At 69.8% G+C, this 203,145-nt stretch carries 206 protein-coding genes, 5 pseudogenes and 1 riboswitch; of the genes and pseudogenes, 130 read left to right on the top strand and 81 right to left on the bottom strand.

Annotated features, from left to right (window positions below):
* Positions 1-66 precede the first annotated feature (66 nt).
* From A8G15_RS01030 to A8G15_RS01000, 8 genes are all read right to left on the bottom strand, one after another.
* On the bottom strand, positions 67-402 hold the full coding sequence (locus tag A8G15_RS01030) for a hypothetical protein (RefSeq protein ID WP_068154417.1): 336 nt from the start codon (positions 400-402) through the stop codon (positions 67-69).
* Positions 402-737: a hypothetical protein gene (locus A8G15_RS01025; RefSeq protein ID WP_068154414.1), complete on the bottom strand. Its 336-nt coding sequence runs from the start codon at positions 735-737 to the stop codon at positions 402-404. Before A8G15_RS01025 ends, A8G15_RS01030 begins: the two co-directional genes overlap by 1 nt.
* Positions 734-1,081, bottom strand: a complete 348-nt coding sequence (locus A8G15_RS30360) for a hypothetical protein (RefSeq protein WP_068154412.1) — start codon at positions 1,079-1,081, stop codon at positions 734-736. Before A8G15_RS30360 ends, A8G15_RS01025 begins: the two co-directional genes overlap by 4 nt.
* A gap of 13 nt (positions 1,082-1,094) precedes the next feature.
* Entirely contained in the window at positions 1,095-1,334 is a 240-nt protein-coding gene (locus A8G15_RS01015) for a hypothetical protein (protein ID WP_068154410.1), read from the bottom strand.
* 34 nt (positions 1,335-1,368) lie between these two features.
* Positions 1,369-1,812 (bottom strand): hypothetical protein, encoded by a 444-nt coding sequence (locus A8G15_RS01010; protein WP_068154407.1) that lies wholly within the window; start codon positions 1,810-1,812, stop codon positions 1,369-1,371.
* Positions 1,813-2,092: 280 nt separating this feature from the next.
* The gene (locus tag A8G15_RS01005; protein ID WP_068154405.1) at positions 2,093-3,652 is read right to left on the bottom strand and encodes an AAA family ATPase; all 1,560 of its coding nucleotides are present in this window, start codon (positions 3,650-3,652) and stop codon (positions 2,093-2,095) included.
* Positions 3,653-3,800: 148 nt separating this feature from the next.
* The gene (locus tag A8G15_RS29565; protein WP_082899577.1) at positions 3,801-3,977 is read right to left on the bottom strand and encodes a helix-turn-helix transcriptional regulator; all 177 of its coding nucleotides are present in this window, start codon (positions 3,975-3,977) and stop codon (positions 3,801-3,803) included.
* 239 nt (positions 3,978-4,216) lie between these two features.
* Positions 4,217-5,392, bottom strand: coding sequence for a tyrosine-type recombinase/integrase (locus A8G15_RS01000; RefSeq protein WP_245687664.1), 1,176 nt, complete (start codon positions 5,390-5,392; stop codon positions 4,217-4,219).
* A gap of 98 nt (positions 5,393-5,490) precedes the next feature.
* Here A8G15_RS01000 and eccCb point away from each other — a divergent pair.
* The 10 genes and pseudogenes from eccCb to A8G15_RS00950 form a co-directional block, all read left to right on the top strand.
* Positions 5,491-6,930: pseudogene (eccCb, locus tag A8G15_RS00995) on the top strand (type VII secretion protein EccCb); the annotation flags it as partial.
* Positions 6,927-8,354, top strand: coding sequence for a type VII secretion-associated protein (locus A8G15_RS00990; RefSeq protein WP_068154401.1), 1,428 nt, complete (start codon positions 6,927-6,929; stop codon positions 8,352-8,354). The pseudogene eccCb and the gene A8G15_RS00990, both read left to right, overlap by 4 nt.
* A gap of 175 nt (positions 8,355-8,529) precedes the next feature.
* A complete protein-coding gene (locus tag A8G15_RS00985) occupies positions 8,530-8,880 on the top strand; it encodes a WXG100 family type VII secretion target (RefSeq protein ID WP_068154400.1) in 351 nt (116 codons plus the stop codon).
* 67 nt (positions 8,881-8,947) lie between these two features.
* Complete coding sequence (locus tag A8G15_RS00980) at positions 8,948-9,244, top strand: WXG100 family type VII secretion target (protein WP_156665217.1); 297 nt, start codon at positions 8,948-8,950, stop codon at positions 9,242-9,244.
* A gap of 251 nt (positions 9,245-9,495) precedes the next feature.
* Positions 9,496-9,939, top strand: coding sequence for a 50S ribosomal protein L13 (gene rplM / locus A8G15_RS00975; RefSeq protein WP_068154396.1), 444 nt, complete (start codon positions 9,496-9,498; stop codon positions 9,937-9,939).
* Positions 9,936-10,430, top strand: coding sequence for a 30S ribosomal protein S9 (gene rpsI, locus A8G15_RS00970; protein WP_082899575.1), 495 nt, complete (start codon positions 9,936-9,938; stop codon positions 10,428-10,430). The genes rplM and rpsI overlap by 4 nt, the downstream gene beginning before the upstream one ends.
* A gap of 171 nt (positions 10,431-10,601) precedes the next feature.
* Positions 10,602-11,939, top strand: coding sequence for a phosphoglucosamine mutase (gene glmM / locus A8G15_RS00965; protein ID WP_068154394.1), 1,338 nt, complete (start codon positions 10,602-10,604; stop codon positions 11,937-11,939).
* Positions 11,940-12,061: 122 nt separating this feature from the next.
* On the top strand, positions 12,062-12,436 hold the full coding sequence (locus A8G15_RS00960; protein WP_156665216.1) for a hypothetical protein: 375 nt from the start codon (positions 12,062-12,064) through the stop codon (positions 12,434-12,436).
* Entirely contained in the window at positions 12,433-13,884 is a 1,452-nt protein-coding gene (locus A8G15_RS00955) for a hypothetical protein (protein ID WP_068154390.1), read from the top strand. The genes A8G15_RS00960 and A8G15_RS00955 overlap by 4 nt, the downstream gene beginning before the upstream one ends.
* Positions 13,881-14,066: a hypothetical protein gene (locus A8G15_RS00950; protein ID WP_068154388.1), complete on the top strand. Its 186-nt coding sequence runs from the start codon at positions 13,881-13,883 to the stop codon at positions 14,064-14,066. Before A8G15_RS00955 ends, A8G15_RS00950 begins: the two co-directional genes overlap by 4 nt.
* Here the strand turns inward: A8G15_RS00950 and A8G15_RS00945 are convergent.
* Entirely contained in the window at positions 14,039-14,884 is an 846-nt protein-coding gene (locus A8G15_RS00945) for a dienelactone hydrolase family protein (protein ID WP_068154387.1), read from the bottom strand. The two genes, A8G15_RS00950 and A8G15_RS00945, sit on opposite strands and share 28 nt — an antisense overlap.
* Positions 14,885-14,998: 114 nt before the next feature.
* On the opposite strand from A8G15_RS00945, the gene glmS reads away from it, so the two are divergent.
* The 8 genes from glmS to tsaD all read left to right on the top strand — a co-directional run bounded on the left by glmS (position 14,999) and on the right by tsaD (position 23,368).
* Complete coding sequence (gene glmS, locus A8G15_RS00940; protein WP_068154384.1) at positions 14,999-16,864, top strand: glutamine--fructose-6-phosphate transaminase (isomerizing); 1,866 nt, start codon at positions 14,999-15,001, stop codon at positions 16,862-16,864.
* A gap of 24 nt (positions 16,865-16,888) precedes the next feature.
* Positions 16,889-18,334: an NAD(P)H-hydrate dehydratase gene (locus tag A8G15_RS00935; RefSeq protein ID WP_068154382.1), complete on the top strand. Its 1,446-nt coding sequence runs from the start codon at positions 16,889-16,891 to the stop codon at positions 18,332-18,334.
* Positions 18,335-18,392: 58 nt separating this feature from the next.
* A complete protein-coding gene (alr, locus tag A8G15_RS00930; protein ID WP_068154490.1) occupies positions 18,393-19,574 on the top strand; it encodes an alanine racemase in 1,182 nt (393 codons plus the stop codon).
* Complete coding sequence (locus A8G15_RS00925; protein WP_068154380.1) at positions 19,571-20,629, top strand: alpha/beta fold hydrolase; 1,059 nt, start codon at positions 19,571-19,573, stop codon at positions 20,627-20,629. Before alr ends, A8G15_RS00925 begins: the two co-directional genes overlap by 4 nt.
* Positions 20,630-20,648: 19 nt before the next feature.
* Positions 20,649-21,137, top strand: a complete 489-nt coding sequence (tsaE, locus tag A8G15_RS00920; RefSeq protein WP_425415049.1) for a tRNA (adenosine(37)-N6)-threonylcarbamoyltransferase complex ATPase subunit type 1 TsaE — start codon at positions 20,649-20,651, stop codon at positions 21,135-21,137.
* Between the two features lie 61 nt (positions 21,138-21,198).
* Positions 21,199-21,864 (top strand): tRNA (adenosine(37)-N6)-threonylcarbamoyltransferase complex dimerization subunit type 1 TsaB, encoded by a 666-nt coding sequence (tsaB, locus tag A8G15_RS00915; protein WP_068154487.1) that lies wholly within the window; start codon positions 21,199-21,201, stop codon positions 21,862-21,864.
* On the top strand, positions 21,861-22,340 hold the full coding sequence (rimI, locus tag A8G15_RS00910; RefSeq protein WP_068154375.1) for a ribosomal protein S18-alanine N-acetyltransferase: 480 nt from the start codon (positions 21,861-21,863) through the stop codon (positions 22,338-22,340). Before tsaB ends, rimI begins: the two co-directional genes overlap by 4 nt.
* A complete protein-coding gene (gene tsaD, locus A8G15_RS00905) occupies positions 22,337-23,368 on the top strand; it encodes a tRNA (adenosine(37)-N6)-threonylcarbamoyltransferase complex transferase subunit TsaD (protein WP_068154372.1) in 1,032 nt (343 codons plus the stop codon). The genes rimI and tsaD overlap by 4 nt, the downstream gene beginning before the upstream one ends.
* Positions 23,369-23,378: 10 nt before the next feature.
* Here the strand turns inward: tsaD and A8G15_RS00900 are convergent, their stop codons facing one another.
* On the bottom strand, positions 23,379-24,944 hold the full coding sequence (locus A8G15_RS00900; protein WP_082899574.1) for an Hsp70 family protein: 1,566 nt from the start codon (positions 24,942-24,944) through the stop codon (positions 23,379-23,381).
* A 309-nt stretch (positions 24,945-25,253) separates the two neighbouring features.
* Here A8G15_RS00900 and groES point away from each other — a divergent pair, with 309 nt between their 5' ends.
* Both groES and groL read left to right on the top strand, forming a co-directional pair.
* A complete protein-coding gene (gene groES / locus A8G15_RS00895) occupies positions 25,254-25,556 on the top strand; it encodes a co-chaperone GroES (protein ID WP_068154369.1) in 303 nt (100 codons plus the stop codon).
* A gap of 85 nt (positions 25,557-25,641) precedes the next feature.
* Positions 25,642-27,258, top strand: a complete 1,617-nt coding sequence (gene groL / locus A8G15_RS00890) for a chaperonin GroEL (protein WP_068154367.1) — start codon at positions 25,642-25,644, stop codon at positions 27,256-27,258.
* 78 nt (positions 27,259-27,336) lie between these two features.
* Here groL and A8G15_RS00885 read toward each other — a convergent pair whose 3' ends face one another.
* Positions 27,337-27,630 carry a WhiB family transcriptional regulator gene (locus A8G15_RS00885; RefSeq protein WP_068154485.1) on the bottom strand — a complete coding sequence of 98 codons (294 nt, stop codon included), beginning with the start codon at positions 27,628-27,630 and terminating at the stop codon, positions 27,337-27,339.
* Between the two features lie 606 nt (positions 27,631-28,236).
* Here A8G15_RS00885 and A8G15_RS00880 point away from each other — a divergent pair.
* From A8G15_RS00880 to A8G15_RS00870, 3 genes are all read left to right on the top strand, one after another.
* Positions 28,237-29,016 (top strand): hypothetical protein, encoded by a 780-nt coding sequence (locus A8G15_RS00880; RefSeq protein WP_245687669.1) that lies wholly within the window; start codon positions 28,237-28,239, stop codon positions 29,014-29,016.
* Positions 29,017-29,136: 120 nt separating this feature from the next.
* Positions 29,137-29,715 (top strand): sigma-70 family RNA polymerase sigma factor, encoded by a 579-nt coding sequence (locus tag A8G15_RS00875; protein ID WP_068154363.1) that lies wholly within the window; start codon positions 29,137-29,139, stop codon positions 29,713-29,715.
* Positions 29,708-30,751: an anti-sigma-D factor RsdA gene (locus tag A8G15_RS00870; protein WP_068154362.1), complete on the top strand. Its 1,044-nt coding sequence runs from the start codon at positions 29,708-29,710 to the stop codon at positions 30,749-30,751. Before A8G15_RS00875 ends, A8G15_RS00870 begins: the two co-directional genes overlap by 8 nt.
* A 78-nt stretch (positions 30,752-30,829) precedes the next feature.
* On the opposite strand, the gene A8G15_RS00865 is transcribed toward A8G15_RS00870, so the two are convergent.
* Together A8G15_RS00865 and A8G15_RS00860 are read right to left on the bottom strand one after the other, a co-directional pair.
* Positions 30,830-32,164, bottom strand: a complete 1,335-nt coding sequence (locus A8G15_RS00865; protein ID WP_068154484.1) for a lipase family protein — start codon at positions 32,162-32,164, stop codon at positions 30,830-30,832.
* A 217-nt stretch (positions 32,165-32,381) separates the two neighbouring features.
* Positions 32,382-32,792: a DUF5319 domain-containing protein gene (locus tag A8G15_RS00860; RefSeq protein WP_068154482.1), complete on the bottom strand. Its 411-nt coding sequence runs from the start codon at positions 32,790-32,792 to the stop codon at positions 32,382-32,384.
* A 347-nt stretch (positions 32,793-33,139) separates the two neighbouring features.
* Between A8G15_RS00860 and guaB the strand changes: the two genes are divergently transcribed.
* From guaB to guaA, 4 genes are all read left to right on the top strand, one after another.
* The gene (gene guaB, locus A8G15_RS00855) at positions 33,140-34,663 is read left to right on the top strand and encodes an IMP dehydrogenase (protein WP_068154480.1); all 1,524 of its coding nucleotides are present in this window, start codon (positions 33,140-33,142) and stop codon (positions 34,661-34,663) included.
* Between the two features lie 87 nt (positions 34,664-34,750).
* Positions 34,751-35,893 carry a GuaB3 family IMP dehydrogenase-related protein gene (locus tag A8G15_RS00850; RefSeq protein WP_068154360.1) on the top strand — a complete coding sequence of 381 codons (1,143 nt, stop codon included), beginning with the start codon at positions 34,751-34,753 and terminating at the stop codon, positions 35,891-35,893.
* A 233-nt stretch (positions 35,894-36,126) separates the two neighbouring features.
* Positions 36,127-37,857: an FAD-dependent oxidoreductase gene (locus tag A8G15_RS00845; protein WP_068154358.1), complete on the top strand. Its 1,731-nt coding sequence runs from the start codon at positions 36,127-36,129 to the stop codon at positions 37,855-37,857.
* 41 nt (positions 37,858-37,898) lie between these two features.
* Positions 37,899-39,470 carry a glutamine-hydrolyzing GMP synthase gene (guaA, locus tag A8G15_RS00840; protein ID WP_068154357.1) on the top strand — a complete coding sequence of 524 codons (1,572 nt, stop codon included), beginning with the start codon at positions 37,899-37,901 and terminating at the stop codon, positions 39,468-39,470.
* Positions 39,471-39,543: 73 nt separating this feature from the next.
* Here guaA and A8G15_RS00835 read toward each other — a convergent pair whose 3' ends face one another.
* Together A8G15_RS00835 and A8G15_RS00830 are read right to left on the bottom strand one after the other, a co-directional pair.
* A complete protein-coding gene (locus tag A8G15_RS00835; protein ID WP_068154356.1) occupies positions 39,544-39,804 on the bottom strand; it encodes a hypothetical protein in 261 nt (86 codons plus the stop codon).
* Positions 39,797-41,224, bottom strand: coding sequence for a PspC domain-containing protein (locus tag A8G15_RS00830; protein WP_082899573.1), 1,428 nt, complete (start codon positions 41,222-41,224; stop codon positions 39,797-39,799). Before A8G15_RS00830 ends, A8G15_RS00835 begins: the two co-directional genes overlap by 8 nt.
* Before the next feature lie 131 nt (positions 41,225-41,355).
* Here A8G15_RS00830 and A8G15_RS00825 point away from each other — a divergent pair, with 131 nt between their 5' ends.
* Positions 41,356-42,627 carry an ATP-binding protein gene (locus tag A8G15_RS00825; protein WP_068154352.1) on the top strand — a complete coding sequence of 424 codons (1,272 nt, stop codon included), beginning with the start codon at positions 41,356-41,358 and terminating at the stop codon, positions 42,625-42,627.
* On the top strand, positions 42,624-43,292 hold the full coding sequence (locus A8G15_RS00820; RefSeq protein WP_068154350.1) for a response regulator: 669 nt from the start codon (positions 42,624-42,626) through the stop codon (positions 43,290-43,292). The genes A8G15_RS00825 and A8G15_RS00820 overlap by 4 nt, the downstream gene beginning before the upstream one ends.
* A 28-nt stretch (positions 43,293-43,320) precedes the next feature.
* Here the strand turns inward: A8G15_RS00820 and A8G15_RS00815 are convergent, their stop codons facing one another.
* On the bottom strand, positions 43,321-43,908 hold the full coding sequence (locus tag A8G15_RS00815; protein ID WP_068154348.1) for a TetR/AcrR family transcriptional regulator: 588 nt from the start codon (positions 43,906-43,908) through the stop codon (positions 43,321-43,323).
* A 228-nt stretch (positions 43,909-44,136) separates the two neighbouring features.
* Positions 44,137-45,315 (bottom strand): serine/threonine-protein kinase, encoded by a 1,179-nt coding sequence (locus A8G15_RS00810; protein ID WP_068154478.1) that lies wholly within the window; start codon positions 45,313-45,315, stop codon positions 44,137-44,139.
* Between the two features lie 171 nt (positions 45,316-45,486).
* On the opposite strand from A8G15_RS00810, the gene A8G15_RS00805 reads away from it, so the two are divergent.
* The 5 genes and pseudogenes from A8G15_RS00805 to A8G15_RS29560 all read left to right on the top strand — a co-directional run.
* Positions 45,487-46,242 (top strand): hypothetical protein, encoded by a 756-nt coding sequence (locus A8G15_RS00805; protein WP_068154347.1) that lies wholly within the window; start codon positions 45,487-45,489, stop codon positions 46,240-46,242.
* Positions 46,239-47,807 (top strand): Y-family DNA polymerase, encoded by a 1,569-nt coding sequence (locus A8G15_RS00800; RefSeq protein WP_068154476.1) that lies wholly within the window; start codon positions 46,239-46,241, stop codon positions 47,805-47,807. Before A8G15_RS00805 ends, A8G15_RS00800 begins: the two co-directional genes overlap by 4 nt.
* 15 nt (positions 47,808-47,822) lie before the next feature.
* Entirely contained in the window at positions 47,823-48,581 is a 759-nt protein-coding gene (locus A8G15_RS00795) for an alpha/beta fold hydrolase (protein WP_068154346.1), read from the top strand.
* A gap of 2 nt (positions 48,582-48,583) precedes the next feature.
* The gene (locus A8G15_RS00790; protein WP_068154344.1) at positions 48,584-49,498 is read left to right on the top strand and encodes an exodeoxyribonuclease III; all 915 of its coding nucleotides are present in this window, start codon (positions 48,584-48,586) and stop codon (positions 49,496-49,498) included.
* Positions 49,499-49,596: 98 nt separating this feature from the next.
* Positions 49,597-49,974 (top strand): annotated as a pseudogene (locus A8G15_RS29560) (alpha/beta fold hydrolase); the annotation flags it as partial.
* On the opposite strand, the gene A8G15_RS31625 reads toward A8G15_RS29560, so the two are convergent.
* Positions 49,968-50,534 (bottom strand): TetR/AcrR family transcriptional regulator, encoded by a 567-nt coding sequence (locus A8G15_RS31625; protein WP_068154341.1) that lies wholly within the window; start codon positions 50,532-50,534, stop codon positions 49,968-49,970. The pseudogene A8G15_RS29560 and the gene A8G15_RS31625 overlap by 7 nt on opposite strands.
* Positions 50,535-50,651: 117 nt before the next feature.
* Here A8G15_RS31625 and A8G15_RS00775 point away from each other — a divergent pair, with 117 nt between their 5' ends.
* From A8G15_RS00775 to A8G15_RS00755, 5 genes are all read left to right on the top strand, one after another.
* Positions 50,652-51,488 carry an alpha/beta fold hydrolase gene (locus A8G15_RS00775; protein WP_068154339.1) on the top strand — a complete coding sequence of 279 codons (837 nt, stop codon included), beginning with the start codon at positions 50,652-50,654 and terminating at the stop codon, positions 51,486-51,488.
* A gap of 149 nt (positions 51,489-51,637) precedes the next feature.
* Positions 51,638-52,168 (top strand): hypothetical protein, encoded by a 531-nt coding sequence (locus A8G15_RS00770; protein ID WP_068154337.1) that lies wholly within the window; start codon positions 51,638-51,640, stop codon positions 52,166-52,168.
* Positions 52,169-52,172: 4 nt separating this feature from the next.
* Positions 52,173-52,751 (top strand): YdeI/OmpD-associated family protein, encoded by a 579-nt coding sequence (locus tag A8G15_RS00765; RefSeq protein ID WP_068154335.1) that lies wholly within the window; start codon positions 52,173-52,175, stop codon positions 52,749-52,751.
* 22 nt (positions 52,752-52,773) lie between these two features.
* Positions 52,774-53,664 (top strand): ferredoxin family protein, encoded by an 891-nt coding sequence (locus A8G15_RS00760; protein WP_245687663.1) that lies wholly within the window; start codon positions 52,774-52,776, stop codon positions 53,662-53,664.
* A gap of 149 nt (positions 53,665-53,813) precedes the next feature.
* Positions 53,814-55,325 carry an FUSC family protein gene (locus A8G15_RS00755; RefSeq protein ID WP_082899586.1) on the top strand — a complete coding sequence of 504 codons (1,512 nt, stop codon included), beginning with the start codon at positions 53,814-53,816 and terminating at the stop codon, positions 55,323-55,325.
* A gap of 10 nt (positions 55,326-55,335) precedes the next feature.
* On the opposite strand, the gene A8G15_RS00750 is transcribed toward A8G15_RS00755, so the two are convergent.
* Both A8G15_RS00750 and A8G15_RS00745 read right to left on the bottom strand, forming a co-directional pair.
* Entirely contained in the window at positions 55,336-56,583 is a 1,248-nt protein-coding gene (locus tag A8G15_RS00750) for a low temperature requirement protein A (RefSeq protein ID WP_245687662.1), read from the bottom strand.
* Between the two features lie 75 nt (positions 56,584-56,658).
* Positions 56,659-58,782, bottom strand: a complete 2,124-nt coding sequence (locus A8G15_RS00745) for an MMPL family transporter (RefSeq protein WP_068154332.1) — start codon at positions 58,780-58,782, stop codon at positions 56,659-56,661.
* Between the two features lie 296 nt (positions 58,783-59,078).
* Between A8G15_RS00745 and A8G15_RS00740 the strand changes: the two genes are divergently transcribed.
* Positions 59,079-59,999 (top strand): D-isomer specific 2-hydroxyacid dehydrogenase family protein, encoded by a 921-nt coding sequence (locus tag A8G15_RS00740; RefSeq protein ID WP_068154331.1) that lies wholly within the window; start codon positions 59,079-59,081, stop codon positions 59,997-59,999.
* Between the two features lie 110 nt (positions 60,000-60,109).
* Here the strand turns inward: A8G15_RS00740 and A8G15_RS00735 are convergent, their stop codons facing one another.
* On the bottom strand, positions 60,110-61,435 hold the full coding sequence (locus A8G15_RS00735; protein ID WP_068154329.1) for an MFS transporter: 1,326 nt from the start codon (positions 61,433-61,435) through the stop codon (positions 60,110-60,112).
* A 331-nt stretch (positions 61,436-61,766) separates the two neighbouring features.
* On the opposite strand from A8G15_RS00735, the gene A8G15_RS00730 reads away from it, so the two are divergent.
* Both A8G15_RS00730 and A8G15_RS00725 read left to right on the top strand, forming a co-directional pair.
* On the top strand, positions 61,767-62,987 hold the full coding sequence (locus tag A8G15_RS00730) for an MFS transporter (protein WP_068154328.1): 1,221 nt from the start codon (positions 61,767-61,769) through the stop codon (positions 62,985-62,987).
* A gap of 55 nt (positions 62,988-63,042) precedes the next feature.
* Positions 63,043-63,687: a GntR family transcriptional regulator gene (locus A8G15_RS00725; protein WP_068154327.1), complete on the top strand. Its 645-nt coding sequence runs from the start codon at positions 63,043-63,045 to the stop codon at positions 63,685-63,687.
* Positions 63,688-63,714: 27 nt separating this feature from the next.
* On the opposite strand, the gene A8G15_RS00720 is transcribed toward A8G15_RS00725, so the two are convergent.
* Together A8G15_RS00720 and helR are read right to left on the bottom strand one after the other, a co-directional pair.
* Positions 63,715-64,011 (bottom strand): DUF6191 domain-containing protein, encoded by a 297-nt coding sequence (locus tag A8G15_RS00720; RefSeq protein WP_068154326.1) that lies wholly within the window; start codon positions 64,009-64,011, stop codon positions 63,715-63,717.
* Between the two features lie 29 nt (positions 64,012-64,040).
* Positions 64,041-66,212: an RNA polymerase recycling motor ATPase HelR gene (helR, locus tag A8G15_RS00715; protein WP_068154325.1), complete on the bottom strand. Its 2,172-nt coding sequence runs from the start codon at positions 66,210-66,212 to the stop codon at positions 64,041-64,043.
* Positions 66,213-66,382: 170 nt separating this feature from the next.
* Here helR and A8G15_RS00710 point away from each other — a divergent pair, with 170 nt between their 5' ends.
* Both A8G15_RS00710 and A8G15_RS00705 read left to right on the top strand, forming a co-directional pair.
* On the top strand, positions 66,383-67,006 hold the full coding sequence (locus A8G15_RS00710; protein WP_068154470.1) for a class I SAM-dependent methyltransferase: 624 nt from the start codon (positions 66,383-66,385) through the stop codon (positions 67,004-67,006).
* Between the two features lie 106 nt (positions 67,007-67,112).
* Entirely contained in the window at positions 67,113-67,568 is a 456-nt protein-coding gene (locus tag A8G15_RS00705; RefSeq protein WP_068154324.1) for a DUF6069 family protein, read from the top strand.
* Between the two features lie 27 nt (positions 67,569-67,595).
* Here the strand turns inward: A8G15_RS00705 and A8G15_RS00700 are convergent, their stop codons facing one another.
* The 6 genes and pseudogenes from A8G15_RS00700 to zapE all read right to left on the bottom strand — a co-directional run bounded on the left by A8G15_RS00700 (position 67,596) and on the right by zapE (position 71,498).
* Positions 67,596-68,567: a TIGR00341 family protein gene (locus A8G15_RS00700; RefSeq protein WP_068154323.1), complete on the bottom strand. Its 972-nt coding sequence runs from the start codon at positions 68,565-68,567 to the stop codon at positions 67,596-67,598.
* A 169-nt stretch (positions 68,568-68,736) separates the two neighbouring features.
* Positions 68,737-69,440 (bottom strand): annotated as a pseudogene (locus A8G15_RS29555) (flotillin family protein); the annotation flags it as partial.
* A gap of 107 nt (positions 69,441-69,547) precedes the next feature.
* Entirely contained in the window at positions 69,548-69,676 is a 129-nt protein-coding gene (locus A8G15_RS32185; RefSeq protein ID WP_281180585.1) for a hypothetical protein, read from the bottom strand.
* Between the two features lie 58 nt (positions 69,677-69,734).
* A complete protein-coding gene (locus tag A8G15_RS31000) occupies positions 69,735-69,872 on the bottom strand; it encodes a hypothetical protein (protein WP_169833844.1) in 138 nt (45 codons plus the stop codon).
* A gap of 62 nt (positions 69,873-69,934) precedes the next feature.
* On the bottom strand, positions 69,935-70,432 hold the full coding sequence (locus tag A8G15_RS00685; protein WP_068154318.1) for an SRPBCC family protein: 498 nt from the start codon (positions 70,430-70,432) through the stop codon (positions 69,935-69,937).
* A gap of 37 nt (positions 70,433-70,469) precedes the next feature.
* Positions 70,470-71,498 (bottom strand): cell division protein ZapE, encoded by a 1,029-nt coding sequence (gene zapE, locus A8G15_RS00680; protein ID WP_068154316.1) that lies wholly within the window; start codon positions 71,496-71,498, stop codon positions 70,470-70,472.
* Between the two features lie 41 nt (positions 71,499-71,539).
* On the opposite strand from zapE, the gene A8G15_RS00675 reads away from it, so the two are divergent.
* On the top strand, positions 71,540-72,127 hold the full coding sequence (locus tag A8G15_RS00675; RefSeq protein ID WP_068154314.1) for a TetR/AcrR family transcriptional regulator: 588 nt from the start codon (positions 71,540-71,542) through the stop codon (positions 72,125-72,127).
* Positions 72,128-72,182: 55 nt separating this feature from the next.
* Complete coding sequence (locus tag A8G15_RS32180) at positions 72,183-72,356, top strand: hypothetical protein (protein WP_281180584.1); 174 nt, start codon at positions 72,183-72,185, stop codon at positions 72,354-72,356.
* A 73-nt stretch (positions 72,357-72,429) separates the two neighbouring features.
* Here A8G15_RS32180 and A8G15_RS00670 read toward each other — a convergent pair whose 3' ends face one another.
* From A8G15_RS00670 to A8G15_RS00655, 4 genes are read right to left on the bottom strand one after another with little or no spacing between them, the layout of a single operon-like run.
* Positions 72,430-72,840 (bottom strand): DUF302 domain-containing protein, encoded by a 411-nt coding sequence (locus A8G15_RS00670; RefSeq protein WP_068154313.1) that lies wholly within the window; start codon positions 72,838-72,840, stop codon positions 72,430-72,432.
* A gap of 32 nt (positions 72,841-72,872) precedes the next feature.
* Complete coding sequence (locus A8G15_RS00665; RefSeq protein ID WP_068154311.1) at positions 72,873-73,142, bottom strand: metal-sensitive transcriptional regulator; 270 nt, start codon at positions 73,140-73,142, stop codon at positions 72,873-72,875.
* 59 nt (positions 73,143-73,201) lie between these two features.
* Positions 73,202-73,975: a sulfite exporter TauE/SafE family protein gene (locus tag A8G15_RS00660; protein ID WP_068154309.1), complete on the bottom strand. Its 774-nt coding sequence runs from the start codon at positions 73,973-73,975 to the stop codon at positions 73,202-73,204.
* A gap of 25 nt (positions 73,976-74,000) precedes the next feature.
* Positions 74,001-74,603 carry a rhodanese-like domain-containing protein gene (locus A8G15_RS00655; RefSeq protein ID WP_068154308.1) on the bottom strand — a complete coding sequence of 201 codons (603 nt, stop codon included), beginning with the start codon at positions 74,601-74,603 and terminating at the stop codon, positions 74,001-74,003.
* 168 nt (positions 74,604-74,771) lie between these two features.
* Between A8G15_RS00655 and A8G15_RS00650 the strand changes: the two genes are divergently transcribed.
* From A8G15_RS00650 to A8G15_RS00615, 9 genes are all read left to right on the top strand, one after another.
* Positions 74,772-76,151: an MBL fold metallo-hydrolase gene (locus tag A8G15_RS00650; protein ID WP_068154306.1), complete on the top strand. Its 1,380-nt coding sequence runs from the start codon at positions 74,772-74,774 to the stop codon at positions 76,149-76,151.
* 73 nt (positions 76,152-76,224) lie between these two features.
* Positions 76,225-76,398 carry a hypothetical protein gene (locus A8G15_RS30995; protein WP_169833846.1) on the top strand — a complete coding sequence of 58 codons (174 nt, stop codon included), beginning with the start codon at positions 76,225-76,227 and terminating at the stop codon, positions 76,396-76,398.
* Between the two features lie 163 nt (positions 76,399-76,561).
* Positions 76,562-77,224 carry a DedA family protein gene (locus A8G15_RS00645; protein WP_068154304.1) on the top strand — a complete coding sequence of 221 codons (663 nt, stop codon included), beginning with the start codon at positions 76,562-76,564 and terminating at the stop codon, positions 77,222-77,224.
* Positions 77,221-78,318, top strand: coding sequence for a sensor histidine kinase (locus tag A8G15_RS00640; protein WP_245687661.1), 1,098 nt, complete (start codon positions 77,221-77,223; stop codon positions 78,316-78,318). The genes A8G15_RS00645 and A8G15_RS00640 overlap by 4 nt, the downstream gene beginning before the upstream one ends.
* Positions 78,306-79,031: a response regulator gene (locus A8G15_RS00635; protein WP_068154302.1), complete on the top strand. Its 726-nt coding sequence runs from the start codon at positions 78,306-78,308 to the stop codon at positions 79,029-79,031. Before A8G15_RS00640 ends, A8G15_RS00635 begins: the two co-directional genes overlap by 13 nt.
* A 144-nt stretch (positions 79,032-79,175) precedes the next feature.
* Positions 79,176-80,267, top strand: a complete 1,092-nt coding sequence (locus A8G15_RS00630; RefSeq protein WP_082899569.1) for a serine hydrolase domain-containing protein — start codon at positions 79,176-79,178, stop codon at positions 80,265-80,267.
* Between the two features lie 132 nt (positions 80,268-80,399).
* Positions 80,400-83,645, top strand: a complete 3,246-nt coding sequence (locus A8G15_RS00625) for an error-prone DNA polymerase (protein WP_068154301.1) — start codon at positions 80,400-80,402, stop codon at positions 83,643-83,645.
* A gap of 10 nt (positions 83,646-83,655) precedes the next feature.
* The gene (locus tag A8G15_RS00620) at positions 83,656-84,540 is read left to right on the top strand and encodes a DUF4349 domain-containing protein (protein WP_068154299.1); all 885 of its coding nucleotides are present in this window, start codon (positions 83,656-83,658) and stop codon (positions 84,538-84,540) included.
* Positions 84,533-85,351: an RsiV family protein gene (locus A8G15_RS00615; RefSeq protein WP_068154298.1), complete on the top strand. Its 819-nt coding sequence runs from the start codon at positions 84,533-84,535 to the stop codon at positions 85,349-85,351. The genes A8G15_RS00620 and A8G15_RS00615 overlap by 8 nt, the downstream gene beginning before the upstream one ends.
* A 68-nt stretch (positions 85,352-85,419) precedes the next feature.
* On the opposite strand, the gene A8G15_RS00610 is transcribed toward A8G15_RS00615, so the two are convergent.
* Together A8G15_RS00610 and A8G15_RS00605 are read right to left on the bottom strand one after the other, a co-directional pair.
* Entirely contained in the window at positions 85,420-85,884 is a 465-nt protein-coding gene (locus tag A8G15_RS00610; protein ID WP_068154465.1) for a tRNA (cytidine(34)-2'-O)-methyltransferase, read from the bottom strand.
* Between the two features lie 71 nt (positions 85,885-85,955).
* A pseudogene (locus A8G15_RS00605) lies at positions 85,956-86,595 on the bottom strand (pyridoxamine 5'-phosphate oxidase family protein).
* Between the two features lie 49 nt (positions 86,596-86,644).
* Between A8G15_RS00605 and A8G15_RS00600 the strand changes: the two are divergent.
* Genes A8G15_RS00600 through A8G15_RS00585 form a run of 4 tightly spaced genes read left to right on the top strand, consistent with a single transcriptional unit; the run spans position 86,645 to position 89,656 of the window.
* Positions 86,645-87,832 (top strand): winged helix DNA-binding domain-containing protein, encoded by a 1,188-nt coding sequence (locus A8G15_RS00600; protein WP_082899583.1) that lies wholly within the window; start codon positions 86,645-86,647, stop codon positions 87,830-87,832.
* A gap of 51 nt (positions 87,833-87,883) precedes the next feature.
* Positions 87,884-88,462: a pentapeptide repeat-containing protein gene (locus tag A8G15_RS00595; RefSeq protein ID WP_068154297.1), complete on the top strand. Its 579-nt coding sequence runs from the start codon at positions 87,884-87,886 to the stop codon at positions 88,460-88,462.
* A 34-nt stretch (positions 88,463-88,496) separates the two neighbouring features.
* Complete coding sequence (locus A8G15_RS00590) at positions 88,497-89,351, top strand: bifunctional methylenetetrahydrofolate dehydrogenase/methenyltetrahydrofolate cyclohydrolase (RefSeq protein ID WP_211270093.1); 855 nt, start codon at positions 88,497-88,499, stop codon at positions 89,349-89,351.
* 20 nt (positions 89,352-89,371) lie between these two features.
* Complete coding sequence (locus A8G15_RS00585; RefSeq protein ID WP_068154294.1) at positions 89,372-89,656, top strand: DUF3017 domain-containing protein; 285 nt, start codon at positions 89,372-89,374, stop codon at positions 89,654-89,656.
* A 10-nt stretch (positions 89,657-89,666) separates the two neighbouring features.
* Here A8G15_RS00585 and metX read toward each other — a convergent pair whose 3' ends face one another.
* A complete protein-coding gene (metX, locus tag A8G15_RS00580) occupies positions 89,667-90,797 on the bottom strand; it encodes a homoserine O-acetyltransferase MetX (RefSeq protein ID WP_068154293.1) in 1,131 nt (376 codons plus the stop codon).
* Positions 90,798-90,928: 131 nt separating this feature from the next.
* A riboswitch (SAM riboswitch) is annotated at positions 90,929-91,046 on the bottom strand.
* Between the two features lie 255 nt (positions 91,047-91,301).
* On the opposite strand from metX, the gene A8G15_RS00575 reads away from it, so the two are divergent.
* From A8G15_RS00575 to A8G15_RS00540, 8 genes are all read left to right on the top strand, one after another.
* A complete protein-coding gene (locus A8G15_RS00575) occupies positions 91,302-92,519 on the top strand; it encodes an NADP-dependent isocitrate dehydrogenase (protein ID WP_068154292.1) in 1,218 nt (405 codons plus the stop codon).
* Positions 92,520-92,657: 138 nt separating this feature from the next.
* The gene (locus A8G15_RS00570; protein WP_068154290.1) at positions 92,658-93,887 is read left to right on the top strand and encodes an MFS transporter; all 1,230 of its coding nucleotides are present in this window, start codon (positions 92,658-92,660) and stop codon (positions 93,885-93,887) included.
* Positions 93,888-93,892: 5 nt separating this feature from the next.
* The gene (locus A8G15_RS00565) at positions 93,893-94,696 is read left to right on the top strand and encodes an exodeoxyribonuclease III (protein ID WP_211270092.1); all 804 of its coding nucleotides are present in this window, start codon (positions 93,893-93,895) and stop codon (positions 94,694-94,696) included.
* A complete protein-coding gene (locus A8G15_RS00560; protein WP_082899568.1) occupies positions 94,693-95,148 on the top strand; it encodes a guanyl-specific ribonuclease in 456 nt (151 codons plus the stop codon). The genes A8G15_RS00565 and A8G15_RS00560 overlap by 4 nt, the downstream gene beginning before the upstream one ends.
* Positions 95,148-95,573: a barstar family protein gene (locus tag A8G15_RS00555; RefSeq protein WP_082899582.1), complete on the top strand. Its 426-nt coding sequence runs from the start codon at positions 95,148-95,150 to the stop codon at positions 95,571-95,573. Before A8G15_RS00560 ends, A8G15_RS00555 begins: the two co-directional genes overlap by 1 nt.
* Before the next feature lie 13 nt (positions 95,574-95,586).
* Positions 95,587-96,627 carry a tryptophan--tRNA ligase gene (trpS, locus tag A8G15_RS00550; RefSeq protein WP_068154286.1) on the top strand — a complete coding sequence of 347 codons (1,041 nt, stop codon included), beginning with the start codon at positions 95,587-95,589 and terminating at the stop codon, positions 96,625-96,627.
* A 21-nt stretch (positions 96,628-96,648) separates the two neighbouring features.
* Positions 96,649-97,683 carry an inner membrane protein YhjD gene (gene yhjD / locus A8G15_RS00545; protein WP_068154284.1) on the top strand — a complete coding sequence of 345 codons (1,035 nt, stop codon included), beginning with the start codon at positions 96,649-96,651 and terminating at the stop codon, positions 97,681-97,683.
* A 548-nt stretch (positions 97,684-98,231) separates the two neighbouring features.
* On the top strand, positions 98,232-99,272 hold the full coding sequence (locus A8G15_RS00540) for an NAD(P)-dependent alcohol dehydrogenase (RefSeq protein WP_068154282.1): 1,041 nt from the start codon (positions 98,232-98,234) through the stop codon (positions 99,270-99,272).
* Between the two features lie 28 nt (positions 99,273-99,300).
* Here the strand turns inward: A8G15_RS00540 and A8G15_RS00535 are convergent, their stop codons facing one another.
* The 5 genes from A8G15_RS00535 to sdhC form a co-directional block, all read right to left on the bottom strand.
* Entirely contained in the window at positions 99,301-99,543 is a 243-nt protein-coding gene (locus A8G15_RS00535; RefSeq protein ID WP_068154281.1) for a helix-turn-helix domain-containing protein, read from the bottom strand.
* 119 nt (positions 99,544-99,662) lie between these two features.
* Positions 99,663-100,439 (bottom strand): succinate dehydrogenase iron-sulfur subunit, encoded by a 777-nt coding sequence (locus A8G15_RS00530; protein ID WP_068154280.1) that lies wholly within the window; start codon positions 100,437-100,439, stop codon positions 99,663-99,665.
* Positions 100,439-102,190, bottom strand: a complete 1,752-nt coding sequence (gene sdhA / locus A8G15_RS00525; protein ID WP_068154279.1) for a succinate dehydrogenase flavoprotein subunit — start codon at positions 102,188-102,190, stop codon at positions 100,439-100,441. Before sdhA ends, A8G15_RS00530 begins: the two co-directional genes overlap by 1 nt.
* Before the next feature lie 15 nt (positions 102,191-102,205).
* Positions 102,206-102,646, bottom strand: coding sequence for a succinate dehydrogenase hydrophobic membrane anchor subunit (locus A8G15_RS00520; protein WP_068154277.1), 441 nt, complete (start codon positions 102,644-102,646; stop codon positions 102,206-102,208).
* A 1-nt stretch (position 102,647) separates the two neighbouring features.
* A complete protein-coding gene (gene sdhC / locus A8G15_RS00515; RefSeq protein WP_082899567.1) occupies positions 102,648-103,055 on the bottom strand; it encodes a succinate dehydrogenase, cytochrome b556 subunit in 408 nt (135 codons plus the stop codon).
* Between the two features lie 253 nt (positions 103,056-103,308).
* On the opposite strand from sdhC, the gene A8G15_RS00510 reads away from it, so the two are divergent.
* From A8G15_RS00510 to A8G15_RS00500, 3 genes are read left to right on the top strand one after another with little or no spacing between them, the layout of a single operon-like run.
* On the top strand, positions 103,309-103,728 hold the full coding sequence (locus A8G15_RS00510; RefSeq protein WP_068154274.1) for a cytidine deaminase: 420 nt from the start codon (positions 103,309-103,311) through the stop codon (positions 103,726-103,728).
* Positions 103,721-105,004 (top strand): thymidine phosphorylase, encoded by a 1,284-nt coding sequence (locus tag A8G15_RS00505; protein WP_068154272.1) that lies wholly within the window; start codon positions 103,721-103,723, stop codon positions 105,002-105,004. Before A8G15_RS00510 ends, A8G15_RS00505 begins: the two co-directional genes overlap by 8 nt.
* A gap of 17 nt (positions 105,005-105,021) precedes the next feature.
* On the top strand, positions 105,022-106,107 hold the full coding sequence (locus tag A8G15_RS00500) for an adenosine deaminase (RefSeq protein WP_068154271.1): 1,086 nt from the start codon (positions 105,022-105,024) through the stop codon (positions 106,105-106,107).
* 65 nt (positions 106,108-106,172) lie between these two features.
* On the opposite strand, the gene A8G15_RS00495 is transcribed toward A8G15_RS00500, so the two are convergent.
* Genes A8G15_RS00495 through A8G15_RS00475 form a run of 5 tightly spaced genes read right to left on the bottom strand, consistent with a single transcriptional unit; the run spans position 106,173 to position 109,462 of the window.
* On the bottom strand, positions 106,173-107,417 hold the full coding sequence (locus A8G15_RS00495) for a primosomal protein (protein ID WP_068154269.1): 1,245 nt from the start codon (positions 107,415-107,417) through the stop codon (positions 106,173-106,175).
* Positions 107,418-107,476: 59 nt separating this feature from the next.
* Positions 107,477-107,776 (bottom strand): YbaB/EbfC family nucleoid-associated protein, encoded by a 300-nt coding sequence (locus A8G15_RS00490; protein ID WP_068154267.1) that lies wholly within the window; start codon positions 107,774-107,776, stop codon positions 107,477-107,479.
* A complete protein-coding gene (locus A8G15_RS00485) occupies positions 107,773-108,093 on the bottom strand; it encodes a hypothetical protein (RefSeq protein ID WP_068154266.1) in 321 nt (106 codons plus the stop codon). The genes A8G15_RS00490 and A8G15_RS00485 overlap by 4 nt, the downstream gene beginning before the upstream one ends.
* Before the next feature lie 38 nt (positions 108,094-108,131).
* The gene (locus tag A8G15_RS00480) at positions 108,132-109,130 is read right to left on the bottom strand and encodes a C40 family peptidase (RefSeq protein ID WP_068154264.1); all 999 of its coding nucleotides are present in this window, start codon (positions 109,128-109,130) and stop codon (positions 108,132-108,134) included.
* Positions 109,127-109,462, bottom strand: coding sequence for a type VII secretion target (locus A8G15_RS00475; protein WP_068154459.1), 336 nt, complete (start codon positions 109,460-109,462; stop codon positions 109,127-109,129). The genes A8G15_RS00480 and A8G15_RS00475 overlap by 4 nt, the downstream gene beginning before the upstream one ends.
* A gap of 92 nt (positions 109,463-109,554) precedes the next feature.
* Between A8G15_RS00475 and upp the strand changes: the two genes are divergently transcribed.
* Complete coding sequence (gene upp, locus A8G15_RS00470; RefSeq protein WP_068154261.1) at positions 109,555-110,178, top strand: uracil phosphoribosyltransferase; 624 nt, start codon at positions 109,555-109,557, stop codon at positions 110,176-110,178.
* A 302-nt stretch (positions 110,179-110,480) separates the two neighbouring features.
* Entirely contained in the window at positions 110,481-111,143 is a 663-nt protein-coding gene (locus A8G15_RS00465) for an MspA family porin (protein WP_245687667.1), read from the top strand.
* A gap of 5 nt (positions 111,144-111,148) precedes the next feature.
* On the opposite strand, the gene A8G15_RS00460 is transcribed toward A8G15_RS00465, so the two are convergent.
* Together A8G15_RS00460 and A8G15_RS00455 are read right to left on the bottom strand one after the other, a co-directional pair.
* Positions 111,149-112,618 (bottom strand): phospho-sugar mutase, encoded by a 1,470-nt coding sequence (locus A8G15_RS00460; protein ID WP_068154258.1) that lies wholly within the window; start codon positions 112,616-112,618, stop codon positions 111,149-111,151.
* Positions 112,615-113,427, bottom strand: a complete 813-nt coding sequence (locus A8G15_RS00455) for a purine-nucleoside phosphorylase (protein WP_068154256.1) — start codon at positions 113,425-113,427, stop codon at positions 112,615-112,617. The genes A8G15_RS00460 and A8G15_RS00455 overlap by 4 nt, the downstream gene beginning before the upstream one ends.
* 66 nt (positions 113,428-113,493) lie before the next feature.
* Here A8G15_RS00455 and A8G15_RS00450 point away from each other — a divergent pair, with 66 nt between their 5' ends.
* The 3 genes from A8G15_RS00450 (at position 113,494) to A8G15_RS00440 (ending at position 116,568) form a co-directional block, all read left to right on the top strand.
* Positions 113,494-114,192, top strand: a complete 699-nt coding sequence (locus A8G15_RS00450; RefSeq protein ID WP_068154457.1) for an enoyl-CoA hydratase/isomerase family protein — start codon at positions 113,494-113,496, stop codon at positions 114,190-114,192.
* A 61-nt stretch (positions 114,193-114,253) separates the two neighbouring features.
* Positions 114,254-115,414, top strand: coding sequence for a M20 family metallopeptidase (locus A8G15_RS00445; RefSeq protein ID WP_068154254.1), 1,161 nt, complete (start codon positions 114,254-114,256; stop codon positions 115,412-115,414).
* Positions 115,411-116,568 carry a M20 family metallopeptidase gene (locus tag A8G15_RS00440; RefSeq protein WP_068154253.1) on the top strand — a complete coding sequence of 386 codons (1,158 nt, stop codon included), beginning with the start codon at positions 115,411-115,413 and terminating at the stop codon, positions 116,566-116,568. The genes A8G15_RS00445 and A8G15_RS00440 overlap by 4 nt, the downstream gene beginning before the upstream one ends.
* Before the next feature lies 1 nt (position 116,569).
* Here A8G15_RS00440 and A8G15_RS00435 read toward each other — a convergent pair whose 3' ends face one another.
* On the bottom strand, positions 116,570-117,040 hold the full coding sequence (locus A8G15_RS00435) for a gamma-glutamylcyclotransferase family protein (RefSeq protein ID WP_068154251.1): 471 nt from the start codon (positions 117,038-117,040) through the stop codon (positions 116,570-116,572).
* A gap of 177 nt (positions 117,041-117,217) precedes the next feature.
* On the opposite strand from A8G15_RS00435, the gene A8G15_RS00430 reads away from it, so the two are divergent.
* From A8G15_RS00430 to A8G15_RS00415, 4 genes are all read left to right on the top strand, one after another.
* Positions 117,218-118,615, top strand: coding sequence for an NAD(P)H-quinone dehydrogenase (locus A8G15_RS00430; RefSeq protein WP_068154249.1), 1,398 nt, complete (start codon positions 117,218-117,220; stop codon positions 118,613-118,615).
* Between the two features lie 76 nt (positions 118,616-118,691).
* Complete coding sequence (locus tag A8G15_RS00425; protein ID WP_068154247.1) at positions 118,692-119,141, top strand: VOC family protein; 450 nt, start codon at positions 118,692-118,694, stop codon at positions 119,139-119,141.
* Positions 119,138-119,959 (top strand): MerR family transcriptional regulator, encoded by an 822-nt coding sequence (locus A8G15_RS00420; RefSeq protein ID WP_068154246.1) that lies wholly within the window; start codon positions 119,138-119,140, stop codon positions 119,957-119,959. Before A8G15_RS00425 ends, A8G15_RS00420 begins: the two co-directional genes overlap by 4 nt.
* A 189-nt stretch (positions 119,960-120,148) precedes the next feature.
* Entirely contained in the window at positions 120,149-121,354 is a 1,206-nt protein-coding gene (locus tag A8G15_RS00415) for an aminotransferase-like domain-containing protein (protein WP_068154244.1), read from the top strand.
* Here A8G15_RS00415 and glpK read toward each other — a convergent pair.
* Positions 121,339-122,853, bottom strand: coding sequence for a glycerol kinase GlpK (glpK, locus tag A8G15_RS00410; protein ID WP_068154243.1), 1,515 nt, complete (start codon positions 122,851-122,853; stop codon positions 121,339-121,341). The genes A8G15_RS00415 and glpK overlap by 16 nt on opposite strands.
* A gap of 106 nt (positions 122,854-122,959) precedes the next feature.
* On the opposite strand from glpK, the gene glpD reads away from it, so the two are divergent.
* Positions 122,960-124,693, top strand: coding sequence for a glycerol-3-phosphate dehydrogenase (gene glpD, locus A8G15_RS00405; RefSeq protein ID WP_068154455.1), 1,734 nt, complete (start codon positions 122,960-122,962; stop codon positions 124,691-124,693).
* A 97-nt stretch (positions 124,694-124,790) separates the two neighbouring features.
* Here the strand turns inward: glpD and A8G15_RS00400 are convergent, their stop codons facing one another.
* The 3 genes from A8G15_RS00400 to A8G15_RS32420 are packed head-to-tail and all read right to left on the bottom strand — an operon-like array spanning position 124,791 to position 125,799.
* The gene (locus A8G15_RS00400; RefSeq protein WP_068154241.1) at positions 124,791-125,327 is read right to left on the bottom strand and encodes a hypothetical protein; all 537 of its coding nucleotides are present in this window, start codon (positions 125,325-125,327) and stop codon (positions 124,791-124,793) included.
* A gap of 30 nt (positions 125,328-125,357) precedes the next feature.
* Positions 125,358-125,624, bottom strand: a complete 267-nt coding sequence (locus A8G15_RS00395; protein ID WP_068154239.1) for a hypothetical protein — start codon at positions 125,622-125,624, stop codon at positions 125,358-125,360.
* Positions 125,617-125,799 (bottom strand): hypothetical protein, encoded by a 183-nt coding sequence (locus tag A8G15_RS32420; RefSeq protein ID WP_068154238.1) that lies wholly within the window; start codon positions 125,797-125,799, stop codon positions 125,617-125,619. The genes A8G15_RS00395 and A8G15_RS32420 overlap by 8 nt, the downstream gene beginning before the upstream one ends.
* Before the next feature lie 124 nt (positions 125,800-125,923).
* On the opposite strand from A8G15_RS32420, the gene A8G15_RS00385 reads away from it, so the two are divergent.
* On the top strand, positions 125,924-126,439 hold the full coding sequence (locus A8G15_RS00385) for a TetR/AcrR family transcriptional regulator (RefSeq protein ID WP_068154236.1): 516 nt from the start codon (positions 125,924-125,926) through the stop codon (positions 126,437-126,439).
* A 72-nt stretch (positions 126,440-126,511) separates the two neighbouring features.
* Positions 126,512-126,769: a DUF7218 family protein gene (locus A8G15_RS00380; protein WP_068154234.1), complete on the top strand. Its 258-nt coding sequence runs from the start codon at positions 126,512-126,514 to the stop codon at positions 126,767-126,769.
* A gap of 45 nt (positions 126,770-126,814) precedes the next feature.
* Here A8G15_RS00380 and A8G15_RS00375 read toward each other — a convergent pair whose 3' ends face one another.
* Positions 126,815-127,600, bottom strand: coding sequence for a DNA-formamidopyrimidine glycosylase family protein (locus tag A8G15_RS00375; RefSeq protein WP_068154233.1), 786 nt, complete (start codon positions 127,598-127,600; stop codon positions 126,815-126,817).
* Position 127,601: 1 nt separating this feature from the next.
* The gene (locus A8G15_RS00370) at positions 127,602-132,143 is read right to left on the bottom strand and encodes an ATP-dependent helicase (protein WP_068154453.1); all 4,542 of its coding nucleotides are present in this window, start codon (positions 132,141-132,143) and stop codon (positions 127,602-127,604) included.
* 153 nt (positions 132,144-132,296) lie between these two features.
* On the opposite strand from A8G15_RS00370, the gene A8G15_RS00365 reads away from it, so the two are divergent.
* Positions 132,297-132,758: a DUF4383 domain-containing protein gene (locus tag A8G15_RS00365; protein WP_068154232.1), complete on the top strand. Its 462-nt coding sequence runs from the start codon at positions 132,297-132,299 to the stop codon at positions 132,756-132,758.
* Positions 132,759-133,075: 317 nt separating this feature from the next.
* Here A8G15_RS00365 and A8G15_RS00360 read toward each other — a convergent pair whose 3' ends face one another.
* From A8G15_RS00360 to A8G15_RS00350, 3 genes are read right to left on the bottom strand one after another with little or no spacing between them, the layout of a single operon-like run.
* Positions 133,076-133,639: a hypothetical protein gene (locus A8G15_RS00360; RefSeq protein ID WP_068154231.1), complete on the bottom strand. Its 564-nt coding sequence runs from the start codon at positions 133,637-133,639 to the stop codon at positions 133,076-133,078.
* Positions 133,640-133,683: 44 nt separating this feature from the next.
* The gene (locus A8G15_RS00355) at positions 133,684-135,060 is read right to left on the bottom strand and encodes an FAD-binding oxidoreductase (protein ID WP_068154229.1); all 1,377 of its coding nucleotides are present in this window, start codon (positions 135,058-135,060) and stop codon (positions 133,684-133,686) included.
* A complete protein-coding gene (locus A8G15_RS00350; RefSeq protein WP_068154451.1) occupies positions 135,057-136,601 on the bottom strand; it encodes an AMP-binding protein in 1,545 nt (514 codons plus the stop codon). Before A8G15_RS00350 ends, A8G15_RS00355 begins: the two co-directional genes overlap by 4 nt.
* 128 nt (positions 136,602-136,729) lie before the next feature.
* Here A8G15_RS00350 and A8G15_RS00345 point away from each other — a divergent pair, with 128 nt between their 5' ends.
* The 8 genes from A8G15_RS00345 (at position 136,730) to A8G15_RS00315 (ending at position 142,068) form a co-directional block, all read left to right on the top strand.
* Positions 136,730-137,668, top strand: coding sequence for a hypothetical protein (locus tag A8G15_RS00345; RefSeq protein WP_068154227.1), 939 nt, complete (start codon positions 136,730-136,732; stop codon positions 137,666-137,668).
* Between the two features lie 20 nt (positions 137,669-137,688).
* Complete coding sequence (locus A8G15_RS00340; protein ID WP_068154225.1) at positions 137,689-138,225, top strand: pyridoxamine 5'-phosphate oxidase family protein; 537 nt, start codon at positions 137,689-137,691, stop codon at positions 138,223-138,225.
* A gap of 98 nt (positions 138,226-138,323) precedes the next feature.
* Positions 138,324-138,839 carry a DUF1360 domain-containing protein gene (locus tag A8G15_RS00335; RefSeq protein WP_068154223.1) on the top strand — a complete coding sequence of 172 codons (516 nt, stop codon included), beginning with the start codon at positions 138,324-138,326 and terminating at the stop codon, positions 138,837-138,839.
* 87 nt (positions 138,840-138,926) lie between these two features.
* Entirely contained in the window at positions 138,927-139,670 is a 744-nt protein-coding gene (locus tag A8G15_RS00330; protein ID WP_068154222.1) for an MBL fold metallo-hydrolase, read from the top strand.
* A gap of 62 nt (positions 139,671-139,732) precedes the next feature.
* Positions 139,733-139,891 carry a hypothetical protein gene (locus A8G15_RS30350; RefSeq protein WP_156665214.1) on the top strand — a complete coding sequence of 53 codons (159 nt, stop codon included), beginning with the start codon at positions 139,733-139,735 and terminating at the stop codon, positions 139,889-139,891.
* A 22-nt stretch (positions 139,892-139,913) separates the two neighbouring features.
* On the top strand, positions 139,914-141,080 hold the full coding sequence (locus A8G15_RS00325; RefSeq protein WP_068154221.1) for a zinc-dependent alcohol dehydrogenase: 1,167 nt from the start codon (positions 139,914-139,916) through the stop codon (positions 141,078-141,080).
* Complete coding sequence (locus tag A8G15_RS00320) at positions 141,077-141,685, top strand: hypothetical protein (RefSeq protein ID WP_068154220.1); 609 nt, start codon at positions 141,077-141,079, stop codon at positions 141,683-141,685. Before A8G15_RS00325 ends, A8G15_RS00320 begins: the two co-directional genes overlap by 4 nt.
* The gene (locus A8G15_RS00315; RefSeq protein ID WP_211270091.1) at positions 141,682-142,068 is read left to right on the top strand and encodes a hypothetical protein; all 387 of its coding nucleotides are present in this window, start codon (positions 141,682-141,684) and stop codon (positions 142,066-142,068) included. The genes A8G15_RS00320 and A8G15_RS00315 overlap by 4 nt, the downstream gene beginning before the upstream one ends.
* Before the next feature lie 7 nt (positions 142,069-142,075).
* Here the strand turns inward: A8G15_RS00315 and amaB are convergent, their stop codons facing one another.
* Positions 142,076-143,626: an L-piperidine-6-carboxylate dehydrogenase gene (gene amaB / locus A8G15_RS00310; protein WP_068154219.1), complete on the bottom strand. Its 1,551-nt coding sequence runs from the start codon at positions 143,624-143,626 to the stop codon at positions 142,076-142,078.
* A gap of 36 nt (positions 143,627-143,662) precedes the next feature.
* On the opposite strand from amaB, the gene A8G15_RS00305 reads away from it, so the two are divergent.
* Positions 143,663-144,112 (top strand): Lrp/AsnC family transcriptional regulator, encoded by a 450-nt coding sequence (locus A8G15_RS00305; RefSeq protein ID WP_068154217.1) that lies wholly within the window; start codon positions 143,663-143,665, stop codon positions 144,110-144,112.
* A gap of 69 nt (positions 144,113-144,181) precedes the next feature.
* A complete protein-coding gene (gene lat / locus A8G15_RS00300) occupies positions 144,182-145,516 on the top strand; it encodes an L-lysine 6-transaminase (RefSeq protein WP_068154216.1) in 1,335 nt (444 codons plus the stop codon).
* Positions 145,517-145,549: 33 nt separating this feature from the next.
* Here lat and A8G15_RS00295 read toward each other — a convergent pair whose 3' ends face one another.
* Positions 145,550-147,166 carry a protein kinase domain-containing protein gene (locus A8G15_RS00295; protein ID WP_068154215.1) on the bottom strand — a complete coding sequence of 539 codons (1,617 nt, stop codon included), beginning with the start codon at positions 147,164-147,166 and terminating at the stop codon, positions 145,550-145,552.
* Between the two features lie 138 nt (positions 147,167-147,304).
* Positions 147,305-149,128: a sensor histidine kinase gene (locus tag A8G15_RS00290; protein ID WP_169833845.1), complete on the bottom strand. Its 1,824-nt coding sequence runs from the start codon at positions 149,126-149,128 to the stop codon at positions 147,305-147,307.
* Positions 149,129-149,769: 641 nt separating this feature from the next.
* Here A8G15_RS00290 and A8G15_RS31615 point away from each other — a divergent pair.
* From A8G15_RS31615 to A8G15_RS00275, 3 genes are all read left to right on the top strand, one after another.
* Positions 149,770-149,943 carry a hypothetical protein gene (locus tag A8G15_RS31615; protein ID WP_245687660.1) on the top strand — a complete coding sequence of 58 codons (174 nt, stop codon included), beginning with the start codon at positions 149,770-149,772 and terminating at the stop codon, positions 149,941-149,943.
* A 139-nt stretch (positions 149,944-150,082) separates the two neighbouring features.
* On the top strand, positions 150,083-150,457 hold the full coding sequence (locus tag A8G15_RS00280) for a hypothetical protein (protein ID WP_068154214.1): 375 nt from the start codon (positions 150,083-150,085) through the stop codon (positions 150,455-150,457).
* A 59-nt stretch (positions 150,458-150,516) separates the two neighbouring features.
* Positions 150,517-151,362: a tyrosine-protein phosphatase gene (locus tag A8G15_RS00275; RefSeq protein ID WP_068154213.1), complete on the top strand. Its 846-nt coding sequence runs from the start codon at positions 150,517-150,519 to the stop codon at positions 151,360-151,362.
* A gap of 34 nt (positions 151,363-151,396) precedes the next feature.
* Here the strand turns inward: A8G15_RS00275 and A8G15_RS00270 are convergent.
* The 8 genes and pseudogenes from A8G15_RS00270 to A8G15_RS00235 form a co-directional block, all read right to left on the bottom strand.
* Positions 151,397-151,686: pseudogene (locus tag A8G15_RS00270) on the bottom strand (VanZ family protein).
* Between the two features lie 66 nt (positions 151,687-151,752).
* A complete protein-coding gene (locus tag A8G15_RS00265) occupies positions 151,753-152,010 on the bottom strand; it encodes a hypothetical protein (protein ID WP_068154208.1) in 258 nt (85 codons plus the stop codon).
* Positions 152,010-152,447, bottom strand: a complete 438-nt coding sequence (locus tag A8G15_RS00260; RefSeq protein WP_068154207.1) for a DUF1707 SHOCT-like domain-containing protein — start codon at positions 152,445-152,447, stop codon at positions 152,010-152,012. The genes A8G15_RS00265 and A8G15_RS00260 overlap by 1 nt, the downstream gene beginning before the upstream one ends.
* A 45-nt stretch (positions 152,448-152,492) precedes the next feature.
* The gene (locus A8G15_RS00255) at positions 152,493-153,125 is read right to left on the bottom strand and encodes a DUF1707 SHOCT-like domain-containing protein (RefSeq protein WP_068154206.1); all 633 of its coding nucleotides are present in this window, start codon (positions 153,123-153,125) and stop codon (positions 152,493-152,495) included.
* A gap of 70 nt (positions 153,126-153,195) precedes the next feature.
* On the bottom strand, positions 153,196-153,966 hold the full coding sequence (locus tag A8G15_RS00250) for an MHYT domain-containing protein (protein ID WP_245687659.1): 771 nt from the start codon (positions 153,964-153,966) through the stop codon (positions 153,196-153,198).
* Between the two features lie 237 nt (positions 153,967-154,203).
* A complete protein-coding gene (locus tag A8G15_RS00245) occupies positions 154,204-155,994 on the bottom strand; it encodes an acetyl/propionyl/methylcrotonyl-CoA carboxylase subunit alpha (protein WP_068154201.1) in 1,791 nt (596 codons plus the stop codon).
* 166 nt (positions 155,995-156,160) lie between these two features.
* Positions 156,161-156,574 (bottom strand): SufE family protein, encoded by a 414-nt coding sequence (locus A8G15_RS00240; RefSeq protein WP_068154199.1) that lies wholly within the window; start codon positions 156,572-156,574, stop codon positions 156,161-156,163.
* Positions 156,571-157,464 carry a sulfurtransferase gene (locus A8G15_RS00235; RefSeq protein ID WP_068154197.1) on the bottom strand — a complete coding sequence of 298 codons (894 nt, stop codon included), beginning with the start codon at positions 157,462-157,464 and terminating at the stop codon, positions 156,571-156,573. The genes A8G15_RS00240 and A8G15_RS00235 overlap by 4 nt, the downstream gene beginning before the upstream one ends.
* Before the next feature lie 65 nt (positions 157,465-157,529).
* Between A8G15_RS00235 and A8G15_RS00230 the strand changes: the two genes are divergently transcribed.
* The gene (locus tag A8G15_RS00230; protein ID WP_068154443.1) at positions 157,530-157,919 is read left to right on the top strand and encodes a group III truncated hemoglobin; all 390 of its coding nucleotides are present in this window, start codon (positions 157,530-157,532) and stop codon (positions 157,917-157,919) included.
* Between the two features lie 91 nt (positions 157,920-158,010).
* Positions 158,011-158,391 carry a PLD nuclease N-terminal domain-containing protein gene (locus A8G15_RS00225; RefSeq protein ID WP_068154441.1) on the top strand — a complete coding sequence of 127 codons (381 nt, stop codon included), beginning with the start codon at positions 158,011-158,013 and terminating at the stop codon, positions 158,389-158,391.
* A 34-nt stretch (positions 158,392-158,425) separates the two neighbouring features.
* Here A8G15_RS00225 and A8G15_RS00220 read toward each other — a convergent pair whose 3' ends face one another.
* The 5 genes from A8G15_RS00220 to A8G15_RS00200 form a co-directional block, all read right to left on the bottom strand.
* Positions 158,426-159,067, bottom strand: a complete 642-nt coding sequence (locus tag A8G15_RS00220; RefSeq protein WP_068154195.1) for a DUF6308 family protein — start codon at positions 159,065-159,067, stop codon at positions 158,426-158,428.
* A 1-nt stretch (position 159,068) separates the two neighbouring features.
* On the bottom strand, positions 159,069-159,656 hold the full coding sequence (locus tag A8G15_RS00215; protein WP_068154194.1) for a hypothetical protein: 588 nt from the start codon (positions 159,654-159,656) through the stop codon (positions 159,069-159,071).
* A 93-nt stretch (positions 159,657-159,749) separates the two neighbouring features.
* Entirely contained in the window at positions 159,750-160,391 is a 642-nt protein-coding gene (locus A8G15_RS00210) for a Maf family protein (RefSeq protein WP_068154192.1), read from the bottom strand.
* Position 160,392: 1 nt separating this feature from the next.
* Positions 160,393-160,731: an acyl-CoA carboxylase subunit epsilon gene (locus tag A8G15_RS00205; RefSeq protein ID WP_068154189.1), complete on the bottom strand. Its 339-nt coding sequence runs from the start codon at positions 160,729-160,731 to the stop codon at positions 160,393-160,395.
* Complete coding sequence (locus A8G15_RS00200; protein WP_068154187.1) at positions 160,728-162,368, bottom strand: acyl-CoA carboxylase subunit beta; 1,641 nt, start codon at positions 162,366-162,368, stop codon at positions 160,728-160,730. Before A8G15_RS00200 ends, A8G15_RS00205 begins: the two co-directional genes overlap by 4 nt.
* A 134-nt stretch (positions 162,369-162,502) precedes the next feature.
* Here A8G15_RS00200 and A8G15_RS00195 point away from each other — a divergent pair, with 134 nt between their 5' ends.
* Genes A8G15_RS00195 through A8G15_RS00180 form a run of 4 tightly spaced genes read left to right on the top strand, consistent with a single transcriptional unit; the run spans position 162,503 to position 166,003 of the window.
* Positions 162,503-163,369: a biotin--[acetyl-CoA-carboxylase] ligase gene (locus A8G15_RS00195; protein WP_068154185.1), complete on the top strand. Its 867-nt coding sequence runs from the start codon at positions 162,503-162,505 to the stop codon at positions 163,367-163,369.
* Between the two features lie 34 nt (positions 163,370-163,403).
* Complete coding sequence (locus A8G15_RS00190; protein WP_068154183.1) at positions 163,404-163,970, top strand: PH domain-containing protein; 567 nt, start codon at positions 163,404-163,406, stop codon at positions 163,968-163,970.
* Between the two features lie 38 nt (positions 163,971-164,008).
* On the top strand, positions 164,009-164,692 hold the full coding sequence (locus A8G15_RS00185; protein ID WP_068154439.1) for a response regulator transcription factor: 684 nt from the start codon (positions 164,009-164,011) through the stop codon (positions 164,690-164,692).
* Positions 164,693-164,704: 12 nt separating this feature from the next.
* On the top strand, positions 164,705-166,003 hold the full coding sequence (locus A8G15_RS00180; RefSeq protein WP_068154182.1) for a sensor histidine kinase: 1,299 nt from the start codon (positions 164,705-164,707) through the stop codon (positions 166,001-166,003).
* A gap of 11 nt (positions 166,004-166,014) precedes the next feature.
* Here the strand turns inward: A8G15_RS00180 and A8G15_RS00175 are convergent, their stop codons facing one another.
* Positions 166,015-166,527: a GtrA family protein gene (locus A8G15_RS00175; RefSeq protein WP_425415050.1), complete on the bottom strand. Its 513-nt coding sequence runs from the start codon at positions 166,525-166,527 to the stop codon at positions 166,015-166,017.
* 174 nt (positions 166,528-166,701) lie between these two features.
* On the opposite strand from A8G15_RS00175, the gene A8G15_RS00170 reads away from it, so the two are divergent.
* From A8G15_RS00170 to A8G15_RS00130, 9 genes are all read left to right on the top strand, one after another.
* The gene (locus A8G15_RS00170) at positions 166,702-167,976 is read left to right on the top strand and encodes a 5-(carboxyamino)imidazole ribonucleotide synthase (RefSeq protein ID WP_068154437.1); all 1,275 of its coding nucleotides are present in this window, start codon (positions 166,702-166,704) and stop codon (positions 167,974-167,976) included.
* Complete coding sequence (gene purE / locus A8G15_RS00165) at positions 167,969-168,481, top strand: 5-(carboxyamino)imidazole ribonucleotide mutase (protein ID WP_082899565.1); 513 nt, start codon at positions 167,969-167,971, stop codon at positions 168,479-168,481. The genes A8G15_RS00170 and purE overlap by 8 nt, the downstream gene beginning before the upstream one ends.
* Positions 168,482-168,494: 13 nt before the next feature.
* Positions 168,495-169,673, top strand: coding sequence for a sensor histidine kinase (locus A8G15_RS00160; RefSeq protein WP_068154178.1), 1,179 nt, complete (start codon positions 168,495-168,497; stop codon positions 169,671-169,673).
* Between the two features lie 10 nt (positions 169,674-169,683).
* On the top strand, positions 169,684-170,388 hold the full coding sequence (locus A8G15_RS00155; RefSeq protein WP_068154176.1) for a response regulator transcription factor: 705 nt from the start codon (positions 169,684-169,686) through the stop codon (positions 170,386-170,388).
* A 128-nt stretch (positions 170,389-170,516) separates the two neighbouring features.
* Complete coding sequence (locus tag A8G15_RS00150) at positions 170,517-171,308, top strand: ABC transporter ATP-binding protein (RefSeq protein ID WP_068154174.1); 792 nt, start codon at positions 170,517-170,519, stop codon at positions 171,306-171,308.
* Positions 171,305-173,755 (top strand): ABC transporter permease, encoded by a 2,451-nt coding sequence (locus tag A8G15_RS00145; protein ID WP_068154173.1) that lies wholly within the window; start codon positions 171,305-171,307, stop codon positions 173,753-173,755. Before A8G15_RS00150 ends, A8G15_RS00145 begins: the two co-directional genes overlap by 4 nt.
* 50 nt (positions 173,756-173,805) lie before the next feature.
* On the top strand, positions 173,806-174,489 hold the full coding sequence (locus tag A8G15_RS00140) for a HEAT repeat domain-containing protein (protein WP_425415048.1): 684 nt from the start codon (positions 173,806-173,808) through the stop codon (positions 174,487-174,489).
* A 31-nt stretch (positions 174,490-174,520) separates the two neighbouring features.
* Positions 174,521-175,525, top strand: coding sequence for a MerR family transcriptional regulator (locus A8G15_RS00135; protein ID WP_068154169.1), 1,005 nt, complete (start codon positions 174,521-174,523; stop codon positions 175,523-175,525).
* Between the two features lie 39 nt (positions 175,526-175,564).
* Positions 175,565-175,957, top strand: a complete 393-nt coding sequence (locus A8G15_RS00130; protein ID WP_068154433.1) for a hypothetical protein — start codon at positions 175,565-175,567, stop codon at positions 175,955-175,957.
* Between the two features lie 123 nt (positions 175,958-176,080).
* Here A8G15_RS00130 and A8G15_RS00125 read toward each other — a convergent pair whose 3' ends face one another.
* Both A8G15_RS00125 and A8G15_RS00120 read right to left on the bottom strand, forming a co-directional pair.
* Positions 176,081-176,788: a TIGR03089 family protein gene (locus tag A8G15_RS00125; protein WP_068154167.1), complete on the bottom strand. Its 708-nt coding sequence runs from the start codon at positions 176,786-176,788 to the stop codon at positions 176,081-176,083.
* Positions 176,789-176,837: 49 nt separating this feature from the next.
* The gene (locus A8G15_RS00120) at positions 176,838-178,298 is read right to left on the bottom strand and encodes an LCP family protein (RefSeq protein WP_068154431.1); all 1,461 of its coding nucleotides are present in this window, start codon (positions 178,296-178,298) and stop codon (positions 176,838-176,840) included.
* Positions 178,299-178,554: 256 nt separating this feature from the next.
* Between A8G15_RS00120 and rfbD the strand changes: the two genes are divergently transcribed.
* The 5 genes from rfbD (at position 178,555) to A8G15_RS00095 (ending at position 183,135) form a co-directional block, all read left to right on the top strand.
* The gene (gene rfbD, locus A8G15_RS00115) at positions 178,555-179,424 is read left to right on the top strand and encodes a dTDP-4-dehydrorhamnose reductase (protein WP_068154165.1); all 870 of its coding nucleotides are present in this window, start codon (positions 178,555-178,557) and stop codon (positions 179,422-179,424) included.
* Positions 179,425-179,516: 92 nt separating this feature from the next.
* Complete coding sequence (locus A8G15_RS00110) at positions 179,517-180,398, top strand: glycosyltransferase family 2 protein (protein ID WP_068154428.1); 882 nt, start codon at positions 179,517-179,519, stop codon at positions 180,396-180,398.
* 34 nt (positions 180,399-180,432) lie between these two features.
* Positions 180,433-181,518 carry a mannose-1-phosphate guanylyltransferase gene (manB, locus tag A8G15_RS00105; RefSeq protein WP_068154426.1) on the top strand — a complete coding sequence of 362 codons (1,086 nt, stop codon included), beginning with the start codon at positions 180,433-180,435 and terminating at the stop codon, positions 181,516-181,518.
* 41 nt (positions 181,519-181,559) lie between these two features.
* Positions 181,560-182,351 (top strand): SGNH/GDSL hydrolase family protein, encoded by a 792-nt coding sequence (locus tag A8G15_RS00100; protein WP_068154163.1) that lies wholly within the window; start codon positions 181,560-181,562, stop codon positions 182,349-182,351.
* Between the two features lie 13 nt (positions 182,352-182,364).
* Positions 182,365-183,135 carry a crotonase/enoyl-CoA hydratase family protein gene (locus A8G15_RS00095; protein WP_068154161.1) on the top strand — a complete coding sequence of 257 codons (771 nt, stop codon included), beginning with the start codon at positions 182,365-182,367 and terminating at the stop codon, positions 183,133-183,135.
* Here the strand turns inward: A8G15_RS00095 and A8G15_RS00090 are convergent.
* From A8G15_RS00090 to cofD, 3 genes are read right to left on the bottom strand one after another with little or no spacing between them, the layout of a single operon-like run.
* The gene (locus A8G15_RS00090) at positions 183,061-183,681 is read right to left on the bottom strand and encodes an NUDIX hydrolase (protein WP_068154160.1); all 621 of its coding nucleotides are present in this window, start codon (positions 183,679-183,681) and stop codon (positions 183,061-183,063) included. The genes A8G15_RS00095 and A8G15_RS00090 overlap by 75 nt on opposite strands.
* 2 nt (positions 183,682-183,683) lie before the next feature.
* Positions 183,684-185,054, bottom strand: a complete 1,371-nt coding sequence (locus A8G15_RS00085; RefSeq protein ID WP_068154424.1) for a coenzyme F420-0:L-glutamate ligase — start codon at positions 185,052-185,054, stop codon at positions 183,684-183,686.
* The gene (gene cofD / locus A8G15_RS00080) at positions 185,054-186,043 is read right to left on the bottom strand and encodes a 2-phospho-L-lactate transferase (protein WP_068154159.1); all 990 of its coding nucleotides are present in this window, start codon (positions 186,041-186,043) and stop codon (positions 185,054-185,056) included. Before cofD ends, A8G15_RS00085 begins: the two co-directional genes overlap by 1 nt.
* Positions 186,044-186,456: 413 nt before the next feature.
* On the opposite strand from cofD, the gene A8G15_RS00075 reads away from it, so the two are divergent.
* Positions 186,457-186,714 (top strand): WhiB family transcriptional regulator, encoded by a 258-nt coding sequence (locus A8G15_RS00075; protein ID WP_169833847.1) that lies wholly within the window; start codon positions 186,457-186,459, stop codon positions 186,712-186,714.
* 126 nt (positions 186,715-186,840) lie between these two features.
* On the opposite strand, the gene A8G15_RS00070 is transcribed toward A8G15_RS00075, so the two are convergent.
* Positions 186,841-187,338 carry a metallopeptidase family protein gene (locus A8G15_RS00070; RefSeq protein ID WP_082899564.1) on the bottom strand — a complete coding sequence of 166 codons (498 nt, stop codon included), beginning with the start codon at positions 187,336-187,338 and terminating at the stop codon, positions 186,841-186,843.
* Positions 187,339-187,427: 89 nt separating this feature from the next.
* On the opposite strand from A8G15_RS00070, the gene A8G15_RS00065 reads away from it, so the two are divergent.
* The 13 genes from A8G15_RS00065 to secA all read left to right on the top strand — a co-directional run.
* Positions 187,428-187,823: a DUF3499 domain-containing protein gene (locus A8G15_RS00065; protein ID WP_082899563.1), complete on the top strand. Its 396-nt coding sequence runs from the start codon at positions 187,428-187,430 to the stop codon at positions 187,821-187,823.
* Positions 187,824-187,897: 74 nt separating this feature from the next.
* Positions 187,898-189,271 (top strand): phosphomannomutase/phosphoglucomutase, encoded by a 1,374-nt coding sequence (locus A8G15_RS00060; RefSeq protein WP_068154153.1) that lies wholly within the window; start codon positions 187,898-187,900, stop codon positions 189,269-189,271.
* Between the two features lie 88 nt (positions 189,272-189,359).
* Positions 189,360-190,445, top strand: coding sequence for a tobH protein (locus A8G15_RS00055; protein ID WP_068154152.1), 1,086 nt, complete (start codon positions 189,360-189,362; stop codon positions 190,443-190,445).
* Positions 190,445-191,695 (top strand): mannose-6-phosphate isomerase, class I, encoded by a 1,251-nt coding sequence (manA, locus tag A8G15_RS00050; RefSeq protein ID WP_068154151.1) that lies wholly within the window; start codon positions 190,445-190,447, stop codon positions 191,693-191,695. Before A8G15_RS00055 ends, manA begins: the two co-directional genes overlap by 1 nt.
* Positions 191,696-191,779: 84 nt before the next feature.
* Positions 191,780-192,442, top strand: coding sequence for a TetR/AcrR family transcriptional regulator (locus A8G15_RS00045; RefSeq protein ID WP_068154150.1), 663 nt, complete (start codon positions 191,780-191,782; stop codon positions 192,440-192,442).
* A gap of 101 nt (positions 192,443-192,543) precedes the next feature.
* The gene (ahcY, locus tag A8G15_RS00040; protein ID WP_068154149.1) at positions 192,544-194,013 is read left to right on the top strand and encodes an adenosylhomocysteinase; all 1,470 of its coding nucleotides are present in this window, start codon (positions 192,544-192,546) and stop codon (positions 194,011-194,013) included.
* 21 nt (positions 194,014-194,034) lie between these two features.
* Positions 194,035-194,700 (top strand): dTMP kinase, encoded by a 666-nt coding sequence (locus A8G15_RS00035; protein ID WP_068154148.1) that lies wholly within the window; start codon positions 194,035-194,037, stop codon positions 194,698-194,700.
* The gene (gene mtrA / locus A8G15_RS00030; protein ID WP_211270094.1) at positions 194,697-195,383 is read left to right on the top strand and encodes an MtrAB system response regulator MtrA; all 687 of its coding nucleotides are present in this window, start codon (positions 194,697-194,699) and stop codon (positions 195,381-195,383) included. Before A8G15_RS00035 ends, mtrA begins: the two co-directional genes overlap by 4 nt.
* Positions 195,380-197,083 carry an MtrAB system histidine kinase MtrB gene (mtrB, locus tag A8G15_RS00025; protein WP_082899562.1) on the top strand — a complete coding sequence of 568 codons (1,704 nt, stop codon included), beginning with the start codon at positions 195,380-195,382 and terminating at the stop codon, positions 197,081-197,083. The genes mtrA and mtrB overlap by 4 nt, the downstream gene beginning before the upstream one ends.
* Positions 197,080-198,891 (top strand): MtrAB system accessory lipoprotein LpqB, encoded by a 1,812-nt coding sequence (gene lpqB, locus A8G15_RS00020; RefSeq protein WP_068154144.1) that lies wholly within the window; start codon positions 197,080-197,082, stop codon positions 198,889-198,891. The genes mtrB and lpqB overlap by 4 nt, the downstream gene beginning before the upstream one ends.
* Positions 198,892-198,951: 60 nt before the next feature.
* Positions 198,952-199,599 carry a ComF family protein gene (locus A8G15_RS00015; RefSeq protein ID WP_068154142.1) on the top strand — a complete coding sequence of 216 codons (648 nt, stop codon included), beginning with the start codon at positions 198,952-198,954 and terminating at the stop codon, positions 199,597-199,599.
* A 188-nt stretch (positions 199,600-199,787) separates the two neighbouring features.
* Positions 199,788-200,453 (top strand): ribosome hibernation-promoting factor, HPF/YfiA family, encoded by a 666-nt coding sequence (hpf, locus tag A8G15_RS00010; RefSeq protein WP_068154140.1) that lies wholly within the window; start codon positions 199,788-199,790, stop codon positions 200,451-200,453.
* Positions 200,454-200,629: 176 nt separating this feature from the next.
* A partial coding sequence (gene secA / locus A8G15_RS00005) for a preprotein translocase subunit SecA (RefSeq protein WP_068154420.1) occupies positions 200,630-203,145 on the top strand: 2,516 nt, incomplete at its 3' end.

Genomic DNA, 203,145 nt, shown 5'->3' with positions numbered 1-203,145 from the left:
CCCGGCCTCCCGTGGCGTCCCGGTAGGTCGGGGTGGGTGCGGTGCCCCGGGCCGGGAGAGGGGCTCTCAGGGCTCGTCGGGCTCCCGGAGGCCACGCCCTCGTCGGGCCTGGGCCTGGGTGACCTCGTGATGGTGGGCGTGACAGAGAGTCCGCAACGGCCCGAACATGTCCCCGCCCTCCGCGATGGGGACCACGTGGTCCGCGACCTGGCCCACCGCCTTACAGGACGGCCACGAGCACATCGGGTGCTCGTCCAGGTAGTTGTCCCGGTACCTCCGATAGGCCCTCGTGGACTTCCCGGAGCGGCGGGACCCGGCCCACGGCTTGCGGCAGTGCGGGCACCTGGGGGCGTCGTAGGTCCGCCTGCACTTGTTGCACATCTTCGGCGGTCGCATGGGCATTACGCGGCCCTCCTCGTCTTGGGGGTGATGGATGACGGGGCGGTCCCGTCCGCGACGGTGGATATGCCGTAGATGCGTCCGGCGACGACGCCCGCGAACCCGTCGGCCAGCGTGCGGCAGTCGGGCAGGAGCGGGCACTGGTGGCAGAGGCGTTCGGCCTCCAGCCAGCGCGGGAGGGCCTGGGTGACCTTCCCGCCGCTGCCCAGCCCGTCGAACAGGGCCGGGTTCGTGGTGCACGGCGGCGGGTCCTCGAACCGGTGAGCCGACGCCAGCAGGGACGCCGCCGCCTTCCCGTCCCGCTGGCGGCGGGGGCCACCGGACGGACGGCGGGTCACTGGGGGTCCTTCCGCTCCTCGGCGGCCATCCGGACGGCGGTTCGGACCGCCTCCTCCATCGTGTCGCGGAACCACACGTACCAGGGGGCCAGGCCCTTGTCGGGGTCGTCCAGCGGTGCCTGGAGCTCCCGATAGAAGTTCCCGCCCTCGTGCTCCGCCGCCGCGTCTTGGAGTTCCTCCGTCACGTCGTCAAGGGGCACGCCCAGGTCCGCCGCCTGGACCGCCGCCGTGCAGGCCATGAGGAGGTACATCTCGGTCCGCATGGACACCTCGTCGCGTAGCCACTTGTGTACGTAGGCCCGTCCGTACAGCGGTTCGAGACCGTGGGGGTTGTGCTCGTGCATGGTCGGGCTCCTGTCAGAACGGGTCGTTGACGTGGGTGATGCGGGACGCGGTGAGGTGCGGGACGAGGCCCCGTCCCTTCTGGTAGATGCCGGGGACCACGCGGGAGTCGTAGACCCGGCCCGCGTCGTCCCGGAGCTCCTGGACCATCCAGGCGTGGACGGGAGTGTTCCCCGCGTAGAGGTCCGCCGCCGGGGCCACCGCCGTGGTGATCCAGCGGGCGGTGTCGGCGTCGTCGTGGTTCGTGTTCGTCATGGTTCGGTCCTGTTCTCGATGAGGGTTCGGTTTGTCAGTGGCGGACGAGGAGGTTCCGGCCAGCGGGACCGATGCCGTGGCCGTCCGCCTGGCCTGCCTGTTCGATGAGGTGGAGCCACGTATCGGTCACGGCGTCGTACGCCTCGTCCGTCCGGAGCCACCGCTCCGTCTCCGTGTCGGCGGGGACCCGCCGTTCCCGGGCCTCGTCCAAGGTGCCGAGAAGATCGGCCAGGTTCACCGGGTCCCAGGAGTCGGCGGGGTCCTTGGCGTTGGCCGGGACGGTTCCGCGTTCGTTGCCGATGAGGGGACGGGCCAGCGGCTTGATGACCTGCTCCCAGACGCAACCCGGGCACATCATGTCCCCGGGCCGGACGAGGGCCGCCATGGTTCGCACCGCCAGGTCCAGGGCACGGAGACGGGGTTCCGCCGCCAGTGCCCGCTCGTAGAGGTCCGTCGTGGTGTCGTTCGTGTTCGTCATGGTTCGGTCCTGTTCTCGATGAGGGGTTCGGGTGGATGGGATGGACGCCGCCCCGGGTCCGTCTCGGGACCGGTTCGTCCCCGCCGCCGGAGTAGGTCCGCCGCCTCGTTCGTGACGCCGTGAACCGGTAAGACCACTGCCCAACCCCTGCCAACCCCCTATAGAGGGGTTGGCAGAGGTCGGGGAGCTCTGCTTGGCAGAGGTTTGGCAGAGGTTGGCAGAGGTAGCGACCTGGGCTTTTGGGCGGCGGCTAACCTCTGCCACCTCTGCCAAACGCCCCTTACCCATCGGAACCCTTGGCAGAGGTCCCGGCGGGGCCATCGGAGGCGGTGTCCGCGTCGGCTCCGGCGGCGGGGTCGAACGGCTCCCACGGGTAGTGGAGCGTCGGCTTTCCGGGGCCGCCAACCTCCCGGCGGATACGGCCCGTTCCGTCCAGGAGCGACACCGCCAGGGTCACGTCCCCGTCCTGGAACTCCCCAGCGTCCGGGGCGGCGCGTACCGCCTTGAGGAGGGCGGACCAGTTGAGTCCGGGCGTCTCCGTGACGATCCGTTCCACCACCGGCATGAGCTTGTCCGCCTTCACCCTCTTGGCCGCCGCCTTCCGGTTACCGGCCCCGGACAACGTGAGTCGGCGGGCGGCGGGGTCGTAGTCCAGGGCGTCCTCGTCCAGCTCCACGTCCCGGCCCTCCGCCCGGAGGTACCGGCGGTCCATCACGTCCTTGGTGAGGAACACGAGCGCGTCTCCCCAGTCCTCGATGGCGGAGGAGCCACGGGTACGTTCCCCGTTCCATCCGGCGTGGACCGTGAGGAACAGGTCACGGGCTCCCACCTCCGCCCGGACGAACATGTCCAGGTTCGTAAGGAACGCTTGCACCTCTCCGGCGTCGTTCTGGGACGTGCCCGTGTAGGCCCGCCCGAACGGGTCCACGATGACGGCCTCCACGCCGTGGGCCTTCATCCTCCGGACCAACTCCGCCCGGTCCTTGGTGTGGCCCAGCGGATTACGGCGGCCCCGGAGGTTCGCCATGTACAGGCGGCGGCGGTCGATGCCCACCTCGTCGGCCCACCGCGCCAGCTGGGGACCGGTCACCTCGTAGTTGAGGAACCCCAGGCGGCCCTCCAGAGGCACGACCGGGAACCGGCCCAGGAAATCCTCCCCGGTGAGCAGGCACCGGGCCAGGTTGAGCATCAACGTGGTCTTGCCCGCCTTGCGTTGGGCCACGATGACCGTTCCCGCGTCGGACGGGACGAGCCCCTGTATCCGGTACGGCGGCTCCGGCGGACGGGCCAGGATGTCCTCCAGGAGCCCGTCGTCGAACGGCGGTGCCTCTCCCTCCTCCTCCCGGCGGAGAATCTCCTGGGCGTCCCGACGAGCCCGGAGCTTGCCCAGCTCCGCCTGGACGCGGCGGCGGTACTCGTCGCTCTGCCCGTTGGCGGTGGCCTGCCTGGAGGCGTCGGCGGCGGCGTCCCGCTTGCCACGAGCCGCCGCCGACGCCTTCTCGTGGGCCTGGAGGGCGGCGTCGGCCCCGTCGGCCCCGTGGCGCTCTACGAGGCGGCGGCGGAGCTCGTCGTATGCCCGCCGCCTCGCCTGGGTAGGTGCCAGCTTGGCCCGGTCCTCCGGGGAGCCCTCCAGGTACAGGGACGCGATGGTCTCCACCGCCTCGTCCGGCCACGAGGCCGGGTCCTCCCCGGCGGCCTTCATGGCGTCCAGGGCCTTTCCGGACTTGATGAAGGTCACGAGGCCCCGGAACGGGAACACGGACGAGGACGAGGACGAGGACGAGGACGAGGAACCACCGCCACCGGGGACGGTGACGAACGGGTCCGTGAACGTGGTCATGACGCCACCGCCACGAGTCCGTCACGGGGAGCGGCGTTTCCGGTATGCTCGGAGGCGATGTTTCCGGAATCCAGCCCGGTCTCGTCGTCGGTATCCCTGGAGGCGGCCTCGTCGGAAACGGCGGGGCCGTTTCTCGTTGCGCTCATGGCTACACCGCCCCCTCGATGATGGCGTCGATGACATCGGCGCGAACGCGGATGACTCGATCGCTCACGCGGACAAGAGGAATGCGTCCCTCCGCTGCCAGACGACGGAGGGTCCGCTTGTTGATGCGGAGCGCGTCGGCGGCCTCCTGGAGGGTGAGGAGCCGGGAAGAGGTAGCCATGATGCAGGGCCTTCCGAAAGCGCGACATGAAGGCTACGACGCCCCCACGACGCTAGGTCGATTGGGATGGTCGGCCTTCATGTACTTGGCCCTGTATTCCGTTGTGGGACCGAAAGTACCCGACGTGTCCCGGTCCGTCAAACCTTCATCCGTGTGTACCCGTATGTCCCCCAGTCGGATTGGCCGCCCTCACGGGTGCAGTTTGGGAGTACCGAATACCGTCATTTTCGGCCCCGCCGCTACTCCCAGACCTTGGCCGCCAGGGCCGCGTTCCGCTCCGGGGCGGCGTGGGTGTAGCGGGCCGTCAACGCCGCCGTGGTGTGGCCGCCCAGGGCCAGGAGGTCGGCCAGCGTAGCCCCGGCCCGCCCCCAGTTGGTGAGGGCGGAGTGGCGGAGATCGTGGACGCGGAGCGTGGGGAACCCCTTGGCCTCCGCCCCCTTCCGTAGGGCGTTGGCAAACGGGGTCCGGTGGGCCGGGCCGCCGCCGGGAGCGGGGAATACGAGGCCGTCCAGGCCGGGCTCCGCGTACTTCTCGATGTGCTCCCGGAGCGTGTCCCGGAGGGCCACGGGGAGCGGGACGGTACGGATGGCGGCGGGAGTCTTGGGGCGGCTCGTCACCCACTGTCCGCCCGCGCGGACGGTCGCCCGCCGGACGTGGACGGCCACCTCGTCGTCGGCCAGGTGGAGGTCACGCCGCCGTAGCGCGATGGCTTCCCCGTATCGGAGTCCGGAGAAACCCAGGAGCAGGACGAGGCCCCGCCATCGGGCCACCGGCACCGCCGCCGCCACGGCCCGGATGTCGGCGGGGGACAACGCCACCGGCTCGTGGACGCGGTGCTTGGTGGCACCGCCCCGGACCTTGCACGGGTTCGCCTCCACCAGTTCGTCGTTCACGGCGGTGTTCATCACGGTTCGGAGGAGCGCGTACGCCCCGGCGTTGCGCGTCGGGTAGGCCGGGTCCAGGGAGCTCCGCCACGTCCGGACCTGGGCGGGGGAGAGGGCCACCAGGGACACCTCACCCAGGCCCTCCGTGATGAGCTGGGCGTACCGGTCGTACCCGTCCATCGTGGACGCCTTGAGGCGGGAACGGGCCTCCTCCAGCCATTGGGCTACGTAGGCGGCCACGGTGAGCTCCACGGCCTCCTCCGCCGCCCCGGTGGTCCTCGTCGGCGGCGGCGTCCAGGCCCCCGTCTCCAGGAGCCGCCGCTCCGCCGCCAGCCATGCCTCCGCGTCCATCTTGGCCGTGAACGTCGTTGGGGCCGTCCACGGTCCGGTGCCGTTCGTGGCCATGTAGGCGGCCTGGTACCGCCCGCTCCTCATCTTGCGGATGCGGCCCCAGCTCCGCCGTCCCTTCCGTCCCGCCATCGTCCGGCCTCCCTCGTCGTTGCACCATCCGGTGCGCGATGTCCGCACCATCCGGAGGTGCTCTACGTGTATCGTATGTCCTCGTATGTCCCTCCCGGTCCGTTCGGAATCCGTGGGGGACACCAGGAACAACGAGGTGAACGCCGCTCCACGACGAGATGGAGACGGAGTTCTACTGCCTCGATTTCGGGGGCGGCACCCTCGCCGGACTGTCCGGGCTACCCCACGTCGGTTCGGTCGCCGGCCGCATCGACGCCGATCGGGTGCGCCGCACCGTCGCGGAGATGACCGGGTTGCTGCGCCGGCGCGAACGGATCTTCGCCGAATGGGGGATCGAGTCGATGGCGCAGCTGCGCCGGCTCCGCGGAGACCGGCTCGTCGACACCTCCGCGGACCCGTTCGGCGACGTCTTTCTCGTCATCGACGGCTGGCCCAGCATCCGCAACGATTTCGAAGCCCTCGAACAGGCGATCGGCGTTCTCGCGGCGCAGGGCCTGTCCTACGGCATCCACGTGGTGCTCTCCGCGCCGCGCTGGGGTGACGTGCGACCGGCGATGCGCGATCATCTCGGTACTCGCCTCGAACTGCGTCTCGGTGACCCGGCGGACTCGGAATTCGGCCGGAAGAAGGCGGAGGCCGTCCCCGAGAACCGGCCCGGCCGCGGCATCGACCGTGACGGACTGCACGTGCTCGCGGCGCTGCCCCGCGTCGACGGCAGTTCCGGCACGGACGATCTCGGTGCCGGTATCGCCGCGGCGGTCGAGGCACTCGCCGCGGCCACACCCGGACGACCGGCCCCGCCGGTGCGGATGCTGCCGGAGCTCGTCGAGCATCGGGCCTTGGCGGCAGCGCTACCACCCGGCACGCCGGCACAGACAGACGCGCCGACCGCGGAGCGGCTGCGGGTCCCGTTCGGAATCGACGAGGCGGAGCTCGCGCCGGTGTGGCTCGACTTCGCGGAGAATCCGCACCTGCTGGTGTTCGGGGACTCCGGCTGCGGCAAGACCGCTCTGCTGCGCGGCCTCTGCCGCAGCCTGATGGCGTCGAACACCGGCGCGCAGGCCCGCATCATCGTCGGCGACTACCGCCGCACCCTGCTCGGAGTCGTCGAAGGCGACCGCCTCGGTGGATACGCGCCGTCCGCGGCGGTGCTCTCCGCGATGGCCCGTGACCTGGCCGCGGTGTTCGAGAAACGACTGCCCGGCCCGGACACCACCCAGCAACAGCTGCGGGACCGGTCCTGGTGGACGGGACCGGAGGTCTTCGTCGTCGTCGACGACTACGACATGGTTGCCACGTCGGGACAGAACCCGCTGGCGCCGCTGGTCGAGTACCTGCCGCACGGAAAAGACATCGGCCTGCACCTGGTGGTGGCCCGTCGCTCCGGGGGCGCGGGACGCGCACTGTTCGAACCGGTGATCGGGCGGCTGCGCGAACTGTCGGCGGCGGGGCTGGTGATGAGCGGAAACCGCGACGAGGGAGCACTTCTCGGCAGCGTCCGCCCGAGCCGGATGCCCCCGGGCCGCGGCATCCTCGTGCAGCGCAGCGGCGAATCGCTCGTCCAGGTCGCGTGGGTGCCGGAACAGTGAGCACCATCGACACGCTCGGTCTCGTCCTGGCGCCCGGCCGCGTCTTCGCCCGGTGGGCGGAGATCACGCTGGACTGTCCCGCGACCGCCGCGCACATCGGTGACGGCTTCGTGTTCGCGGACGCCGCCGAACGCCGGCCGCCCGAGTCGCAGGTCGACGTCGTGGCCCGGATCGGCGACCGGTCCCCGGCCGACGGCCCGGACCTGTCCGCGGCTCTGACCGGACTGATGCAGTACGCGGCGGCGGCGGTCGGCGCGCCACCGGACGCGGGTACGGCCGTGGTGGTGTATCCGACGCGATGGAGCGAACGGCGCCGGAAGATCGCCCACAGCGCGGCACGGAACATCGCCCGCAACGCGACCCTGGTCACGGCCGCGGTCGCGGCCCGGCAGGCGGTGACCGCGTCGCCCGTGGATCGCTGTGTGACCGTCGAGGTGACCGACGACGGGATCACCGCGTCGCTGCTCGCCACGGGCCCGGACTCCGCGGCCGCGCCCGCCGTCACCCGCACGGCCGTTGCCGATGGTCTCGGTGCCGCGGACCTCGAAACAGCCGACGGTTTCGCGCGATTCGACGAACTGGTCGGTTCCGTCGCCGGGCCGGTCGATCCGGACGTCCTGCTGGTGACGGGGACCCCCGGCGAACCGTCCGGCGTGGCGCTCTGCGAACGGATCGGGGAGCGGCTCGGTCGCGGTATCCGGGTCGTGCCCGTCGCCGCGTCGGAGATGCTCGCCGCGGTCACGGCTCCATCCGCCGCTGCGACAGCCGAACCCCCGATCTCGACGACCGCGCAGTGGCTCACCGACGTGCGCGCGGCAGAACCGCCGCGTCCGGCGATCCGCCGACGCTGGATTCTCGGCGCCGCCGGGATGACGGTCGCGGTCGCGGTCGTCGGCGGGGCGATGCTCGGACACGACGCGGAAACGGTCCGTGCCCCCGAGACCGGGGCGGTCGCCGAGGGATCCGACGGCCGGGTCCCCGCAGGCACGGTTCCGTCGGCTCGATCACCGTCGAAGCGATTCGAACTGGGACCGGTGCGCCTCGAACTGCCCGAGCAGTGGCAGCTCCGGAACACCGGGTCCGAACGCAGCGAACTCGTTCCCGTCGGGGGCGCCGACCGGCGGATCGTGGTGGTGCACCACCGGCTCGACGACGGAATGGACGAGGCCGCGGTCGCGGCCGTGCTCGAACGCCGGGCTGCCGAGCGGGCCGGGGTCGTACGCGATCTCGACGTGGACACCACGTTCGGGGACCGCTCGGTGATCGCCTACACCGAAGTGCCCGAAGAGTTCTCGACGGTGCGCTGGTTCGTCCTCGTGGACCGCGGATGGCAGATCGCGGTGGGCTGCCAGTTCCTGGTCGGGGAATGGCCCGGTATCGGGAAGGAATGCGAGCAGGCCGTGCACACCGTGGCCGTCGGGTAGAGCCGCCGGCGCGGCCGGGACCGCGCCACCGAGGAGTTCCGGTCCGAGGATTTCCGGTCCGGGGGGAACCGATGGGGGACGGGTCGCGTCCAACCAGATGTAGGGCGCCAACCGGCCCGGATCGCAGGGGGACCGGGTCCGACCGGAGCGCGGAGCACGACGAGGGGAAACGGACATGTCCGAAGGACAGGGCGGTGGGGCGAACGGCCAGGGAGTCGTTGCCGATGTCGGGGAGATGCTGGTTGCGGCACAGCAGATCGACAATTCGCGTGAGGTACTCGGCGACATTCTCGGTCAGCTCAGGACGATCGTCGGACGCTCGAGCGATGTGTGGAGCAGCGACTCCAACGACATGTTCGGAATCGTGATGGCGGACTGGGACAAGGCCTCCCGGAACATGAACGACGCGCTGGAGGAGATCGCCGCCGGCATCCGGACCAGCGGGGACTCGTACGAGCACGCGGTCGAGGACCAGGCCCGCGCGATCGCGAACGTCGGCGACTCCCTCAAGGGCAGCTACACCTGACCGCCGCGGCGCGCGGCACGCACACGACATCACCCTCCGGGGACAACGAGGCAAGGAGAACAGGACCGTGGGTCGACCGATGAAGCAGGACTTCGAAGGGGTCCACCAGGTGTACAAGGACCTCACCGTGCTGCAGGGCGCGATGAACGACGAACTCGACACCGTCGGGACGACGGCCGAGCGGTTCGTGCAGACGTGGGACGGCACCGCACAGGACGAGTACTACAAGTCGCAGACCAAGTGGAACACCGCTGCGGCCGAGCTGAACTTCATCCTCGGGCGGATCGGTGCCTCGGTCGCGTCGGGGAACCGCAACATGATCGATCTCGAGGACGGCCTCACCCGTCAGTGGGGTCCGCGGTGACGCCGGCGACGGTGTAGCGATCACGCGACGTCCCGGTGGTGGAGAGGCCGCCGGGACGTCGCGTTCCCGGGCTCGGGTCCGCAGCCGCTTTGACCACGGCATGACAGGGCCGGTATCGTGTCCGTTTGGCGTGTCGTGCGCTGCCGTGGCCTTGTGCCCGGCGGACGTCGCTTCTCGGGTCTCAACTGGCCGCCGAGAGCGATCATCGGCGACACGCGGGCCAGCAGCGAAACGATAGACGAGGAAGATCTGTGTCTACGTACACACCGAAGGCCGGCGACGTGACCCACCAGTGGCACGTCATCGACGCCACTGATGTGGTGCTCGGCCGCCTCGCGGTGCAGGCGGCGAACCTGCTCCGCGGCAAGCACAAGCCCACCTTTGCTCCGCACGTCGACGGCGGTGACTTCGTCGTCATCATCAACGCCGACAAGGTCGCCATCTCCGGCAACAAGCGGACCGACAAGTTCCTCTACCACCACTCGGGCCACCCGGGTGGTCTCCGTGCGCGTTCGGTGGGTGAGGTTCTCGAGAAGAACCCCGACCGCCTCGTGGAGAAGGCCGTCACCGGCATGCTCCCGAAGAACAAGCTCGGTCGCGCCATCGCGAAGAAGCTGAAGGTCTACGCGGGTCCGAACCACCCGCACGCCGCGCAGCAGCCGGTTCCGTTCGAGATCAAGCAGGTGGCCCAGTGACTGAGCAGAACGTGAACGAAGAGTACGGCGACGACTCGGTCGAGACCGTGGTCGACGAGTACGTGGCCGAGGAGGCCGTCGAGGCTCCCGCCCCGATCGTGCTCGATCGTCCGGTCCAGACCGTCGGCCGCCGCAAGGAGGCCGTCGTGCGCGTCCGCCTCGTGCCCGGCTCCGGCAACTTCGTGCTCAACGGCCGCAGCATCGAGGACTACTTCCCGAACAAGGTGCACCAGCAGCTCGTGAAGTCCCCGCTGGTCACGGTCGAGCGTGTCGAGTCGTTCGACATCCACGCGCGTCTCACCGGCGGTGGCCCGTCCGGCCAGGCCGGCGCTCTGCGTCTCGCCATCGCGCGTGCGCTGATCGAGGTCTCGCCCGAGGACCGTCCGGCTCTCAAGCGTGCCGGCTTCCTGACGCGTGACGCCCGCGCCACCGAGCGCAAGAAGTACGGTCTGAAGAAGGCCCGTAAGGCACCTCAGTACTCCAAGCGCTGATGTGTCGCCGACGCTGACCTGGTGGTCGGCCTCGGCACCTGTTCGACCACGAGAGCAGGCGCCGGTAGAGATCTCCTACCGGACGCCTGCTCTCGTGCATTCCGGCCCGTCCGTCCGGGCGGCCACATTCCCGGCGTTCGGCCGGATCATCGACACACGAGAGGTTGGTCCATGGGGCGGTTGTTCGGTACCGACGGCGTTCGCGGTCTGGCGAACGCAAGTTTGACGGTGGAACTCGCCGTCCGGATCGCAGGTGCCGCAGCAGCGGTGCTCGCGGACGGTACCGAAGGGCGCCGGCCCGTCGCGGTCGTGGGCCGGGACCCCCGCGCGAGCGGCGAGATGCTCGACGCAGCGGTGACCGCGGGCCTGACGGCCGCCGGAGTCGACGTGCTGTCGGTGGGTGTGCTGCCCACCCCCGCGGTCGCGTACCTGACCGACGCCTACGCCGCGGACCTCGGCGTGATGATCTCGGCGTCGCACAACCCGATGCCGGACAACGGGATCAAGATCTTCGCAGCGGGCGGCCACAAGCTCGAGGACGCCGTCGAGGACCGGATCGAGGCGCTGCTGCACGGGGAGCAGACGCTCCGGCGGCCGATCGGTGCCGGCATCGGACGTGTCCGTCCCGCGACCGACGCGTCCGCCCGCTACCTCGCGCATCTCGCGGGCGCCACCACGACACCACTGGCCGGGTTGACGGTCGTCGTCGACTGCGCCCACGGCGCGGCCTCGGAGGTGGGACCCGCCGCGTACGCCGCCGCCGGTGCGACCGTCGTCGCGATCGGGGCGGAACCGGACGGTCTCAACATCAACGACAACTGCGGATCCACACACCTCGACGCTTTGCAGAAGGCCGTCGTCGAGCACGGCGCCGATCTCGGGCTCGCGCACGACGGTGACGCCGACCGCTGTCTGGCCGTCGACGCCACCGGGGCGATTGTCGACGGTGACGCGATCATGGCGGTGCTCGCGCTGGCGATGCGCGACAGCGGTGAACTGCACGAGAACACGCTGGTCGCGACGGTCATGAGCAACCTCGGTCTGCACCTGGCGATGCGGGAGGCCGGGATCGCGGTCGTGACCGCCGGTGTCGGCGACCGTTACGTCCTCGAGGAACTGCGCCGCGGCGCGTTCAGTCTCGGCGGCGAGCAGTCCGGCCACATCGTGTTCCCGTCCCACGGCACGACCGGTGACGGGGTGCTCACCGGCCTGCGGGTGATGGAACGCATGGCGGTGACGGGCTCGTCGCTCGCCGATCTGGCCTCGGTCATGCGGACCCTGCCGCAGGTGCTGGTGAACGTGCCCGTCTCCGACAAGACCGCGGTCGCGGGTCACCCCGCGGTCGTCGAGGCGGTCGCCGCGGCAGAACACGAGCTCGGCGACACCGGCCGGGTGCTGTTGCGCCCGTCGGGAACCGAGCAGCTGGTGCGCGTCATGGTCGAGGCGGCCGACGACACCGTGGCACGGGTCCTCGCCGACCGTCTCGCAGGAGCGGTCGCGGCGGTCTGACCGTGCCCCGCAGTGGGTGCGGCTGGCAGTTCCCCGGGTGAGACGGGAACCGCTGGACCCGCGGCTGCGTCCAATCCCTACGACGGCGCTGCCACGGTGGCGGCACCGGCGGGGAGGTGCACGTGGGGCAGGATGGAACGACCGCCGGGCCGGCCGGGAACGGGCCGCCCACCGGAGGCGTGAGCGTCGACGTGACGGCGATGCGCGCGATCGCGGCCGGTCTCGTTCGCGCGGTCACCGGCACCGAGCGGCAGTGGCAGCGGACGATGGGCGGACTCGGATTCGACGCCGGCGCGGCCGGCCCCGGCTATCGCGATCGCGGAGACGTGGTGGACGCGGGATACCGCCGGCTGCGGCGTGTGTTGGAGGCGTGGTGCGACGAAGCGTCCGGCGCCGCGGACCTGCTGGGTCGCACCGCCGACCGCTACGGGCACGAGGCCGAGCGGCAGGCGGCGGCGCTCACCGGTATCGACCCCGGCGCGGGGGATCCGCGGTGACCGTCGCACCCAGCGTCGGCTCGGCCGGCGTCGACGCCCTCCTCGATGCCGGTGCCGTCGGTCTTCGGTTCTTCGTCGAATTCCTCCCGCGGGCACATCGCATCGGTGCGGTGCCGACGGTCACGGTGCCGGACCTGACGGACCGGTACGACGCGCAGCGCGGCCTCGACATCGCGCGGCTCGCGTCCGACGCGGACGTGATGAAGACGCTGTCGTCCGTCGTCGGCTCGGGTGCCGACGAGCAGCGCGCACGGCTCGCTACGGTGCCGGCGGTGTGGGAGGGGCGTGCCGGGTGCTCGGCGTCCGAACCACTCGCCGCCCACGTCGAACGGTCGCGGCGACTGCACGAGACGGTCGGTGTCCTCGGTGACACGCTGGCCGGTGCGGCCACCGGGATTTTCACGATCGTCGACGAGAAGTCCCGTGCCGCATCATCGTTCGCCGACGTGAGGGTCGACGGTCTGGGCCCGGCCGAGGTCGATGCGGTTCTCGCCGGCGCGTCGGGTGCGGGCATCGGCCCGGTCGTCGAACAACTCGCTCACCGGTCCACCGGCCTCGTCGTGGATGCGGAGGCGGCGGCGCGGTGGTGTGCCCGATGGCTGCGCGAGGTGTTCGCTCCGGGTGTCGAGAGCGCCGTCGGCGTGTTCGTGGGTCTGTGCGACGACGCCGACCGCGCGATCGGGGCAGTGTTCGACGAGCTGGCCCGCGTCTTCGAGAGTCTCGACGAGCATCGGTTCCCCGGTATCGGAACGGACGGCATCGGAACGGGCGGTATCGGAACGGACAGGCCGTCCGACGGTCGCCGCGCCCTCGAATCCGGCGGGGGGGTCGTGCCCGCGTGGGGATCGTCCGGTGCGTCCTCGTCGGATGTGGTGCGTGCGGGTGTCTCGCTCGTCGAATCGGGGCTCGAGCTGGTTGCGGCGGTCGGTGAGCTGACCGGCGCCGTCGTCGAACTCGCAGCGGCAATGGTGGACGGGGCCACCACGGTGGTCGAGGGGGCGACCGTTGCCGTCGAGGCCACGACCGGCGAACTCTCGGACAGTGCGCCGGTCGAACACAGTGCGCCGGTCGAACCGGTGCCCGGCCCGGCCCGCGAATCGACACCGCCGATCTCGGAGTCACCCGCCGCCGAACCCGAGGTCGCGGCCACCGGCACCGAACCGGTGGACGGGCTCGCGACGTCACCGTCGGGACCGACGGCGGCCTCGGGCCCGATGGCGCCGGTCTCGACCGTGGAGACCGGTCGAGCGGATCCGGCCGCCGAGAAACCGGCCCCTGCTCTCGTGCCCGGTTCCGGTGTGTCCGCCCCGGCCTCCGGGCGAGGTCGCCGCACCGGCCCGGCACCGGAGAACTCCGGCGATGTGCCCACCGCCGCACGCGGTCCCGCGGACCCGGCCGAGCTCGGGCCCGACGGCGGCGTGATCCTCCCCGAGGCGGGACCGCTGTGAACGCGGAGATCGAGCGGATCGTCGCCGAGTATCGCGCCGCGGCCGGCCGCCGGCTCGGTGACCTCGACGAGGTGCGCAGGCCCCGGCGGTTGCCGGAGCCGGTCACGCCCCGACCCCGGGAAGGCGCGCGGAAACCGGACGATGAGGAGCCGTACTACCGGCCGAAGAGCTGGCTGATCTGAGCGGCGGGATCGGATTCGATCAGCGACGGGTCGGCGATCACGTCGGACCCGGGGATCTCCGATTCCGGGTCCGAGAAGCACGCGTAGGTCTTGTCCCCGGTCAGGCGGTGCAGCAGGAACCCGGTGAGCAGCGCACGGGTGCGCTGCTGCGTGCGACGCTCACCCCCGCCGAGCCCGATGAACGACAACAGTTTGCGACCCTCGACGAGACCGTCGTCGGAGGCCTTGTGGACCGAGCGCAACAGCACGTCGCCATCCCACGCCTGCGCGACCGCGACCGCGTCGCTGTTCAGGGAGCCGAGGCTCTTCGCGCCGACGAGGACCAGACCGGGCACCCCGATCCCGGCTGCGACGGCCGCGGCGGAAGGCGCGGTCGGAGCCGGGAACAGCGACGCCACCGCGGCCACGTCGCGCCGGGACGCGGCCAGGACCGCCGCCCCCGCACCCAGTCCGTGACCGGCCACGGCGACACGGTCGGGGCGCACGCTGATCCGGCCCGTCCCCAGCCGGACGCTCGTGCAGATGTCGAGGACGGTGATCAGGTCGGTGGACAGACCCAGCGCCGACGGCACCGGCCCGCGCTCGGTGTTCGGCGCCGCGGCGACGATGCCCCACGACGCGAGGTGCTCGAGCAGACCCGAGTAGCCCGAGGTTCCGGTCAGCCAGCCGTGACCGAACGCCACCGCGGGCAGCCCGAAGCCTTCGGCGGGGGTGTAGACGACGCCTGGCTGACCGGCGAGCGCCAGGTCGCCACGCAGGACCGAATGCGGTCCGCGCCGGGAGAGCTGCTGAGCCAGGGATTTCGGGTTCGCCGCCACGGCGTGAACGTTAGCGGATCGCGCGGCGGCCCGGCACGTCACCGGCCGCGGGCCGGACCGGCGAGCTCCCGACGAGTTGTTACCGCCCGGTCGTCGCCCAGTACCCTGCTAACCATGTGCGGAATCGTGGGTTATGTCGGGCACCGCAATGCTCTCGACGTCGTGGTGGAGGCACTGCGGCGAATGGAATACCGAGGTTACGACTCGGCGGGGATCGCGATCCTGGACGGGCACGGCGGGCTGGCCGTCGAGCGGAAGGCCGGGCGGCTGGCGAACCTCGAGGCCGAGCTCGACGAGGTCGGCAGGGACGGCTTCGCCGGCACCGCCGGCATGGGACACACCCGCTGGGCGACCCACGGACGGCCCACCGACCGCAACGCGCACCCGCACCGTGACGCGACCGGCCGCGTCGCGGTCGTCCACAACGGCATCATCGAGAACTTCGCGCCGCTGCGCGCCGAACTCGAGCACGAGGGTGTCGAGCTGGCGTCCGACACCGACACCGAGGTCGCCGTGCACCTGGTGGCCCGTGCCTACGCCGACGGTCCCACCGCCGGGGACTTCGTGGAGAGCGCCCGCAGCGTGCTGCGCCGTCTCGAGGGCGCGTTCACGCTCGTGTTCGCGCACGCCGACCATCCCGGCACGATCGTCGCTGCCCGCCGCTCCACGCCGCTGGTCGTCGGGGTCGGCGACGGCGAGATGTTCATCGCCTCCGACGTCGCGGCGTTCATCGAGTTCACCCGCGACGCCGTCGAGCTGGGGCAGGACCAGGTCGTCGTCATCACGAAGGACTCCTACGAGGTCACCGACTTCGACGGCAACCCCGACGTGCCGACGCAGCCGTTCACGATCGACTGGGATCTCGCCGCCGCCGAGAAGGGCGGCCACGACTACTTCATGCTCAAGGAGATCGAGGAACAGCCCGAGGCGGTCGCCGACACGCTGCGCGGGCACTTCGTCGACGGCCGGATCGTCCTCGACGAGCAGCGGCTGTCCGATCAGGAACTGCGCGACATCGACAAGGTGTTCGTCGTCGCGTGCGGCAGTTCGTATCACTCCGGGCTGGTCGCCAAGTACGCCATCGAGCACTGGACGCGCCTGCCTGTCGAGGTGGAACTGGCCTCCGAGTTCCGCTACCGCGACCCGGTGCTGGACCGGTCCACCCTGGTCGTGGCGATCTCGCAGTCCGGGGAGACCGCCGACACCCTCGAGGCCGTCCGGCACGCGAAGGAGCAGAAGGCGCGGGTGCTGGCGGTGTGCAACACCAACGGTGCCCAGATTCCGCGCGAGGCCGACGCCGTGCTCTACACCCGCACCGGTCCCGAGATCGGCGTCGCCTCGACGAAAGCGTTCCTCGCGCAGATGGCGGCGAACCTGCTCGTCGGCCTGGCGCTCGCGCAGGCCCGCGGCACCAAGTACCCGGACGAGGTGGCCCGCGAGTACGAGGATCTCGCCGCGATGCCTGAGCGGATCGCGCAGCTGCTCACCACGATGGACCCGGTGCGGGATCTCGCACGGGAACTGTCGGCGTCGCCGGCGGTGCTCTTCCTCGGCCGCCATGTCGGGTATCCGGTCGCGCTCGAAGGTGCCCTCAAGCTCAAGGAACTCGCGTACATGCACGCGGAGGGCTTCGCGGCCGGTGAACTCAAGCACGGCCCCATCGCGCTCATCGAGGACGGTCTGCCCGTCATCGTGGTGATGCCGTCCCCGAAGGGCCGGGCAGTGCTGCACAGCAAATTGCTCAGCAACATCCGGGAGATCCAGGCCCGGGGCGCGCGCACCGTCGTCATCGCCGAAGAGGGCGACGAGACCGTGCGGCCGTTCGCCGACCATCTCATCGAGATCCCGTCGTCGCCGTCGCTGTTGCAGCCGCTGCTGTCGACGGTGCCGCTGCAGGTCTTCGCCGCCGAGGTCGCGCAGGCACGCGGCTACGACGTGGACAAGCCCCGCAACCTGGCCAAGTCCGTGACGGTCGAATAGACCCGTACTCCGATCGGAGCGGCGATGCGCAGTTACCACCCGTGCGACCGGGTCCGGGCCGCCGAGGCGCCGTTGCTCGCGTCGCTGCCCGAGGGCACGCTCATGCGGCGGGCCGCGCACGGCCTCGCCCGGGTCACCGCCGCGGAACTGCGGTCGCGCACCGGCGGGGTCGCCGGGCGGCGCGTGGTGCTGCTCGTCGGTTCCGGAGACAACGGCGGTGACGCGTTGTGGGCGGGCGCGTTCCTGCGCCGTCGCGGGGTCGCGGTGACCGCGCTGTTGCTCGCCCCGGATCGCGCCCATCCGGACGGGTTGTCCGCCCTGCGGGTCGCGGGCGGTCGCGTTGCGCCTGCGGTCCCGGACGCTGTCGGCGAACCCGATCTGGTGCTCGACGGGATCGTCGGAATCTCCGGGCGTGGCCCGCTGCGGCCGGCGGCCGCAACGCTGGTCGACGCGATCACCGCGCCGATCGTCGCGGTCGACACCCCCAGTGGTGTCGACCCCGACACCGGCGCGGTCGACGGCCCGTCGGTCACCGCCGCGGTCACCGTCGCGTTCGGTGCCCTCAAGCCGGTGCACGTGCTCGCCGCGGCGCGCTGTGGTCGCGTCGAACTCGTCGACATCGGCCTGGACCTGCCGGCGGCTCACCTGGTGGCCGCCGAACCCGCCGAGGTCGGGGCGATCTGGCCGATCCCCGGGCCCGACGACGACAAGTACAGCCAGGGGGTCGTCGGCATCATCGCGGGCAGTGACACCTATCCGGGTGCCGGTGTGCTGTGCACCGGCGCCGCGGTCGCCGCGACGTCCGGCATGGTCCGCTACGCCGGCACGGCAGCGGACGCGGTTCTGGCCCGGTATCCGGAGGTCGTCGCGGCGCCGTCGTTCGCCGCGGCCGGGCGCGCCCAGGCCTGGGTCGTCGGGCCGGGCGGCGGCACCGGCGAGAACGCCGCGCGGACCTTGCGGGACGTGCTGGCCACCGACCTGCCGGTGCTCGTCGACGCGGACGGGCTGACGCTGCTCGCGAAGGATCCGTCGCCGGTGCGCGACCGCACGGCCCCGACCCTGCTCACGCCGCACGCCGGTGAATTCGCCCGGCTCACCGGTGCGCGGCCGGAACCGGACCGGGTCGCCGCCGTGCGTGCGCTCGCGGCGGACTGGAACGTCCACGTGCTGCTCAAGGGCCGCGCGACCCTGATCGCCCGTCCCGACGGGCACGTGTTCGTCAACGACGCGGGTGGTTCGTGGGCGTCGACGGCCGGCGCCGGCGACGTGCTGTCCGGGCTGATCGGAGCGCTGATGTCGGCCGGGATGGCTCCCGATCTCGCCGCGGCGGCCGGAGCCCGGGCGCACGCGCTCGCCGCGAACCTCGCCGCGCACGACCGCGACGGAGCTGCTCCCGTCTCGGCGAGCGCGATCCTGACGCAGGTCAGGGCCGCAGTGCGCACGCTGCGGGCACATATGTCCGAATCGTGATCCGAACTCAACCACCAGCGCGCGGCTCTCGAATCCGACAGTGGCAGGATCGAAGATCATGACCACGGCAGAACGCACCCAGGAACAGCACCGTCACGCCCAGCCCCAGGCCGAGGCGGTGATCGACCTGGATGCGGTCGCGGACAACGTTCGCCTGCTGCGCGAGTACGCCGGGGACGCGGCGGTGATGGCCGTGGTCAAGGCGGACGCCTACAACCACGGGGCGGTGCCGGTCGCGAAAGCCGCGCTCGCCGCGGGCGCGCGCGAACTGGGCGTCACCACTCTGACCGAAGCACTGGAACTGAAGTCGGCGGGCATCGACGCACCGGTGCTGTCCTGGTTGCACACACCGGACGCCGACTACGCACCCGCCATCGTCGCCGGTGTCGAACTCGGAGTCTCCTCGCCGCGCCACCTCGCCTCGATCGTCGCGGCCGCCCGTGACAGCGGAGTCACCGCCGTGATCACCGTGAAGGTCGACACCGGCCTCAACCGCGGCGGCGTCGCCCGTGACGAGTGGCCGGGCTTCCTCCGCGACCTCGGCAGAGCCCACGCCGAAGGCGCGGTCCGGCTGCGCGGTACGTTCTCCCACCTCGCGCACGCCGACGAACTCCACCACCCCGAGATCGATTCGCAACGGGACCGGCTGGTCGAGGCCGTCGCCGATCTGCGTCGCCACGGCATGCCGCCCGAGGTGGTTCACCTGTCGAACTCCGCGGCCGCCGTCACCCGTCCCGACCTGCGATTCGACATGATTCGTCCCGGAATCGCGATGTACGGACTGTCCCCGATTCCGGAGATCGGCGACTACGGGTTCCGGCCCGTGATGACGTTGCGGACGAGGGTGGCGCTCGTGAAGAAGGTGACCGCAGGGTCCGGTGTGTCCTACGGGCACCGCTGGATCGCTCCCATCGACACCACCGTGGCGGTGCTGCCGATGGGATACGCGGACGGGATCCGCCGGAACCTGAGCGGCCGCTTCGAGGTGCAGCTCGGTGGCCGACGTCGCCCTCAGCTCGGCCGCGTGTGCATGGACCAGATCGTGGTCGACCTCGGACCGGACGGCGGTGGAGTAAGCGAGGGTGATCATGCGTTGTTCTTCGGTGACGGACGCCACGGCGAGCCCAACGCCCAGGACTGGGCGGACCTGCTCGACACGATCAACTACGAGGTCGTGACCGGGGTGGGCGGGCGCACCGTGCGGACCTACGTCGGTGGAGAAGGAGGCGGGACGGAATGAGCATGATGGGCAGGATGGGGCTGCTCGGCGCGAGCCTGGCCACACTCGCCTCCGCCGCCGGCCTATACGCGGTGCGGTCCGCGGGAATGCCCGCCCCCGAGATCTACGCCGACGAGGACTTCGACGCGATGCTCGCCGCACCCAAGCGCAGCGTCACCACCGAGGACGGCGTGGACCTCGCGGTGCGCGAATTCGGTTCGTCGCTCGCGCCGCTGACCATCGTGTTCGTCCACGGATACTGCCTGCGTATGCAGTCCTGGCACCTGCAGCAGCGCTACCTCGCACAGCGGTGGGGCCGTGACGTGCGCATGGTGTTCTACGACCAGCGCGGCCACGGCGAATCCGGTGCCGCCGGTTCGAAGTCCTGCACCATCGCCCAGCTCGGTCGCGACCTCGGCCGTGTCATCGACGCGACCGCGCCGGGCGGCCCGGTCGTGGTCGTCGGGCACTCGATGGGCGGCATGACCGTGATCGCGCTCGCCGCGCAGCGACCCGACCTGTTCGACTCCCGCATCGTGGGGGTGGGCCTGCTCGCGACCACCGCGGCCGGGCTCAGCAAGTCCGGGATCGGACGCAATCTCGAGAACCCGGTGATCGACGCGTTCCGCTACGCCGCCCGAACCGCGCCCGGATTCGTGCAGTTCGCCCGCGGCACCGCGAAGGCGATCGTCTCGCCGATCCTGCGCGCCGCGTCGTACGGCACGGTCGTGAGCCCGCGGCTGGTGGAGTTCTCCGACCGCATGCTCAACGAGACGTCGGTGCTGACCGTCGTGAACTTTCTGCGCACCCTCGAGCTGCACGACGAGTCCGCGGCGTTGCCGACGCTGGGAACGGTGCCGACGCTGGTGTTGTGCGGTGACGCGGACATGGTGATCCCGTTCGCGAGCTCCGAGGCTCTGGCCGCCGAGTTGCCGGACTGCGAACTCAAGCGGGTGCGGGGTGCCGGTCACCTCGTGCAGCTCGAGTTCCCGGAGGTCGTGTCCAAGGCCGTGGACCGGCTCGTCCAGCGGGCCTTCGCGCACGACGCGCGCAACCGGCGGGCCGTCGGTGTCTGACAACGTGAAAGGTGACGGCGTGTCCGAACCAGCCGTGTCTGAACCGTCCGTGCCGGAGGAGCACGCGGAATTGCCGACGGTCGAGGACACCGAGGCCCTGGGCCGCCGGCTCGCCGCGAGCCTGAAGGCCGGGGACCTGGTGGTGCTCGACGGACCCCTCGGTGCCGGCAAGACCGCGCTGACCAGGGGGATCGCCGCAGGCCTCGGTGTGCAGGGGAGGGTCACGTCGCCGACGTTCGTGATCGCTCGTGAACATCGGCCGGGGGAGCGACCCCACGGGGAACCGGTGGGGCTCGTCCACGTCGACGCCTACCGGCTCGGCAACGGACCGGGTGCCCTCGACGAACTCGACGCGCTGGATCTCGACACCGATCTGACCGCCGCGGTCGTCGTCGTCGAATGGGGTGAGGGGCTCGTCGAGAAGCTGACCGACCGGCATCTGCGCGTCCGGTTGCGGCGCGATCCCGAATCCGATGTGCGCCGTGCCACCTGGGGCTGGGTGGGTTAGCGGCTCGGACCGGCCTTCCCCGCCGCGGCGCCCGTCCATGGTGGCGGTATCCTGGGTAATCGTGCTTGTGCTCGCCGTCGATACCGCCACCCCTGCCGTGACCTCGGGGCTGGTCCGCCTCGACACCGGCGCCGCGCAGAACCTCGAGACGGTCGCAGTGCGGGTCACCGACAACCCACGGGCCCACGCCGAGATCCTCACTCCTCAGATCCTCGAATGTCTCGCCGAAGCGGGATGCGAACCGGCGGACCTCGACGCGATAGTCGTCGGGGTCGGTCCGGGACCGTTCACCGGATTGCGCGTCGGGATGGCGACGGCCGCCGCGTTCGGTGACGCGCTGGGCATCCCCGTGCACGGCGTGTGCACCCTCGACGCACTCGCCGCCGACGTGTACGCGGCGGATCCGGACGGTCCCGACCTGCTCGTCGTCACCGACGCGCGGCGCCGCGAGGTGTACTGGGCGCGATACTCCGGCGGACGCCGGGTGGAGGGCCCCGACGTGCGCAAACCCGCCGACCTGACGGCCGCGCCGTCGCAGCGGGTCGCCGGCTCGCCGGCCCACGCCGAACTGTTCGACCTGCCCACCGCGCCGGTGCACACGCCGTCCCCGGCCGGGCTGGTCACGGCGGCAGCGCCCGAACTGATCGCCGGGGCCGCGCCGCAGCCGCTGGTGCCGCTGTACCTGCGCCGGCCGGACGCGGTGGAGACGGCGGCCCGGAAGAAATGAGCGTGCTCGTCGACGCGCTGCGCCCGGACGATGTCGAGCGTTGCGCGGAACTCGAACAGGTCCTGTTTCCCGGGGACGACCCGTGGAGCGCCGACGCGTTCCGGTCGGAACTGGCGTCCCCGCACAACCATTACGTCGCCGCCCGCGACGACGACGGCCGCCTGATCGGGTATGCCGGACTGGCTCGGCTGGGCACCGGTGTGCATCCCGAATCGGAGGTGCACACGATCGGCGTCGACCCCGAACTGCGGCAACGCGGTATCGGGGGTGCGCTGCTCGATGAACTGCTGCGGGTCGCCGACGCGTGGGGCGGCCCGGTGTTCCTCGAGGTGCGGACCGACAACGATCCCGCGATCGCGTTGTACCGGCGGGAGGGTTTCGAGATCGTGGGCACCAGGAAGCGTTACTACCAGCCGAGCGGCGCCGACGCGTACACCATGTGTCGGCCGGACCGGCGAGAGGAGCCAAAGCCGTGATCGTGATGGGCATCGAGAGCTCGTGCGACGAGTCGGGTGTCGGCATCGTCCGGTGGGTCGGCGACGGCACGCTCGAACTGCTCGCCGACGAGGTGGCGTCGAGTGTCGACGAGCATGCCCGCTTCGGTGGTGTGGTGCCGGAGATCGCGTCCCGCGCGCATCTCGAGGCGATCGTCCCGACGATGCGGCGGGCACTCGCTGCCGCCGGCATCGACAGACCCGACGCCGTGTGCGTCACCATCGGGCCCGGCCTGGCCGGTGCCCTGCTCGTGGGGGTCGCCGCCGCCAAGGCGTACGCCGCGGCCTGGAACGTACCGTTCTACGCGATCAACCATCTGGCCGGGCACGTCGCCGTCGACACCCTCGAGAACGGCCCGATGCCACCGTGCATCGCGCTGTTGGTCTCGGGGGGCCACACCCACCTGCTGCACGTCGAGGACATCGGCAAGCCGATCGTCGAGCTCGGTACCACCGTCGACGACGCGGCAGGGGAGGCGTTCGACAAGGTGGCCCGGCTGCTGGACCTCGGATACCCGGGCGGTCCGGTGCTGGACAAGCTGGCCCAGCAGGGCGACTCGACCGCGGTGGTGTTCCCGCGGGGGATGACGGGACCGCGCGACGCGCGTCACGACTTCTCGTTCTCCGGTCTGAAGACCGCGGTCGCACGGCATGTCGAAGCGCTGGAACGCGCCGGGCAGCCGGTTCCGGTCGCCGATGTGGCGGCCGGATTCCAGGAGGCGGTCGCCGACGTGCTCACGATGAAGGCGGTGCGCGCGGCCCAGGATGTCGGGGTCGACACGCTCGTGCTCGGCGGCGGCGCGACCGCGAATTCACGGTTGCGTTCGCTGGCCCGGGAACGATGCGACGCCGCCGGGATCACCTTGCGGGTGCCGCGCCCGCGGTTGTGCACCGACAACGGTGTGATGATCGCGGCGCTCGGCGCCCACCTCATCGCGGGCGGCGCGCAGCCGTCGTTGCTGACCGCCGCCACCGATCCCGGCCTGCCGGTGTCCGTGCACCAGGTGTGAGCCTCCGGGCTCACTCGTCCGTCGCGGCTCCGGCCGTCGACGTCTCCGGCGTGATGACCTCGGTCGGCGTGAGCGTCGGAGCTGCCGTGCCCGGATCGGCCGGGCGTGCAGGGCTCTCGTCCGGCGCATCGGTCTCCGGCGCAGCGGGTTCCGGTCCGGCCGATTCCTCCGGAGGCGGCACCGGTGTCGTCGTCGAACCGGGGTCGGGTGTGGTGGTCGGTGGTGTGGTCGTGACCGGTGGGGTCGTCGGCTCGGGCGTCGACGTGCCCGGCGTTGTCGTTTCCGGTCGGTCACTGTCCCGGTCGGGTGCCTCCGACGTCGACTCGGCCGGCAGCGGGGACGTCGTGGTCTCCGGCACGGTCGTGGGCGGGGTCGTGGACACCCGGGTCCGGGGCGCTTCGTCCTCCTCGGTCGTGCCGCCGTTCGAGGGAACACGGGTGGGTACCGGATCGAACGACGGGATGCGTGTCTCGGTCGGAGCCGTCGCGTCGGGCACGACCGTGTCCGGCGGGGGCGGCAGCACCGAGTCGGTGGAGCCGGCGGGGGAGACGGGCCGGTCGGTGGGCCCGGGTTCCCCGATCCGATCGGTCGCGTAACCGGCGACGAGTGCTCCGACGACCAGCGCGCCGACGAGTGCCCCGGCCGTGCGGCCCGACGAGCGCGCGGCGCCCGCCTCCGGGCCCCCGGCGAGGGGGTAGCGGTCGAGGTGGGGATGCTCGTCCAGGTAGGCGGCACCGTGTGCGGCGACGGTCGCGGGATCGTCGACCGTGACGGCCCGACCGCCGAACGCGGCCGTGACCGCTGCGGCCAGGGCCGGAACGGACGAGGTGCCGCCGACGAGGACGAGGACCTCGGGGGATGCCGGGGCAGCCGCGCAGGTCCGCGCGGTGAACTCGGCGGCCGCGCCGACCAGGTCCGCGACGAGCTCGTCGAACTCGGCGCGGGTGACGGTGACGGAGACACCCGGTCCGGCCTCACCGATCTCGATGTGCGCGGTGTCGGCGACCGCGAGGGTCTCGAGGGCCCCCAGGCACCGGGCGGAGAGCAACTCGGCGTCGACCGGCATGCGGGTGCGGACGCCGTCCGTCGACTTCCGGACGTGCTCGCGGAGCCGGTTGCCGATCCTTTCGCCGCCGACCGCGTCGGTGCGGTCGGCGTGCAGGACCGTGCCGTCGGTGTGGTCGACGATCGACACGCTCATCCCGGAGGCGCCGATGTCGGCGACCGCGATCGCGCCCTCGGTGCTCGCCAGGCCGGTGTCGTGCAGATAGGTGACGACCGCGGCGGTCTCCGGGATCAGCCGTACGAGGTGGCCTTCGCGGATGGCCGCGGCGCGGACCGAGTCGGCCTGTTCGGCGGTCCGGTAGGCGACCGTCACGACTTCCGGCTTCGGAAGGTCGGAGACCTGGGTCGTCATCAGGGTGACCGCGTCGAAGACGAGGTCACCGACGTCGCGCTGAGCGTGGGTGTCGGCTGCGAGTTCGCGGTACTCGGTGATCCGGCCTTCCGGTGTGTCGATCACCAGCGCGGATCCCACTCCGGATGCTCCGGTGGAGATCCCCAGCGACGTGCGCATTGTCCACCTCCCGTGCGTGACCGGGGGCCAAGGAGCTCGTCTGCTCCTCGAAAGGTCACCGTATGGTCACGCTCCGTATCTCTGTTATCCGAACGTAACAGAAGGCTCGCGATGTTCGCTGAGGACGAGCAAGCGCCCGCAAGCCTTGAGTGCTGGCACTCGCATGTATAGAGTGCTAGTGACACCGAGCGTCGGCCCGGCACCCGCGACGACGGGACCTCGCACGGAGTCACCGTGGTGACTGAACGAATCCGAGTCCGGGAACACAGGTTCTCGGACCAAAGTACCCCTGAAAGTGGAGGGCTCATCGTGGCGAGCGTGAACATCAAGCCGCTCGAGGACAAGATCCTCGTCCAGGCCAACGAGGCCGAGACGACGACTGCCTCCGGCCTCGTCATCCCGGATACGGCGAAGGAGAAGCCCCAGGAGGGCACCGTCGTCGCCGTCGGCCCGGGCCGCTGGGACGAGGATGGCGACAAGCGCATCCCGCTGGATGTCAAGGAAGGCGACGTCGTCATCTACAGCAAGTACGGCGGAACCGAGATCAAGTACGCAGGCCAGGAGTACCTGATCCTGTCGGCTCGCGACGTGCTGGCCGTCGTCGCCAAGTAAGTCGCGTGTCTTCCGCCCCGGAGTTCCTCACAGGACCCGGGGCGGAGTCCGTTCCGGAGAAATTCGACAGGAGTAGTCGGAGAACATGTCCAAGCAAATCGAGTTCAACGAGACCGCGCGGCGCGCGCTCGAGCGCGGTGTCGACCGCCTCGCCGACGCCGTCAAGGTCACGCTCGGCCCGCGCGGGCGGCACGTCGTGCTCGCCAAGGCGTTCGGCGGCCCGACCGTCACCAACGACGGTGTGAGCATCGCCCGGGAGATCGAGCTGGAGGACCCGTTCGAGAACCTCGGTGCGCAGCTCGTCAAGAGCGTCGCCACGAAGACGAACGACGTCGCCGGTGACGGCACCACCACCGCGACCGTCCTCGCGCAGGCTCTGGTCAAGGCCGGTCTGAAGAACGTCGCCGCGGGCGCCAACCCGATCGCGCTCGGTGCGGGTATCGCCAAGGGGGCCGACAAGGTCGCGGAGGCGCTGCTCGCGCTCGCCACCCCCGTGCAGGGCAAGGAGGCCATCGCGCAGGTCGCGACCGTCTCGTCCCGCGACGAGGAGATCGGTGCGCTGGTCGGCGAGGCCCTCAGCACCGTCGGCGAGAACGGCGTCGTCACCGTCGAGGAATCCTCCACGCTGAGCACCGAACTGGTCGTCACCGAGGGTGTGCAGTTCGACAAGGGTTACCTGTCGCCGTACTTCGTCACCGACATCGACGCGCAGCAGGCGATCCTCGAGGACGCCCTGGTCCTGCTGTACCGCGAGAAGATCGGCTCGCTGCCGGACTTCCTGCCGCTGCTCGAGAAGATCGCCGAGTCCGGCAAGCCGGTCCTGATCATCGCCGAGGACGTCGAGGGTGAGGCGCTGTCGACGCTGGTCGTCAACGCGATCCGCAAGACCCTCAAGGCAGTTGCGGTCAAGGCGCCGTACTTCGGCGACCGCCGCAAGGCGTTCCTGGACGACCTCGCCGTCGTCACCGCGGGTACCGTCATCAACTCCGATCTCGGTCTCTCCCTCAAGGAAGCCGGACTCGAGCTGCTCGGTTCCGCGCGCCGGGTCGTGGTCAGCAAGGACAACACCACGATCGTCGACGGCGCCGGTACCGCCGAGGCGATCGAGGAGCGCGCAGGGCAGCTGCGTCGTGAGATCGAAGCCACCGACTCGGACTGGGATCGGGAGAAGCTCGAGGAGCGCCTCGCGAAGCTGGCCGGCGGCGTGGCCGTCATCAAGGTCGGCGCGGCAACCGAGACCGACCTCAAGGAGCGCAAGTTCCGGGTCGAGGACGCGGTGAACGCTGCCAAGGCCGCCGTCGAGGAGGGCATCGTCCCCGGTGGCGGTTCGGCGCTCGTGCAGGCGTCCCTCGAGCTCGCCGAGCTCGAGGCGTCCCTGTCGGGTGACGAGGCCACCGGTGTCGCGGTTCTGCGGACGGCACTGTCGGCACCGCTGTTCTGGATCGCCGCGAACGCGGGTCTCGACGGCGCCGTGGTGGTCTCCAAGGTCGCCGAGAGCCCGAAGGGACACGGCTTCAACGCCGCGACGCTCACCTACGGTGATCTGCTCGCCGACGGTGTCGTCGACCCGGTCAAGGTCACTCGTTCGGCGGTCGTGAACGCCTCGTCCGTCGCCCGGATGGTGCTCACCACCGAGAGCGCGGTCGTCGACAAGCCCGAGGAAGCTGCCGAGGCCGGTCACGGTCACGGCCACGCCCATTAGGCCACGCCGGCGCACACGAAGCCCCGCCCGGGAACATCTCCCGGGCGGGGCTTCGTCGTTGTGGTCGGAACGGCGCGGTCACACCGCGATCCGGCGGCGTCTGTGCCGCGCGTACATCTCGCGCTCCGTCTCGGACATTCCACCCCAGATGCCGTACGGCTCGGCGACATTGAGGGCGTGCTCACGGCACTGCGCGATCACGGGGCAGCTTCGGCACATTTCCTTCGCGCGGCTCTCCCGCTGGGCACGTGCGCGGCCGCGCTCACCGTCCGGATGGAAGAACATCGAGGAGTCCACGCCGCGACACAATCCGTGCATCTGCCAATCCCAGATATCCGCGTTGGGGCCGGGCAAGTGATGTGGTGCAGGCATTGTGGCACTCCTTTGCAGCATGCTCGCGTTGGTGCGAGCGGACCGGCGGCGGGGAACGGTGTCCCGGCCGATCATTCTTTCGAGCACCGCCACCGTAAAAGCGCGACACAATTCGCGTCAATACTTTCGTTGCGTGGGAAACTCCATATCCCTCACGCCGAGAATTAACCTGGGAAATGTTTACTTCGTGACCGGATCATGATTGGCTGACGATCGACCATGGCCGCGAGCGGTGTCCGGGTCGATTCCGGCAATTCCCCCGGCGCGCGGTCCACCTGCGGGTTTGTATCGATGTCCTCCTGTTCTGCTCCTGGTCTGCGCCGGTGTGCGCCCTCGTGCCCGCGCCCGGAGGGCATTAGCGTACATGCAGTATGTTTGGAATTAACGGGTTGTAAACGGCAAGCGAATGGCCGTGTTGCGGGGCGGAATTCACCGCAGTAAATATTTGCGCTCGCGGTGCTTATTTCTCGCTATTCGGACACCCCGTGGGATCTGCCGCCGCGATGGTGCGATGATTCCGGTGTGTCAGCGACCATTGCGTTTGTGCGCCCGCCCGATTTCGCCGCCGAGGTCCTGGCGGCAGCGGCGTTCGGCGATCGGCCGGGGATGAGTCCGCTGCCCGCGGCGACCGACCCGGAGCAGCGATGGCTTCGCGCGGTCGCTCTCGGAGGGCAGGGCTTCTACAGCGGTGCACGGGCGGAACTCGCGCGACTGCAACGCGAGGTCACGGAAGGGTCGCTGGCGTCGCTGGCGGCGAGCACCGAGGCCTCGTTGTTGCGGCAACTCGGCTGGCACCGGCGGGCCGCGGCACACGACGGCCGCGCGTTCGCGCTCGCACGGGCAGCCCCGTCGCGGTCGCCGGAAGAGGGGGCCCGCCTCGTCGAAGCGCAGTGCGATGCGCTCACCGGCCTGGCGGCAGACGCGCTCGGTTGCGGCCGGCTCGGCCTGGCCCGGCGGTTGCTCGCCCGGTGCGCCGACCGGTTGCCGGACGCCGGCCCGGACGACGCGGCCTTCCGGCGGCAGCGGATCCGACTGCACTGGGTGACGGCGGAAACCGCCCTGGCCTCGGGCGATTTCGCGGCGGCGAAGGTGCACGCCGCCCAGGCGTCGATGCATGCGGAACGCGGTCCGTCCGTGCGTCATCGGGTGAAATCCGACCTGTTGCGTGCGGCCTCGGCGACCGGCGACGACGACCTCGGGACCGCCCGTGCGCTCGCCGTCGACGTGGACCGGCGATGCGCGGAACACGGCCTCGTGCCGCTGCGCTGGGCGGCCGCGATGCTGGCCGACGGCATCGGGGCCGGAACCGGCGCAGATCGGGTGCGCGACGAATGCGCCGAGATCGTGATCGAACGCGGCGGCCGCTTCGCAACGATCCGAAATTAGTTCGGCCAGGGCGAATCGGAGTTGTCCCCGCATGTAGTTAGGCTGGGGGCGTTCCACCGTCACGTGGAAGCACACCCGGCCGGGGATGTGCCACTTGTAACGCCAGGACATACGCAATCGATGACTGTTATGGGTGAGGAGTTGGACTCGGCCGTCGCTGCAGCTTCGCAAGGCGATCGGGCTGCTCTTGCCCAGGTTCTCGCAAGCATCCGACCCTTGGTCGTGCGGTACTGCCGGGCACGGGTCGGGTCTGCGGAGCGCGGTCAGCACTCCGCAGACGACGTAGCGCAGGAGGTATGCCTGGCTGTGATGACGGCGCTGCCGCGATACCAGGACCAAGGACGCCCGTTCATGGCGTTCGTCTACGGCATCGCAGCGCACAAGGTCGCGGACGCGCATCGGAGTTCGGCCCGCAATCGGTCGGATCCGGTCGCCGATGTTCCCGAAGTGATGTCGCTGGAGGACAGCCCGGAAGAGCATGCGCTCAACGCGGAGACGAGCCGGCAGATGAAAGAGCTGCTGGGCACGCTTCCGGAGAAGCAACGCGAGATCCTGATCATGCGATTGGTTGTGGGGTTGTCGGCGGAGGAGACGGCAGCCGCAGTGGGAAGCACGGCGGGGGCCGTTCGAGTGGCTCAGCATCGAGCCATAGCCAGACTCAAGAAGGAAGTGACGAGAGCAGGTGAGAGGAATGGGTAGGAAGCGCGGTGACGACGACTTCCACGCTGATCTCGCCGACGACGGCACCCCGGTGGACATCGCGGCAGTGCGTCGTGATGATGCCCTCATCGACGCGATCTCCGGTGACGGTCCGGTAACGACGGAATCGGACGAAGAATACGAACTTGCCACGCTGCTGGCAGGATGGCGCGCCGAGATCCTCGCCGAGCCATTACCTGCCGGTCCCGAGCTCGACGAGATCGTCGCAGCGGTCAACCGCGAAATCGGTGCCCGCGATGCGCTGACGAACAGTCGAACGCGTTCCCGCACCCAGCTGCGCCTGCTGCGTCCCATTGCCGGCGCCGCCGCACTCGTCGCGGTCGCCGTCGGCACGGCGGCAGCCGTGTCCTACAGCGCCGAACCGGGCGACCCGCTGTGGGGCGTCAAGGAAGTCGTGTTCAGCGAACAGGCGCAGAGCACCGTCGCGCGCATCGACACCACGTCCAGCCTCGAGCAGGCCGAGCGTGCGATCGCTGCCGGCGACACCGCCGGTGCGCAGGAACTGCTCGCGTCCGCCCAGGTCCGTTCCAGCGATGTGGCCGATGCCGGTCAACGTGACGAACTGGGCAACTGGCTGGAGCGCCTGGCCGACGAGCTGAGCAGGCTCGTGCCCGTCCCGCCGTCTCCGGTGCCGGGGCAGCCCCTCCCGCCCCTGCTGCCGCCGTTCACGCCGCCGCAGTCCGATGCCGCCACGATCCCGCAGACCCCCGGCACGACGTGGCCGGGAACCTCTGCGAGCACCCCGACGGACGCCCTGACACAACCGTCTCCGTCCCCGACCACGGATCCGACGATCCTGAACGAGCCGACGACGGTCCCGTCCACACCGCCGGTCGAACCGAGCACCCGCCCGACGACCACGCCACCGGCACCGAGCAGCGAGCCCAGCACGCCGCCCACCACCGAAGCTCCGCCCACCACGACGGCGTCCGCCTCGGCATCGACGACTTCGCTCGAGCAGCAGTCGATCAGCCAGCCGGTGACCCGGTCGCCGGAGAGCGCGGAAGTGCGCTGAGGAACGCCCCGCACGTGAACAGCGGCGCCGGCACACCCTGGTGTGCCGGCGCCGCTGTTTCGTCGTGTATCGGCTACCTCAGTCGATCGCGCATCCCGACAGCGGTGCGTCCGCCAGCCGGTCGTACAGGAACGAGACGGCGGTGTCCGTGCCGTAGCCGTCGATCAGCAGAGGACCGAAGTGGTTGGGCAGCGTTGTTCCGGGCAGGATCGGCGGCAGCTCGTTGGTCCGGAACGTGACCGTCGCGCCGAGCGAGCACCAGTCCTCCGCGAGCCGGCGGGCCTGGCCGTAGGGGACGGTGTCGTCGTTGCGGCCGCTGGTGATCAGCACCGGGCTGGGTGGTGTCATCGTTCCGATGCGCTGGTCGTTCAGGTCCGACAGCACTTCGGGGATCTCCTGGAGGTGGGCGAGCAGGGAGCGCCCGTCGGTGGTGTAGGGGGCAGTTCGCAGGAACGGGTGCTTCATGATGACATCGCCGATGCACGAATCCGACAACGTGGCGAGCAGGTCTCTTCCCTCAGGGGTGAGTCTCGGCGCGAGGAGGGGCCGGATCTCGGGATTTCGGTCGATGAATCCGTTGATCGCGAAGCCGATCGCGCCGCCGATGAGCGCGCCGTCGATAGTGTCGAGGATTTCGATCAGATTCGCGGTCGGGCCGCCCGCCCAGGTGCCCTTGAGATTGAGCTCGGGTGCGTATGTCGGCAGCATCTCCGCGGCTGCCGCCGTGGCGCCGCCGCCCTGGGAATAGCCCCAGAACAGAAGGGGGGTGGCGTCGCCGGATCCGGAGAGGTTGTTGGCTGCGCGCGCGGCGTCGAGGACGGCGTGCGCCTGTTCGACCCGGTTGGCGTAGGTGTGGATGCCCGGGGTGCCGAGGCCGATGTAGTCGGTGACGAACACCCGCGCGCCTGCCGCGCTCCACGCGCCGGCCGACAGCGCCTCCTGGTTCGCGGAGATGGACAGCTTGGAGGGATCGGCGAACAGGCCGCTCGAGAATGCGGCGGAGATCGCGCAGTGGTCGCCCTGGCCGGATGTGCCGGGAGCGATCACGACGGTGGGCCGCTCGCCCGGACCCTCCCACGGGTGGGTGGGCTCGATGTAGGTGCCGGACACCGCGACCGGTGTCCCGTCCTGGGTCCGCGAGGTGTACATGACCAGCCGGCCGTCCACCGGGAGGGTGCCGTTCGCGGTCGGCGCGGTCGCGAAGATCGGCGTCGGCGTCTCCTTCACGATCGCGCCGGGTGCCTGGTCGAACGTGGCGGGCGGAATGTAGAAGTCGCTGACCGGGGCGGCCGCGGCGGGCGCAGCGGTGAGCCCGACAACGGTCGATCCCAGGCACGCGACGACCGCGACGACCACGGCCCGGACTCGGAGGTTCGGGCCGGCTCCGGCCTTCCACCTGTACTGATACGGCATCGATGAATCCCCCATACTGGTCGGCGCCGAGTGGCGTCGGTGACGACCGGTACGTCGAGTCGCGCCGGTCACGGGGGTGATACTGGACAGTAACAAGCAATGATGTCAAGTTTCGGCACCCCGGGGCACACACGACGACGCCCGACCGGAATCGTCCGGTCGGGCGTCGTCGGTGTTCGGGTCACCGCACGTGATCAGCGGTGTTTCGCGTGCGTCGTCAGGAATCGAAGCCGTAGGGATCTGCGGGGAGCGCCTCGTTCATCGAGGCATCCGCGTACCCGCGGCAGTAGTCCCACGTGACGTATGCCTCAGGGGCCGGATCGTAGGCGGGTTCGTGCGGGCGGACCGTCCCGTCGACGAGGAGCTGCAGCAGGTTCGCGCGCAGCATGTCCCAATCGTGGTAGTGGTCCTGGTGGCAGTCCTCGCAGCACACGACGAGACCGCGGACCCCGCGCGGGGCCAGCAGTGCCTCGTAGACGGCGAGGTCCGCGAGGTCCTCTTCGACCGCCAGTCGCTCCGAGGGGTCCAGCGGCTGACCCGGTTCGATCGCGTCCAACGCGGCCGACGGGTCGTCGGGATCTCCGGCGAAGGGGTCCGGTGGAAGACCCGGAGGTAACTGATCACGCACGACACCCACGGTACGCAGTGCGGTGGGGTCTGCGCCAGCCGTAGCCGAGGACACGCCGACGAACCGGCGGTCGCGGGTGTTCCGCGTACCGTGCCGGCGCCGGCGGCGAGGGGTGCGGGTTGCGGCAGTGCGAATTGCGGCAACCGATAGGATGGGGAGGTGAGCGTACCGGCTACCTCGGACTGCCCGGGGAATATTCGCACCGCTCACGACATTGTTGGTCACGACAATGCTGCTCACGACGCCGCTCGGTCGTTCGCGACAGCGTCGTTTCACGCTCAGAACCTGTCGGGCCGGAAATCGTCCGGGCCCGCACCGTATCGACTGGCATGGAGGGTCCGAACCGCATGAGTAGTACCGGAGGGCACGTGCACACCGGCGGCGACGATCCGAACAAGGTCGCAATGCTGGGCCTGACCTTCGACGACGTGCTGCTGCTCCCCGCGGCGTCCGATGTCGTCCCGAGTCAGGTGGACACGTCGAGCCAGTTGACGCGCGAGATCCGACTGCGTATCCCGCTGGTCAGTTCCGCGATGGACACCGTCACCGAGTCCCGCATGGCGATCGCCATGGCGCGCGCCGGTGGCATGGGCGTCCTGCACCGCAACATGTCCGCGGAGGTCCAGGCCGCCCAGGTCGAGACCGTCAAGCGGTCCGAGGCCGGCATGGTCACCGACCCGGTCACGTGCAAGCCGACCGACACCCTCGCCGAGGTGGACGCCAAGTGCGCTCGCTTCCGGATCTCGGGTCTGCCGGTCACCGACGCGGACGGATTGCTCGTCGGCATCATCACCAACCGCGACATGCGGTTCGAGGTCGATCAGAACCGGCCGGTCGCCGAGGTCATGACCAAGGCGCCGCTCGTCACGGCCCGCGAAGGTGTCAGTGCCGAGGCCGCGCTGGGGCTGCTGCGCCGTCACAAGATCGAGAAGCTGCCGATCGTCGACGGGCAGGGGAAGCTCACCGGCCTGATCACGGTCAAGGACTTCGTCAAGACCGAGCAGCACCCGAACGCCACCAAGGACCGCGACGGCCGCCTCCTGGTCGGCGCAGCCGTCGGTGTCGGTGACGACTCGTGGACGCGCGCCATGCTGCTGACCGATGCCGGTGTGGACGTTCTCGTCGTCGACAGCGCCCACGGCCACTCGGCCGGGGTGCTGGCCATGATCTCCAAGCTGAAGGCCGAGATCGGAGACCGCGTCCAGATCATCGGCGGCAACGTCGCGACCCGTGCCGGGGCAGCCGCCCTCATCGAGGCGGGCGTCGACGCGGTCAAGGTCGGCGTCGGACCCGGCTCGATCTGCACCACCCGCGTCATCGCCGGTGTCGGCGCGCCCCAGATCACCGCGATCCTCGAAGCCACCGCCGCGGCCGCACCGCACGGCGTCCCGGTGATCGCCGACGGTGGTCTCCAGTTCTCCGGCGACGTCGCCAAGGCCCTCGCGGCCGGCGCGTCCACGGCGATGCTCGGTTCGCTGCTCGCCGGCACGGCCGAATCCCCGGGCGAGCTGATCCTCGTCAACGGCAAGCAGTTCAAGAGCTACCGCGGCATGGGCTCGCTGGGAGCGATGCAGTCGCGTGGCGAGGCCAAGTCGTATTCCAAGGACCGCTACTTCCAGGACGACGTCCTCTCCGAGGACAAGCTGGTGCCCGAGGGTATCGAGGGCCGGGTCCCGTTCCGTGGTCCGCTGCAGCAGGTCACCCACCAGCTCATCGGCGGTCTGCGCGCGGCGATGGGATACGCCGGGGCGTCGACGATCGAGCAGCTGCAGAAGGCGCAGTTCGTGCAGATCACCGCTGCGGGACTCAAGGAGAGCCACCCGCACGACATCACGATCACCGCGGAGGCACCGAACTACGCGGCCCGCTAGGCCGCACGTTCGATCCACCGCCGGTCGTTTCCCCTCTCGTCCTCGTCCGTGACGAGAGGACCGACCTCACACGAGAAAGGGGCGCGCGTGCGCGACCTCGTTGAAATCGGCATGGGCCGCACCGCCCGGCGCACCTACGAGCTGGACGACATCGACATCGTGCCGTCCCGCCGGACGCGGTCCTCCAAGGAGGTGTCGACGGCCTGGCAGCTCGATGCCTACCGATTCGACATCCCGCTGCTCGCGCATCCCACCGACGCCCTGGTGTCGCCGAAGTTCGCCGTCGAACTCGGCAAGGCCGGCGGTCTGGGTGTCATCAACGGTGAAGGTCTGTGGGGCCGGCACGAGGACGTCGAGGCGGAGATCGCCAAGCTCGTCGAGCTCGCCGAGACGAATCCGGATCCGAGCGCGGCGGTGGCGTACCTGCAGAAACTGCACGCGGCGCCGCTGCGTCCCGAGTTGCTCGCCGCCGCGGTCGGCGAGGTGCGGGACTCGGGCGTGACGACGGCGGTGCGGGTCAGTCCCCAGAATGCGCGTGCGCTGACCCCGGACCTGATCAAGGCGGGCATCGACCTTCTCGTCGTTCAGGGCACGATCATCTCCGCCGAGCACGTCGCGCACGGTGAGGACGAGCCGCTCAACCTCAAGACGTTCATCTCGGAACTCGACGTTCCGGTCGTGGCCGGCGGCGTGAGCGATCACCGCACGGCCCTGCACCTGATGCGTACCGGTGCGGCAGGCGTCATCGTCGGCTACGGCTCCACGGCCGGCGCCACGACGACCAGCGGTGCTCTCGGTATCGGGATCCCGATGGCCACCGCGATCGCGGACGCCGCCGCGGCACGTCGCGATTACCTGGACGAGACCGGGGGCCGCTACGTGCATGTCATCGCCGACGGCGACATCGAGACCGCCGGCGATCTCGCGAAGGCCATCGCCTGCGGTGCCGACGCGGCCGTGCTCGGGGCGCCGCTCGCGGTGTCCGCCGAGGCGCCGGGACGCGGCTGGTACTGGCCGTCCGTCGCGGCGCATCCGTCGATGCCGCGCGGTTCCGTGCTGCAGGTCGAGGTCGACGACGAGCGTCCCGGCCTGGATCGGGTGCTCGGCGGTCCGTCGGACGACCCGTACGGTTCGCTGAACCTCGTCGGCGGGCTGCGCCGGGCGATGGCGAAGTCCGGTTACTCGGACCTCAAGGAGTTCCAGAAGGTGGGTCTGTCGGTTCGCGCCTGACGGGTGACTTCCGCTTCCGGTGGCCGGATGTCGGATCGGTTCGTGTGAAACGGATCGACTCGGCGTCCGGCCGTCGTCGTTTGTGCCGTCGTGGTGCGCGGCGCCCGCCGGAGTGCACCACCTGGGGTTTCCGGTACGCGCGGTAACGGTTAGGTCATCCTTGTGGCAGCTGTCACAGAACCGGGGTGCATACTGGCGAGTAACAACCAGTCTTCACGGGTGGAGGTACTCCGATGGGTAAGCAGCGCGAGACGGACTACGACGTCCTCGTCGTCGGATCGGGCTTCGGTGGCAGCGTCACGGCGTTGCGTCTCGTCGAGAAGGGATACCGCGTCGGGGTTCTCGAGGCGGGCCGGCGCTACGCGGACGCGGATTTCGCGAAGACCAGCTGGGATCTCAAGCGTTTCCTGTGGGCCCCGAAGTTCGGCTGCTTCGGCATCCAGCGCGTACACCTTCTGCGCGACTGCCTCATCCTCGCCGGCGCCGGCGTCGGCGGCGGATCGCTCAACTACGCGAACACGCTCTACAAGCCGCCCGCGTCGTTCTTCGAGGACAAGCAGTGGGCACACATCACCGACTGGCACGACGAACTCTCCCCGTTCTACGAGCAGGCCCGCCGGATCCTCGGTGTCGTGACGAACCCGCACATGACCCCCGCCGACGACGTGATCAAGTCCGTCGCCGACGACATGGGAGTGGGCGACACGTTCATCCAGACACCCGTGGGCGTGTATTTCGGGGAGCCCGGCCGCACCGTCGCCGACCCCTACTTCGGTGGGGTGGGGCCCGACCGCACCGGTTGCATCGAATGCGGCGAGTGCATGACCGGCTGCCGGCACGGCGCGAAGAACACCCTGGTGAAGAACTATCTCGGCCTCGCCGAGAAGGCCGGCGCCGAGATCGTCCCGATGACGACCGTCACCGGTCTGCGGGAGACCGCCGACGGCACCTGGGAGGTCGCCACCGAACGGACCGGGGCATGGCGGCGGAAGAACCGGCGCACTTACACCGCCGGTCACGTCGTGCTCGCCGCCGGAACCTGGGGCACCCAGCACCTGCTGCACCACCTCAAGGACACCGGCGCGCTGCCCGAACTGTCGGATCGGCTCGGCGAGCTGACCCGCACGAATTCCGAGTCGATCGTCGGCGCCGGCAGGATGTCCGTCGACCCCGACATGGACCTGACGCGCGGGGTGGCGATCACCTCGTCGTTCCACCCGACCTCCGACACGCACATCGAGCCGGTCCGCTACGGAAAGGGCTCGAACGCGATGGGTCTGCTGCAGACCCTCATGACCGACGGCGGCGGACGCACCCCGCGGTGGGTGAAATTCCTGATCCAGGTCGCGAAGAACCCGGTGCAGATGGCCCGGATGCTGTCGGTCAAGGACTGGAGCGAGCGGACCATCATCGCGCTGGTCATGCAGAACCTCGACAACTCCATCACCACTTACACGAAGAAGGGGTTCTTCGGCCGCCGGGTCACCAGCAGGCAGGGGCACGGCGAACCGAATCCCACCTGGATTCCCGCCGGGAACGAGGCCACCCGCCGCATAGCGGAGAAGATCGACGGCGTCGCCGGCGGCACGTGGGGAGAGATCTTCAACATCCCGCTGACCGCGCACTTCCTCGGCGGCGTGGTCATCGGCACCGACCGCGACCACGGCGTCATCGACCCCTACCACCGGGTGTTCGGTTACCCGACGCTCAGCGTCGTCGACGGTGCCGCCGTCTCCGCGAATCTCGGGGTGAACCCGTCGCTGACGATCGCCGCGCAGGCCGAACGGTCCGCGTCGCTGTGGCCGAACAAGGGCGAGAACGACACTCGTCCCGCGCAGGGCGAGCCGTACCGCCGGCTGGATCCGGTCGCCCCGAAGAATCCGGTGGTGCCGGCGGGTGCACCCGGTGCGCTGTCGCTGCCGATCGTCGAGATCCGCAGCGGTTCGGAATCGGGCGTGGCCTGACCGGCGTTCGTGTGACGGGGACCGCCGCTTAGACTGTTCGGGTGTCGCAAACCCAGCAGTCCAGGCCGGTCCTCGTCGTCGACTTCGGAGCCCAGTACGCGCAGCTGATCGCTCGTCGCGTCCGTGAAGCGAAGGTCTACTCGGAGGTCGTGCCGCACACGGCCACCGTCGAGGAGATCGCAGCCAAGGAGCCGCTCGCGGTCGTGCTGTCCGGCGGCCCGTCCAGCGTGTACGAGGACGGCGCGCCCCGGCTCGACCCGAAACTGTTCGACCTGGGGGTGCCGGTCTTCGGTATCTGCTACGGCTTCCAGGCAATGGCCCAGGCTCTCGGCGGCACGGTCGCGCACACCGGCAGCCGGGAGTACGGCCGCACCGAGATGTCCGTCAGCGGCGGCGTCCTGCACGACGGACTGCCGGCGACGCAGCCGGTGTGGATGAGCCACGGCGACGGCGTCACCGCCGCCCCGGAGGGATTCGAGGTCACCGCGTCCAGCGCGGGCGCGCCGGTCGCGGCGTTCGAGGATCGCGCCCGCCGTCTCGCCGGCGTCCAGTACCACCCGGAAGTTCTGCACTCGCCGCACGGTCAGCAGGTGCTCAGCCGCTTCCTGCACGAGATCGCCGGCATCCCCGGCGCGTGGACGGCCGCGAACATCGCCGATGCCCTCATCGAGCAGGTGCGTGAGCAGGTCGGCGACGGCAAGGCCATCTGCGGGCTCTCCGGCGGTGTCGACTCGGCGGTGGCGGCCGCGCTCGTACAGCGGGCCATCGGTGACCGTCTCACGTGCGTGTTCGTCGACCACGGTCTGATGCGCGCCGGTGAGCGCGAGCAGGTCGAGAAGGACTTCGTCGCCGCAACCGGCGCCCGGCTGGTCACGGTCGACGCCGCGGAGACGTTCCTGCGCGAGCTGGCCGGCGTGTCCGACCCGGAAACCAAGCGCAAGATCATCGGCCGCGAGTTCATCCGTTCCTTCGAGGGCGCGGTCTCCGAGGTGCTCGGCGAGAGCGCCGCGCAGGGTGAGACCGTCGACTTCCTCGTCCAGGGCACGCTGTACCCGGATGTCGTCGAATCCGGCGGCGGATCCGGAACCGCGAACATCAAGAGCCACCACAATGTCGGCGGTCTGCCCGAGGACCTGCAGTTCGAGCTGGTCGAGCCGCTGCGCCTGCTGTTCAAGGACGAGGTCCGTGCCGTCGGCCGGGAACTGGGCCTGCCCGAGGAGATCGTCGGACGGCAGCCGTTCCCGGGCCCGGGCCTGGGTATCCGCATCATCGGCGAGGTCACCCAGGAGCGCCTCGAGATCCTGCGGCACGCGGATTCCATTGCGCGCGAGGAGCTCACCGTCGCCGGCCTGGACGGCCAGATCTGGCAGTGCCCGGTGGTGCTGCTCGCCGACGTCCGCAGCGTGGGTGTACAGGGTGACGGCCGCACCTACGGTCATCCGATCGTCCTGCGCCCGGTCTCGAGCGAGGACGCGATGACCGCGGACTGGACGCGCCTGCCCTACGAGACGCTCGAGCGGATTTCCACCCGCATCACCAACGAGGTCGCGGAGGTCAACCGCGTGGTCCTGGACGTGACGAGCAAGCCGCCGGGAACGATCGAGTGGGAGTGATCCTCCCGTAGACGCGACTGCGCCCCACGGACCGGAGCTGTGATACTCCGAGAATCCGTGGGGCGCAGTTCTTTCAGTGTCTGCGGCAGGATCGTTTGCCGGGTGCGAACAGCAGGGCCGCGCCCACGGCCACGGCGACGGCCACGAACACCCAGCGGAACTCCACGTTCGCGAGGGGATCCAGGGAGAACGGGCCGATCAGTGCCCAGCCGCTGACCGCGAGTGCAGCGATCGCGGCGAGCAGCAGCAGGATCGACGGGCCTCGCCGGTGCGGCCGTGTCGTGCCGGTGTCCTCGGAGCCGGATCCGGTGTGGTCGGTGTCGAAATCAGCCACGGTGCACCTCCGAGTTTCCGAATGCGGTGTCGATGTCGAGGGTCAGGACGGGGCCGCCGCGGCCGTCGGCGCCACCGTCGAAGCCCTCGGCGGGGCACGGCGAGGACGCACGTTCGGTACAGGTGATGTCGACATCCAGGTTCGCCGGCAGGAAGATCTGGGCGTTGCCGAACCGGTTCTCGACCGCGACGGTGCGGTTCTCGGTGAGGTCCAGTCCGCGTAGATCGAGCTGGAGCTCGCCCATCTGGACCGCGTACTCGGGTTGCAGCTCACCGATCGTGCGGGGTGCGTGCTGTTGCTGGCCCCACCGCGAGGTGTCGATGGGCCCGACGAGTGAGGCGAGCACCACGAACCCGATGAGCGGGCCGGTCACCACCAGCAGGCCGTGGCCGCGGTGCAGGAACGCACCGAGCAGCAGTCCCAGTCCGACGACGGCGAGGGCGATCGCTCCGATCCGGGCCGGTGTCAGCCACTCCAGTCCGGTGGCGGCGGCGACCGCGCCGGCCGCGGCCGCGGCGAGCACGGCCAGGCCCAGGATCGTGGTCGTCAACCGCGACCGCGGCTGCTTCTGCTCCGGCACGGGTGTCCGGGCCGGCGCCGGTTCGGGAAGGTCCCACGCGAACGGTGCGACGCCCAGCGGGTCCCAGGCCGGCGGCGTCGCCGTTCCCCCGAGGAGATCGGACGGGGACCGGGCCGGGTCGGATGGGGGCACCGCGGGTGGCAACGACGCGTCCGCCGTGCCGGTACCGGCGGTTGCGGTCGGCTCGCCGGGCGCTGTATCGGTGGCATCGGGGGCCGCGGGCTCGGCCTTGACCCAGAAGTTCGGGTCGGCCGGCGCCGGTCCGGGAGCCGCGGTCGTCCCGGCGGCGTACGGTTCCTGCGCGAACGGGGACGAGGTGAATTGCGTCGGAATGTACGACGCCTGCGGGAACGAGAAATCGGGAAACGGATTCTGCTGGAAGGCGACCGACCCCGGCGCCGCGGGCAGCACCGGTGGTTCCGGTCTGCGCAGGTACAGCAGCCACAGGCCGCCGAACATCAGCAGCATGCTCAGGAACCCGGAACCGCCCAGGCCGGCGCCCATCGGGCCGAGCGCGCTCGCGGCCACAGCGAGCGCCACCAGCAGGACGATCACCTTGGTGTTCGAGTCGGCGCTGTGACCGCGCCCGACGAGGGACTCGACGGGGGAGACCGTGTCGCCGTAGCGGGCGAGAAGAACCCAGCACGCCAGGTACAGGACGATGCCGGCACCCCCGAAGAGGGTGGACACCACGAACGCGATCCGGATCAGTACCGGGTCGACGCCGTACCGAACTCCGATGCCGGCGCACACACCGGCGACGTGGCCCTGATCGGGCATGCGCACCGGGCGGGTGCGCCACATGTCCGAAAGCTGCTCGTGGAAGCTGCGCGAGTTCATGGACTCATCCTGTCGCCCGCGCGGCGCCCGCACATCAGGGGCGAACCCTGATCTTCGGGACCTGTGACCACCCGGGGATCAGGGTCGATCCCCGATGCCGGGGTGGTCGCTCACGTGCCAGTATCGAATATGTGCAGCCGGTAGCAGACCTTCCCGTGCCCGTCCCCCGACTCGAACGCCGTGTCGGAGGCCGTGTCGTGGGCGGCGTGGCCGGTGGTCTCGCCGACCATCTCGGCGTGGACGTGATGAAGGTGCGGGTCGCGTTCGCGGTGCTCGCCGCGCTCGGCGTCGGCATCGTCGCATACGGCCTGTTGTGGGCGTTCGTGGCGCAGGGTACGGACACCGAGCCGCCCTCGGCCACCGAGCGCCGCCGCGCCCTCGGCCTGGCGGTCATCGGACTGGGACTGGCCGCGGGGTTGTCCTGGCTGCTGAACGGGGGCGCGGCATCGGTGATCGCGCCGGTCGTCGTGGTCGCGGTGGGTGCGGCTCTGGTGTGGCGCGAATTCGACGTCGACGGGCCACGTTCGGTCCTCGGGTTGCCGGCCCGGCCCACGGTTCTGACGTGGGCGCGGGTCCTCGGCGGCCTGACCCTCATCGTCACCGGTCTCGGCGTGGTGATCCTCGCCCAGGTCGACGTCGCCGCGTTGCGGTCGTCGTTGCTCGCCGTGGTCGTGACCCTCCTGGGGGCCGGGCTGCTGTCGGTTCCGCTGTGGGTCCGTATGTGGCGGGCACTCGAGCAGGAACGCGCAGCCCGCGTCCGCAACGAGGAGCGGGAGGAGATCGCGTCGCATCTGCACGATTCGGTACTGCAGACGCTGGCGCTGATCCAGAAGCAGGCCGGTGACGCGCAGGAGGTGGTGCGGCTGGCACGCAGCCAGGAGCGGGAGCTGCGGCGCTGGCTGTTCGGCGGCGGGGAGAGTCCCCGCACCAGCCTCGCCGAGGCGCTGCGCACCATCGCCGGTGAGGTCGAGGACCAGCACGGGATGTCCGTCACCCCGGTGATCGTCGGTGATGTCGCGCCCGGCGACGACGACGACCTGACCGCCGAATCGTTCACCGCGGTGCTGGGGGCGACCCGCGAAGCGCTCGTCAACTCCGCCAAGCACGCCGGGGTGGACAGTGTCGACCTGTTCGCCGAGGTCGAGCCGGCCGAGGTGGGCGTGTTCGTCCGCGACCGCGGGGTGGGCTTCGATCCGGAGGTGGTCCCCGACGACCGGCAGGGACTGGCCAAGTCGATCCGGGCGCGGGTCGAGCGGCGCGGTGGCCGGGTGGTGGTGAAGTCGGAGCTCGGCAAGGGCACCGAGATCCGGATACACATGCCTCGCGGCGGTTCGGCGCCCACAGTGGACACGCCCCTAGAGTGGCAGGAGGCCGAACCCCAACCCGAGGAGCACACTCAGTGACGTCGACCGGCGCCCCCACTTCACCTGCCTTCCGTGTTTTCCTGGTCGACGATCACGCCGTGTTCCGTTCCGGGGTGCGCACGGAGCTGGGCCGTGAAGCGGACATGGAGATCGTGGGGGAGGCGGGCGGTGTCGCCGAGGCCGTCGCCGGGATCGACGCCAGCCGTCCCGATGTGGTGCTGCTCGACGTGCACATGCCCGACGGTGGGGGAGTCGCAGTGCTCGGCCGCATCGCGCCCGGGCCCGTGTGCCTGGCGTTGAGTGTCTCGGACGCGGCGGAGGACGTCATCGCGGTGATCCGTGCCGGCGCGCGCGGATACGTCACCAAGACGATCTCGGGTACCGAGCTGGCGGACGCGGTCCGGCGGGTGGCCGGGGGCGACGCGGTGTTCAGCCCCCGCCTGGCGGGGTTCGTGCTCGATTCGTTCACCGGGCGGTCCAGTGTGCCCGAGCCGCCGCTGGATCCCGAGCTCGATTCGCTGACCCCGCGAGAACTCGAGGTGCTGCGGCTGCTCGCGCGGGGTTACACCTACCGGGAGATCGCCGAGGAACTGGTGATCTCGGTCAAGACCGTGGAGACGCACGCGTCGAACGTGCTGCGCAAGACCCAGCAGTCGAACCGCAACGCGCTGACCCGCTGGGCGCACCGGCGGCGCATCGACTGAGACCGATCGGGGTCGCCGATCGGGCCGATCAGGCCGGCTCGGGTCGTAGTACCCGGACGATCATGTCGACGATGCGCTCGAGCGGCCGCTGCCGGCTCGGCGTGGAGGCAACGCTGTTCCGTATCCAGACGGCGCCGATGAGCAGGTCGAAAACGTCGTCGGGGTCGAGCGCGGGGTCGACGCTCCCGGGCGCGGCGGCACGCAGGATCTCCCGGAACTGCGGTCGTGCCGACATGCGCAGCTCCTCCGCGGCAGACGGGTGCTTCGTCGACGACCGATGGTGGGCGAGGACGCCGGCCGCTGCGGCACGGGCCGGTGGTGTACCGAAGATCGCGACGTAGGCCCGGACGAATCGGCGGAGGTCTCGGCGGAGGTCGCCGGTGGGCGTGACCTCGAGCGGTGTCGTGTCGGGAAACGCGGCGTCCTCGATCAGTTCGATACGGGACGGCCAGCGCCGGTAGATGGCGGAGGCGTGAATGCCGGCGTGCGCGGCGATCGCTTGGATCGTCGTCGCCTCGAAGCCGCGTTCCACGAGCAGTGTGCGTGCGGCGGCGAGGGCGCGTTCGTCGATAGCGGTGTCGCGGGGGCGTCCTGCGCGGCGGGGGAACTCGGCCATGCGGCAATCGTAGTGACCGATGATGCGCCCGGGCGGCCTGCCACGAACTCTCGTAATTTCAGGAGATGGTCTTCTGGAATCGAGGGCGAGGCGCCAGCGTTACCGCAACGGAAGGGCGTGGATCTGCAGCGACAACCCGGCCGGGGGCTCGCCGTTCGGATCGCTGAGCCGGCGGGACGCGGTGCTCGCCGTGAGCCGGACGCCGCGCGCTGACCCGCGGGGAACGGGTCAGGACACGAGGAAGCTGATGACGAGCGCGGCCAGGAGCGCCACGACGATCAGCGCGACCATCGCCGCCATCGCCAGCGGCGCGTAGGCGACGAGTCGTTCCTTGGGGTCCTCCGGCACGGGCCCGTCCGGGAGCAGCCGGGTCAGCAGGCCGGCCGGCCGGGGGATCCCTCGCGAGGGCGACACCGGGGGCGGTGCGGGCCGGTCCACGAACGAGCCGCGGGACCGAGGTCCGGCGATCGGGGTGGAGCGTTGTGCCCAGGTGGGAATCGAGCCGTCCGCGGACTGGATGGGACGACCGCGCAGTAGTGCGGGATTCATGCCCGGCCCGAGCGCCACCGCGGCGAGCCGGTCGCGAGCCTGCGCCATCGTCGGGCGGCGGGCCGGGTCGGGTTCGAGCATGGCGAGCAGGATGTCGGTGAGGGGACCGGTCCGGGTCGGCGGGATGATCTCGGCGCGTGCGACGCGATGCAGCAGTGCGATCGAGTCGGCTTCGAAACCGAACGGGGGCTGACCCTCGACGGTCGTGTAGAGGGTCGCGCCGAGGGAGAACACGTCGCTGGCTTCGGTGGGGTTGTTGCCGCGCGCCACTTCGGGAGCGAAATACGCAGGGGTCCCGGCGATCACACCGGAGTGATCGGAGTCGCCCTTCGCCATGGCGATGCCGAAGTCGCTGATCTTCACGACACCGAGGTCGTTGCCGCGTTCGGCGACGAGGATGTTGCCGGGTTTGATGTCGCGGTGCACGATGCCCGCGGCGTGCGCGGCGGCCAGGGCGTCGGCGATGTCCGCCCCGATCTGCGCGACCTCGTGCGGTGGCAGGGTCTCGACGGCGTTCATCACCTCGGCGATGCTGCGGGACGGAAGGTATTCCATGACCAGCCACGGTTCGCCCGCGTCGAGGGCCACGTCGTACATTCCGATGGCGTGCTCGTGGGTGAGTTGCGCGGCGATCCGGCCTTCGCGCAGCGTGCGGCGCCGCACCTCGTCGGCGGCATCGGGGTGCAGGTCGGCGATGGAGACGACCTGTTTGACGGCGACGTCGCGGCCGAGCCGGGTGTCGCGGGCGAGCCAGACCGCGCCCATTCCGCCGCCGCCGAGCTTGGAATCGAGCCGGTAGCGTCCGGCCACCAGGTGATCCGGGCCTACGACCCTCCCTACTCGTTCCTGTTTCGACACCTTCACGAGAGTAGTGGATGCGCGAGGTGTTCCTCCGCTTGACGGCCGGCCCCGGCATCGGGTCTACTGGAAAGGTTCGAAAATATGTTCGACAGTTGTGACTGAACCGCGTCTTCCCCGTGGTGTCGGTGGGCCGTGTGCGCACGGCCGGCAGATGACGAAGGGGTGCATGTGGGTGAGCTCGCCGAGTTCCCGCTCGACGGTGCGGAAAGACCGTCCCGGCAGGAGCGGCTCGAGTCGCTGCGACGGCGGATCGCCGCGATACCCGCGCGCGGGGAACCGGAACGGGCCGCCCCTGCCGACGTTCCCACGGGGCGGCTGCTGCCGGTCCCGGCGCCGCTCGCCGATGTGCTGCCCCAGGGCGGTCTCGTCCGGGGCTCCGTCGTCTCCGTCTCCGGCGCCACGTCGTTGCTGATCGGGATTCTCGCCGCGGCGACCGCTGCCGGGGGGCACGCCGCCGTGATCGGTCACCGCCGGCTGAGTCTGCTCGCCGCCGCGGAAATGGGAGCGCAGTTGCAGCGGGTCGCCGTGATTCCCGATCCCGGTCCCGATCCGGTGGAGATCGCGGCGGTTCTGCTCGACGGCATGGACCTGGTGATCCTCGGTCTCGGAGGAATCTCGGTGCCGCCGTCGCGGACCCGGGCCGTGGCCGCCCGCGCCCGCAGCAAGGGGGCTGTGCTGATCGTCGTGGACGGCCGGTGGGACGGGGCGCAGGTTCGGCTCGACGCGCAGGTCAGCGGCTACGAGGGGCTCGGAGCGGGTCGTGGCCGGTTGTGCGGCACCCGGCTGGCGGTGCGGGCCCAGGGGCGGGCGTTCCCCGCACGGACCACCCGGATGGACGTGTGCGCCACCCGTACCCGGATCGAATGGACGCGCGCCGACCGGGTCGATTCGTCGCGCCGGTCCGGCCGTCCGGTGGCGTTGTGAGCGCCCGCGAACCGGCACGGGTGCTGGCGCTGTGGTGCCCGGACTGGCCCGCCGTCGCTGCGGCTGCCGCGACGGACCTGCCCGCGACCGAACCGGTCGCGGTGGTCTCGGCGAACCGGGTGGTCGCGTGCTCGGCGACCGCTCGTGCGGCCGGGGTGCGTCGCGGCCTGCGGCGGCGCGAGGCACAGGCGAGATGCCCGGAATTGTTTGTGCTGCAGTCGGATCCGAGTCGGGATGCGCGGCTGTTCGAACCCGTGGTGGAGACGGTCGACGCGACCGCTCCCGGTGTGGAGGTGCTTCGTCCCGGTCTGGTGGTGCTCGCCGCCCGCGGCGTCGTCCGCTGGTTCGGTTCGGAGGAGGCGGCCGCGGAACGACTGGTCGACGAGGTCGCCGCTCTCGGCGTCGAATGTCAGGTGGGGGTGGCCGACGAACTGTCCACCGCGGTGTTCGCGGCCCGCCGCGGAACGCTGGTCCCCTCCGGTCGGGGATCGGAATTCCTTGCGCCTCTGCCGATTTCCGAGCTGGCCGTCGAACCGTCCCTGGCGGCACCGGAACGCGAGGAACTGGTCGACCTGCTGCGTCGCCTCGGGTTGCGCACGATCGGAGCCTTCGCCGCGCTCTCGCCCGGGGATGTCGCCTCACGTTTCGGTACCGACGCGGTCGCGGCGCACCGCACCGCCCGAGGGCATCCCGAGCGGCCACCGTCCGGCCGGGCGCTGCCGCCGGACCTGACCGTCGAACAACGCTGTGACCCGCCGCTCGAACGGGTGGATACGGCCGCCTTCGCCGGGCGCGCTCTCGCCGAACTGCTGCACGTGCGGCTCGCCGCCGCCGGGGTCGCGTGTACCCGGCTGCTGGTCGCGGCGCGCACCGGTAACGGCGAGGAACTGGCGCGCACCTGGCGTTGCGCCGAACCGTTGACCCCCGACGGCACCGCCGACCGGGTGCGCTGGCAACTCGACGGCTGGCTCACCGGGCGGAGCAGGGACCGGCCGACCGCCGGCATCGAGGTGCTGCGACTCGAACCGGTGGAGGTGGTGTCGGCCGGTGCGCTGCAACCGGGATTGTGGGGTGGTGTCGGCGACGAGGACGAACGGGCCCGCCGTGCGCTGGTCCGGGTGCAGGGACTGCTCGGTGGGGAGGCGGTGCTCGTGGGAGTGCTCAGCGGCGGCCGGAGCCCGGCCGAACGCATCACCCTGGTACCGGTCGGAGACGAGCAGATCCCCGCGTCGGACCCGGAGGCGCCGTGGCCCGGCCGGCTCCCGCCCCCCGCCCCGGCCATGGTGCTGACCGCCCCTCCGCCGATCACGCTGCTCGACGACGCGGGAGCCGAGGTCGCGGTGACCGAGCGGGGTCTGCTGAGCGCGGCACCGGCACATCTGCGGTGGGGAAGCCGCGGGTGGCCGGTGGTGGGCTGGGCCGGACCGTGGCCGGTCGACGAGTACTGGTGGGATCCGGCTCAGGCGCGGGCGGTGGCGCGCCTGCAGGTGCTGCTCGACGGGTCGCGGGCACTGCTGGTGATCCACACGGCGGACGGCTGGAAAGTGGAGGGGGTCTACGACTGAGTAGGCTCGACATCCGTGGAAACCGTGTTGACAGTCGAGCCGAACGGGGTGGCGATCGCCTACCGCGACTCGGCGCCGAGCGCCGGCACGCACCCCGTTCCGGTGGTGCTGGTGCACGGCATGGGCGGCGACAGCCGCACCTGGGACCGTTTTGCGCGCAGCCTCGTCGCCGCCGGACGCCGGGTCGTCGCCGTCGACCTTCGCGGACACGGACGCAGTGGCCGGGCCCGGTCGTACCTGTTCGGGGAGTTCGCCGCCGACATCGCCGGCTTGTGCGATCACCTGAACCTCGGCACCGTCGACCTGGTCGGTCATTCGCTCGGCGGCCGGACCGGGTCGCTGATCGCGCAGGATCGCCCGGACCTGGTCCGCCGTCTCGTGCTCGAGGAATCGCCGCTGCCGCTGCGCACCGGCGATCCGATCCCGGTGCTCGCGTCCCGCCGGCCGACCGCCGCGGAACTGTGGCATGCCACGAGCAGCCTGGTGCGCAATCCGCGCGCGACGATCGCGTTCGACCGGACCATGACCGCCTCGGCGATCGAGCAGTTCCACACTCCGGATCAGCAGTGGTGGCAGCGTCTTCCGGACACCGCCGTCCCGACCCTGTTCCTGCGCGGTGCGCGGCCGGGCAGCCTGGTCGATCCGCGACTGCTCGCCGAGGCCGCCGCGGCACTCCCGACGTGCACGGTCCGCGACATCATGTGCGGGCACAGCATCCACCGGGACCGTTTCCGTGACTTCGAGGCAGCGGTGCTGCCGTTCCTCATGGACTGACCGTGCGGATCGCGACGTTCAACATCAACGGCATCCGCGCGGCGCAGCGACGCGGATTCGAGGACTGGCTGCGCGAACGCGACCCCGACGTGGTCGCGTTGCAGGAGGTCCGCGCCCCGGCCGCGGCGATTCCGCCCGGCGTGTTCGGCAAATACCACTTCACCTACGACGAGGGCACGCTCGCCGGCCGCAACGGTGTCGGCATCCTGACCGCGCAGCCGCCCACGGCGGTGCGCACCTGGAGCGGGACCGCGTTGCTGCGGGCGCCCGGCGAGGAACATCTCGATCGGATCGAACTCGAACCGGTGCCGCTCGCGCGCGGGCTGGGGGAGTTCGCCGGTCAGGGCCGGTACATCGAGGTCGACCTGGCCGACGCGCCGCTCACCGTCGCGTCGCTGTATCTGCCGAAAGGCGGCCTTCCGGCGCATCTGCAGAAGCCGGGGCGGATGCGGGAGGCGCCGGACGGCGGCGCCCGTTACGACCGCAAGATGCGGTTCCTCTCCGCGTTCGCGCGCCAGTTGACCCGGTCGCGCCGCGCGGCCCGCGCGCAGGGCCGGGAACTGCTGTTGATGGGCGACCTCAACATCGCGCACACCCGGTACGACGTGCGGAACTGGCGGCGCAGCAACCAGGCCGAGGGGTTCCTGCCGGAGGAGCGGGAGTGGTTCGACTCGCTGCTCTCGCCGCGCACCCTCGTCGACGTCGTCCGCAGCCGGCATCCGGGCGTCGACGGGCCGTATTCGTGGTGGTCGTGGATGGGGCAGTCGTTCACCGGCGACGTCGGGTGGCGCATCGACTACCACCTCGCCACCCCGGGGCTGGCGCGCACCGCGACCGCGGCGGGCACGGACCGGGAACCGTCGGCGGATCGCCGGATGAGCGATCACGCGCCGGTCGTCGTCGACTACGACATCTGACCTCACGCCCGGAGCCGCTCGAGCCGACCGAGGGGGCCGTTCTGTTCCCGAACGCCACAGAACGTGATATCTCTCTTCCGGAATGTGATTCTGCCGGGGTGGGAAGCGGGTGCGGGGTGGCGACGTACGTTCTGGTGCACGGTGGCGGGCACGGCGGGTGGTGCTGGGGTCGGCTGGCCCCGTTGCTGCGGGCCGAGGGGCACGACGTCCACGCTCCGACCCTGACCGGGCTCGGTGACCGCGCCCATCTGTTGCGTCCGGGAATCGACCTCGACCATCACATCTCCGACATCCTCGCGGTACTCGAATTCGAGGACCTGTCCGACGTGGTGCTCGTCGGCCACAGCTACGGCGGCATGGTGATCACGGGTGTCGCCGACCGGGCTCCGGACCGGATCGGCCATCTCGTCTATCTCGACGCCGCGAGTCCCACGGACGGGCAGTCCCGCCGAGGTGCGGTGTCGCGGGGTCACCGCGCCGGCAGGGAATGTGCGATGAGGGCTTCGGCGGCATCCCTGGCGTGGTGGGCCATCTCGGGATCGCCGCAGATCGCGGACGTCGTCTGTGCGCCCTCGGCGAGAACGGCGAGCTGGATGCCGAGCGCGCCGCTGCCGCCCGCCTGCTGGACCAGCTCGGACATCAGCTGCTGGAAGGCTCGCTTGTGTTCCCGGGCCGCGTCCGCCACGGCGGGGTATGTCGCGCCGAGCTCGCCGAAGGCGTTGACGAAGCCGCAGCCACGGTAGTCGTCCTGTTCGAACCAGTCGAAGAGGAAGTCGTAGACGGCCAGGATCCTCTCGCGCGCAGTGGGGGCGGCGTCGACGGCGCGCGCAATGCCGCTCTCCCACATCTGTCGTCGGTGTTCGAGGACGGCGAGCACCACGTCGCTCTTGGACGGAAACGTGGTGTAGAGGCGCTTGAGGGAGACATCGGCTTCGGCGCGGACCTGTTCCATGGTGACGGACTGGATGCCCTGCCCGTAGAAGAGCCGATCGGCGGCCTCGACGATCCGGACACGGGACTCGGCAATGTCTTTCATCGGTGCTCCTTGCGCGGAGAATGAAGATTCTCTACTCTAGCAACCACCGGTGGAGAATGAGTATTCTCCGTCGGGGCCGAATGGCCCGCTCACTTCGCGTCCTGGAAAGGCGAACTCATGCCGTACATCACCGTGGGATCCGAAAACACCACCGACATCGACCTCTACTACGAGGACCACGGCACCGGGCAGCCGGTCGTCCTGATCCACGGCTACCCCCTCGACGGGCACTCCTGGGAGAAGCAGAGCGCTGCCCTGCTCGCCGCCGGCTACCGCGTCGTCACCTACGACCGCCGCGGCTTCGGACGGTCCAGCCAGCCGACCGTCGGCTACGACTACGACACCTTCGCCGCCGACCTGAACGTCGTCCTGGAAACCCTCGACCTGAACGAGGTCGTGCTGGTGGGATTCTCGATGGGCACCGGCGAGGTCGCTCGCTACATCGGCCGGTACGGATCCGCGCGGGTGGCCAAGGCCGCCTTCCTCGCGTCGCTCGAGCCGTACCTGCTGCAAACCGATGACAACCCGGACGGTGCGGCCCCGCGCGAGTTCTTCGACGGCATCGTCGCCAAGGTCGAGAAGGACCGGTACGCGTATTTCACCGAGTTCTACGCCGGTTTCTACAACACCGACGAGAACCTCGGCACCCGGCTGAGCGAGGAAGCGCTCCGCAACAGCTGGAACGTCGCGGCCGGATCCGGGGCGTACGCGGCGGCCGCCGCGCCGCTGACATGGTTCACCGACTTCCGCGACGACATCCCGAAGATCGACGTGCCTGCCTTGATCGTGCACGGCACCGCGGACAACATCCTGCCGATCGACGCCACCGGCCGCGCCTTCGCACGGCGGCTGCCCGCGGCCGAGTACGTCGAGATCGAGGGCGCACCGCACGGTCTGCTGTGGACCCACGCGGACGAGGTCAACGCGGCGTTGCTGTCCTTCCTGGCCGGCTGACCGGCATCCCACGATGCGAGGAGCGGTTCTGCCCCACCGGCCGAACACCGGTGAGGCAGAACCGCCCGCAACTCACCGGAGAGCCGGGACGTCGCCCGCGAATCCGGCACGCGGCCCGGCACGTCGTGGTGGGCACTAGCATCGTGCGCATGGCTCTCACCGGATCGGATCGTCGGCTCCTCGGCTCGGCCGTGGTGTTCGTGGTTTCCCAGGTCAACATCGCCCGCGTCCTCGGGGCCACCGCCCCGACCGTGGGCACGATCCAGACCACGTTCTCGGCGGCGAAGTACCGGAAGATCCTCGACAACCTCGAACCCGAGGACCTCCGACGCTACCGCCGGCACTACTACTGGGACATGGTGCACCCCTTGACTTTTGCGGTCGCATTGCGCGCCGGTGCGCGAGCCCTCGCCGACCGTCGCCCGCTGTCGCCGGGCACCCGCCGGACCCTCGCGGTGGCACCGGCGATCGCGGCGGCGGGCGACTACGTCGAGAACATCGCGGGGCTGTACCTGCTCGACCACCGCGACCGCATCGACGACACCACGGTCCGCGCCGCATCGACGATCAGCGTCACCAAATGGGTGCTGGCGCTCGGCTGCTTCGCCTATCTGTCCCAGGGATTCCTGCGGGTGTGGACCGGCGCCGGGCTGCGGCGCCTGCGCGGCGAGAAGGGCTGATCCCGTGCCTGCCCCGGAACTGCCCGTCGAGCACTTCCCGGACCGCGACGCGCTCGACGCCTGGCTGCGCGCCCATCACTCCGACTCGGACGGGATCTGGGTCGCGCTCGCCAAGAAAGCGTCGTCGAAGACCTCGGTGACCCGCGACGAACTCGTCACAGAACTGTTGCGCTACGGCTGGATCGACAGTCAGGCCCGCAGCCTCGACGACGATTTCTCGCTGCAGCGCATCACCCCGCGGCGGGCACGCAGCCCGTGGTCGCAACGCAACCGGCAACTCGCCGAACAACTCGAGGCGGACGGCAGACTGGAGCCTGCGGGGCTGGCGGAGGTCGAGCGGGCCCGCGCCGACGGACGCTGGGACCGCGCCTACGCCGGCCAGGCCACCGCGCAGGTCCCGCAGGACTTCCTGGACGCGCTCGCGCAGAACGCCGACGCGCAGGCCTTCTACGAGACCCTCGACGGCCGCAACCGCTACGCGATCGTCTACCGCCTGCAGGACGCCAAGCGCCCCGAGACCCGGGCGCGCCGGATCGAGAAGTTCGTCCGGCAACTCGCCGAGGGCCGCCGTTTCCACGAGTGACCGCACCGGCGACAATGGCCGGGTGACCATCGCCGCCCCGATCTGCTCCGCGCTGTCCGTCCCCGAGGAACCGCTGCCCGGCACCGCCGCCGCGGCACCCGGGTACGTGTGTCTCGAGGTTCCCTCCGGGTGGGGCCGGGACGTCCTCGACGGCACCGCGCTGGGAACCGAGCTCGCCGCGGAACTGTCCGTCCGCGCGGACAGGGCGGGAGTGCGGGTCCTGTTCATCCGTCGTCCCGGCCGCGACGTGGAGCGCCCGGCCCGCACGGTACTGATCGCCCGCACCGAACCCGGCGGCACGTGGTGTGAACGCCTCGAGATCACCGAACCCGCCGAACTGCTCGACGTCGTGCCGCGGGTGGTCGCCGGACCGGCGCCCGGTCTCGGTTCCGCGGTGACCGACCCGATCGTGCTGGTGTGCGCGCACGGCAAGCGCGACCAGTGCTGCGCGGTGCAGGGGCGTCCGATCGCGGCCGCGCTCGCGGAGCAGTTCGGCGACACGGTGTGGGAGTGCTCGCACACCGGCGGGCACCGCTTCGCGCCGTCGATGATCCTGCTTCCCACCGGCTACACCTACGGACGCCTCGACGCCGCGCACAGCGCCGACGCCGTCCGTGCCGCGGTCGCCGGCGAGGTGTACCTCCCGGGGTTGCGGGGACGCAGCACGTGGACCGCGGCCGGTCAGGTCGCAGAGATCGCGGTGCGCGAACTCGACGCCGCGGGTAGCGAGGTGGCCCCCGGTATCGACACGGTCACCGTCGACGAGGCCGCCGCACCGATCGTGCGTCACCGCGACGGCCGTACCTGGCGCGTCGATGTCGAGGAACACGAGCTGCCGCCCCGGCCGGCGAGTTGCGGGGCCGCTCCGAAGCCGGTGCGCCCGGTGATCGCGTCCAAGGTCACCGCTCTGTAACGCGTGACGTGCGCCTCATCCGGCGTCGTGGATTCGAGGCCGGGACCGTGTGGCTCCTAACCTGAACCGTCGTGTCCCGTACCGAGAACCGCCGTCCGACCGGTGCTGCCGACCTGCCGATTCCCGCCCCCGCGGCGCCGTGGCCCGCGATGGTCGCAGTACCCCACTCGGTACGGAAGTGGCCCGGGGTCGCGCGTGCGGCCGCGACGGTGGCGATTCCCGGGCTGGCCGGTGTCGCCGCCGGAGCCGGACCGGCGTCCGCGATCGCGACCATCGGGGCGTTCGCCGTCGTCTACGGCGAGTCCCGGCCCTACCGGGTGCGGTGGCGGGCGGTGGCGATCGTCGGATGCGTACTCGTCGCGTTGGCCGGGCTCGGCGCCGCGATCGGCGCGGTGGTGCACCGGGCCGTCGCCGCCGGCGGATCGGCATGGTGGCCGATGCTCGTGGTGCTCACCATGACGGTGACGGTCGCGGCGTGCGCCTTCGTCGTCGATGCGTTGCGACTCGGTGCGCCCGGCGCGTTCCTGATGCTGCTGACCCTGGAGATCGCGTCGTCGCTGCCCATGATCGGGGTGTCCGCCGCCGCGATCGTGGGGTGGGCGGCTGTCGGTGCCGGCACCGCGCTGGTGGTGGCGATGTCCGGCGTCCTCGTCCGTCCGCGCACTCCCGAGCGGACGGCGGTGGCCGCCGCGGTGGCCGCGGTCGAGGCCGTGGAGGAGGAGAACACGCCGGCGCACCGCCGCGCTGCGGTGCACGATCTGCATGCGGCGTGGCAGTGCCTGCACGACGCCGGGCTCGTCGGCTCGCAGCATCCGTTGTTCCGGGCCCTCCTGGCCGCGCACGCACGATGCGCGACCGTGCTGCACGGCGTCGATCACCACGAGGCCGACCCCGAGGACGACTTCCGTCCCCAGGTCCCGCTGCGCCGGCCGTCGGCGCGTCACCGCCTGGCGCGTGCCGCGCACCCCGGCGGCCGGTCCGTGGCGGTCGTGGTGCGGTTGCTCGTTGCCGGCCCCGTGGCCGGGGGAATCGCGGTCGCGGCAGGCCTGGGCCGGCCGGACTGGGCGGTCATCACCGCGGCGATGATCCTGCACCAGGGCCCGGACCGGATCCTCGGCACCTATCGGGCGGTGCACCGGTTCGTCGGTACCGTCCTCGGGCTCGCACTGCTCGCGGCGCTGTCGATGTTCGATGTGCGCGGCGCCGCCTTCGTCCTCGTGCTCGCCGCGATGATGGCGGGCATCGAGGCGTATCTGGTCCGCAACTACGGGCTCGCGATGGTGTTCATCACTCCGCTCGCGCTGCTCCTCGGTGCGCTCGGCACCCCGGGGAATCTCGTCACGTTGTCACTGGAACGCCTCGTCGAAACCGTCATCGGCGTGGTCGTCGCGCTGGTGGTCATGTGGGGTGTGCTGCCGCGGGCCCACCGCCGGATCCTCGCCCATGCGGACGGCCGGGTCGCCGGAACGATCGACCGGATCCGCGCTGCCGGCGACGCTCGTGAGCTGGCCGAGTTGCGCCGCGACCTCGAATTCGATCTACACGCCTCGACCACCGCGGCGATCATCGCCGCTCACACCGAACCCGGCTGGACCGCGAGCCGGTGGACGGAGCACCGCCGCCTGCACGAGCGCGGCTACCGGATGCTGACCGGCTGCTGATCACGGCCGATCAGGACGCGCGCAGACGGGCCAGCGCCGCCTCGCGCCGCTTCCACAGCACGGTCTCGTCCGCCACGACGATCACCACCGGTGCCGCCGCGACGATCAGCAGGCAGATCGGCACCGGAACCCCCAGCGCGCCCGCCCCGACAGCCACGCCGAGAACCGCGAGCGCCGCGGCGGTCGTCCCGAGAATTCCGCGGTCGACACCGACGAGCCGGCTGTACAGGGCGGTCAGGGTCACCAGGTATACCGCGACGGGGATCGCGACGGTCGCGAGCACCGTCATCGTCGACACGTGCGACTCCCGTTCGAGGTGGTACGCGGCCACGTGCAGTCCCGCACCGACGGCGGCCAGCGCCGCGAACACCAGGATGTGCCCGTATCCCCAGCCGAACGACCGCGACCTGTGATGGTGCAGGGCGTCGCCGAACGGGTACTGGAAGTACACCCACCACAGGCCGAACGTGAGGCCGACCCCGGCCAGTCCGGTCACCGCGGCCGTCACATCCCAGCCCTGCAGATCGACGACCGCGCCGAGCGAGGCGACCGTCCCGACGATCACCTCGCCGAGCGCGATGATCGTGAGCAGGCTGTACCGCTCGGCGATGTGATGCGGGTGCCAGGGCGTCCGTGTGGTGCGTTCACCGAGAACGGGACCGAGCAGTTCGAGGAAGATCAGCGGGATCGTCAGCAGGAACGTCTCCCACACCGGGACGTCGACGAAGATCAGCACGATCCAGCCGAGCTGCGCGACCGACACGAACCCCGCGTAGGTCAGCGCCGTGCGGCGCAGCGCCTCGTTCTGCTTCGCCACACGCAGCCACTGGCCGACCAGCGCCACGCGCATCACGACGTATCCGAGCACCACGACGCGGTTGTCCAGATAGTCGCCGCCGTCGACCGACGCGAACATCGTCGGCAGGCCCAGTGCCAGGATGAGCACACCGAGCATCTGCAGCATCGTCGCGATGCGGTACAACCAGTCGTCGGTGTCGAACGCGGAAGCGAACCAGGCGAAGTTCACCCACGCCCAGCACACCGCCCACATCGCGAACCCGAACGCGAGGATGCCGGAGCTCAGGTGCCCCTCGGCGATCAGGTGCGCCACCTGGTTTCCGGCGACACCGAACGCGATGACGAACGTCAGGTCGAGCAGCAACTCGAGCGGGCTGGCGACGCGGAACGACTCGCCGGGATCACGACCACCCATCCGCCGGATGCGATGCGGGGAACGGGGAGCGGGGGGCGTGTCCAAGAAGATCTCCCGGTCGAGGGGAAGGGGGCGTGCCGATGATAGGCGCCGGTGACGGCCCCTCCCGCGGTACCGAGGCTAGTGCCCGATGCCGACCTTCTCGTGCACCCGCTTCATCCATGCCGGGGCCCACCAGTTGGCGTCGCCCATCAGTTTCACGAGCGACGGCACCAGCAGCATCCGCACCACCGTTGCGTCGATGATCAGCGCGAGGATCATGCCGACGCCGAGGAACCGCATGATCGACAACCCGGAGATGGTGAAGGCTCCGGTCACCACGATCAGCAGCAGCGCCGCCGCGGTGACGACCCGGCCCGTGCGTTCGGTACCGAACTTCACCGCTTCCTCGGTGGTCGCCCCGGCGGCGCGGGCCTCGACCATCCGCGACATGAGGAACACCTCGTAATCGGTGGACAGACCGAACACCACCGCCAGGATCAGGACCACGAACGACGGTTCCAGCGGACTCGCGGTCACCCCCAGCAGTTCCGCGCCGTGACCGAGCTGGAACACCCAGGTCAGCACACCGAACGTCGCGGCGAGACTCAACGCTGCCATCGCGACGGCCTTGAGCGGCAGCACCACCGACCCGAATGCCAGGAACAGCAGCACCAGCGTCGAGACCACCATGATCGCGATCATCGCCGGCAGCCACCGGCTGATGGCGGCGTTGCCGTCGTCCACCATCGCGCGGCCACCGCCGACGAGCAGTTCCGTGCCGACCGGCGCGTCGACGGCGCGCAGCTCGTGGACGATCTCCCCGGCCCGGGCGGTGCCGTCCACACCCTGTGCGTACAGGGCCTGCACGACCGTCACGTCGGCATTCGACGCGACTGTCAACGCCTGGGCGATGCCGTCGACCCGGGCCGCCTCGCGGGACACCTCGCCGACCGCGGCAGTGGACGGCGGGGCACCGCCGCTGCCCCGCAGCACGAGCGTGGCGCCGTTGCCGGTGGACGGGAAGTCGTCGAGCAGTGTCTGCGTCGCCACCCGCGCCGGCGCGTTCTCTGGAAGCGCCGTGTACTCGACCTCCCCGAAGGAGGCCCGCAGCACCGGGAAGGCGAGTACGAGCAGTCCCGCGACGATCGTGACGGCGACGACCGCGGGCCTGCGCATCACGGCGACGACCACCGAACCCCAGAAGCGGCGGGCCCGGGCTTCGCCGCGGTGTGCGGCGTTCTTGTTCCACGTCAGCGAATTGATACGCGGACCGAGGATCGCGAGCAGGGCCGGGATCGCGGTCAGCGCGAGCAGTGCCGCACTCAGCACGGCGGCGATCGCGCCGAGTCCGAGGGATCGCAGCACCGCCTGCGGGAACACGAGCATGCCTGCGAACGCGCAGATCAGCAGCAGCCCGGAGAACATGACGGTCCGGCCCGCGGTGAGGACGGTACGGCGGGTGGCCGCCGCGGTGTCGGCGCCGCCCTCGAGTTCCTCGCGGAATCGGCTGACGATGAACAGGCCGTAGTCGATCGCCAGACCGAGGCCGATCAGGGACGTCACGTTCAGGGCGAACGAACTCACGTCGGTGATCATCGTGAGCAGGCGGAGCGTCGCGAGCGCGCTGAGCACGGCGAGCACCCCGACGAACACGGGAACGGCGGCCGCGGTGAGGCCACCGAAGATGATCACGAGCAGTACGAGGGTGATCGGGATGGCGATGGCTTCGGCGCGCAACAGGTCGTGCTCGAGCGTCGAGGTGAAGGCCACGGCCACCACCGAATTCCCGGCGAACTGCGACTCGACGCCGGGAACCTCGAGTTTCGGCAGCAGCGAATCGAACGTGCCGACGGAGACACCCGCGTCGGGGGACAGGGTGATGGACGCGGCGACGCTGCGCCCGTCCTTCGACAACAACAGCTGATTCGCGGGGGGTCCCGTCGACCAGTAGGTGTTGATCGCGTGGGTCGGCACCTCGGCGGCGAAACGGTCCAGCACCGCTGTGACCTCGGGTTCGATGTCCTCGACGGTCCGTCCCTCGGGGGCCGTGTACATCGCGACGATATCGGCGGTCTGCGGACCGAAGTTCTCCTCGACGATCTCCGCGACCTTGTACGACTCGCTGCCGGGGTCGTAGAACCCGGCCGACGACAAGCTTCCGAACACGCCGGTGCCCCAGGCTCCTGCCACGGCCACGATCAGGACGGCGAGCCCGAGGACCCACCATCGCCGGGTGACCACGGTCGTGGCCCAGCGGTTCATGCGCGCTCCATTCGGTCGAGGTGCCGGCACCCGGCGGGTGTCGTGCCCCAGCGACTGTAATAGGCGGCACAGAACCGTCCTCGCCGCGGTGGAAGCGCTCGGAACCGGTCCCGGGAGGAGACGTGAAAGGACCGGCACACCCGATCGCCTCACGGCGAAAGGCGCAACGCGGCTCCAGCCGGACGGTAGTCCGCGAAGGCAGATAATTTGAGCCCGGGGGATACGAGGTGTGCCGATCCGAACGGGTCAACGCGACGTCCCGCGCCGATATTCCCGGGGGTCGATAGGGTCGGTCCATGCGTGTTCATCTCGGACCCGGTCACGACCCCCATCTCGCCGCCGCGATCGTCGACGGCGGCGGCACACTCGTCCCGCTCGACGAGGCGGAGGCGCTCGTCTGGCACGGTGACGTCGATGATTTTCCGGCGCTGCCGGCCGGTGTGCGCTGGGTCCAGCTCGCCTTCGCAGGCATCGAACCGTACTTCCGCGCCGGGATCATCGACAACGACCGGGTGTGGACCAACGCGTCCGGGGTGTACGCCGACAACGTCGCCGAGTACGCTGTCGGGGCGCTGCTTGTCGGACTGCGACAGTTCCACGGTTCGATCGCGGCTGCCGCACGGCCGGAGCAGCGGTGGCAGAAGCCGGTGCTGGATCCCCGCGTGCGCTTGCTGCACGGGTCGACCGTCGCGATCGTCGGGTGCGGCGGTATCGGTCGCGCGATGATCCCGCGGTTGCGTGCGCTCGGTGTCGACGTCGTCGCCGTGAACTACTCCGGCCGTCCGGTTGAGGGCGCCTCGGTGACGTTGCCCGCGAGCCGCACCGCCGAGGTGTGGACGATGGCCGATCACTTCGTGGTCGCGGCCCCCTCGACCGCGGACACGGACCGGCTCGTCGACGCCGACGTGCTCGACGCGATGCCCGACACCGCGTGGCTCGTCAACGTCGCGCGCGGCAACCTGGTCGACTCGGATGCACTCGTCGAGGCACTGCGCGACGGACGGATCGCCGGTGCCGTCCTCGACGTCACCGATCCCGAGCCGCTGCCCGACGACCATCCGTTGTGGACGTTCGGCAACGTCGTGATCACCCCGCACATCGCGAACACGCGGACGGGGCTGAACGCGACGCTGGCGCCGACGGTCCGCGAGAACGTCGCTCGTTTCATCGCGGGGGAGCAGTTGATCGCGGTCGTCGATCCCGGCGCCGGGTACTGACCCCGGCGGTCCACCGCTCCGTCGCCCCCGGCCGGATCGCATCCGGAGCAGTGCGCGAAGCGGTTCGGACAGTGGTCTCGGATTGCGCATCGTGTCTCTGCTCGGTCACTTCACCGGACCTGCACTCGTTCGGGGTCGCGGGTGTCGTCGGGGATGGGTGCGGGCCTGCCGGGCCACCTCATCGACGGCACTGCCTCGACCGAGCAGAGCAACGTGGCGAACAGGACGACGGTGGCCGTGAGGTTGATCCACAAGAAGCCGCCCATGGCCAGTACCGCGCCTGCGCTCGCTGCCATCAGCGCCCCACCCAGGTTCATGGCCGCGTCCGACGCGCCCTGCAGCGGGATTCTCGCCTCCTCCGGTACCGACGAGGTCAGTAGTGCGGAGCCGCCGATGAGGAACATCGACCACCCCACGCCGAGGAGCAACAACGCAATGCTCAACAGCACCATCGATGGTCTCTGCGCCACTGCGTCGATCACGCCGAGGGTGATGGCTGCGGCGAACACGACGGCGCCGGAGACGATTACCGTTCCGGGGCCCCAGCGGTCCGTCATCCAGCCGAATATCGGCGACAGGGCGTACATCCCGGCGATGTGGATGCTCACCACGATGCCGATGGCACCGAGGTCGAATTCCTGGTGGTGCATGTGCACCGGGGTCATCACCATGACGTTCGTCATCATCATCTGGCCGGCGATCACGGTGACGAAGGCGAACCGCGGAACCGGGTGTGCGGCCACGTACCGCAGCGTGGCTCTCAGTCCGATGGTCGACGCGGCAGTAGTACTCGCCGGGGCTGCGCCATCGTGCGTGTCCTCGTGTGTGAGCGCCCGGTTCCGCTGTCCCGTGCCGCGCCCGGTTCTGCTCGGAAGGGTCGATGCGGTGATCGCCGCGACGGCGAAGGCGGTCATCGAGATCACGAAAGGGCCGGCGAGGGGGTCCATCCCGAGCATCTCGCCCAGACGCGCACCGGGCTCGGTGAAGTTGGGGCCTAGAACGGATCCGAGTGTGGTTGCACCCACCACCACGGACAACGCACGACCCGTCGCGTCTCGGCCTGCACCGTCGGCGGCGGCGTAGCGTGTCTGCAGGCCTGCGGCGGTGGACGATCCGCACAGCATCATTCCCACCATGAACAGTGGCAGGAACTGCACTGCCACGGCCGCCGACACCACACACGCCCCGATCGCGCCGACCCCGAATCCGAGGGTCAGCGCCCTGCGCCGTCCGGTTCGGGCAGCCAGCGCGGCCAGCGGGTAGGCCACGAGACCGGCCCCGAGGATCACACTCATCTGCGCGAAACCCGCCGTGGCAGTGCTTCCGGTGATCTGCTCGGCCAGCAACCCTCCGACGGCGTAGCCCGACGCGATCCCGGCTCCGGAGAACAATTGTGCGGTAACCAGTTTGGCCAGTGTTCGTGACTGGGGCGTCATCGGACCGGGTTTCCTTTCGGTTCGGTACCTGGGCGGGCGTCGGCGATCGGGGGAGTCGCCGGCCGCACGTGAGGACGTCGGCAGGGGAGGCTGAACGACCCGGTGCTGCTCCGACAGGCCGCACCACCTGATCGCCGCCTGCAGGATACATGTTGGATACAAGATGCCACGGGGGTGCCGCCCGGCGTCGCGCGCCGAGTGCGCTCGGGGCTTGCGAGCCGGTGAAAACCACTCCCTTCCAGACTTGGATACTTAATGTATCCTAGGCACTCGCCTGCCTCCGTCCGGCCGGGTCCGGCGGTGATGAGCCGAAACGCGAGAGGAGTGGTTCGTGACGTCGACCGTGAATCCGACCCGGGTGAACCGGGCCGGCCTGACCGGGGTGCTGGTTCTGCTGTTTGCCACGGGGTGGGGGGCGAACCACTTCGCCGCGATGATTCCGGTTCTCCACGACCGGGAGACGCTGTCGCCGACCGTCCTGAACGGCGCGTTCGGGATCTACGCGGTGGGCCTGCTTCCCGGCCTGCTCTTCGGAGGCGGCCTCTCCGATCGGATCGGGCGTCGACCGGTGGTTCTCCCGGGTGCGGCGGTAGCGGGCCTCGGCAATCTCCTCATGCTCGGATGGCACCAGGAACACGGCGTCTACGCCGGGCGACTCGTCGTGGGCATGGGAGCCGGCCTCGCCATCGGCGCGGGCACCGCGTGGGCCGCAGATCTGGGAGGCAAGGCGGGTGCGGTCCTCGCGGGTGTCGCGTTGTCGAGTGGGTTCGCGCTCGGGCCATTGATTTCCGGCCTGCTCGCCACCTTCGTCGCCAGCCCTCTGACCGTTCCGTTCGCGGCGACCGGAGTCGTCTCGGTGACGCTCGTGGTGATCGCGCTGACCGCGTCGTCGACTCCGTCGGCCATTCCACCGCAGTCCGCTCCTCCCGGTTCGGCGAGCGGACCCGTCGGAACCGGTATCGCTCTTCTGTTCTCACTGCCGATGGCCTTGTGGGTGTTCGCGTCGGTCACGCTTCCGCTCGTGGTCCTGACCCAGAACCTCGACGAGCGGTACCGAGGTCCGTTGTCGGCCGGTGTCGCGGCGGTCGTCGCGCTGGGTTCCGGAGTGCTGGCCCAGTTCGCGGGCCGTCGATTCGGCTGGGGTCCTCGCGCGGGTGTGATGGGAGCGATTCTCGCGGCGGCCGGATTCGGTGTGACCGCCGTGACCGGCCTGAGTCACTCGCCCCTCGGATCCATCGGGATCGCAGTCGTTCTCGGCGTCGCGTACGGGTTGTGCCTGCGCGACGGGCTCATCGATGTGGAGACGATGGCGCCTCCGCGCGCACGTGGTGCGCTCACCGGGGTGTTCTACGTCTTTGCCTATCTCGGTTTCGGCCTGCCGGTGCTCCTGACGTTCCTCGGGCCCCGGGGCGGGGTCGCTGTTCCGCTGACGTTGCTCGCGGCGGCAGCGCTCGTCGTGGCCGTCCATCGCGCCATGGGGCACCCGGGCATCCCCGCCCGGTGGCCTGCCCGGTGGCCTGCGGGGCACCTTCCTCATCGCGACCCGAGGTGACGGCTGTGAGGAGCCGATGCCCGGCGCTCTTCGTCCCTGGCCGCAGAATAGGTCCATGACGTCTGCCGAGAGTGCTGCCGACCGCGCCTACGCGGCCATCCGTGGGGACATCCTCAACGGGGTCCACGCTCCGGGAACCATGCTGGGTGAGGCCGGTCTCGCCGCCGGACTCGGAGTCAGTCGTACTCCGATCCGCGCGGCTCTGGTGCGTCTCCAGGAGGAAGGATGGATCACCATCTATCCCAAGCGTGGAGCGCTCGTGCGGGGACTCACCGAAAAGGACATCTCGGACCTCGCAGATGCGCGTCTGGTGCTCGAAGCGACCTCGATCGCCCGTGCTCCCCGCGCCGCCCGCGACACACTCGCCGACCGCCTCGACGCGGGGATCGCCGCGCAGCAGGGGGCATTGGCCGCCGCCGACCTCGATCGCTTCATCGAACTGACGATCGCATTCCACCGATCCTTCGTCGAGGTCAGCGGCAACGCCGTCATTCTCGAGATGTACGACCGGCTCGCCGATCGTCACCGATTCCTGCTGTACAGCCACGGAGGCACCCTGCTCTCGCGCAGCGCCGAGATCATCGCCGAACACCGGACGCTGATCCAGCTGCTGCGCGACGATCACCGAGGCTTCGGGGAGGCGTTGGCGTCACATCTCGGCGACACCCACGGTGCCGATCTGCGACCGCTCCGCCCCTGAAGGTTGTCCGCGCGTTCGGGGATCGGCTCACCACCAGTCCGTGCGGTCCCACCGCACGGTTCCGGCGTCGAGATCGACCCCGAGGGGATCCGCCCCGGTGCCCTGTTCGTGCCGCGACGTTCGCTGCCGCTGCTGTTCCTCGACGATGTGCCGAAACGACGGCGAGAGCAGTGTCTCGAACTCGCCGAACTCGCCGAACTCGCCGCCGCCCTCCGGCTTTCGTTTACGCCAGTAGATCCAGCCGCGCCGCTCGGCGTACAACCCGGCACGATCGGCGAGCACGGCGATCAGGACGGTGAGGGCAATCCATACGGCGGCGGACATGGGCGCTCCCGGGGTCGTGTCGGTTCAGCCTACGCCGCGGTGAGTCCTGCCAGCGCCGTCGGCAACGTGCCGCGGTACAGCACACCGAGGCGCTGTGTGGCACGGGTGAGCGCGACGTACAGGTCGGCCGCTCCCCGCGGACCGTCGGCGAGAATCCGCTCCGGCTCGACCACCAGTACCGCGTCGAACTCGAGCCCCTTCGTCTCCGACGGCGCGACCGCGCCCGGCACGCCCGGTGGGCCGATCACGACGCTGGTGCCCTCGCGGCCGGATTCGTCACGGACGAATTCCCGGACTGCCGTGGCGAGTTCACCGCCGGTCACGCGACGCGCCCACGGCGCGACCCCGCACGAGCGCACCGATTCCGGCGGGACCGTCCCGGGTGCGAAGTCGGCGAGCACTGCGGCCGCGACCGCCATGATCTCCGCCGGGGTGCGGTAGTTCACCGACAGCGACCGGTACGCCCAGCGCCCGGGGACGTACGGTTCGAAGATCGCACCCCACGAGGACGTACCCGCAGGTGATCGACGCTGCGCGAGGTCACCCACCACCGTGAACGATCGGCTCGGGCAGCGTCGCATCAGCACCCGCCAGTCCATCTCGGACAGTTCCTGCGCCTCGTCGACCACGATGTGCCCGTATGTCCAGTCCCGATCCGCGGCGGCGCGTTCGGCGAGGTCGCGCGTGTCGCGTTCGACGAAGCGGTCCGCCAGGTCCTCGGCGTACAGCAAGTCGGTCGCGAACAGGTGGTCCTCGTCGTCCATGTGGTCCTCGCGGTTCGTCAGAAGGTCGAGAACACCTGCGGCATAGGCAGTTTCCCGAGCATCCCCGGTCGCCGACCGATCGTCCGGGCCGGTCGTGCCGAGCAGGTCGACGAGTTCGTCGAGCAGTGGTATGTCCGACACGGTCCACGCGTCGCCGCGCTCACGCAGCAGCGCGTCGTCGCCGCCTGCCGCCTCCATCCGGACGGGCGACGAGAACAGTTCGGACAGCAGGCTTTCCGGTGTCAGTACGGGCCACAGATCGTCGAGTGCCCGGGTGAAGGCATCGTTGCCGGCGAGTTCGCCGCGCAGGTCCTCTCGCAAGTCCTCCCACGCTCGGCGGTCGTCGCGGGACAGCCAGCCGCGCCCGATCCGCGCGATCGCCCGTTCGGTCAGTGCCCACGTGACGATCTCGGTGAACACGGCTCGCGCCTCGTTGTGCGGCCGGCCGCTCGCGCGGGCCTCCTCGCGGGCCCACTGCGCAACCTCGGCGTCGAGCCGCATCGTGACGTCCGTCAGCTCGACGACCACCGGTTCCCGGGGCAGCCGTTGACGGTCCGCCACCGCGGCGGCCAGCACATCCAGGATTCGCACCGAACCCTTGAGCTGCGCGACCTCGGTGGTGTCCTCCGCCGTGACGCGCAGGCCCGGAACGAGGTCGCCTGCGGTCGCGAAGACCACATTCGTCTCGCCCAGCGACGGCAGGACGTGACCGATGTGGTCCAGGAACGCGGGGTTCGGTCCGACGACGAGCACCCCGTGCCGCTGCATCCGTTCCCGCTGCGTGTAGAGAAGGTACGCGACGCGGTGCAACGCCACCACCGTCTTACCGGTGCCGGGGCCACCCTCGATGACCAGCACACCCGGATGGTCGAGACGGATGATCTCGTCCTGTTCGGACTGGATGGTCGCCACGATGTCGCGCATGCCCCGTCCGCGCGGCGCGTTCACCGCTGCGAGAAGCGCCGAATCGCCCCGGCTGCCGCGTTCGTGCCCACCGGGCCTGCCGAGGATCTCGTCGGTGAACTCGACGACCTCCCGCCCGCGTGAGAAGAATTGACGGCGCCGTCGCATGCCCTCCGGCCTGGCGCCGGTCGCGACATAGAACGGCCGCGCGGCCGGGGCACGCCAGTCGAGCAGCAGCGGTTCGTACCCGTTGTCCTGGTCGAACAGGCCGATCCGGCCGATGTACGAACGCTCACCCGTCACGGCGTCGAGCCGCCCGAAGCACAGCCCTCCTTCGGCGACGTTCAGGCGCCGCACCTCCCGGGCCAGGGTGTGGACCGCGACGTCCCGATCCACCAGCGTGTTTCCCCGATCGCGCAGAGCTTCGGTGTACCGGGTCCTCGCGTCCGTCCGCTCGGTGTCGAGTTGTGCATACAGTCCGGCCACGTAGCCGCGCTCGGACTCCAGTTCCTCTTCGTACCCTCGAATCGGCATGTGCGCCTCGCTTTCCTCGCCTCTGCGATCAGGGGTTTCGACCACGGCCAGCGATTGTGCGGCATGACCGGGGTCTTGCCGCAAGGCCCCGGGTGCGCTATATCTTGAAAGTGGAGAGGAGCAGATCCTCTCCTTTTTCATGTCCCGGCCGTTTCTGGGACGATGCGGTGGTGCATCAGCCCGGATACGACGCGCTCGCAGACCTCTACGCCGACATGTTTCCCGCGTCGTCGACGACGCCGCTCGAACGTCACGTCGTCGCGGCGTTCGCGGAGCTCGTGCTCGACAGTGCCGTCGGTGGCGTCGTCGTCGATGTCGGGTGCGGTATCGGGCACGTCACCGCGGACCTCGCGCATCGAGGACTGGACGTGATCGGTGTCGATCCGAGCCGGGAGATGCTCGCGATCGCACGGAGCACGTATCCCGGTCTCCGTTTCGACCACGACGACGCGTTTCTGGAGGCCACCGATCTCGGTGGACGCGGCATCGCCGCGATCATCGCCCGGTACAGCCTGATCCACGTGCCGCCCACCGACATTCCCGATGTGCTCGCCGGCTGGGCGGCCAGGACGGTTCCGGGTGCGGTGCTCGCGGTCGCCGCCCAGGCCACCGACGAGGCGGGGGAGGTCGCCGAGTTCGATCACGCCGTCGCACGGGCATGGCGGTGGCATCCGGACCGGCTCGCCGGGGCGCTCGCAACCGCCGGATTCGACGAGATGTGGCGGACGATCAGCCGCCCCGGCCCCGGATTCCATCGCTTTCCCGAGGTTCATGTCGTGGCACGCCGTCGCTGACGCCCCATGCGCGGCGGTGATCTCACCCGCGGGGGATGAGGTTTCGCCGGGCGCCGCTCGGTTACGTTGGCGGCAGACCGGTCCGCAGCCCGGAGGGGAGCACTCGTTGGATGCATATCGAGCCGACCGTTCCGCCGAGCCGACGGTCGATGCGAAACGCTTGTGGGCGGGTGGCGCCGCCACCGCCCTGGTCGCCGGTCTGACGGCGGCCGTCGGATTGCTGCTGGTGCGCGACGTACTGGGGATCCCGGTGATCACATCCGCGCTGCAGTTGGGAAACTCACAGGTCACCACGATCGTCGGGCATGCGATCGTTGCGGCCCTCATCGCGACGGCGCTGCTTCACCTGCTCATCCTGACGACACCGAGGGCAACCACCTTCTTCGGCTGGATCTGCATACTCGCCACGATCACGGCGGCACTGTGGCCGTTCACCGTCAGCGCGACGCTCGCGGCGAAGATCGGGAGCGGGACGATCCACCTCGTCGTCGGAATCGCGATCTACTCGTTGCTGTCGGGCGTGGCGGCCACCGCGACGCGCCCCGGGCGGCCCGGCCGCTGAGATCCCTCGTGCCGGGGACATTCCGAGTCACCCGGGCTCGACCCGGGATCCGACGGTGTGCACGACCTGCAGTTCGGGGTCCCAGGGGAGCAGCGCGTCGACGGAATCCTCCAGTTCGTCGAGCGGAGGCAGTTCCGCGGGGCCCAGTACGGAGACGGTGACGGTGTCGCCCTGCCACGCCACGTCGGTGACCTCGGCGCCGGGTGTCGACCCCAGCCATTGCTGTGCCGCCCCCGATACCTGCCGTGACCACAGCGAGGCGAGGGAGTTGACGACCATCGGCACGGCCACGACGATCAGCGCGACCGCCAATATCGCGTAGGCCCGCCGCCACCGTGTCCCGGCGGCACCGTTCACGCGGGAGTAGCCGGCGGTGACGAGGACGACCGTCGCGGTGATGATCATCGCGACCACGTTGGAGGCGAACAGGACGAACGCTCCCGCCGCCAGGGAACCGGCTCCCGAACCCAGGCACACGCCGACCACGGCGAGCGGGGGAACGAGCGAGATGGCGATGGCCACGCCCGGAAGGACGTCGCCGACGTCGCGGCGGGCGACGGCGACCGCGCCGACGAGGCCGGTGGCGAGCGCCGCGGTGAGGTCCATCAGGGTCGGTGAGGTCCGTCCCAGTACCTGCGAGTTGCTCAGTACGGAACCGGGATTCGGAAGCAACTGCGCGAATGCGACGCCGAGGACAACGACCAGCACGATCCCGGCGGCGATGTAGAGCAGGCTACGGACGATCAGGGATCCACGGCCGACGGTGATGCCCAGTCCCACACCGAGTATCGGCGTGGACAGGGGCGCGACGATCATCGCTCCGATGACGGTGGCGGTCGAGTCGCTCACCACCCCCGCCACCGCGATCACCGCGGACAGGGTCAGCATCACCCAGAATGCCGAGCGCTTCGCTGCGGGATCACCGACGGACAGATCCAGGCGGTCCTCGAGTTCGCCGAGGTCGCGGCGTTGACTCGGGGGAATCACCACATCCAGCATCCACGGCCTCCTGTCGGAGCCATCGTGTCCGGGCACGGACGGGTCCTCGGCCCGGGCGGGCCGCCGGATGGTCGAGACGCGACGCACCGGTGGGCACAGCGTACGCCGGTGCAGTGGTCTGCCCGTACGTCTTTCGGGCATCCGGAGCCGCCCGGAAGACGCCCCGGGCCTATCCTGTGCCGTTGTGCACGGCGTCGATCTTCGCGGTCGGTGCGGCGGTTGCGGCCCCGGTGGGCCGGTGCCCGACGGAATTGAGCATGCCGCTGATGTCGACACCGGAGGCCTCGAGCGTCTCGATCACTCCAGCGATGGTCGACGGGCTGATCCCGAGGATCGACCCCACCGAGCCGGACAAGCCGTCGGCGCCCCCCACGATCGAGATACGGTCGATCTCGCCGACCGGCTTCGCGGCAGCTGCCGTCGCCTCGACCAGGGCCTTGATGCCGTCGGCTTCGGCATGCTGCTCGGTGCGGACCGCGGCGGCGGCGCCGGACCGGCGGGCGGCCTCCGCCGAAGCGTCCGCGCGCAGAATCGTCGCCTGCTTCTCGCCTTCGGCGCGGGCGACCGCGGCCTGACGTTCCGCTTCGCGGGCGCGATGACGTCGGCTTCGAGTGCAGCCTTCGTATGTTCGGCGCGCCGCTTCTCGACCTCGATGCGGGCCTCGACCTGCGCGACCGCGCCTTCCTGCCGGGCCTTCGCGGACTGGACCTGGGCGTCGCGTTCGGCGTTCGCGGTACCGACCGCGGCCTCACGCTTGACCCCGGCGATCCGGCGCTGACCGAGGGATTCGAGATAGCCGTTGTTGTCGCTGATCCCGACGATCTCGAGAACGTCGACTTCCATGCCGATGCGGGCCAGGTCGCTTCCAGCCTCGACGTCACCGATGTAGACGCGGGAATCCGCGGGCAGGGCGGTCGTTTCCGCGGTGACGGCACGGGGCCGGACCGGTTGCTCTCGGTGTCGGTGAACGCGATCTGACCTCAGCCGCCGGGCTCGATCGACAGGGTGACGACGCCGGTCAGTCCGATGTACGAGAGGCGTCCGGTGTGCGAGTTGCCCTGCTGCCGCATCAGATACGGCAGCAGGACTCCTCGGGCCAGGAAGACCATGATCACCGCGGGTGCAGGCCGCCTGTCCCGAGGAGTGCCGTGGCGACGGTGGTCAGGTTCAGGAACGGAGCCCGTCACCGTCGCCGGTGTCGCCGAGTTCCGAATCGAACTCGCCGACGACGAGGGTTCCCACGATCCCCACCAGACCCATTGCGAGACATGCAATGTAGAAGATGTCCACCCGCCGCCGTTTCATCGGATCGTCATCGACCCTACCGTAATCGGGCATTTGTCGGAGTTCGCAGCCTCCGCGTGGTGTCAGGCGGGATCGGCGGCGAACTCCTCGATGGTCGCCAGGTTCGCCGTCATCGCTGTGTGCCACACGGAAAGCCGGTGTTCGACGATCCGGCCCTCCTTGTCGGGATGCTGAGCGATGAATTCGGACAACGGTGATCGTCCGTCGCACATCTTGGCCCACTGCCGGACGACGACGCCCTCGCGATCGGTGTCCACTTCGAATCCCCACAGGGCGATCGGCGCGTCGGCCGGACCGACCCGCCACACCCAGCGGCGGCCGTCCTCGACCTCCACGACCTCGGGTTCGGTGTGCCATTCACCCATCTGGGTACTGGCGTTGTGCCCGCGGAATCGGGCGCCGACGGCGACACCGGCGGCGCCGTCGAGCCACTCGGCCCGTTGCAGTTCGCCCTCGGCGCGGGTGGGCAGCTCGATGTCGGTGACCAGCTCCCAGGCACGTTCCGGGCTGCAGGCCAGACGCCGGGTGACCTCGACCGTGGGTGTATCGCGCAAACGCATGACTCTCCTCTGGTTGAACCGTTGTGCCCACTGATGGTTACACGCGCACCGTGCCCGGCTGATGCTCGATCCGGCGGAGCTGGCCGAGTCGGCTCAGGATCCGGTCGATGTCGACGGGCAGGCGGGTGCCGCGGGTCAGGGCGTCGAGCGGGGTGGTCGCGAGGAAGACGGTGGTGACGTCCCGGTCGTAGAGAACGTCGACGACGTTCGCGAAGCGTTGCGCCGGTTCACGGCCCGCGGAGCGGAGGTCCGGGATATTGCCGATCGTCCACCGCGGGAAGACCTCGGCGAGCGCGAGGTAGTCGACCGGCGCGGTGGTCTTCTCGCACAGATCGGCGAAATCGATCCACAGGCATCCGTCGAGCGCTCGGTCGGCGTGGACGGGATGGCCGGCAGGGGAGAGCGTCCGATGTTCGTCCGGTGCCGGTACCTGCAGACCCAGGTGGTCGATGCGGTCGGGGGGGATCCACCAGCCCGCGGCGAACCCGGCCTCGTGACCGGAGGTCGTGCGGTAGTCCACGGGGCCGTCGACCGTGATGACCCGCAGCGACCTTTCGATCAGCTCGATGGTGGGCACGAAGTCGTCGTGGAACAGTGGATTCGGCAACAGGGCGTGCGGCGGGTAGTTCGACGTCAGCACGACCCGGATGTCCCGTTCGAGCAGCGCGGGCAGAAGGCGGGCGATGAATTTTCCGTCCGCCGGATCGTGCACGTGGAACTCGTCGAAGCACACGACGTCGAGGCCGCCGAGCAGATCGTGCAGGGCGGCCGCGAGGTCGTTGCGGTGACGCCGGACCGCGAGGTGCAGGTCGCGGAAGAACTCGTGGAAGTGGACCCGCAACTTACGATCGGTCGGCAGCGCGGCAAAGTACGTCGAGACGAGCCAGCTCTTCCCCCTGCCGACCGGACCCCACAGATACAGGTCGCGGTCGGTCGCGAGGGCGGCGCAGGCGTCTCGTTGCGCGGTGTCGAGTGTGAATCCCAGTTCTGTTGCCGCCGTATCGAATACGTCGACACCACTCGGGAGGGCGGGCTGCGGTCGTGAAGCTCGGAGTCTCCAGCGCATGCCGGAACTCTAGCATCGTAGAGTTCTGGAAGGATGGAGACATGGCTCACCGTCGCTCACGTCGTGACCTCATCTGCGAGGCAGCGCTGGAGCTCGCGGCCGAGGGTGGCAACCACGCGCTCACCCACCAGGCGATCGACGCGCGACTCGGCCTCGCACGCGGCTCGACGTCCTACTACTACCGGACCCGCCGTGCGCTGGTCTCCGCCGCGGTCGCGCACCTCACCGCGCGATCACGCGAACGGTTCCACGCCGTGGTTCCGAGCGCTCCGCCGAGTTCGATCGACGAGGCGGCAGGTGTGATCGCCGCCGAACTGGAAATGCTGCTGGGGGAGCGGCGCAGGGACGTCCTGGCCCGGTATGCGCTCATGGCCGATGTGTTCGGCGACGACGAACTGCGCGCGGACCTGGCATCGTGCCTGTTCTCCCGCCCGGCCGCGTCGGCGCTGATGGACGCCCTGGGCGCTGCCGACGCCACCGGAGCCGCCGGAGACCTCGTCGGTCTCCTCGAAGGGCTCGTGTTCGACGTCGCGATCGGTGCGCGTGTGTTCGATCCCGGCACGTCGCCGGCCGAGTCGCTGCGGGTTCCCGTCCGCCGGTGGATCGAGGCACTCGTCGGGAGACATTGAAAGATCTGCGCCGGTGAGGTTCTCGCGCAGGTGTGCCGTCGACGAGGTGCCCGGGATGAGCAGGATGTTCGGTGAGCGGTGCAGCAGCCGGGCGAGCGCGACCGACCCCGGCGTCGTCTCCCGCCGGCCGGCCGCCTCGCTCGTCGCGGGTTGCGCCGACCTCGGTCACGATGTGGAGATGACCGAGGTGCTCGCACACCGCGAGAGCTACGACGCCCGCACCGCCTGATCGGCGCGGACGTTTCGCTCCCTGCCGGGCATCGCTCGTGGGGTTCCGCGCGGCCGGGACGCCGTGCGGTCCGTCAGTTCGCGGTCTCGGCGGCCAGCGAGTCGATGGCGGCCTGCAACGCGGCGGTGGCGTCGTCGGCGACCTCGGCGAGTCCCGGGTGGTCGGCGACCTGGACCATCATCTGGGGGTTCATCGCATCGACCAGCACCGTGCCCGGCTCGGCGGGGTCGGTTCGGACCACGACGTTGCACGGCAGCAGCAGCCCGATCCGACGGTCGACGGTCACCGCGCGATGTGCCAGCGGCGGATTGCAGGCGCCGAGGATCAGGTAGTCCTCCATGTCCTCACCGAGTTTCGCCTTCAGGGTGGCCTTCATGTCGATCTCGGTGAGTACGCCGAAACCCTGCTCGGCCAAGGCTGTGCGCGTGCGTTCGACAGCCTCGGGGAACGAGGTGTGCAGCGTCGTCGACAATGCGAGTGTCATCGGTCTCCTGTCCTTCTCTCGGAAATGGTGGCTCAGGCGAGGGCGAGGAAGAGCTTCTCGAGCTCGGCCTCGGTCATCGGCTCCTTGCCTTCCCGGTCCGCATCGGTCAGGCACTCCCGCAAGCCGGTCGCGACGATCTTGAATCCCGCGCGGTCCAGCGCGCGCGACACGGCGGCGAGTTGGGTGACGACGTCCTTGCAGTCGCGGCCCTGCTCGATCATCGAGATGACTCCCGCGAGCTGACCCTGCGCGCGGCGGAGCCGGTTGAGTACCAGAGCGATGCTGTCTTCGTCGCCGACCATCGGAGTGTCCTTTCCTAGACCCGGAGCCCAGTGTACCCCCGGGGGTATCGTGGCGGGGCTCAGCGCAACGCGACGACGTCGACGAGTACGTAGGCAGCCACAGCGAAAACCAGATACGCGAACCAGCGTTGGAGCCGGCCGGTGTCCGACCGGGTTCCCAGATGCCCGGCGATCAGCGACCCGGCGATCGCGGTGCCGGCGAACGCGGCGGTGATCGTCCAGTCGATGTTCGTGCTGCTCAGATGCGAGACCAGCCCGGCCGCGGAATTGGCGACGATGATCACCAGCGAGGTGCCCACCGCGACGGGCATCTCGACGCCGAGCATGAGTACCAAGGCCGGAATGATGAGAAATCCGCCGCCGACACCGAACAATCCGGTGAGGAAACCCACCACCAAGCCTGCCGGAACGGCGCGGGACGCGCACCTGCGCCAGTCGATCCCGGATCCCTGCGTCGAACAGGCGGTTCCGGTGTCGCCGCGGTCGGCGAGCATGCGCACTCCGGCGACGACCATCACCACCGCGAACCCGGTCAGCAGCGCCTGCTCGGGCAGCAGCCTCCCCACGGCGCTGCCGGCGAAGGTGGCCGGGATGCCGGTGGCAGCGAAGACCGCTGCCAGCCGCCACTGCACCTGATGGGCCCGCACTTTCGGTAGTGCGCCCACCGCAGAGGCCACACCGACGACGATGAGCGAGATCGGAATCGCCTGCTCGATACCCAGTCCCAGGCCGAAGACCAGCGCGGGGACCGCAAGGATCGATCCACCTCCGCCGAGCAGTCCCAGCAGCACGCCGATCACGGCGCCGAAGCCGAGTGCGAGCACCCACGTCATCTCGGGCCTCCCGGTGCCGGTGCGCTCACGGCCGGTGCCCGTCCGCGACGTTCGTCGATTCGGTCAGCCGCGCGACGATGGTGCCCGCGTCGCACGAGGCGCCGCGGTTGTAGGGCAGTTTCGACAACGCGGCGCCCATCGCGCAGGTGTTCGACACCGCGGCGAAGGCGAGTCCACCGCCGATGCCGGCCGCGAGCCATTTCAGCCGGGGCACGGCGACGCTGGCCAGGACCGAGCCCAGCACGACCGAGCCGGCAACGAGGCGGACCTGCCGTTCGAGGTCCCAGCGCCGGATGCCGCGCGTCACGGGGAGGCCGGCGGCTTCCCAGTCGAGCATTCCGCCGTCGAGGATGCGGACGTTGAACAGTCCTGCGGCGCGTAGGGTCTCCTCGGCTTGCGCGGCGCGCTGCCCGGAGCGGCACACGAGCACGATGTTCTCGTCGAAGTGGGCGAGAAATTCGTCGCGGTGCTCGCGCAGCAGGTCGAGGGGCACGTTGTAGGCCCCGGGAACGTGGACGGACTCGAATTCGCCCGGCGTCCGGACGTCGACGATACGCACGTTCTTGCCGGAGTCGATGAGCTCACGCAGGGCGATGGCATCGACGGTGGCAGCGGTGGACTCGTTCATGTGGGCCTTTCGATTCGGGTGACGGCAGGCGCCGTGCGGCAAGACGTACCTCCGCCAGGGGAATACCCCCGGGGGTACTTGACATACCCTAGGGGGTATATGTCAACCTGTCCACATCCCCCCGGAAGATCGCCGGGAGCCCATCCGGCACCAGTTACGGAGGAGCCCATGATTCTCGAGCAGTACTACATCGAATGCCTTTCGCACGCGTCGTACCTGATCGGTGACGAGAGCACCGGCCGGGCAGTCGTCGTCGATCCGCGTCGCGACATCGCCGAATATCTGGACGACGCAACAAAATACGGGCTGACCATCGAAGGGGTGATCAACACGCACTTCCACGCCGATTTCGTGTCCGGTCACCTCGAACTGGTCGCGGCCACCGGCGCCTGGATCGGGTTCGGGGAGGCCGCCGAGACCGACTACCCGATCCGCCGGCTGCGCGACGGCGAGCGATTGTCGCTCGGCGAGGTCGAGCTCGAGATCCTGGCCACACCGGGGCACACCTGGGAGTCGATCTCGGTGCTGGTGCGTGAGCGGCACGACGCCGTCCCGACCGCGGTGCTGACCGGCGATTCGCTGTTCATCGGGGACGTGGGCCGCCCGGATCTGGTCAACCTCGGCGACGGATCCACGGCGGATCTGGCCCGGGCCATGTACCGCACCGTGCACGAGAAGCTCCTGACTCTTCCCGACCGGGTCACGGTGATGCCCGCACACGGCGCAGGCTCGTCGTGTGGAAAGAACCTGTCGGCGGAACTGACCTCCACGATCGGCGAACAGCGGGCCACGAACCCGTCGGTGCAGCCGATGACGGAGGATGCCTTCGTCGCCCTCGTCACCGAGGGTCAGCCGGTCGCTCCGTCGTACTTCTCGGTCGACGCTGCGATGAACAAGCGGATCCATCCGCTGCTCGCGCAGGACCGCACCATTCCGGAATCGACGCCCGCGCAGGTGAAGGCCGAACTCGCCGCCGGCACCCTCGTGCTCGACGCGCGCAGCGTCGACGACTTCGCCGCCGGGCACCTGCGCGGTTCGGTCAACGTCGGGTTCGACGGCCGTTTCGCCGAGACCGGCGGTATGGTCGCCGACGTCGGTGAGAAGATCGTGTTGATCACCTACCCCGGTGAGGAACAGGACGCGGCGGTGCGCCTGGCCCGGATCGGATCGGACGGCGCGGCAGGCTATCTCGCCGTCGACCGGGACGGGGTGTTCCCCGCGGAACTGGCCGAACTGGTCGAGGCCGCGCCGCGCACCACCGTCGAGCAACTCGACCGATTGCTCGCCGCCGGCGCGGTGCGCCTCGTCGACATCCGCAATCCCGGCGAGCGCGAACTCGGCACCATTCCGGGATCGATCCCGATTCCGTTGGCGCAGCTGCGAACCCGACTGGATCAGGTGCCGGACGACAAGCCGATCGTGGTGCACTGTGCAGGCGGATGGCGTTCGAGTGTGGCGGCCTCGCTGTTGCGCGCCCAGGGATTCGACGACGTCTCGGACCTGCTCGGTGGCTACAACGCCTGGGCCGAGGCCCACGTCCCGGCCTGATCACCCGACGGCACGGGGCCACCCGGCCCCGCGTCACCCGATTCCGACACCCTTTCGATCCGAGGAGGATCCCATGTGTTACCCCGTCACCTGCACCCGTTGCGGCAAGACCGGCTGGGGAGGCTGCGGACAGCATGTCGACGCGGTCATGCGCACCGTGCCCGCCGCAGATCGCTGCACGTGCAGCCAGGACGCCTCGCCGGTCCAGGAGCGGCGCCCGGCTTTGCGGTCGCTGTTCCGTCGCTGATCCCCGCCCGTTCGCCATCTGTCGGCGAGGCGGCCGCTCCGGGTTCGGTGTTCGGGCAGTGGCGGCTGTCGTGGCAGGGGTGCGGAAATCCGCATCCCCGGGTGTGGGAATTCGGCGGAAAACTGCAGGGAACGAGACGGTATCCGTTCCTAGCCTTCGAAGCATGAATCTCCAACGTGCCCTGGCGCAGAACGATACCGGTGATCTCGGCGGTCTCGCGGGCCTCGCGGTCGACCTCATGGAACGGCTCGGAGCTCCGGGAGCGGGCCTCGCGGTGGCCGCCGAGAATCTGTTCCCGCCGATACCCAGCGAGGTGATCCTGCCGCTCGCCGGATTCACGGCTTCCCGCGGCGAGATCTCCCTCGTCGCGGCCGTCGCCTGGACAACCATCGGCTCCGTCATCGGTGCGTTGCTGCTCTGTCTCGCCGGACGCGCAGTCGGGCGCCGGCGGACGTACGCACTGGTTGCGATACTGCCTCTGGTGAGTACGACCGACCTCGAACGCAGTGAGGAATGGTTTGCCCGCCACGGGACGAAGGCGGTGTTCCTCGGCAGGATGGTCCCGCTCGTGCGCAGCCTGGTGTCGGTTCCTGCCGGGGTGGAGGCGATGCCTCTGGGGCGCTTCCTGCTACTGACCGCGGCGGGCAGTGCACTGTGGAACTCGGCGTTCGTGCTCGCCGGGTACGCGCTGGGCGAGAACTGGGGAGTTGTCGAACCGTACGCGGACGTGCTCCAGAAAGCGGTGATCGCCGCCGTGGCCGGGGCGGTCGCGGTGTTCGTGGTCCGTCGCATCCGCTCGCTTCGTGCCCGTAGGGTCGGATCGTGACCGTGATTCGACATCTCCGACGTCCGCTCGAGGATTCCTGTCGTGCCGTCGCCGGGAGTGTGCTCGGCACGGCCGCCGCCGTGCCGGGTGTTGCGGCGCTGGCGGGGGGAAGGCAGGAATTGCTGTGCCGAGCAGTGGCGAGGGAGCGTGGGCGCCTGGCTCACTGGTACGGGGCCGAGGCCGTCCGCGACCTTCCGGATCGCGACCCGGCGGGGTACCTGCTCGGCCGTCTGGTCTACGGCCTTCCGGCCGGCATCGCCGTCGTCGTGGTCCTGGCTGCCGGCTCCGGGTACGCGGCCTGGAGCATCGTCCTGCTGCTCGGCGGCCGCATCCCGCCGGCTGACGGAATCGTGGCACTCGTCGTCGCCGCGATCGCGGTCTACCTCGCGGTGCGACTGGCGATGATCGTGGGGCAGTGGGACGTTCGGCTGGCACTCCGCACCCTCGACGGCGACACAGCCCAGAACCGGCTGCGTGAACTCCAGCGCACCCGCGCGGACGTCGTCGCCGCGATCGACGACGAGCGACGCCGAATCGAACGTGCCCTCCACGACGACGTGCAGCAACGAGTCGTGGCGCTGGCCCTCGCCATCGGCCGGACGCGCCGCAAGGCCGAGCGCGGTGACGACGACCTGGTGGCCGACCTCGACCACGCGGTCGCCCAGGCGCAGGCACTGCTTGCAGAACTACGCGACGTGGCGTGGCGGATCTATCCGGCGGTGCTCGACGAACACGGACTCGTCGCAGCTCTGGAAGGGTTGTCGGCGCACACGTTCCTGCCTGTCGACCTGGATCTGCGGATCACCTCGGAACCACCTCACGATGTCGCGGCCGCGGTGTACTACGTTGCTGCCGAAGCCGTCACGAACGCGACCAAACACTCCGGTGCCGAACGGGTCGCCGTGACCGCCACTGCCGGTGGGTGCGCGGTCACCCTCACGGTGATCGACGACGGGTCCGGAGGTGCCGATCCGTCCGGCTCGGGCCTGACCGGTCTGCAGCGCCGTGTCGCCGCTCTCGACGGCACACTGTCGGTCCACAGTCCTGCGGGAGGGCCGACCGTCGTGGAAGCGAGGATTCCGTGCGCATCGTGATCGCCGAGGACTCGGCCCTTCTCCGGGAGGGCCTGTCCCGGTTGCTCGCCGACGAGGGTCACGACGTGGTGGCCTCCGTGGGCAACGCTGTCGAACTGCATCACGCCGTGTCGCGTGAGGTCCCCGATCTCGTTCTGCTTGATGTGCGGATGCCGCCGACCTTCTCGACGGAGGGCATCGACGCCGCCCATCGGCTGAAGGCGGAACATCCCGATCTCGCCGTGCTCGTTCTGTCCCAGTACGTCGAGCATCGCAACGCGACGACCCTGCTGACGAGCGGATTGGGCGGGGTCGGGTATCTGCTCAAGGACCGCGTCTCGGACGTCGGGGCGTTTCTCACCGACCTCGAGCGAGTCGCTGCGGGTGGCACCGCGTTCGACCCCGAAGTCGTCCGGCAGCTGTTCACCAGGGCGCGACGATCCGATCCGATCGCCGGACTCACCGCACGCGAACGTGAGGTGCTCGAAACGCTCGCCCAGGGGTTGACGAACACGGGTATCGCCGACCGGCTCCACATGTCGGTCAGCGCCGTGGAAAAGCACGTCAACTCGATCTTCACCAAACTCGATCTGCCCCGGGACGCGGACCGAAGCAGGCGGGTGCGTGCGGTCCTGCTGTATCTCGAAAGCACCAGCAGGATCGGTGGTTCCGACGTCGGCGGGAGGATTGCTGCACGAACGGATCTCCCGGGCAGCACTGACGCAGGCCGGTGATGCAGTGTCTGCCTGCCCGTCGGGCCGTGCGTGCACGCCTGGGGAAAACCGCAGTGCCGGTCGGGCCGGAATCCGCCACGAATACGGCGGCTGTCCGCAGTGGGAACAGCGCGACAAGTTCCTAGCGTTGTTCACGTGACTTCGATGATCGAATCCGCCCGACGGCTCGCAATCGCAGCGCTGGTGACAACCCTGACGCTCGGGGCGATCGGTGCGACAGCCCTGGCCTCGGCCCGTGACCAGACGATTTCCCTGCTCGTCGGTGTCCCTTCGGGGACCTCGGCGACCGTGCTCACCGTGGACGGGACGACATGGACCGCGGGTGTACGCGAGCCGGGATCCGGAAATCCCGTCACCGGATCCGAGCACTTCCGGATCGGCAGCGTCACCAAGACACTCGTCGCCACGGTGGTGCTGCAGCTGGTCGACGAAGACCGGCTGGAACTCGATTCCCCTGTCGAGACGTACCTGCCCGGTGCAGTTCGAGGAGGAGAGGGGATCACCGTTCGTCAGGTCCTCCAGCACACGAGCGGGATCCCGGATTACATGAAGGCGGAAGGCTGGTCGACCAACCGCTGGCGCGGTGACGACAGGTTCCGCGACTACACACCCGACGAACTGCTGCAACAGGCGTTCACCCGCCCGCCGGACTTCTCTCCGGGCGAGAGGTTCCGGTATTCCAACACCAACTACATCGTCGCGGGCCTCCTGATCGAGGCGGTCACCGGCCGGCCCTACGGGACCGAGATCGAACGACGCATCCTGCAACCGCTCGCCTTGACCGGCACCTCCGTGCCCGGCTCCGACGCCAGCCTCCCGGAACCCGCGATCCGCGCCGTGGTCGAACTCGACGACGGTCGCCGGGTGGACGTCACGGAGCAGAACGAGACCCTCGACTGGGCTGCCGGCGAAATGATCTCGACCAGTGACGACCTGGCGACATTTCTCGATGCGCTGCTGGGCGGCCGCCTGCTCACCGCGCCGACTCTCGCCGAGATGCGCACGACCGTCCCGATGGGGATGGGATTCCACTACGGTCTCGGGCTCGAACGGTTCGATCTCCCGTGTGGCGGACAGTTGTGGGGACACGGCGGGCAGTTGCTCGGCTACGTCACCTACGCCTATCGCCACGACAACGGCCGTGGCCTCACCCTGCTCAGGGCCTCCGGAGACGACGACGGTTTTCTCGGGTTCGCTGCGATGGCAACCGCTGCCTACTGCCTCGCAGATGCATGACCGTGCGTGGCGAGCGATCGAAGTCGTTCTCGCCACCCCCGCCGGATCGGGAACTCCGGGACCCTGCCGGTGAGTCCGGCGCACGAGAATCCGCTATGATCGAACGCGTGTTCGAGTTCGGGGTGTGGGTGCATGGGGTGGAGTAACGGCCCGCCCACCTGGGCCGAACTGGAACGCGTCCTGTCCGGCCGTCCCCGCCGCGAGCCGGAGTTCCCCGGCAACGGCGGCGACAGCCCGGCCTGGTCGCGCACCCGCCCGGAGTACGAGGCGCGGGTGCGACGGCCGGACGGGCCGGTCGTGCCGTACGCCGAACTGCACACCCATTCGGCGTTCAGCTTCCTCGACGGCGCCTCCACGCCTGAGGAACTCGTCGAGGAAGCCGCGCGGCTCGGCCTCGAAGCACTCGCACTCACCGACCACGACGGCATGTACGGAGTCGTCCGGTTCGCGGAGGCCGCACGGGAACTGAAGGTGCCCACCGTCTTCGGTGCCGAGCTCACCCTCGACGACGCGCACCTGCTGGTCCTGGCCCGCGGGCAGGAAGGTTACCGGCGGCTGTCCCGGCAGATCGCCGCCGCGCACCTCGCCGGCGGTACCAAAGGCGCCCCCCGCTACGACCTCGATGCGCTTGCCGACGCGGCCGGCGACCACTGGCAGATCCTGACCGGTTGTCGTCGCGGGCACGTCCGGCGGGCCCTCGAGGCCGGCGGTCCCGACGCGGCCGCGGTCGCCCTGCGCGATCTGATCGACCGGTTCGGCGCCGGCCGCGTCACAGTCGAACTGACCTGCCACGGCCTGCCCGACGACGACGAGCGCAATGCCGCACTGGCCGCACTCGCCGCCGCACACGGGCTGTCGTGCATCGCGAGTACCGCCGCGCACTTCGCGGACCCGTCCCGCAGGCGGCTCGCGATGGCGATGGCCGCGATCCACGATCGGCAGAGCCTCGACGACGCCGCCGGCCGGCTCGCCCCGACCGGCGGCGGGCACCTGCGTTCCGGCGCCGAGATGGCAGCCCTGTTCGCCGCCCACCCCGGCGCCGTGCGCCACGCCGCGGAACTCGGCCGCGAATGCGCCTTCGACCTGCGGCTCATCGCGCCGAACCTACCGCCGTTCGACGTGCCCGCCGGTCACACCGAACTCAGCTGGCTGCGCCGGCTCACCTTCGACGGCGCGCACCGCCGCTACGGCCCGCCGGAACGCAATCCGGCCGCGTACCGCCAGCTCGAACACGAACTCGACATCATCGGCCGGCTCGATTTCCCCGGCTACTTCCTCGTCGTGCACGACATCGTCACGTTCTGCAAGAACAACGACATCCTGTGCCAGGGAAGAGGTTCGGCGGCGAACTCGGCCGTGTGTCACGCCATCGGCATCACCAACGTCGATCCGGTCCGCAACGAACTGCTCTTCGAGCGGTTCCTGTCCCCGGAACGTGACGGCCCCCCGGACATCGACATCGACATCGAATCCGACCGCCGCGAAGAGGCCATCCAGCACGTCTACAGCAAATACGGGCGCGAATACGCCGCGCAGGTCGCCAACGTCATCACTTACCGCGGCAAATCCGCCGTCCGCGACATGGCCCGCGCGCTCGGTCACTCGCAGGGCCAGCAGGACGCGTGGAGCCGGCAGGTCAGCCGCTGGCACGGCGTCGCCGCAGAGACCGACACCGACATCCCGCGCCCGGTGCTCGAACTCGCCGCGCAGATCGAAGGACTGCCGCGGCACCTGGGCATCCACTCCGGTGGCATGGTCATCTGCGACCGGCCCATCGCCGACGTGTGCCCGGTCGAGTGGGCCCGGATGCCCGGTCGCAGCGTGCTGCAGTGGGACAAGGACGACTGCGCCGCAGCCGGACTCGTCAAGTTCGACCTGCTCGGTCTCGGCATGCTCTCCGCGCTGCACTACATGATCGATCTGGTCGCCGAGAACGAAGGCGTCACCGTCGATCTCGCGCAGCTCGATCTCACCGAGCGCGGCGTCTACGACATGTTGTGCCGCGCGGACTCGGTGGGAGTGTTCCAGGTGGAGTCGCGGGCACAGATGGCGACGCTTCCGCGGCTGAAACCGCGGAAGTTCTACGACCTGGTGGTCGAGGTCGCGCTGATCCGGCCCGGGCCGATCCAGGGCGGGTCCGTTCACCCCTACATCCGGCGCCGGAACGACCTCGAACCCGTCACCTACGACCATCCGTGCCTCGAGAAGTCGCTGAAACGGACCCTCGGGGTGCCGTTGTTCCAGGAACAGCTGATGCAGATGGCCGTCGACGCTGCCGGGTTCACCGCCGCCGAAGCCGACCAGCTGCGCCGAGCGATGGGCGCGAAACGGTCGACGGAGAAGATGGAACGGTTGCGCGGCCGGCTCTACGAGGGCATGCGCGAGCGGCACGGCATCACCGGCGACGTCGCCGACCGCATCTACGAGAAGTTGTATGCTTTCGCGAATTTCGGTTTTCCGGAAAGTCATTCGCAGAGTTTCGCGTCGCTGGTGTTCTATTCCGCCTGGTTCAAACTGCATCATCCGGCGGCGTTCTGCGCCGGCCTGCTGCGCGCTCAGCCGATGGGGTTCTACTCTCCGCAGTCCCTCGTCGCCGATGCCCGCCGGCACGGGGTGCCCGTGCACGGCCCGGACGTCAACGCGAGCCTCGCGCACGCCACCACCGAGAACCGGGGCCGGGAGGTACGGCTCGGCCTCGGCGCGGTCCGGCACATCGGCGACGCACTGGCCGAGCGGATCGTCACCGAACGCGACGCGCACGGCCCCTACACCTCGTTCCCGGACCTGACCGAGCGAATCGAATTGAGCACCGCGCAGGCCGAATCGCTCGCCACCGGGGGAGCGCTCGCCGGTTTCGGCATCACCCGTCGCGAAGCACTGTGGGCAGCGGGTGCGGCGGCAGCGCAACGCCCCGGACGGCTTCCCGGCATCGGGGCGTCCACGCAGGCCCCCGCGCTGCCCGGCATGAGCGACGTCGAACTCGCCGCGGCGGACGTGTGGGCCACGGGAGTGTCGCCGGACAGTTACCCCACCCAGTTCCTGCGCCCGCAACTCGACGCGCTCGGCGTCGTGCCCGCCGGACGGCTGTTGCAGGTGCCCGACGGACAGCGGGTGCTCGTCGGGGGTGCCGTCACCCACCGGCAGCGGCCTGCGACCGCCGCGGGCGTCACGTTCCTCAACCTCGAGGACGAGACGGGCATGGTGAACGTGGTGTGCTCGGTGGGCCTGTGGGCGAAGTACCGCACCCTCGCGCACACCGCCCCGGCGCTGCTGGTGCGCGGACGGGTACAGAACGCGGAGGGCGCGGTCACCGTCGTCGCGGACCGGCTGCAGCGGATGGATCTGCGAATGGCGGGGAAGTCCCGCGACTTTCGTTAGGATCGCCGCCATGCGACGGCTGCTGGTGGTCCTGGTCACGGCGATGGCTCTGCTCGTCACCGGTTGCGGTGGAACAGACACCGATTCCGGGGGCGGTCCGGCCGGGTCCGTTCCGGCCTCGCCGTCCCTCGCCGACGGCACCCGCGAATCCGCGCCGTCCGACACGCAGGTCACCGAACGCAAGGAGATCGTCACCGGACAACTGATGCTCACCGCCGCCGATCCCGTCGCCGCCGGACGGCAGGTCGTGACGATCGTCGAGGACTCGGGCGGGCGCGTCGACTCCGTCACCGAACAACCGGAGATCAGCAGCGTGCTCACGGTGCGGGTGCCGGCGGACCGGCTCGAGGGCACCGTCGACGAGCTCCGCGGACTCGGTGAGGTGACCAGCCTGACCACCACCCGCGACGACGTCACCCTGCAGTACACCGACCTCGAGGCCCGGATCTCCGCCCTGCAGGCGTCGGTGGACCGGCTGCGGGCACTGATGGCGTCCGCCGCGAACACTGCCGATCTCATCGAAGCGGAGAACGCGCTGGCGGACCGTCAGGCCGAGCTGGACAGCCTCACCGCGCAGCAGCGGTACCTGTCGGACCAGATCGACCTGTCCACCCTCATCGTCGACATCAGCGCCGAACCGCGCCGTCCCGACGATCGCGACAGTTTCTGGGACGGGGTGGTCGCGGGCTGGGACCACCTGCGTTCCGCGGTCGGTGATTCGATCGTCGCGCTCGGGGTCGCCCTCCCGTGGATCGTGTTCCTCCTCGTCGGTGCGGGCGTCGTCTACCTGATCGTCCGGCTGCTCGCCCGCATCGGACGCCGTCGGCCCGTAACCCCCGACGATCCGTCGGAAACCCCCGATGAGAACACGATGGCAGAGGTGGACGATGAGTAGCCGACGGAAACGAATTCTCGCGGCCGGCGCATGCGCGACCGCTACCGTGCTGCTGGCGGCGTGTGGCGGGGGAGGGGAAACCGGTACGCCCGTCGCCGAATCACCCACTGCTGCAGCGCAAACCGATACTCCCGACGCGGACACCTCCGATTCTCCGCCGACGCGTCCGGCTCCGTCCACGGGGGCAGCCGGGGAGTCCGCGCCGTACCGGGCGGAGGAGATCCTGGTGTCGGGCTCGACCGGCCCGGTCGACTACGAGGTGATGATCCCGCAGATCAGCGGCGGGGACCCGGCCGTCGTCACCGAGTTCAACGAGTCGATGCGGGCGGCGCTGGACGATCAGATCCGTCACCCCGGCGATGCGAGCTACACGCTCTCGACGCAGCAACACGAGGTGACCCGGATCGGGGATCACGTCGTCGCGGGGCTCCTCGTCACCTCCTACAACGCGAATCCGCCGGGAGCCCACCCGACTCCGCTGGTCGCCACGGTGGTGGTGAACACCGACACCGCCGCCCCGATCACGTTGCAGGACCTGTTCCCCGATCTGCAGGCCGGGCTGAACCGGTTGTCGGAGCAGGCGGCCCGGCTTCTCCCCGGCACAGTGGCCGGCCCGGAGTTCTATCCCGAAGGGATCGCCCCGCAGGAGGCGAACTACGCGAACTGGCTGCCGACGCCCGACGGGATGGAGATCCACTTCGACGACTACCAGGTCGGTCCGCACGCCATCGGACTCGTCACGATCACCGTGCCGTGGGAGAACCTGGGTGACGTTGTGGACCCGTACCTCGCGACCGTCGTCGCGAGCTGAACACCCGCCGATCCGGGAGACAACCGCGCGAACCGGCCACGCGCGGCCGTCCCCCGCAGGAGCGAGCGTCAGACGCCGCCGGCGAATCCGTGCTGGCGCCAAGCCTCGTAGGTGACGACGGCCGCCGCGTTCGACAGGTTCAGCGACCGGCGGCCCGGGATCATCGGAATGCGCACCCGCGCGGTGACGTGCGGATCCGCGAGCACCTCGTCGGACAGGCCCGTCGGTTCCGGACCGAACAGCAACACGTCCCCCGGGCGGTAGTCGATCGACGCGTACGACACGTCGCCGTGCGCGGTGAACGCGTACACCCGTTCCGGTTGCAGTGCGTCCCAGGCTTCCCGGAGACCGGCGTGCACCGTCACCGAAGCAAGGTCGTGATAGTCCAGCCCCGCCCGCCGCAGTTTCGGTTCCGACAGGTCGAATCCGAGCGGTTCCACCAGGTGCAACTCGCAGCCGGTACCGGCGACCATACGGATCGCGTTGCCGGTGTTGGGAGGTATGCGGGGCTCGTGGAACATCACTCGGAACACCCGGACCAGCTTGCCAGAGCCGGAGCGGAGCACCGACGGAGGGCCGTCGGCACCGTCTCACGCGGCATGCGTCACCGGGGCTGCTGCGGGCGGTACAGCTGCTGCGCGTAGGACGGGCCGTAGTACCGTTCGAGTTCCTCGAGAGTCTCGGGTGCGTCGGGGACGGTCGCCTTCGCCAGCGCCGCGACCGACGGCAGAGCGGTAGGATTCCACGTGTCCGGATCCCACAGTTTCGACCGCATGAACGCCTTTGCGCAGTGGTGGAAGATCTCCTCGATCTCGACGACCAGACAGAGGATCGGGCGATGGTCGGCGACACGCAGCTCGTCGAAGAACGGTGCCTCCGTCACCAGCCGGGCGCGGCCGTTGATCCGGAGCGTGTCGCCGCGGCCGGGCACGAAGAAGTTCAAGCCCACGAACGGATTCCGGAGAATGTTGCGGTAGCCGTCCACGCGTTTGTTGCCGGGGCGTTCGGCCAACGCGATGGTGGTGTCGTCGAGGACGTGCACGAGCCGTCCGGGCGGGTCGCCTTGGGGGGACGTCACAGCGGCCCGTCTCGTCGGATGTGCCCACCAGGCAGAACGGCGACGCGGCAAGCCAATCGACGTCGAGCGGATGTAGCCGCGCCCGGACCTTGTTCGCCGCCCGGAACGTCGGCGTGCCGAACAGGGCGGTCAACTCGTCGGGATTGTGGATCTCGGTCCAGTTCACCGTTCGACGCTACCAACGGGTGTCGGTGGCCGCATCTACAGTGACCGGCATGACGGTGCGCACGGTCGGAGTGGACGAACGCAGGGCGCGACTGGCTCGCAGGCACCGCCTGTGCCCGAGTCGTCGTGCCGTGGACGCGGTGGACGCGGCGACGAGCATGGTGTGCCTCCACGGGACGGACGCGGCGACGGTGTATCTCTCGGCGTGGGCGCGCGTTGCCGATTTCGCCGTCGCGGACCTGGACGAGGCGCTCTACACCGACCGTTCGCTGGTCAAGCACCTGTCGATGCGGCGGACCATTTTCGTCTTCCCGCGACACGTCGTGCCGTTCGCGCAGGCCGGCGCGAGCAATCGGGTGGCCGCGGCAGAGCGGCGCAGGCTGGTCAAGGACGCCGAGGCGTCCGGACTGCACCGGGACGGCGACCGCTGGCTCGACGAGGTGAGCGGCCTGGTTCTCGACGCGCTGTCCGACGGGCGGGAAGCGACGTCCACGGAACTGCGCGCCGAGATCCCGCTGCTCGGGGGCGCCATGGACTACGGTGTCGGAAAGTCGTGGGGCGGAAAGGTTTCGTTCGGTCCACGGGTGCTGACCGTGCTGTCGGCGTCGGGCAAGGTGGTGCGGGCGTCGAACAACGGCTCGTGGAGGGTGTCGCGGCACAACTGGGCGGCGACGGAGTCGTGGCTCGGTGCCGGAATCGATCCCTGCGACGAGGCGACCGGGCTGCGCGCGCTCGTCGAAATGTGGTTGCGTGCCTTCGGTCCCGGGACGGAGGCCGACATCAAGTGGTGGCTCGGGTCGACCCTGACGGCCGTGCGCGCGGCGCTGGCGGAACTGAAGGCGGTCGAGGTCGATCTCGGCGGCCGCACCGGCTATCTGCTGCCCGACGATCTCGAGCCGACGGCACCCGTCGAACCGTGGGGCGCCCTGCTGCCGACGTTGGATCCCACGACGATGGGGTGGTCCGAACGCGACTGGTACCTCGGCCCGTACCGGAAGCAACTGTTCGACTCCGTGGGCAATGCGGGCCCAACCGCGTGGTGGGACGGCCGGATCGTCGGCACGTGGTGGCAGGACGACTCCGGTGCGGTGTCACTGCATCTGCTCGAGGACATCGGAGCGGAGGGGACCGCGGCGCTCGAGAAGGAAGCGGATCGCCTCGGTGCGTGGGTGGCGGGCGTGCGGATCATGGCGAGGTTTCCGACTCCGCTGGCGAAAGAACTCGCAGGTCGCAGCTGACCGCTCGGTCGGCGGCTTGCCGGAACCGGTGCGGCGTGGACGATGAAAGATATGGGCAGCGACAACACCGAGGTCCTGTGGAGAGGAGCCCGCGTCACGGGACGGAGTTTCCGCGACGCGGATCTGCGCGGCTCGATCATCGAGGACGCGGTCTTCGTCGACTGCGACTTCACCGACGCCGACCTCAGGGGCAGCAGTCACCTTCGCAGCACCTACCGATCGTGCACATTCACCCGGACGGACCTGTCGGACAGCACCTTCCGGCGCTGTTCGCTGGTGGGTTCGTCGTTCACGCAGTGCCCGATGCACCACCTCGTGCTCGACGACGTCGACTTCACCCGCGCGTCGCTGCGCAGCGCCGACCTGCGCGGCCTGGATCTGGGTACCTGCATCTTCCGGGATGCCGACCTGACCCGGGCGGACATGCGTTACGCGGTGCTGCGGTCGGTGGACCTGCTGGGCGCGCGGCCCGTCGGGGTGCGGTTGGACGGCGCGGACCTGCGCGGTGCCCACATCGGTCCCGCATTGTGGCGCAGTGCGGAACTCGACCACACCCGGATCGAGCGGTCGCAGGCGACCGACTATGCCCGCGCTCACCGCCTCGAGGTCGACGAGCCCGACCGCCGTTGAAAGACCGGGACACGGACCTGCGACAATGGCTGTCGTGACTGCGACGATCCTGGACGGCAAGGCAACCCGCGACGAGATTTTCGAGGACCTGACGGCCCGCGTGGCCGCGCTGAAGGCGAAGGGCATCACGCCCGGCCTCGGCACCGTCCTCGTCGGCGACGATCCCGGATCGGCCGCGTACGTGCGCGGCAAGCACAACGACTGCGCGAAGGTCGGCATCACCTCGATCCGCAAGGATCTGCCCGCCGACATCACCCAGGAACAGCTCGACGCCGCCATCGACGAGCTCAACGCCGATCCCGCATGCACCGGCTACATCGTGCAGCTTCCCCTCCCCAAGCATCTCGACGAGAACGCCGCGCTCGAGCGCATCGACCCGGACAAGGACGCCGACGGACTGCACCCGGTGAACCTGGGCCGGCTCGTGCTCGGCAAGGAGGCCCCACTGCCTTGCACCCCGCGCGGCATCGTCCACCTGCTGCGCCGCTACGAGGTTCCCATCGCCGGTGCGCACGTGGTCGTCGTCGGCCGTGGTGTCACCGTCGGCCGTCCCATCGGTCTGCTGCTGACGCGACGCAGCGAGAACGCGACCGTGACGCTGTGCCACACCGGCACGAAGGATCTGAAGGCCGAGATCGAGCGCGCCGACATCGTCGTGGCGGCCGCGGGCGTGCCGGGTCTGATCACCGCGGACATGGTCAAGCCGGGCGCGGCGGTGCTCGACGTGGGTGTTTCGCGCACCGCGGACGGGCTGCGCGGCGACGTCGCCGACGACGTGCGCGAGGTCGCCGGATTCGTTTCGCCGAACCCCGGCGGCGTCGGCCCGCTGACCCGTGCCTTCCTGCTCACGAACGTGGTGGAGCGGGCCGAGCAACTGGCCGGCCTCTGATCCGGACACAGGCGACTCGGATGGACCGTTGGATGCGGTTCGCCCGCCGGAACCTGCCGCTGGTGGCGGTGACAGTGGTCATCGCCGCCGCGGTCGTGCTGGTGCTCGCGGACCGATGGCGTCGTGGCGCGTTCGTGTTCGGTGGCGCCGTGATTCTCGCGGGTGTTCTGCGGTGGGCGCTGGCCCCCGAGCAGGTCGGGGTGCTGGCCGTGCGCAGCAAAGGATTCGATGTTGCGGCGCTGCTTCTGGTGGGAGGGGCGATCGTCGCGCTGGCGGTCTCGATCGACCCGCTCGGCACCGGCTGACCGCGACCGGTCAGTCGCGGTCGGCCAGATCCATCAGCTCGACCAGGAGCTTCGCGACCGCGTCGGCCTCGGTGAGGAATCCGTCGTGCCCGTCCCGTGATTCGAGGACCCGCAGACCGTCGCAGTTGGGCAGCCCGTCGGCGATCTCCTGCTGCAACCGCAGCGGGTACAACCGATCGGAGCTGACGCCCGCGACGATCGCCGGAACGGGCGACGCGGCGAGTGCGGCGGATACCCCGCCGCGTCCGCGTCCCACGTCGTGGCGGTTCATGGCCTCGGAGAGAATCACGTAGGTGCCCGCGTCGAACCGCGACACCAGCTTGCCGGCCTGATGGTCGAGGTAACTCTGCACGGCGTACCGGCCGCCGCGCCAGGGGTCCTCGTCGGCCTGAGCGGAATTCGCGTAGCGGGAGTCGAGTTCTTCCTCGGTGCGGTAGGTCAGGTGTGCGATGCGGCGTGCGATGCCCAGCCCGGCATCGGGACGGCGCCCGGTGCCGTGGTAGTCGCCGCCCTGCCAGTCGGGGTCGCCGGTGATGACCGCGATCTGGGTGGTCTGGGTGCCGATCTGGTCGGCGGTGGCGCGGGCACCGACCGCGAGGATCAGCGATGCGCGGACCCGCTCGGGATGCGTGACGATCCACTCGAGCGTGCGCATGCCGCCCATGGATCCGCCGGTGACGGCCGCGAGGGTCTCGATGCCGAGCGCGTCGAGCAGGGCCGCCTCGGCGGCGACCTGATCGCGGATGGTGATCTGCGGGAACCGCGACCCCCACGGCTTGCCGTCGGGCGCCGTGCTGCCGGGGCCGGTGCTGCCTCGGCAGCCGCCCAGCACGTTGGTGGCCACGACGCACCAGCGGTCGGTGTCGATGGGGGCGCCCGGCCCGACCATGCCGGTCCACCATCCGGGCGAGGGATGGTCCGGTCCGGCCGGTCCGGTGATGTGCGAATCGCCGGTGAGCGCGTGCTCGACGAGCACGACGTTGTCGCGGGCGGGGGAGAGCGCGCCCCAGCGCTGCACCGCGAGGGTGACGTTCGGGAGGTTCTCGCCGTTCTCCAGCGTCAGCGCGCCGATGTCGACGAGACCGAGTCTGCCGTCCTCGGGCGGTAGTTCGACGGGTCGCCGGTCGGTGCCCGCCGTCAAGACGCTGCCACTTCGACGACGGTGGGGCTGGCGGTGGTGGTCATCTCGTCCTTCTGGCCGGGGGAGGTGAGGGCTGGGTCGGATCTATGCGCGACAGCTCATGATCACAACTCTCATGGTGACTACCTCCCTGTGCAGGCTTGCTGTCCGGCCTCTGCGCCGATCAGCCCGGTCTTCACCCGGAGCACCCCACCCTGGCCGGAGGGTTGCCGGCCAGCAAGCCGGGGCTCGATGCTGGCACTCATGACCTGAACGGCAGTTTAGCGGCTCGTTCCGCGGCGCCGGAAGCGGGGCCGAGCCGTCCGCTGACCAGCACAAAGTTACCGGTCGGTAGTGAACCGGCGCTTTGCGCTCCGGTGGAATAGCAGTACGCTTGTCTTGTTTGGCACGTGTTCCCCGCGTGTGAACACGTCCATGCTCAGATCCCTGAGCAGTGTGAGACCGTACTCACAAAGTGCGGTCGAATCGGGCCGAGGAAACGTCCTAGGAGGACACGAAGCGCACATGTCCAAGATCAAGGTTGAAGGCAAGGTCGTCGAACTCGACGGCGACGAGATGACCCGCATCATCTGGCAGTTCATCAAAGACAAGCTGATCCACCCTTACCTGGATGTCGATCTCGAGTACTACGACCTCGGGATCGAGTACCGCGACTCCACCGACGATCAGGTCACGATCGACGCGGCGAACGCCATCAAGAAGCACGGCGTCGGCGTCAAGTGCGCGACCATCACCCCGGACGAGGCGCGCGTCGAGGAATTCGGCCTCAAGAAGATGTGGCGGTCGCCCAACGGCACCATCCGTAACATCCTCGGCGGCACCATCTTCCGCGCGCCGATCATCATCTCGAACGTTCCCCGCCTGGTCCCGGGCTGGACCAAGCCGGTGATCGTCGGCCGTCACGCATTCGGCGACCAGTACCGCGCCACCGACTTCAAGGTCCCCGGCGCCGGCACCGTCACCATCACCTACACCCCGGAGGACGGCAGCGAGCCGATCCAGCACGAGGTGTGCAAGATCCCCGAGGACGGCGGCGTCGTCATGGGGATGTACAACTACAAGAAGTCCATCCAGGACTTCGCGCGCGCCTCGCTGGCCTACGGCCTGCAGCAGAATTACCCGGTCTACCTGTCGACCAAGAACACGATCCTGAAGGCCTACGACGGCATGTTCAAGGACGAGTTCCAGCGGATCTACGAGGAAGAGTTCAAGGCGGAATTCGACGCCGCGGGCCTGACCTACGAGCACCGCCTCATCGACGACATGGTCGCCTCCTCCCTCAAGTGGGAGGGCGGCTACGTGTGGGCCTGCAAGAACTACGACGGCGACGTCCAGTCCGACACCGTCGCGCAGGGCTACGGTTCGCTGGGCCTGATGACCTCCGTGCTCATGACCCCGGACGGCCGCACGGTCGAGGCCGAGGCGGCGCACGGCACCGTCACCCGCCACTACCGTCAGCACCAGCAGGGCAAGCCGACGTCGACCAACCCGATCGCGTCGATCTTCGCCTGGACCCGTGGCCTCGAGCACCGCGGCAAGCTCGACAACACCCCCGAGGTGATCGAGTTCGCGCAGCAGCTCGAGGACGTCGTCATCAAGACCGTCGAAGCCGGCCAGATGACCAAGGACCTCGCTCTGCTCGTCGGACCCGAGCAGGGATGGCAGACGACCGAGGAGTTCCTCGGCACGCTCGACGAGAACCTGCAGAAGGCTCGCGCCTGACGCACAGCTCCACCCGATGAAACGGGACGCCTCCACACGCGGAGGCGTCCCGTTTCTCGTCTGCCTGTCCGGCCCAGTGAGTGAACTCACGCCTCCTCGCGCGGAGAACGACCGGCCGCGGGCAGACAATGGACTCCCGTGACCCTCACCGACCTCGCGCACCCGCCCACCGGGTCCGGAACCGTCCGCAACCGCGCCCTCGCGGTCTTCGCGCTGGCCCTGGGCGGCTTCGGAATCGGCACCACCGAATACGTCGCGATGGGACTGCTTCCCGAGATCGCCGCCGACCTCGCCATCACCGAACCCACCGCCGGCCACACGATCTCGGCGTACGCGCTGGGCGTCGTCGTCGGAGCTCCGCTGTTCGCCGTCCTCGCCGCGAGGGTTCCCCGCAAGACACTGCTCGCCGCCCTCATGGCGGTCTTCACGCTCGGTAACGCCGCGTCGGTCGTGGCCTCCGGCTACGGGCTGCTCGTGGCGGCCCGGTTCCTCGCAGGCCTGCCGCACGGCGCCTACTTCGGGGTCGCCGCCCTGGTCGCCGCGCATCTCGCAGGCCCGCAGCGCCGCGCTCGCGCCGTCGCGCAGGTGATGCTCGGCCTGTCGGTCGCCAACGTCGTCGGTGTGCCCGCCGCGTCGTGGCTCGGGCAATCCCTCGGCTGGCGGACCGCATTCGGGCTCGTGGTGGTCATCGGCGCCGCGACCGTCGCGGCCATCGTCGCGTGGGTGCCGGCGGTGTCGATGCCCGTCACCAACCCGATCACCGAACTCGGGGCGCTGCGGCGGCGACAGGTGTGGCTGACACTGACCGTCGCGACCGTCGGATTCGCCGGGTGCTTCGCCGTCTACACCTATCTCGCGACGACCCTCACCGACATCACCGGCGTCGCCCGCTCGGTGGTTCCGATCGGACTGGCCGTCTACGGCGCAGGCATGGTCGTGGGAAGTCTCGCCGGCGGCCGCATCGCCGACCGGGCGCTGATCCCCGGCCTGATCGGCGGCATGATCGTCTACGCCGTGCTGCTCGGCCTGTTCGTCGCCGGTGCCCGTCACCCGGTCACCGCGTTCGTCCTGCTGTTCCTCATCGGCGCGACCAACGCCGCGCTGATACCCGGCCTGCAGACCCGGCTCATGGACGTCGCCGCCGAGGCGCAGTCCCTCGCCGCGTCGCTGAACCATGCCGCGCTCAACGCCGCGAACGCGCTCGGCGCGTGGCTCGGCGGTCTCGTCATCGCCGCCGGGTTCGGCTACACGGCGCCCGCGGCGGTCGGTGCCGTGCTCGCGCTCGCCGGGGTCGCGGTCCTCGCCGTGTCCGTTCGCCTCGACACCGTCCCGTCGAACCGTATCCGTCGGCTGCGTCGGATACGGTGACCGCCGTGCCTCGCATCATCACCACCGTCAACGTCAACGGCGTGCGCGCCGCGGCCACCAAGGGCCTGCTCCACTGGCTCGAGGGGTCGGCCGCCGACATCGTGTGCCTGCAGGAGGTCCGTGCGACCGAGAAGCAGTTCCACGCGGCGATCGCGCCCGCTCTCGCCGCGGGCTGGCAGGTCGTCGGCGCGGAATCCTCCGCGAAGGGCCGTGCCGGTGTCGCGATCCTGTCCCGCGTCCCGGCGGATGCGGTCCGCGTCGGCTTCGGCGACGAGAGCTTCGCCGACACCGGCCGCTACCTCGAAGCGGACTTCGGTGACCTGACGGTCGGCAGCCTCTACCTGCCCACCGGCGAGGCGGAAACCCCGAAGCAGGACGAGAAGGAGCGATTCATGAAGTCGCTCGCCGCGTACCTGGGGGAGCGCGCGGCCGAAGTCGTCGCGGCGGACCGGCACATGCTCGTGTGCGGTGACTGGAACATCGCGCACACCGAACGGGACATCAAGAACTGGAAGGGCAACGTCCGCAAGTCCGGCTTCCTGCCGCACGAACGCGAATGGGTGGGCGATCTGCTCGCGACCGGCCAGTGGCGCGACGTCGTGCGTGAGCACCACGGCGACACAGCCGGTCCGTACTCGTGGTGGTCGTACCGCGGCAAGGCCTTCGACACCGACGCCGGCTGGCGTATCGACTACCACCTGGTGACCCCGGCGCTCGCCGAACTGGTGACCACGGCCCGCGTGGAGCGGGCCGCCACGTACGCCGAACGCTGGTCCGATCACGCGCCGGTGACGGTCGAATTCCCGTGAGCCGGACCGCCCGCACCGCCCTGTTCGCGCTGCTGGCCGCGGTCGTCGCGATGATCGTCGCGGCGTGTGGCGGAACCGGCACGGACACCGGTACGACCGTCGCGCCGCTGCTGTCGGCTCCGGCGAGCACATCGCCCGCCGCGGACGACACCGTCACCTGCGACCCGACCGGGCCGATACCGGACCACGTCTGGGACACGCTCGAACTCATCGACGCGGGCGACTGGCCTCCGGACGATGCCCCGGGAACCCAGGGCGGGCGGCGGTTCGGCAACTACGAAGGCGAACTGCCTGCTGTCGGCGACGACGGGCAACCCGCTGCCTACCGGGAGTGGGACGTCAATCCGAAGAAGCCGGGCCGCAGCCGCGACGCCGAACGCATCGTCACCGGTGCGGACGGATCGGCGTGGTACACCGCCGACCACTACGAGTCGTTCACGAGGATGTGCTGATGCGAGCGGATCTGACACTGCTGGAGACCACCCGTGCCGCGGCCGCCGACCTCGAGGAACGGCTGCACGAGGAGGGGCACGTCGTCGTGCACGTGCGCGGCCGGCGGATGACGACCCTGGACGGGGTGTTCGACGAGTTCGCCGCGGCCCTGCAGTTTCCCTACTACTTCGGTGCGAACAAGGATGCATTCGACGAGTGCCTCTCCGAGGTCCGGGAAGCCGACGACCCCTCGGTGCTCGTCTTCGACGCGCACGAACTGCTCACCGGCGAGCCGGATCAGCTCGCGTGGTTCGTCACGGTACTCGGACAGATACCGCTGCGGGTGATCCTGCAGGTTCCGGCGCAGCACAGTGCGGCCCTCGTGGAGCGATTCGCGGTAGCCGGGCACGGCGACCTCGGTCGCAGCGCCGAACCCGGTGCGTGAAAGTATCGAGAGCATGTCGAGCACTGCAGATCAGAACGCCACCGCGCCGACCGCCCGGCCTCGGGTGCTGTCCGGCATTCAGCCCACCTCGGACTCCTTCCACCTCGGGAACTTCCTCGGTGCGCTGCAGCAGTGGGTGCCGATGCAGGACGAGTTCGACGCCTATTACTTCATCCCGGACCTGCACGCGATCACCGTGCCGCAGAACCCGAAGGAACTGCGCAAGCGGGTGCTGGTCTCCGCCGCGCAGCTGCTCGCGGTCGGTATCGACCCGGACAGGTCGGTGCTGTTCGTGCAGAGCCAGGTGCCCGAGCACGTCGAACTGTCGTGGGTGCTGACCTGCATGACCGGCTTCGGCGAGGCCAGTCGCATGACGCAGTTCAAGGACAAGTCCGCGAAGCAGGGCACCGAGCACGCCGGCGTCGGGCTGTTCACCTATCCGATGCTGATGGCAGCCGACATCCTGCTCTACCGCGCCCAGCAGGTCCCGGTCGGCGAGGACCAGCGGCAGCACCTCGAGCTCACCCGCGATCTCGCGCAGCGTTTCAACAAGCGTTACGGCAAGACCTTTGTCGTACCCGAGCCGCACATCGTCAAGGGCACCGCGAAGATCTACGACCTGCAGGATCCGACGTCGAAGATGAGCAAGTCCGCCGAGACCGCAGCGGGACTGATCAACCTGCTCGACGACCCGAAGGTCTCCGCCAAGAAGATCAAGTCGGCCGTCACCGACAACGAACGGGAAATCCGCTTCGATCGCGACGCCAAGCCGGGCGTGAGCAATCTGCTCACCATCCAGTCGGCGCTGTCGGGCCGGGGCATCGACGAGCTCGTGGCGGGGTACGAGGGCAAGGGCTACGGCGATCTCAAGAACGACACCGCCGAGGTGCTCACCGAATTCGTCACGCCGCTGCGGGCGAAGGTCGACGAGTACCTCTCCGACGAATCCGAACTGCTCCGGATCCTGTCGAACGGCGCAGACCGGGCGCGCGACGTCGCCTCCCGGACACTCGCCCAGGTCTATGACAAGGTGGGATTCCTGCCCAGGAAGTAGACCGCAGAAGGAGCGTCACGGATGGCCGGCGCGAGCGACGAGAAGAAGCCGAATTTCCTCGATCGGCAACGTGCCGCCCATCCCTGGTTCGATCACACGGTCCGGACCGGTCTGCGCTATCAGGAGCACAAGGGCGACTACTACGCCGCCGGCATCACGTACTTCACGGTGCTGGCTCTCGTACCGATCCTCATGCTGGCGTTCTCGATCGCCGGTTTCGTGCTCGCCGGCCGGCCCGACACGATCGAGCAGATCCAGAACGTCATCGCCGAGAACATCCCGGGGCAACTCGGCGACACCGTGCAGGACCTGATCGCGTCGGCGATCAACTCGCGCGGCGCCGTCGGCCTGATCGGATTGCTCACCGCGTCGTATGCGGGGCTCGGCTGGATGGCCAACCTGCGCGACGGGCTCACCGCGATGTGGGACCACCCGCGCGACAAGGGCAACTTCGTGGTCTCCAAACTGCGGGACGCCGCGGCACTGCTGGGGCTCGGCCTCGCCATGCTCGTCTCGCTCGGGTTGTCGGCACTCAGCCGCGGCCCGATCATGGCGAGGCTCGTCGAGCTGCTGAACATGGAGAACCTCGTCGGGATCGGCGTCGCGTTGCGGATCGCCGCCCTCGTCATCGCCCTGTGCGCGACCTGGGCGGTGTTCACGTGGGTGATCGCGCGGCTACCCCGCGAGCCGGTCACCTTCCGCAGCGCCGCGCAGGCCGGACTGATCGGCGCGATCGGATTCGAGGTGCTCAAGCAGGCCGGATCGATCTATCTCGAGATCGTTCTCAACGGGCCCGCCGGTGTCGCCTTCGGACCGATCCTCGGTCTGCTCATCTTCTCCAACCTGACGGCGAAGCTGCTGCTGTTGTGCACAGCGTGGGCGGCGTCGAAGAAGGAGAACCTGGCCCGGGCGCACGTTCCGGCGCCGGAACCGGCGACGATCACTCCCAGACTGGAGGTCCATCCGGGGCCGGGGGTGCGGGGGAGTATCGCGCTGGTCGGTGCCGGTCTTCTCGGCGGCGCGCTGATCGGGTCACGCCGGCGCACCCGCAAATGACCGGCCGGGGTCAGCCCGCCGTCTCGTCCAGGCACGCCTCGTAGCCTCCGGCGGCGAAGGTCGTCGCGGCGCAGTACACCGCGGTCGGATGACAGGGGCCCATCACCGTGGCAGAAGAGCTCGAATCTCGTTGCGCGCGTGGTCGGCCGGACCCGTGACGAGCGTCGCGTGCCACTGTCGTCGAGCGTCGGGGAGGGCGCGCGCCGACGCGTCCGTGAACGGTTGCCGCTGCCCGGGTCGGGTTCGATCCGGTTGTCGCGCAACGTGTCCACGGTGCCGAAGTCGACATGAACCGCCACGCGCACAGGGAAGTGTCGGCTGTCGCCGCCGGAGGGAACACGGCGGTCGTGACTGCGGCGAACAGGAATGCGACCGCGGCGACGATGCGAGCTCGGGCCGATCGAGACGGATTGTCGGACACGGGGACTCCGTACGTCGCATCGACGATGGCCGTAGTTCACCGACGGTGGACCGAGTTTCGGTGAACGGATCCGATCGATTCGGTGACATCGGCTGACGCGGTGGCGGATCGGTCGTACTGTCGATTCATGAAAGCCGTCCAGTACACCGAGATCGGTGCGGAGCCGGTCGTTGTCGAAATTCCGAAACCGTCCCCGGGGCCGGGGGAGATTCTGCTGAAGGTCACCGCCGCGGGCCTGTGCCACTCCGACATCTTCGTGATGGATCTGCCCGCGGACGGGTACGGATACGGGCTGCCGCTGACACTCGGCCACGAGGGAGTCGGTACCGTCGCTGAACTCGGTGCCGGTGTCGGAGGCTTTGCGGTCGGCGACGCGGTCGCCGTGTACGGGCCGTGGGGCTGCGGCGACTGTCATGCCTGCGCCCGGGGCCGCGAGAACTACTGCATTCGCGCCGCCGACCTCGGGATCACCCCGCCGGGCCTCGGTTCCCCCGGATCCATGGCCGAATACATGATCGTCGACTCTACCCGCCACCTCGTACCCATCGGTGACCTCGACCCGGTCGCCGCGGCCCCGCTCACCGATGCCGGCCTGACTCCCTACCACGCGATCAACCGGGTATTGCCCCTGCTCGGACCCGGATCCACCGCGGTCGTCGTGGGGGTGGGCGGTCTCGGGCACGTGGGCATCCAGATCCTGCGCGCGATCGGCGCGGCACGGATCGTCGCGGTGGACCTCGACGACGACCGGCTCGAGCTGGCCCGCACGGTCGGCGCCGATGTGGCGATCCGGTCCGACGCGAGTGCGGCCGCCGCGATCCGCGAACTGACCGGTGGACAGGGCGCCACCGCGGTGTTCGACTTCGTCGGCGCGCAGTCGACCATCGACATGGCCCAGGAGGTCGTCGCGATCGACGGGCACATCGCGATCGTCGGGATCCACGCCGGTGCCCACGCGAAGGTCGGGTTCTTCCTCGTTCCGTTCGGCGCCTCCGTCGTGACCCCGTACTGGGGGTCCCGCACCGAGCTGATGGAGGTGATCGCCCTCGCTCGCGCCGGCAGGCTCGACATCCATACCGAGACGTTCACCCTCGACGACGCCCCCGAGGCGTACCGGCGGTTGCGGGAGGGGACGATTCTGGGACGCGGCGTGGTGGTGCCGGGTTGACCGTGCGCCGCTGACGCCGATCGGCACGTCAGGCCGGGCCGAGTTCCAGACGCTTCTTCCGCGGGGTCGTGCCGAACCAGCGTCTGCAGCTCCGGGTGAGTGCACTCTGCTCGGAGTAGCCGAGCTGCTGTGCCACCGCGGACAGTGGCACGTCCGGCTGGGCGAGCAGGGTTGTCGCCAGCTCCCGGCGGATGTCGTCGACCATGACTTCGAAGGTTCTCCCCGCCTCGGCGAGGCGTCGCTGCAGGGCACGCGGATGCAGCATCATCATGTCGGCGACCGACGGCAGCGTGGCGGCGCCCGCGGGCAGCGCGCTACTGACGCCTCAGGTCCGGAGAGACGAAAACGCGGGTCCGGCCGTGGCCGGACCCGCGTTTTTCGGGCGGTGGGTCAGCGAGCGAACAGCAGCGCGCGCTTGACCTCCTGGATCGCCTTCGTCACCTGGATGCCGCGGGGGCACGCGTCGGTGCAGTTGAAGGTCGTGCGGCAGCGCCACACGCCGTCCTTGTCGTTGAGGATGTCGAGACGCTCAGCGGCACCCTCGTCACGCGAATCGAAGATGAACCGGTGCGCGTTGACGATCGCGGCGGGGCCGAAGTACGACCCGTCGCTCCAGTACACCGGGCACGACGTGGTGCAGCACGCGCACAGGATGCACTTGGTGGTGTCGTCGAAGCGGTGCCGGTCGGCCTGCGACTGGATGCGCTCGCGGGTCGGCTCGTTGCCCGACGTGATGAGGAACGGTTTGACGGCACGGAACGCGTCGAAGAACGGCTCCATGTCGACGACGAGGTCCTTCTCGACGGGCAGGCCCTTGATCGGCTCGACGGTGATGGTCACCGGCTTGCCGTCCTTGGGCAGCATGTCCTTCATGAGGATCTTGCAGGCCAGCCGGTTGACGCCGTTGATCCGCATCGCGTCGGAGCCGCAGACGCCGTGCGCGCAGCTGCGGCGGAACGTGAGGGTTCCGTCGAGGTAGCCCTTCACGTACAGCAGCAGGTTGAGCATGCGGTCGCTGGGGAGCGCCGGCACCTGGAACGAATCCCAGTGCTGTCCCTTGCCGTCCTCCGGGTTGAACCGGGCGATCTTGAGGGTGACCATGACGGCACCCTCGGGCACGGGAGGCAGATCCGCGGCGACGGCGTCGTTCTTCTCGAGAGTTGTCATCAGTACTTCCGCTCCATCGGCTCGTACCGGGTCTGGACCACCGGCTTGTAATCCAGGCGGATTTCGGAGATCAGATCCTGGCCCACCTTGTACGCCATGGTGTGCTGCATGTAGTTTGCATCGTCGCGGTTCGGGTAGTCCTCGCGGGCGTGGCCGCCGCGCGATTCCTTCCGGTTGAGCGCACCGACGACGGTGACCTCCGCCATTTCGAGGAGGAAGCCGAGTTCGACGGCCTCGAGGAGGTCGCTGTTGTAGCGCTTGCCCTTGTCGTGGACGGTGATGTTCTTGTAGCGCTTCTTCAGCTCGTGGATGTCCTCGAGGGCCTTGGTGAGGGTCTCCTCGGTGCGGAACACCGACGCGTTGTTGTCCATCGACTGCTGCAGGTCGCGACGGATGTCGGCGACGCGCTCCTTGCCGCCCGCATGCAGGATGCGGTCGAGCCACTCGTCGACGTAGGTCGCGGGGTTCTCCGGCAGGTCGACGTGCTCGGTGCTGTTCGCGTACTCGGCGGCCGCGATGCCGGCGCGCCGGCCGAACACGTTGATGTCGAGCAGCGAGTTCGTGCCGAGACGGTTGGCGCCGTGCACGGACACGCAGGCGCACTCGCCGGCGGCGTACAGACCCTTGACGATCTCGTCGTTGTTGCGCAGGACCTCGCCCTGGACGTTGGTGGGGATACCACCCATCACGTAGTGGCAGGTCGGGTACACCGGGACGAGCTCGGTGACCGGGTCGACGCCGAGGTAGGTGCGGGCGAACTCGGTGATGTCCGGGAGCTTCTCCTCGAGGACGTCCTCACCGAGGTGCGTGACGTCGATGTAGACGTAGTCCTTGTTCGGACCGGCGCCGCGACCCTCGAGCACCTCGAGCACCATCGACCGGGCGACGATGTCGCGCGGCGCGAGGTCCTTGATGGTGGGGGCGTAGCGCTCCATGAACCGCTCGCCGTCGGCGTTGCGGAGGATGCCGCCCTCGCCGCGGACCGCCTCGGAGATGAGGATGCCCAGGCCAGCGAGTCCCGTCGGATGGAACTGGTGGAACTCCATGTCCTCGAGCGGCAGGCCCTTGCGGAAGATGATGCCCAGGCCGTCACCGGTGAGGGTGTGGGCGTTGGACGTCGTCTTGTACATGCGGCCCGAACCGCCGGTGGCGAACACGATCGACTTCGCGTGGAAGACGTGGATCTCGCCGGTGGCGAGCTCGTAGGCGATGACACCGGTGGCGACGGGACCGTCCTCGGTCTCGGTCAGCGCGATGTCCAGCGCGTAGAACTCGTTGAAGAACTCGACGTCGTGCTTGACGCAGTTCTGGTACAGCGTCTGCAGGATCATGTGACCGGTGCGGTCGGCGGCGTAACACGCACGGCGGACCGGGGCCTTGCCGTGGTCACGGGTGTGACCACCGAAGCGGCGCTGGTCGATCTTGCCTTCGGGGGTGCGGTTGAAGGGAAGACCCATCTTCTCCAGGTCGAGCACCGCGTCGATGGCTTCCTTGGCCATGATCTCGACGGCGTCCTGGTCGGCGAGGTAGTCGCCGCCCTTGACGGTGTCGAAGGTGTGCCATTCCCAGTTGTCTTCTTCGACGTTCGCCAGCGCGGCACACATGCCGCCCTGCGCGGCACCGGTGTGGCTGCGGGTCGGGTAGAGCTTGGTCAGAACCGCGGTGCGGGCCCGGGGGCCGGCCTCGATGGCCGCGCGCATACCGGCACCGCCGGCCCCGACGATGACCACGTCGTAACGATGTTCCTGCATGAAGTGTTGGCTCCCCTAGCTCGCAACGATGTTGGGGTCGAAAGTGAAGATCACGTAGGTGCCCAGGCCCATGATGAGGATCATCGACACTGCGAGGATCGTGTTGAGCCAGAAACGGGTCGAGTCCTTGCGCGAGTAGTCGGCGATCACGGTGCGCAGACCGTTACCGCCGTGCAGCTGCGCGAGCCACAGCATCGACAGGTCCCAGACCTGCCAGAACGGGCTGGACCAGCGACCGGCGACGAACGCGAAGTTGATGCGGTGCACACCGTCGTCGAGCATCAGCATGATGAACAGGTGGCCGAGCACGAGGATGATCAGCGCGAGGCCGGACAGACGCATGAACAGCCAGGCGTAGAGCTCGAAGTTGTTCTTGGCCTGACGGCGCGGCGAACGCGGGTTGTCGAGGCCGGCCGGGCGGTCGTACGCCGTGGCGAGAGTCTTCGCTTCACTCATGTCAGTGCCCCGCAAACATGTTGTAGAAGATGCGTCCGGCCGCGGGGATCATCACCACGAACCAGATCGCGAGGATCGTCCAGAGCATCACGCGCTGGTACTTCGGTCCCTTGGACCAGAAGTCGACGAGCATGACGCGCAGACCGTTGAGTGCGTGGTACAGAACCATCGCCACCAGCGCCAGCTCCATCAGGCCGACGAGCGGGGTCTTGTAGGTTTCGATGACACTGTCGTAGGTCTCGGGGTTGACCCGGACGAGTGCCGTGTCCAGAACGTGGACGAAAAGGAAGAAGAACGTCGCCACGCCTGTGATCCGGTGCAGAACCCAGGACCACATTCCGGGGTCTCCCCGGTAAAGCGACCGTGTGCGCCCCGCCGGTGCGGGGGCGGCTTCAGTCGTGCTGCTCATCGAGTGCTGTGCCTCCAACGTCAATGGTGGACGCGTCGAGCCGCTCTAGCCTGTGGGGGATTCCGCAGCACGGGCCCGACGAGAACCTGAACCGACTTGTTCAGACTCTAAACCCATCGGAAACCTGGGAACTAATCTCCATCGCGATTCGTACCGGCCCCAAAAGCCAAGTTAGGTTTGCCTTTCCAACTGTGATCTGGCGCGGTGGGGGCCGTGGAACGTTGCCTTCGCCACCGTGACAGGATGGGGAACCATGGTGGACGTCGAGTGGAAAACGTTGCGCGCCAAAGCACATGAAGCGATGGGGCATGCGTACGCGCCCTACTCGCGATTCCCGGTCGGGGCGGCTGCTCTCACCGCGGAAGGTGTGATCGTGAGCGGGTGCAATGTGGAAAATGTCTCACATGGGGTGGGACTTTGTGCCGAATGTGTACTCGTCGGTAACTTCATTTCCGGTGGTGGCGGACGGTTGCGGGCGGTCGCCGTCTGCGACGCCCGCGGCGCCGTTCTGATGCCCTGCGGCCGCTGCCGTCAGCTCCTCATCGAGCACGGCGGACCTGGCCTGCTCGTCGACACGGCCCGGGGCCCGCGGCCGATGTCGGAGCTGCTGCCCGACGCCTTCGGGCCCGACGACCTGGCGGCCGTGCACCCGACAGGAGACGACCGTGCCTGACATTGTCTCCGTGATCCGGCACAAGCGCGACGGCCTGGAACTCACCGGAGCCGAGATCGACTGGGTCGTCAGGGCGTTCACGCACGACATCGTCGCCGACGAACAGATGGCCGCGCTCGCGATGGCCGTCTGGTTCCGCGGGATGACCCGTGCCGAGACCGCCCGCTGGACCACCGCGATGATCGACTCCGGCAGGCGGCTCGACTTCACCGGGCTCGGCCTGCCCACCGTCGACAAGCACTCCACCGGCGGTGTCGGAGACAAGATCACGCTGCCGCTCGCACCGCTCGTCGCCGCCTGCGGGGCGGCGGTGCCGCAGCTGTCCGGCCGCGGCCTCGGATACGCCGGCGGCACCCTCGACAAGCTCGAGGCGATCCCGGGTTGGCGCGCGGACCTCGACACCGTCGAGATGGCCGAGATCCTCACCGATCCGGCGATCGGTGCGGTCGTGTGCGCACCGACCGAGGACCTCGCACCCGCCGACCGCAAGCTGTACGCACTCCGCGACGTCACCGGCACCGTCGAATCGATCCCGCTCATCGCCAGTTCGATCATGAGCAAGAAGATCGCGGAAGGGGCGGGCGCGCTCGTCCTCGACGTCAAGGTCGGATCCGGCGCCTACATGACAGAACTGGGCGACGCCCGCGAGCTGGCCCGCACCATGGTCGAGCTCGGTGCCGACGAGGGTATGCCCACCGTCGCACTGATCACGCGCATGGACACCCCGCTCGGGCTGACCGCGGGCAACGCGCTCGAAGTCCGCGAGGCGGTCGAGGTTCTCGCCGGCGGCGGACCGTCGGACGTGGTGGAACTGACCCTCGCGCTGGCACGGGAGATGCTCGCCGCCGCGGGCATCGACGGCGTCGACCCGGCGGACCGGCTGAACGACGGCTCGGCGATGGACCGGTGGCGCGCGATGATCGCCGCGCAGGGCGGTGACCCGGATGCGGCGCTGCCCACCGCCCTGTACACCGAAACCGTGCGCGCCGAAGAGGATGGGATCCTCGCCGAGCTCGACGCCATGGCGGTCGGGGTCGCGGCGTGGCGCCTCGGGGCAGGGCGGGAACGCCAGGGACAGGCGGTGCAGGCCGGGGCCGGTGTGGAACTGCATGCCAAGCCGGGCGACCGGGTGTGCGCCGGACAGATCCTGGCGACCCTCCACACCGACACCCCGGAGAAGATCGCCCCGGCGCTGACCGTGCTGGAGGGCGGAGTGCGGGTGTCCGCCGAGGCGCCGGCGGGGCGCCCTCTCATCGTGGAGCGGATCTCGGAGTAGCCGACTACCGTCGGGGCATGAACGAGCTGACTGCCCCGCAGGTACGCACCGCGCCGAAGGTTCTGCTCCACGACCACCTCGACGGTGGCCTGCGTCCGGCGACGGTCCTCGACCTCGCCGACCAGTGCGGTCACACCCTCCCGGAGGACTCCGAGGCCGGCCTGGCCCGCTGGTTCCGGAAGTCGGCGGACAGCGGATCGCTCGAGCGCTACCTCGAGACGTTCGAGCACACCGTCGCGGTCATGCAGACCGCCGAGGGGCTCGAACGCGTCGCCCGGGAATGCGTCCTCGATCTCGCCGACGACAGCGTCGTCTACGCGGAGGTGCGCTTCGCGCCGGAACAGCACCTCGAGCGGGGACTCACGCTCGACGAGGTCGTCGAACACGTCCTCGAGGGGTTCCGGTCCGGTGAATCCGCCGTCGCGGCGGCCGGTGGCCGGATCCAGGTGGGGTGCCTGCTCACCGCGATGCGTCACGCCGCGCGGTCACGGGAGATCGCGGAACTCGCCGTACGGTTCCGCGACCGGGGGGTCGCCGGATTCGACATCGCCGGCGCCGAAGCCGGATACCCGCCGAGCCGTCACCTCGACGCGTTCGAATACATGCGGGCTTCCAACGCGCACTTCACCATTCACGCCGGTGAGGCGTTCGGGCTGCCGTCCATCCACGAGGCCGTCGCGTTCTGCGGCACCGACCGGCTCGGCCACGGGGTGCGGATCGTCGACGACATCACCGTCGCCGGCGACGGCGACGCGACGCTCGGCTTGCTCGCGAACTACGTGCGGGACAAGAGGATTCCACTGGAATTGTGCCCCAGCTCGAACGTGCAGACCGGAGCGGTCGCGACGCTCGAGGACCATCCGTTCGACCTGCTCGCCCGGCTGCGGTTCCGGGTCACCGTCAACACCGACAACCGGCTGATGAGCGACACCACGATGACGAAGGAGATGCTGCGCCTGGTCGAGACGTTCGGGTACGGCTGGGTGGATCTCGAACGGTTCACCATCAACGCCATGAAATCGGCGTTCCTCCCGTTCGACCGTCGGCTCGAGCTGATCGACGACGTCATCAAGCCCGGCTACGCGGTGCTGATAGGCGCGTAGCGCCCGGTGTGTCCGTGTGGCGGTCGGAGCCGCCACAAAGGCACACCGGCGGCGGAGCCGCACGCCTACTGCTTGCGGAGCCTGGCCTCGAACTCGCGCTCGAGTTCGCGCCACGCCGCGACCTCGGCGTCGAAGGGCGCACTCGGTGCCAGACGGCTCGTGTCGGGTTCGAGCACGTAGTTGACGAACCAGCCCAGTTCCGTGGAACCGGCGAGGGCGGCATCGGTGGAGTCGTCGCCGGCGTAGTTGGCGGCGTCGGTGAACAACTCGACCGCGAGGTCCAGCTGATCCGGGTCCACCGCGTCGATTCCCTCGGCGATGTCGTCGGCGATACCGGTGAGCACGTACACGTTGTCGTCGCTCACCTCGACCTCGAGCGAACCGTCGGTGGCCGCGTGCCGGATGTCGTCGTAGGTGCTCAGCGTCGCCAGATCGTGGTCGTGGCGATCGGCCAGGTAGCGCGCCAGCGCACGCTCGGAACCGAACGCCGTGATCAGGCCGTCGCTGCCGAGGAACAGCGCGTCCTCGTCCTCGCCGACGTAGCACCGCAACGTGAACCAGGTGCCGTCGCTCGTGATGATCTTGATCGGATCGATGCCGACCTGGGCCCAGAAATCGTCGGCGAGGTCGTCCTCGTCGCCGTCCTCGTCGTCGAACTCGTAGTCGTCGTCCTCGCCCTCGACCGTGTCGTCGGCCTCGACGACGTTCTCCTCGGCGGCCACCAGTTCGGACTCGATCTCCGCGACGACCGCGGTATCGACGTCGGGAGTCGCGACGATCGCATCGAGCGCGTCGATGACCGTGTCCCAGTCCTCGGCGACCGCGGTGCCGATCCGGTTCCACAGGTCGTCACCCTCGTCGCCCTGGAACGCGACGGCGCCGTGCTGCAGGAGCGTCGCGACCTCGGGCCGGTCGAAGAACTTCGTCACCGCTTCGAGCTCGCACACCTCGCCGAGGCTGCCGACGATGTCGAAGGTGTCCTGGAGCTGCGAGACGATTTCCGGATCGGCGTCCTCGGCGACCAGCTCGGGCACCCCGACGATGTCGAAGCGGTAGGCGTCGTCGGGCTCGAACTCGACGGCCGAGAGCTTCGCGACGACCGGCCAGGCCGGATGCTCGACCAGGTCGTTGTCGGCGTCGGAGCGGACGAACGCGACCAGTTCCGCGACGCCGGGGAACCCGTACAGATGGTCGCCGTGGCCGAGGAACGCCTCCCACTCGTCGTCACCCTCGCGCCAGCGTGGCGCCCACAGGGTGACGAGGTTGTCGTCGGTGAGACCGAGCTCGATCGGGACGATGTCTCCAGCCATGGCGGGAAGCCTAGCCATCTCGCGCCCAAAGACATAGCCGGGTGCCGCCGGGACCGCCGTCACCGGAACGAGTCGCGAAGTTCCGAAAGCAGGCGATCGCGTTTCGCGGCCGCAGTCCGTGCCGCCTCGTGGGCGGTGGCGAGGATCGTCGCGGACACCTCGGCGGCGTCGAGCCGGCACGTCGACTCCGCCAGATGCAACGCGATCATTGCGCCGCCGCCGTCGACGTGGACCCGTACCCGGCCGTCCGCGCTCGTCGCTTCCGCGCTCACGTCGCCGAGCCCGACCATCACATCCTCGAGCATGCCCAGCCTTTCCCGCGCCCGTTCGACGACCTCGTCGACCCGGTGCGCGCTCACACCGGCCTCAGCCAGGACGTGGGTTGCCGCTGTTCGTCGTCGGCCTGCTGGGTGCGCGCCAGGTCGTCCGGGGTGGGCAGGCCCATCCGGTCCAGCAATGCCTCCGGCATGCCCTGGGCGGCGAGCTCGCTGCGGCGCAACGCCGCGGCCTCGAGGGCGGCGCGGCGGCTGAGCGCGAGGATCTGCCCGGCCAGATTCCCTGCCCCGTGGCGCAGTTCGCGAGGGTCGATGTGCAGATCGACCGGCACCCCCTGATCCGTCGTACGCACCGAGACGGTGCCCGCCGCGTTGCGGGCGGTCGCTGTCGTGATGTTCATATCCGGTTGGACGCAGCGTGCCGCCGGTCGGTTCCCGCTCATCCGGTGGGCCGGTAGAACCCTTCGAACGCCATGCCGCTGTTGGCGGTGCGGATCGGGGTGACGGCGACCGGATCGCCGGCTTCGACCATCATGCCGTTGCCGACCACCATCGCGACGTGTCCGTCCCAGACGGCCAGGTCGCCGGGCAGGACCGAATCCGGGGCGACCGGCGTCCCCACGTCCTGCTGCTGGGCCAGCCGGGGAAGCTCGACGCCGGCCTGGCCGTACGCCCACTGGGTCAGTCCGCTGCAGTCGAGTCCCTGTCCGGGCGTGGTGCCGCCCCACACGTACGGGGTGCCCTGCTGGGACAGCGCATGACGCACCGCCGCGGCGGCCGTGGCGTTGGGGGCGGTCGCGACGCTGCCGTCGGGCAGGGTCACCGAACGGTCGGACGCGGGATCGGGCGCGATGTCCGCGTCGCCGTACAGCATCCGGTCGACGCCGGAACCGGGTTCGGCGGTCACCGGGCCGGTCTCGCCGGGCACGGTCGGACCCTCCGGCACCAGTGCCGCGAGCCGGTCGGTGTGCCCGGCGAGGTCGGACGTCACCCGGGCGAGCACCTCGAGGCCCGCCGAAAGATGCTCGATCGCGGCACCGAACATCATGAGCTGGCCCTGGGGCAGCGCCAGGGCGGGCTCGAGACTCCGGGCGACCGAGCGGAACGAGTCGACGATGCGCGCGAGTTCGGCCGCGCCGCCGAGCACCGTCGCGGTGCCCTCGACCGCGATCGCGGCGATCTCGAGGCCGCGATCGGCGGAGACCAGGGTGTCGGCGAGCACTCGTTCGGCGCTGCTCACCGCGGTGTCCGCCGCGGTCCCCGTCCAGTCCCACATCAATTCGGTGAGCGCGGTGCGGCCGGCGGCATGGACCTCCTCGGCGATCACCGTTCCGGCCCGCAACGCCGCTGCCGGATCGATCGGCGGCACGGTGCCGGTACCGAACGCGGTCAGCAGATCCGTCAGGGGAGCGGCGAGCAGGTCGGCGCCGATCGTCATCGCGTCGCTCCGGCGTCGCGCAGACGGGTGGACCACTCGGAGGCGTGGGCGTCGTAGCCGGCCGCGGTGGCCGCGGCGACCGCTGCCATTCCGTCGAGCGCGGTCACCAGCCGGGACACGTGCTGTTCGTGGGCGCCGTGCGCCGTGACCAGCGCCGCGACGAATCCCGCGCCGATCGGGCCGAGCCCGGCGTCCAGCTGCCCGGGCGCGCCGCCGTGGATCTCGTCGACCGCGCCGCGCATCCGTTCGGCCATGTCGCCCGCCGTGCAGCCGAATGCTGCGATGGTCTCCGGTCGTACCTGCACGCCGCCCTGCAGAAATTCGCCTGTCACGCCCACGTCCCCCCTCGGATACCGGATCGATTGCTCTGGAGGGTTCGACGCATGCGACGGCCGGCCGGTTCCACCGTTCTATCCTTTCGGACATGGATTCGCTCGTCGTCGACCACCCGCTCGCCGCTTCCCTGCTCACGATCCTGCGCGATGAGCGCAGCGACAATGCCGCCTTCAGGCACGCCCTGAGCCGACTCACCCAGATGCTGGTCTACGAGGCGGTCCGGGATGCTCCGATCGAGGAGTTCGAGGTGCGTACACCGGTCGCGACGACCACCGGGGTGCGGTTGCAGCAGCCGCCGCTGCTGGTCCCGGTATTGCGCGCCGGGCTGGGCATGGTCGATCAGGCACACGCGCTGATCCCGCAGGCGCGGGTCGGTTTCGTCGGCCTCGCCCGCGACGAGAAGACGTTCCAGCCGGTGCCCTATCTCGAGTCGCTGCCCGACGATCTGTCCGGACTGCCGGTGTTCGTGCTGGATCCGATGCTGGCGACCGGTGGTTCGATGGTGCACACGATCGAGATCCTTGCGTCCCGGGGCGCGACCGACATCACCGCGGTGTGTGTGGTGGCGGCGCCGCAGGGTGTCGAGGCGCTCGCGTCCTGCGGGCATCCGGTGCGGCTGGTGACCGCGACGATCGACGAGGGTCTGGACGCGAACAAGTACATCGTCCCGGGCCTCGGCGACGCCGGCGACCGTCAGTACGGGCCGCGCTAGCCACGCTCGTCCGCTCGGTTCGCGGCCGTACAGCCGAATCGTGACACCGATGTCTGATTTGGGGTTTATGGTGCACATGGGACTGGAGTGACGCCGGGCCGACGCCGATCCGTTACCGAGACTTCATGATCTCGGTCACGAAATCGCCTGCGGCTCATTACGCTGTTGGCTGAATCATGATCACTCCCGACTGTTCTCGGTCCGCGAAATGGGGGAACCCGATGGTCCGCAACTCCGTAGTGAAATCCCGTCGATTCGTCCGAGCAGCCGCACTGAGTGTCGCGGTCGCCGCATGGGTGGCGATGGTCAACCCCGGCGCTGCCGGGGCCGCGGTCGACAACGCCCGGTCGATGCCGCTCGACGGCGGCGCAACGATCGAAGTGCTGCAGGCCGACACGTCGATCCAGTCGGTCCCGCCCCTCGACAGCTCGCCGTTGAGCGTCGAGTTCTTCAATGACGGTGTCGCAGCTGTCAGGATCACCGGCCCGGGAGCGGACGCGTTCACCGGTACCAGGCTCACGTTCGGCTATCAGATCGGCTACCCGATCGCGCTGCCCGGCGCGATCGTGCACATCTTCACCCCGAGCCTGGATTGGGAGGTCGGCAACGGCGTCGACCTGGGCGTCGATCTCGGCGCCGACCTCGGTATCCCGCTCGACGGCAGTGGCGGCGGCGAGCTCGGTCTGGGCGCGAACCTGGGCGTCGGCCTGGGCAGCGAGACCAGGCTCGGCGGCCGGATCATCCCCGAGAACGAGTTCGAGATCGAGCTCGAACCCGGCGGCATCACCGAGGTGCCGATCGTCGAGGATCTGGCCTTCGACGGCAGCGGCGTCACCGTGCGCATCGCCGGTGTGCACGGTGCCGTGTCCGGGGCGATCGGCCCGGTCACCGTCCGCCCGTTCGCGAAGGCAACCACCGCGAAGGGTGACACCGTTGTCACCTACGGTGTGCCGCAACGGGTCTGACGCGGTTATCGGTCGCCGAGTTCGCGTGCCCACCCACGCAGCGCCGCCAGGGTTCCGGCGGCGCTGTCGTGACGGCCGTCCTCCGCGACCGCCTGCAGGTAGCACTTGAGTTTGGGTTCGGTACCGGACGGCCGGACGACGACGCGGACCGTCGCGCCCTCGAACACGAGCGCGTCGGTCCGCAGTCGTGTCTCCACCCGGGCGAGATCGGTCACGGAAACCGCCTCGCCGGCGAGTTCGCCCGGCGGTGAGGCCCGCAGTGCGTCCATGATCCGGTCGATCCGCGGGAGGTCGTCGACGCGGATCGAAACCTGATCGGTCAGATGCACACCGAATTCGTCGTACAGGTCGTCGAGCGCGTCGAGCAACGTGCGACCGCGCGTCTTCAGCTCCGCCATGAGGTCGGCGACGACGACCGCGGTCGCGATCCCGTCCTTGTCCCGCACTGCCTCGGGGTCGACGCAGTGACCGATCGCCTCCTCGTACGCGTAGACCAGGCCCTCGCCGGCGCGGGCCAGCCACTTGAAACCGGTGAGGGTCTGCACGAACCGGGCGTCGCGCGCGGCCGCGACCTTCGCCAGCAGCGTCGAGGAGACGATCGTGGTCGCCACCAGTGACGCCGCGGGTGCTCCGGTGAGGAGGTGATCGCCGAGCAGCACACCGGTCTCGTCGCCGCGCAGCATCCGCCAGCCGTCCGGGGTCGGCACCCCCACTGCGCAGCGGTCGGCGTCCGGGTCGAGCGCGAGCGCGATGTCCGCGCCGACGTCGGCGGCGAGTGCCAGCAGCGCGTCGGTGGCGCCTGGTTCCTCGGGGTTGGGGAACGCCACGGTCGGGAACGCCGGGTCGGGCGCGAACTGGGCGGCGGCGACGTGCACGTCGGTGAATCCGGCGGCCCGCAGTGCCGCGACCGCGGTCTCCCCGCCGACGCCGTGCAGCGCGGTGAGGGCGATCCGCACGTTCCGGTACGGCGACCGCGGCAGCGTCGCGACCCGTTCGAGGTAGCGTTCGACGAGGTCGCCGCCCGCGGGCACGACGGGTGTGCGCGCGACGGTGTCGCCGACCGCGTCGATCGCGGCCTCGATCTCGCGGTCGGCGGGGGAGACCAGCTGGGCGCCGCCGGTGACGTACACCTTGTAGCCGTTGTCGGCGGCGGGATTGTGCGACGCGGTGATCTGCACCCCGGCGACGGCGTCGAGCGCGCGCACCGCGAACGCGGTGACGGGTGTCGGCAGCGGCCGGGGGAGCGCGACCACGTCGAATCCCGCCGCGGCGAGCACTTCCGTCGCTGCGGTGAAGAACTCGGCGGAGCCGGTGCGCGCGTCGCGTCCGACGACGACGGTGCCGCCGCCGTGCCCCTGCGCGTGCAGCCAGGCCGCGAGCCCGGCCGTCGTGCGCTCGACGACCGGAACGTTCATGCAGTCCGGGCCGTCGCCGACCGGCCCCCGCAGTCCCGCGGTGCCGAAGTGCAGGTTCACAGCCGGCCCGCCAGTTCGCGCAGCAGATCGCCCATGCGGCGGGCCGCGGCCTGACCGGCGGCGAGGACTTCGGCGTGGTCGAGGTGTTCTCCGGTGACACCCGCCGCGGCGTTGGTCACCAGGGAGATGCCGAGCACCCGGGCACCGGCGGCGCGTGCGGCGATCGTCTCGTGCACCGTGGACATGCCCACGAGGTCTGCGCCGAGGGTGCGCAGCATCCGGATCTCGGCGGGCGTCTCGTAGTGCGGGCCGGGCAGGCCTGCGTACACACCCTCGGCGAGCGAGGGGTCGATTTCGCGCGCCAGGGCGCGCAGGTCGGCTGAGTAGGCGTCGACGAGGTCGACGAACTGGGCGCCGACCAGCGGTGAGCGGCCGGTGAGATTGAGGTGGTCGGAGACGAGGACGGGATCGCCGACCTTCAGTGCCGGGTCGATGCCGCCGGCGGCGTTGGTCAGGATGACGGTGCGGGCGCCGGCCGCGACCGCGGTCCGCACCGGGTGCACGACGCGGCTCAGGTCGTGTCCCTCGTAGGCGTGGATGCGTCCGGCCAGCAACAGCACCGGGGTCTGCCCGACGGTCACCGAATGCACGGTTCCTGGATGGCCGGCCGCGGTCGGCGGTGTGAAGCCGGGCAGGTCGTTCATGGACACGTCCGCGACCGTCGGACCGAACCGTTCGACGGCGGCGCGCCACCCCGAGCCGAGCACCACGGCGACCGGGTGCGCGGCCACTCCGGTCTTCTCGGCGAGGACGGCGGCGGCACGTCCGGCTTCGGCGGGGGGATCGAGGATCGCGTCGGGTGCTCCCATGGCGCAAGACCCTAACGCCAACCCTCTTGTTACTCATGAGTAGCAAGAGGGTTTATTCTCATGCCCATGCCTTACCTCGAACGCGACGGCGACGTCTTCGTCCTGTACCTCGGCAACCGGGACCGGGAGGTCGACGAGAACCGCTTCCATCCGGACCGGCTCGCCGAGATCGACACGCTGCTCGACGAGGTCGAGGCGCACGAGGGCCCCGCCGCGCTCGTGACCGCCGCGACCGGCAAGTTCTGGAGCAACGGCCTCGACACCGACTGGATCTTCGCGAACCTCGGCGATCTGCCCGGCTACCTCGACTCCGTGCACGCGCTGTACGTGCGGATGCTGACCTTCCCGGCCGCGACCGTCGCCGCAGTCCAGGGCCACGCGTTCGGCGCCGGGGCGATGCTCGCGCTCACCCACGACTTCGCCGTGATGCGCGCCGACCGCGGCTTCTGGTGCCTGCCCGAGGTGCAGCTCGGCATGCCGTTCACGGTCGGCATGTCGGCGTTGCTGCGCACCCGCCTGACTCCCGGCACCGCGGTCGAGGCGGTCACCACGAGCCGCCGCTACGGCGGCTCCGACGCGCTCGCCGCCGGGATCGTCGCCCAGGCCGTCGACGGGGACGCGGCCCTGGCTGCGGCCGTGGAACGGGCCGCGGCCCTGACGTCCACGCGCGGTGCGAACCTCGGGGTCGTCAAGCGTGGCCTGCACGAGCCGCTCGTCGCCGCGCTGCAGACCAGGACGGACGAGTCGAACTTCCGCTTCGGCTGAACGTCCGCGTGCCCGGTGGTGACGGCACTGGCGCCCGGACGGGCATGACAGACTGGTCGATGTGACGACCGAAGCGGACAGGGCGATCGAAGCTGCGTCCGACGAGTTGATCGCCCTGTCGCATTCGATCCACGCCGAACCGGAACTCGCGTTCGACGAGCACCGCAGCGCCGCGAAGGTCGTCGAGGTCCTGCGCGGCGCCGGATTCGAGGTCCGCACCGGAATCGCGGGCCTGCCCACCGCATTCGACGCCCGCTTCGGCAGCGGCGATCTCGTCGTCGGGATCTGCGCGGAGTACGACGCGCTCCCGGGTATCGGCCACGCCTGCGGGCACAACATCATCGCCGCCTCGGCCGCCGGTGCGGGCCTCGGGCTCGCGGCGATCGCCGACGAACTGGGAATCACCGTGCGGGTCATCGGAACCCCCGCCGAGGAGACCGGGGGCGGCAAGGTGGTCATGCTCGAACACGGCGTGTTCGACGACGTCGCGGCCGCGATGATGGTGCATCCCGGACCCTTCGACATCACCGGGGCGACCTCGCTCGCACTGGCGGACATCGCCGTCACCTACGAAGGCCGCGAGGCGCACGCCTCGGCGGCACCCGAGTACGGACGCAACGCCGCCGACGCCGCAACCGTCGCGCAGGTCGCGATCGGACTGCTGCGTCAGCACCTGCTGCCCGGCCAGCAGATCCACGGCATCGTCAGCGACGGCGGCACCGCCCCGAACATCGTGCCCGCGCACACCGAGCTGCTGTACTACCTGCGGGCGACGTCCGCGGATTCGCTCGCCGACCTGTCCGAACGCGCGGGGAACTGCTTCACGGCCGGGGCGCTCGCCGCCGGTTGCACCCACCGGACCCGGACGGTGTCCCCGACCTACACCGAACTCACTCCCGACCCGTGGCTCGTGCAGGCATATCGTGAGGTGATCATCGGCATGGGACGGGCACCGCTGCCCGTCGAAGAGGAAGGATCGCGCCCGCTGGGCAGCACCGACATGGGAAACGTGACGAATGTGGTGCCGGGTATCCACCCGGTCATCGGGCTCGATTCGGGTGGTGCGGTCACGCATCAGGCTGCCTTCGCGGCCGCGTGTATCACCGAGTCCGCGGATCGGGCGGTGCTCGACGGGGCCCGCGCACTCGCCGCGACCGCGGTCCGTGCCGCGACCGATCCCGGGCAGCGTGATCGTCTCCTCGAGGGGGTCGCGCGCCGATGAACCGGTACGTCGAGAAGTGGCTCGGTGACCACACCGAGGACCTCACCGCCTGGCGTCGCCACATCCACGCGAACCCGGAACTGGCCCGGCAGGAGTACGCGACGACCGAGTTCGTCGCCGACCACCTGTCCGCGGCGGGTCTGCGGCCGAAGGTGTTGCCGCGCGGCACCGGCCTGATCTGTGATCTCGGTCCTGCCACCGGACCGCGCATCGCGTTGCGCGCCGACATGGACGCCCTGCCGATGCAGGAACTGACCGGGCTGCCGTTCGCGTCCACGGTTCCCGGCGTGTCGCACGCGTGCGGTCACGACGCGCACACCACGGTGCTGCTCGGTACCGGGCTCGCCCTGAACGAGGTGCCGGAGCTGCCCGTCGGTGTCCGGCTGGTGTTCCAGCCCGCCGAGGAGGTCATGCCGGGCGGCGCGCTCGACGTCGTCGCCGCCGGCGGTCTCGACGGGGTGTCCCGGATCTTCGCGCTGCACTGCGATCCGCGTCTGGAAGCGGGGAAAGTCGGGATGCGGGTCGGCGCGATCACCTCGGCCGCCGACACCGTCGAGTTGGTACTGGATTCGCCGGGTGGTCACACCTCGCGTCCGCACCTGACCGGCGATCTCGTGTACGGACTCGGCACTGTCATCACGGGACTGCCGGGCATGCTCAGCCGCCGCATCGACCCCCGGACCGGCACCGTCATGGTGTGGGGAGCGGTCAGCGCGGGCAAGGCACCGAACGCGATTCCGCGCACCGGCATGCTCGCGGGGACCGTGCGCACCGGCGACCACGACACGTGGGCGCTGCTCGAACCCATGGTGCGTGAGGTCGTGCACGGTCTGCTCGCCCCCACCGGGGTGAGTTACGAACTGGAGTACCGCCGGGGCGTTCCACCGGTCGTCAACGACGAGATCTCGGCCCGTATGTTCGAGGCCGCGATTCGTGCGACCGACCCCGACGCCTTGTCCGACACCCCGCAATCCGGTGGTGGAGAAGACTTCTCGTGGTACCTCGAACAGGTCCCGGGCGCGATGGGCCGGCTCGGTGTGGGATTCGGGACCGGACCGGAACTCGACATCCACCAGCCCACCTTCGATCTCGACGAGCGAGCGCTGCCGGTCGGTGTGCGCGTGATGACGAACCTGGTCCTCGGCGCCGGCTGAATCAGAACGCGTCGGGCCGTCCCGGCCCGACGTTGCGGCTGTTGCGGGTGCGCAGGTCCATCACGTAGTCCGACGGCGCGCCCGCGATCTCCGCGGCATCGGCCATCACGCCGAGGTACCGCGCGGACGGCAGGCCGCCCTCGTACGCGTCGACGACGTACAGCCACGCGAGAACCGGCCCGTCCGCGGTGTCCACCCGCAACCGGATCTTGCGGTGGAAACCGAGTTCGGAGCCCTCCCACCGGTCGAGACTGCGCTCGTCCTCGTCCGGGACGTCGTAGAGCACGACGAAGACCTTCGCGTCCTCGTCCTCGACGACGGTCGCGAGGGCGCCCTCCCAGCCGAGGTCGGCGCCGCTGAACGTCAAGCGCCAGCCGTGCAACCACCCGGTACCGGCCATCGGCGAGTGCGGGCAGCGCTGCAGCATCTGCTCCGGATGCATGTTGGACCCGTAGGCGGCGTAGATCGGCACGTGCCTAAGGCTAATCGGTGACCGCCCGACGCAGGATTCGGGGCGCTCGTCGTCGGCATCGTGTGTCCGTATGCGCCGCCCACCCCCGGTGGCATAGCGTTGTCGCGGGCGCGCGGTGACCCTGCACGCCCGGAAACCGGCCCGAGGACCATCTCGGAATCGATACAGAGGAGAAAAATGACCCGGATCGTGATCATCGGCGGTGGGCCTGCGGGCTACGAGGCTGCGCTGGTGGCGGCCCAGTACGGCGCGACGGTGTCACTGATCGATTCGGACGGGATCGGCGGCGCCTGCGTGCTGTTCGACTGCGTGCCGTCGAAGACCTTCATCGCGTCGACCGGCGTGCGCACCGACATGCGCCGCGCCGCGGACCTCGGGGTCGAGCTCGAGCGCGCCGCCGTGTCGCTGCCGCAGGTCCACGCCCGCGTCAAGGGGCTGGCCCGCGCCCAGTCCGCCGACATCCGCACCAAGCTCGAAGCCGCCGGGGTGTCGATCTTCTCCGGCAGCGGCGAACTCATCGACCGTGAGATCGGTATGGCGGCCCATCAGGTGCGCGCGAATCTGTTCACCGGCGAGGAGAAGGTGCTCGACGCGGACGTCGTGCTCATCGCGACCGGCGCGAGCCCCCGCGTGCTGCCGGGCGCGGTGCCGGACGGCGAACGCATCCTCACCTGGCGGCAGCTCTACGACCTCGACAAGCTGCCCGAGCACCTGGTCGTCATCGGATCCGGTGTCACCGGCGCCGAGTTCGTCTCCGCGTACACCGAGGTCGGTGTGCAGGTCACCCTCGTGTCGAGCCGCGACCGCGTGCTGCCGCACGAGGACGAGGACGCCGCCCTCGTGCTCGAGGACGCGCTCGCCGAACGCGGTGTCACCCTCGTCAAGCATGCCCGCGCGGACGTGGTCGAACGCACCGAGGACGGCGTGCGCGTGCTGCTCGCCGACGGCCGGATCGTCGAGGGCAGCCACGCCCTGATGACCGTCGGCTCGGTTCCCAACACGTCCGGCCTCGGCCTCGAGCGGGTCGGCCTCGAGCTCGATCGCGGCGGATACCTGCCGGTCGATCGTGTGTCCCGGACCGCGGTCGCGGGCGTGTACGCGGCGGGCGACTGCACCGGCCTGCTGCCGCTCGCGTCGGTCGCCGCCATGCAGGGCCGCATCGCGATGTACCACGCGCTCGGTGAGGGTGTGAGCCCCATCAAGCTCAAAACGGTTGCGTCCGCAGTGTTCACGCGCCCGGAGATCGCCGCGGTCGGCGTGAGCCAGGCCGCGATCGACAACGGGGAGATTCCGGCGCGCACCGTGATGCTGCCGCTGAACACCAACCCCCGCGCGAAGATGGCGGGACTCAAGCGCGGTTTCGTGAAGATCTTCTGCCGTCCCGCGACCGGCGTGGTCATCGGTGGCGTCGTGGTCGCGTCGACGGCGTCGGAACTGATCCTGCCGATCGCCATCGCCGTGCAGAACAACCTGTCGGTCAACGATCTCGCGGCGACCTTCTCGGTGTACCCGTCGCTGAGCGGGTCGATCACCGAGGCGGCGCGCCAGTTGATGCGGCACGACGACCTGGACTGATGGCTTCGCGGAGCCGGGACCTGCGCGGCCGGCCGGGACTTGACTCTCCCCTCGGGGGAGAGCCGACGGTGGATGCATGACGACGAACAGCATCTTTCCGGTGATCCCGGCCGCCGACGTGGCCCGCAGCCGCGACTTCTACGTGCGCCTGCTCGAGCTCGACGTGGTGTTCGACGGCGGCTGGTACGTGCAACTGCAGCAGCGCCGCACCGAGGCGGTGCAGTTGGGGATCGTCCAGCGCGATCACGACACCATCCCCGACGGTTTCCGGACACCACCGGCGGGTGTCCTGGTCTCGGTCGAGGTGGACGATGTCGACGACGTGCACGGCCGGGCCGTCGCCGCGGGACTGCCCGTCGCCCTGTCGCTCCGCAGCGAGGACTTCGGCCAGCGGCACTTCATGACGACCGACCCCGACGGTCTCCTGGTCGATGTGATCACCGTGATCCCGTACGCCGAGCACGTCGCGGAGAGCGGCGCGGTCGCGGGCGGGGGCGCCGACGAGTCCGCTGCCGGGGTGCGATGACCGATCCAGCGCGCCTGATGAGCATCGGGCAGTTCGCGCGCGCGGCGCGGATGACCGTCAAGGCGCTGCGCCATTACGACCGTGAGCAACTGCTGGTGCCGGCCCACGTGGATCCGGCCACCGGGTACCGCTACTACGACCCGGCCCAGCTGGCGTCGGCGTTGCGTATCGGTCTGCTGCGCCGCGCGGACGTGTCGGTCGCCGCTGTCCGGGAGGTCCTGAACGAGCCGGAGCGGGAGGGCGACGTACTCGCGGCGGAAGAAGCCCGAATCGAACGTCGAGCGGCCCGCGCGGCGCGCTCGCTCGCGCTCGTCCGATCCCTCGGGAAGGCCGTGACCGCGGACCTTCCCGTCACCGTTCACCGGATCCCCGAGCGCACCGTGCTGTGGCGGGAGGGCTGCGCGGACGCCGACACCCTCGACGAGGTGGCGTCGGAGCTGATCGGTGCGGTGCTCGGCGAGGCGCGCCGGCTCGGGCTGGACGAGTCGGCTCCCGTGGTGGGCCGGTATCCGGCCGCGCTCGACGGTGAGGTCCGGTTCGGGGTGGGGCTCGAGATGCCCGTGCGGCCGGACCTTGTCGACGGGCCGGTTTCGTGCATCGCCGTCCTGCCCGGTGGTGTCTTCGCCGGCGTGGACTTCACCGGGCCGACCGCGCTGCTACCGGTGGCCTATCACGTGCTGTTCGCGCGGCTGGCGGATGCCGGCGTCGACGCCGGAGGTCCGGTGCGCGAGTACTACCTCACCGATCCCGCGCAGGTGGGGGAGGACGGGATGTGCACGCGTGTGCTGCATCCCGTCCCGGAGCACTTCCGGGCGTAGGGGACGGTACCCGCCGTCGAGTGGTGCATTTCATGATGTGAGATGCAATTTCACATAGTGGTGCCACGGTGGGGTAGGCTCGTTCCGGGTCCGGTCGTACCCACGGCCGCTCGTCACGGCACTTCTCCGCCCGCAGATCCGGACGCTCGGTGCTGGTTCGCTCCCAATCCCTCCGCTCGTGGAGTCGCCATGACACGCATCCGAGCCCGCCGTCTCGACGGGCTGACCAGTTCCGCCATCCGAGATCTGCTCGAACTGACGTCCCGGCCCGAGGTCATCAGTCTCGCCGGCGGGCTCCCCGCCGCCGAGTTGCTGCCCACCGCACGGCTCGCCGAGGCCGCGACATCCGCGCTCACGGATCCCGCGACCGCGCAGTACACCGAGACCTGCGGTCTCGGCGACCTGCGCTCGGTGATCGCCGCCCGTGAGAGCGCACGCCTCGGCCGCGCGGTCGATCCGCGCCGGGTCGTCGTCACGCACGGCTCGCAGCAGGCACTGAGCCTGATCGCGCAGGCGCTGCTCGACCCGGGCGATCTCGTCGTCGTGGAGGAACCCGCGTACACCGGTGCGTTGCAGGTGTTCCGCGCCGCCGAGGCCACCCTCGCCTCCGTCCCCGTCGACGACGACGGTCTCGACACCGACGCGCTCGAGGAGCTGCTCGTGCGCGGTGCGCGGCCGGTGCTCGTCCACACCGTCGCCACCTTCCACAACCCGCGCGGCGCGGTGCTGTCGGCGCCCCGGCGCGCGCACCTCGCGGCCCTCGCCGACCGCTACGGGTTCCGCGTCGTCGAGGACGACCCCTACGGCGACCTGTGGTTCGGTACGCCGCCGCCGGCGCCGATCGCCTCCCACACCGACCGGGTGATCCGGCTTTCGAGCGCATCGAAGATCATCGCTCCCGCACTGCGCGTCGGATGGCTGCTCGCCGACCTCGACGTGTGCGCTTCCGTCGAACTGCTCAAGCAGGGTGCGGACCTGTGCGGATCGTCGCTGACCCAGCGGATCGCCGCCGATGTTCTCGCCGACACCGACTGGCTCGACGCCCACCTGACGACGCTGCGCGGCACGTACGGCGCCCGCGCGCACGCGCTGGCCGACGCCCTGACCGCCGAATTCGGACCGGACATCACGTACTCGCCGGTGCGCGGCGGCATGTTCACCTGGACGACGCTGCCGACCCCGGTCCCTGCCGCCGAATTGCTTCCCGTCGCAGTGGAACTCGGTGTTGCCTTCGTCCCGGGCGATGCGTTCGCGGTGGCCGGCGACCACTCGCACTCCGCGCGGCTGTGTTTCGCGACCTCCTCGGAGGAGGAGCTGGCCGAGGCCGTCCGGCGGCTGGGTGCGGCGGTGCGGACCGCCGGGGACGCCCTCCCGCGGGCTCAGGTCCAGTCGTAGGTCCGCTCGACGGCCTTGTTCCACTCGCCGTAGAGCCGCTCGCGTTCGGTCTCGTCGAGGGCGGGTTCCCAGGTGTCACCCATCGCCCAGTTGCGCCGGATGTCGTCCTCACCCTCCCAGAATCCGACGGCGAGGCCGGCCGCGTAGGCGGCGCCCAGCGCGGTCGTCTCCGCGACCACCGGACGCACCACGGGCACGCCGAGAATGTCGGCCTGGAACTGCATCAGGGTGCGATTGGCGACCATGCCGCCGTCCACCTTGAGCGTGCTCAGGTCGACCCCGGAATCCGCGCGCATCGCCTCGATGACCTCGCGGGTCTGGTATGCGGTGGCCTCGAGGGCGGCCCGCGCCAAGTGCCCCTTGTTGACGAACCGGGTCAGGCCCGCGATGACTCCGCGGGCGTCGGGACGCCAGCGCGGCGCGAACAGCCCGGAGAACGCCGGTACGAAGTAGGCGCCGCCGTTGTCCGGGACGGTCGCGGCGAGTTCCTCGATTTCGCTCGCGTTGCGGATGATTCCGAGGTTGTCGCGCAGCCACTGCACGAGGGAGCCGGTCACCGCGACCGAGCCTTCGAGCGCGTACACCGCCGGCGCGTCGCCGATCCGGTAGCAGACGGTCGTGAGCAGGCCGTGTTCGCTGTGTACCGGGGTGGTACCGGTGTTGAGCAGCAGGAAGTTTCCGGTGCCGTAGGTGTTCTTCGCCTCGCCGGGGGACAGGCACGCCTGCCCGAAGGTCGCGGCCTGCTGGTCGCCGAGGATGCCCGCGACCGGAACCCCGGCGAGCGGGCCGCGTTCACGCGCGTAGCCGTACACCTCGGACGAACTGCGGATCTGCGGCAGCATCGACATCGGAATCCCGAAGTCCGCGCAGATCTGCGGATCCCACTGCAGTGTCGCGAGATTCATCAACATCGTGCGCGAGGCATTCGTGACGTCGGTGACGTGCACGCCCGGTTCCTGCGAACCGTTGCCGAGACCCCCGGTCAGATTCCACACGATCCAGCTGTCCACGGTGCCGAACGCGAGCTGTCCGGCCTCGGCTTTCTCCCGGGCGCCGTCGACGTTGTCGAGGATCCACCGCACCTTCGGGCCCGAAAAGTACGTCGACAGTGGAAGACCCGTCGCATCCCGGTAGCGCCCCACGCCCTCGTCGCCGGCCAGGTCGCCGATCAGGTGGTCGGTCCGGGTGTCCTGCCACACGATCGCGTTGTACACCGGTTTGCCGGTGGTGCGATCCCACACGACGGTCGTCTCCCGCTGGTTCGTGATACCGATCGCGGCGACCGCACCACGTGGTAGATCGGCCTTCGCCAGCGCCAGCGCCGCGACCTCGCGGGTGTTCCTCCACAGCACTTCCGGGTCGTGTTCCACCCAGCCCGAGCGCGGGAAGATCTGTTCGTGCTCGGTCTGCGCGACCGAAACGATCCGGCCGTCGTGATCGAAGACGATGCAACGGCTGGACGTGGTGCCCTGGTCGATCGCGGCGATGTACTGGTTCACGGCGTCCTCGCTCGAAGGGTGGGTGGTTGCGCTCGGGGTCAGCGGTACGGGGGGAAAACTACTAGCCTGGGTCCGGATACGTCGACGAGGCACGGGGAGTGGCGTGGTGAGCAACCAACCGGGAGTGCAGATCCTCGGACCCGAGCAGCGCCGCGAGGCATGGCAGCGGCTGGGCTCCGAACAGTTCGATGTGGTCGTCATCGGCGGCGGTGTGGTCGGGGCGGGGGCCGCGCTCGACGCCGCGACCCGTGGGCTCCGGGTCGCGCTCGTCGAGGCCCGGGATTTCGCGTCGGGCACCTCGAGCCGGTCGTCGAAGATGTTCCACGGCGGGCTGCGCTACCTCGAACAGCTCGAATTCGGTCTCGTGCGGGAAGCGCTGCGCGAGCGGGAACTGTCGCTGACGACCCTCGCCCCGCACCTGGTCAAGCCGCTCGAGTTCCTGTTCCCGCTCACACACCGCGTGTGGGAGCGGCCCTACATGGCCGCTGGGATCTTCCTCTACGACCGGATGGGCGGCGCCAAGTCCGTACCCGCCCAGAAGCACCTGACGCGGTCGGGGGCGCTGCGCATGGCGCCGGGCCTCAAGCGGTCGTCGCTCATCGGCGGGATCCGGTACTTCGACACGGTCGTCGACGACGCGCGGCACACGATGACGGTGGCGCGGACCGCGGCGCACTACGGCGCGGTCGTGCGGACGTCGACGCAGGTGGTCGGTTTCCTCCGCGAGGCGGACCGGGTCTCGGGTGTGCAGGTACGCGATTCCGAGGACGGATCCGTCACCGAGGTGAAGGCACACGTGGTGATCAACGCGACGGGCGTGTGGACCGACGAGATCCAGGCGCTGTCCCGGCAGCGCGGCCGGTTCCGGGTACGCGCGTCGAAGGGCGTGCACATCGTGGTGCCGCGCGACCGCATCGTCGCCGATTCGGCGATCATCCTGCGCACCGAGAAGTCGGTGCTGTTCGTCATCCCGTGGGGCAACCACTGGATCATCGGCACCACGGACACCGACTGGAATCTCGACCTCGCGCACCCCGCGGCGACGAAGGCCGACATCGACTACATCCTCGACCACGTCAACGAGGTGCTCGTCACCCCGCTCACCCACGAGGACATCGACGGTGTCTACGCGGGTCTGCGCCCGCTGCTCGCGGGGGAGAGCGACGAGACCTCGAAACTGTCGCGTGAGCACGCCGTCGCGCGGGTGTCGCCGGGGCTGGTGGCGATCGCCGGGGGCAAGTACACCACCTACCGGGTGATGGCGGAGGATGCCGTCGATCTGGCCGCCGAGGACATTCCGTCGCGCATCGCGTCGTCCATCACCGAGAAGGTGCCGCTGGTGGGCGCGGACGGCTACTTCGCGCTCGTGAACCAGACCATGCACCTCGCCGAGCAGTACCGGGTTCACCCGTATCGGATCAAGCATCTGCTCGACCGGTACGGCGCGCTCGTCGAAGAGCTGCTCGCGTACGCCGAGGGCAAACCCGAACTGCTGCAACCGCTCACCGACGCACCGCAATACCTTCAGGTCGAGGTCGTCTACGCGGCCGCGGCGGAAGGTGCCCTGCATCTCGAGGACGTGCTGGCGCGGCGCACCCGGATCGCGATCGAGTACCCGCACCGCGGGGTGCACTGCGCCGAGCAGGTCGCGCGGCTCGTCGCTCCGATCCTGGGCTGGGACGCGGTGACGGTGGAACGGGAGATCAGCACGTACCGGGCGCGGGTCGACGCGGAGGTGCGGTCGCAGAGCCGTCCCGACGACGAGTCCGCGGACGCGTTGCGTGCGGCGGCACCGGAGGCCCGCGCGGAGATCCTCGAACCGGTGCCCGTCTGGGGCTGACCGTCCGGGCGACGCCGTACGACCGCGCGCTTACAACTCGGTGAGCAGATCCTTCCGGAACGCCTTCGCCTCGTCCGCGGTGCGGCGAGGGGACGCCTCAGTGGGTCAGCAGGACCTTGGTGAACACGACCGTCACGGCGACCAGGGTGATGACCGCGGCGCTGGTCAGCCAGCCCTTGCCGGGGCGTTTGCCGTTGAGCCGGCCGATGACGAGGACGATGCCGCCGATCCGCACGAGCACCGCGACCTCGGCGAGCAACTGGGCGGTGCGCGGCTCGAGCCAGCCGATCCACCCGACGGCCAGGATCGCGCACGGCATCACCGCGGAGCTGAGGATCGGCACCGAGTTGCGCACCTCCGCCCAGCGCTCGGCAGCGGTCAGCTGTGCACCTTCTCGCACGCTGTGCCCGACCGCCTCGGCGAACACGTGCGCGACGAACGTCGACAGCGTGGTGCCGAGGACGATCGCGATCCCGACGTACTTCTGCTCGGTCACCACCGGCACGAGTGCCGCCAGGACCAGGATGTTGCCGTAGATATAGGCGCTGATTCGGCTGGCGGCATTGCTGCGGTCGAGGGGCCGGCTCCGCGAAAAGAGGGGCCCGTGCAGCACGGCGTGAGCGTCGACCTTCATGCACAACAGGGTGACACGCCGCGGCCCGCTTCACCGGCTGTGTCGCGCAACCTCCTCGGGGCTGTAGCGGACCGGGGAGCCGCGGCGGTCGAGCGGCGGCAGGTTCCGGGCCGGGGTGTGCACGATCGGCGCACCGCTCCGGATACGTCCGGACTCCCGGTCCCACCCGGCACGGGCCCGAGGACGGTAGCGGTGCCGCCACGGCACGAGCCGGGTGCCGAGACCGATGGCCCGGCCGATCACCCGGTGCAGACGTTGCTCCGGGCGCGACCACGACAGGCCGAGCAGGTCACGCACGGGCGGGGTCGTAGAGGCCGACGGTCAGCCACAGGAATCCGCGGGTCGAGGCCGGCCGCAGGATGCGCCAGAGCGGTGTCGGACACCGTTTCAGGAACGGCGGCCGGTCGAGACGCGACAGAATGAGGACGTCGCGCGTGGCCACCGGGGGCACCGCCGAGTTCTGACTACGCATGTTGTCAGAGTAGGATTCGACGGCGCAGGGGTCGACGACGGGATGAGCGGTGGAGACAACGCGCCGAAGCTGGGCGGGGACCGCCCTCGAGGAGCGTCGGCGCGTACGACGCGAAGCCTTGCTGATGGCAGGAATACAGCTGCTCGGAGCGGTCGACCGGTCGGCCTCCAACGTCCGCGCCGTGTGCCGCGCCGCCGGATTGACCGAACGGTACTTCTACGAGAGCTTCGGCGACCGGGACACCTTCGTCCGCGCCGTCTACGACGAGGTGGGCGCCCGCGCCCGCAGCGCACTGATCGCCGCGGTCGAGGGAGCTCCCGCGAACAAGCGCGCGGACGCCGCCGTGCGCGTGTTCGTCGAGCTGATGGTCGACGACCCCGCGATGGGCCGGGTGCTGCTGCTGGCACCGCTGCGCGAGCCGGCGATCGGCACCAGCGGTGTCGAACTCGCACCCCGATTCGTGACGCTGGTCCGCGAACAGCTCGCCATCGAGGACCCCGACAAGCGGCACATGGTCGCGGTGGGGCTGGTCGGCGCGCTGACGAGCCTGTTCATGGGCTATCTCGAGGGCACGATCGCCGTGCCGCGCGAAACGCTCGTGCGGCACTGCGTCGAACTGGTCGAGAGCGCCGGTCGCTGACGGCCGCGCGGCCGGGTCGTGCATGGACCCGATCGAGGGTGGGTATCCGTCCCTCGACGAAGGGAGAATGCGATGCCGAACCCGTCGATCAAGGACGAGAAGCTGTACCAGGATCTGCGCGACGACGGAGCGTCGAAGGAGAAGGCGGCGCGGATCTCGAACGCGGCCGCGGCCAAGGGCCGGTCCTCGGTGGGCCGCAAGGGCGGCAAGTCCGGTTCGTACGAGGACTGGACCGTCGCGGAACTGAAGAAGCGGGCCAAGGAGATCGGGCTCAGCGGGTACTCGTCGAAGCGCAAGGGCGAGCTCATCGAGGCACTGCGCGATCACTGAGTCCCGGAGCATCCCTGAGCTCGGGCCGTTCGCCGCGCCGCGGAATCACCGCCCCGGCTGGCAGGCCGGGCAGCGATAGAACACCCGCTCCGGGTCCGTCGATGCCCCCAGGTGGCCGGACACCACGGTGGTTCCGCAGCGCCGGCACGGCTTTCCGGCCCGCCCGTACACCCACAGATTCCGGCCGGGGCGACGATCGCCGGTGGTGATGCGCACCGTGCGATCGCGGTTCGCGACGAGCAGGCGGTGAGCCAGGTCTACCCACCCGGCGGGGTCGCCGGCGTCCGCGACGGGCGCCGCCGGATGGACCCCCCGCAAAAAGCACAGCTCGCTGCGGTACACGTTCCCGATACCGGCGAGGATCCGTTGATCGAGGAGGGCCAGCCCGATCGGCCGTGCGGGATCGCGCGCGAGATTGGCGGCGGCCACGGCCGGGTCCCACAGCGGCCCGAGCAGGTCCGGTCCCAGATGCCCGACGGCGTCGGCTTCGCGGTCGCGGGGAAGCACCTCGACGATCCCGAGGTCGAAACCCACCGCCTGTACGTCGGCGGCCTCGAGGACCAGCCGGGCACGGAATCCGGGCTTGCGCCAGCGAGCACCGCGGGCGTACACGTGCCATTCGCCGTCCATCATGAGATGGGTGTGCACCGTGTACTCGGGCAACCGGGTCAGGATGTGCTTGCCGCATGCGACGGTGTCCGTCACGGGTGCGCCGGACAGGTCCACGGTGGCGTAGCGTGGGACGCGGAAATCAGAGCGTAGCAATGTCTTTCCCGACAACGCCGCGTGCAGTCGTGCCGCGGTCCGGAACACGGTGTCCCCCTCGGGCATGTCAGGACCGCAACCGGTAGCCGCGCGGGGTGGCCGAGAAGCCGGCCTCGGCGAGCAGCGCCGCGAAGTCGTGACCGTGGATCGACCGCCCGTCGACCTTCTCCACCACGATCTTGTCGACGCCTCCGCGCTTGACGGTGGCCGCGAGTGACGCGCACGCCGTCCGCAGGACACCGGGATCGTCGTCGAACGTCAGGACGGTGCGGCCGCCACGCTCGACGAACAGCACGAGCCTGCCGTCGACGAGTGCCACCAGGCCACCGGCCTTCCGGCCCGGACGGTGCCGTGTCGTGTCGTCGGCGCGCGGGGCGGGCCACGGCAGCGCCGCGCCGTAAGGGTTCGCGGGATCGCAGGCCGCGAGCGTCACGCTCGGAGTCTCGGTGTGCCGGCCTTCGAGGGATTCGCCGTAGGACCGCAAACGATCCACGACGTCGGGTGTCGAGAACTGTGCACCGCCGAGCGAGTCGACGAAGTAACCGCGCCGGCAGCGCCCGGATTCCTCGAAACGCGCGAGCACCTTGTACATCAACGCGAACCCACCGGGCACGGACTCACCGGCGACGACTCCGCGTGTCACCACCCCGTACCGTTCCAGCAGCAGTTCGGCGGTGGCGTGGGCGCGAACTGTCGACTGCGGTTCGGGCTCGGGCAACAGGGACCACCGTCCGCCTACCGTCGGTGGGCCGGTCCGCGACGGCAGGGCCGGACGCCCCCGGTACATGCGCGACCGCGGTGCCCGGCGCGGGGTGCGGTGCGCGGGGGTCGCGCGGGAGGTGTCGCCGATCAGGGCGCGGAGCGGGGCGAGGGTGTCGCCGCCGATGTGCCCCGCCCACACCAGATCCCACAGTGCCGCCGCGGCGGTCGCGTCGGTGACCTCGGCTCCCTGCGCGACCAACGCATCGGCGAGCTGACGGAAGAAGAACCCGCCACCCCCGGCCAACGCGTCCAGGATCGCCCGATGCGTATCGCCGAGTTCGATGTCGACGGGCGGTGCGAGGGTGGTGGGGGCCGCGTCGGCCGGGTGCAGGCACACCCATCCGTCCTTGCCCGAGATCGAGCCGGCACCCGACCACAGCACCTCGCCGGTCGAGGTGAGTTCGTCGAGCATCGCGGGAGAGTAGTCCCGTACCCGGGGGGCGAGCACGAGCGGCTCGAGGGCGCTGGCGGGGACCGGGAACCCGGCGAGCTGGTCGACGACCGCCACGACTCCGTCGATCCCGCGCAGACCGCCGCCGATGTTGTGCCAGGCCGGCAGGAAACGGCCCAGGGTTGCGGTGCTGACCGGTTCCACCTCGTGCCGCGCGGCGGCGAGCGATCGGCGGCGCAGCCGGCGCAGCACCTCGGTGTCGCACCACTCCGATCCGGTCGCTCCGGGCCGGAATTCTCCTGTCGTGACGCGTTTCTCGTCGGCGAGACGACGCAGGACGTCCTGTACGACGGCGGCGCCGAGACCGAACCGGGCCGCGGCCTCGGCGGTGGTGAACGGTCCGTGTGTGCGGGCGTACCGGCCGATGAGGTCGCCGAGCGGATCGGCGACCGGTTCGACGAACGCCGTCGGCACGCCGATCGGCAGCGGCACACCGAGCGCATCCCGCAGCCGGGACGCGTCCTCGATCGCGGCCCACCACAGGGAGCCCGCGAACGACACCTCCAGGACCCGGTGCTGCGCGGTCAGGCCCGCGACCCACTCCGCCGGATCGGCGGTGGCGCGCTCCCGCAGTTCCGCGGCGGTCAGCGGTCCGAGCAGCCGCAACAGGTCCGCGACACCCTCGGCGTCGCGGGCTCGCCGCTCCGGTGAGAGGCGCTGGAGTTCCTGTTCGGCGGTGGCGATGACGTCGGCGTCGAGCAGCTCCCGAAGCTCGACCCGGCCCAGGAGTTCGGCCAGCAGCGACGAGTCCAGCGACAGTGCGGCAGCCCGGCGCTCGGCGAGGGGACTGTCGCCCTCGTAGAGGAAGGCGCCGACGTAGTCGAACAGCAACGAGCTCGCGAACGGGGATGCGGTGGCCGTCTCGACGTCGACCAGGCGGATCTGCCGTCGGGCGATGCGGCCGAACAGATCCCGTAGCGCCGGAAGGTCGTAGACGTCCTGCAGACATTCGCGGACGGTTTCGAGCAGGATCGGGAACGAGGGATAGCGGCGCGCCACGTCCAGCAGCTGTGCCGATCGTTGCCGCTGCTGCCACAGCGGGGCGCGTTTGCCGGGGTTGCGGCGCGGCAGGAGCAGCGCCCGGGCCGCGCACTCGCGGAAGCGGGACGCGAACAGCGCCGACCCGCCCACCTGCTCGGTGACCAGGTCCTCGATTTCGTCACGGTCGAACACGAAGATCTCGGCGCCCGGCGGATCGTCCTCGGTGTCCGGCAGCCGCACGATGATGCCGTCGTCCGAGGCGGTCGGGTTCGATTCGACCCCGAACCGGTCCTGTAGGCGCGCACCGACCGCGAGTGCCCACGGGGCATGCACCCGTAACCCGAACGGAGAGTGCAGGACCAGCCGCCAGTCTCCGAGTTCGTCACGGAAACGTTCGACCACGAGGGTGCGGTCGGTGGGCAGGTGGCCGGTCGCGGTGCGCTGCTCGTCCAGCAACCGGATCAGGTTCGTCGTGGCGTTGTCGTCGAGTCCGCTCTCCTTGCAGCGGGTTTCGGCATCGTCGGCCGAGGCGTGGCCGAGTTCGCGGACGAACGCGCCGAGGGCCGCGCCGAGCTCGGCGGGTCTGCCCTGCCCGTCTCCGTGCCAGAACGGCAACCGGCCGGGCCGCCCGTAGGCGGGGGAGACCAGCACGCGGTCGAACGTGATTTCCTCGATCCGCCAGCTGGTCGCACCGAGCGCGAAGACATCGCCCACCCGCGACTCGTACACCATCTCCTCGTCGAGTTCGCCTACCCGCGTTGCCTTCTCGCCGACCATGTAGACGGTGAACAGTCCACGGTCGGGAATCGTCCCACCGGAGGTGACGGCGAGGCGTTGCGCTCCGGGACGCCCGGTGAGGGTGCCGTCGGTGCGGTCCCACACCAGCCGTGGCCGCAGCTCGGCGAACTCGTCCGAGGGGTACCGCCCGGCCAGCAGATCCAGGGTGGATTCGTAGGCCGAGCGCGGCAGGGTCGCGAACGATCCGGTGCGGCGCACCGTGTCGAACCAGTCGTCGACGTCGATCGGTTCGAGCGCTGCCGCCGCGACGGTCTGCTGCGCGAGCACGTCCAGTGGGTTCGCCGGTACCTGCAGCGCCTCGATCCGCCCCGCGACCATCCGTTCCACGGTGACCGCGCAGTGGATCAGGTCGGTGCGGTGCTTGGGGAACAGGACGCCGCGCGAGACCTCGCCGACCTGGTGGCCGGCCCGGCCGACGCGTTGCAGGCCGCTGGCCACCGACGGTGGTGCCTCCACCTGGATCACGAGGTCGACCGCGCCCATGTCGATGCCGAGTTCGAGGCTCGACGTCGCGACGACACACGCGAGCCGGCCCGATTTCAGATCGTCCTCGATCAGGGCGCGCTGGTCCTTGCTCACCGATCCGTGGTGGGCGCGGGCCAGCAGCGGTTCGGCGCCGTAGTTCACCTCGGTGGGAGCGCCGATCAGCGCGGGTGGTCGTGGTTCCCGGTCGACCGTGACGCCGGTGCGTTCGGCGTGGATCTCGTTGAGCCGTGCCGTCAGCCGTTCGGCGAGGCGGCGGGAGTTGGCGAACACGATCGTCGACCGGTGCGCGGTGATGAGATCGACGAGTTGTTCTTCGACGTGCGGCCAGATCGACCCGGCCTGCGGGGTGGGGGAGAACGAATCCTCGCCCGTCGAACCGGGATCCGGTGCCGCGACGCCCAGCTCGGTCATGTCCTCGACGGGGACGCGGACCGAGAGGTCCCACGTCTTGGATGCGGGCGGTGCGACGATCCGGATCGGGGCGGGGCCGGTGAGGAACCGGCCGACCTCCTCGTGCGGGCGGACCGTCGCGGACAGACCGATCCGCTGCGCCGGTCGCGGAAGCAGCAGATCCAGGCGCTCGAGGGAAACCGCGAGGTGCGCACCACGTTTGGTTCCGGCGACCGCGTGCACCTCGTCGACGATCACGGTTTCGACGCCGGCGAGGGTGCTGCGGGCGGCCGAGGTGAGCATGAGGAACAGCGACTCGGGTGTGGTGATGAGGATGTCCGGTGGCTTCTGGACGAGCTTGCGCCGGTCGGCAGGGGAGGTGTCGCCCGAGCGCACCCCGACGGTGATCTCCGGAGGGTCGAGGCCGAGCCGTTTCGCGGTCTGGGTGATCCCGACCAGCGGCGAACGCAGGTTCCGTTCGACGTCGACGGCCAGCGCCTTGAGCGGCGAGACGTACAGGACCCGGGTGGTGCCGGCGTCGCGCGGCTCGGCCGCCAGCCGGTCGAGCGACCACAGGAACGCCGAGAGCGTCTTGCCGGATCCCGTCGGTGCGACGACCAGCGTGTGCAGACCCGACGAGATCGCCTCCCACGCGCCGAGCTGGGCCGGGGTGGGCGCGGCGAACGCACCCGCGAACCATTCGCGGGTGGGTGCGGAGAAGCGGTCGAGGACGTCGGTCACCCGTCCATGGTGCACCCGGGGTCCGACAGCGACGACGGAACCGCGCAGGTACACCCGGTCCGGCCCGGCCGGACGTCCGATGTTTGTGCGGTCCGTCCCCGGGGTAGGCGTCCGGAACCCACAGGTCGGTGGGTCCCACAGAAGGGAACGGCCATGGCCGAGCACACGACACGAAGCGCTACGCGAACTCCGGTGCAGATCGCAGCCCTGGCGGTGGGTGCGCTGTTCCTCCTCGTCGGAGTCCTGGGGTTCATCCCCGGTATCACCGTCGACTACGACACCATGACCTTCGCCGGTCATCACTCCGAAGCGATGCTGCTGGGGGTGTTCAACGTATCGGTCCTGCACAACATAGTGCACCTGTTGTTCGGCGTGGCCGGGATCGCGATGGCCCGTACCGTCGCCTCCGCCCGGGCGTTCCTCGTCGTCGGCGGCGTGATCTACGCCGTGCTGTGGCTCTACGGGCTGCTGATCGACCTGGACAGCGCGGCGAACTTCGTCCCCGTGAACACGGCGGACAACTGGCTGCACCTCGGGCTGGCGGTCGTCATGATCGTGCTCGGTCTGGTGCTCGAGCCACGCCGGGCGCGGGGAGCCGGGCCCGTGACGCCCTGAGGTCCCCGGGGTCGCTTCTCCCGAACCGCGCGGTCCGTCAGGCGCGCTCGGCGCCCACGATCCGATCGACGATCGACCGTGCCGTCTCCGCGGCGCGGGGATCGTCCAACCGCAGCGCGGTGTTGGTCCACGCTCACCCTCGCCGACGCGTTCGTCGGCGAGGACACGCTCCGGATCCGCGACGGTGTCATGGCAGTCGGCGCTGCTCGGACGGATCGCCTACCGTTCCCGGGACCGAGGTTCCCACATTCGGGTGACGCGCGAGTGCGCAACGACGACGACCGAAACCTGATCGGGCGGAGCCGGCAGATCGGAAATCAGTCGGCCCGAGCGAATCCGGCGAGCTGCGCGCTGTGGTTCGACGCTTCGAGGCACTTGCCCTGTCGCATCACCTCGGTGACGAGGTGCAGTGCCGCCTGCCGCCACGGCAGTGCATCGAAACGCTCTCGGACGCCGGCCGAATCCGTCCACCACACGGTCGTTCTCGTCTGCTGAACACGGAAGCGCAGACCGGGATTGTCCGCTTCGAGCGTCGCGATGTCGGCGTCGGCCTCGCGTTCGAGCACATCGGTGTCGACGGTGACGAATCCGCCGATCCGGCGCTGCCCCACCGGTGTCGTCTCGACGTACAGGCTTGCCGTCTCGTACGCGCCGACGTGGACGCTGCACAGGCGTTGCGCGGTGTCGGTCTCGGCGGTGAACGGCAGGCACACCACCGCCCAGTACTCGCGTTCACCCATCTTCGGGTTCGGCACCGAGGACTGCACGTAGTCGCGCAGCCACTCGGTGACCGCCCCGAACTCCGGGTACGTCTCCAGTTCCCGATACCGGGTGTCGCGCAGCGGAAGGCCGGCTGCGGCAGGTCTCGTCTGTCCGGTCACTCGTCGGGGTCCTCTTGCACGACGTCACGGTACTCGATCGCAGGTCAGAACAGAACGCCCGGATTGAGGATCGTGTTCGGGTCCAGGGCGGCCTTGACGCGTCGCGTGAGTTCCATGACGTCGGGGCCGACCTGGTCGGGCAGCCACGCCTTCTTCAGCCGGCCCACCCCGTGCTCGCCGGTGATGGTGCCGCCGAGACCGATCGCCAGATCCATGATCTGGCCGAAGGCGACGTGTGCGCGGGCCGCCATGTCCCCGTCGGCCGGGTCGAAGACGATCAGCGGGTGGGTGTTCCCGTCGCCGGCATGCGCGATGACAGCGACCGTCACCGCGTTCCGTTCGGCGATCTTCTCGATGCCCCCGACCAGTGCGGGAAGGGACGGCAACGGAACACCGACGTCCTCGAGCAGGAGACTGCCGGTGCGTTCGACGGCGGGAATCGCCATCCGCCGAGCCGCCGCGAACGCCTCACCCTCGTCGGGATCGTCGGTGTCGAACACCTCGTCGGCACCCGCATCGCGGCACGCCCGCACCATCGTCGCGATCTCCTCGGCGGCAGCGGCGCCCGGCGCGTCGGACCGCGCGATGAGCATCGCCTGCGTCGTGCGGTCCAGTCCCATGTGCAGTGCGTCCTCCACGGCATTGATGGATGCGCGGTCCATGAACTCGAGCATCGCCGGGCGCAGCGTCCCGGTGATCGTCAGGACCGCATCGGCGGCGGCCTGCACGGACGAGAACGTCGCGACCATCGTCGATGCCGGCGGCTGCGGCGGCAGGAGCCGCAAGGTCACCTCGGTGATGATCCCGAGCGTGCCCTCGCTCCCGACGAACAGTTTCGTCAGCGACAGTCCGGCCACGTCCTTCAGGCGCGGGCCGCCGAGCCGCACGACGGTGCCGTCGGCGAGCACCACCTCGAGTCCGAGCACGTAGTCGGTCGTGACGCCGTATTTCACGCAACACAGACCGCCCGCGTTGGTGGCGGCATTGCCACCGATCGTGCAGATCTCGAACGACGACGGGTCCGGCGGATACCACAGCCCGTGGTCCGACGCAGCCTGCTTGACCTCCGCGTTCAGCAACCCCGGCTGGGCGACGGCGGTGCGGGTCACCGGGTCGACGGTGATTCCGCGCATCTTCTCGGTACTGAGCACGATCCCGCCGGCGAGGCCACCTGCGCCACCGGACAGGCTCGTGCCCGCCCCGCGCGGAACCACCGGAACCCGATGTGTATCAGCCCATTTCAGGGTGGCCGACACGTCCGCGGTGGTGCGTGCCCGCACCACCGCGAGCGGCACCGAAGCCGCCGGGTCCATGGCCCGGTCCTGCCGGTACCCGGCGAGGATGCCGGGGTCGGTGACGAGTGCCCCCTCCGGCAGCAGCCGGGCCAGCGCTTCCAGATCGGGTGTGCCCGGCGCGCTCATGGTGCCGGCGTCAGGTAGCGGGCCCGCAGCTTGTGCTTGACGAGCTTGCCGGTCGGGGTGCGCGGCAGATCGTCGGAGAAGTCGATGCTGCGCGGCGCCTTGAACCGGGAGACCCGTTCACGCACGTAGTCGAGCAGTTCCTGCTCGACCTCCGGACTCGGTTCGATACCGTCGGCGAGCTGGACCACGGCTTTGACCTCCTCGCCCATCTCCTCGTTCGGCACGCCGATCACCGCGACGTCGTACACCTTCGGATGCAACGTGAGCACGTTCTCCGATTCCTGCGGGTAGATGTTCACGCCGCCCGAGATGATCGTGAACGCGGCCCGGTCGGTGAGATACAGGAACCGCTCCTCGTCGAGATATCCGATGTCGCCGCTCGTCGTCCACGTCGGATGCACGGGATGCGTTGCCTCCTCGGTCTTCTGCGGATCGTTGTGGTACTCGAACGGCCGTTCGTCGCGCTCCCACCACACGGTGCCGATCGCGCCGGTGGGCAGTTCCTCGCCCGCGTCGTCGCAGATGCGCACGAGCCCCATGACACCGTCGTGACCCACCGAACCGGGATGGGCGAGGGCCTGGGCGGAGTCGATGAACGTGGCGCCGGAACCCTCCGTCGACGCGTAGTACTCGTTGATCACCGGGCCCCACCACTCGATCATGGCGCGTTTGATCTCCGGCGGGCACGGGGCCGCGGCATGGATCGCGACCTTCATACTGGACACGTCGTACTTCGCGCGAACGTCCTCGGGGAGTTTGAGCATCCGCACGAACATCGTCGGCACCCACTGGCTCGCGGTCACCCGGTAGCGGTCGATCAGCGCCAGCGACTCCTCGGCGTCGAACCGGTCCATGAGGATGACGGTGCCGCCGTTCGACTGGATCGTCCCGCAGAAACGCAGCGGCGCAGCGTGATACAGCGGCGCCGGGCACAGGTAGACGGTCTCGGCGTCGAACCCGTACATCGGCGTGAACACCGCCGTGTAGGGATCGGGGATGTCCTGGACCTGTCCGTCGGGTAGTTTCGGCTTGATGCCCTTGGGGCGCCCGGTGGTGCCGGACGAATAGAGCATGTCCTGGCCGCGGGGCTGATCGTCGAGCGGTGTGGTGTCGAACCGGGCGAGAGCCTGCGCGTAGTCGTCGAAACCGGGGAGCTCACCACCGAACGCGACGCGATGGGTCACGGCCGGGTACGCATCCGGAGCGAGATCGACGGCCTGGGCGGCCTCTGCGGAGGCGACGAGCACCTTCGCACCGCAGTCGTTCACCACGTAGGCGGCCTCGGCGGCGGTCAGATGCCGGTTCACGACGGTGATGTACAGGCCGCTGCGCAGCGCGGCCCAGTACACCTCCATCACCCGCAGGTCGTTGTTGGAGATCAGCGCGAGGTGGTCGCCCCGCTCGAGGCCGAGGTCGCGGAGGTACTTCGCGAATCGCAGCGAATTCTCGTCGAGCTGCCGATAGGTCAGCGACTCTCCGGTCGCGGGCCGCACGATCGCCGGCTTGTCGGGGGTGGCGGACACGAAATTCCCGGGGTACATGCCCATGGTCTACCACATGATGTGTTCTACGCCACAGTGCGAGGGATCGTGGTGCCGCGGGAGCCCCCCGACGCACCCGGCCGGGCGTAGGCTCGCCGACACACGGCAGGTCGAGTGGGAGGAACGAGATGGCTCTCAGTATCGATCGGGACAGGCTGTACTTCGAGTTCCCCGAGGTGCACACCGACGCCGAACTTTCCGTCACGTTCCACCGCACGGTCCGTGTCCCGGACGACGGCACCACCTATCCGCTGCCGCCGAGCCTCGGCCGATTCCCGCTGCGAGTCGTGGGCGACGTGGTGGTACTGCCGATGTGGCAGTCCGAGGCATGCTGGATCAAGTTCGACGGCCGCTACCCGTTCCTCGTCAAGGTCGGTGTCGGGAATGTCGATGCGGTGACCGGTGGAACATGGTCGGAGAAGCCCGATTTCGAACGGGAAGACTATTTCGAGGTGCCGGAACAGCCGTGGCTCGACGGATTCCATGTCGCCTCGGACAAGGTCCGGCAATTCGTGGCCGCTCCGCTCGGGTCCGGCTACACGGTCGAGGAGCAACTCGCAGCCGGCGTCGCCGTCGGTGGGGTGCGGATCGCTGCGTACCCGATCCGCGGGCGGATCTGGGAGGAACGCAAGAAGTTCGACGCGCAGCGGCCGATGAGGGCATTCGGTGCGCCGGCTTCGTCGCCGTCGATGGGGCTCGGCGCCGGCGGCGCGATCGAGCAAGGGGTGGCGCCGCCCGTCGAGGAGCACGAGGCGTGGGACCTCGACCATCACTCCGCGGTTCTCGTCGAACTGGTCAACAGTGACCGATGGGAGACGCTCACCGGCGAGAAGCCCCCGACCGAACCTGTCACCGCGCAGGAGTACACCAAGCGGGGCTACCCGTGGTTCGAGCTCTACGAGGAAACCCCGGCACGCCGGGGCGCCGACGAGTTCGCCGGTGTCGAGTCGGTGTCCCGGGTGCGTGAGAATCGCGGGGAATCCCCGTTACCGGGCAACGAACCCGTCGAGCCGGCGGAGCCCATCCGGATCCGTCGGGATCGTCGAACCGACGACCGCCGCGGGTAGAGCCGCCACCCTCGAACGACATGGGCGTCACTCGGAGAGTCGACCCCGACCGGCTCCTCGCGGAGTTGCCGGCCCACGGCCGCGCGGCCGTCGCATTCGACCACGAGGGCCGCATCGACGCGCTGCCGGTGCGTGTCGTTGCCGCAGGCACCGTGCTGCAGGTGGGACTCGAGTCCGGATCCCCCGCCGAAGGGGCGTCCCGCCATGACACCGCTCTGGGTCGTCCACGACCGGGCAGGCTGTGGCTGGGTACCGGACGGGACACCGTCGCCGCCCGAAACGCCGCGGCCGATCCCGACGTCGTCGTGTTGCTCGATGCGGAGGGCGCGGATCCCTCCGAACACGTCCTGAGGGTGCGAGGACGCGCCACGGTGCGCCCCGGAACCCCGTCCCTGCGGGCGCTGGCGCTGCTCGGCCGCGAGTACTGCCTCGCCGTCCGGCGCTCGGAATTGGCGCACCTGCGCCTGTGGCGGCTGCGGATGCGGTACTACGGACAGTCGGCGGGGACGGTGTTCGAGATCGAACCGCTGAGCGCGGAGTTGCTGCGACGGTCCTGAACGCGGGGTCGCGGCGGAACCGGTCCTCCGGGACGCCGGATGTGTGAACCCGTGGAGGACGGGCTACCCGGGTCCACGGGCGAGCGAAGAGACCATCGATGATTCTCACGTCCGAACTCGAACAAAAGCTCGACAGCCACGACGGCGAACCCGAAGACGAACGGAACCTCGGTGGGCATCTTGTGGTACTGGCACTGTACGGGGTGCTCGTCGTGACGATCGCCGTATTGTCGGCGGTCACCGGCAGAGATCTCCCGCGGAGAATGAACACACGCGATCTCCTCCTCGCCGCGGTTGCGGTCCACAAGTTGTCGCGCACGATCACCAAGGACGCGGTGACGAGCCCGCTTCGTGCCCCGTTCACGGACCACGAAGGTGACGGCGGGCCGGGGGAGGTGATGGAGTCGCCGAAATACCCGGCGGGAGCCCGGCGCAGCGTGGGTGAATTGCTGACCTGCCCGTTCTGTTTCGATGTCTGGGCCGTGTCCGCCCTGACCGTGGGACAGGTGTTCGCTCCGCGACCGACCGGTCTGTGCGTGGACACCCTCGCCGTCCTCACCGGAGCGGACGTCCTTCACCTGGCCTACGCGAAGGCCCAGCAGATCGCCGGTTAGCCGCGCCCGCCCGGTTTGCGGGGGAGCAGGGAAGGGTAGTCGTCGGTTTGTGGTGACCAGTGTTCGCAGACGAGAGATCGGGGAGCCATGATCACTCTCGACGTAGCCGACGGCATCCACCTGGTCAGCCATGCTCACGTCAACTGTTATGTCGTCGAGGCCGACGAAGGCGTGACTCTCGTCGACGCGGGACTGCCCGGCATGTGGGCGATGGTCGGAGAGGTGCTCGCCCGGCGTCGGCGGCGGGCGGACGAGGTACGCGCCCTGGTCCTGACCCATGGCCATTTCGACCACGTCGGGTTCGCCGCCCGGGCGCAGCGCGAGTGGCATGTGCCCGTCCTGGTCCACCCCGGCGACGAGCGCCTGGCTGCGCACCCGTACCGCTACAAGCCCCAACGCAATCGTTCCCTCTACGCCCTCGCCCATTCCCGGTCGCTTCCGATCCTCACCCGCATGGCGGCAGCAGGCGCACTCACGGTGAAAGGCGTCGGTGAAGTCGAAAAGCTCTCCACCGGAATCGCATTGGAGTTCCCGGGACTTCCTGTCGCCGTGCACACGCCCGGCCATACCGACGGGCACTGCGCCCTGCACCTGGCCGACCGCGGGGTGGTGTTCAGCGGTGACGCACTCGTCACCCTCGACCCCTACACCGGGGGCGAGGGACCGCAGATCGTCGCTTCGGCCGCCACCAAGGACACCCACCTCGCCGTCGAGTCGCTGAGCGCGGTGGCCGCGACCGGCGCCGGCACCGTCCTGCCCGGCCACGGACCGCCGTGGACGGCGGGGGCGGAGGAAGCGGTGCGCCTGGCCGTCGACCGTGGCGAGCACTGAACGGCCGGCCTCCAGGGATGTGACATCGGTTCACCACAGTTGCGAGAAGGGTTCTGCGAGAGATGACTACGACGACAGGTGCACAAGACCTGGGACCGAACGAGGCGGCGGGACCGGATCCGGAGCCGCGGCGGACGGTGGGATCCGGAAGCGGTTTCAGCACGGCCGAGATCAAGGCCCGCATCGAAGCCATGTTCCGGGACCGCCCCCGGGCCACCTAGTACCGGAGATCCGGGAGGTGCAGTGAAAGCGATGGTGTACCGCGGGCCGTACAAGGTCCGGGTGGAAGAGAAGGACATTCCGCGCATCGAGCATCCGAACGATGCGATCGTGCGGGTCGAGCGGGCGGCGATCTGTGGATCGGATCTGCATCTCTATCACGGCATGATGCCGGACACACGAGTAGGTTCGACCTTCGGCCACGAATTCATCGGGGTGGTACACGAAGTCGGGTCGTCGGTCCGGAACGTGAAACCCGGAGACCGGGTGATGGTGCCGTTCAACATCTATTGCGGCTCCTGCTACTTCTGTGCGCGCGGCCTGTATTCGAATTGCCACAACGTCAACCCCAATGCCACCGCCGTCGGCGGAATATACGGTTACTCGCACACGTGCGGTGGTTACGACGGCGGGCAGGCCGAGTTCGTGCGTGTCCCCTTCGCCGACGTCGGGCCGCAGACGATCCCGGACTGGATGGACGACGAAGACGCGCTGATGTGCACGGACGCCCTGCCGACCGGGTACTTCGGAGCGCAGCTCGGTGAGATCGTCGAGGGCGACACCGTGGTGGTTTTCGGTGCCGGCCCGGTGGGTCTGTACGCCGCGAAGTGTTCGTGGTTCATGGGCGCCGGACGGGTGATCGTGATCGACCACCTCGACTACCGGCTGGAGAAGGCGCGTACCTTCGCCCACGCCGAGACGTACAACTTCGCCGAGTACGACGACATCGTCGTGCAGATGAAGAAGGCCACCGATCATCTCGGAGCCGACGTCGCCATCGACGCGGTAGGGGCGGAAGCCGACGGAAATCTCCTCCAGCACGTGACTTCGGCCAAGTTGAAGTTGCAGGGAGGTTCGCCGGTTGCGTTGAACTGGGCGATCGATTCGGTCCGTAAGGGTGGAACCGTCTCGGTGATGGGGGCCTACGGGCCCATGTTCAGCGCCGTGAAGTTCGGGGATGCGATGAACAAGGGGCTGACCCTGCGGATGAATCAGTGCCCGGTCAAGCGCCAGTGGCCGCGCTTGTTCGAGCACATCCGCAATGGATTCATCAAACCGAACGATATTGTCACGCATCGGATCCCACTGGAGCACATCGCCGAAGGCTTCCACATCTTCTCCGCGAAACTGGACGACTGCATCAAGCCGGTCATCGTGCCGGACACTGCTCGGGAGGGAACTTCGAGATGACGAACGCGTCGACGCCGGCCGCGTACATCGCGAGCAAACCGTCGCCTTCGGACTCGGACGAGTTGCGGGCGCGGATTCCCGGATGGGGAGTCGATCTCGATCCGAAGGACCGTCCGGCGGTGCCGAAAGAGCGGTTCGAACCCGCCGTCACGGGAGCTCATTGGGTATTTCCCGAACGGCAGGACGAGAAGCGGCCACGCGAACGCTCGGTCGAGCATGCTTTCCTGACACCGGTCTTCGGCACGTCGTGCCCGCCGAAAGGACTGTCGGGAATCGTCCGCAGGTACGCCTATCGCCGGTTCAGTGAAGGTCGCGCCGCGCACTGGCTGTTGCTGCTCGGCGCCGATCGGGTCGACGCAGCCGAATCCCACCTGAGGTCCTTCGCGTCCGCGCGGCCGGACAATCCGTTCACCGAGACCGGTATCCGTGCCGAGTTCACGCACGGAGGAGTCCGCTCGCGCACCGGCCACCGACGTGCCGACAGGGCGCACCAGTGGATGGATCCGATTCTCGTGGGTGGACCGTGGGTTCTCGGCATCGGGGTGGTCGGGGCAGCTGCCCGCGGGGTTCTGACACTGGCCCGCCGGGGCACCCCGGCATCATGAACACCCGGGCTGCCGGAGCCGATCGGTTCGGTGCCGGACTCGCACGCCTGCACGGATCGTGCAACGTGCTCGGCGGGTTGTGGCCCCTGGTGCACAGACGGAGCTTCGAAGCGGTCTTCGGCGCCAAACAGGACCGGTGGCTGATGTACACCGTGGCGGGACTGCTCGTGGGCAACGGAACGGCGCAACTGCTGTCCGCCGACACACCGGAGGGACAACGCTCGGCGCGGCGGGTGGGGGTGGCCACTGCGGCCACCCTGCTCACCGTCGACCTGGTCTACGCTCCGCCCGGCCGGATCCCGAAGACCTATCTCCTGGACGCGGTCATGGAGGGAGCGGTGCTCGCTGCCTGGTTGTGGCATGCCGGGACTCGTCGGTCGTGATCGGCGGTCACCCGAATTCGACGCCCTGCGCCAGCGGCAGTTCGTCGGAGTAGTTGATCGTGTTGGTGGCGCGGCGCATGTACGCCTTCCACGAGTCCGACCCGGACTCGCGTCCGCCTCCTGTCTCCTTCTCGCCGCCGAACGCACCGCCGATCTCGGCGCCGGACGTGCCGATGTTGACGTTCGCGATCCCGCAGTCGGACGAGGCCAGGAAGCGTTCGGCCTCACGGGAATCGGTGGTGAAGATCGACGACGCCAAGCCCTGCGGCACCGCGTTGTGCACCGCGATCGCCTCGTCGAAGTCGTCGTAGGTCAGCACGTACAGGATCGGTGCGAACGTCTCCTCTCGAACGACCTCCGTCTGCGCGGGCATGCGCACGAGCGCGGGGGAGACGTAGTACGACTCGCCCGGACCGTCCACACGCTCACCACCGGTGACGCGCACACCTCCGTCGAGTTCGGCACGTTCGAGGGCTTTCGTCATCGCTTCGTGGGATGCTCCGGAGATCAACGGCCCCACCAGGATTCCGTCGTCGAACGGGTTTCCGATGCGCAATCCGGAATATGCGTTCGCGATGCGGCGGACCAGTTCGTCGGCAACGGATCGGTGCACGATGAGGCGGCGCAGCGTCGTGCAGCGTTGGCCGGCGGTGCCGGCCGCGGCGAACACGACCGCCCGTACCGTCAGGTCCAGGTCGGCCGACGGGCTCACGATTGCCCCGTTGTTGCCGCCGAGTTCGAGCAGGACGCGGCCGAATCGGGCCGCCACGCGGGGCCCGACGATGCGGCCCATACGCACCGAACCGGTCGCGCTGACCAGCGCCACCCGCGGATCGTCGACCAGGGCCTCGCCGACCGTGGCGTCCCCGAGCAGCACGTGGTGCAGCGCCTCCGGTGCGCCCACGTCCTCGGCGGCGCGGCGCAGCAGCGCGTCGCAGGCCAGCGCCGTCAACGGGGTCGTCTGCGACGGTTTCCACACCACCGGATCGCCGCACACCAGCGCTATCGCGGTGTTCCACGACCAGACCGCGACAGGAAAGTTGAACGCGGAGATCACGCCCACGACGCCGAGCGGATGCCACGTCTCCATCAACCGGTGCCCGGGACGCTCGGACGGCATCGTGCGACCGTAGAGCTGACGCGACAGTCCGACCGCGAAGTCGCAGACATCGATCATCTCCTGGACCTCGCCGAGGGCCTCGGAGGTGATCTTGCCCGCCTCGAGGGTGACGAGGTCCGCCAGGTCGGCCTTGTGCTCGGTGAGCAGCTCGGAGAGCCGGCGCACGAGCCGGCCTCGTTCGGGTGCCGGCACCGCACGCCACACCGGGAAGGCGTCGGCGGCCGCGGCGATCACGGTGTCGAGGTCGGCGGCGGTGTGCGGGTGGAGACGGGCGAGCTCGGACCCGTCGATCGGGGTGACGACGACGAGGGAGCCGTCGTGTGCCGGCGCGGCGGCCCCGCATCGCTCCAGCGCACCGGCCGCGCGAGAGGCGAGATCTGCGTTCGGGTGCCGGTCGCCCGGATGCTGCGGGCTCGGATGCTGCGGGCTCGGTTTCATGGGTGCGGTCCTTCCGTGCTCGGATAACCTGCGCTGGTGCCGGAACCCTCGAGAGAATCCCTGGACGAGATCGATCGGCTGTTGCTGCGTGAGCTCGTCGCCGACGGGCGGGCCACGTTGTCGGCGCTCGCGGAGAAGGCGGGTCTGTCCGTCTCGGCGGTGCAGTCGCGAGTGCGCAGGCTCGAGTCGCGGGAGGTGATCCGCGGATACTCGGCGGCGGTCGACCCGGAGGCGCTCGGGCTCATGCTGTCGGCGTTCGTGGCGATCACCCCTCTCGATCCTTCGCAGCCGGACGATGCGCCCGCCCGGTTGCGGCACATCGACGCCATCGAATCCTGTCACTCGGTGGCCGGCGACGAGAGCTACATCCTGCTCGTGCGGGTCGGGTCCCCGAGGAAACTCGAACACCTGCTGCAGCAGATCCGCGCGACTGCGAACGTCGCGACCCGCAGCACCGTCATACTCCAAACATTTTACGATCGATAGCCATTCTTTGAGCATATTCTCCTGCCTCAAGGCCCCGTGGAAGTAGAACTTCAGGCGTAGCCTCTGGGCATGAGCACTGCAATCCGAAACCCGGGCGGTGCCGAGGACCTGCCGCCGAACCGGGTACACGACACACTGCGCCGCCACATCCTGGCCGACGGGTTCGACCTCGTCCTCGATCTCGACAAGTCCACCGGGGTGCGCCTGGTCGATCAGCGCGACGGCACGACCTACCTCGACATGTTCGGATTCTTCGCCTCCTCCGCGCTGGGCATGAACCATCCCGACCTCGTCGGCGACAGCGACTTCGTCGACGAACTCGCGGCGGTCGCGGTCAACAAGCCCAGCAACTCCGACATCTACACGGTGCCGATGGCCCGGTTCGTCGATACGTTCGCCCGGATCCTCGGTGACCCCGCGCTGCCGCATCTGTTCTTCGTGGACGGAGGAGCGGTCGCCGTCGAGAACGCACTGAAGGCCGCGTTCGACCGGTCCAGCCGGCTCAACGAATCCCGAGGCCGCGACCCGCGCCTCGGCGGCAAGGTGCTGCACCTGACCGAGGCGTTCCACGGCCGCACCGGCTACACCATGTCGCTCACCAACACCGACCCGGTCAAGACCGACCGCTACCCGAAATTCGACTGGCCCCGAATCGACGCGCCCTACCTGACCGACGGACGCGACGTCGCTGCTGCGGAAACGCGGGCGCTCGACCAGGCGCGGCGCGCGTTCGCCGAGAACCCGCACGACATCGCGTGTTTCATTGCCGAACCGATCCAGGGGGAGGGCGGCGACCACCACTTCCGCCCCGAATTCTTCGGTGCCATGGCCGAACTGTGCCGCGACAACGATGCGCTGCTGATCTTCGACGAGGTGCAGACCGGTGTCGGCATGACCGGAACCACCTGGGCGTACCAGCAGATGGGTGTCGTCCCGGACATCGTGGTGTTCGGGAAGAAGACGCAGGTGTGCGGCATCATGGCAGGTCGCCGGCTCGACGATGTCGCGGACAACGTCTTCACCGTCAGCTCCCGCCTGAACTCCACGTGGGGCGGCAATCTGACCGACATGGTGCGGGCCCGCCGCGTGTTCGAGGTGATCGACCGGGACCGGCTCGTCGACCGGGCCCGGCTCACCGGTGCGCACCTGCTCTCTGCGCTGCGACAGCTCGCCGACCGGCACCCGCAGGTCACGGAGGTTCGTGGTCGCGGCCTGATGTGTGCGATCGATCTGCCGTCCCCGCAGGCCCGCAACACCGTCCTGTCGAGGTTGTTCGCCGACGAGCACGTCCTCATGATCGGAACCGGTTCGCGCGGAATCCGTTTCCGTCCGCCGCTGACCGTCACCACCGCCGAGCTCGACGAAGCGGTCGGGGCGCTGGACCGGGTGTTGTCGGGAAGGTGACGCGGCACCGTGTCCCTCGCGAGACGGCGTCCGTTACGAGGCGGTGGACTCGAGATGTTCGAGGACCGCGAGTACCCGACGATGGTCCTCGGGTTCGGGATGGAGGCCGAGTTTGAGGAAGATCGACCGGATGTGCGCCTCGACGGTTCGTTCCCCGAGGAACAGGGTGGCACCGATCGCACGGTTGGAGCGACCCTCGGCCATGAGAGCCAGCACCTCGCGTTCCCGGGCGGACAGATCGTCGATCGGCCGGCTGCCGGGATGCGGGCGTGACACCATCCGGCTCACCACGCTCGGGTCGATCGCGGAGCCGCCGTCCGCGACGCGGTGCAGGGTGTCGATGAACTCGTCGATGTCGGCCACCCGGTCCTTGAGCAGATAACCCAAGCCGCCGGCACCGTTCGTCAGCAGGTCCATCACGTACTCGGATTCGACGTACTGCGACAGCAACAGCACGGCCGTCTCAGGGAACTCGGCGCGGATCGTGCGTGCCGCCTCGATGCCCTCGACCGTGTGGGTCGGCGGCATCCGGATGTCGACGACCGCGATGTCGGGACGGGCCTGCTCGACGAGGGCGAGCAGATCGGAGGCATCCCCGGCCTCGCCGACCACGTCGACGCCCTCGTCGCCGAGCAGGCTGCGAATGCCCTCCCGCAGGAGCACCGAGTCGTCGGCCAGGACCACCCGCAGCGGGCTTCTCCGGCGTTCCCGCCTGGAGGAACGTCGCGATTCGGGCCGGGCGGGTTCGGGCCACCGTCCTGTCGGCCCGGCCTCACGGATGTCGTTGCTGTCCAGCGCGGCGGCGGCAGCGTCGGCGAACTCCCGGCACGACCGGTAGCGGTCGTCACGGTTCTTGGCGAGGGCGCGCGCCACGACCCCGTCGAGCGCGACCGGGATGCCGGACCGTGCCTCGCTGGGCTTCGGGATCGGGCTCTGGGCGTGACCGTGCCACAATTGCGGCAACGTCTCGCCGGGATATGGTGGCCGGCCCGTGACCAGGTGGTAGAACGTGCACCCGAGCGAATACAGATCGGCCCGGTGATCGAGGACGACCGAGGTGTCGAACTGTTCGGGTGCGGCGTTCTGCAGACTCGCCGCGAACATTCCGGTGCGGGTGAGGCGTCCGGTCTCGTCGAGGGCCTTGGCGATACCGAAGTCGGTGAGCAGGACCCGCTCCGCCTCGCCCGGGGTGATCGGGTCCGCGATGAGGATGTTCGCCGGCTTCACATCGCGATGCAGCACACCGGCCGAATGCGCGAAATCGAGAGCCTTCGCTGTTTCGGAGACGATGTGCACGGCCCGCTCCACCGGGATCGGTCCGGTGGCGATCAGGTCCGCGGCCGTGACACCGGGCACGTACTGCACGGTGATCCACAAGCGGCCGTCCTCGCGGCCTCGGTCGTAGATCTGGACGATGTTGTGATGTTCGAGCCGCGCGACATGTGTCGCTTCGCGTTCGAAGCGGGTCGCGATGTACTCGTCGGACGCGAGACCCGGATGCAGCACCTTCAGCGCCACCCGGCGCGGCAGATGAGGGTGCGCAGCGAGATACACCGTGCCCATCCCGCCGATGCCGAGCAACCGCTCGATCGTGTATCCGGCGAAGACCGTGCCCGGGTCGAATTCGTTCCCCCCAACCACTGCCAGCACCTCCGAGGTCTCCGGATTCCATTGAACGCCTCTCGGACAGACAACGGAACCGGTTCGGTGCCGGCACGGGACATCGTCCGATGCCGTGATCCCGAAACTGCTGGGTGAGCGAACGAGCCGGATGCGCCTCCGATCAGATCACGGGGAACCGAGGGGAAGGCTCACGGTGACGGTCGTGCCCATGCCCGGAGGGCTGTACAACATCAGGTACCCGCCGAGAGCGGCCGCGCGATCGGCCAACCCGTCCAGCCCGCTGCCTGCGGTCGGGTGTGCTCCGCCACAGCCGTCGTCACGGATCGTCAGTATCAGCGCGTCGTCGTCCCGTTCCAGTTGGATGTCGACCACCGACGCACCCGAATGCTTGGCCGCGTTCGTGACGGCCTCGGCGGTGATCAGATACGCGGCCAGCTCGGTCGCGGCCGGCAGCCGCTCAGCTATGCGGTTCTCGATGCGGACGGGGAGCGGCGCCCGCTCGGCGAGCGATTTCAGAGCCACCATCAGTCCACGCTCGGTCAATACCGGCGGATACACGCCGCGGGCCAGTTCTCGCAGCTCGACCAGGGCATTGTCGAGCTCGGCGACCCCGTCACCGAGGAACTTGCGCAGATCCATCTCGTCGTCGGCGCGCTGCGCGCGGCGCAACAGCAACGACGCCGCAACCAGGCGCTGCTGCGCGCCGTCGTGCAGGTCGCGTTCCAGACGCTTCCGTTGCATGTCGCCGGCCGCCACGATCCTCTCCCGCGACCGCCGTACCTCCTCGAGCTGTTCGCGCAGCGAGTCCCGAAGACGCTCGTGATCCAACGCGACGATCGTCGCACTGCGCACCGCCGCGAGCAGTTCTGGTTGCGCCTCGAGCGTCGCGTCGTAGACGAGCGCACCGACCGGCCGTCCGTCACGTTCGACGATCGTCGCGGCCCGCGACCGTGACCGCCGAGGCAGGTGCCGCGCGGTGCCGTCCGCGTCGCGGTAACAATCGTCCTCGGGTGAATACGTCCACAGCACCAGACTCGGGTCGCGTACCGCGCGACGTAGCGCGTCGACGAAGCCGACATCGAGCGGCACGTCGCCGATCTCCACCATCGCGTCGCTGATCGCCGCCCGCGCCAGCCGGTAGCGCACCAACCCGATCGCCACGGCCAGGGGGAACAGTGCCGCACCCGGATATCGAAGATTCAGGATCCAGATGTAGGGGGAGCCGGGCACCCGGATCGCCGTGGACAGAATCGCCACCGTCACGAGCCCCGCGACGGCGTACGCGATCGCGAGCGGCGCGAATCCCGCTCGATAGGCGGGAGTTCCGCGCCGCCAGCGCACCGTCACCACCCCGACGACGACGGCGACCAGCACCAGCGCACCGGCACCGACCACCAGCTGGATCGGGTCCGCCACCGCGGGCTCGTGCCGGATCAGCAGCAGATTTCTGGACGTCGAAGGGAGCAACGTGACTGTCGCTCGTGGATCGACGAACATCCACTCGGTCACCACGCCGACGGTCGCAAGGAACCAGGTCGCGCCGATGAACCACTTCTCCCAGCGGTGGTGCAGCCGGCCGGTCGGGAATCCGATCACCGCCTGCAGCAGTAGCGGCAGATACAGGTTCGTCGCAACGACGCCGATCGTGAACAGAACCGGATTGCTGGAGCGACGCAGCCCGCCGAGCAGCCACAGCATGCCCGCCGCCAGAATCAGCGGTCCCGTCAGGTCGTGCGGGCGGAACTGCCACGCCACGGCGCCGGACACCACGAACGCCAGGCCCGCACCCAGGAACAGGATCAGCTCGGTGGTGCCGAAAACCGGCAGGAACGGACCCTCCGCGGCAGCGAACGCTTCGCGCGGCCCGAGCAGCAACGCCCGCGCCGGATCCTGCCGCGCCGTGGTGGACCAGTCCACCGACGCCATCACGGCCACGGCGAGCACAGCGGACAGGGCGATCAGGATCGGGATTGCTCGACGACGCACCATCGGATCTCCTCACCGAACCTTCTCAGTGTCTCCCGGCCCGATCGCAGGCACCACCGTGGAGGCACGGAACCGGAATCGGTGCCGGCACGGGCGGAAATGCCGGGGCAGCACGGATTCGGGGCGGCCCGAATCGGCGGAGAGTTCTCGTCGTAGCCGGAATCACCGGAACGACCGCGGTAGCGGAAGCGCCGCAGAACGAAGGAGTAAGACAATGCCGTTGGACTTGATCATCGGGACCTTCCTGGGCAATCTCTTCACGTTGCTGTTCAGCGACGCAACCATCAAGCACGACGTCCACGTGCTCGAACCGTGAGGAGGCCGCTGTGACACTCTCGACCGCCGCCACGAACGGTGCACGGATCGAAACGGTCTCGTCCTCGCACAACGGGACGGACGTCGTCACAGGACTCCCGGAACTCCCCGGGCGGTGGGTCTCCACCGCCCGGGGGCGGTTGCGGGCTGGGATCTCGGCCTGCGGCCGACATCCCGTTGCCTGGATGCACTCGGCGATCACGCGACGCCGTGGCGTTGGGGGCCGGACGCCGGTATGCACAGACGATGTCCTCGCCCGATTGGGTGAACTCCCAGTGAGCGTGTGGACCTACGGATTCGATCACCGCAGTGTTCGGCACCTCGGGCCGATGGCGCAGGATTTCGCGGCCGCGTTCGGGCTCGGGCACTCGAACCGCAGGATTGCTGTCGTGGACGCCAACGGTGTCTGTATGGCAGCCATACAAGCGCTCTACCACAGGGTGGTGATCCTCGAAGAAGCACTCGACGAAGCGCGAGCCTCGGATATCGAATCAGCGTCGTGAACCGAGCCGACTCGAGACCGGCGTTGTTTGCGACTTTCCCGCAGATACCGCAAACAACATCGGTCTCGGGCCGCTCCCAAGCGCACCGCATGGGCGGCCGCGCTTGACCGGCTGTTCGATCCCGCGCAGGCTCGGTGCCGTGAGCATCAAAGTCGACCTGGCCGCGCTCGACGCGGCCCTCCGTGATTTCGGATACGCATACCTGCTGACCACAGGATCCGACGCCCGGCCGCACGCCGTCGCGGTGACAGCCGCATGGAACGGCACCGATCTGACCATCCACGGACTCGGCCGCCGCACTGCCGCGAACATCGGTATCCACCCGGCGGTGTCGCTGGTTCATCCGCCCGCCGAACCGGGTGGATACTCGCTGATCGTCGACGGTGAGGCCACCCTCGGCGACGAGATGCTGCGGGTCCGGCCGACGTCGGCTGTGCTGCACCGGCCCGCGACGGAGGAAGCCCCGCCGCAGAACCCGGGCTGCACCGCCGATCGCCGCCCTCTGACGGGATGACCGCTCACCAGGACCGGGCTGTGCCCCTGCCCGGTGCCGCGCCGCGTAGTTTGTCGTACATGACAGAAACAGTGGGAGAAGGCGCAGGCGAGGAAACGACGTTCGCGATACCGTCACTCGCCAACCTGCGGGACATCGGTGGCTGCGCGAGCCGATTCGGCGGAGAGGTCCGCACCGGAGTGGTGTTTCGCTCCACCGATCTGAGCCGCCTGACCGACACCGACCGTCAGACGCTCGATGCCCTGCAGATCACCACTGTCTTCGACCTGCGGACCGCCGCCGAGATGGAACGCCGCCCCGACCGGCTGCCGGACGGTGCCGTCCACGTCGGGCTCGACGTCTTCGCCGACCGAGAGGACGCGTCCGTCGCGGCCGCGTTGCCGGAGCTCGTCGCGAACCCGGAGATCGTCGCGAAGGAACTGTCGGACGGTCGCGCCGAGCAGTACCTGCTCGGGAGCTACCGGGATTTCGTCACCCTGCCGAGCGCCGCGGCGTCCTACCGTCGTATGGCCACCGGGATCGCGCACGGCGAAGTTCCGGCGCTCGTGCACTGCAGTGCGGGCAAGGACCGCACCGGGTGGGCGGCGGCGTCGCTGCTGCTGTTCGCCGGCGCCGGCGAGGACGACGTGTTCGCCGATTATCTGCGTACGAACGAGTTGCTGCTCCCGAGGTTCGAACCGCTGTTCGCGAGGTTCCGTGAAGTCGGCGGAGACCCGAAGGTGCTGGTCCCGCTGCTCGGCGTGCAACGCAACTACCTCGAGGCCGCACTCGACGAGGTCACGGATCGCTACGGCACGATCGAGCAGTACTTCGCGGAGGGGCTGAGCCTCGACGACAACACGCTCCAGGCGTTGCGGTCCCGGCTGGTCGATACGGAGAGCACGCAGACTTCACGCGGCGCATGAGCCGGGGGACGGTGCGCCGTTCGCTCGCGGATCGTCAGCGCGCGGCCCGGGTACGACGGCGCACCGCGGTGAACACCGCGAGACCGATCAGACGCCGACCAGGTCGGCACACCAATCCCACACCGATCCCGAACGACGAACCGCAACGGTCGCCTGCAGGATCTCGGTCACGGCGCCGTACGCGGCGAGCCAGACGATCGTCCACGCGGCCGGAATCCGGGCGTACCGCGAGCAGTAGGCGAGAGCAGCGAAAAACAATGCGTGCGTGACCTTGTCGGTGTGAGGCGGTCCCTCCGGCGCGGTGCCCCCGGGGGACAGGAGCATCGCGGTCACCACGATCGTGACCACGACGAGCGGCAGCGTGCGCCGCCACGTGAGTGCGGGCACCGGTCAGGCGTCCCGGACGGTCAGGCCCAGGGCGGCCTCCGCGAATCCGCGCACTGCCCGGCGTGCCGCGGTCAACGCGGCGTCCTCGCCGTCGCGGGCGCTGCCGCTCACCGTTCCATCGGGCATCAGCGTCACCTCCGCGACCGCGTCGGCCGTCGTCGCTTCGCGGACCGACCAGCGGTACCGGCTGTCGGCATCCCAGCCGTCGGAGTCCTCGGCGAGGAGGTACCAGTTTCCGGCGTTGATCTCGACCGGTTCCATCAGGCATCGCCCCCGTCCGTGTGCTTCCTGTTTCCGTCGCGCTTCCGGTCGCGCGACCTATGGTCCTGATCGAGGCCCGCATACAGGACGACGCTGACGACCGGGATGAGCAGGAACCAGAGCCAGCTGTCGAAGACGAAGAACAGAACGAGCGCCACCGCCGGTGTCACGCCCACGACCACGTCGCGCCACCGGTCCGGCAACCCACGCTTCGCGGGTGACCTCTCCCCGGACCGAGCCGGGCTGTTCGCGGCGGTCGCCGGCAGGTCGGCGAACAGCGCCTCGAGATCGCCACGGGTCGTCGCTGCCGAGGCCTTGCCGCTGCGCTCCTCGAACTCCACGAGCGTCAGCCGCCCGGCACCGAAATGCTCACCGAGCAACTGCAGCGCCTGCTCGCGTTCGGCGGTGCCGATGCGGACCTCGGGGGTGTCGGACATGGCAACCAGACTAGTGCTCCGCAGGACCGGGGAGCGTGGCCGGCCTCACCCGTCGTTTCCGGGTCCTCCGGTGACGATCCGATAGGCCTTCACGACGACCGCCACCAACACGACGGCGGAGATCATCATGACGATCGGAAAGCGGATCGCGACCATCGACACTGCGGCCACCAGCCCGATCGGTAGCAGGGTGAGCAGGTCGAGCACGGCGGTGTTCGACGGTGCGCTGCGGGAACGGGATTCGCGCGGCACGGAGGACTCCGGTGCTGCTTCGTCGCGAGGGTACGCGGGCGGCAACGCCACCGATCCCGGGGCCGCGGTCGCCGGGCGGACCCGGACGACGAGCACCGCCGTCGCGGCCGCGGCAACCGCCGCGGCCGCGGGCAACCAGATGCCGATGTCGAACCGATCCGCCACGAAGAACACCGCGAGCAGCACCAGCGGCAGCAGGCCGAGGATCAGCCCCTGCCCGCGGCGGCGCCTCGGTGCCGGCTCGGCGAGAGGCAGATCGGAGAACGGGACCACCAGGTCGCCGCGTGTCGTCGCCGCCTCGACGAGACCGGATCGTTCCTCGAATTCGGCCGGAGTCAGCCGCCCGGCGGCGAAGTGCTCCCCGAGCAGGCGTTGCGCCAGCTCGCGTTCGGCGGTGCCGATGCGTATCTCGTGCGGCTCGGCCATACGTCCACACTAGAACGCCGGAACCGGCTGCGCCCCGGGTGGATCGTCATCGGTCGCGAAAAGCCCGGGACTACCCGCGGCCGGCCTCCCAGTCCGCGATCCGGAACTCGCGCCGCAGATCGTCGTCGCTGGGTGCCTCCAACAGCAGGATCATGATCACCGCGAGAACGAGGGACCCGAGGATGAATCCGGGGAACATCAGCGACATCACCGTCATGCCGCTCGGTTCGGGCGCGGACTCCGACAGATGGACCGTGACGCCCGCTATTCCGGTGTAGTGCAGCGCCACGACCGCGCACGCCATCATCGCGGCGGCGGGAATGCGCGTCGCCGGCCGTTCGGCGACGTTCGACAGCCACAATGCGGCGAGCGATGCCACCACGCCGATCAGCACCGACACGGCGACGAACGGGATCTCCTGGTCGAGCTCGCCCCGGACCCGCACGGCCGACATGCCCGTGTAGTGCATACCGGCGACGGCGAGCCCCATGACGACGCCGCCCACACACAGCCGCAGGCGAGGGGAGTGCGTCCGGAACCACGGCGCGTCCGGCTGCAGACTGCGCAGACCGAACCACGTGGCGCCGATCGCGAGGATCACCGACAGCAGCGTCGGTGCCAGTCCGTATCGGACCGGGGATCCGGTCACGGAGAATCCCAGCATTCCGATGAAGTGCATGAGCCAGATGCCGACACCCCCGATCGACAGACTCGCGAGAAGGGTCCAGCTGGTTCGGGCTTCGGTGGTGGGCATGCGCGCGGCGCGGCGCACACAGGTCAATCCCATGTAGCAGCCCGCGGCGGAGGTGAGCCACGCGAGCACAAGGGCCCACATTCCCATCGAGAAATGGTGGAGTTCGTGCGACATACGTCCCCTGAAGACGGGCGGCACGCCCGTCGCGGCATCCCGGTGGTGGCGTGCCGCGAAATGGATTCGTGCGACAGCGACCCCCGACGCTCTCGGAGATGGTACGTGAAGAATGTCCGATTGTGGTGTGTGCGAGAACACCCTCGGGCGGAGAGACGACGAGGCTCCCGCACCGTCGATGCGGTGCGGGAGCCTCGTGTTGTCCGGGTGTTACTTGAGCTCGGCGAGCACCGTTCCCTGGGTGATCGCAGCGCCCGGCTCGACGGTCAGGCCGGTGACGACACCGGCCTTGTGCGCGGTGACCGGGTTCTCCATCTTCATGGCCTCGAGGACCGCGATCAGATCGCCCTCGGCGACTTCCTGCCCCTCGGTGACCGCGACCTTGACGACGGTGCCCTGCATCGGCGCGGTGACCGCGTCGCCGGACGCCTTGCCGCCGTGGGCGCCGCCACGCTTGCGCGCCTTCGGCTTCTTGCGCAGGACGCCGGCCGCGCCGCCGCCACCGCCGAGCGAGAACTGCCCGGGCAGCGACACCTCGACGCGTCGGCCGCCGACCTCGACGACGACGTTCTGACGCGGCAGCGCCTCGTCCTCGTCCTCGACCACGCCGCCGCCGGTGAACGGCTCGATCGGATTGTCCCACTCGGTTTCGATCCACTTGGTGTAGACGTCGAACTTCTCGCCGTCACCGATGAAGGCCGGGTTCTCGACGATGTGGCGGTGGAACGGGATGACCGTGGCCAGACCGTCGACCTCGAACTCGGCGAGCGCGCGGGCGGCGCGCTGCAGAGCCTGCTCGCGGGTCTCGCCGGTGACGATCAGCTTGGCGAGCATCGAGTCGAACTGGCCGCCGATGACGTCGCCCTGCACGACACCGGAGTCGACGCGCACGCCCGGGCCGGTCGGCTCCTTGTAGACGGTGATGGGGCCGGGGGCGGGCATGAAGCCGCGGCCGGCGTCCTCACCGTTGATGCGGAACTCGAAGGAATGACCACGCGGGGTGGGATCTTCCTTGATGGTGAGCTCTTCGCCGTTGGCGATGCGGAACTGCTGACGCACGAGGTCGATGCCGGCGGTCTCCTCGGTGACCGGGTGTTCGACCTGCAGGCGGGTGTTGACCTCGAGGAACGAAACGGTGTCGCCCTGCACCAGGTACTCGACGGTGCCGGCACCGTAGTAGCCGGCTTCCTTGCAGATGGCCTTGGCGGACGCGTGGATCCGGGCGCGCTGATCGTCGGTCAGGAACGGCGCTGGCGCCTCCTCGACGAGCTTCTGGAAGCGGCGCTGCAGCGAGCAGTCGCGGGTGCCGGCGACGACGACGTTGCCGTGCTGGTCGGCGATGACCTGGGCCTCGACGTGGCGGGCCTTGTCCAGGTACTGCTCGACGAAGCACTCGCCGCGGCCGAACGCGGCGATGGCCTCACGCGTCGCCGACTCGAACAGCTCGGGGATCTCCTCGATGGTCTGCGCGACCTTCATGCCGCGACCGCCGCCACCGAAGGCGGCCTTGATCGCGACCGGCACGCCGTACTGCTTGGCGAACTCGACGACCTCGTCGGCGTTCTTGACCGGGTCCTTGGTGCCCGCGGCCATCGGTGCGTTGGCACGCTCGGCGATGTGGCGGGCGGTGACCTTGTCGCCGAGGTCGCGGATGGACTGCGGCGAGGGGCCGATCCAGATGAGGCCGGCATCGATCACGGCCTGCGCGAAGTCGGCGTTCTCGGACAGGAAGCCGTAGCCGGGGTGGATCGCGTCGGCGCCGGACTTCTTCGCGGCGTCGAGGATCTTGTCGAAGACCAGGTAGGACTCGGCCGAGGTCTGGCCACCGAGCGCGAAAGCCTCGTCGGCGAGCTTCACGAACTGTGCGTCCGCGTCGGGCTCGGCGTAGACGGCGACGCTGCCGTAGCCGGCGTCCTTGGCAGCTCGGATGACCCGCACAGCGATCTCGCCGCGGTTGGCGACGAGCACTTTCGTGATGTGCGCGCTGGCATGACTGGGCACGGAGCCTCCTGTTGATCGATCGTTAGGTTATTGCCGACACGGTGAGTGTAGGCCTCAATCCGATAGACGATGTAACCGGATAGCTCCTACACATTACGACCCGGCTCGAACCCCGCAACGTTACCGGCCGGTAGCCGAGACCGCACCGTTGGGCCCGCCGGGGAGGTCAGGCCCGGAGGCGACGCTTGATCCGCGCGAGCATCGCGCTCATCCCGCGCAGCCGCAGCGGGCTCACCGCGTCCGCGAGTCCGAGCGCCGAATAGAAGTCGTCGGGCACCGCGAGGATCTCCTCCGCACTGAGCCCGTCGAGGCCCTGTTGCAGGATCGACGCGAACCCACGCGTCGTCGGCGCTTCCGGTGGCGCGCTGAAATGCAGCGCCACGTTCGCGCGGTCGGACGCGTCGACGGACAGGAACAGCGGCGACTGGCACTCGGGGACCGGTTCCATCGCCGCTTCCTCGAGTTCGGCCGGAAGCGGAGGCAGTTCCCGGCTGAACTCGAGCAGCAGTTGCAGCTTGTCCTGGCCGTCGACGGCGGCGAAGTCCTCGACGATCTCGGCGAGTGCGGCGGGCAGGCTCATCGCGCGGGAGCTTCCCCGGGCTCGTCGCCCTTGACGATCGGCACGCGCACCGCGTTGCCCCACTCCGTCCACGAACCGTCGTAGTTGCGCACGTTCTCGTATCCGAGCAGATGCGTGAGCACGAACCAGGTGTGGCTCGACCGTTCGCCGATGCGGCAGTACGCGATCACCTCCGCGTCGCGGGGAACGTCCGCGTAGATGGCGTCGAGTTCGGACCGGGAGCGGAACCGGCTGTCCGGTGCCGCGGACTTCGCCCACGGAATGGACACCGCGGTGGGGATGTGACCGCCGCGCAGGGCACCTTCCTCCGGGTAGTCCGGCATGTGGGTGCGCTCGCCGGTGTACTCCTGCGGCGACCGCACATCCACGAGCGGGGAGGTGCCGAGTGCGGCGAGCACGTCGTCCTTGAAAGCCCGGATCGGGGCGTCGTTGCGCGTGACGACCGGGTAGCCGGTGGTCGAGGTCGCCGGGACGTCGAAGGTCGTGTCGCGGTTCTCGGAGATCCACGCGTCACGGCCGCCGTCGAGCAGGCGCACGTCGTCGTGCCCGAACAGCGTGAACACCCACAGCGCGTACGCCGCCCACCAGTTCGACTTGTCGCCGTAGATCACGACGGTGTCGGTGCGGCGAATACCCTTGCGGTTCATGAGATCGGCGAACGCGGCACCGTCGATGTAGTCGCGCGTGACCGGGTCGTTCAGGTCGAGATGCCAGTCGATCTTCACGGCGCCGGGAATGTGGCCGACGTCGTAGAGCAGCACGTCCTCATCCGATTCGACGACCTTCACCTCGGGATGCCCGAGGTGGGCGGACAGCCATTCGGTCGACACCAGGCGGGACGGGTCGGCGTAGGCGGAGAAAGCGGCGTTGGCGTCGGGCGCGACGGGCACAGGGGCTCCTGAGGCAGTGGTGGCAGGTGCGCCGTCAATACTAGGCGGTAGGTTCGGTGGGCGTGATCTCCCGTGGTGACCCGGCCGGCGACCTGTCCGGTCGCGCCGACATCGACCGTCTGGTGCGCGCGTTCTACGAACGCGCCCTCGCCGATCCGATCCTGGAGCCGGTGTTCGAGGTGCTCGCGATCACCGGTCTCGACGAGCATCTGATCGTCGTCGGCGACTTCTGGGAGCAGATCCTGTTCCGCACCACCCGCTACGACGGCAGCTTCCTGCCGGTGCACCGGGCCCTGCACGGGCGTCACGGGCTGTCACCGGTCCGGTTCGAGCGGTGGCTCGAGCTGTGGACCTCCACCGTCGACACCCACTTCACCGGGGTGAATGCCGAGCGGGCCAAGAGCAAGGCGGCGGCGATGGCGCGCTCGCTGGAACGGTCCCTGCGTTCTCCGTGACGCCGGCGCCGTCCGTAACATCCGTGCTCGACGTGGTGATCTTGAAGGTGTGCCCGGGATGCGGGCGGACACGACACAGAGGTGGGCGGGAATGCCGTATTTCGGGCTGATCGTGATGATCGTGTGGGTGGGCTGTCTCATCGACGTGATCTGTGCCGACGAACACCGGGTCCGGAACCTGCCCAAAACCCTGTGGCTGATCATCGTGATCATCCTGCCGATGGTCGGATCGCTGCTGTGGCTGCTCATCGGCAGGCCGGACGGTGGGGTGTGGACGCAACGCGGCTCGTCGCGATCCGCCGCCTCGGCGTTCCCCGAGTACGACCGGCCCGGTCGGCAGGCCGGGCAGCACTCCGAGTCGGACGAGGAGTTCCTGCGACGGTGCCGTGAGCGAGCCGAGCAGCAGCGTCGCGTCGCGAGGGAACAGGAGCGCCGCCGGGCCGAACAGGACGGTGGCGACACCGGCGTGTGAACCAGTGCGGCGCACCCGCGACCGGGCCGCTGTCTCAGTCCGACGCCGGCGCCTTCAGTTGCATCCAGGCGAGCACGTCGAGCACCCGCAGGGCCGGGACCGCGGCCGGCAGCCCGGCCTGTCCGCGCAGTACGACGAGGCGAGTGTGCAGCTCGTTGTCGTTGTGCCGCAACGCTTGCCGGATGGGCTCGACATGCGCCTTCTTGGTGTCGAGCACCTCACCGATGACCCGGTCGTAGACGGGATGAAGGCGGGGCCGCTTCCGGGCGATCAGTTTGGATGCGACGGTGCGACCCACGCTGGGCACCGTCCACAAGGCCGCCTCCAATCGTCCCGTGGGTGATTCCGCGGTGATGGCATCGGCCTCGTCGACGAGGTCGCGGTCGGGACCGACAGCCGTGAGCAGGCCGGCGAATTCGTCGCGGCGCTCGCGCAGGAGCACGTCGGCGCCCTCCGGTGACACCTGCACGGACAGGAAGGTGACGGCGACCAGGTCGTCGGCGGTGAACACATCGGCGTCGCGCTGCCGGGTGCCGGTGGAATCCCATTCGTCCCACAGGGCGCCGTCGCGCACCCGGCCGGTCTTGACGAGTCGCTCACGGAAATACCGCCGGAGCACCTCGCAGGCGGCGTCGTCGTCGCCGGAAGCGAGGACCTTCGGGAGTCGCAACGGCATGTCAGTCTCCGTCCGTCATCGCATCCAGGACGTGCCGCGCGAACGACCGATTGTGTGCTCGGGCGTTCGGGCTCGGCCCTTCGCCCGCCAGCCGCTCGGCGAGGGGGCCGATCGTCGTCTCGTCCAGGGGAAGCGCGAAGAACTGATCGTCGGCTCCCTCGTCGGACAGGAACCAGTCGATGACCACGGCGTCGCCGCCCGCCGCCGCCTCGTCGTCGTCGCTGCGGAACTTCAGCAGCGGGTAGCGCAGCGACAACTCGTCGAGCGACCAGCCGGTGCGGTCGACCAGTGCGGATTTCGAGGCGACCAGCACCGTGCGGTAGTCGACGGTTTCGCCGCCCTCGGTGTAGCGATCGATGTAGAGCACTTCCATGGGCCCGACACCGAGAGCGAAGAGACGCTCGTGGTCGGCGGTCCGGCCGGTCGACGGCAGACACGTCAGTGTCCAGCGGTCCCCTTCGCCGGTCGCGGGGTCGTCGAACGCCGACGCGAGATACCCGGCGACGAGATCGACGACCACGTCGAAGAACGGATCCCGGCGCAGTCGGCTGAAGGTTGTGTCGGTCGCTGCCCGCTCGGCGGCGCTCATTCGTGTCCTCGGCTTCGGATGGGGATCACCCGGAGCCTGCTCGCGACCGGGTGAAGGTTCCCTTCACCCTGTCAGACCGAATGACGGTTCCCGTCACCCGGGGGGTGGGGCGGACCAGAGGTCCGCGACGGAGACACCGACCTCCCCGAGAAGCCGGCGGACGAGGGGCAGGCCGATGCCGATCACCGACGACGGATCGCCTTCGAGCCGGTCGACGAACCAGCCGCCGAGGCTGTCGAGGGTGAAGGCTCCCGCGACCTGAAGGGGCTCGCCGCTGGCGAGGTATGCCTCGAGTTCGGCGTCGGTGGGGGTACCGAAATGGACGGTCGTGCCGCTGTGGGCGGACGCCTGGGCGACGACCTCACCGTCGCGGACCCGCAGCAGGCTGTGACCGGTGAGCAGGTCGGCGCTGCGGCCGGCCATGGACTGCCAGCGGGCGCGCGCGACCTCGACGGTGCCGGGCTTGCCCTGCAGCTTCCCGTCGATGTGCAACATCGAATCGCATCCGACGACGACGGCGTCGTGGACACCCTCGTCCCGCAGCCGCGGCAGTACGTCGGCGGCCTTGGCGCGGGCGAGTTCGGTGACCACGATCTCGGGCGCGGTGTCGGGGCCGAGCGAGGCGACGATCGCGTCCTCGTCGACCCCGGACACCCGCACGAGCGGTTCCACGCCGGCGGCGCGCAGCACGGACAGCCGTGCCGGCGACGCCGACGCGAGCACCAATCGGGTCATGTCAGCCGAGGTTCGGGTACGAGTACGGCGAGAACGGCGCCCACTGGCGATGCATCCGGGTCGGGTCGCCCCACGTCTCCGCGGGACGGCCGTCGCCTTCGGGAGCTGCGCCCGAGGAGGCCGCGGCGAGCACCGACACGAGCGCGGCGATGTCCTCGTCGCTCGGGTTGCCCTTCACGATGCGCAGCGCAGCCGCCGTCTGTGCGACCACCTCGGCGGTCACGGCGCCCGACGCTTCGTCGTCACCGGTCGCCTCGACCGCGGTGCTCTCGACGGTGGCGTCGGTTGCTTCGGTCGGATCGATGTCGGTGATGATCTTTTCCTCGGTTGTGGCGGTCACAGCGGAATGTTCCCATGCTTCTTCGGGGGAAGCGAAACCATCTTGCGCTCGAGCAGTCGCAGTGCGGACACGATCTGGCCGCGGGTGTGCGACGGCGGGATGACCGCGTCGACGTATCCGCGCTCGGCCGCGACGTACGGGTTCACCAGGGTGTCCTCGTACTCGTTCTGCAGCTCGAGGCGCAGCGCATCGACGTCTTCACCGTTCTTGGCGGCCTCGAGCAGTCGCTTGCGGTAGACGAAGCCGACAGCGCCGGAGGCGCCCATGACGGCGATCTGCGCGGTCGGCCACGCCAGGTTCACGTCGGCACCCATGTGCTTGGAACCCATGACGTCGTACGCGCCGCCGTAGGCCTTGCGGGTGATGACCGTGATCTTGCCGACGGTGGCCTCGCCGTACGCGTACAGCAGCTTGGCGCCGCGACGGATGATGCCGTTGTACTCCTGCTCGGTGCCCGGGAGGAAGCCGGGGACGTCGACCAGCGTGATGATCGGGACGTTGAACGCGTCGCAGGTCCGCACGAACCGGGCGGCCTTCTCGGAGGCGTCGATGTCGAGGCAGCCCGCGAACTGGGTGGGCTGGTTGGCGACGATGCCGACGCTGCGGCCGTCGATTCGGCCGAAACCGATGATGACGTTGGCGGCGCGCTCGGCCTGCACCTCGAGGAACTCGTCGTCGTCGAGCAGACGACGGATGATCTCGTGCATGTCGTACGGCTGGTTCGCCGAATCGGGGATGATCGTGTCGAGTTCGAGGTCCTCGTCGGTGAGCGAGTCCTCGATCGCGCCGGCGATCGGATCGGTCGGGGCCAGACGCGGCGCCGCGGCCTGATTGTTCGACGGCAGGTAGGACAGCAGGTCCTTGACGTAGTCGAGGGCGTCCTGCTCGCCGTCGGCGACGTAGTGGGCGACACCCGACTTGACCATGTGGGTGTGCGCGCCGCCGAGGTCCTCCATGGTGACGTCCTCGCCGGTGACCGTCTTGATGACGTCGGGGCCGGTGACGAACATCTGGCTGGTCTGGTCGACCATCACCACGAAGTCGGTCAGAGCGGGGGAGTACACGTGACCGCCGGCGGCGGGCCCCATGATCAGCGAGATCTGGGGGATCACACCGGAGGCCTGCACGTTGCGGTGGAAGATCTCGCCGTACAGCCCGAGCGAGACGACGCCTTCCTGGATGCGGGCGCCGGCGCCCTCGTTGATGCCGATCAGCGGGCGGCCCGTGCGCAGGGCCAGGTCCATGACCTTGACGATCTTCTCGCCGTAAACCTCACCGAGGCTGCCGCCGAAGACCGTCGCGTCCTGCGAGAACACGCACACGTCGCGACCGTCGACGGTGCCGTAGCCGGTGACGACACCGTCGCCGACCGGGCGGTTGTCGGCCAGACCGAAGTTGGTGCTGCGGTGCCGCGCGAGGGCGTCGAGTTCGACGAACGAGCCCTCGTCGAGCAGAGCGTGGATACGCTCGCGGGCGGTGAGCTTGCCCTTCGCGTGGACCTTCTCGATGGCAGCTTCACCGCTGGGCGCGTGGGCCTGGGCCTGACGATTGCGCAGGTCTGCCAGCTTGCCGGCGGTGGTGTGGATATCGGGCGTACTCGCCGCCTCGGGCGCGGACGGCTCCTGGACAGTGGTCATGGCCAGTCAGCTTAGCGAGCGTCATACTGGGAGGGCGCATCGAGTCCCAGTTGTGTTGAATTATTGAACTCAAGCTACCGGCCAGTACGTATTCGCCACATCGGTGCCGGACCCGCGGCCCCTACGCTGTGAGCATGGCCCCGGACCCGCATTCCCTCCGACCCGACCCCACCGACCTCGCCGCGGTGCGTGCTCCGCTCGACGCCGAGCACCTCCGGGACGCCCTGGTCGCGGCCACCGGGCCCGCCGCGTTCTACCAGCGGCTCGACGTGGTCGAGGAAACCGGATCGACCAACGCGGACCTGCTCGCCGTCGCAGGCGAGGGCGACGCGCCGCGCGCGCTGCTCGCCGAATTCCAGACCGGCGGACGCGGACGCCACTCCCGCCGATTCGAGGGAATCCCGCGCGCACAGGTGATCACGTCCGTGCTCGTGACCCTCCCGGGGGTCGACCTCGCCGACCTGGGCTGGCTGCCGCTGCTCGCGGGTATCGCGACCGTCGACGCCGTCCGCTCGGTCACCGGTGTGCCCGCCGAACTGAAATGGCCCAACGACGTGCTCGTCGGCGGCCGCAAGGTCGCCGGGATCCTTGTCGAGATCGCCGCGACCGCACCCGTCCCGGCTGTCGTCGTCGGTATCGGCCTCAACGTCTCCCAGGCCGAGGACGAGCTGCCGGTGCCGACCGCGACGTCGCTGCGGGTGGCCGGGGCCACCGAACTCGACCGCACCCGGCTCACGCAGGTGCTGCTGACGAACCTGGCCGAACGGATGCGCCGGTGGCGCGACCACGACTGGGACACCGCGGCGCTCGCCGACGCCTACCGCGAGCGGTGCAGCACCGTCGGGCAGCGTGTGCGGGCCGTGCTCCCGGGCGACGCCGAACTGCACGGCATCGCCGTCGACGTCGACGAACAGGGCCGCATCGTCATCCGTCCCGACGGCACCGCAGAACCGGTCGCGATCGCAGCGGGCGACATCACACACCTGCGGCCGGTGGGCTGACCGGGGAAGCACCGGTCTGTGCGATCCTCGGCGAATGGGTTACCCCGAGGACGCACTCGCCGGCGACGAAGAGCTGCTGCTGCACCGGCATCCGCACTGGAAGATGCTCATCGTCCCGGTGGGAATCCTCCTGCTGACCACCGCGGTCGCGGGCTTCCTGCTCGGTGTCGCCGGCACGCGCCTGGACGGAGCCGCGGCCGGTGTCCTGACCGTCGCGGTCCTGGTGCTGTGGGCGGTGCTCGTCGGCTGGCGTTGCGTGGCGCCGCTCGTGAAATGGCTCACGACGCACTTCATCGTCACGGACCGGCGCGTCCTGGTGCGCCAGGGCGTGTTCACCCACAGCGGCATCGACATCCCGATGAGCCGCATCAGCAACGTGCAGTTCCGGCACGGCATCGTCGACCGCATGCTGCGGACCGGCACCCTCGTCGTCGTCTCGGCCGCCGACGACCCGCTCGAGTTCGACGACATCCCGGACGTGCAGACGGTGCACACGTTGCTCTACCGGCAGGCGTTCGACGGCCGGATCGACCGGGGCGGTCACGCCCCCGGCGACCACCGCGAGGATCGCGGCGACGACACCGGCCGCAAAGCGTGGTAATTCGGACAATGCCGGGAGTCGATCCGTACGCTGGTTCCGTGACCGCTGTCCTGCTCGCCGAAGACGACGAAGCCATCGCCGCGCCCCTGTCGCGGGCCCTCGGACGCGAGGGATACGAGGTGACGGTCGCGCAGGAAGGTCCCTCCGCGCTCGAGGAGGCCCTGTCCGGCCGGTACGAGCTGCTGATCCTCGATCTGGGGCTGCCCGGCATGGACGGTCTCGAGGTGTGCCGCCAGATCCGGTCCAACCGCTCGGACCTGGCGGTGCTCATGCTCACCGCCCGCACCGACGAGGTCGACTTCGTCGTCGGGCTCGACGCGGGCGCCGACGACTACGTCGGTAAACCGTTCCGTCTCGCCGAACTGATGGCGCGCGTCCGGGCGCTGCTGCGCCGCCGTGGCGGCGGCGAGACCGACGACGTCGTCGAGGTCGCCGGGATTCGTCTCGAACGAGCCGCACGCCGCGTCCTCGTCGACGGTTCCGAGGTCACTCTCGCGAACAAGGAATACGAGCTGCTGCGGGTGCTGCTCGAACACGCCGGGCAGGTGGTCTCGCGGGACGCGATCCTGCAGGAGGTGTGGGGAGACGTGGACCTGCGCGGTTCCAAGACCCTCGACATGCACATGTCCTGGCTGCGCCGGAAGATCGGCGACGAGGGCCCCGCGGGGGAACGCCGCATCGCGACCGTCCGCGGTGTCGGTTTCCGCGTGAACACCGACTAGCCGGGAGCGCGCGTGCGTCGCCGCATCCTCATCGCGGTTCTGGCCGTCGTCGTGCTCGTCGTCCTGCTGCTCGGCATCCCGCTGGCCTACACCGCCTACCTGTTCGTCGAGGACACCGAGCGTCGCGATCTGCAGTCGCGGCTGGAGCTGATGGCCTCGGAGATCATCGCGCAGGAAGGTTCGGAGGGGGTCATCGTCGGCGGGCTCGACACGAGCTCGATGCGGCTGCTCGTGCCCGACGGCGGGCGGCTGGTGATCGTCTATCCGACCCCGGAGGACGCCGCGGCCCGGCTCGACATCGGCGCCGCGGCCGTGTCGGCGCCGATCCTGGAGTCGCTGTCGCTGGGCACGTCCGGGTCGTTGCGGCTGGAGGTGCCGTCGGCGGGCATGCGCACCCTGCAACGTCAGGTGCTGGCGGCGGTGACGACGATCGTCGTCCTGACCGTCGCGGCAGGCGCGGTCGTCGCCGTGGTCACCGCGCGGCGCCTGTCCGATCCGCTGCGGGACGTCGCGCAGCGGGCGGCCCGGCTCGCCGAGGGTGACTTCCGGCCCGATCCGCGCCGCCACCGCATCCCGGAACTCGATCGCGTGTCCGATGTGCTCGACGCCGCGACGGTGGAGATCGCCGGGCGGCTGCAACGCGAGCACATGCTCGTCGGTGACGTGTCGCATCAGCTGCGCTCGCGGTTGACCGCGGTGCGCCTGCGGCTCGACGAACTGTCGACGCACCCGGATCCGGCGGTCGTGGAGGAAGCCGAGGCGGCGATGGCGCAGGTGGATCGGCTCACCGTCGCGATCGACGACCTCGTGCGCCAGTCCCGCGACAGCGGTTCGGCGCTGCGCACCGAGGTGTCGGTGGTGGGGGAGATGTCGGGGGTCATCGCCGACTGGCGTGGACCGTTCCGAGAGGCCGGACGCGATCTGGTGTTGCGGGGTAATCCGGCCCTGCGCTCGACCGTGACGGGATCGCGGTTGCGGGAAGCCGTGGCGGTGCTGGTCGACAACGCGCTGGTCCACGGTGACGGAACCTGCACGGTCTCGGTGCGCCGGGCGGGGGACGACACGGTGTGTGTCGAGGTGACGGACGAAGGGGAGGGCGTGAGCGACGAGCTCGCCCCGCACGTCTTCGATCGCGGGTTCTCGGGGAGCGGTTCGACCGGGGTGGGGCTGGCGCTGGCCCGCGCGCTGGTCGCCGCCGACGGTGGCCGGCTCGAACTGCAGCGGCGCAGGCCGGCGCTGTTCGCGCTGTTCCTCGGTACGCCCCGCGACCGGTCGTCGGTGTCCTCGGAGGCGAGCCGTGAGCCTCGCTGACCGGCGGCGACTCAGCGTCCGAGCTGTTCCTCGGCGAGTTCGTCGAGTTCGGTGTCGACGCCCGTTTCCTCGGGGAAGACGAACCGCTTGAAGCAGTAGAAGCGGAACACCATCTGCAGCAGGTTGCCGATGATGTAGGCGCTGACGAAGTCGGCGATGTTCTCGACCGTCAGGCTCACTTCGGGTACGCGTAGCCCGAACACGTAGCTCGAAATCCACAGCGGGATGAAGCTGAGCACGACGCCGATACCGCTGACGAAGAAGAACAGGAACGCTTCGTGCGCGCGCTCGCGGCCACCACGGTTCTTGAACGACCATTCGCGGTTGAGAATGTACGAACAGATCACCGCGACGATGCCGCCGATGATCTTGGCCGTCACCGGCTTCTCTTCGAGCACCGTCAGCTTGAGGGTGTAGAAGATGCCCGAGTCGATGATGAAGGTCGTGCCGCCCACGATGGCGAACTTGATGAGCTCACTGTGCCGAAGCAGGAGTTCTCGGACAGGCTGTGGGACCCGGTTCATGGCCACGTCGACGAAAGACACTCGGGCAAGTCTACGAAACCGGATCGCGATCCTGTGCATCCGCACGAAAATTTTCAGTTTTAACACAGGAATGTGTCCGGTTCCTCACAGAGCGGGACATCGACGCGATCCGGGACGCCGGCCCGGTGCGGGCCTGTGACAACATGGACAGTCGTGACCGGTAGACCTGATTCGCCTCCCAGATCCGACACCCCCCGCGCGCTGACCGGCGGAATGCCCGTCGTGACGATGATCGGCGGTGGCCAGCTCGCTCGGATGACCCATCAGGCCGCGATCGCGCTCGGCCAGACACTGCGGGTGCTGGCGGGCAGCGCGGACGAGCCGGCCGCCCGGGTCAGCCCCGACGTGGTGCTCGGCAGCCACGACGACCTCGACGCACTGCGCAGCGCAGCGATCGGCGCACACGCGCTGACGTTCGACCACGAGGGTGTCCCGACCGAGCACCTCGAGGTGCTGCAGGCCGAGGGCGTCAACGTGCTCCCACCGCCGCAGGCTCTGATCTACGCGCAGGACAAGATCGCCATGCGCGAGCGGCTCGGTGAGCTGGGTGCCCCGATGCCGAAGTTCGCGGTCGTCCGGTCCGTCGCCGACGCGCGGGCCGCGCGCGAGAAGCTGGGCTGGCCGTACGTGCTCAAGGCCGCCCGGGGTGGATACGACGGACGGGGTGTGTGGATTCTCGACGACCCGAAGGAACTCGAGGACGTCGTCGAAGACCGGCTCGCGGCGGGGGTTCCGCTGCTGGCCGAGGAGAAGGTGTCCTGGCGGCGGGAGCTGTCCGCGATGGTCGCGCGGTCCCCGTTCGGGCAGGGCGCCACGTGGCCGGTCGTCGAGACGGTACAGCGCGACGGGCAGTGCGCCGTCGTCATCGCGCCCGCCCCCGACCTGCCCGAGGAGGTCGAGACGGCCGCCGAACAGCTCGCGCTGCGCATCGCCGGTGAACTCGGCGTCGTCGGTGTGATGGCCGTCGAGCTGTTCGAGACGCAGGACGGTGAGCTGATCGTCAACGAATTGGCGATGCGTCCGCACAACTCGGGCCACTGGGGCATGGACGGTGCCCGCACCGGACAGTTCGAGCAGCATCTGCGCGCGGTGCTGGACTATCCGCTCGGCGACACCACGCCGCTCGCGCCGGTCACGGTGATGGCGAACGTGCTGGGCGCGCCGGAGGCCCCGGCGATGAGCATGGACGAGCGTCTGCATCACCTGTTCGCGCGTATGCCCGACGTGCGGGTGCACCTGTACGGCAAGGGCGAACGCAAGGACCGCAAGATCGGGCACGTCAACGTGCTCGGCGACCCGGCCGGATCGGTCTCCGATCCGCAGTACGTGGCGGCGGTCCGCGAGCGTGCCGAACGTGCGGCGCACTGGCTCTCGCACGGCGAATGGACCGACGGTTGGAACGAACACACGGGAGAGCACGGTGAGTGACGTGGCGCAGGGCGCTCAGGTCGGCCTGATCATGGGCAGCGACTCGGATTGGCCGACGATGGAGGCCGCCGCCGAGGCGCTGGCCGAGTTCGGGATCCGTTTCGAGGTCGGTGTCGTCTCGGCGCACCGCACCCCGCAGCGCATGCTCGACTACGCGAAATCCGCGGCCGGTCGCGGCATCAAGGTGATCATCGCCGGTGCCGGCGGCGCCGCGCACCTGCCCGGCATGGTGGCCTCGGCGACGGCACTGCCCGTGATCGGCGTGCCCGTGCCGCTGAAGTACCTCGACGGCATGGATTCGCTGCTGTCCATCGTGCAGATGCCGGCGGGCGTGCCCGTCGCGACCGTGTCGATCGGTGGGGCCCGCAACGCCGGTCTGCTCGCCGCCCGCATCCTCGGTGCGGCCGATCCGGCGTTGCGTGAGCAGATGGAACGTTTCCAGGCCGGGCTCGAGCAGATGGTGCTCGAGAAGGACGACGCGCTGCGGCAGAAGCTGCTCGGCTGACGGAGCGCGGTTCGTGCAGACGACCCCGTTGATCGAGCGGTGGAACCGGTGGAGCCGGGCCCACGTCCCGGCGATCGACGGGGTCGTCGCCGCCGTACTGGCCGTGCTCGGTGTCGCCGGGGCGGCCACGGGGGACGAGGGCACCGTGGCGAAGGTGCTGGCGCTCGCGCTGACCGTGCCCCTGATGTGGCGCCGGACCCGTCCCGTGTTGTCCGGGACACTGGTCGCCGCGGCGGCGTACGTGCATCTGCTGGTTCTTCCGCAGATGACGCTGATCGCACCGTTCGCGGTGCTCGCCTCGGTCTTCGCGCTCGCCGCGTACGCGCCGCGCTGGGCCGCCAACGGTGCGCTCGTCGTGGCGGTTGCCGGCGGCGCGACGGCAGGGGTCCGCTACTTCGGACAGTACGAGGGCCGGACCCTGCTCGAGACGGTCGCGGCGGCGGCCTTCGTCGCGATCCTGCTCGCGGGCGTGTGGGCGTTCGGGCGGGTGCGGGGACTGCGGCTGCGCGAGATGGAGTCGCTGACCGAACGCAACCGGCTGCTCGAACTCGAGAGGCTCAAGGAAGCGGAACTGGCGGCCACCCAGGAACGCACCCGCATCGCCCGTGAGATGCACGACATCGTCGCGCACTCGCTCACCGCGATGATCGCGCAGGCCGACGGTGGCCGGTACGCGGCCGCCGCGAATCCGGAGGCCGCCGCAGGTGCGCTCACCACGATCGCCGAGACCGGGCGCCGCGCCCTGACCGACATGCGGTCGCTGCTGTCGGTGCTGCGTGAGGACTCGCCCCGCGAGTTCACGGCCACTCCCGGCCTCGACGACCTCGACGCGCTCGTGCACCAGATGCGGGGCAGCGGCCTGGACCTGACGTACACCGTCACCGGCCCGCCCCGCGACCTCCCGGTGGGAACGCAGTTGTCCGTCTACCGCATCGTGCAGGAATCGCTGACGAACGTGCTCAAGCACGCAGGCCCACGCGCCCACGCCGATGTCACGCTCGACTGGCAGCCCGAGCTGCTCGTCGTGCAGATCGTCGACGACGGGCGCGGCGCGGCGGCACTCGTCGAGGCCCCACCCGGTGGGCAGGGACTGACCGGAGTCGAGGAACGCGCGCGCCTGCACGGTGGCCGTGCTCTCGCGGGGCCACGCGACGGGGGTGGCTATCGTGTGCGCGCCGAACTCCCCGCCTAAGGTGACAGGGATGATCGACTCCGCCGCACCGATCCGTGTCGCCCTCGTCGACGATCAGCAACTCGTCCGTGCCGGCCTGCGGATGGTGCTCGAATCGCAGCCGGACATCGACGTGGTCGCCGAAGCGTCCGACGGCGCCGCCGCTCTGACCGAGCTCGCGCGCGTCCACGCGGACGTCGTCCTCATGGATGTGCAGATGCCGAGGGTCGACGGAATCTCGGCGACGCGCACCCTGCTCACCGACCCCGAGGCCCCGAAGGTCGTGGTGCTCACCACGTTCGACAACGACGACTACGTCGTACAGGCGATTGCGGCCGGCGCCAGCGGATTCCTGCTCAAGGACGCGCCTCCGGAGGATCTGCTCGACGCCGTCCGCTCCGTGCACCGAGGCGAGGCGGTCATGGCACCGCGCGCGACCCGCCGACTGCTGCAGCACGTTTCGCCGATCCTCGAGCGGACCGCGGCGACATCGGATGCCCGCGCCGACCTTCCCGACGATCTCACCCCGCGCGAGATCGAGGTGCTCACCGCGATGGCCCACGGCCTGAGCAACAGTGAGATCGCGGAACGGTTCGTGCTGTCCGCCGCGACCGTCAAGACCCACGTCGGGCGGGTGCTCGCCAAGACCGGGTCGCGTGATCGGGTGCAGGCGGTGCTGTTCGCCTTCCGTGCCGGACTGGTGCGTCCGGACGAACTGCTGGGTACAGCGCAGTAGGGACAGCGCAGTAGGACCGGGGTATCTGTGGTGGCCGTGCCGGGTCATACCCCGGTATGACGCGGTGCGCCGCAGGATCGGGTGTCGCGCCGATGCGCCGGGACCCCGATGATTCCTACTGTCGAACCATGACCTCCACCACTGTTCTCACACCCGCGTGCTCGGCGCACGACGTGGTCCGTGTCTACGGGCACGGCAACGCCGAAGTTCGCGCCCTCGACGGTATTTCGGTTGCATTCGAACGCGGCCGGTTCACGGCGATCATGGGTCCTTCGGGGTCCGGCAAGTCCACACTCATGCACGCGCTGGCCGGTCTCGACGGTGTCGACTCCGGCCGGGTGGTGCTGCACGGTGGTGGCCGCGGTGCCGGAGCCGACAGCGCGGTCGAGATCAGTGCGGCGACCGACGCGGTTCTGACCGGGTTGCGCCGCAACCGCATCGGTTTCGTGTTCCAGGCGTTCAACCTGCTGCCCGTGCTCACCGCGCGCGACAACATGCTGTTGCCGATGCGGCTGGCCGGAACCCTGCCCGCGACGCACTGGTTCGACGAGGTCGTCGGGCGGCTCGGGCTGACCGACCGTCTCGATCATCTTCCGCACGAGATGTCCGGTGGGCAGCAGCAACGCGTCGCCGTCGCGCGGGCGCTGCTACCGCAGCCCGACGTGATCTTCGCGGACGAACCCACCGGGAATCTCGATTCGCAGGCCGGGGCCGAGGTGCTGGCGCTGCTGCGGTCGAGTGTGCGCGAGACCGGTCAGACCGTCGTCATGGTCACCCACGATCCGGTCGCGGCGTCGTACTCGGACCGGGTCGTGCTCCTCGCGGACGGTCGCCTCGCCGGTGAAATCAACGATCCCACAGCGGATTCCGTCCTCGACGCGATGCGCGGACTCGGTTCGGCGAGCGCGGTGGCGCGATGAGGCAGCTGATTCTGGCGCAGGCCCGCGCCCATCGCGGGCGCTACATCGCGTCCGCGCTCGCCGTGATCGTGTCGGTCGCGTTCGCGGTCGGCACCCTCGTCCTCGGCGACACCGTCAACGCATCGATCACGAAAGCCGCTGCCGCCCAATACGAGGGGGTGGCCGCAGCGGTGGTCCTCGAGCAGTCGCGGGGTCCGGAGCCGGAGGTCGGACCCGACCGTGTGCAGGCAGCCGCCCTCGCGGTGCCCGGGGTGCGCTCCGCGGCGCTGGACGTGACCGGCTACATCCGGATCGTGGGGGCCGAGGGAACGCCCGAACCGGCCAGGGCGACGAGCCTCGCCCCGGACGAGTCGTTGCGCTGGCAGCGGCTCGCCGACGGGCGCTGGCCCGGCGGGCCCGGCGAGGTCGTCGTCGGCTCGGGATCGCGGTACGCGCCGGGCGAGACGCTCACCGTGGTCGCCGGGGATGCCGCGCCCGAGGCCGTCACGGTCGTCGGCACCGTCGACCTCGACGGTTCGCCGCAGGCCATGGACTCCGGGCTCGTGTTCGGCGACACCGCGCAGGTGCGATCCTGGGCGGGCGCGGACGCGGACGTGGAACTGCGGGTCGCCGGTGACGGCGACCTCGTCGCCGCGCTGTCCGCCGCCCTGCCCGGGGCACGTGTCGTCTCCGGTGCCGACCGCGCCACCGAGGTCGCCGGCGCCTACGTCGGCGACATCTCGTTGCTGCGCAACGTGCTGCTGTGTTTCGTCGCGATCGCCGTCGTCGTCGCCGGCCTCGTCATCGCGAACACCTTCGCGGTCCTGCTCGCGGCCCGCACCCGCGAACTGGCCCTCATGCGATGCGTCGGAGTGTCGGCGAAACAGGTGCGGCGCAGCGTGGGCGGCGAAGCCCTCGTCGTCGGTCTCGTGTCCGCCACGCTCGGTGTGCTCGCAGGGTGCGGACTCGCCGCCCTCGTCGTCGCGCTCGCACGCGCCGCGGACGTACCGATCCCGCTCACCTCGATCACCGTCGGCCCCATGACGGTCGTGGCCGGTGTCGTTCTCGGCACCGCCGTCACCGTGGTCGCCGCGAGCGGACCGGCCCGCCGGGCCACCCGGATTCCGGCGTTGGCCGCGTTGCACCCCATCGAGACACAACCCGAACCGGCCGGGGACTCGTGGATCCGCCGTGCCTGCGCGGCCCTCGCCCTCGTCTCCGGTGCGGGCCTGCTCGCGGTCGGCGTCGCCACCGGGAACGTGGTGATCGCCTGTCCCGGCGGCCTGCTGGTGTTCGTCGGTGTCGTCCTCGCCTCGCGACGGATCGTTCCTGCTGCGGTCGGTGCGGCCGGACGGGCCACGGCGCGGCTCGGCGGCCCCGTCGCCGCGCTCGCCGCGGGCAACGCCGTCCGCAACCCGCGCCGCACCGCGGCCACCGCCACGGCACTGCTCATCGGCGTCACGCTGACGTCGACGATCGTGGTGGGCACCGGCACGCTCAAGGCCGGGGCGCCGGGGATCGTCGACGAGAACTTCCCGGTCGACGCCATCGTCGAGGGCCCCCCGGCCGGTGTGCCGTCCGGTGCCGGAGCGCAGTTCGCCGTCGTCGACGGAGTGCGGGCGGCGACCGATGTCGCGACCGCGACGGTCACGGTCGCGGGCACGGAGTTCGCCGTGACAGGCGTCGACGCGAGCGCCGCCGCGGCGACCGTCCGAGCCGACGTGCGCATGCCTGCACCGGGCACGATCGTGCTCGAGCAGTCGCTCGTCGACAGTCTCGGAGCGAGCGACGGCGGCACCGTCACGGTGTCCGGACCGGGCGGGACCCGTGAGCTCACGGTCGCGGCGACATCCGCCGGCGACCCCGACCTGATCGACCTCGCCGACCTGCGGGCGGTCACCGGCCCGGCACCGGCCGATGCCGTGTGGCTGCGCTTCGACGACGGCATGACCGACGACGCCCTCGTCGCTGTGACCGACGAGGTCACCCGTGTCGCGGCGACGGCCGTCCCCGGGGGTGAGGTCACCGGGGTGGTGGCGATGCGCCGCATGATCGAGAAGGTGCTCGACACGATGCTGCTGGTCGTCGGCGGGCTGCTGTCCGTCGCGGTGGTGATCGCGCTGATCGGGGTGGGGAACACCATGGCGCTGTCGGTGCTCGAACGCCGGCGCGAAACGGCGATGCTCCGGGCGGTCGGGCTGTCCCGGTCCGGGGTTCGCAGCCTGCTGGTCCGCGAAGCGCTGCTCGTCGCCGCGGTCGCGTCGGCACTCGGGGTGACGCTCGGCCTGCTCCTCGGCGCGGCGGGCACGGCGTCGGTGCTCGGACCGGACAACCTCGTCTTCGGGGGTGTCCCATGGCTGCAACTCGCCGGCATCGTCGTCGCCGGTGGTCTCGCCGGGGTGATCGCGTCGCTGGTTCCGGCGCATCGCGCGAGCCGGGTGTCGCCGGTCGCCGCACTCGGCGCTTGACCCTCACACGGTGTCAGGGCGTCCACTGGTCGCCGAAGGAGGTGGTTGTCGTGAACACAACCCGTTACGGCCGGCCGGACCCCGCACCGGTGGAGACACTCGGCGCCGAACTCGTCGAGGCGATGTGCGCCGCGGACGCCTCGGTGCGGCTGAAGGCGGCCCTGCGTGCCGGGACCGATCCCGACCCGCGTCTGGTGGAGCTACTCGTCGGACGGTGCGCCGTGGAACCGGACTTCTTCGTCCGCGACATGCTGACCTGGGCACTGTGCCGGATGCCGGTCGACGTCACCGTGCCGAGGCTGCTCGACGAGCTTCGCGCCGGGGGCGCGCAGGCCCGCAGCCAGGCGCTGCACACCCTGTCGAAGATCGGGGATCGCCGGGCCTGGCCCGAGGCGCGGGCACACGTGCACGACCGGGACGACGACGTGGCGCGCAGCGCGTGGCGTGCGGCCGTGGCGCTCGTGCCCCCCGGTGCCGAGGGCGACCTGGCCGCCGGCCTGGCTGCCGCCCTCGGCCGGGGCGACCTCGAGATGCAGCGGAGCCTGTCCCGCGCGCTGATCGGGCTGGGGGAGCCGGTGCTGCCGGTGCTGGACCGGGCGAAGGCGAGTGCGGACGCGCGGGTCCGAGCTCATGCCGACGCCACCGAAGCGCTCTATCGTGACCCCGACAGTGCCTTCGCGGTGTCCGTGGAAGCGGCGAAGCGGGTGGCGGCGACCGGACCGGAAGGAGCCTGATGGGTGCGATCGTGACGGGAGCAGCCGACCGGTGCTGATCGGGGAGGTCTCACGACGTTCCGGTGTGAGCGTCCGCATGCTGCGTCACTACGACGCGCTCGGGCTGGTGGTACCCACCGGCCGCACGACCGGCGGGTACCGCGAGTACTCCGCTGCGGACATCCGGCGGCTCTTCCACGTCGAATGCCTGCGCACGCTCGGGTTGTCGCTGACCGACGCCAAGCGTGCGCTCGACGAACCGGACTTCGCGCCGGCGGCGCTGGTCGCCGAACTCATCGGGCACACCCGCGCGCGGATCCGCGCCGAAGAGGAACTGCTGGCCCGCCTGCTGCAGGTCGACGCTTCCGCTCCCGCGGGCTGGAACGACGTGCTGCAGGTCGTCTCGCTGCTGCACGCGCTCGAGTCGGACTCCGGTGGGCACCGGCAGCGGGCCGTGCTGACGCAGGACGACACGGCGTCCCTGCCGGTCGCCGCCCTGGTCGAGGCCCTGCTCGCCGAGGACGATCCGAACGTTGCGGGCGCACTGCGGTGGGCGCTCGCCCGGGCGGACGGGCAGGGGCTGCCCGGATTGGAAGCCGGGCTGGCGTCACCGGACGCCGCGGTGCGGGGGCGCGCCGTCACCGCGATCGCCGCCGTGCCGGCCGCGGCGGCATCGAGGCTGCTGCGCCGCGCGCTCGACGACCCCGACGCCACGATCCGCGGTCGCGCCGCCCTCGCACTCGGCGCCCGCGGCGACGCCGGCGCCGTGCCGGTGCTCGTCGATCTCGTCGTCGAGGGCCGGCGCGACGTCGAGGCCGCCGAAACGCTCGGCACACTGGCCGACGGTCCGGTAACGGCCGGGCGGATCGTGGCCGCGCTCGAACACCGGCTGGGCGACGCCGCCGACAGTCCCGCGCGGCTGCGGCTGGCGCAGGCACTCGCCGAGATCCCCGGCGGCGCGGCCCTGGATTCCCTCACCCGGCTCGCCCGGGACGAGAACCGGACCGTCGCGTTGACCGCCACGGCGATCCTGTGCGCGCGGGACGGGGGACGCTGACCGGCTACGCTCCCGGACGTGGGACGAACGGGCAGGATGATGCGGGCGTCGCGGGGCGTGCCGTCCGCGCGGGTCGTGACGGTGCTGGCATTGGGCTGGGCGCGGCTGTGCGGCGGCACGATCGGATTCGACGACCGGTCCGGCCTGTACGTGTGCACCGGACTGCGGTGGGGATTCGCCCGGGGAGGCACGACGATCGGCGGGGTTTTCCTCACGGACCGGTGGCCGTCGGTCGCGTTGCTGCGTCACGAAGCGGTCCACGCCGACCAGTGGGCACGATTCGGTGTGGGATTCGCCGTGCGCTATCTGGTCGAGGAAATGCGGAACCCAGGCTCGCGCAACCGATTCGAGATCGAAGCCGGACTCGTGGACGGCGGCTACCGTCCCGCCGGCACTCCGCGCACCGGTCGGCCGGGTCGCCGCGACCGCTGAAACTGTCGGGGTGACGCGCGGCGTCGTCACCGCTGTCCTCCGAGCGAAGGGCGCGTTCGGGCGGTCGAAGAAGACGAGCGGTACATTCGCTCGAAAGAACCCGGACAGGGGAGGGGCGACCGCTCAGTCGAGCCGGACGGTGACCTTCTCGTTCGCGACCCGGCGCTCGGTGGCGGCGGCGTCGGGATTGCTCACCTGCACGAGCGACGCGCCGGCCGCGAGCACACTCAGCAGGCCCGAGATCAGGTCGTCGCCGGTGTTCCACTCCCGGCTCGACAGCACCCGGTCGCTGCCGCCGATCCCGGCCGACGACGCGGATTCGCGTGCGGCGGACAGGATGTCGACCGCAGCCCGGCCCTCGAGGGCGGCACCGCCATCGCCGGACGACCGGAACCGGTCGCCGTGCATCCGCACGTGGGTGGCGTAGTCGGTGACCCCGACCGGCAGGTTCGGCACCGGCATCCCGAACGCGTCGAGGGACAGCGCCGCGATCTCGGGGATCTCGGTGACGTCGTCGAGGCGGTCCGCGGTGACCAGCGCGACCTCGGCATCGGGATCGGCGTCCAGCACGACGTCGGCGCCGGCCCACCACGCGCCGAGCAGCACTGCTGCGGTCTGCCAGTGCGCGGGCAACAACACCGCGACGCGGCCGCCGGGCAGCACCCCGAATTCGTCGCGAATCATGTTGGCGGTCTTCGCCGCCCAGTTCGCGAGCGTCACCGCCGACAGTTCGATCCGGGCGCCGGTCGCATCGTCGTACCAGGTGATGCGCGGACCCGCCGGATCGGCAGCCAGGATCGGATCGAGCAGGGCGTCGGTCAGGGTGGTCACGATGGATCTCTTTCGTCGATGGTCGGTGTGATCGGGTGGCGCAGGCAGATCAGTTGACGCAACGCGTCCCGGCACCGGCGTCGATCGGGGCGGCGGGCGGCGCAGGGGTGGCGGTGCCGCCGGCCGGTGTCAGCTCCGACTCGGTGGTGCTCGTGGTCGATCCGGCCGCGCCGGATCCGGGGCCGTCGTAGCCGGAGGCCAGCACGACCGTGACCGCGCCCTTCGGCAGCGACCGGTCGACGGCGGTCTCGAGACCGCCGAGCACCGCCGCGACGGCCTTCGCCTCGTCGGAGTTCGGATCGGCCGCGAACACCGTCGACGTGGTCACCGGATCGCCGCTGCCGACCACCCCGTAGTTGCCGACCTCGCCCTCGGCGAAGCCTTCCGCGACCAGGGCGGCGGACACGGTGGAGGCGAGGCCGCCGATGTCACCGGCGTTCGCGACGTCGACCGTCACCGACGCGCGGTCGATGTCGGGCGCGACCGCGGTGGTCGCGGCGACCTCGGTGGCCTCCGCGGTCGCGACGCCGGTGAGCGACGCCACGAACGATCGCACCGTCGCCGGATCGACCTGCACGACCGATTCGCCGTAGTCGGTCATGGCGTTGATGTCTTCGACGGGGATGGTGGAGAACTGCACCGCACCGCCCGACAGGTCCTGCAACTGCGTCGCCAGATCGAGGATGTCCCAGTCGTCGTCGAGCACCACCGATCGCTGCACCGCGGCGGTGAGCTGACTCAGTTTCGACGGGTTGCTCAGCGTCTTCGCGCTGAGCACCTTCTGCACCAGCGACGCCATGAACACCTGCTGCCGCACGATGCGGTCGAGATCGCCGCGCGGCAGATCGTGCCGCTGACGGACGAAACTCAACGCGTCGGCGCCCTGCAGGGTCTGCTCGCCGGCGGTGAAGTGCGCCCCCGACAACGGCTCGTCGACGGCGTTGTTCAGGCACACGTCCACTCCGCCCACCGCGTCGGTGAGCAGCACGAATCCGAGCAGGCCGACCTCCGCGTAGTGGTCGACGGTGACGCCGGTCAGGTTCGCGACCGAGTCGATCAACGCCTCGCGACCCGCCTGGGAGGATTCCGTGTCCGCGGTCGTGTCGGATTCGCCCTCCTCGACGAGCCGCATGCGCTCGAGTTCCTTCGTCGCGCCGTACGCCGCGTTGATCTTCGACATCCCGATTCCCGGCACCTCGACGTACGCGTCCCGGGGGATCGACACCGCCGTGGCGGAACTACCGTCGTTGGGCACTCGGATCAGGATGATCGTGTCGGTGTTGTTCGCGACCTCCTCGCCGGCGCGCAACGCGTCGAGTTCGCGTTGCGACAGCGCGTTGCCGTGCGCGTCGGTGCGGCTGTCGGTGCCGACCAGCAGGATGTCGACGGCGCCGTCGTCGCCGTCACCGAGCCCGAGACCCCCGATCGTCGCGAGGGAGGCGCGCAGCGAGTCGATGCCACGCCAGGCGATTCCCGTGCCCACCAGCGTCAACGCCGCCACCATCGCCATCACGATGCGCAGGGGACGTCCCTCGAACACCCGCGCGGCCACACCCGGGCCACGCTGCACCGGCGCGGGACGCGGCCTGGTCCTACGCGGCCCCGACCTCGCCCGATCGTTACGGCTGGGCGGCTCTGGCGGCACGTGTAGGTCCTCCTCGGGTTGCTCGGGTGTCCGGCGCCTGCGGCACGGCAGCGCAGAAGCAAGGCTACTGCGGGCATCGGCGCATCGTCGGGAGCCGCTCCGGCGTGCCAGACTTTGGGCCGTGCACACAGTTCTGGTCACCGGCGCCCGCGGCCAGCTCGGCCGGCACCTGCTCACGCGAGGTCAAGCCGCAGGTGTGGCGATTCGCGGATACGGGTCCGGCGAGCTCGACATCACGGATCCACGGAGCGTCGCCGAGGCCGTCCGGCCCGGTGACGTGGTGCTCAACTGCGCCGCCTACACCGCGGTCGACGCCGCCGAGACCGACGAGGCCGAAGCCGCCGCCGTCAACGGTGACGGACCGGCGGTGCTCGCCCGCGCGTGCGCCGCGGCGGGTGCCCATCTCGTGCACGTCTCCACCGACTACGTGTTCGCCGGCGACGCTGCAGAGCCCTACCCGGTGGACGCGCCGACCGATCCCCGCACCGCGTACGGCCGGACGAAACTCGCCGGCGAACGCGGAGTGCTCGGCGCACTGCCGTCCGCTCATGTGGTGCGCACCGCATGGGTGTACACCGGCAGCGGCGCCGACTTCGTCGCCACGATGCGCCGTCTCGAACACGACCGCGACACGGTGTCGGTGGTCGACGACCAACGGGGATCGCCGACGTACGCCCGCGACCTCGCCGACGCGCTGCTCGAACTCGCGTCCCGGGTGGGTGGCCCGGACGCCGTGCCGGGCGGGGTACTGCACGCGACCAACGCGGGCGAGGCGACGTGGTTCGAGCTGGCCCGGGCGGTGTTCGCGGAGATCGGCGCGGACCCCGAACGGGTACATCCGTGCGGCAGCGCCGAGTTCGTTCGGCCCGCACCGCGCCCGGCGTACTCGGTGCTCGACGGCAGCGCATGGTCCGCGGCCGGCCTGACACCGCTGCGCCCGTGGCGTGCGGCACTGCACGCCGCGCTGCACGCGGGGGAGACCGGCGGGTGACGGGCGGGTCCGTGACGCGCGGGCCGGGGGCGGCGCGCGAGGACGGCGTGCGTGATTCGGCGCACTCCGAGCGGGCCGCTAAGGTGGCCCGCGTGAGTGCGAAGCTGGCCGTGGTGACGGTGACCTACTCGCCCGGCGAGCACCTGGAGCATTTCCTGGCTACGCTGACGGGCGCGACGGAACTGCCGACGCAGGTGATCATGGCGGACAACGGATCCACCGACGGGACACCCGAGGCCGCCGAGGCGGCCCACCCGAACGTGCGGTTGCTGCACACCGGCGGCAACATCGGTTACGGCGGCGCCGTGAACCGCGCTGTCGCCGAGGTCGATCCGTCGGCCGAGTTCGTCGTCGTCGCCAATCCCGATGTGCGGTGGGGACCGGGGTCGCTGGACCGTCTCCTCGAGGCCGCGCAGCGCTGGCCGCGTGCCGGTGCGCTCGGCCCGCTCATCCGCGAACCCGACGGCACCATCTACCCGTCGGCGCGAAGCGTCCCGACCCTCGTCTCCGGCGCCGGCCACGCCCTGCTCGGCACGGTGTGGCCGTCGAACCCGTGGACCCGCCGCTACCGTCAGGACAACGAGGCGGTCACCGAACGCGAGGTGGGCTGGCTGTCCGGGTCGTGTCTGCTGTTGCGCCGCGCCGCCTTCGACGCGGTCGACGGCTTCGATTCGCGCTACTTCATGTACATGGAGGACGTCGACCTCGGTGATCGGCTCGGCCGCGCCGGCTGGCTCAACGTCTACATCCCCGACGCCGAGGTCACCCACGCGAAGGGGCATGCCGCCGGACGTCATCCCGAGTTGATGCTGCCGGCCCATCACGAGAGCGCCTACCGGTTCCAGGCGGACCGGCACCCGCATCCGTGGCAGGCTCCGCTGCGAGGAGTATTGCGGGTGGGGCTCGCGCTGCGTTCCAGGGTCGCGGTCTCGGCAGCGGTCCGCGAGCGTAATCGAGAGAGTTCCGGTGCATGACGGACAGCCGGGCAGAGTGGATCAGGGAGACGAGATGACGAGTGACGCCGCGCCGCACACCGATGCGGTGATCCTGGTCGGCGGTCAGGGCACCCGCCTGCGGCCCCTGACGTTGTCGGCACCGAAGCCGATGCTGCCCACCGCGGGTGTGCCGTTCCTGACGCATCTGCTGACCCGTATCCGGGAGGCCGGGATCAAGCACGTCGTGCTCGGCACATCGTTCAAGGCGGAGGTCTTCGAGGAGCACTTCGCCGACGGCTCCGATCTCGGTCTCGAGATCGAGTACGTCACCGAGACCGAGCCGCTCGGCACCGGCGGCGGCATCCGCAACGTGCTGTCCAAGCTGCGCGCCGACAACATCATGGTGTTCAACGGCGACGTTCTCGGGGGAACGGACCTCGGGGCGATCCTCGACACCCACACCCGCACCGACGCCGACGTGACCCTGCACCTGGTGCGGGTCGGGGATCCGCGGGCGTTCGGATGCGTACCCACCGACGCCGACGGGCGCGTCACCGCGTTCCTCGAGAAGACGCAGGATCCGCCGACCGATCAGATCAACGCGGGCTGCTACGTGTTCAAGCGGGAGATCATCGAGTCCATCCCCGCGGGCCGTCCCGTCTCGGTGGAGCGCGAGGTGTTCCCGGCGCTGCTCGCCGAGGGCAGGCGCGTGTTCGGGCACGTCGACGCCGCGTACTGGCGCGATATGGGCACCCCCGAGGATTTCGTGCGCGGATCGGCGGATCTGGTCCGGGGCATCGCACCGTCGCCGGCGCTCGCGGGTCAGCGCGGTGAGTCGCTCGTGCACCCGGGCGCGTCCATCGCTCCCGGTGCGCTGCTGATCGGCGGAACCGTCGTCGGACGTGGCGCCGAGATCGGTGCCGGTGCGCGACTGGACGGCGCCGTGATCTTCGACGGCGCGAAGGTCGAGGCGGGCGCGGTGATCGAGCGGTCCATCATCGGCTTCGGTGTGCGGGTCGGGCCGCGCGCCCTGATCCGCGACGGTGTGATCGGTGACGGAGCGGACATCGGTGCCCGTTGCGAACTGCTGCGCGGTGCGCGGGTGTGGCCGGGCGTGACCATCCCCGACGGCGGGATCCGGTTCAGTACCGACGTCTGACCGCACGAGAAATTTCGACCGAGTGTGTGGGTGGGTGAGTTGTGAAGTTCGAACGATATGTGGCCCTGGGGGATTCGTTCACCGAGGGTGTCGGTGATCCGGACCCGGGACGCCCCAACGGGTTGCGCGGCTGGGCCGATCGGGTCGCGGACGAACTCGCCGGAGCCAACCCGGATCTCACGTACGCGAATCTGGCGGTCCGCGGCCGGCTCATGCAGCAGATCCTCGCCGAGCAGGTGGACGCGGCCGTCGCCCTCGATCCGGACCTGGTCACCATCTACGCCGGCGGCAACGACGTCATGCGCCCGAAGCTGGATCTCGACGCGATGGTCGCCGACTACGACGACGCGATCGGCCGGCTCACCGCCACGGGTGCGACCGTCGTGATGTGGACCGCCTACGACGTCGGCTGGGCGCCGGTGTTCCGGCACCTGCGCGGCCGGATCGCGACCTACAACGAGCTCGTCCGGGAGGTCGCGGATCGACGCGGTGCGACGCTCGTCGACTACTGGCGGTTCGGCGAGTACCGCGACTACCGCATGTGGGATTTCGATCGCCTGCACATGTCACCGCTCGGGCACCGCAACATGGCCGCGCGGGTGCTCGACGCACTCGGTGTCGAGCACGGCATCGAGCCGGTCGTCCTCGAGCGGATTCCGGAACCCGCGCCCGGTGTGCAGCGTCGCGAGGACCTGAGGTGGATGCGGGAATTCCTGGCTCCGTGGGTCGGGCGCCGGGTCCGGGGTACGTCCTCCGGGGACGGGGTCAGCGCCAAGCGGCCGATGCTCGCACCGGCCGGGTCGGAGAATCGGGGCGGGCCGACGGTCGCCTGAGTAGGCTCCGGGAATGACTCCCGACACGGTCGTCGTCCGAACCGCCGGCCCGATCACGACGATCGGACTGAACCGACCGCACGTGCGCAACGCCGTGGACCGTCCCACCGCCGAGGCGCTCGCCGCGGCGTTCCGGGCGTTCGACGCGGATCCCGGCGCGGCCGTCGCCGTCCTTCACGGTGAGGGCGGAACCTTCTGCGCCGGAGCGGATCTCAAAGCAATCAGCGCCGGCGACGGCAACCGGGTCGCACCCGACGGGGACGGGCCGATGGGCGTGAGCCGGATGCGCCTGTCCAAACCGGTGATCGCGGCGATCTCCGGGCACGCCGTCGCCGGCGGCCTGGAACTGGCGCTGTGGGCGGACCTGCGGGTCGCCGACGACGACGCGGTCCTCGGTGTGTTCTGCCGCCGCTGGGGGGTGCCGCTCATCGACGGCGGCACCGTGCGGTTGCCGCGGCTGATCGGCGAGAGCCGGGCGATGGACCTGATCCTGACCGGCCGGCCGGTCGCCGCGGACGAGGCACTGAGCATCGGATTGGTCAACCGGACGGTGCCGGCCGGGACCGCGCTCGAAGCGGCGGTCGAGCTGGCCACCCAGATCGCCGGTTTCCCGCAGGTGTGCCTGCAGCAGGACCGGCTGGCGGTGCTCGACCAGGCGGGCCTGACCGAGGATCAGGCGATGCTCAACGAATTCCGGCGCGGAACGACGTCACTGGCCGAGGGCGCCGTGGACGGTGCCGCCCGGTTCGCCGCCGGTTCCGGCCGGCACGGCTCGTTCGGCTGACCGCTCCGCCGCCAGCGTCACCAGGTGCTCGATCGTGTCGTGTTCGGCCTCGTCGGGCAGCGCGTCGATCGGCCACCACCGCAGGTCGGTGGATTCGGCGCTGCGCACCGGTACCGCGCCGGGCGGCGCCGTGACCAGGAACCGCAGATCGAGGTGCCGGGTGGGAATCCCGAGCGAACAGGTGATCGGATGGGTGTGTGCGGACAGCAGTGCCGGGTCGATGACGAGCCCGTCGATGCCCGATTCCTCGGTGGCCTCGCGCAACGCCGCGCCCACCACCGTGTCATCGGATTCCTCGCAGTGCCCGCCCAGCTGGATCCACCTGCCCACTCTCGGGTGCAGAGTGAGCAGCACGTTGCGGTGCTCGGCGTCGAGCACCAGCGACGAGGCCGTGATGTGTCCCGGCGCGTGGGCGCGCAGACAGCCGTCCGGCGCCGAGTCGAGAAACGCGAGCATGGTGTGCCGCAGCGAATCGGCGTCGGCGGAATCGGCGTCCCAGGCCAGCAGCCGCTCGGTGGCGGACTCGTGCAGTGATCGCGCCGACACCGCTACAGCTCCAGCAGCGCGGCGCCGGCCGGAGCTGCGTCCCGCGGCCCGGATACGGTGGCGGGATGCCCGACGGCGATCGCGCCGAGCGGCGACCAGTCGCCGGGCAGACCCAGTTCCTCGCGCACCACGTCGGCGGCGAAGATCGTCGATCCGATCCAGCAGCTGCCCAGCCCGCGAACGGCGAGCGCGACGAGCAGCCCCTGCACGGCGGCGCCGGCCGCGACGGTGAACATGGTGGCCTCCGCCGCCGTCCGGCGCGCGTCGGGATAGCTGTGGGCGCCGTCGGGCACCCAGAACGGCACGAGCACCTCGGGGGCGTCGTACAGGATCGCGCCGCGGGCGAGGCGGCCTTCGACGGCGGCCGCGTCCAGGCCGTCGCCGGTGAGATCCTCGGCCCAGCGGTCGCGCATCCGGTCGAGCAGCCGTCGGCGGACCTGCTCGGTGCGCACCCACACGAACCGCACCGGATGTGTGTGGTGCGGCGCCGGGGCGGTGAGCGCTTCGGCGACCGCGTCGCGCAGCTCCTCCGGATCGACCGGCTCGGCGGAGAAGGCACGCACGGAACGGCGCAGCAGCAGCGCCTCGCGACGGCCCTGGTCGAGGGCCTCGTCGGCGCCGAGCCAGAACAGGTCCTCCTCGCCGCGGCGGATCAGGTCCTGGGCGGTGGAACCGTCGTCGACCGTGTCGAGACCGCGGACCACCGCCACGGGAACCCCACCGAGCTTGCCCTTGACGAGATCGCCTGCCGCGGCGAGCTCGTCGGCGAGCGCGACGGACGTGACGAACAGCTCGTTGCCCTGCGCATCGTGAGAACCGGCATAGCCGTGCAGGACCGGCAGACCCGACGCACCGATCGCGGCATCGGTCTGGCCGACGCGCCACGCGCGGCCCATCGTGTCGGTGACGACGACGGCGACGTTCACCCCGAGCAGCGTGTGCAGCTGCTCACGCAGAGCGGCGGCACTGGCGTCGGGATTCTCGGGGAGCAGGGCGAGCTCGCCGGAGTCGACGTTGGACCCGTCGATCCCGGACGCGGCCTGGACGATGCCGAGCCGGTTCTCGGTGATGAGCGTGCGTCCCTTGCGGGCGAGGACACGGACCGCCTCCTGGGTGACCAGCCGCCGCCGCAGGGCGTCCCGGGCGTCGGGGTCGGTGGGGGACTCGACGATCCGTCCCTCCGCCTTGGAGACGATCTTGCTGGTGACGACGAGGACGTCGCCGTCGGTGAGCCAGGGGGCCGCGCCGGCGATGGCGTCGGCGAGGTCGTCGCCGGGCCGGAACTCCGGCAGGCCGGTGACCGGGATGATCTCGATCGGCCGGCCGGGCGCATGGTCGCGCACGTCCGTGCTGGCGGTGGCGTCGGGGGACATCACAGGCTGACTCCGGCGAGTTCGAGTGCGGCGCGGGCCATTTCGGCCGTCGCTGCAGGGTCGGTCATGAGCAGGGGGACGCTGCGGACGGCGACACCGGGAACGTCGGCGGTGTCCGTCTCGTGGACGAGCCAGCCGTCGAGGATGCCGGTGCCGCTGCGCGCGCCGTAGTGGCGGCCGACCGCCTCGGCGGTCGATTCGACGCCGATGACATCGAGGCACGCATCGGCCATGCCGCGCAACGGCTTCCCGCCGACGACGGGGGACAGGCCGACGACCTTCGCGGAGGTGGTGCGCAGGGCGCCGCGGATGCCGGGGATCGCGAGGATCGCGCCGACGCTGACGACCGGGTTGGACGGGGCGAGGATCACCGCGTCCGCCGTTTCGATCGATTCCAGCACTCCCGGTGCAGGTTTCGCTTCGTCGGCGCCGATGTGTGCGAAGGAGTGGGTCTCGACGGACGCGCGGTGCCGGACCCACCATTCCTCGAAGTGGATCGCCCGCTGCTCGCCGTCGGCGGGATCGGTGATCACGACGTGGGTTTCGCTGCGGTCGTCGGACACCGGCAGCAGTGTCACCCCGGGCTTCCACCGGGTGCACAACGCTTCGGTGACCGCCGAGAGCGGATATCCGGTGCGCAGCATCCGGCTTCGGATCAGATGGGTCGCGAGGTCGCGGTCCCCGAGGCCGAACCAGTCGGGACTTGCGCCGTAGGCGGCGAGTTCCTCCTTGGCATTCCATGTTTCGTCGATGCGGCCCCAGCCTCGTTCGGGGTCGATGCCGCCGCCGAGGGTGTACATGCATGTGTCCAGGTCGGGGCAGATACGCAGCCCGTGCATCCAGACGTCGTCGCCGACGTTGACGACCGCCGTGATGCGGTGTGGGGCCTCGGGGGCGAGGTCCCGCCCGGGTTCGATGCCGAGCAGCTGGCGCAAGCCGGTGAGGAACCGGGCCCCGCCGACGCCGCCGACCAATACAGTCACGTTCACAGGACAAGCCTAGGGGGTCCGGTTCGTGACCGATGAGGCACCGCCCGGTGGGGTGAGGTGTAAAGAACCCGATAGGGTGAATTGTGCGGATCTTAACCGGGTCAACTCCGAAGCGCTCGATGGTAAGCGAGATCTTCCGTTCGGCTTGACCGCGACACGCCCAACGTGTCTAATCACATATGTGTCATTCCGGCAATTCGAAATGCGGATCGTGTGCGGAATTCCCCCGTGTACGACCGGGCTTCGCGGAATGGCCTCTGGGGTAGCCCCCCGAATGTGAAGGATGCAGCGCTGCAGGTGAGGAGGCGTGTATGGCCGACGAGCGCGAATGGTTCGAGATCACTCGGATCGATACTGCAGTCGAGGGCATCTGTGCCGAAGACGAGAACACCGGAGAGCCGACCTCGTCGGCGTTGAGTCTGATTGCAGGACTTTCGGATCCGTTCGACGTCGAGGAACAGTGGCAGGACCGTGCGCTGTGTGCGCAGACCGATCCGGAGGCGTTCTTCCCCGAGAAGGGTGGATCGACGCGGGAGGCCAAGCGGATCTGCATGGGGTGCGAGGTGAAGGACGAATGCCTCGAGTACGCCCTTGCCCACGATGAGCGGTTCGGGATCTGGGGTGGTCTGTCGGAGCGGGAAAGGCGGCGCCTCAAGCGGGGCATCGTCTGAGACCGGGCCGGTCCGGTACGGGGAGTTCGGGCCAGGTGGAATGCCGGTCTGTGGGGGTGAGGGTCGGATACTCGATGGGGGTCGAGTATCCGGCCCTCGCTCCGTTTCGGAGCCGGAGCCGCCGGGTCAGTCCTCGTCGCCGAGATCGCCCAGTTCGGGGTCGACCACTTCCGGTTCGACCCCCAGGTACGTCGCGACCTGGTGGACGAGGACGTCGTGAACCAGGTCGGTCAGATCGTCGGGGTCCTTCGCGCGCAGCTCGAGCGGGCGGCGGAACAGCACGATGCGGGCCCGCGTGGCGGCGCCCCGGCGGTCGATGCCGGCCGGGACCAGCCGCGAGAGCGGCACCGGGCCGTCGGCGACCACCTCGTCGGGCCAGTTCACCGAATCGGGGTCGAGCGCGCGGATCTTCGGCACCTCGTCGACCGCGATGTCGAGCTTGGTGAGACGGTCGTGCCATTGCGCGTCGATCGGGGCGAACGCGCCGAGCACGAGCAGGTCGAACTTCTCGGCCCGCGACCGCCATACCGGCAGGTCGTGCGGGAACATCGGCCCGCGGATGCCGCGCCCGCGGCGCGCGACGGATCGTGACGTCACGGGGCGGGGCCGGCGTACGCGAGACATGTACGCGACACTACGACACGCAATTCGAATTGTGCCGCTCCGGTGTGTCCGGATAGTCGGGACGCGACCGGCGCGCTACGCTCCCATCCGTGAGAACACTGCGTCGATGCTGCCGGCCTGGGTGCAAGAACCCTGCTGTTGCGACGCTGACCTACGTGTACTCGGATTCCACGGCGGTCGTGGGCCCACTGGCCACGGTCGCCGAGCCGCACTCGTGGGATCTGTGCGAATCGCACGGCTCGCGGATCACCGCGCCGAAGGGCTGGGAACTGGTTCGGTACGAAGGCGCCTTCTCGTCGGGCACGCCCGACGAGGACGACCTGACCGCGCTCGCCGAAGCCGTACGCGAGGCGGGCCTGGGCGATCGTGGCCACGCCCACGGGGACTCCCACGAGGACGATGCCGCACCGCGGCCGATCGCCCAGCCGACGACCCGTACCGGCCGCCGCGGCCACCTCCGTGTGCTGCCCGACCCCACGTCCTGATCCCTCCACTAGGCTGATCGCTGCCGTGCTGCGGAGGGTGGCGCGCGTGGGTACGACGATCAGGAGCAAGAACAGTGGCGAGATCTGCCGAGTCCGTGGCCGCCGTCGTCAAGGCATACGACGTTCGGGGCGTGGTGGGTGACCAGATCGACGCGGATTTCGTCCGCGAGGTCGGTGCGTCGTTCGCCCGGCTGGTGCGGGACGCCGGCAACTCTGTGACGAGAGTCGTCATCGGCCACGACATGCGCGAGTCCTCACCCGAGCTGTCCCGTGCGTTCGCCGACGGGGTGACCGCGCAGGGCCTCGACGTCGTGCACATCGGGCTCGCCTCGACCGACCAGCTGTACTTTGCGTCCGGCCTCCTCGACGCCCCCGGCGCCATGTTCACGGCCAGCCACAACCCCGCCCGCTACAACGGGATCAAGTTGTGCCGGGCCGGCGCGAAGCCGGTCGGCCAGGAAACCGGTCTCGGCACCATCACCGCCGAACTGGTCTCCGGTGTGCCCGCCTACGACGGCGCGCCGGGCACGGTCACCGAGCAGGACGTTCTCGGCGAGTACGCGTCGTTCGTCCGCGGCTTGGTGGATCTGAGCTCGCTGCGCCCGCTGAAGGTCGCGGTGGACGCAGGGAACGGCATGGGCGGGCACACGGTGCCCGCGGTGTTCGGCGCCCTGCCCGTCGAACTCGTGCCGCTGTACTTCGAACTCGACGGCAGCTTCCCGAACCACGAGGCCAACCCCCTCGACCCTGCGAACCTCGTCGACCTGCAGCGGCTGGTGCGCGAGTCGGGGGCGGACGTGGGGCTGGCTTTCGACGGTGACGCCGACCGCTGCTTCGTCGTCGACGAACGCGGTGAACCGGTCACACCCTCGGCGGTCACAGCCCTCGTCGCCGCCCGCGAACTCGCGAAGGAACCGGGCGCGACGATCATCCACAACCTGATCACGTCGCGGGTCGTGCCCGAACTCGTCACCGAACTCGGTGGCGAGCCGGTACGCACCCGCGTCGGCCACTCGTTCATCAAGCAGCAGATGGCCGAAACCGGTGCGGTCTTCGGCGGCGAGCATTCCGCGCACTACTACTTCCGCGACTTCTGGGGAGCCGATTCGGGGATGCTCGCAGCCCTGCACGTGCTGGCCGCGCTGGGCGGCCAGGACCGCCCGCTGTCCGAGCTCATGGGCTCGTACGAGCGGTACGCCGCCTCGGGGGAACTCAACTCGACCGTCGGCGACGCCGCCGCCCGCACCGACGCGGTGCTCACCGCGTTCGCGGACCGTGCCGAGTCGGTGGACCGGCTCGACGGCGTCACCGTGAACCTGCCCGGCAACGCGTGGTTCAACCTGCGTGCCTCCAACACCGAACCGCTCCTGCGTCTGAACGTCGAGGCACGCACGGCGGAGGAGGTCGACTCGTTGGCGACGGAAATCCTGGCCATCGTGCGTTCGTGACGGAACTTCTCGTGACGGGGGATAATCGACTGAGCCCGGGCTGCTGCGTCGGGCCGGTTCGAGTCGGCTGAAGGAAGGTGGCGCAGTGATGACGGCTCCCTCGCCGCTGTTCGACTTCGACGACGCCGGTGCGCTGATCGCGGCCGACATCGACGGCATTCTGCGCATGTCGGCGCTCGGTGGTGCGCAGATCCGAGCGACGGCGTCGGCTGTCGACGAACACGCTCTGGACCGCTTGCACGATCTGCATCCGCGCAGTGTCGTTCTCGTCGGTGGGGACGCCCGGTCGGCCCGTGCCGCCGAGCTGGTCGTCGCGCTGCTGGCCGCGCACGCGACCGTGCCGCTGGTCGCCGCGCCGACCACCCCGACCTGGGTCGGGCCGCTCGACGTGGTGGTGGTCGCCGGTGACGACGCCGGGGACCCCGCACTCGTCGAGTCCGTGGCCGCCGGACTGCGGCGCAGTGCCGAGGTGGTCGTGGACGCACCCGACGAGGGGCCGATCCGCGCCGCGGCCGCCGGCCGGGCGCTGCTGCTGTCCCCGCGCATCCACCTGCCGTCCGCATACGCACTGGCCCGGCACGTCGCGGTGTTCTGCGCGGTTCTGACGGCGATGGCCGCGACCCGGGTCCGCCCGCACGTGCCGGACCTGGCCGATCTCGCCGATGCCGTCGACGCCGAATCCGGGCGCAACCATCCGTCGAACGAGGTCTTCCACAATCCGGCGAAGGCACTCGCCGTGCGCATGCAGTCGCGGCGGGTCGCCCTGGCCGGGGATTCCCCCGTGACGGTCGCTCTCGCCCGCCACGGTGCCGAGATGCTGCTGCTCGGAGCCGGGCTGATCGCGACGGCGGCGGCGCTGCCGGATGCGCTCGCCGCGCGGGACCGGCTGCTGGACACGACCACCGGGACCGGCGAACCGTACGACCCGTTCTTCCACGACGAGCAGCTCGACGGCCCGATCCCGGAGGCGCCCGTACGGGTGTTCGTGCTCAGCGTGGACGATGATCGACGGGCTGCGCAACGTCGCGCAGCAGCGTTACCGGATATGGAATTGGTGTCAGTAGTGGGGGAGACGGAAACGCGGGCAGTGCCGCCCGTGGTGGAGCAGGCCGTGGTGCTCGCCGCCCGGATCGAGATGGCTGCCGCCTATCTGCGTCTGGCCGGGGGCCGGTAGTGCGCCGACTCGAAGGTGCGCTGCGTTCCTACGCCTGGGGATCGCGCACCGCGATCGCAGAGCTGTGCGGGCGCAAGGTCCCCTCCGATCACCCGGAGGCGGAACTGTGGCTCGGCGCACATCCGGCCGATCCCGCGCGGGTGGTCTCGGAGGACGGGGATGCGCCGGCGTCGTTGCTCGACGTCGTCGAGTCCGACCCGCGGGCCCAGCTCGGACCCGGCACGGTGGACCGGTTCGGTGCCCGCCTGCCGTTCCTGCTCAAACTCCTCGCCGCGGAGGAACCCCTGTCGCTCCAGGCGCATCCGAGTGCCGAGCAGGCCGCGCAGGGCTACGCCCGCGAACAGGACCTCGGTGTGCCCCTCGATTCGCCGATCCGCAACTACCGCGATCCGAACCACAAACCGGAACTCGTGGTCGCGCTCACCCGCTTCGAGGCGCTCGCCGGATTCCGCGATGCCCGTCGCACCGTGGAGCTGCTCGAGTCGCTGGGGGTGCCGGAGCTGGACCCCTATGTGGGCCTGCTGGCCGGACAACCCGACTCCGGGGGGCTGCGTGCCCTGTTCACCACGTGGATCACGCTGCCGCCGCGGGTGCTCACCTCGCTGTTGCCCCGGGTGCTCGACGGGTGCGTGACCTACCTCGCGACCAACGGGCGCCCGCGGGTGTTCGCCGAGGAGGTGCGGACCGCGCTGCAACTGGCCGAGTCCTATCCGGGCGACGCCGGGGTGCTCGCGTCGCTGCTGCTCAACCGCATCACGCTGGAACCGGGACAGGGTCTGTATCTCGACGCAGGCAACCTGCACGCCTATCTGAGCGGCATGGGTGTGGAGATCATGGCGAACTCCGACAACGTGCTGCGCGGAGGCCTCACCCCCAAGCACGTCGATGTGCCCGAACTGCTGCGAGTCCTGGACTTCCGTTCCCCGGACGTGCCGATCCTCGAAGCCGTCCCCGCCGGTGCCGCCGAGGTCCGTTACCGCACCCCGGCCCCGGAGTTCGCGTTGTCGCGTCTGGAACCCGCGCCGGGCTCCCCGGTGACACTCGCCCCCTGCGGGCCCCAGATCCTTCTCTGCACGGCGGGGACGGTCCGTCTGGGCTGCGGCGGTGCCGGCGTCGAGCTGACGCCCGGACATTCGGTGTGGATTTCGGCGGCGGACCCGGAACTGACCGTCGAGGCGCTCACCGCCGGAGCACAGGTGTTCCGGGCCCGGCTCGGCGATCAGCCGAGTTTCGGATCAGGCGGCGGGTGATCCGCGCAGGTACCGGGCTGTGGTAGCGGTCACACGCCGTGTGCTGCGTTGACGCGGCATGTCACGGCGTGGCACCGTCGCGACATGTCGATCGTGCACGAGACACCCTCCGCAGACGACTCCGCCGGGGTCGAAGCCCCCGAGGGACGGCGACGCGTGCAGTTCCACGAGGCCAGCCGCATGCTGCTGCGCACGTCGGTGCTCGACGCGATGCGAGAACTGCTGACCGTCCGCGACTGGCCGTCGATCACCATGACCGACGTCGCCCGCCGCGCCGGGGTGAGCCGCCAGACGCTCTACAACGAGTTCTCCTCCCGCCACGGGCTGGCGCAGGCGTACGCGCTGCGGTTGGCGGACCAGTTCGTCGACGCCGTCGACGCGTCGGTCTACGCGCACGTCGGTGACACCCGGGGGGCCTTGGCGGGCGGATTCGCGGCGTTCTTCGTGGACAGCGGTTCCGATCCGCTCGTGCAGTCGCTGCTGCGCGGTGACGCCAAACCCGATCTGCTGCGACTGATCACCACCGATTCGGGGCCGCTGATCGAACGGGCGTCCGGCCGGCTCGCCGAGACGTTCCGGCGCAGCTGGGTGCAGGCGCCGGAGGCCGACGCGACGGTACTGGCGCGGGCCGTCGTGCGCATCGCGATGAGCTACATCGCGATGCCGCCGGAGTCCGACCGGGACGTCGCCGCGGACATGGCGCACCTGCTCGGCCCGTTCCTCGACCGGATCACCGCCGGGAACTGACTCTCCGCGGCGGGATACCGCCCAGTACGGCAGCGGCGCTCGTCGGCATGGTTGTATAGCCTGTTCCACGAACCGACTGCCAACAGGAGAGGCGCTCACACGTGTCCGACAACAAGCTCGTGGCCGACCAGCTGAACGGGATCGACTTCAAGGTCGCCGATCTGTCCCTCGCGGAATTCGGGCGCAAGGAGATCCGGCTGGCCGAGCACGAGATGCCCGGCCTGATGGCGCTGCGCCGCGAGTACGCCGAGGTGCTGCCGCTGAAGGGTGCGCGCATCTCGGGTTCGCTGCACATGACCGTGCAGACCGCCGTGCTCATCGAGACCCTCACCGCGCTCGGTGCGGAGGTGCGCTGGGCGTCGTGCAACATCTTCTCCACCCAGGACCATGCCGCGGCCGCGGTCGTCGTCGGCCCGCACGGCACCGTCGAGGAGCCCAAGGGCGTTCCGGTGTTCGCGTGGAAGGGCGAGACGCTCGAGGAGTACTGGTGGGCCGCGGAGCAGATGCTCACCTGGCCCGGCGAGCCGGCGAACATGATCCTCGACGACGGCGGTGACGCCACGATGCTCGTTCTCAAGGGCGCGCAGTTCGAGAAGGCCGGCGTCGTGCCGCCCACCGACGAGGAGCACGACTCCACCGAGTACCAGGTCTTCCTGCAGCTGCTGCGCGAGTCGCTGGCCGCGGATTCGAAGAAGTGGACCACCGTCGCCCGGTCGGTGCGCGGTGTCACCGAGGAGACCACCACGGGCGTGCTGCGCCTCTACCAGCTCGCCGCCGCCGGTGAGCTCGTGTTCCCGGCGATCAACGTCAACGACTCGGTCACCAAGAGCAAGTTCGACAACAAGTACGGCACCCGCCACTCGCTGCTGGACGGCATCAACCGCGGCACCGACGTGCTCATCGGCGGCAAGACCGCGCTGGTCTGCGGCTACGGCGATGTCGGCAAGGGCTGCGCGGAGGCGCTCCGGGGTCAGGGGGCGCGCGTGTCGGTCACCGAGATCGACCCGATCAACGCCCTGCAGGCGATGATGGACGGCTACGACGTCGTCACCGTCGAGGACTTCATCGGCAAGGCCGACATCGTGATCACCTCGACCGGCAACAAGGACATCATCACCTTCGATCACATGAAGCGGATGAAGCACCAGGCGATCCTCGGCAACATCGGTCACTTCGACAACGAGATCGACATGGCCGGCCTCGAGCGCGCCGCCGACATCACGCGGATCAACATCAAGCCGCAGGTCGACGAGTTCGTCTTCGCCGACGGTCATTCGATCATCGTGTTGTCCGAGGGACGCCTGCTCAACCTCGGCAACGCGACCGGTCACCCCTCGTTCGTGATGAGCAACTCGTTCGCGAACCAGGTCATCGCCCAGATCGAGCTGTGGACCAAGCCGGACGAGTACGACAACGAGGTGTACCGCCTGCCCAAGCACCTCGACGAGAAGGTCGCCAGGATCCACGTCGAGGCGCTCGGTGGCACGCTCACCAAGCTGACGAAGGACCAGGCGGAGTACATCGGCGTCGACGTCGAGGGCCCGTACAAGCCCGAGCACTACCGCTACTGATCGGATTCCGAGAACCGAAGAATGGGCGTTCTCATCGTCGTCGAGGGACTCGACGGGGCCGGTAAGCGGACACTGTCCGCCGGTCTCGTCGAGTCCTGGCGCGCCGCGGGTTCCCGCGTCGCGACCCTTGCCTTCCCGCGCTACGGACGGTCCGTGCACGCCGATCTCGGGGCCGAGGCCCTGCGTGGGCGGCACGGGGACACGGCGTCCAGCGTCGAGGCGATGGCTCTGCTGTGGGCCCTCGACCGGCGTGACGCCGCCGACGAGTTGCGGAAGCTGCTCGCCGACAACGACATCGTGCTGCTGGATCGGTACGTGGCGTCGAACGTCGCGTACACCTCGGCCCGGCGGCATCAAGGGGCCTCGGGTCCCGCCGCCGAATGGGTGCGGGAGATCGAATTCGACCGGTTCGGACTGCCGGTACCCGATCTGCAGCTGCTGCTGAAGGTGCCCGTCGAACTGGCAGCGCAGCGGGCACGTGACCGGGCGGCCGCCGACGCAACCCGCGACCGGGACGCGTACGAACGCGACAGCGATCTCCAGATCCGCACCGGCGAGGTGTACGACGAGCTGGTGCACCAGAAGTGGATGTCGCCGTGGGTGGTCGCCGGACCCGACACCGATCCGGTACAACTCGCCGCACAGATCTCAAATCAGCTTCGGCACGGTGAAGGAGTGACACGATAGACGGTATGAAGCCGAGGATTCTCGTCGTCGACGACGACACCGCGCTGGCCGAGATGCTCACGATCGTCCTGCGGGGCGAAGGTTTCGAACCCTATGTGGTCGGAGACGGCACGCAGGCACTCGGTGCCGTGCGCGAGATCCGGCCCGACCTCGTTCTGCTCGATCTCATGCTGCCCGGCATGAACGGCATCGACGTGTGCCGTGTTCTGCGCGCCGATTCGGGTGTCCCGATCGTCATGCTCACCGCCAAGTCGGACACGGTGGACGTGGTGCTCGGGCTCGAATCGGGCGCCGACGACTACATCGTCAAGCCGTTCAAGCCGAAGGAACTCGTCGCCCGGGTGCGGGCACGGCTGCGTCGCACCGAGCAGGAACCCGCCGAGATGCTGTCGATCGGGGAGATCACCATCGACGTGCCGGCGCACAAGGTCAGCCGAGGTGAGGAACTCATCTCCCTGACCCCGCTCGAGTTCGATCTGCTGGTGGCCCTGGCCCGCAAGCCGCGGCAGGTGTTCACCCGTGAGGTCCTGCTCGAACAGGTCTGGGGTTACCGGCACGCCGCCGACACGCGACTCGTCAACGTGCACGTGCAGCGGCTGCGCGCGAAGGTCGAGAAGGATCCCGAGAATCCCGAGGTCGTGCTGACCGTGCGCGGCGTCGGCTACAAGGCCGGACCGCCGTGATCCGTGCTTACCGACTGCGGCGGCGGATCACTCGAAGGACTCTGCCGCTGCTGAGGTGGTCCCGTTCGCTGAGCAGCTGGCTCGCCCACACGTGGCGCCGGTCGCTCCAGCTGCGGGTCGTGGTGTCGACCCTGACACTGTCGCTGGTCGTGATGCTGGTACTCGGCGTGGTGCTGACCAGCCAGATCACCGATCGGCTGCTCGAAGTGAAGATCAACGCGGCCACCGAGGAGATGGAGCGGTCCCGGACGCTCGTCGAAGGCCAGCTGGCCGGGGCCGACGACTCCGGGTCGCTGAGCGTCCGCCTCGACAGTGCCCGGGCCACGCTCACCAACCGCGGGAGCGACGCGGGCCAGGACACCGGTGTCGCGGGTACATTCGATCCGGTGCTCATCGTTCCCGGCGACGGGCCGCGCGCACCGACGTCGAGCGGCCCCGCCGACCAGATCCCCCAGAATCTGCGGGCCTTCGTGCAGAACGGCCAGATCGCCTACCAGTTCGCGACCGTCGACGATCCCGACGGCTACTCCGGTCCGGCACTGATCGTCGGAAGCCCGACATCCTCGAACATCAGCACGCTCGAGCTGTACCTGGTGTTCCCGCTGGCGGGGGAGGAGAGCACTCTCGCCCTCGTGCGCGGAACCCTGCTCGTCGGCGCGCTGGTCCTGCTGGTGCTGCTCGCCGCGATCTCGATGATCGTGGCGCGCCAGGTGGTCCTCCCGATCCGGTCCGCGTCGCGGATCGCGGTGCGGTTCGCCGACGGCCGGCTCAAGGAACGGATGCCGGTACGCGGTGAGGACGACATGGCCCGGCTGGCGATGTCGTTCAACGAGATGGCCGAGAGCCTGTCGCGGCAGATCACCCAACTCGAGGAGTACGGCAACCTGCAGAAGCGGTTCACCTCGGACGTCAGCCACGAACTCCGGACCCCGCTGACGACGGTGCGGATGGCCGCGGACCTGATCCACGACGGCAGCGACGAACTCGATCCCTCGCTCAAACGTGCCTCCGAACTGCTCGTCGCCGAACTCGACCGGTTCGAGAGCCTGCTCGGCGTTCTGCTCGAGATCAGCCGCCACGACGCCGGTGTGGCCGAACTCGCCGCCGAGCAACTGGACCTGCGCATGTGTGCGCGGGCGGCGGTGTCCACCGTCCGGCACCTGGCCCGCGAGACCGCGACCGAACTCATCGTGGACCTGCCCAACGAACCCGTCGGCGCGGAAGTCGATCCCCGCCGCGTCGAACGTATCCTGCGGAACCTGCTCGCGAACGCGATCGATCACGGTGAGGGCAAGCCGATCCTGCTGCGGCTGCGCGCCGACGACGCGGCCGCCGCCTTCGTGGTCCGCGACCAGGGCGTCGGTCTGCGGCCGGGCGAGGAGAAGCTCGTGTTCAACCGCTTCTGGCGCTCCGACCCGTCCCGGGTGCGACGTTCCGGCGGGACCGGTCTCGGCCTGGCGATCAGCGTCGAGGACGCGAACCTGCACAACGGCAAACTGGAAGCGTGGGGAGAACCGGGCCAGGGCGCATGTTTCCGGCTGACGCTGCCGCGAGAGCGCGGACGCAAGGTCGGCCGCAGCCCGCTGCCGCTCGTCCCGACCAACGCACGTGCCGTGCAGGGCAAGACGCCGCCGGCGACAGCCGAGAGTGCGGCACCTGCCGTCGTCGAACCCGCTCCGCCCGAAGGAGCGACCACATGAGCGACCCGCTGCCGGCGCGCGCGCGTGCCCCGCGGGCCCGTGCCGCCCGTGTCACCGTCCCCGTTCTCCTGTTGACGTTCCTGCTCGCGATCTCGGGCTGCGCGAACCTGCCGGACTCCTCGTCCCCGCAGGCCATCGGCACCATCGCCCGCGAGCCCGACTCCACGGAAGTCGCGGCGCCGGCGCCCGGCCGCGAGCCGGACCTGCTGTTGCGTGATTTCCTGCTGGCCAGCACCGATCCCACCAACCGGCACCAGGCCGCGCGCCAGTACCTGACGCCGGAGATGACGCGTCGCTGGGACGACGCGGCCAGCGCCACCATCGTCGAGAAGGTCGACGTGCTGCCGGAATCCCGCAGCGGCGACCGCGCCACCTATGTGATCCGGGCGACCCGCGCGGGCTACCTCGAAGAAGGGGGACTGTACCGCGCGGACCAGGGCCCCTTCGAAGCGAAGATCACCCTCGTCCGGTCCGACGGCGAATGGCGGATCGACGACCTGCCACCCGGTGTCGTCATGGACCGGCCGCAGTTCCTCAACACCTACCAGCGGCGGTCGCTGTTCTTCGTCGACCCGTCCGGCCGGACCGTCGTTCCGGACCCCCGCTGGATCGCCGGTACCCAGGAGCAGGCCGCGTCCCAGCTTGTCGGGCTGCTCGTCGAAGGCCCGAAACCGTCGCTGGAACCGGCCGTGCGCAACCTGCTCGAGGGTGTCGGCGTCATCGGGCCGATCACCAAGGCCGACGGGCGCACCGCACAGGTCGGTGTGGGACTCGGCGGCATCAAAGTGGATTTCCAGGGGGTGAACGGGCTCGCGAAACAGGACCGTGAGCTGCTCGCCGCCCAGGTGATCTGGACGCTCGCGAACGCCGAGATCTCCGGGCCGTACGTGCTCCTCGCGGACGGGCAGCCGCTCGACGAACGGTTCCCCAACGGCTGGACCACCGCAGACGTGGCGTCGACGAACCCGCTCGCCACCTCCAGCGCGACCATCGGCCTGCACGCCGTGCGCGGCGGCGGCCTGGTCAGCGTCGCCGAGACGGGTGTCACTCCCGTGCCCGGATTCTTCGGTCACAGCACCGCCCTGCAATCCGTCGCCATCTCGCACGACGGGCAGCTCGTCGCCGGCGTCGTCGGAACGGGACGACCCGAGCCGGAACCGGCCGTCGAGCTGATGATCGGCGGGTACGGCGACGGGGCAGCGATGCGCGCGGCGGAAGGCAGCTCGATCAGCCGGCCGTCGTGGTCGATCGACGACAACTCGGTGTGGGCGGTCGTGGGTGGCACGTCGGTCGTGCGCGTGGTCCGTGAACCCGGGACCGGGCGGGTGACCGTGATACCGGTCGAGGCGGGCGACATCCTGGCCCTCGGCGGCCGGATCACCGAACTGCGCCTGTCGCGCGACGGTGTGCGCGCCGCCCTGATCGTCGACGGCCGCGTGTACTCGGCGACCGTCGTCCAGCTCCCGAACGGTGAGTATGCCCTGACGAGTCCCCGCGAGATCGCCGTCGGGCTCGGCAGTCCCGCGCTCTCGCTCGACTGGAGCACCTCGGACACGGTGGTCGTGGCACGGGCGGCGTCCGACATCCCGGTCGTCCAGGTCGCGGTGGACGGGTCGCGGATGGATGCGCTGCCGAGCCGGAACCTGACCCCGCCGGTCGGCGCGGTCGAGGCGTCGACGACCACCGAGTTCGTGTCGGATTCCCGGGCGGTGTTCCAGCTCAACAACAGCGATCCCGCCGGCGATCGCTACTGGCGTGAGGTTCCGGGCTTGGCGGGACTGACCGCGATCCCGGTACTGCCGGGCTGACGGGCGCCCGCGCACCCGGCGGCGTTCCGCGTGTCGGTGCCGTCGGGCACAGTGTGGCCCATGCTGCAGGCCCTGCTGGACCTCGTGCTGCCCGTCGAGTGCGGCGGCTGCGGCCGGCCAGGGACCCAATGGTGCCGGTCGTGTGCCCGCGCCCTCGGTGATGCACCTGCGACCGTGCGGCCTCGCGTCGATCCGGGTGTTCCGGTGTGGACGCTCGGGCCGTACCGGGGCTCGCACCGGCGCGCGGTCGTCGCCGCGAAGGAACACGGCCGCCGTGATCTGGCGGAGCCGCTGGGTGTCGCTCTCGGCGCGGCGATCGTGCGGCTGCGCCGCTGGGGGGAGTTGCCGGCCGGACCGTTGAGCGTCGTGCCCGCCCCGACCCGGGCGCGTGCCGCCCGGGCCCGCGGTGGGGACCCGGTGACACGGGCCGTGCGGGCTGCGGCGGCGCACGATCGCGCATTGCGGGTGGTGCCGGTCCTGGAGACCGCGCGCGGTGTCCGGGACTCGGTGGGTCTGTCCGCCGCGCAGCGGCACCGTAACCTCGCCGGGCGGGTACTGCTCCGCCGCGGCGCGGGGGTGCCGCGGGAGCGACCGGTGCTTCTCGTCGACGACGTGCTGACCACCGGTACGACTGCGGCGGAGGCCGTGCGGGTACTCGTGTCGGCCGGTTTCCGGCCCTGCGGTGTGCTTGTGATTGCTGCCGCGTGAGTGGGCGCGAGTGAAATTCAGCGGAACGGTGGCACTCGCACAGGTTACGTACTACCGTCGCCCTCAGGCCCGGAAAACACTGGTAGACGGGTGGAAACGTTCGGTCCGCCTGTTCCGGGTGGAGCGCCTGGGGCGCTCATCGATCATGCCGGTGCGCGGGTTGCGCCGGCCGTACTCGGGAGGTACGAGTGACGACCCCTTCGAAGTCCAAGGTTTCCGCTGCAGAGATCGACGGTGACGCCGCCGGCCCCATCGCGGACATCGTTGTCAAGGGACGCAACGTCGAGGTTCCGGACCACTTCCGGATCTACGTGTCCGAGAAACTCGCCCGATTGGAGCGATTCGATCCGACCATTTTCCTGTTCGATGTCGAACTGCAACACGAGCGCAATCGCCGCCAGATGAAGAGCTGCCAGCGGGTCGAGATCACCGCCCGCGGCAAGGGCCCCATCGTACGTGCCGAGGCGTCCGCCGACAGTTTCTACGCGGCGTTCGAGTCGGTCACCGCCAAGCTCGAATCCCGCCTGCGGCGCACGAAGGATCGCCGCAAGGTCTCCTACGGCGACAAGACTCCCGTCTCCGTTGCCGCCGCCACCGCGGCACTCGCGCAGGACGATTCGCTCGGCATCTCGCCGGATCTGTCGCACGACCTCGAAGCGGACAACGAAAGCGGCCCCGGCCGGATCGTCCGGACGAAGGCACACAAGGCCGAGCCGATGACCGTCGACGACGCCCTGTACGAGATGGAACTGGTCGGCCACGACTTCTATCTGTTCCACGACAAGGAATCGGACAAGCCGTCGGTCGTCTACCGCCGGCACGCGTTCGACTACGGCCTGATCAGCCTGGCCTGAACGCCCGGTCGGAGCGGTCGCGATCGCAACCGCTCCGGCCGAACGCCTACCATGGAATCCGGCCGGGGACCGACGAGGCCCTCGGCCGGATTTTCTTGTCCGTGCACGAACCCGAGATTGAGGACGAACACCCAGTGCTGTCGCTGACGAAGCTGCTCCGAATCGGTGAAGGTCGCATGGTCAAGCGACTCAAGCACATCGCCGAGCACGTCGAATCCCTGTCGCCGGAGTTCGAGGCGCTCACCGACGCGGAGCTGCGCGCGAAGACGGACGAGTTCCGCAACCGGTACGCGGACGGGGAGACCCTCGACGACCTGCTGCCCGAGGCGTTCGCGGTGGCCCGCGAAGCGTCCTGGCGGGTGCTCGGCCAGAAGCACTACACGGTGCAGATCATGGGTGGTGCGGCGCTGCACTTCGGCAACATCGCCGAGATGAAGACCGGTGAGGGCAAGACCCTCACCTGTGTGCTGCCGGCCTACCTGAACGCCATCTCGGGTGACGGTGTGCACGTCGTGACCGTGAACGACTACCTCGCCAAGCGCGACTCCGAGTGGATGGGCCGCGTGCACCGCTCCCTCGGCCTGAGCACCGACGTGATCCTGTCCGGGCTCACCCCGGCGCAGCGCCGCGCGGCCTATGCCGCGGACATCACGTACGGCACCAACAACGAGTTCGGGTTCGACTACCTGCGCGACAACATGACGCACTCGCTGGACGACCTGGTCCAGCGCGGACACAATTTCGCGGTGGTCGACGAGGTCGACTCCATCCTGATCGACGAGGCCCGCACGCCGCTGATCATCTCCGGCCCCGCGGACGCATCGAGCAAGTGGTACTCGGAGTTCGCGCGGATCGTGCAGATGCTGAAGCCGGAGACCCACTACGAGATCGACATCCGTAAGCGGACCGTCGGCGTCCACGAGGCGGGCGTCGAGTTCGTCGAGGACCAGCTCGGCATCGACAACCTGTACGAGGCCGCGAACTCGCCGCTGGTGAGCTACCTGAACAACGCCATCAAGGCCAAGGAGCTCTACACCAAGGACAAGGACTACATCGTCCGCGACGGCGAGGTCGTCATCGTCGACGAGTTCACCGGCCGTGTCCTGACCGGCCGCCGCTACAACGAGGGCATGCACCAGGCGATCGAGGCCAAGGAGAAGGTCGAGATCAAGGCCGAGAACCAGACCCTCGCGACGATCACGCTGCAGAACTACTTCCGGCTCTACGACAAGCTCTCCGGCATGACCGGTACCGCCGAGACCGAGGCGGCCGAGCTGCACCAGATCTACGGTCTCGGCGTCATCCCGATCCCGACGAACCGCTCGATGGTCCGCGTCGACCAGGGCGACCTGATCTACAAGACGGAGGAAGCCAAGTTCGCCGCGGTCGTCGACGACGTCGTCGAGCGGCACGAGAAGGGTCAGCCGGTCCTCATCGGTACCACCAGCGTCGAACGCTCGGAGTACCTGTCGCGGCAGTTCACCAAGCGCGGTATCGCGCACAGCGTGCTCAATGCGAAGTTCCACGAGCAGGAAGCGCAGATCATCGCCGAGGCCGGACGGTCCGGTGCGGTGACCGTCGCGACGAACATGGCCGGGCGCGGTACCGACATCGTGCTGGGCGGCAACCCGGACATCCTCGCCGACATCGCGCTGCGTCGCCGCGGCCTGGACCCGGTGCACACACCCGAGGACTACGAGGCCGCGTGGGACGACACGCTCGAGAAGATCAAGACCGAGGTCAAGGAGGACGCCGAGAAGGTCAAGGCCGCCGGCGGTCTGTACGTCCTCGGCACCGAGCGGCACGAGTCCCGGCGTATCGACAACCAGCTGCGCGGCCGGTCCGGACGCCAGGGCGATCCCGGCGAGTCCCGGTTCTACCTTTCGCTCGGCGACGAGCTGATGCGCCGATTCAACGGCGCCGCGCTCGAATCGATCATGACGCGGCTGAACCTGCCCGACGACGTGCCGATCGAGGCGAAGATGGTGTCCAAGGCCATCAAGAGCGCGCAGACGCAGGTCGAGCAGCAGAACTTCGAGATCCGCAAGAACGTCCTCAAGTACGACGAGGTGATGAACCAGCAGCGCACCGTCATCTACGCCGAGCGCCGCCGGATCCTGCGCGGGGAGGACCTCGAGGGTCAGGTCGAGTCGATGATCCACGACGTCGTTGCCGCGTACGTCGACGGCGCCACGTCCGAGGGCTATGTCGAGGACTGGGATCTCGAGCAGCTGTGGACGGCCCTCGGGACGCTCTACCCGGTCGGAGTCGACCACAAGGAGCTGGTCGCGGCGGACGAGGACCTCGGCCGTGACGAGCTGCGTGCCGTCCTGCTCGACGACGCACAGCAGGCGTATGCCCGGCGGGAGGCCGAGATCGAGCAGATCGCGGGTGAGAGCGCGATGCGCGAACTCGAGCGGCGGGTCCTGCTGTCGGTCCTCGACCGCAAGTGGCGTGAGCACCTCTACGAGATGGACTACCTCAAGGAAGGAATCGGGCTGCGCGCGATGGCGCAGCGCGACCCCCTGGTCGAATACCAGCGGGAGGGCTTCGACATGTTCACGGGCATGCTCGACGGCCTGAAGGAGGAGTCGGTCGGGTTCCTGTTCAACCTCCAGGTCGAAGCGGGTCAGCCGCAGGCACCGGCGACGGGCGGAGTCAGCGTGACTGCGGCGTCCGCCGCCGCGGCCGC

The organism is Rhodococcus phenolicus (assembly GCF_001646785.1).
GTDB lineage: Bacteria > Actinomycetota > Actinomycetes > Mycobacteriales > Mycobacteriaceae > Rhodococcus > Rhodococcus phenolicus.
This window is presented reverse-complemented; position numbering and strand designations above follow the sequence as displayed.

What these genes read in the sequence shown, in the direction of transcription:
- A8G15_RS00540 (WP_068154282.1), top strand. Translation starts at nt 98,232, where the DNA reads ATGAAAGCCGTCCAGTACACCGAGATCGGTGCGGAGCCGGTCGTTGTC.
- A8G15_RS00035 (WP_068154148.1), top strand. Translation starts at nt 194,035, where the DNA reads ATGGGCGTTCTCATCGTCGTCGAGGGACTCGACGGGGCCGGTAAGCGG.
- upp (WP_068154261.1), top strand. Translation starts at nt 109,555, where the DNA reads ATGGATTCGCTCGTCGTCGACCACCCGCTCGCCGCTTCCCTGCTCACG.
- A8G15_RS00655 (WP_068154308.1), bottom strand. Translation starts at nt 74,603, where the DNA reads ATGAACGAGTCCACCGCTGCCACCGTCGATGCCATCGCCCTGCGTGAG.
- A8G15_RS00335 (WP_068154223.1), top strand. Translation starts at nt 138,324, where the DNA reads ATGATTCTCACGTCCGAACTCGAACAAAAGCTCGACAGCCACGACGGC.
- A8G15_RS00420 (WP_068154246.1), top strand. Translation starts at nt 119,138, where the DNA reads ATGACCGATCCAGCGCGCCTGATGAGCATCGGGCAGTTCGCGCGCGCG.
- A8G15_RS31625 (WP_068154341.1), bottom strand. Translation starts at nt 50,534, where the DNA reads ATGAAAGACATTGCCGAGTCCCGTGTCCGGATCGTCGAGGCCGCCGAT.
- A8G15_RS00380 (WP_068154234.1), top strand. Translation starts at nt 126,512, where the DNA reads ATGCCGAACCCGTCGATCAAGGACGAGAAGCTGTACCAGGATCTGCGC.
- A8G15_RS00480 (WP_068154264.1), bottom strand. Translation starts at nt 109,130, where the DNA reads ATGACGATCGGCGCCGACCTGCTCGCCGCTCCCCTGACGGATCTGCTG.
- A8G15_RS00150 (WP_068154174.1), top strand. Translation starts at nt 170,517, where the DNA reads ATGACCTCCACCACTGTTCTCACACCCGCGTGCTCGGCGCACGACGTG.
- A8G15_RS00510 (WP_068154274.1), top strand. Translation starts at nt 103,309, where the DNA reads ATGGTGGACGTCGAGTGGAAAACGTTGCGCGCCAAAGCACATGAAGCG.
- A8G15_RS00095 (WP_068154161.1), top strand. Translation starts at nt 182,365, where the DNA reads ATGACTCCCGACACGGTCGTCGTCCGAACCGCCGGCCCGATCACGACG.
- A8G15_RS00255 (WP_068154206.1), bottom strand. Translation starts at nt 153,125, where the DNA reads ATGGCCGAGCCGCACGAGATACGCATCGGCACCGCCGAACGCGAGCTG.
- rimI (WP_068154375.1), top strand. Translation starts at nt 21,861, where the DNA reads ATGAGCGTGCTCGTCGACGCGCTGCGCCCGGACGATGTCGAGCGTTGC.
- A8G15_RS00900 (WP_082899574.1), bottom strand. Translation starts at nt 24,944, where the DNA reads ATGCGCACGTCGCTGGGGATCTCCACCGGAGCATCCGGAGTGGGATCC.
- A8G15_RS00585 (WP_068154294.1), top strand. Translation starts at nt 89,372, where the DNA reads ATGGACCGTTGGATGCGGTTCGCCCGCCGGAACCTGCCGCTGGTGGCG.
- A8G15_RS00345 (WP_068154227.1), top strand. Translation starts at nt 136,730, where the DNA reads ATGGCTCTCAGTATCGATCGGGACAGGCTGTACTTCGAGTTCCCCGAG.
- A8G15_RS00665 (WP_068154311.1), bottom strand. Translation starts at nt 73,142, where the DNA reads ATGGTCGGCGACGAAGACAGCATCGCTCTGGTACTCAACCGGCTCCGC.
- A8G15_RS00430 (WP_068154249.1), top strand. Translation starts at nt 117,218, where the DNA reads ATGACCCGGATCGTGATCATCGGCGGTGGGCCTGCGGGCTACGAGGCT.
- A8G15_RS00870 (WP_068154362.1), top strand. Translation starts at nt 29,708, where the DNA reads ATGGGTAGGAAGCGCGGTGACGACGACTTCCACGCTGATCTCGCCGAC.
- glmS (WP_068154384.1), top strand. Translation starts at nt 14,999, where the DNA reads ATGTGCGGAATCGTGGGTTATGTCGGGCACCGCAATGCTCTCGACGTC.
- A8G15_RS29565 (WP_082899577.1), bottom strand. Translation starts at nt 3,977, where the DNA reads ATGGCTACCTCTTCCCGGCTCCTCACCCTCCAGGAGGCCGCCGACGCG.
- A8G15_RS00725 (WP_068154327.1), top strand. Translation starts at nt 63,043, where the DNA reads ATGACGTCTGCCGAGAGTGCTGCCGACCGCGCCTACGCGGCCATCCGT.
- A8G15_RS00315 (WP_211270091.1), top strand. Translation starts at nt 141,682, where the DNA reads ATGAACACCCGGGCTGCCGGAGCCGATCGGTTCGGTGCCGGACTCGCA.
- A8G15_RS00865 (WP_068154484.1), bottom strand. Translation starts at nt 32,164, where the DNA reads ATGCCGTATCAGTACAGGTGGAAGGCCGGAGCCGGCCCGAACCTCCGA.
- manB (WP_068154426.1), top strand. Translation starts at nt 180,433, where the DNA reads ATGACGAGTGACGCCGCGCCGCACACCGATGCGGTGATCCTGGTCGGC.
- A8G15_RS00265 (WP_068154208.1), bottom strand. Translation starts at nt 152,010, where the DNA reads ATGGAACCGGTCGAGATCAACGCCGGAAACTGGTACCTCCTCGCCGAG.
- lpqB (WP_068154144.1), top strand. Translation starts at nt 197,080, where the DNA reads ATGAGCGACCCGCTGCCGGCGCGCGCGCGTGCCCCGCGGGCCCGTGCC.
- A8G15_RS00120 (WP_068154431.1), bottom strand. Translation starts at nt 178,298, where the DNA reads ATGGCGATGGTGGCGGCGTTGACGCTGGTGGGCACGGGAATCGCCTGG.
- A8G15_RS00875 (WP_068154363.1), top strand. Translation starts at nt 29,137, where the DNA reads ATGACTGTTATGGGTGAGGAGTTGGACTCGGCCGTCGCTGCAGCTTCG.
- A8G15_RS00130 (WP_068154433.1), top strand. Translation starts at nt 175,565, where the DNA reads ATGCGGGCGTCGCGGGGCGTGCCGTCCGCGCGGGTCGTGACGGTGCTG.
- yhjD (WP_068154284.1), top strand. Translation starts at nt 96,649, where the DNA reads ATGGCCGGCGCGAGCGACGAGAAGAAGCCGAATTTCCTCGATCGGCAA.
- A8G15_RS00770 (WP_068154337.1), top strand. Translation starts at nt 51,638, where the DNA reads ATGGCTCTCACCGGATCGGATCGTCGGCTCCTCGGCTCGGCCGTGGTG.
- A8G15_RS00885 (WP_068154485.1), bottom strand. Translation starts at nt 27,630, where the DNA reads ATGCCTGCACCACATCACTTGCCCGGCCCCAACGCGGATATCTGGGAT.
- A8G15_RS00615 (WP_068154298.1), top strand. Translation starts at nt 84,533, where the DNA reads ATGAGTAGCCGACGGAAACGAATTCTCGCGGCCGGCGCATGCGCGACC.
- A8G15_RS00085 (WP_068154424.1), bottom strand. Translation starts at nt 185,054, where the DNA reads ATGTCCCCCGACGCCACCGCCAGCACGGACGTGCGCGACCATGCGCCC.
- A8G15_RS30350 (WP_156665214.1), top strand. Translation starts at nt 139,733, where the DNA reads ATGACTACGACGACAGGTGCACAAGACCTGGGACCGAACGAGGCGGCG.
- A8G15_RS00495 (WP_068154269.1), bottom strand. Translation starts at nt 107,417, where the DNA reads ATGGCTGGAGACATCGTCCCGATCGAGCTCGGTCTCACCGACGACAAC.
- A8G15_RS00720 (WP_068154326.1), bottom strand. Translation starts at nt 64,011, where the DNA reads ATGTCCGCCGCCGTATGGATTGCCCTCACCGTCCTGATCGCCGTGCTC.
- A8G15_RS00225 (WP_068154441.1), top strand. Translation starts at nt 158,011, where the DNA reads ATGCCGTATTTCGGGCTGATCGTGATGATCGTGTGGGTGGGCTGTCTC.
- A8G15_RS01000 (WP_245687664.1), bottom strand. Translation starts at nt 5,392, where the DNA reads ATGGTGCGGACATCGCGCACCGGATGGTGCAACGACGAGGGAGGCCGG.
- A8G15_RS00275 (WP_068154213.1), top strand. Translation starts at nt 150,517, where the DNA reads ATGACAGAAACAGTGGGAGAAGGCGCAGGCGAGGAAACGACGTTCGCG.
- A8G15_RS00045 (WP_068154150.1), top strand. Translation starts at nt 191,780, where the DNA reads ATGTCGATCGTGCACGAGACACCCTCCGCAGACGACTCCGCCGGGGTC.
- A8G15_RS00260 (WP_068154207.1), bottom strand. Translation starts at nt 152,447, where the DNA reads ATGTCCGACACCCCCGAGGTCCGCATCGGCACCGCCGAACGCGAGCAG.
- glmM (WP_068154394.1), top strand. Translation starts at nt 10,602, where the DNA reads ATGGGGCGGTTGTTCGGTACCGACGGCGTTCGCGGTCTGGCGAACGCA.
- A8G15_RS00775 (WP_068154339.1), top strand. Translation starts at nt 50,652, where the DNA reads ATGCCGTACATCACCGTGGGATCCGAAAACACCACCGACATCGACCTC.
- A8G15_RS00250 (WP_245687659.1), bottom strand. Translation starts at nt 153,966, where the DNA reads ATGGGAATGTGGGCCCTTGTGCTCGCGTGGCTCACCTCCGCCGCGGGC.
- A8G15_RS00755 (WP_082899586.1), top strand. Translation starts at nt 53,814, where the DNA reads ATGGTCGCAGTACCCCACTCGGTACGGAAGTGGCCCGGGGTCGCGCGT.
- A8G15_RS01030 (WP_068154417.1), bottom strand. Translation starts at nt 402, where the DNA reads ATGCCCATGCGACCGCCGAAGATGTGCAACAAGTGCAGGCGGACCTAC.
- A8G15_RS00985 (WP_068154400.1), top strand. Translation starts at nt 8,530, where the DNA reads ATGTCCGAAGGACAGGGCGGTGGGGCGAACGGCCAGGGAGTCGTTGCC.
- A8G15_RS00675 (WP_068154314.1), top strand. Translation starts at nt 71,540, where the DNA reads ATGGCTCACCGTCGCTCACGTCGTGACCTCATCTGCGAGGCAGCGCTG.
- A8G15_RS00520 (WP_068154277.1), bottom strand. Translation starts at nt 102,646, where the DNA reads ATGAGTGAAGCGAAGACTCTCGCCACGGCGTACGACCGCCCGGCCGGC.
- A8G15_RS00200 (WP_068154187.1), bottom strand. Translation starts at nt 162,368, where the DNA reads ATGACCACTGTCCAGGAGCCGTCCGCGCCCGAGGCGGCGAGTACGCCC.
- A8G15_RS00195 (WP_068154185.1), top strand. Translation starts at nt 162,503, where the DNA reads ATGGCCCCGGACCCGCATTCCCTCCGACCCGACCCCACCGACCTCGCC.
- helR (WP_068154325.1), bottom strand. Translation starts at nt 66,212, where the DNA reads ATGCCGATTCGAGGGTACGAAGAGGAACTGGAGTCCGAGCGCGGCTAC.
- A8G15_RS00485 (WP_068154266.1), bottom strand. Translation starts at nt 108,093, where the DNA reads ATGAACATCACGACAGCGACCGCCCGCAACGCGGCGGGCACCGTCTCG.
- A8G15_RS00630 (WP_082899569.1), top strand. Translation starts at nt 79,176, where the DNA reads ATGATCGAATCCGCCCGACGGCTCGCAATCGCAGCGCTGGTGACAACC.
- A8G15_RS00220 (WP_068154195.1), bottom strand. Translation starts at nt 159,067, where the DNA reads ATGCCGTTGCGACTCCCGAAGGTCCTCGCTTCCGGCGACGACGACGCC.
- A8G15_RS00880 (WP_245687669.1), top strand. Translation starts at nt 28,237, where the DNA reads ATGAGTCCGCTGCCCGCGGCGACCGACCCGGAGCAGCGATGGCTTCGC.
- A8G15_RS30360 (WP_068154412.1), bottom strand. Translation starts at nt 1,081, where the DNA reads ATGCACGAGCACAACCCCCACGGTCTCGAACCGCTGTACGGACGGGCC.
- A8G15_RS32180 (WP_281180584.1), top strand. Translation starts at nt 72,183, where the DNA reads ATGAGCAGGATGTTCGGTGAGCGGTGCAGCAGCCGGGCGAGCGCGACC.
- A8G15_RS00070 (WP_082899564.1), bottom strand. Translation starts at nt 187,338, where the DNA reads ATGTCTCGCGTACGCCGGCCCCGCCCCGTGACGTCACGATCCGTCGCG.
- amaB (WP_068154219.1), bottom strand. Translation starts at nt 143,626, where the DNA reads ATGAAACCGAGCCCGCAGCATCCGAGCCCGCAGCATCCGGGCGACCGG.
- alr (WP_068154490.1), top strand. Translation starts at nt 18,393, where the DNA reads ATGACCACGGCAGAACGCACCCAGGAACAGCACCGTCACGCCCAGCCC.
- lat (WP_068154216.1), top strand. Translation starts at nt 144,182, where the DNA reads ATGAGCACTGCAATCCGAAACCCGGGCGGTGCCGAGGACCTGCCGCCG.
- A8G15_RS01015 (WP_068154410.1), bottom strand. Translation starts at nt 1,334, where the DNA reads ATGACGAACACGAACCACGACGACGCCGACACCGCCCGCTGGATCACC.
- A8G15_RS00745 (WP_068154332.1), bottom strand. Translation starts at nt 58,782, where the DNA reads ATGAACCGCTGGGCCACGACCGTGGTCACCCGGCGATGGTGGGTCCTC.
- A8G15_RS00660 (WP_068154309.1), bottom strand. Translation starts at nt 73,975, where the DNA reads ATGACGTGGGTGCTCGCACTCGGCTTCGGCGCCGTGATCGGCGTGCTG.
- A8G15_RS00240 (WP_068154199.1), bottom strand. Translation starts at nt 156,574, where the DNA reads ATGAGCCTGCCCGCCGCACTCGCCGAGATCGTCGAGGACTTCGCCGCC.
- A8G15_RS00670 (WP_068154313.1), bottom strand. Translation starts at nt 72,840, where the DNA reads ATGACACTCGCATTGTCGACGACGCTGCACACCTCGTTCCCCGAGGCT.
- A8G15_RS00210 (WP_068154192.1), bottom strand. Translation starts at nt 160,391, where the DNA reads ATGACCCGATTGGTGCTCGCGTCGGCGTCGCCGGCACGGCTGTCCGTG.
- A8G15_RS31000 (WP_169833844.1), bottom strand. Translation starts at nt 69,872, where the DNA reads ATGAAACGGCGGCGGGTGGACATCTTCTACATTGCATGTCTCGCAATG.
- A8G15_RS00055 (WP_068154152.1), top strand. Translation starts at nt 189,360, where the DNA reads ATGACGGCTCCCTCGCCGCTGTTCGACTTCGACGACGCCGGTGCGCTG.
- A8G15_RS00465 (WP_245687667.1), top strand. Translation starts at nt 110,481, where the DNA reads ATGGTCAACCCCGGCGCTGCCGGGGCCGCGGTCGACAACGCCCGGTCG.
- A8G15_RS00190 (WP_068154183.1), top strand. Translation starts at nt 163,404, where the DNA reads ATGGGTTACCCCGAGGACGCACTCGCCGGCGACGAAGAGCTGCTGCTG.
- A8G15_RS00320 (WP_068154220.1), top strand. Translation starts at nt 141,077, where the DNA reads ATGACGAACGCGTCGACGCCGGCCGCGTACATCGCGAGCAAACCGTCG.
- A8G15_RS00400 (WP_068154241.1), bottom strand. Translation starts at nt 125,327, where the DNA reads ATGAAGGTCGACGCTCACGCCGTGCTGCACGGGCCCCTCTTTTCGCGG.
- groL (WP_068154367.1), top strand. Translation starts at nt 25,642, where the DNA reads ATGTCCAAGCAAATCGAGTTCAACGAGACCGCGCGGCGCGCGCTCGAG.
- A8G15_RS00535 (WP_068154281.1), bottom strand. Translation starts at nt 99,543, where the DNA reads ATGATGATGCTGCATCCGCGTGCCCTGCAGCGACGCCTCGCCGAGGCG.
- A8G15_RS00330 (WP_068154222.1), top strand. Translation starts at nt 138,927, where the DNA reads ATGATCACTCTCGACGTAGCCGACGGCATCCACCTGGTCAGCCATGCT.
- A8G15_RS00340 (WP_068154225.1), top strand. Translation starts at nt 137,689, where the DNA reads ATGGGCGTCACTCGGAGAGTCGACCCCGACCGGCTCCTCGCGGAGTTG.
- A8G15_RS00375 (WP_068154233.1), bottom strand. Translation starts at nt 127,600, where the DNA reads ATGCCCGAGGGGGACACCGTGTTCCGGACCGCGGCACGACTGCACGCG.
- A8G15_RS00625 (WP_068154301.1), top strand. Translation starts at nt 80,400, where the DNA reads ATGGGGTGGAGTAACGGCCCGCCCACCTGGGCCGAACTGGAACGCGTC.
- A8G15_RS01005 (WP_068154405.1), bottom strand. Translation starts at nt 3,652, where the DNA reads ATGACCACGTTCACGGACCCGTTCGTCACCGTCCCCGGTGGCGGTGGT.
- A8G15_RS00015 (WP_068154142.1), top strand. Translation starts at nt 198,952, where the DNA reads ATGCTGCAGGCCCTGCTGGACCTCGTGCTGCCCGTCGAGTGCGGCGGC.
- A8G15_RS00595 (WP_068154297.1), top strand. Translation starts at nt 87,884, where the DNA reads ATGGGCAGCGACAACACCGAGGTCCTGTGGAGAGGAGCCCGCGTCACG.
- trpS (WP_068154286.1), top strand. Translation starts at nt 95,587, where the DNA reads ATGTCGAGCACTGCAGATCAGAACGCCACCGCGCCGACCGCCCGGCCT.
- A8G15_RS00740 (WP_068154331.1), top strand. Translation starts at nt 59,079, where the DNA reads ATGCGTGTTCATCTCGGACCCGGTCACGACCCCCATCTCGCCGCCGCG.
- A8G15_RS00530 (WP_068154280.1), bottom strand. Translation starts at nt 100,439, where the DNA reads ATGACAACTCTCGAGAAGAACGACGCCGTCGCCGCGGATCTGCCTCCC.
- guaB (WP_068154480.1), top strand. Translation starts at nt 33,140, where the DNA reads ATGAGTAGTACCGGAGGGCACGTGCACACCGGCGGCGACGATCCGAAC.
- A8G15_RS00575 (WP_068154292.1), top strand. Translation starts at nt 91,302, where the DNA reads ATGTCCAAGATCAAGGTTGAAGGCAAGGTCGTCGAACTCGACGGCGAC.
- A8G15_RS00845 (WP_068154358.1), top strand. Translation starts at nt 36,127, where the DNA reads ATGGGTAAGCAGCGCGAGACGGACTACGACGTCCTCGTCGTCGGATCG.
- A8G15_RS00735 (WP_068154329.1), bottom strand. Translation starts at nt 61,435, where the DNA reads ATGACGCCCCAGTCACGAACACTGGCCAAACTGGTTACCGCACAATTG.
- A8G15_RS00215 (WP_068154194.1), bottom strand. Translation starts at nt 159,656, where the DNA reads ATGAGCGCCGCCGAGCGGGCAGCGACCGACACAACCTTCAGCCGACTG.
- zapE (WP_068154316.1), bottom strand. Translation starts at nt 71,498, where the DNA reads ATGCGCTGGAGACTCCGAGCTTCACGACCGCAGCCCGCCCTCCCGAGT.
- A8G15_RS01010 (WP_068154407.1), bottom strand. Translation starts at nt 1,812, where the DNA reads ATGACGAACACGAACGACACCACGACGGACCTCTACGAGCGGGCACTG.
- A8G15_RS00600 (WP_082899583.1), top strand. Translation starts at nt 86,645, where the DNA reads ATGACGGTGCGCACGGTCGGAGTGGACGAACGCAGGGCGCGACTGGCT.
- A8G15_RS00450 (WP_068154457.1), top strand. Translation starts at nt 113,494, where the DNA reads ATGCCTTACCTCGAACGCGACGGCGACGTCTTCGTCCTGTACCTCGGC.
- A8G15_RS00935 (WP_068154382.1), top strand. Translation starts at nt 16,889, where the DNA reads ATGCGCAGTTACCACCCGTGCGACCGGGTCCGGGCCGCCGAGGCGCCG.
- A8G15_RS00685 (WP_068154318.1), bottom strand. Translation starts at nt 70,432, where the DNA reads ATGCGTTTGCGCGATACACCCACGGTCGAGGTCACCCGGCGTCTGGCC.
- A8G15_RS00145 (WP_068154173.1), top strand. Translation starts at nt 171,305, where the DNA reads ATGAGGCAGCTGATTCTGGCGCAGGCCCGCGCCCATCGCGGGCGCTAC.
- A8G15_RS00700 (WP_068154323.1), bottom strand. Translation starts at nt 68,567, where the DNA reads ATGCTGGATGTGGTGATTCCCCCGAGTCAACGCCGCGACCTCGGCGAA.
- A8G15_RS00455 (WP_068154256.1), bottom strand. Translation starts at nt 113,427, where the DNA reads ATGGGAGCACCCGACGCGATCCTCGATCCCCCCGCCGAAGCCGGACGT.
- A8G15_RS00925 (WP_068154380.1), top strand. Translation starts at nt 19,571, where the DNA reads ATGAGCATGATGGGCAGGATGGGGCTGCTCGGCGCGAGCCTGGCCACA.
- A8G15_RS00830 (WP_082899573.1), bottom strand. Translation starts at nt 41,224, where the DNA reads ATGAACTCGCGCAGCTTCCACGAGCAGCTTTCGGACATGTGGCGCACC.
- A8G15_RS30995 (WP_169833846.1), top strand. Translation starts at nt 76,225, where the DNA reads ATGTGTTACCCCGTCACCTGCACCCGTTGCGGCAAGACCGGCTGGGGA.
- A8G15_RS00500 (WP_068154271.1), top strand. Translation starts at nt 105,022, where the DNA reads ATGAACGAGCTGACTGCCCCGCAGGTACGCACCGCGCCGAAGGTTCTG.
- A8G15_RS00415 (WP_068154244.1), top strand. Translation starts at nt 120,149, where the DNA reads ATGACACGCATCCGAGCCCGCCGTCTCGACGGGCTGACCAGTTCCGCC.
- A8G15_RS31615 (WP_245687660.1), top strand. Translation starts at nt 149,770, where the DNA reads ATGGCGCAGGATTTCGCGGCCGCGTTCGGGCTCGGGCACTCGAACCGC.
- A8G15_RS00645 (WP_068154304.1), top strand. Translation starts at nt 76,562, where the DNA reads ATGAATCTCCAACGTGCCCTGGCGCAGAACGATACCGGTGATCTCGGC.
- sdhC (WP_082899567.1), bottom strand. Translation starts at nt 103,055, where the DNA reads ATGAGCAGCACGACTGAAGCCGCCCCCGCACCGGCGGGGCGCACACGG.
- A8G15_RS00290 (WP_169833845.1), bottom strand. Translation starts at nt 149,128, where the DNA reads ATGGTGCGTCGTCGAGCAATCCCGATCCTGATCGCCCTGTCCGCTGTG.
- A8G15_RS32420 (WP_068154238.1), bottom strand. Translation starts at nt 125,799, where the DNA reads ATGCGTAGTCAGAACTCGGCGGTGCCCCCGGTGGCCACGCGCGACGTC.
- A8G15_RS00350 (WP_068154451.1), bottom strand. Translation starts at nt 136,601, where the DNA reads ATGTACCCCGGGAATTTCGTGTCCGCCACCCCCGACAAGCCGGCGATC.
- sdhA (WP_068154279.1), bottom strand. Translation starts at nt 102,190, where the DNA reads ATGCAGGAACATCGTTACGACGTGGTCATCGTCGGGGCCGGCGGTGCC.
- A8G15_RS00365 (WP_068154232.1), top strand. Translation starts at nt 132,297, where the DNA reads ATGGCCGAGCACACGACACGAAGCGCTACGCGAACTCCGGTGCAGATC.
- A8G15_RS00425 (WP_068154247.1), top strand. Translation starts at nt 118,692, where the DNA reads ATGACGACGAACAGCATCTTTCCGGTGATCCCGGCCGCCGACGTGGCC.
- A8G15_RS00620 (WP_068154299.1), top strand. Translation starts at nt 83,656, where the DNA reads ATGCGACGGCTGCTGGTGGTCCTGGTCACGGCGATGGCTCTGCTCGTC.
- A8G15_RS00440 (WP_068154253.1), top strand. Translation starts at nt 115,411, where the DNA reads ATGAACCGGTACGTCGAGAAGTGGCTCGGTGACCACACCGAGGACCTC.
- A8G15_RS00650 (WP_068154306.1), top strand. Translation starts at nt 74,772, where the DNA reads ATGATTCTCGAGCAGTACTACATCGAATGCCTTTCGCACGCGTCGTAC.
- A8G15_RS00815 (WP_068154348.1), bottom strand. Translation starts at nt 43,908, where the DNA reads ATGGCCGAGTTCCCCCGCCGCGCAGGACGCCCCCGCGACACCGCTATC.
- A8G15_RS00175 (WP_425415050.1), bottom strand. Translation starts at nt 166,527, where the DNA reads ATGAACCGGGTCCCACAGCCTGTCCGAGAACTCCTGCTTCGGCACAGT.
- A8G15_RS00385 (WP_068154236.1), top strand. Translation starts at nt 125,924, where the DNA reads ATGGCAGGAATACAGCTGCTCGGAGCGGTCGACCGGTCGGCCTCCAAC.
- A8G15_RS00555 (WP_082899582.1), top strand. Translation starts at nt 95,148, where the DNA reads ATGCGAGCGGATCTGACACTGCTGGAGACCACCCGTGCCGCGGCCGCC.
- A8G15_RS00355 (WP_068154229.1), bottom strand. Translation starts at nt 135,060, where the DNA reads ATGAGCGCGCCGGGCACACCCGATCTGGAAGCGCTGGCCCGGCTGCTG.
- A8G15_RS00155 (WP_068154176.1), top strand. Translation starts at nt 169,684, where the DNA reads ATGATCGACTCCGCCGCACCGATCCGTGTCGCCCTCGTCGACGATCAG.
- A8G15_RS32185 (WP_281180585.1), bottom strand. Translation starts at nt 69,676, where the DNA reads ATGGTCTTCCTGGCCCGAGGAGTCCTGCTGCCGTATCTGATGCGGCAG.